The sequence below is a fragment of the Nocardia sp. NPDC050175 genome (assembly GCF_044459885.1).
In the GTDB taxonomy this organism is placed as follows: Bacteria; Actinomycetota; Actinomycetes; order Mycobacteriales; family Mycobacteriaceae; genus Nocardia.
In genome coordinates this window covers 762,648-993,333 of the sequence record NZ_JBITJI010000001.1, presented here as the reverse complement: position 1 = coordinate 993,333, position 230,686 = coordinate 762,648, and the positions used below count along the sequence as shown (strand labels likewise).

General features: G+C 65.8%; 208 protein-coding genes (2 of these 208 only partly in view). 118 read left to right on the top strand and 90 right to left on the bottom strand.

The features are described from left to right. The 4 genes from ACIBK2_RS04475 to ACIBK2_RS04460 form a co-directional block, all read left to right on the top strand. Window positions 1–909, top strand: the 3' portion of a protein-coding gene (locus ACIBK2_RS04475; RefSeq protein WP_396963564.1) for a M1 family metallopeptidase. The gene continues 648 nt to the left of window position 1, outside the view; 909 of the gene's 1,557 nt are visible here — the last part of the coding sequence; its start codon lies off the left edge, out of view; its stop codon occupies window positions 907–909. Between the two features lie 50 nt (window positions 910–959). Beyond that, window positions 960–1,172, top strand: coding sequence for a hypothetical protein (locus tag ACIBK2_RS04470; protein WP_396963561.1), 213 nt, complete (start codon window positions 960–962; stop codon window positions 1,170–1,172). A gap of 123 nt (window positions 1,173–1,295) precedes the next feature. Beyond that, window positions 1,296–2,111 carry a DUF1460 domain-containing protein gene (locus tag ACIBK2_RS04465; RefSeq protein ID WP_396963559.1) on the top strand — a complete coding sequence of 272 codons (816 nt, stop codon included), beginning with the start codon at window positions 1,296–1,298 and terminating at the stop codon, window positions 2,109–2,111. A gap of 66 nt (window positions 2,112–2,177) precedes the next feature. Continuing rightward, window positions 2,178–3,014, top strand: coding sequence for an SMP-30/gluconolactonase/LRE family protein (locus ACIBK2_RS04460; RefSeq protein WP_396963557.1), 837 nt, complete (start codon window positions 2,178–2,180; stop codon window positions 3,012–3,014). A 223-nt stretch (window positions 3,015–3,237) separates the two neighbouring features. On the opposite strand, the gene ACIBK2_RS04455 is transcribed toward ACIBK2_RS04460, so the two are convergent. Further along, window positions 3,238–3,471, bottom strand: coding sequence for a hypothetical protein (locus ACIBK2_RS04455; RefSeq protein WP_396963555.1), 234 nt, complete (start codon window positions 3,469–3,471; stop codon window positions 3,238–3,240). Window positions 3,472–3,631: 160 nt separating this feature from the next. Beyond that, entirely contained in the window at window positions 3,632–4,396 is a 765-nt protein-coding gene (locus tag ACIBK2_RS04450) for an alpha/beta fold hydrolase (RefSeq protein WP_396963553.1), read from the bottom strand. A gap of 87 nt (window positions 4,397–4,483) precedes the next feature. Between ACIBK2_RS04450 and ACIBK2_RS04445 the strand changes: the two genes are divergently transcribed. Further along, a complete protein-coding gene (locus ACIBK2_RS04445; protein WP_396963551.1) occupies window positions 4,484–5,134 on the top strand; it encodes a TMEM175 family protein in 651 nt (216 codons plus the stop codon). A 650-nt stretch (window positions 5,135–5,784) separates the two neighbouring features. Here ACIBK2_RS04445 and ACIBK2_RS04440 read toward each other — a convergent pair. Continuing rightward, window positions 5,785–7,722 carry a lytic murein transglycosylase gene (locus tag ACIBK2_RS04440; protein WP_396963549.1) on the bottom strand — a complete coding sequence of 646 codons (1,938 nt, stop codon included), beginning with the start codon at window positions 7,720–7,722 and terminating at the stop codon, window positions 5,785–5,787. 471 nt (window positions 7,723–8,193) lie between these two features. Here ACIBK2_RS04440 and ACIBK2_RS04435 point away from each other — a divergent pair, with 471 nt between their 5' ends. After that, the gene (locus ACIBK2_RS04435; protein ID WP_396963547.1) at window positions 8,194–9,717 is read left to right on the top strand and encodes a beta-N-acetylhexosaminidase; all 1,524 of its coding nucleotides are present in this window, start codon (window positions 8,194–8,196) and stop codon (window positions 9,715–9,717) included. A gap of 101 nt (window positions 9,718–9,818) precedes the next feature. After that, on the top strand, window positions 9,819–10,970 hold the full coding sequence (locus tag ACIBK2_RS04430) for a hypothetical protein (RefSeq protein ID WP_396963545.1): 1,152 nt from the start codon (window positions 9,819–9,821) through the stop codon (window positions 10,968–10,970). Between the two features lie 81 nt (window positions 10,971–11,051). Here ACIBK2_RS04430 and ACIBK2_RS04425 read toward each other — a convergent pair whose 3' ends face one another. The 3 genes from ACIBK2_RS04425 to ACIBK2_RS04415 form a co-directional block, all read right to left on the bottom strand. After that, window positions 11,052–11,333 (bottom strand): hypothetical protein, encoded by a 282-nt coding sequence (locus tag ACIBK2_RS04425; protein ID WP_396963543.1) that lies wholly within the window; start codon window positions 11,331–11,333, stop codon window positions 11,052–11,054. A gap of 32 nt (window positions 11,334–11,365) precedes the next feature. Further along, window positions 11,366–12,391: an LGFP repeat-containing protein gene (locus ACIBK2_RS04420; protein ID WP_396963541.1), complete on the bottom strand. Its 1,026-nt coding sequence runs from the start codon at window positions 12,389–12,391 to the stop codon at window positions 11,366–11,368. Window positions 12,392–12,737: 346 nt separating this feature from the next. Further along, the gene (locus ACIBK2_RS04415) at window positions 12,738–13,334 is read right to left on the bottom strand and encodes an RICIN domain-containing protein (RefSeq protein ID WP_396963540.1); all 597 of its coding nucleotides are present in this window, start codon (window positions 13,332–13,334) and stop codon (window positions 12,738–12,740) included. 224 nt (window positions 13,335–13,558) lie between these two features. Between ACIBK2_RS04415 and ACIBK2_RS04410 the strand changes: the two genes are divergently transcribed. From ACIBK2_RS04410 to ACIBK2_RS04400, 3 genes are all read left to right on the top strand, one after another. Next, entirely contained in the window at window positions 13,559–13,711 is a 153-nt protein-coding gene (locus ACIBK2_RS04410) for a hypothetical protein (protein WP_396963538.1), read from the top strand. 146 nt (window positions 13,712–13,857) lie between these two features. Then, window positions 13,858–15,066 carry a PucR family transcriptional regulator gene (locus tag ACIBK2_RS04405; protein WP_396963536.1) on the top strand — a complete coding sequence of 403 codons (1,209 nt, stop codon included), beginning with the start codon at window positions 13,858–13,860 and terminating at the stop codon, window positions 15,064–15,066. Between the two features lie 177 nt (window positions 15,067–15,243). Next, on the top strand, window positions 15,244–16,554 hold the full coding sequence (locus ACIBK2_RS04400; RefSeq protein WP_396963534.1) for a lipase family protein: 1,311 nt from the start codon (window positions 15,244–15,246) through the stop codon (window positions 16,552–16,554). A gap of 165 nt (window positions 16,555–16,719) precedes the next feature. On the opposite strand, the gene ACIBK2_RS04395 is transcribed toward ACIBK2_RS04400, so the two are convergent. After that, window positions 16,720–17,604, bottom strand: a complete 885-nt coding sequence (locus ACIBK2_RS04395; protein ID WP_396963532.1) for an esterase/lipase family protein — start codon at window positions 17,602–17,604, stop codon at window positions 16,720–16,722. 290 nt (window positions 17,605–17,894) lie between these two features. Here ACIBK2_RS04395 and ACIBK2_RS04390 point away from each other — a divergent pair, with 290 nt between their 5' ends. Next, entirely contained in the window at window positions 17,895–18,323 is a 429-nt protein-coding gene (locus ACIBK2_RS04390) for a pyridoxamine 5'-phosphate oxidase family protein (RefSeq protein ID WP_396963530.1), read from the top strand. A gap of 165 nt (window positions 18,324–18,488) precedes the next feature. Here the strand turns inward: ACIBK2_RS04390 and ACIBK2_RS04385 are convergent, their stop codons facing one another. Together ACIBK2_RS04385 and ACIBK2_RS04380 are read right to left on the bottom strand one after the other, a co-directional pair. After that, window positions 18,489–18,911, bottom strand: a complete 423-nt coding sequence (locus tag ACIBK2_RS04385; protein ID WP_396963528.1) for a hypothetical protein — start codon at window positions 18,909–18,911, stop codon at window positions 18,489–18,491. A gap of 130 nt (window positions 18,912–19,041) precedes the next feature. Further along, window positions 19,042–20,211 (bottom strand): hypothetical protein, encoded by a 1,170-nt coding sequence (locus tag ACIBK2_RS04380; RefSeq protein ID WP_396963526.1) that lies wholly within the window; start codon window positions 20,209–20,211, stop codon window positions 19,042–19,044. 260 nt (window positions 20,212–20,471) lie between these two features. On the opposite strand from ACIBK2_RS04380, the gene ACIBK2_RS04375 reads away from it, so the two are divergent. After that, a complete protein-coding gene (locus tag ACIBK2_RS04375) occupies window positions 20,472–21,665 on the top strand; it encodes an MFS transporter (RefSeq protein ID WP_396963523.1) in 1,194 nt (397 codons plus the stop codon). 41 nt (window positions 21,666–21,706) lie between these two features. Here the strand turns inward: ACIBK2_RS04375 and ACIBK2_RS04370 are convergent, their stop codons facing one another. Beyond that, window positions 21,707–24,850, bottom strand: coding sequence for an FAD-dependent oxidoreductase (locus ACIBK2_RS04370; protein ID WP_396963521.1), 3,144 nt, complete (start codon window positions 24,848–24,850; stop codon window positions 21,707–21,709). 809 nt (window positions 24,851–25,659) lie between these two features. Between ACIBK2_RS04370 and ACIBK2_RS04365 the strand changes: the two genes are divergently transcribed. Together ACIBK2_RS04365 and ACIBK2_RS04360 are read left to right on the top strand one after the other, a co-directional pair. Next, entirely contained in the window at window positions 25,660–27,600 is a 1,941-nt protein-coding gene (locus ACIBK2_RS04365; RefSeq protein WP_396963519.1) for a potassium transporter Kup, read from the top strand. A 152-nt stretch (window positions 27,601–27,752) separates the two neighbouring features. Then, window positions 27,753–29,609 (top strand): CHAT domain-containing protein, encoded by a 1,857-nt coding sequence (locus tag ACIBK2_RS04360; protein ID WP_396963517.1) that lies wholly within the window; start codon window positions 27,753–27,755, stop codon window positions 29,607–29,609. A gap of 57 nt (window positions 29,610–29,666) precedes the next feature. On the opposite strand, the gene katG is transcribed toward ACIBK2_RS04360, so the two are convergent. Further along, window positions 29,667–31,898, bottom strand: coding sequence for a catalase/peroxidase HPI (katG, locus tag ACIBK2_RS04355; RefSeq protein ID WP_396963515.1), 2,232 nt, complete (start codon window positions 31,896–31,898; stop codon window positions 29,667–29,669). Between the two features lie 37 nt (window positions 31,899–31,935). After that, window positions 31,936–32,379 (bottom strand): Fur family transcriptional regulator, encoded by a 444-nt coding sequence (locus ACIBK2_RS04350; protein WP_379288365.1) that lies wholly within the window; start codon window positions 32,377–32,379, stop codon window positions 31,936–31,938. Window positions 32,380–32,502: 123 nt separating this feature from the next. Between ACIBK2_RS04350 and ACIBK2_RS04345 the strand changes: the two genes are divergently transcribed. Beyond that, window positions 32,503–33,075 (top strand): TetR/AcrR family transcriptional regulator, encoded by a 573-nt coding sequence (locus ACIBK2_RS04345; protein WP_396963512.1) that lies wholly within the window; start codon window positions 32,503–32,505, stop codon window positions 33,073–33,075. Here the strand turns inward: ACIBK2_RS04345 and ACIBK2_RS04340 are convergent, their stop codons facing one another. Together ACIBK2_RS04340 and ACIBK2_RS04335 are read right to left on the bottom strand one after the other, a co-directional pair. Continuing rightward, complete coding sequence (locus tag ACIBK2_RS04340; protein WP_396963510.1) at window positions 33,076–33,822, bottom strand: thioesterase II family protein; 747 nt, start codon at window positions 33,820–33,822, stop codon at window positions 33,076–33,078. It lies immediately after the preceding gene. A 159-nt stretch (window positions 33,823–33,981) separates the two neighbouring features. Beyond that, complete coding sequence (locus tag ACIBK2_RS04335) at window positions 33,982–34,581, bottom strand: HD domain-containing protein (protein ID WP_396963508.1); 600 nt, start codon at window positions 34,579–34,581, stop codon at window positions 33,982–33,984. A 124-nt stretch (window positions 34,582–34,705) separates the two neighbouring features. On the opposite strand from ACIBK2_RS04335, the gene ACIBK2_RS04330 reads away from it, so the two are divergent. Further along, a complete protein-coding gene (locus tag ACIBK2_RS04330) occupies window positions 34,706–35,479 on the top strand; it encodes a ferritin-like domain-containing protein (RefSeq protein WP_396963506.1) in 774 nt (257 codons plus the stop codon). 108 nt (window positions 35,480–35,587) lie between these two features. Continuing rightward, the gene (locus ACIBK2_RS04325; RefSeq protein ID WP_357390298.1) at window positions 35,588–35,926 is read left to right on the top strand and encodes a hypothetical protein; all 339 of its coding nucleotides are present in this window, start codon (window positions 35,588–35,590) and stop codon (window positions 35,924–35,926) included. Between the two features lie 18 nt (window positions 35,927–35,944). Here the strand turns inward: ACIBK2_RS04325 and ACIBK2_RS04320 are convergent, their stop codons facing one another. After that, complete coding sequence (locus tag ACIBK2_RS04320; RefSeq protein ID WP_396963503.1) at window positions 35,945–37,288, bottom strand: family 1 glycosylhydrolase; 1,344 nt, start codon at window positions 37,286–37,288, stop codon at window positions 35,945–35,947. Between the two features lie 148 nt (window positions 37,289–37,436). On the opposite strand from ACIBK2_RS04320, the gene ACIBK2_RS04315 reads away from it, so the two are divergent. Genes ACIBK2_RS04315 through hrpB form a run of 4 tightly spaced genes read left to right on the top strand, consistent with a single transcriptional unit; the run spans window position 37,437 to window position 42,503 of the window. Next, the gene (locus ACIBK2_RS04315) at window positions 37,437–38,210 is read left to right on the top strand and encodes an AraC family transcriptional regulator (protein WP_396963501.1); all 774 of its coding nucleotides are present in this window, start codon (window positions 37,437–37,439) and stop codon (window positions 38,208–38,210) included. Window positions 38,211–38,266: 56 nt separating this feature from the next. Further along, window positions 38,267–39,517: a 4-hydroxybenzoate 3-monooxygenase gene (locus ACIBK2_RS04310; RefSeq protein ID WP_396963499.1), complete on the top strand. Its 1,251-nt coding sequence runs from the start codon at window positions 38,267–38,269 to the stop codon at window positions 39,515–39,517. A 59-nt stretch (window positions 39,518–39,576) separates the two neighbouring features. Continuing rightward, window positions 39,577–40,074: an SMI1/KNR4 family protein gene (locus tag ACIBK2_RS04305; RefSeq protein WP_396963497.1), complete on the top strand. Its 498-nt coding sequence runs from the start codon at window positions 39,577–39,579 to the stop codon at window positions 40,072–40,074. Next, the gene (hrpB, locus tag ACIBK2_RS04300; protein WP_396963495.1) at window positions 40,071–42,503 is read left to right on the top strand and encodes an ATP-dependent helicase HrpB; all 2,433 of its coding nucleotides are present in this window, start codon (window positions 40,071–40,073) and stop codon (window positions 42,501–42,503) included. The genes ACIBK2_RS04305 and hrpB overlap by 4 nt, the downstream gene beginning before the upstream one ends. A gap of 53 nt (window positions 42,504–42,556) precedes the next feature. Here hrpB and ACIBK2_RS04295 read toward each other — a convergent pair whose 3' ends face one another. The 3 genes from ACIBK2_RS04295 to ACIBK2_RS04285 all read right to left on the bottom strand — a co-directional run bounded on the left by ACIBK2_RS04295 (window position 42,557) and on the right by ACIBK2_RS04285 (window position 46,326). Then, window positions 42,557–43,537: a substrate-binding domain-containing protein gene (locus tag ACIBK2_RS04295; RefSeq protein ID WP_396963493.1), complete on the bottom strand. Its 981-nt coding sequence runs from the start codon at window positions 43,535–43,537 to the stop codon at window positions 42,557–42,559. A 78-nt stretch (window positions 43,538–43,615) separates the two neighbouring features. Next, window positions 43,616–44,746 (bottom strand): ABC transporter permease, encoded by a 1,131-nt coding sequence (locus ACIBK2_RS04290; protein ID WP_396963491.1) that lies wholly within the window; start codon window positions 44,744–44,746, stop codon window positions 43,616–43,618. After that, complete coding sequence (locus ACIBK2_RS04285; protein WP_396963489.1) at window positions 44,743–46,326, bottom strand: sugar ABC transporter ATP-binding protein; 1,584 nt, start codon at window positions 46,324–46,326, stop codon at window positions 44,743–44,745. Before ACIBK2_RS04285 ends, ACIBK2_RS04290 begins: the two co-directional genes overlap by 4 nt. 413 nt (window positions 46,327–46,739) lie before the next feature. On the opposite strand from ACIBK2_RS04285, the gene ACIBK2_RS04280 reads away from it, so the two are divergent. Next, window positions 46,740–47,408 (top strand): helix-turn-helix transcriptional regulator, encoded by a 669-nt coding sequence (locus ACIBK2_RS04280; protein ID WP_396964042.1) that lies wholly within the window; start codon window positions 46,740–46,742, stop codon window positions 47,406–47,408. Window positions 47,409–47,658: 250 nt separating this feature from the next. Continuing rightward, complete coding sequence (locus ACIBK2_RS04275; protein WP_396963487.1) at window positions 47,659–48,033, top strand: hypothetical protein; 375 nt, start codon at window positions 47,659–47,661, stop codon at window positions 48,031–48,033. Window positions 48,034–48,036: 3 nt separating this feature from the next. On the opposite strand, the gene ACIBK2_RS04270 is transcribed toward ACIBK2_RS04275, so the two are convergent. Continuing rightward, window positions 48,037–48,621: a TetR/AcrR family transcriptional regulator gene (locus tag ACIBK2_RS04270; protein ID WP_396963485.1), complete on the bottom strand. Its 585-nt coding sequence runs from the start codon at window positions 48,619–48,621 to the stop codon at window positions 48,037–48,039. Window positions 48,622–48,722: 101 nt separating this feature from the next. Here ACIBK2_RS04270 and ACIBK2_RS04265 point away from each other — a divergent pair, with 101 nt between their 5' ends. The 4 genes from ACIBK2_RS04265 to ACIBK2_RS04250 all read left to right on the top strand — a co-directional run bounded on the left by ACIBK2_RS04265 (window position 48,723) and on the right by ACIBK2_RS04250 (window position 51,682). Further along, a complete protein-coding gene (locus ACIBK2_RS04265; protein WP_396963483.1) occupies window positions 48,723–49,403 on the top strand; it encodes a nitroreductase in 681 nt (226 codons plus the stop codon). 181 nt (window positions 49,404–49,584) lie between these two features. After that, on the top strand, window positions 49,585–50,112 hold the full coding sequence (locus ACIBK2_RS04260) for a GtrA family protein (RefSeq protein WP_396963480.1): 528 nt from the start codon (window positions 49,585–49,587) through the stop codon (window positions 50,110–50,112). An 82-nt stretch (window positions 50,113–50,194) separates the two neighbouring features. Continuing rightward, entirely contained in the window at window positions 50,195–50,581 is a 387-nt protein-coding gene (locus ACIBK2_RS04255) for a VOC family protein (RefSeq protein ID WP_396963478.1), read from the top strand. 99 nt (window positions 50,582–50,680) lie between these two features. Next, window positions 50,681–51,682 carry a hypothetical protein gene (locus tag ACIBK2_RS04250; protein WP_396963476.1) on the top strand — a complete coding sequence of 334 codons (1,002 nt, stop codon included), beginning with the start codon at window positions 50,681–50,683 and terminating at the stop codon, window positions 51,680–51,682. Window positions 51,683–51,698: 16 nt separating this feature from the next. Here ACIBK2_RS04250 and ACIBK2_RS04245 read toward each other — a convergent pair whose 3' ends face one another. Beyond that, on the bottom strand, window positions 51,699–52,670 hold the full coding sequence (locus tag ACIBK2_RS04245) for a zinc-binding dehydrogenase (RefSeq protein WP_396963473.1): 972 nt from the start codon (window positions 52,668–52,670) through the stop codon (window positions 51,699–51,701). A gap of 81 nt (window positions 52,671–52,751) precedes the next feature. Between ACIBK2_RS04245 and ACIBK2_RS04240 the strand changes: the two genes are divergently transcribed. Further along, window positions 52,752–53,378: a TetR/AcrR family transcriptional regulator gene (locus ACIBK2_RS04240; RefSeq protein WP_396963471.1), complete on the top strand. Its 627-nt coding sequence runs from the start codon at window positions 52,752–52,754 to the stop codon at window positions 53,376–53,378. Here the strand turns inward: ACIBK2_RS04240 and ACIBK2_RS04235 are convergent. Further along, the gene (locus ACIBK2_RS04235; RefSeq protein WP_396963469.1) at window positions 53,364–54,632 is read right to left on the bottom strand and encodes an FAD-dependent oxidoreductase; all 1,269 of its coding nucleotides are present in this window, start codon (window positions 54,630–54,632) and stop codon (window positions 53,364–53,366) included. The two genes, ACIBK2_RS04240 and ACIBK2_RS04235, sit on opposite strands and share 15 nt — an antisense overlap. A 70-nt stretch (window positions 54,633–54,702) precedes the next feature. Here ACIBK2_RS04235 and ACIBK2_RS04230 point away from each other — a divergent pair, with 70 nt between their 5' ends. Then, window positions 54,703–55,278, top strand: coding sequence for a TetR/AcrR family transcriptional regulator C-terminal domain-containing protein (locus ACIBK2_RS04230; RefSeq protein ID WP_396963467.1), 576 nt, complete (start codon window positions 54,703–54,705; stop codon window positions 55,276–55,278). 67 nt (window positions 55,279–55,345) lie between these two features. Here the strand turns inward: ACIBK2_RS04230 and ACIBK2_RS04225 are convergent, their stop codons facing one another. Beyond that, entirely contained in the window at window positions 55,346–55,987 is a 642-nt protein-coding gene (locus ACIBK2_RS04225; RefSeq protein WP_396963465.1) for a TetR/AcrR family transcriptional regulator, read from the bottom strand. Between the two features lie 157 nt (window positions 55,988–56,144). Here ACIBK2_RS04225 and abc-f point away from each other — a divergent pair, with 157 nt between their 5' ends. Further along, entirely contained in the window at window positions 56,145–57,752 is a 1,608-nt protein-coding gene (abc-f, locus tag ACIBK2_RS04220) for a ribosomal protection-like ABC-F family protein (protein WP_396963463.1), read from the top strand. 73 nt (window positions 57,753–57,825) lie between these two features. Beyond that, window positions 57,826–58,434: a CatB-related O-acetyltransferase gene (locus ACIBK2_RS04215; RefSeq protein WP_396964040.1), complete on the top strand. Its 609-nt coding sequence runs from the start codon at window positions 57,826–57,828 to the stop codon at window positions 58,432–58,434. Window positions 58,435–58,510: 76 nt separating this feature from the next. Here the strand turns inward: ACIBK2_RS04215 and ACIBK2_RS04210 are convergent, their stop codons facing one another. Next, the gene (locus ACIBK2_RS04210) at window positions 58,511–58,765 is read right to left on the bottom strand and encodes a hypothetical protein (protein WP_396963461.1); all 255 of its coding nucleotides are present in this window, start codon (window positions 58,763–58,765) and stop codon (window positions 58,511–58,513) included. Window positions 58,766–58,907: 142 nt separating this feature from the next. Then, complete coding sequence (locus ACIBK2_RS04205) at window positions 58,908–59,372, bottom strand: MarR family winged helix-turn-helix transcriptional regulator (RefSeq protein WP_396963459.1); 465 nt, start codon at window positions 59,370–59,372, stop codon at window positions 58,908–58,910. Window positions 59,373–59,461: 89 nt separating this feature from the next. Between ACIBK2_RS04205 and ACIBK2_RS04200 the strand changes: the two genes are divergently transcribed. Both ACIBK2_RS04200 and ACIBK2_RS04195 read left to right on the top strand, forming a co-directional pair. Then, complete coding sequence (locus ACIBK2_RS04200; protein WP_396963457.1) at window positions 59,462–60,247, top strand: dienelactone hydrolase family protein; 786 nt, start codon at window positions 59,462–59,464, stop codon at window positions 60,245–60,247. Window positions 60,248–60,332: 85 nt separating this feature from the next. Beyond that, entirely contained in the window at window positions 60,333–61,100 is a 768-nt protein-coding gene (locus tag ACIBK2_RS04195; protein ID WP_396963455.1) for a hypothetical protein, read from the top strand. Between the two features lie 175 nt (window positions 61,101–61,275). On the opposite strand, the gene ACIBK2_RS04190 is transcribed toward ACIBK2_RS04195, so the two are convergent. Further along, window positions 61,276–62,709 carry an ATP-binding protein gene (locus ACIBK2_RS04190; protein ID WP_396963453.1) on the bottom strand — a complete coding sequence of 478 codons (1,434 nt, stop codon included), beginning with the start codon at window positions 62,707–62,709 and terminating at the stop codon, window positions 61,276–61,278. A gap of 11 nt (window positions 62,710–62,720) precedes the next feature. Beyond that, window positions 62,721–63,554, bottom strand: coding sequence for a phosphatase PAP2 family protein (locus ACIBK2_RS04185; RefSeq protein WP_396963451.1), 834 nt, complete (start codon window positions 63,552–63,554; stop codon window positions 62,721–62,723). A gap of 59 nt (window positions 63,555–63,613) precedes the next feature. Between ACIBK2_RS04185 and ACIBK2_RS04180 the strand changes: the two genes are divergently transcribed. Then, window positions 63,614–64,288, top strand: a complete 675-nt coding sequence (locus ACIBK2_RS04180) for a response regulator transcription factor (RefSeq protein ID WP_396963448.1) — start codon at window positions 63,614–63,616, stop codon at window positions 64,286–64,288. A gap of 43 nt (window positions 64,289–64,331) precedes the next feature. Here the strand turns inward: ACIBK2_RS04180 and ACIBK2_RS04175 are convergent, their stop codons facing one another. Continuing rightward, entirely contained in the window at window positions 64,332–64,739 is a 408-nt protein-coding gene (locus ACIBK2_RS04175; protein ID WP_396963446.1) for a hypothetical protein, read from the bottom strand. Between the two features lie 313 nt (window positions 64,740–65,052). Between ACIBK2_RS04175 and efeU the strand changes: the two genes are divergently transcribed. The 3 genes from efeU to efeB are packed head-to-tail and all read left to right on the top strand — an operon-like array spanning window position 65,053 to window position 68,370. Then, the gene (gene efeU, locus ACIBK2_RS04170) at window positions 65,053–65,955 is read left to right on the top strand and encodes an iron uptake transporter permease EfeU (protein WP_396963444.1); all 903 of its coding nucleotides are present in this window, start codon (window positions 65,053–65,055) and stop codon (window positions 65,953–65,955) included. Window positions 65,956–65,975: 20 nt separating this feature from the next. Continuing rightward, entirely contained in the window at window positions 65,976–67,109 is a 1,134-nt protein-coding gene (gene efeO / locus ACIBK2_RS04165; RefSeq protein ID WP_396963442.1) for an iron uptake system protein EfeO, read from the top strand. Then, window positions 67,093–68,370, top strand: a complete 1,278-nt coding sequence (gene efeB / locus ACIBK2_RS04160; protein ID WP_396963440.1) for an iron uptake transporter deferrochelatase/peroxidase subunit — start codon at window positions 67,093–67,095, stop codon at window positions 68,368–68,370. Before efeO ends, efeB begins: the two co-directional genes overlap by 17 nt. Before the next feature lie 6 nt (window positions 68,371–68,376). On the opposite strand, the gene ACIBK2_RS04155 is transcribed toward efeB, so the two are convergent. Both ACIBK2_RS04155 and ACIBK2_RS04150 read right to left on the bottom strand, forming a co-directional pair. Next, window positions 68,377–68,733 carry a hypothetical protein gene (locus ACIBK2_RS04155; RefSeq protein ID WP_396963438.1) on the bottom strand — a complete coding sequence of 119 codons (357 nt, stop codon included), beginning with the start codon at window positions 68,731–68,733 and terminating at the stop codon, window positions 68,377–68,379. Window positions 68,734–68,786: 53 nt separating this feature from the next. Continuing rightward, window positions 68,787–69,935 (bottom strand): serine hydrolase domain-containing protein, encoded by a 1,149-nt coding sequence (locus tag ACIBK2_RS04150; RefSeq protein ID WP_396964038.1) that lies wholly within the window; start codon window positions 69,933–69,935, stop codon window positions 68,787–68,789. A gap of 396 nt (window positions 69,936–70,331) precedes the next feature. Between ACIBK2_RS04150 and ACIBK2_RS04145 the strand changes: the two genes are divergently transcribed. Further along, on the top strand, window positions 70,332–70,841 hold the full coding sequence (locus tag ACIBK2_RS04145) for a hypothetical protein (protein ID WP_396963436.1): 510 nt from the start codon (window positions 70,332–70,334) through the stop codon (window positions 70,839–70,841). Between the two features lie 60 nt (window positions 70,842–70,901). Then, entirely contained in the window at window positions 70,902–71,177 is a 276-nt protein-coding gene (locus ACIBK2_RS04140) for a hypothetical protein (protein ID WP_396963434.1), read from the top strand. Here ACIBK2_RS04140 and ACIBK2_RS04135 read toward each other — a convergent pair. Further along, entirely contained in the window at window positions 71,156–72,022 is an 867-nt protein-coding gene (locus tag ACIBK2_RS04135; RefSeq protein ID WP_396963432.1) for an MBL fold metallo-hydrolase, read from the bottom strand. The genes ACIBK2_RS04140 and ACIBK2_RS04135 overlap by 22 nt on opposite strands. Window positions 72,023–72,222: 200 nt before the next feature. On the opposite strand from ACIBK2_RS04135, the gene ACIBK2_RS04130 reads away from it, so the two are divergent. Further along, complete coding sequence (locus ACIBK2_RS04130) at window positions 72,223–72,789, top strand: TetR/AcrR family transcriptional regulator (RefSeq protein ID WP_396963430.1); 567 nt, start codon at window positions 72,223–72,225, stop codon at window positions 72,787–72,789. 5 nt (window positions 72,790–72,794) lie between these two features. On the opposite strand, the gene ACIBK2_RS04125 is transcribed toward ACIBK2_RS04130, so the two are convergent. Beyond that, window positions 72,795–73,424 carry a TetR/AcrR family transcriptional regulator gene (locus ACIBK2_RS04125; protein ID WP_396963428.1) on the bottom strand — a complete coding sequence of 210 codons (630 nt, stop codon included), beginning with the start codon at window positions 73,422–73,424 and terminating at the stop codon, window positions 72,795–72,797. 103 nt (window positions 73,425–73,527) lie between these two features. On the opposite strand from ACIBK2_RS04125, the gene ACIBK2_RS04120 reads away from it, so the two are divergent. The 3 genes from ACIBK2_RS04120 (at window position 73,528) to ACIBK2_RS04110 (ending at window position 79,593) form a co-directional block, all read left to right on the top strand. Then, window positions 73,528–75,645: a HelD family protein gene (locus ACIBK2_RS04120; RefSeq protein WP_396964036.1), complete on the top strand. Its 2,118-nt coding sequence runs from the start codon at window positions 73,528–73,530 to the stop codon at window positions 75,643–75,645. Between the two features lie 168 nt (window positions 75,646–75,813). After that, a complete protein-coding gene (locus tag ACIBK2_RS04115) occupies window positions 75,814–77,850 on the top strand; it encodes a CocE/NonD family hydrolase (RefSeq protein ID WP_396963427.1) in 2,037 nt (678 codons plus the stop codon). A 72-nt stretch (window positions 77,851–77,922) separates the two neighbouring features. Next, on the top strand, window positions 77,923–79,593 hold the full coding sequence (locus tag ACIBK2_RS04110; protein ID WP_396963426.1) for a bifunctional 3'-5' exonuclease/DNA polymerase: 1,671 nt from the start codon (window positions 77,923–77,925) through the stop codon (window positions 79,591–79,593). A gap of 164 nt (window positions 79,594–79,757) precedes the next feature. Here ACIBK2_RS04110 and ACIBK2_RS04105 read toward each other — a convergent pair whose 3' ends face one another. Together ACIBK2_RS04105 and ACIBK2_RS04100 are read right to left on the bottom strand one after the other, a co-directional pair. After that, window positions 79,758–80,423, bottom strand: a complete 666-nt coding sequence (locus tag ACIBK2_RS04105; RefSeq protein ID WP_396963425.1) for a hypothetical protein — start codon at window positions 80,421–80,423, stop codon at window positions 79,758–79,760. A gap of 87 nt (window positions 80,424–80,510) precedes the next feature. Further along, window positions 80,511–81,470 (bottom strand): alpha/beta hydrolase family protein, encoded by a 960-nt coding sequence (locus ACIBK2_RS04100; RefSeq protein WP_396963423.1) that lies wholly within the window; start codon window positions 81,468–81,470, stop codon window positions 80,511–80,513. A gap of 204 nt (window positions 81,471–81,674) precedes the next feature. On the opposite strand from ACIBK2_RS04100, the gene ACIBK2_RS04095 reads away from it, so the two are divergent. Continuing rightward, window positions 81,675–82,166: a hypothetical protein gene (locus tag ACIBK2_RS04095; protein ID WP_396963421.1), complete on the top strand. Its 492-nt coding sequence runs from the start codon at window positions 81,675–81,677 to the stop codon at window positions 82,164–82,166. Here ACIBK2_RS04095 and ACIBK2_RS04090 read toward each other — a convergent pair whose 3' ends face one another. The 3 genes from ACIBK2_RS04090 to ACIBK2_RS04080 all read right to left on the bottom strand — a co-directional run bounded on the left by ACIBK2_RS04090 (window position 82,167) and on the right by ACIBK2_RS04080 (window position 89,620). After that, entirely contained in the window at window positions 82,167–82,949 is a 783-nt protein-coding gene (locus ACIBK2_RS04090; protein WP_396963419.1) for an SMP-30/gluconolactonase/LRE family protein, read from the bottom strand. A 312-nt stretch (window positions 82,950–83,261) separates the two neighbouring features. Beyond that, entirely contained in the window at window positions 83,262–83,993 is a 732-nt protein-coding gene (locus tag ACIBK2_RS04085) for a DUF2071 domain-containing protein (protein ID WP_396963417.1), read from the bottom strand. 176 nt (window positions 83,994–84,169) lie between these two features. Next, window positions 84,170–89,620 (bottom strand): carboxyl transferase domain-containing protein, encoded by a 5,451-nt coding sequence (locus ACIBK2_RS04080; RefSeq protein WP_396963415.1) that lies wholly within the window; start codon window positions 89,618–89,620, stop codon window positions 84,170–84,172. 395 nt (window positions 89,621–90,015) lie between these two features. Here ACIBK2_RS04080 and ACIBK2_RS04075 point away from each other — a divergent pair, with 395 nt between their 5' ends. Then, entirely contained in the window at window positions 90,016–92,742 is a 2,727-nt protein-coding gene (locus tag ACIBK2_RS04075) for a LuxR C-terminal-related transcriptional regulator (RefSeq protein WP_396963413.1), read from the top strand. A gap of 87 nt (window positions 92,743–92,829) precedes the next feature. Then, on the top strand, window positions 92,830–93,513 hold the full coding sequence (locus ACIBK2_RS04070; protein WP_379288274.1) for an alpha/beta fold hydrolase: 684 nt from the start codon (window positions 92,830–92,832) through the stop codon (window positions 93,511–93,513). A 19-nt stretch (window positions 93,514–93,532) separates the two neighbouring features. On the opposite strand, the gene ACIBK2_RS04065 is transcribed toward ACIBK2_RS04070, so the two are convergent. After that, the gene (locus ACIBK2_RS04065) at window positions 93,533–94,243 is read right to left on the bottom strand and encodes a hypothetical protein (protein ID WP_396964058.1); all 711 of its coding nucleotides are present in this window, start codon (window positions 94,241–94,243) and stop codon (window positions 93,533–93,535) included. On the opposite strand from ACIBK2_RS04065, the gene ACIBK2_RS04060 reads away from it, so the two are divergent. The 3 genes from ACIBK2_RS04060 to ACIBK2_RS04050 all read left to right on the top strand — a co-directional run bounded on the left by ACIBK2_RS04060 (window position 94,157) and on the right by ACIBK2_RS04050 (window position 95,659). Beyond that, complete coding sequence (locus tag ACIBK2_RS04060; RefSeq protein ID WP_396963410.1) at window positions 94,157–94,480, top strand: hypothetical protein; 324 nt, start codon at window positions 94,157–94,159, stop codon at window positions 94,478–94,480. The two genes, ACIBK2_RS04065 and ACIBK2_RS04060, sit on opposite strands and share 87 nt — an antisense overlap. Before the next feature lie 92 nt (window positions 94,481–94,572). Further along, a complete protein-coding gene (locus tag ACIBK2_RS04055; RefSeq protein WP_396963408.1) occupies window positions 94,573–95,016 on the top strand; it encodes a protealysin inhibitor emfourin in 444 nt (147 codons plus the stop codon). A gap of 148 nt (window positions 95,017–95,164) precedes the next feature. After that, entirely contained in the window at window positions 95,165–95,659 is a 495-nt protein-coding gene (locus ACIBK2_RS04050) for an SRPBCC domain-containing protein (RefSeq protein WP_396963406.1), read from the top strand. Here the strand turns inward: ACIBK2_RS04050 and ACIBK2_RS04045 are convergent. Beyond that, the gene (locus ACIBK2_RS04045) at window positions 95,646–96,227 is read right to left on the bottom strand and encodes a TetR/AcrR family transcriptional regulator (protein WP_396963404.1); all 582 of its coding nucleotides are present in this window, start codon (window positions 96,225–96,227) and stop codon (window positions 95,646–95,648) included. The two genes, ACIBK2_RS04050 and ACIBK2_RS04045, sit on opposite strands and share 14 nt — an antisense overlap. 58 nt (window positions 96,228–96,285) lie before the next feature. Here ACIBK2_RS04045 and ACIBK2_RS04040 point away from each other — a divergent pair, with 58 nt between their 5' ends. Next, entirely contained in the window at window positions 96,286–96,693 is a 408-nt protein-coding gene (locus ACIBK2_RS04040; RefSeq protein WP_396963402.1) for a nuclear transport factor 2 family protein, read from the top strand. A gap of 28 nt (window positions 96,694–96,721) precedes the next feature. On the opposite strand, the gene ACIBK2_RS04035 is transcribed toward ACIBK2_RS04040, so the two are convergent. After that, a complete protein-coding gene (locus ACIBK2_RS04035; protein ID WP_396963400.1) occupies window positions 96,722–97,534 on the bottom strand; it encodes an MBL fold metallo-hydrolase in 813 nt (270 codons plus the stop codon). Window positions 97,535–98,015: 481 nt separating this feature from the next. On the opposite strand from ACIBK2_RS04035, the gene ACIBK2_RS04030 reads away from it, so the two are divergent. From ACIBK2_RS04030 to ACIBK2_RS04010, 5 genes are all read left to right on the top strand, one after another. After that, the gene (locus ACIBK2_RS04030) at window positions 98,016–98,897 is read left to right on the top strand and encodes an SDR family NAD(P)-dependent oxidoreductase (protein ID WP_396963398.1); all 882 of its coding nucleotides are present in this window, start codon (window positions 98,016–98,018) and stop codon (window positions 98,895–98,897) included. 100 nt (window positions 98,898–98,997) lie between these two features. Further along, entirely contained in the window at window positions 98,998–99,651 is a 654-nt protein-coding gene (locus tag ACIBK2_RS04025) for a maleylpyruvate isomerase N-terminal domain-containing protein (protein WP_396963396.1), read from the top strand. A gap of 220 nt (window positions 99,652–99,871) precedes the next feature. After that, on the top strand, window positions 99,872–101,827 hold the full coding sequence (locus ACIBK2_RS04020) for a cutinase family protein (RefSeq protein ID WP_396963394.1): 1,956 nt from the start codon (window positions 99,872–99,874) through the stop codon (window positions 101,825–101,827). A 114-nt stretch (window positions 101,828–101,941) separates the two neighbouring features. After that, the gene (locus ACIBK2_RS04015) at window positions 101,942–102,529 is read left to right on the top strand and encodes a class I SAM-dependent methyltransferase (protein WP_396964034.1); all 588 of its coding nucleotides are present in this window, start codon (window positions 101,942–101,944) and stop codon (window positions 102,527–102,529) included. A gap of 100 nt (window positions 102,530–102,629) precedes the next feature. Further along, window positions 102,630–103,247, top strand: coding sequence for a DJ-1/PfpI family protein (locus ACIBK2_RS04010; protein ID WP_396963392.1), 618 nt, complete (start codon window positions 102,630–102,632; stop codon window positions 103,245–103,247). 15 nt (window positions 103,248–103,262) lie between these two features. Here the strand turns inward: ACIBK2_RS04010 and ACIBK2_RS04005 are convergent, their stop codons facing one another. Further along, the gene (locus tag ACIBK2_RS04005) at window positions 103,263–104,270 is read right to left on the bottom strand and encodes an alpha/beta hydrolase (protein ID WP_396963390.1); all 1,008 of its coding nucleotides are present in this window, start codon (window positions 104,268–104,270) and stop codon (window positions 103,263–103,265) included. A gap of 351 nt (window positions 104,271–104,621) precedes the next feature. Between ACIBK2_RS04005 and ACIBK2_RS04000 the strand changes: the two genes are divergently transcribed. Further along, entirely contained in the window at window positions 104,622–105,608 is a 987-nt protein-coding gene (locus tag ACIBK2_RS04000; RefSeq protein WP_396963388.1) for an ABC transporter ATP-binding protein, read from the top strand. 105 nt (window positions 105,609–105,713) lie between these two features. Then, window positions 105,714–107,309, top strand: coding sequence for a benzoylformate decarboxylase (mdlC, locus tag ACIBK2_RS03995; RefSeq protein ID WP_396963386.1), 1,596 nt, complete (start codon window positions 105,714–105,716; stop codon window positions 107,307–107,309). 106 nt (window positions 107,310–107,415) lie between these two features. Here mdlC and ACIBK2_RS03990 read toward each other — a convergent pair whose 3' ends face one another. Further along, window positions 107,416–107,874: a hypothetical protein gene (locus tag ACIBK2_RS03990; protein ID WP_396963384.1), complete on the bottom strand. Its 459-nt coding sequence runs from the start codon at window positions 107,872–107,874 to the stop codon at window positions 107,416–107,418. A gap of 590 nt (window positions 107,875–108,464) precedes the next feature. On the opposite strand from ACIBK2_RS03990, the gene ACIBK2_RS03985 reads away from it, so the two are divergent. The 3 genes from ACIBK2_RS03985 to ACIBK2_RS03975 all read left to right on the top strand — a co-directional run bounded on the left by ACIBK2_RS03985 (window position 108,465) and on the right by ACIBK2_RS03975 (window position 111,340). Further along, window positions 108,465–108,980: an RNA-guided endonuclease TnpB family protein gene (locus ACIBK2_RS03985; protein ID WP_396963382.1), complete on the top strand. Its 516-nt coding sequence runs from the start codon at window positions 108,465–108,467 to the stop codon at window positions 108,978–108,980. Window positions 108,981–108,992: 12 nt separating this feature from the next. Further along, window positions 108,993–109,445, top strand: a complete 453-nt coding sequence (locus ACIBK2_RS03980; RefSeq protein ID WP_396964032.1) for a MerR family transcriptional regulator — start codon at window positions 108,993–108,995, stop codon at window positions 109,443–109,445. 434 nt (window positions 109,446–109,879) lie between these two features. Beyond that, complete coding sequence (locus ACIBK2_RS03975) at window positions 109,880–111,340, top strand: alpha/beta fold hydrolase (RefSeq protein WP_396963380.1); 1,461 nt, start codon at window positions 109,880–109,882, stop codon at window positions 111,338–111,340. 326 nt (window positions 111,341–111,666) lie between these two features. Here the strand turns inward: ACIBK2_RS03975 and ACIBK2_RS03970 are convergent, their stop codons facing one another. The 3 genes from ACIBK2_RS03970 to ACIBK2_RS03960 form a co-directional block, all read right to left on the bottom strand. Then, window positions 111,667–111,975 carry an SDR family oxidoreductase gene (locus ACIBK2_RS03970; RefSeq protein ID WP_396963377.1) on the bottom strand — a complete coding sequence of 103 codons (309 nt, stop codon included), beginning with the start codon at window positions 111,973–111,975 and terminating at the stop codon, window positions 111,667–111,669. 54 nt (window positions 111,976–112,029) lie between these two features. After that, window positions 112,030–113,301 (bottom strand): cytochrome P450, encoded by a 1,272-nt coding sequence (locus ACIBK2_RS03965; protein ID WP_396963375.1) that lies wholly within the window; start codon window positions 113,299–113,301, stop codon window positions 112,030–112,032. Window positions 113,302–114,067: 766 nt separating this feature from the next. After that, complete coding sequence (locus tag ACIBK2_RS03960; protein WP_396963373.1) at window positions 114,068–114,439, bottom strand: MerR family transcriptional regulator; 372 nt, start codon at window positions 114,437–114,439, stop codon at window positions 114,068–114,070. Between the two features lie 108 nt (window positions 114,440–114,547). Here ACIBK2_RS03960 and ACIBK2_RS03955 point away from each other — a divergent pair, with 108 nt between their 5' ends. Both ACIBK2_RS03955 and ACIBK2_RS03950 read left to right on the top strand, forming a co-directional pair. Continuing rightward, window positions 114,548–115,618, top strand: a complete 1,071-nt coding sequence (locus ACIBK2_RS03955) for an alkene reductase (protein WP_396963371.1) — start codon at window positions 114,548–114,550, stop codon at window positions 115,616–115,618. Window positions 115,619–115,931: 313 nt separating this feature from the next. Then, the gene (locus ACIBK2_RS03950) at window positions 115,932–116,213 is read left to right on the top strand and encodes a hypothetical protein (protein ID WP_396963369.1); all 282 of its coding nucleotides are present in this window, start codon (window positions 115,932–115,934) and stop codon (window positions 116,211–116,213) included. A 22-nt stretch (window positions 116,214–116,235) separates the two neighbouring features. On the opposite strand, the gene ACIBK2_RS03945 is transcribed toward ACIBK2_RS03950, so the two are convergent. The 3 genes from ACIBK2_RS03945 to ACIBK2_RS03935 all read right to left on the bottom strand — a co-directional run bounded on the left by ACIBK2_RS03945 (window position 116,236) and on the right by ACIBK2_RS03935 (window position 118,474). Further along, a complete protein-coding gene (locus ACIBK2_RS03945) occupies window positions 116,236–116,547 on the bottom strand; it encodes a hypothetical protein (RefSeq protein WP_396963367.1) in 312 nt (103 codons plus the stop codon). Between the two features lie 144 nt (window positions 116,548–116,691). Beyond that, window positions 116,692–117,564 (bottom strand): LysR family transcriptional regulator, encoded by an 873-nt coding sequence (locus tag ACIBK2_RS03940; protein ID WP_396963365.1) that lies wholly within the window; start codon window positions 117,562–117,564, stop codon window positions 116,692–116,694. 52 nt (window positions 117,565–117,616) lie between these two features. Continuing rightward, window positions 117,617–118,474 carry an NAD-dependent epimerase/dehydratase family protein gene (locus ACIBK2_RS03935; protein ID WP_396963363.1) on the bottom strand — a complete coding sequence of 286 codons (858 nt, stop codon included), beginning with the start codon at window positions 118,472–118,474 and terminating at the stop codon, window positions 117,617–117,619. A gap of 191 nt (window positions 118,475–118,665) precedes the next feature. On the opposite strand from ACIBK2_RS03935, the gene ACIBK2_RS03930 reads away from it, so the two are divergent. After that, the gene (locus ACIBK2_RS03930; RefSeq protein ID WP_396963361.1) at window positions 118,666–119,580 is read left to right on the top strand and encodes an alpha/beta hydrolase; all 915 of its coding nucleotides are present in this window, start codon (window positions 118,666–118,668) and stop codon (window positions 119,578–119,580) included. A gap of 254 nt (window positions 119,581–119,834) precedes the next feature. Here the strand turns inward: ACIBK2_RS03930 and ACIBK2_RS03925 are convergent, their stop codons facing one another. The 10 genes from ACIBK2_RS03925 to ACIBK2_RS03880 form a co-directional block, all read right to left on the bottom strand. Further along, the gene (locus ACIBK2_RS03925; protein ID WP_396963359.1) at window positions 119,835–121,412 is read right to left on the bottom strand and encodes a carboxylesterase/lipase family protein; all 1,578 of its coding nucleotides are present in this window, start codon (window positions 121,410–121,412) and stop codon (window positions 119,835–119,837) included. A 4-nt stretch (window positions 121,413–121,416) separates the two neighbouring features. Next, on the bottom strand, window positions 121,417–121,839 hold the full coding sequence (locus ACIBK2_RS03920; protein WP_396963357.1) for a RidA family protein: 423 nt from the start codon (window positions 121,837–121,839) through the stop codon (window positions 121,417–121,419). After that, on the bottom strand, window positions 121,836–123,473 hold the full coding sequence (locus ACIBK2_RS03915; protein WP_396963355.1) for an AMP-binding protein: 1,638 nt from the start codon (window positions 123,471–123,473) through the stop codon (window positions 121,836–121,838). Before ACIBK2_RS03915 ends, ACIBK2_RS03920 begins: the two co-directional genes overlap by 4 nt. A gap of 32 nt (window positions 123,474–123,505) precedes the next feature. Then, window positions 123,506–124,669: an acyl-CoA dehydrogenase family protein gene (locus tag ACIBK2_RS03910; protein ID WP_396963353.1), complete on the bottom strand. Its 1,164-nt coding sequence runs from the start codon at window positions 124,667–124,669 to the stop codon at window positions 123,506–123,508. A gap of 2 nt (window positions 124,670–124,671) precedes the next feature. After that, window positions 124,672–125,523, bottom strand: coding sequence for an enoyl-CoA hydratase family protein (locus ACIBK2_RS03905; protein WP_396963350.1), 852 nt, complete (start codon window positions 125,521–125,523; stop codon window positions 124,672–124,674). After that, window positions 125,523–126,050 carry a MarR family winged helix-turn-helix transcriptional regulator gene (locus tag ACIBK2_RS03900; protein WP_396963348.1) on the bottom strand — a complete coding sequence of 176 codons (528 nt, stop codon included), beginning with the start codon at window positions 126,048–126,050 and terminating at the stop codon, window positions 125,523–125,525. The genes ACIBK2_RS03905 and ACIBK2_RS03900 overlap by 1 nt, the downstream gene beginning before the upstream one ends. A 1-nt stretch (window position 126,051) precedes the next feature. After that, a complete protein-coding gene (locus ACIBK2_RS03895) occupies window positions 126,052–126,840 on the bottom strand; it encodes an SDR family NAD(P)-dependent oxidoreductase (protein ID WP_396963346.1) in 789 nt (262 codons plus the stop codon). Window positions 126,841–126,842: 2 nt separating this feature from the next. Beyond that, window positions 126,843–129,182, bottom strand: a complete 2,340-nt coding sequence (locus ACIBK2_RS03890) for a bifunctional salicylyl-CoA 5-hydroxylase/oxidoreductase (RefSeq protein ID WP_396963344.1) — start codon at window positions 129,180–129,182, stop codon at window positions 126,843–126,845. 156 nt (window positions 129,183–129,338) lie between these two features. Continuing rightward, window positions 129,339–129,692 carry a DUF6221 family protein gene (locus tag ACIBK2_RS03885; RefSeq protein ID WP_396963342.1) on the bottom strand — a complete coding sequence of 118 codons (354 nt, stop codon included), beginning with the start codon at window positions 129,690–129,692 and terminating at the stop codon, window positions 129,339–129,341. Window positions 129,693–129,696: 4 nt separating this feature from the next. Beyond that, the gene (locus tag ACIBK2_RS03880) at window positions 129,697–129,900 is read right to left on the bottom strand and encodes a hypothetical protein (RefSeq protein WP_396963340.1); all 204 of its coding nucleotides are present in this window, start codon (window positions 129,898–129,900) and stop codon (window positions 129,697–129,699) included. 193 nt (window positions 129,901–130,093) lie between these two features. Between ACIBK2_RS03880 and ACIBK2_RS03875 the strand changes: the two genes are divergently transcribed. Further along, window positions 130,094–130,804: a DUF4360 domain-containing protein gene (locus ACIBK2_RS03875; protein ID WP_396963338.1), complete on the top strand. Its 711-nt coding sequence runs from the start codon at window positions 130,094–130,096 to the stop codon at window positions 130,802–130,804. Window positions 130,805–131,004: 200 nt separating this feature from the next. On the opposite strand, the gene ACIBK2_RS03870 is transcribed toward ACIBK2_RS03875, so the two are convergent. The 5 genes from ACIBK2_RS03870 to ACIBK2_RS03850 all read right to left on the bottom strand — a co-directional run bounded on the left by ACIBK2_RS03870 (window position 131,005) and on the right by ACIBK2_RS03850 (window position 134,640). After that, window positions 131,005–132,021, bottom strand: a complete 1,017-nt coding sequence (locus ACIBK2_RS03870) for an ABC transporter substrate-binding protein (protein ID WP_396963336.1) — start codon at window positions 132,019–132,021, stop codon at window positions 131,005–131,007. Between the two features lie 57 nt (window positions 132,022–132,078). Then, window positions 132,079–133,047 (bottom strand): pyridoxal-phosphate dependent enzyme, encoded by a 969-nt coding sequence (locus tag ACIBK2_RS03865; RefSeq protein WP_396963334.1) that lies wholly within the window; start codon window positions 133,045–133,047, stop codon window positions 132,079–132,081. A gap of 27 nt (window positions 133,048–133,074) precedes the next feature. Next, window positions 133,075–133,248 (bottom strand): hypothetical protein, encoded by a 174-nt coding sequence (locus ACIBK2_RS03860; protein WP_396963332.1) that lies wholly within the window; start codon window positions 133,246–133,248, stop codon window positions 133,075–133,077. Window positions 133,249–133,341: 93 nt separating this feature from the next. Further along, a complete protein-coding gene (locus tag ACIBK2_RS03855; protein ID WP_396963330.1) occupies window positions 133,342–133,989 on the bottom strand; it encodes a tetratricopeptide repeat protein in 648 nt (215 codons plus the stop codon). A gap of 165 nt (window positions 133,990–134,154) precedes the next feature. Then, complete coding sequence (locus tag ACIBK2_RS03850) at window positions 134,155–134,640, bottom strand: carboxymuconolactone decarboxylase family protein (protein ID WP_396963328.1); 486 nt, start codon at window positions 134,638–134,640, stop codon at window positions 134,155–134,157. A gap of 171 nt (window positions 134,641–134,811) precedes the next feature. Between ACIBK2_RS03850 and ACIBK2_RS03845 the strand changes: the two genes are divergently transcribed. The 5 genes from ACIBK2_RS03845 to ACIBK2_RS03825 all read left to right on the top strand — a co-directional run bounded on the left by ACIBK2_RS03845 (window position 134,812) and on the right by ACIBK2_RS03825 (window position 141,811). Beyond that, the gene (locus ACIBK2_RS03845) at window positions 134,812–135,726 is read left to right on the top strand and encodes an RNA polymerase sigma-70 factor (protein WP_396963326.1); all 915 of its coding nucleotides are present in this window, start codon (window positions 134,812–134,814) and stop codon (window positions 135,724–135,726) included. Between the two features lie 65 nt (window positions 135,727–135,791). Beyond that, window positions 135,792–136,589 carry a DUF6585 family protein gene (locus tag ACIBK2_RS03840; RefSeq protein ID WP_396963324.1) on the top strand — a complete coding sequence of 266 codons (798 nt, stop codon included), beginning with the start codon at window positions 135,792–135,794 and terminating at the stop codon, window positions 136,587–136,589. Between the two features lie 210 nt (window positions 136,590–136,799). Beyond that, window positions 136,800–137,096, top strand: a complete 297-nt coding sequence (locus tag ACIBK2_RS03835) for a WXG100 family type VII secretion target (RefSeq protein ID WP_396963322.1) — start codon at window positions 136,800–136,802, stop codon at window positions 137,094–137,096. A gap of 21 nt (window positions 137,097–137,117) precedes the next feature. Further along, the gene (locus ACIBK2_RS03830; RefSeq protein ID WP_396963320.1) at window positions 137,118–141,086 is read left to right on the top strand and encodes a hypothetical protein; all 3,969 of its coding nucleotides are present in this window, start codon (window positions 137,118–137,120) and stop codon (window positions 141,084–141,086) included. Between the two features lie 293 nt (window positions 141,087–141,379). Further along, complete coding sequence (locus tag ACIBK2_RS03825) at window positions 141,380–141,811, top strand: hypothetical protein (protein WP_396963318.1); 432 nt, start codon at window positions 141,380–141,382, stop codon at window positions 141,809–141,811. A gap of 45 nt (window positions 141,812–141,856) precedes the next feature. On the opposite strand, the gene ACIBK2_RS03820 is transcribed toward ACIBK2_RS03825, so the two are convergent. Continuing rightward, entirely contained in the window at window positions 141,857–142,840 is a 984-nt protein-coding gene (locus ACIBK2_RS03820; RefSeq protein ID WP_396963316.1) for a GlxA family transcriptional regulator, read from the bottom strand. Between the two features lie 110 nt (window positions 142,841–142,950). On the opposite strand from ACIBK2_RS03820, the gene ACIBK2_RS03815 reads away from it, so the two are divergent. Then, a complete protein-coding gene (locus tag ACIBK2_RS03815; RefSeq protein ID WP_396963314.1) occupies window positions 142,951–144,054 on the top strand; it encodes an esterase/lipase family protein in 1,104 nt (367 codons plus the stop codon). Between the two features lie 77 nt (window positions 144,055–144,131). Here the strand turns inward: ACIBK2_RS03815 and ACIBK2_RS03810 are convergent, their stop codons facing one another. Further along, window positions 144,132–144,557 (bottom strand): hypothetical protein, encoded by a 426-nt coding sequence (locus ACIBK2_RS03810; RefSeq protein ID WP_396964030.1) that lies wholly within the window; start codon window positions 144,555–144,557, stop codon window positions 144,132–144,134. 189 nt (window positions 144,558–144,746) lie between these two features. On the opposite strand from ACIBK2_RS03810, the gene ACIBK2_RS03805 reads away from it, so the two are divergent. The 6 genes from ACIBK2_RS03805 to ACIBK2_RS03780 all read left to right on the top strand — a co-directional run bounded on the left by ACIBK2_RS03805 (window position 144,747) and on the right by ACIBK2_RS03780 (window position 149,573). Beyond that, window positions 144,747–145,751: a serine/threonine protein phosphatase gene (locus ACIBK2_RS03805; protein WP_396963312.1), complete on the top strand. Its 1,005-nt coding sequence runs from the start codon at window positions 144,747–144,749 to the stop codon at window positions 145,749–145,751. Between the two features lie 155 nt (window positions 145,752–145,906). Further along, entirely contained in the window at window positions 145,907–146,314 is a 408-nt protein-coding gene (locus ACIBK2_RS03800) for a hypothetical protein (protein ID WP_396963310.1), read from the top strand. A gap of 209 nt (window positions 146,315–146,523) precedes the next feature. Then, the gene (locus ACIBK2_RS03795) at window positions 146,524–146,952 is read left to right on the top strand and encodes a hypothetical protein (RefSeq protein WP_396963308.1); all 429 of its coding nucleotides are present in this window, start codon (window positions 146,524–146,526) and stop codon (window positions 146,950–146,952) included. Continuing rightward, window positions 146,949–148,490 (top strand): hypothetical protein, encoded by a 1,542-nt coding sequence (locus ACIBK2_RS03790; protein ID WP_396963306.1) that lies wholly within the window; start codon window positions 146,949–146,951, stop codon window positions 148,488–148,490. The genes ACIBK2_RS03795 and ACIBK2_RS03790 overlap by 4 nt, the downstream gene beginning before the upstream one ends. Window positions 148,491–148,604: 114 nt before the next feature. Then, entirely contained in the window at window positions 148,605–149,006 is a 402-nt protein-coding gene (locus ACIBK2_RS03785; protein WP_396963304.1) for a VOC family protein, read from the top strand. Between the two features lie 222 nt (window positions 149,007–149,228). After that, on the top strand, window positions 149,229–149,573 hold the full coding sequence (locus tag ACIBK2_RS03780; RefSeq protein ID WP_396963302.1) for a hypothetical protein: 345 nt from the start codon (window positions 149,229–149,231) through the stop codon (window positions 149,571–149,573). Between the two features lie 15 nt (window positions 149,574–149,588). Here ACIBK2_RS03780 and ACIBK2_RS03775 read toward each other — a convergent pair whose 3' ends face one another. Next, window positions 149,589–150,440 carry a LysR family transcriptional regulator gene (locus tag ACIBK2_RS03775; protein WP_396963300.1) on the bottom strand — a complete coding sequence of 284 codons (852 nt, stop codon included), beginning with the start codon at window positions 150,438–150,440 and terminating at the stop codon, window positions 149,589–149,591. 149 nt (window positions 150,441–150,589) lie between these two features. Here ACIBK2_RS03775 and ACIBK2_RS03770 point away from each other — a divergent pair, with 149 nt between their 5' ends. The 3 genes from ACIBK2_RS03770 to ACIBK2_RS03760 all read left to right on the top strand — a co-directional run bounded on the left by ACIBK2_RS03770 (window position 150,590) and on the right by ACIBK2_RS03760 (window position 153,923). After that, complete coding sequence (locus ACIBK2_RS03770; protein WP_396963298.1) at window positions 150,590–151,402, top strand: EamA family transporter; 813 nt, start codon at window positions 150,590–150,592, stop codon at window positions 151,400–151,402. Window positions 151,403–151,475: 73 nt separating this feature from the next. Then, a complete protein-coding gene (locus tag ACIBK2_RS03765) occupies window positions 151,476–152,744 on the top strand; it encodes an alpha/beta fold hydrolase (RefSeq protein ID WP_396963296.1) in 1,269 nt (422 codons plus the stop codon). A gap of 489 nt (window positions 152,745–153,233) precedes the next feature. Further along, the gene (locus ACIBK2_RS03760) at window positions 153,234–153,923 is read left to right on the top strand and encodes a DUF6461 domain-containing protein (RefSeq protein WP_396963294.1); all 690 of its coding nucleotides are present in this window, start codon (window positions 153,234–153,236) and stop codon (window positions 153,921–153,923) included. A gap of 491 nt (window positions 153,924–154,414) precedes the next feature. On the opposite strand, the gene ACIBK2_RS03755 is transcribed toward ACIBK2_RS03760, so the two are convergent. Beyond that, window positions 154,415–154,657 (bottom strand): hypothetical protein, encoded by a 243-nt coding sequence (locus ACIBK2_RS03755; protein WP_396963292.1) that lies wholly within the window; start codon window positions 154,655–154,657, stop codon window positions 154,415–154,417. A gap of 174 nt (window positions 154,658–154,831) precedes the next feature. Here ACIBK2_RS03755 and ACIBK2_RS03750 point away from each other — a divergent pair, with 174 nt between their 5' ends. Both ACIBK2_RS03750 and ACIBK2_RS03745 read left to right on the top strand, forming a co-directional pair. Further along, window positions 154,832–155,035: a MerR family DNA-binding transcriptional regulator gene (locus ACIBK2_RS03750; protein WP_396963290.1), complete on the top strand. Its 204-nt coding sequence runs from the start codon at window positions 154,832–154,834 to the stop codon at window positions 155,033–155,035. A 14-nt stretch (window positions 155,036–155,049) separates the two neighbouring features. After that, complete coding sequence (locus tag ACIBK2_RS03745) at window positions 155,050–155,418, top strand: ketosteroid isomerase family protein (RefSeq protein WP_396963288.1); 369 nt, start codon at window positions 155,050–155,052, stop codon at window positions 155,416–155,418. Window positions 155,419–155,598: 180 nt separating this feature from the next. On the opposite strand, the gene ACIBK2_RS03740 is transcribed toward ACIBK2_RS03745, so the two are convergent. From ACIBK2_RS03740 to ACIBK2_RS03730, 3 genes are all read right to left on the bottom strand, one after another. Continuing rightward, complete coding sequence (locus ACIBK2_RS03740; protein ID WP_396963286.1) at window positions 155,599–156,042, bottom strand: DUF6294 family protein; 444 nt, start codon at window positions 156,040–156,042, stop codon at window positions 155,599–155,601. A gap of 175 nt (window positions 156,043–156,217) precedes the next feature. Beyond that, window positions 156,218–158,131 (bottom strand): M61 family metallopeptidase, encoded by a 1,914-nt coding sequence (locus ACIBK2_RS03735; protein WP_396964028.1) that lies wholly within the window; start codon window positions 158,129–158,131, stop codon window positions 156,218–156,220. A gap of 324 nt (window positions 158,132–158,455) precedes the next feature. Then, window positions 158,456–159,688 (bottom strand): ROK family protein, encoded by a 1,233-nt coding sequence (locus ACIBK2_RS03730; protein ID WP_396963284.1) that lies wholly within the window; start codon window positions 159,686–159,688, stop codon window positions 158,456–158,458. Window positions 159,689–159,830: 142 nt separating this feature from the next. On the opposite strand from ACIBK2_RS03730, the gene ACIBK2_RS03725 reads away from it, so the two are divergent. From ACIBK2_RS03725 to crcB (ACIBK2_RS03665), 13 genes are all read left to right on the top strand, one after another. Then, entirely contained in the window at window positions 159,831–160,880 is a 1,050-nt protein-coding gene (locus ACIBK2_RS03725; protein ID WP_396963282.1) for a substrate-binding domain-containing protein, read from the top strand. Then, window positions 160,871–162,394 (top strand): sugar ABC transporter ATP-binding protein, encoded by a 1,524-nt coding sequence (locus ACIBK2_RS03720; RefSeq protein WP_396963280.1) that lies wholly within the window; start codon window positions 160,871–160,873, stop codon window positions 162,392–162,394. The genes ACIBK2_RS03725 and ACIBK2_RS03720 overlap by 10 nt, the downstream gene beginning before the upstream one ends. Beyond that, window positions 162,391–163,449, top strand: coding sequence for an ABC transporter permease (locus tag ACIBK2_RS03715; protein ID WP_396963278.1), 1,059 nt, complete (start codon window positions 162,391–162,393; stop codon window positions 163,447–163,449). The genes ACIBK2_RS03720 and ACIBK2_RS03715 overlap by 4 nt, the downstream gene beginning before the upstream one ends. Window positions 163,450–163,503: 54 nt before the next feature. Continuing rightward, the gene (locus tag ACIBK2_RS03710) at window positions 163,504–164,409 is read left to right on the top strand and encodes an SMP-30/gluconolactonase/LRE family protein (protein WP_396963276.1); all 906 of its coding nucleotides are present in this window, start codon (window positions 163,504–163,506) and stop codon (window positions 164,407–164,409) included. Then, a complete protein-coding gene (locus ACIBK2_RS03705; RefSeq protein WP_396963274.1) occupies window positions 164,399–165,010 on the top strand; it encodes a bifunctional 4-hydroxy-2-oxoglutarate aldolase/2-dehydro-3-deoxy-phosphogluconate aldolase in 612 nt (203 codons plus the stop codon). The genes ACIBK2_RS03710 and ACIBK2_RS03705 overlap by 11 nt, the downstream gene beginning before the upstream one ends. Window positions 165,011–165,041: 31 nt before the next feature. Then, window positions 165,042–165,986 (top strand): sugar kinase, encoded by a 945-nt coding sequence (locus ACIBK2_RS03700; RefSeq protein ID WP_396963272.1) that lies wholly within the window; start codon window positions 165,042–165,044, stop codon window positions 165,984–165,986. Window positions 165,987–166,003: 17 nt separating this feature from the next. Continuing rightward, window positions 166,004–166,759, top strand: a complete 756-nt coding sequence (locus tag ACIBK2_RS03695) for an SDR family NAD(P)-dependent oxidoreductase (protein ID WP_396963270.1) — start codon at window positions 166,004–166,006, stop codon at window positions 166,757–166,759. Beyond that, on the top strand, window positions 166,756–167,901 hold the full coding sequence (gene dgoD / locus ACIBK2_RS03690) for a galactonate dehydratase (protein ID WP_396963268.1): 1,146 nt from the start codon (window positions 166,756–166,758) through the stop codon (window positions 167,899–167,901). The genes ACIBK2_RS03695 and dgoD overlap by 4 nt, the downstream gene beginning before the upstream one ends. A gap of 657 nt (window positions 167,902–168,558) precedes the next feature. Beyond that, a complete protein-coding gene (locus tag ACIBK2_RS03685; RefSeq protein WP_396963266.1) occupies window positions 168,559–170,022 on the top strand; it encodes an MDR family MFS transporter in 1,464 nt (487 codons plus the stop codon). 259 nt (window positions 170,023–170,281) lie between these two features. Continuing rightward, window positions 170,282–171,823 (top strand): M28 family metallopeptidase, encoded by a 1,542-nt coding sequence (locus tag ACIBK2_RS03680; RefSeq protein WP_396963264.1) that lies wholly within the window; start codon window positions 170,282–170,284, stop codon window positions 171,821–171,823. A gap of 333 nt (window positions 171,824–172,156) precedes the next feature. Beyond that, window positions 172,157–172,540, top strand: coding sequence for a hypothetical protein (locus ACIBK2_RS03675; RefSeq protein WP_396963262.1), 384 nt, complete (start codon window positions 172,157–172,159; stop codon window positions 172,538–172,540). A gap of 191 nt (window positions 172,541–172,731) precedes the next feature. Next, window positions 172,732–173,223 carry a fluoride efflux transporter CrcB gene (crcB, locus tag ACIBK2_RS03670; RefSeq protein WP_396963260.1) on the top strand — a complete coding sequence of 164 codons (492 nt, stop codon included), beginning with the start codon at window positions 172,732–172,734 and terminating at the stop codon, window positions 173,221–173,223. Continuing rightward, complete coding sequence (gene crcB, locus ACIBK2_RS03665; protein WP_396963258.1) at window positions 173,220–173,582, top strand: fluoride efflux transporter CrcB; 363 nt, start codon at window positions 173,220–173,222, stop codon at window positions 173,580–173,582. The genes crcB (ACIBK2_RS03670) and crcB (ACIBK2_RS03665) overlap by 4 nt, the downstream gene beginning before the upstream one ends. A 342-nt stretch (window positions 173,583–173,924) precedes the next feature. Here the strand turns inward: crcB (ACIBK2_RS03665) and ACIBK2_RS03660 are convergent, their stop codons facing one another. Further along, window positions 173,925–175,067, bottom strand: coding sequence for a Fic family protein (locus tag ACIBK2_RS03660; protein WP_396963256.1), 1,143 nt, complete (start codon window positions 175,065–175,067; stop codon window positions 173,925–173,927). 234 nt (window positions 175,068–175,301) lie between these two features. On the opposite strand from ACIBK2_RS03660, the gene ACIBK2_RS03655 reads away from it, so the two are divergent. Continuing rightward, a complete protein-coding gene (locus ACIBK2_RS03655) occupies window positions 175,302–177,464 on the top strand; it encodes an acyltransferase family protein (protein WP_396964026.1) in 2,163 nt (720 codons plus the stop codon). Window position 177,465: 1 nt separating this feature from the next. On the opposite strand, the gene ACIBK2_RS03650 is transcribed toward ACIBK2_RS03655, so the two are convergent. The 9 genes from ACIBK2_RS03650 to ACIBK2_RS03610 form a co-directional block, all read right to left on the bottom strand. Beyond that, window positions 177,466–179,757, bottom strand: a complete 2,292-nt coding sequence (locus tag ACIBK2_RS03650) for an ATP-binding cassette domain-containing protein (protein WP_396963254.1) — start codon at window positions 179,755–179,757, stop codon at window positions 177,466–177,468. Between the two features lie 44 nt (window positions 179,758–179,801). After that, entirely contained in the window at window positions 179,802–181,664 is a 1,863-nt protein-coding gene (asnB, locus tag ACIBK2_RS03645; RefSeq protein WP_396963252.1) for an asparagine synthase (glutamine-hydrolyzing), read from the bottom strand. A gap of 26 nt (window positions 181,665–181,690) precedes the next feature. Then, window positions 181,691–183,178 (bottom strand): aldehyde dehydrogenase family protein, encoded by a 1,488-nt coding sequence (locus ACIBK2_RS03640; protein ID WP_396963250.1) that lies wholly within the window; start codon window positions 183,176–183,178, stop codon window positions 181,691–181,693. Between the two features lie 18 nt (window positions 183,179–183,196). Then, a complete protein-coding gene (locus ACIBK2_RS03635; RefSeq protein ID WP_396963248.1) occupies window positions 183,197–184,252 on the bottom strand; it encodes a zinc-dependent alcohol dehydrogenase family protein in 1,056 nt (351 codons plus the stop codon). An 11-nt stretch (window positions 184,253–184,263) separates the two neighbouring features. Next, complete coding sequence (locus ACIBK2_RS03630) at window positions 184,264–185,454, bottom strand: cytochrome P450 (RefSeq protein ID WP_396963246.1); 1,191 nt, start codon at window positions 185,452–185,454, stop codon at window positions 184,264–184,266. Further along, window positions 185,451–186,518, bottom strand: coding sequence for a methyltransferase domain-containing protein (locus ACIBK2_RS03625; protein WP_396963244.1), 1,068 nt, complete (start codon window positions 186,516–186,518; stop codon window positions 185,451–185,453). Before ACIBK2_RS03625 ends, ACIBK2_RS03630 begins: the two co-directional genes overlap by 4 nt. Window positions 186,519–186,551: 33 nt before the next feature. Beyond that, complete coding sequence (locus ACIBK2_RS03620; RefSeq protein WP_396963242.1) at window positions 186,552–188,351, bottom strand: gamma-glutamyltransferase family protein; 1,800 nt, start codon at window positions 188,349–188,351, stop codon at window positions 186,552–186,554. Between the two features lie 13 nt (window positions 188,352–188,364). Next, on the bottom strand, window positions 188,365–189,828 hold the full coding sequence (locus ACIBK2_RS03615; RefSeq protein ID WP_396963240.1) for an FAD-binding protein: 1,464 nt from the start codon (window positions 189,826–189,828) through the stop codon (window positions 188,365–188,367). Between the two features lie 158 nt (window positions 189,829–189,986). Continuing rightward, the gene (locus ACIBK2_RS03610) at window positions 189,987–190,466 is read right to left on the bottom strand and encodes a MarR family winged helix-turn-helix transcriptional regulator (protein ID WP_396963237.1); all 480 of its coding nucleotides are present in this window, start codon (window positions 190,464–190,466) and stop codon (window positions 189,987–189,989) included. Window positions 190,467–190,649: 183 nt separating this feature from the next. Between ACIBK2_RS03610 and ACIBK2_RS03605 the strand changes: the two genes are divergently transcribed. The 13 genes from ACIBK2_RS03605 (at window position 190,650) to ACIBK2_RS03545 (ending at window position 207,674) form a co-directional block, all read left to right on the top strand. Continuing rightward, on the top strand, window positions 190,650–191,399 hold the full coding sequence (locus ACIBK2_RS03605; protein WP_396963235.1) for a VOC family protein: 750 nt from the start codon (window positions 190,650–190,652) through the stop codon (window positions 191,397–191,399). Window positions 191,400–191,407: 8 nt separating this feature from the next. Beyond that, window positions 191,408–192,610, top strand: coding sequence for an MFS transporter (locus tag ACIBK2_RS03600; protein ID WP_396963233.1), 1,203 nt, complete (start codon window positions 191,408–191,410; stop codon window positions 192,608–192,610). Between the two features lie 295 nt (window positions 192,611–192,905). Then, window positions 192,906–193,406, top strand: a complete 501-nt coding sequence (locus ACIBK2_RS03595; protein WP_396963231.1) for a VOC family protein — start codon at window positions 192,906–192,908, stop codon at window positions 193,404–193,406. After that, a complete protein-coding gene (locus tag ACIBK2_RS03590; protein WP_396963229.1) occupies window positions 193,403–194,302 on the top strand; it encodes an L-tyrosine 3-hydroxylase in 900 nt (299 codons plus the stop codon). Before ACIBK2_RS03595 ends, ACIBK2_RS03590 begins: the two co-directional genes overlap by 4 nt. Beyond that, a complete protein-coding gene (locus tag ACIBK2_RS03585; protein WP_396963227.1) occupies window positions 194,299–195,183 on the top strand; it encodes an LLM class flavin-dependent oxidoreductase in 885 nt (294 codons plus the stop codon). Before ACIBK2_RS03590 ends, ACIBK2_RS03585 begins: the two co-directional genes overlap by 4 nt. Beyond that, window positions 195,183–196,010: a phenazine biosynthesis protein PhzF gene (locus ACIBK2_RS03580; protein WP_396963225.1), complete on the top strand. Its 828-nt coding sequence runs from the start codon at window positions 195,183–195,185 to the stop codon at window positions 196,008–196,010. The genes ACIBK2_RS03585 and ACIBK2_RS03580 overlap by 1 nt, the downstream gene beginning before the upstream one ends. Before the next feature lie 3 nt (window positions 196,011–196,013). Beyond that, a complete protein-coding gene (locus tag ACIBK2_RS03575; RefSeq protein ID WP_396963223.1) occupies window positions 196,014–197,249 on the top strand; it encodes an aminotransferase class V-fold PLP-dependent enzyme in 1,236 nt (411 codons plus the stop codon). Continuing rightward, entirely contained in the window at window positions 197,249–198,049 is an 801-nt protein-coding gene (locus ACIBK2_RS03570; protein ID WP_396963221.1) for a tryptophan 2,3-dioxygenase, read from the top strand. The genes ACIBK2_RS03575 and ACIBK2_RS03570 overlap by 1 nt, the downstream gene beginning before the upstream one ends. Window positions 198,050–198,164: 115 nt before the next feature. Further along, window positions 198,165–199,229, top strand: a complete 1,065-nt coding sequence (locus ACIBK2_RS03565) for a methyltransferase (RefSeq protein ID WP_396963219.1) — start codon at window positions 198,165–198,167, stop codon at window positions 199,227–199,229. After that, window positions 199,222–200,106, top strand: coding sequence for an alpha/beta hydrolase (locus ACIBK2_RS03560; protein ID WP_396963217.1), 885 nt, complete (start codon window positions 199,222–199,224; stop codon window positions 200,104–200,106). The genes ACIBK2_RS03565 and ACIBK2_RS03560 overlap by 8 nt, the downstream gene beginning before the upstream one ends. Continuing rightward, on the top strand, window positions 200,103–201,935 hold the full coding sequence (locus ACIBK2_RS03555; protein WP_396963215.1) for a non-ribosomal peptide synthetase: 1,833 nt from the start codon (window positions 200,103–200,105) through the stop codon (window positions 201,933–201,935). Before ACIBK2_RS03560 ends, ACIBK2_RS03555 begins: the two co-directional genes overlap by 4 nt. Window positions 201,936–201,937: 2 nt before the next feature. Then, the gene (locus tag ACIBK2_RS03550; RefSeq protein WP_396963213.1) at window positions 201,938–206,278 is read left to right on the top strand and encodes an amino acid adenylation domain-containing protein; all 4,341 of its coding nucleotides are present in this window, start codon (window positions 201,938–201,940) and stop codon (window positions 206,276–206,278) included. Next, complete coding sequence (locus ACIBK2_RS03545) at window positions 206,271–207,674, top strand: FAD-dependent oxidoreductase (RefSeq protein WP_396963211.1); 1,404 nt, start codon at window positions 206,271–206,273, stop codon at window positions 207,672–207,674. Before ACIBK2_RS03550 ends, ACIBK2_RS03545 begins: the two co-directional genes overlap by 8 nt. Before the next feature lie 3 nt (window positions 207,675–207,677). Here the strand turns inward: ACIBK2_RS03545 and ACIBK2_RS03540 are convergent, their stop codons facing one another. The 8 genes from ACIBK2_RS03540 to prpB form a co-directional block, all read right to left on the bottom strand. After that, entirely contained in the window at window positions 207,678–208,409 is a 732-nt protein-coding gene (locus tag ACIBK2_RS03540; protein WP_396963209.1) for a response regulator transcription factor, read from the bottom strand. Between the two features lie 97 nt (window positions 208,410–208,506). Further along, on the bottom strand, window positions 208,507–209,943 hold the full coding sequence (locus ACIBK2_RS03535; protein WP_396963207.1) for a flavin monoamine oxidase family protein: 1,437 nt from the start codon (window positions 209,941–209,943) through the stop codon (window positions 208,507–208,509). Window positions 209,944–210,526: 583 nt separating this feature from the next. Beyond that, window positions 210,527–211,390, bottom strand: coding sequence for an ADP-ribosylglycohydrolase family protein (locus ACIBK2_RS03530; protein WP_396963205.1), 864 nt, complete (start codon window positions 211,388–211,390; stop codon window positions 210,527–210,529). A 97-nt stretch (window positions 211,391–211,487) separates the two neighbouring features. Then, a complete protein-coding gene (locus ACIBK2_RS03525; RefSeq protein ID WP_396963203.1) occupies window positions 211,488–211,970 on the bottom strand; it encodes a hypothetical protein in 483 nt (160 codons plus the stop codon). 122 nt (window positions 211,971–212,092) lie between these two features. Beyond that, window positions 212,093–212,338, bottom strand: coding sequence for a hypothetical protein (locus ACIBK2_RS03520; protein WP_396963201.1), 246 nt, complete (start codon window positions 212,336–212,338; stop codon window positions 212,093–212,095). A 42-nt stretch (window positions 212,339–212,380) separates the two neighbouring features. Then, complete coding sequence (locus ACIBK2_RS03515; RefSeq protein WP_396963199.1) at window positions 212,381–212,509, bottom strand: hypothetical protein; 129 nt, start codon at window positions 212,507–212,509, stop codon at window positions 212,381–212,383. A gap of 94 nt (window positions 212,510–212,603) precedes the next feature. Then, entirely contained in the window at window positions 212,604–213,755 is a 1,152-nt protein-coding gene (locus ACIBK2_RS03510; RefSeq protein WP_396964024.1) for a bifunctional 2-methylcitrate synthase/citrate synthase, read from the bottom strand. A 23-nt stretch (window positions 213,756–213,778) separates the two neighbouring features. Continuing rightward, window positions 213,779–214,693, bottom strand: coding sequence for a methylisocitrate lyase (gene prpB / locus ACIBK2_RS03505; protein WP_396963197.1), 915 nt, complete (start codon window positions 214,691–214,693; stop codon window positions 213,779–213,781). Window positions 214,694–214,785: 92 nt separating this feature from the next. Between prpB and ACIBK2_RS03500 the strand changes: the two genes are divergently transcribed. Beyond that, window positions 214,786–215,664 (top strand): RNA-guided endonuclease InsQ/TnpB family protein, encoded by an 879-nt coding sequence (locus ACIBK2_RS03500; RefSeq protein ID WP_396963195.1) that lies wholly within the window; start codon window positions 214,786–214,788, stop codon window positions 215,662–215,664. Window positions 215,665–215,699: 35 nt separating this feature from the next. Here ACIBK2_RS03500 and prpD read toward each other — a convergent pair whose 3' ends face one another. Further along, window positions 215,700–217,205, bottom strand: coding sequence for a 2-methylcitrate dehydratase PrpD (gene prpD / locus ACIBK2_RS03495; protein WP_396963193.1), 1,506 nt, complete (start codon window positions 217,203–217,205; stop codon window positions 215,700–215,702). Between the two features lie 119 nt (window positions 217,206–217,324). Here prpD and ACIBK2_RS03490 point away from each other — a divergent pair, with 119 nt between their 5' ends. Then, window positions 217,325–218,752: a short-chain fatty acyl-CoA regulator family protein gene (locus ACIBK2_RS03490; RefSeq protein WP_396963191.1), complete on the top strand. Its 1,428-nt coding sequence runs from the start codon at window positions 217,325–217,327 to the stop codon at window positions 218,750–218,752. Window positions 218,753–218,914: 162 nt separating this feature from the next. On the opposite strand, the gene ACIBK2_RS03485 is transcribed toward ACIBK2_RS03490, so the two are convergent. Continuing rightward, the gene (locus ACIBK2_RS03485) at window positions 218,915–219,880 is read right to left on the bottom strand and encodes a DUF1152 domain-containing protein (protein WP_396963189.1); all 966 of its coding nucleotides are present in this window, start codon (window positions 219,878–219,880) and stop codon (window positions 218,915–218,917) included. Between the two features lie 684 nt (window positions 219,881–220,564). On the opposite strand from ACIBK2_RS03485, the gene ACIBK2_RS03480 reads away from it, so the two are divergent. The 5 genes from ACIBK2_RS03480 to ACIBK2_RS03460 all read left to right on the top strand — a co-directional run bounded on the left by ACIBK2_RS03480 (window position 220,565) and on the right by ACIBK2_RS03460 (window position 227,001). Next, on the top strand, window positions 220,565–220,906 hold the full coding sequence (locus ACIBK2_RS03480; RefSeq protein ID WP_396963187.1) for a hypothetical protein: 342 nt from the start codon (window positions 220,565–220,567) through the stop codon (window positions 220,904–220,906). A 41-nt stretch (window positions 220,907–220,947) separates the two neighbouring features. After that, complete coding sequence (locus ACIBK2_RS03475) at window positions 220,948–221,652, top strand: response regulator transcription factor (protein ID WP_396964022.1); 705 nt, start codon at window positions 220,948–220,950, stop codon at window positions 221,650–221,652. Further along, on the top strand, window positions 221,630–223,159 hold the full coding sequence (locus ACIBK2_RS03470) for a sensor histidine kinase (protein ID WP_396963185.1): 1,530 nt from the start codon (window positions 221,630–221,632) through the stop codon (window positions 223,157–223,159). The genes ACIBK2_RS03475 and ACIBK2_RS03470 overlap by 23 nt, the downstream gene beginning before the upstream one ends. Before the next feature lie 299 nt (window positions 223,160–223,458). Continuing rightward, entirely contained in the window at window positions 223,459–225,552 is a 2,094-nt protein-coding gene (locus ACIBK2_RS03465; RefSeq protein ID WP_396963183.1) for an ArnT family glycosyltransferase, read from the top strand. Between the two features lie 120 nt (window positions 225,553–225,672). Next, window positions 225,673–227,001, top strand: coding sequence for a hypothetical protein (locus tag ACIBK2_RS03460; protein WP_396963181.1), 1,329 nt, complete (start codon window positions 225,673–225,675; stop codon window positions 226,999–227,001). Here the strand turns inward: ACIBK2_RS03460 and ACIBK2_RS03455 are convergent. Further along, window positions 226,973–228,553, bottom strand: a complete 1,581-nt coding sequence (locus ACIBK2_RS03455; RefSeq protein WP_396964020.1) for an adenylate/guanylate cyclase domain-containing protein — start codon at window positions 228,551–228,553, stop codon at window positions 226,973–226,975. The two genes, ACIBK2_RS03460 and ACIBK2_RS03455, sit on opposite strands and share 29 nt — an antisense overlap. 621 nt (window positions 228,554–229,174) lie before the next feature. On the opposite strand from ACIBK2_RS03455, the gene ACIBK2_RS03450 reads away from it, so the two are divergent. The 3 genes from ACIBK2_RS03450 to ACIBK2_RS03440 all read left to right on the top strand — a co-directional run. Next, on the top strand, window positions 229,175–229,639 hold the full coding sequence (locus ACIBK2_RS03450; protein WP_396963179.1) for a hypothetical protein: 465 nt from the start codon (window positions 229,175–229,177) through the stop codon (window positions 229,637–229,639). An 85-nt stretch (window positions 229,640–229,724) separates the two neighbouring features. Beyond that, complete coding sequence (locus ACIBK2_RS03445) at window positions 229,725–230,051, top strand: hypothetical protein (RefSeq protein WP_396963177.1); 327 nt, start codon at window positions 229,725–229,727, stop codon at window positions 230,049–230,051. Next, window positions 230,048–230,686: the beginning of a YfcC family protein gene (locus tag ACIBK2_RS03440; protein ID WP_396963175.1), read on the top strand. It continues 885 nt past the right edge of the window; only the first 639 of its 1,524 coding nucleotides appear in the window; it begins with the start codon at window positions 230,048–230,050; the stop codon falls past the right edge of the window. Before ACIBK2_RS03445 ends, ACIBK2_RS03440 begins: the two co-directional genes overlap by 4 nt.

The window sequence follows — 230,686 nt, the reverse complement described above, 5'->3', positions numbered from 1 at the left end:
TGGGATGTCGCCTCGAACGGAATCCGCACGTCGGACGTGGCCGCCGGGACGGGCAAGCACACCGTCACCTGGGAGGCCAAGGATCCGATCATCGGGTATCTGTCCACGATCGCGATCGACAAGTTCACCCGCTTGAATCAGAAGGTCGGCAATACGCCGCTGGAGAGCTTCTTCGCGCCGGGTGGGGCCCAGCAGAAGAAGGATCTGGAAAAGAAGCTGCCCAGCGTGCTCGCCTTCGAAGAGCAGCTGTACGGCCCGTATCCGCACGAGGCGGGCGGCGGCATCTATGTGGACACCGATCTGCAGTTCTCGCTGGAGACCCAGACCCGGCCGATCTACGCGCCGTGGACGGATCTGAATACGCTGATCCACGAGAACGCCCATCAGTGGTGGGGTGATTCGGTCTCGGTCAAGGATTGGCGCGATGTCTGCCTGAACGAATGCTTCGCCAGCTACACCGCCGACATCCTGTACCCGGAACGGGTCAATCACCAGAACGCCGATACGATCTATCGCCGGGCCCTCGCCAGTGCCGATCAGCAAAACGTCTGGGCGACACCGCTTTACAACCCCGGTAAGGGCAACGAATTCACCACCGTCTACACCCGCGGTCCGCTGTTCCTGCACGCACTGCGCCGCTACATCGGCGACGACGTATTCTTCACCGCCGTCAAGGATTTCGCGCAGGGCCACAAGCACGGCAACGCGTCGATTCCCGAGTTCCGGCAGTTCGTGCAGTCCCGCACCACCAAGAAGCTGGACGGCTTCTTCGACGCGTGGCTGAACGGCAAGAAGCGGCCCGCCAGCGAATACCTGTACCCGGGCAGCCTCAGCAACCAGGGCCTGCAGGAAGCTCCCGAGGCACCGAGCACCGACGCATGGCCGTTCGGGCGCGGGGATCGGAAATGACGTCCGTTTCTTCGCTACACACCTTGCCGCGGTCGATAAGGTCCTTCGTCATGGCGGCCACCATCGCACCGTTCATCGTGGCCGCGCTGCATGCGGCGCCGGACGAGCACATCTCGTCACCTGCTCAGTGTGCGCAGGGCGCGATATCGTGCGGCCCGGTCAAATATGAGCCGCAGAGCGGGCAAGGGGTGAGTGTCGGCACGGCAACGCCGGTCGCCGTCAGGGGTGTCTTCAAGAAGAAGCCGGTCTATGTAGCGGCTTGATCGCACACGGTGACCGCCGCGGGTTTCCGCGGCGGTCACCGTCGTGTGCGGGCTGACGGATTGACGGCCGGGCTACCGTGGGTGTTGTTCTTCGATGGATCATGCACTCGTTGTGGAGGCTTCTTGCGCACCCTGGCCCGGTTACTGCTGGTCCTGCTGGTTCTCGCCGCTGGTACGGCGTCGATGGTGCCTGCGGCCGTCGCTGAGCCCGTGCCGTCGGTGACCGTGGATGGTGTCACCCGGCAGAAGATCGATGCGTTGCTAGCGTTGCGGGCCGGTGCGCCTGCTGGGCAGAGCAAGGGTGAGTTGGTCGAGCTGTTGTCGCGGCAGTTTCTCGGTACGCCGTATGGGGCCGACATGCTGATCGGGTCCGCGACGCAGCCGGAGCAGCTTGTCATCGATTTTCGGCGGGTGGATTGCTTCACCTATCTCGACTATGTCGAGGCGCTCAGTAGATCGGCCGATCGTGGTCAGTTCGACCAGAACCTGGTCGATACGCGGTATACCGGTGGGCGCGTAGATTTCTTGCAGCGGAAGCATTTCTTCAGTGATTGGGTGAGTACTCCGCGAGTTGCGGCTACCGATGTCACCGGTGCGTTGACTACGGCCGCGGTCACGGTTGGCAAGCATCTCAATGCGAAGGCGGACGGCGGGACGTACCTTGCCGGGCTGCCGGTGGTGGATCGCGCTATCGCCTACATTCCCAGTGCCGCCGTTGACGACGGTGTCATCCGTGGACTCCGTACCGGCGATTACATCGGTGCCTACACCGATCAGGCGGGGTTGGATGTCACGCACGTCGGGATCTTCGTCATGACGCCGAGCGGTCCGGTTTTCCGGAACGCGTCCTCGCTGGCGGCGAACAGCAAGGTGGTCGATTCGCCGCTGGCCGAATACGTCCGGTCGGTGCCGGGCATTGTGGTGTACCGCGCGCAGTAGCCGGCCGATGAGTTTTCGAGGCCGACCACGTCAGATTCTGTACCGACTACAGAAGGACAACGCGACGTGACCAAGCCCGAAATTCTGCTGGAGGGAGTCGTGTTCGGCGAGTCCCCGCGCTGGCACGACGGACGACTCTGGTTCTCCGATTGGGGCGCGAATCAGGTGATCGCGCTGGGGGAGGACAACCGGCCCGAGGTGATCGTGCAGATCCCGTCGTTCCCGATGTGCATCGACTTTCTGCCGGACGGGCGACTGCTGGTCGTGGACTCGGCGCAGCGCAGGCTCGTGCGGCTCGAGACCGACGGGTCGCTCGTTACGCACGCCGATCTGTCCGTGGTGTCGGACAAGCCGTGGAATGACATCGTGGTCGACAATCGCGGCAACGCCTACGTCAACAGCATCGGTTTCGATTTTCCCGGTGGTGAATTCACGCCGGGTCCGATCGTGCTCGTCACGCCGGAGGGCAGCGTCCGGCAGGTCGCCGACGGTCTCGCTTTCCCGAACGGGATGGCGATCACGGCGGACGGCGCGACGCTGATCGTCGCTGAGTCCTATGCGAACCAGCTCACCGCTTATGACATCGAGCCCGACGGGAGCCTTGCCAACCGCCGCGTGTGGGCGGCGACGCCGGGCGATCATCCGGACGGGATCTGCGTCGACGCCGAGGGCGCGGTTTGGTACGCCGATGTGGGCAACCGGCATTGCGTTCGGGTTGCTGAAGGCGGGGAAGTGTTGGCCACGGTAGAACTAGATCGCGGCGCGTTCGCCTGTGTGCTCAGCCGTGGTGAAGATCCGAAACTATATGTAGTAGGCCAGAATTGGGGCGGACCCGAGTCGACGGAACCCACCGGACAGGTGGTCGCCTTTCCAGCTCCCGCGCCTGGTGCCGGGCGGCCGTGACCTGATTCGCGAAATATCCTGTGTGCCTGTCATTTTGGTCTGTTGATCAGTGATCGCCGATAAGCTGTTCGCAGCAGTGTCGTTCGTGGTCAACCGGCATATGGAGCGCAGACACATGACCATCGACACCATCGAAGCGACAACCTCCTACGGAATTGTCTCCGGACAGCTCGCGAATGGCGTGGCCCGGTTTCTCGGGATTCCTTATGCCCGAATGAGCGTCTTACGGGGCGGGGTCGTCCGGATTTTGCCGCTCCAGCTCGTTGCGTGCTCGGCGGGCGCCGTAGAACGCCCCGATCGCGGCGAGGCCCGCGAGCACAGCGCCGACGAACAGGTAGATCGTCACGCCCCCAGGGGTTTTGGTCGACAGGCGGGATAAGGTCAGGCCTACCGCGATCATGACCAGGACGGTGGTTTCGAGGATCAGAATGTATCGCGGCGTCGGAGGTCGGCGCATCCAGGTCCTCCTGGTGGTGTGGACGGTGAGGTCCTGGGTTGTGCGGACAGCCGCGTCGGTGTAGCTGATGAATAGCTGATGTTCGAAACATAGCAAGGAACGATCAATCTGACAAGGTGTCTTACCGAATTGGGTTATTGCACGATAACGCCTCGTCGACTCAGTTGGTCGGGATCGTCTTCCGCAGAAAGGTGATCAGTGCTGCGGTCGTCTCGGCGGGACGCTCCAGGTTGGGGAGATGGGCGGCGCCGGCGAGCTCCCGGTGGCGGGCGTCGGCGAGCTGGTGGGGGAGCCGGGCGGCGATCTGGCGGAAGTCCGGCAGATCGTGTTCGCCGGAGATGGCCAGTACTGGCGCGGTGATCGCGGACAGGTCGAATTCGGCCTTGCGCCGGCCGGGGGCGTCGGCGGCGGCCAGTTGGAGCTCGAAGGCGCGGCGCTGCATCTGGCGCACGGACTCCCGCGTTTGCGCGTCCGCGTCCGGTCCGAGCCAAGTGGCCACATTGAGTTCCACCGCGGCCGCGATGTCGCCGGCTTCGAGCAGAGCTTCCTCACGCGTATCGAATGCCTGCAAGGCCGGGCTTGGATTGTGTTCGGGCATGGCGGTGCACAGCAACGCCAGGATTGTCATGCGCTGCGGCCAGCGGGCGGCGATCTCCATGGCGACTTCCCCGCCGTACGAGGAGGCGATGAGCGCCGTGTGCTCGATGCCGAGCCGGTCCAGGAGGGCGAGGACGTCTTCGGCATCGTTGAACAGGTGCGGCGGCACAGGCGTTTGACCGAAACCCCGGAAATCGCAACGCATAACTCGATATCCGGCATTGATGAGCGCGGTCCACTGTGGATCCCACATTCGCCGGTCGCACACGCCCGCGTGCAGGAGTACCACCGGTGGGCCGCCGCCTGCGACATCGTGGGGGAGGAGCATCGCTCGGACGCTAGTCGGCAGGTGTTGGACACGCATCCGAATATCGTGGCGGTCCAGGAATCTCGTTGAACTCGGTAGTCTCTGCAGATGACCGACCGAGCAACAGGCAGTGTGAACAGCCCTATTCGGACGGAGCGGGGGCTGGAGCGATTGATCTTCTTCAGCGATGCGGTGGTGGCGATCGCTATCACGTTGATCGTGTTGCCGCTGGTCGACAATGCTCGGGATGTGGCCGATTCGTCCACGTCGAAGTTCTTGTCCGAGAACAGTTATGGGCTCATCGCGGCCGGAGTCAGCTTCGTCGTGATCAGTTCGTTCTGGCGGGAGCATCATCGGCTCTTCGAGCGGGCGACGGGGTATACGCCGCTGCTGGTGCGGATCAATATGTTGTGGCTACTCTGCATCGTCGCATTGCCGCTCGCGACCGTTCTCGACGTCTATTCGCACCGAGCTGATCGGCTCGCCATCGGCATCTACCTGGGGGTGATGATCGGCGCGATGACACTCAGCCGATTGGCGGAGTTGGTGCTGTATCGAGCGAACCTGCTGGCGGACGCCGAGCGAGTGACGGGTATCGACATTGCGGTTCGCTGGATTTCGGTGGCAGTGGTGTGCGTGGCACTGGTCATCGCACTGTTGGTGCCGCACGTCGGCCTGTGGTCATTACTGCTGTGGATAGCGGTTGGTCCCGTCGAGGGCGTCGTGAATCGGCGATGGAAAGCACACCAAATCAGCTGAACCGTCGGCGCTGGGCACAGTCCTTAGTTGTACTCGCCCGGTAGGTATACAGATCCAAGGGAATGGTCGAGTAGTGCTGGGCGCGTCAGGCGGGGGTTCCCGGCTTTAGTTAGCAGTTGGTCACGCGGTGTGGATGTTCCAGCGTGGTCATCTGGCTGTGGTGGCGTTTCGAGAGCCCTCTATCCAGCGAATGTCGCGTTCCAGCGGGGTGGGAGGGGGCCGCGCACCCACTGTTTAAGCCTCACACCGCGTGTAGTGGGTGTGAGGCTTAAGCAGTGGGTGCGCTGGTGGGTTCTGGGTGACGATCGGGCTGTGGCCTGCGTCCAAGAGCCCCGGTGTAGTGAAATCGGTTGGTGTGCAGCGGGATCACAGTGCTTGCCTACCTTTCACAGGGAGTTCACGTCCTGTGAAAGGTATGGGGGGTCTGTGGGTCTGGCCCGTACGGTCCGGTGGGCGGCGATCGGTGTTACCCATTGCGGGGGCGAAGGGCGGCGGCCCGTTGTTGGCGACTGCTGCACCCTTTCTCGGGAACTGCGCTGCTGGTGGGGCCGTGGTCGTTGCGGCTGTGGGTAGCCGTCGAGGGTGTCGTGAAGCGGTGGTGGGAAGCGCACCGAACCAGTTGGGCCGTAGGCGCCGGGCGACGGCATCGCTCAGGGTTGTGCGGCGGGGGGAATGGGGGGCCGGCTGGTTGGTGCTGGAGCGGGTTTCGGGGCTGGGGCGGGTGGCTTCTGGTTAGGAGCCGGGGCGGCGGGGGTGGCCGGTTGCTGCTTGGGGGCCGGAGCTGGGGCTTGTGTGGCGGGCTGTTGCTTCGGGGCCGGAGCAGGTGTCGGGGCTGGAGCGGCTGGTTGCTGTTTCGGCGCGGGGGTGGCCGGTGCGGTCGGTTGCTGCTTGGGAGCAGGGGCCGGTGCTGGAGCAGGGGCCGGAGCAGGAGCCGGAGCCGGAGCAGGAGCAGGAGCCGGAGCCGGAGCCGGAGCCGGAGCCGGAGCTGGAGCTGGTGCGATCGGCTGTTGTTTGGGCGTGGTGGTGGCTGGTGCTGGTGCGGTCGGTTGTTGTGCCGGTGCCGGTGCCGGAGCGGGAGCAGGCGCGGGTGCGGCTGGCGGTTGTTTGGGTGTGGAGGTAGCCGGGGCCGGTGCAACTGGCTGGGTGGTGGGTTGGACTGGTGGGGTCCGGTTCGGTGTGGGTTGCGGGGCCGGTGGCTTCGGCGTTGTTGTGGGGGTGGTGGTGGTCGGTGTCGCCGACTTGGGTGCTGGTGTTGCGGTGGGGGTTTGGAGTGGCTTCTGCTCGGTGGTTGCCGGGGCCGGTGCGACTGGTGGTTGGTTGCTGACCTGCGGCGGAGTGGTCATGGCGGGTGGTACCTGCGCAGGTGTCGGCGACGTTGACGTTGTCGGCGCGACGGAAGTGGTTGTCGGGATCGGTGTGGTCGACGGCGCGGGTACGGGCGGCGTGGTTGTGTCGGGTTGTGTTGTGGTGGTGGGAGTTTGGGTGGTCGGCGTTGGCAGCGGTGTGGTCGTCTGCGGGATGGTGGACGCGTCCGGCACGGGCGGCGGGCAGAAGACGCCGCACGGGATCGGGTCTCGGCCGGGGATGTTGATCATCACCTGGATTCTGATTTCCAGGGTGCCCGTGGGGTTTTGGGGATCGGACGGGAGTGGGTCCGTCGTGGGAGTCGGGTTCGGGTCGGTCGTCGCGTCCGGGGCGGGGGTGTCGGTGGGGGCCGCGGGATCGGCGATGGTGGCTGTTTCGCCTTGGCTCATGCTCGAGCCGGCACCGTCGGGCATGCCGCCGTCGGGGGTGGCGTCGGGGATGGGGGCGAGCTCGCCCTGGGGTGGGGCGCCGCCGGTCTTGTAGGCGTTGGACCAGCTGAGCACCTTTGACGCGTAGTCGAGGGAATTGTTGTAGCGCAGGACCGCTCGCGTCTCCTGCTTGGGATCGCGCATGTCCAGGTTGCCCGAGCACAGGTATTTGCCGGCGCCGAGTACGGCGTCGAAGATGTTGTTGGGGTCGGATTTCCGGTCACCGTTGCCGTCGGCGGCGTAGAGAGACCAAGTGCCGGGGAGGAATTGCATCGGGCCGACGGCGCGCACGTAGCCGCCCTCGGCGGCTTTGATGACCTCGTTGCCGGGCAGGGTGCCGTCGAGGGCCGGGCCGTAGATGATGCCGCGGGTGGTGCCGTCGGGTTCGGTGCGCCCGTTGCCCGCATGGTTGGACTCGATCTTGCCGATGCCGGCCAGCAGGTGCCACGGCATCCCGCAGTTGGGCGTCGAGGCCTGCAGTGACAATTCGGCATTGCGGTAGGCGGCGAGCGCGATCTCCGGAATGCCGCGGGTCGGCACGTTGGGCAGCGCCACATCGTGGAGCGGGACGGTGGCGTCCGGCCCCGGATCCTGCGGCGGATCTGCCTGCAGGTGCAGCGATTTGGGCGAGGTCGGGATAACGATGACCGATTGATCGGCCGCCGAATTCTCCTGACCGGTGGGTGTCATCGCGGAGGCCAGCACACCGTCGGGCACTTTACTTGCCACGGAACCGGAAATCAGCAGCCCGGCAAAAACGAGCGCGGATGCGGTAATCGGACCGGATATTCGCATCGGCTTACCAATCCTTCGTCGACGTCGACGGTTACCTTTGCGGTACCGCCGCCATTTTTCACCGCGACAGCTATTTCCCGTTGTTCGCTGCAGAACGACGCCGGACGACGCACCTCAGCGGACATGAGAGCTGTTGTACAAGTGGATATCTCATGAGAGCTGTTGTACAAGCGGATGTCTCAGTCAACGGGCAGCCCGCAGCCGCCGTGTCCCGAACAACCGGCGCAAGCATGACATGACCGAGCCGCCCGGAGATCCCCAGTAGAAGTGGGGAATTCGGAACGTTCTTGGTCCGGCGCGACCGGTGATCGCTAAATCGGCGCATATCCCCAGTTGAGAAGGTCCCCACTCATATCTCGCACGCTGCTCCATACTTCTCGATGCCCCCTAAAGTTGTACCGGAGGTACGCTATGCGAAAGTTTCTATACCCCTTTGCATTCGGCGCAGCCGTGGCTCTCACCACGCTTGTCATGCCCGGTTTAACCGGTAACGCAGCCGACAATCCACAAACAACCGAGCGCGCTGTCACCGATATCGTGCCCGTCCCCGTCGAGGCCAAGCCCGACGCAGGCGCGAACTTCAAGCTGACCTCCGCCAGCGTGATCCGCGCCGAACACCAGGCCAAGGACGTCGGAGAGTACCTGGGCGGGCTGCTCCGGCCCGCCACGGGTTTCCCGCTGCCGGTGGTGGAGCGCTATGACCTGGCCAAGCCGGGCATCACCCTCGAGCTCGGCGACGCGGGTAATCGCGTCGGCGACCAGGGCTACCAGCTCACCGTCGCCAAGTCCGGCATCACCCTGAAGGCGAACACCACGGACGGACTGTTCGGCGGCGTGCAGTCGCTGCGCCAGCTGTTCCCCGCGGCGATCAACAAAACGTCGGTGCAGCACCAGGATTGGACGGTGTCCGGCGGCAAGGTGGTCGACTATCCGCGCTTCCGTCAGCGCGGCGCGATGCTCGACGTGGCCCGCCATTTCTTCAAGCCCGACCAGGTCAAGCGCTACATCGACCAGATCGCCCAGTACAAGGTGAACACCCTGCACCTGCACCTGACCGACGATCAGGGCTGGCGCATCGAGATCAAGAGCTGGCCGAAGCTGGCCGAGATCGGCGGCCAGACCGCGGTGGGCGGTGACCCGGGAGGCTACTACACCCAGGCGCAGTACACCGACATCGTGAAATACGCTGCCTCCCGGCACATCACGGTGATTCCCGAGGTCGACATGCCCGGCCACACCAATGCCGCGCAGGCGTCGTACGGCGAATTGAACTGCGACGGTAAGCCGGTGCCACCGCGCACCGACATCGAGGTGGGCTACAGCTCGCTGTGCATCGCGAGCCCGACCACCTACAAGTTCGTCGAGGATGTCATCCGCGAGCTGTCGGCGATCACCCCCGGCAAATACATCGATATCGGTGGTGACGAGGCTCATTCCACCTCCGCGGCCGACTACAAGACCTTCTACGACAAGGTGACGCCGATGCTGGCCACCTACGACAAGAAGGCGACGGGCTGGCACAACATCGTGGTGACCAACCCGCCCACATCGGCGATCCCGCAGTACTGGGATACCGCCAACACCAATGCCGATGTCGCGGCGGCGGCCAAGCGCGGCAACAAGATCCTGATGTCGCCTGCCAACAAGGCGTACCTGGATATGCAGTACAACAAGGATTCACCACTCGGTCTGCACTGGGCGGGCTATGTCGAGGTGAAGGATTCCTACAACTGGGATCCGGCCACCTTCCTGCAGGGCGTTTCGGAGAATCAGCTCGCCGGGGTCGAGGCGCCGCTGTGGTCGGAGACCCTGCGGACCAGCGCCGACATCGAGTACATGGCCTTCCCGCGGCTCGCGGGGATCGCCGAGATCGGCTGGTCACCGTCCGTGACCCACAACTGGGACGCGTATCGGCTGCGGCTCGCCAAACAGGGCGCGATCTGGGCCGCGCAGGGCATCAATTTCTACCGTTCCCCGCAGGTGGACTGGAAATAGCCGACGCTGCGCAATAATCCGAAGGTCACTTCGGAATTTCCATCACAAGGTTCGTTCGAATTACAGGATCGTCCCCCGATACGATCCGGAAGGAGTCCGAGGTGTCGCCTTATCGAAAAACTCTTATCGCCAGCTTCGCGCTACTAACCGGGCTGGGGGCTTTCCTGACCCCGGTGACCGCAGTGGCTCAACCGCAGGCCGCCGCGGTCGACAGCGACGGTGACGGGTTGCCCGACGCATGGGAGATCAACGGTTACGACGCCAACGGCGACGGGAAGATCGACGTCGATCTGCCGAAGATGGGCGCGGATCCGAAGCACAAGGACCTGTTCGTCGAGATGGACTACATGAACGGGCGCCTGCCGACCGCCGCGGCACTCGATCGGGTCACCGGGGTGTTCGCCGCCGCCCCGGTGACCAACCCGGACGGCCGCAACGGGATCAATATCCATCTGGACGCGGGCAACGCCAGAGGCGCCAAATATGATCTCGGCGGCGGCAATCAGGTGCCCTACGACAGCAATCTGTCGCCGGTGGACGATCAGGTCGCGGCGATCAAGCGAACGAACTTCGCCTCCGCCCGTTCGCGTATTTTCCACTACATGATCTGGGCGGATTCCTACGACAACGGTTGCAGCAGCGGCATTTCGCTGGGCATACCGGCCGACACCTTCGTCGTCGCACTGGGCCCGCAGTGCAACTGGAATCCCGGTGACGACGGCAATGTCGGCACGTTCATCCACGAACTGGGGCATAACCTCGGCCTGAAGCACGGTGGCACCGACCACGTGAACTACAAGCCGAACTACCTGAGCGTGATGAACTACAGCTTCCAGTTCTCCGGTGTACCGAAGACGGACGGCACTGCCAACTTCGGTTACTCGAATGTGAATCCTCCTGCGCTGAACGAGAATTCGTTGCAGGAGCGGCAGGGCCTCGGTGCGGTGTCCGCGGGCTGGAAGACGGTCTACTTCTGCCCGGACAACACCCGCCGGAAGACCGCCGGATCGGCGGACCAGCCGATCGACTGGAACTGCAATGGATCCATCCAGACCGGCGCCGTGCAGACCAGCGTGAACAACGACCGCAACTACAACACCCTGCAAGCCCAGAACAATTGGGCCTCAGTGGTATTCGACGGCGGGAACGTCGGCCCGGTCGGCGTCGAGTCGCGGCAGCTGCCGGAGCGGTCGCCGGAGGAAATGACGAAGCAGGAGTTCGACCGGCTGCAGTCGAGCCTGCGCGAGAACTAGTCACCTGAAACGCTTCCCGGCGGTGCGGCCTCAAAGAGGACGCACCGCCGGGAGTGTTTGCGCTACACCGAGATCGGTGGTCTACCGGTGATCGGCCAGCTCGCGTCGATCCGCCGCCCCTCGGTTCTTCGTGAACATCGCGATCACCGCGGTCAGCACCGCGCCGACCACACCACCGCCCGCGACCTGACCGATGACCTGCCCGAGATCGAGGCCGGATCCGGTCGCCGCCTGGATGATCGCGCCGGTCACGCCGCCACCGATCGCGCCAGCAGCACTATTTCCGACCAGGCCGAAGCCCTTGCCCGCACCGGCCATGTTGCCGCCGACCAGCCCACCTAGTACGCCCAATAGCCATTCCATTGTCGTTCCTTTCCCGTGGTCGTTTGCTCTGGCTAGCCGCGAGTGCGCGGTGCGTCGCGGTGCATCTCATGTGCCCCAGCGACATTCGATGTGCCGCGCGGTGCGGCACCGGCTGCAGTAGCCGCGGCGGTGGCGTCAGTGCGCGGCGGCACGAACCCCTGCCGATCGCCCGTCGTGGTCGCCGCCGAGGTGCGTGCGGCCGGTCCGCGGGTCGTGCGCGTTGTCACGGGTGTCGGGTCCGCCCGTCGCCGACCGAGCATGCCGAGCAGCCCGCCGACGACGGCCGTGATGGCCAAACCGATGGGGATGCCCCACCACCTGTTGATGCCGGAGTTGCCGGAGTCATTGGTCACGGCCACATCGGGATTCGGCGCTGCGACGTCGGGCGAGCCCACCCGGAATCCCGGTAGCGTCGCGGCTAGCTCGGGCGGCAGTGTCGCTAGGCCTTCGCTGTCGGACCACTTGATCTCGGTGCCGCCGGGGCCCTCGAAATTCGCGGTCGCGACGCCGTTATCGACGGTCATATCCGAGCGCGGGTAGCCGAAAGGTCCTGTGATGCCGCCACTTTCACGCCAGGCGTCGAGCACCTTGCCCTTGATCGCCCAGGCGCCGGTTTCCGGCTTCCAATAGATCGCGGCCCCGCCGGGCTCGGCGAAATCATTGAAGCGTCCGACGGCATCGCCCGCGCCGGTCTCATCGTTGGTGGGGAAGCTCAGCGGACCACTCGGCCCACCGAGGGACTTGTATTTCACCAGGATCTCGCCATACACGGCTTTGGCGCCGGTATTCGGCGAGAAGTAGATGACGCCGCCCTGGTAGGCGCGCTCGGCACCACCGGCGACGTCGGTGGCCGGGCCGAGCGGCGCGCCGAGGAACGAACCCGCCCCGCCGAAATCGGCATAGTGCGCGTCGATCGCATTGGTCGCCTCCGCCGACGGATCAGCCACAGCGGACGGTGCGGTGGCGAGCAGCCCGGAGGCGAGCAGAGCCACGGCGCCGACCGTGAGCGACGTGCGACGCCGGGTCTTTCCCCGATGGGTATCCAACATTTCAGGCATGATCTCCTCGATTCGTCAGTGCGATGCGCGAGCCGACAAAGCTCGGCTCCCCGCCGCATACGGGCACGATCGATCAGCTACAGGCGGGCAATTCCCCGGTTGTCCGGCGACCAAACATGGATTCCACTGGAAATCAGTGTCGACGGCCGGACCTGCTGGATATCCGAGCTCGAATGCCGGTCGTCCAGCTACTACACGGCTGCGGCACCGCGGTCGCCTACGATGGATGATCGCGCTAGTGCTGGCGCACGGTCGGCGCATCCGCCAGCACTAGCGGTGGTTCAGCAGTTACGTGAACAGGCCGAACGATCCGATCCGACCCAGGCCACCTCGACCGGCCGATGACTCAGTCGGAGATGGTCCATTGCTGCTCTTTGCTTCCATCGCACTCGAACGAACCCACGCTGGCGTCTTCGCCGGTAAGACACCACCCGTCACCTTCGTTTTTGATGGACTTACCCGAGATGGTCCATTGTCGTGTTGCGTCGACGTCCTTGCACCCGTACGCGTACACGCCGCCAGATTTGGTTGCGAGACACCCTTTGTTACCAACGTTTCTGATGGACTTGTCCGAGTCCGAGATGGTCCATTGCTGCTGCTTGCTGCCATTGCATTTGAGTGAGAACACCTCGTTTCCGTTGCTGCGGGCGGCGAGACAGTTCCCTTCCGCGTTTTTGATGGTCTTACCGGCAGCAGCGTTGGCCGACTGCGGAAGAATGAAGCTCGAGGCTACGGCGACGGCCGCCAACAGGACGAGTTTCGTTCGGGTGCTGCCCATGATCGACTCCTCACGCAAGCGCTGACCGGGACGGTGATTCACCGCCCGATCAGCGCGCAGACAGTCCTCGGCGCGGGACCGGCCGGTCGGTTGACCGCACAACGCGTATTCGACGCTGCGGTGCGGATGGATGGGGTTCCTGATCGAACGTTCGAGTTCGAACACTCCTACTCGATCAGGCTCATCAGACGGATCGCGGCATCAGTGGGTTGCTGTCGGACGTTCAGGGGATACCCCGCGCGCGTTGTGGGGGTGAGCATGGCTACATGGTTAGACCGCGCAAGGATGCGAGCTCCTTCTTTCGTTTCGGGACACAACATTTCGCTGATCGGGTCGCTGCGGATCCGCCCGCGCCGATCTCGATTCCCGAACGGGGAGTGTGACTTCCGATGGATGTATTGGTCACGCTCGTCGCGCTGGCAATCGGTGCGATTGCCGTCTGGGGCACCATCAGTTTCTGGACCGAGGGCCCCTACGAGCAGAACCACCCGGACCCCACCCTGCGCGGATTCCGCACCGACGACGACCAGTGCGACCGATAGATTGTGCCCCTGGCCGCGCGATGGGTGGCCAGCGAATCCTGCTGACGGTGGCTGAGACGGTCTGCTAGATTCTCGTTACCGGCGGTACCGGGTTCATGGAATCCGGCAGCGGCGGGCGGTACCAAACATCGTCGTTGGGAGTTGCCGTGAGCACAGCGGGCACCGTTGCCGCGTTCGATCGTCCGACCCGTCGGGCCGGCGCGATCGAGCGATTGCTGTCGGATGCTATCGCGTTGGTCGGTGGCTTCTCGACACAATCGTCCGTATATGACGAGGTCCCCAGCTCGCTGGTCGACGCGGACTTCGTCCCGGCCGCCGAGCTGAATGTGCGGCTGTTCTTCCGGTTTTGGCTCGACGGTGCCAAACCAACCGAGGAAGATACCCGTCCGTTGGTCGAGCGGGCGGTGTCGCTGGTGCACGACGGGATGCCGTTGGACGACGTACTCGGCAACTATCGGGCGGGCGTCGATTTCCTCTGGTCTCAGCTGCCGAACACGGCCTCCGCGGCCGGGCGGGCGGCGCTGGCGGAGATCGGACGGCCGCTCTCTGAATATCTTTCACTGATGACGGCCCGCATCGCGGTGGCCTGCGTCGAGGATGCCCGGCGGCGGCCGTGGGACGAGCTGGAACGGCGGCGCGGGATCGTGGATGCGCTGCTGGCCGGGCGTGATCCGGTCGATTGGGTAGGCGATCCCGCGGTGCCGGTCGCGGAGGCGTTCGTGGTCGCGGTGATTCGCCCCGGCGACCCAGGGCCGGGCACGCTGACCGATCTGCGGCGTCGCATCCATGATCTTCCCGGTGCGTTCCTGCGCCGCGACATCACTGGCTGGACGGCCTTGATTCCGATCGATTCGGGCGACGACAGCGCGGCGGTCACCGAGAATCTGTCCACCCGATTGGCGCCTGGAATCGGCACGGGCGCATCGCCTTTGCTGTGGATCGGTGTCTCGCCCGCGATGACGCGCGCGGCCATCCCGGTCTCCTTCGCGGAGGCGCGGGTCGTCGCGGAACTCGGTCGCTGCCTTTCCCGCAGCGAGATGATCTGCCGTCGGCAGGACCTGCGTTTGGAATATGCGGTGGCGGTCGACGGGTCGGTGCGCAAAGAGCTGGCCTCGGTGCTGGAGCCGCTCGCCGATCAACCGGTGCTGGCGGAGACGCTCGGGGTGTTCTTCGCGAACGAGTGCAATCAGAATGCCGCCGCCAGACTGTTGTTCGTGCACCGCAACACCATCACCTATCGGCTGGCGCGGATCGCCGAACTCACCGGTTATGATCCGCAGCGGCCGACCGAGGCGATGACGTTGTCGGCGGCGCGGACCGCGCAGCTGTTGGAATCGAAGGCGTTCTCCGCTTGATTTCTTGCGGGATTCGGGTTCGCGGCGGCCGCGGCGGATCGAATTCTATGGATGTGCACAACTGCTCCGGACGCGAGTCTGTCGGTTTGTCGATAGCGGGACGTTCTTGCGCAGGGGTGTACTGACACCAGTTCGGTCTTCGCATGATGCCGATCACACGTGACGAGACGAGGGTGCATGTTCGGGGAGAGATTCACATGGGCGGCGGTGCCATTGACGGCGCTCTGCCTCGCGGTGTCCAGCGCCGGGATCGCGGCAGCCGATCCGTATCCGGCGTTCCCTCCTGATCAGAATCAATTGCCGCAGTTGCCCGCTGAGCCGCAGCTCTACGACATGTTGCCCATCCCGGTGCCCGCCGAGGACCCGTGGTACGCCGACCCGGAGGATTTGGCGTCGTACGCGCCGGGCCAGGTCATTCGATCGCGCACCGTGCAGACCCGGATACTCGGCATCCCGTTCCCCGTCGATACCAGGCAGTTGTTGTTCCGCAGCAACGACATTCGCGACAACCCGATCGCGACGGCGACCTCGGTGATCACGCCGGGGATTCCCTGGGCGGGCGGACCGCGGCCGGTGGTTTCCTTCCAGGAGGCGATCGACTCGACGAACTCGGCCTGCAACCCGTCCTACACGCTGCAGGTCGGCACCATGAAGGAAGCCACGCTGGTGGCGGGCTGGTTGGCGCAGGGTTTCGCGATCAACGTGCCCGATTTCGACGGCAAGTTCAATACCTTCAACACCTTCGATGAGGGCAAGATGGTGTTGGACAGCCTGCGGGCCATGAAAAATGAAGCGTCGCTGGGGCTTTCGGATTCCGGGATCGCCATGTACGGATACTCCGGTGGCGGTTCCGGGTCGATCCGGGCGGCCGAGATGCGCGAAAGTTACGCTCCCGACGTCCGATTGCTCGGCACGGCCCTCGGCGGCACGCCTGGTGACCTGCGGTTGCAGGCGGAGTACGCGACCCAGCAGCGGCCCGGTCTCACCGGAATCAGCAACTTCACCATGTGGCTCGGTTTCGCCGGGTTGACCCGTGAGTTTCCCGAGCAGTTCGATGCGGCGAAGCTGCTGACCAAGGAAGGTCAGGCGATTCTGCAGGACATGCAGAGTCGCTGTGTGTACACGGTGGCGCTGTCGGGGATGTATCGGCCGATCAGTGACTACTTCAACCCCGGCATGACGTTGCAAAACGCGCCGGGGGTGATGCAGGTGCTGCAGGAACAGAGCCTGGGCCAACACATTCCGGACAGCCCGATCTTCTGGGCGCACGGGATTTGGGACGAGCTGATTCCCGCGTCCGTGGTCTTGCCGGTGGTGAACGAGTATTGGAACCGCGGTGCGGACCTGCGGTTCTACACGATGCCGCTGCCCGAACACGTCGTCAACGCGGGCGCGGTGTGGCCACCCGCCGTGGCCTGGATCAGTGCGGTGCTGCGTGGTCTGCCGCCGGGCCCGCGCTTCAAGGCCGACTTCCAGATTCCCGGCTGACCGCTGACGAGCGATCGGCTATCGCAGGCGACCGCCGCGATAGCCGATCGCCGTGGTTAGCGGCCGAGCCGCTAGGCGGCGAGGGGTGCCGCCGCTCGAGACGTTAGCGGCGGTACCGACATAACGGACAGACCCGGGAAGATGCGCCACCGGAATTGGGGGCTGCTATTTCGTCTGTACCGATCCGGTGCCGGTACCGCAGGGAACCGGCGCCTTATGTTCCGGATCCAGTGCGTTGAGCACCAATTGGATGGTGACGGGGTCGGAGGTTATCGCCATGTGTTCGGAGAAGTCGCCCGGGCAGACGTCTTGCAGGGTGATGTTGTCGACGTCGGGGCCGTTGAGGAAACCGGTGGAGTACGGCGTCGCGAACTCGTCGTACTTGGATGCGATGACGGTGTAGCTGACGCCGGGTTGTGTTTCGCCACCGCTATTCAGTTGGGTGATGAATTCGGACGTCGGCAACTGTTCGGTGCACGACGGGCACACCAGGTTGGTCGCCGGTGGCACGAGGGTGATCGGCAGGCCGACCAAACCCCAAGTGGTGCCGTGATTATCGGGGGCGAGGCCGATAAGAGTGTGCACCTTCGCTGCGCCGCCAAGGTTTTTCAGGTAGTACCGCGGCAGCATGCCGCCCTGGGAATGGCCGACGATATCGACTTGCTGCGCACCGGTAGTCGTGAGTACGCGGTCGATGAAATCCGAGATCTCTTGCGCGGACTCGCGCATCGGCCCGAGGCCCGACACTGTGCCACCTAGGCCGAGGCCGAAGTCGGGCGCGTACACGCAGTAGCCCGCCGCCGCGAGTCTCGGCGACATCGCGAACCAGTTGTCCAGGCGGTTCTCGAAGGTGCCGTGCGCCAAGACAATTGGCCGCGGATGGGCGGCGCTCGGCCGGCAGGACCAGTCGTTCGCGCCCGGCGGCGGTGGTACGACGTCGACGTCCGACGATCCCTGGACCGGCGCGGGCGCATCGGCGAAGGCGGTGGCCGACAGGCAGGTGAGCGCGAGCACGCTCAGACCGGCCGCACATAATCTGAAACCACGCACAAAAGCTCCTCATATCCGTTCGACGAGATACAGCGGCCACGTTGTGAATATGACAGGCAACGTGGCATTTCGGCGTCAATATTCTGTTCGGAATAAGGCCTTGGGTAATTACGCGGGCCGAGCCTATCGCACCGCGCATTCACCGGCATCTGGTCCGCCGGGATCTGCTTCACATCCAACTTCAGATCGGATCGCCGCACAGTTTCTCGGCTGCGGGATTGGGCACTGTCACAGGGGGACGCCGCCGCGGGCGCGGGAATAACGTCGCCGATCGGAGTGTTCGACATCACATGCCGAGACCCTTCACTGAGTCCGAACGTCAGGAATTCCTCGCAGGCAAGCACATTGCCGTGTTGTCGGTCGCAGCCAACGACGGCCGCCCGCCCGCCAGCGTCCCCATCTGGTACGACTACACCCCCGACGGCAACATCAGAGTCAACACCGGCGCCGAGCGCCGCAAGGCCAGGCTCATCCGCGAGGCCGGCGTGGTCACCCTCACCGTCCAGCGCGAAGAACTGCCCTATCAGTACGTCATCGTCGAGGGCACCGTCATCGATGCCGCGACCCCCTCCCCGGAGGAAACACGAGTGGCAATAGCCACCCGCTACCTCGGCCCCGAAGAAGGCGCCGCCTTCGCCGCCCGCATGGACGGCGCGCAATCCGTCCTCTTCACCATCCGCCCCGACCGCTGGATCACCCAGGACTACTCGACCGACTGAAAGTCCCTGGGCCCCAACGGGAAACCTGCCGCAGGCCGAAACTGTTTCGAGAAGCGCCGCTGATCCCCGCCACCGGCGGCGCTTCTCAGCGGCAACCTTGACACCCCTAGCGGACAGAATCGTTCCGCTATCTCCGGCGGGTTCACATGCTGATTCGAGGGGAAATTACAGGTTCGACAGGGTGATCTCTCGTGCGATGTCGTTCCAGGGGATGTCGTACATCTGGGTGACGGCGTCGGGGTGGATCAGTCCTGCGGGGTGTGGTTGCTGGAACCAGGCCACCATCAGGTCGCTGTAGAGCCAGTCGTCCGCACTGGTGAGTGTGCTCGGGCCTCGGAAATAGCCGATGCATTGCACTGGGGGGAGCAGCTCTCGTCCGTTGTCCATCGTCCGGATCGGCGGGACGAGATACAAGTGCTCGCCCCAGTTCTTTTGTGACCGAGCCAGGTTCGCGACCAGGTAGTCGTTGACGCGTCGACCCGGTCCGCCTTCCAATGAGCCCTCATATGTCATGCTCAGCTCGAGTGATGTCAGCGCGAGCGTGCCGACCGCCACCTGTATCGAACAAAGCTCGAACGGAATCTTCACGTCTTCCCCCATCGAGTTACCGGCCAGGTGTGACCAACCGGCGAGTATGCCAAATGCACTGTACCGCTACCGGTTAGGAGGTCGGAGTGCCCAGGTCGGCGACTACTTTGCCAGGGCATGGGAAGCCGCCTCAGCCGCCGTGCAACCAACGCTCCTTCAACAGGAAATGGTTGTCCCACCATGCGCGGACGGCTGCGGGATCTGATCCGGCCGGGGGTGGCGGGGGCTCGCCGGGGAACAGCCAGTCGCTGTTCGGGGCGCCGACGGTGGTGGGAGCCGCAGCGGCACTAGGTTCGGGGGCATTCGAGGAACTCGGGGGCGGTGGCTCGACCGAGTCAGAAGTTGTGTGGGCTGGTCTCGGCGCCAGGGGAGCGGCAACCCTGGTGGGCGGCACCAATCGAGGTTCGCCGGGTTCACGGGCGATGGATGGTTGGATCGGCGGGAGCATGGCCGAGGTAGCTGGTTGCGGCGGGGCCGGCTCGGCCGAAGAACCGAGGACGTCGATGACCGGCGAGTGCTCGGCGTGCAACTGCGCGATGGTGAACGACGAGGCGCCGAGCAGGGTGGCGAGGGCAGCGGCGGAGAGTAATAGTCGAATGGGTGGCCTGCGGTCGCGCGGGATGGCGGCGGGCGGGTTCCGGATCTGTTCGGCGGCGACCAAAGCGGCGCCGCGAGCCGCGGCGTTGGCGAAGTCCGGTAGCCGGAGGACCGGTGCTGTCAGTGCGAGTTGCAGGACGGTGGCTATCTCGGGTTCGGCTGCCGCCGCTCCGCACAGCACTACTGCGTCGGGTCGGGCCGAGATCGCGTCCAGCATCGGCCACATTCGGCTGATCGCCTTGCTGGTCGAGTCGGCGTCGGAGAGACCGACCGGCCACGAGTCGGCGGCCATGATGCGCGCGCGATCGGGTCCGATGACTGCGCAGCAGGTGTGGTCGCTCAATGCCTCCACCACCAGCACGGTGCCGAACTCGTCGAGGCCCGGCATGTCCTGTATCACCGCGAGCAGCGCCGACCGGGCCGAAACAAGCGACGCCGAGCGCCATTTCAGTGACGAAAGGTGCGATACCAGAGCACGCCGCTCGGCCACTGTGCGATAGGTGACGGCCACATCGTCGACCTGCAGGTCGGACTCGGTAGTGAGGCGGTCGAGGACGGCAACGACGACGGCGGTCGCTGGATCCTCGTCGACCTGCTGGTGAACTTCGCGCACCACTCCCGGTCGCGTGCCCGGTTCGGGACCGTCGGTGAGCAGCACCCCCCGGACCACGGTTCGCTCAGTTGATATTCCGACTGTTGCCATCACCATCACACCTCGAACTCGACAATGCTCTCCTCGGAGGTTCGTCACGGGTACGCCGAGCGATTGGTTGGATCGGCGACCAATGTGGCGGTGGGTGTGGCCTGGCGAACGGGATCGGATTCGGCGCCGGTGCGCCAGACGAGGGCGCGGCGCAGCTGTAATTCCCACTGGGGGTGCCGATGTGGCGTTCCGTGCTGCTCGGAATAAACCTTAGCGCTGAGCTACTTGACGCTTATGTTCTTAGATGAGGAGTGATTGACATGGTGACTGTTGCCGACCCTGCGGCCGTTGATTCCGCAGCCGAAAAGGTGCCGCTCCGAAGATGGTTCGCGGTCGCCGCGGTGGCGCTCGGCACCTTCTCGGTGGTGACCTCCGAGCAACTGCCCGTTGGGCTGCTCACCTCGGTCAGCGGCGCGCTCGGCGTCTCGCCGGGGACGGCGGGCTTGATGGTGACGGTGCCCGGCCTGGTCGCCTCGGCGACGGCACCGATCTTGCCGGTGGCGATCGGGCGGTTGGATCGCCGCGTCGTGCTGCTCGGGTTGATCACGTTGATGGTGGCGGCGAATGTGCTTGCCGCTTTCGCACCGAACTTCGGTCTGCTGCTTGCCGCGCGTTTTCTGGTCGGTATCGCCATCGGCGGGTTCTGGGCGCTCGCCGCGGGGATCGCGGTGCGTATGGTGCCCGCGAAGTATGTTCCGCGGGCCACCGCGATTGCGTTCGGCGGCGCCACCGCGGCCAACGTGCTCGGCATCCCGGCCGGGACGCTGATCGGCGAGTTGACCGACTGGCGGATCGCCTTCGGGCTGCTCGGCGGGTTGGGCCTGCTGGTGGTCGTGGCACTGCTGTTGCTGCTGCCGCGGATGCCCGCGACCGAGCCGGTGCGACTACGCACCCTCGGCGAGCAGTTCCGCAACCCGGTGGTCCGGGCCGGAGTGCTGGTGACGTTCCTGATGGTGAGCGGCCACTTCGCCGCGTTCACCTTCGTCAGCCCGATCCTGCAGTCCGTCTCGGGTATCGACAAGGCGATGGTTGGCCCGGCATTGCTGGCCTTCGGCGTCGCGGGCATCGCGGGCAACTTCATCACCGGGGTGGCGGCGGGCCGCAACATCCGCACGACGCTGATCACCATCAGCACGGTGCTCGCCGCTGTGCTCGCGCTCGTCGCGCTCGTCGGCGGCACCCCGATCACCGGCCTGGCGTTGCTGATCGTCTGGGGTCTGGCCTTCGGCGGCATCCCGGTGGGCGTGCAGACCTGGATCCTGCAGGCCGCGCCGGGCTCCACCGAGGCGGCCACCGCGCTGAACACCGCGATGTTCAACCTGGCCATCGCGCTGGGTGCGCTGTTCGGCGGCATCATCGCCGACAACGTGGTGCTCTCGGTGGTGCTCTGGTTCGGTGCGGGACTCAGTGTCCTTGCGTCCCTGGTCGTCTCGACCACCTGGACCGCGCGCTGACGCAGGGTGCCCTGCCCGTTCGAGGGGTCGGGCAGGGCACCTCACGGCGTCCGAATCGGTTGCTCGGCAGTCTGTTCGGTGCGCGCCAGCACCGACCAATCCCCGGCGTACAGCGCGCCTCGCGCGGTGACCGGCACCGGCAGCCGACTACTCATCGCCTGCTGTGCCGCCGCCAGGTCGCCGGGATGGTGGCCGAGCACGGTGGCGCCGGCAACGCGCCCGTGCGACAGGATCAGCCGACGATAGGAGTCGGGGCGATCGATGACGATCACCTCGTCGCCCCACTCCGGCTCCACCTTTCCGGTCGAGAACAGCTCCAGTCCAACACCTTTCAGAATCATGCCGGGTACCGCACCGGCGAGCGGCCGGTCGCCGCCGAGTGCGTTCACCGCCGCGATCTGCGCCTGCTCGGCCGCGACCGGCCACAGCCCGAAGACCTGTCCGTCGAGTTCGGCGATGTCGCCGGCGGCGTAGACGTCGGGGACGCGCGTGCGCATCCGATCGTCCACCAGGACACCGCGTTCGACGGGCACACCCGCGCTACGGGCCAGATCGATATTCGGCCGGATGCCGGTGGCGGTCAGGAAGAGGTCGCAGTCGATCTCGCGGCCGTCCCGCAGCACCACCCGGCGCACCGCGGGATCGCCCAGGACGCTGACGGTTTCGGCATGCCGCAGCACCTGGATGCCGGTCCTGGTGAAATGGTCGAGCACCAATTGCGAGCAGCGAGCATCGATCTGCTTGGCCAGGAGCCGGTCGCCGCGATCGAGCACGGTGACCTGCAGGCCGAGCAGGTGCAGCGCGTGCGCGGCCTCCAGGCCGAGCAGCCCGCCACCGGCGACGACCGCGGTGGCACAGCGGAATTGCTGGGCGTAGGAGCGGATCCAGATCGCGTCACCGGCTTCGCGGAGTACGAAACAGCCTGGCCGCGAGAGTCCTTCGATGGGTGGCAGTGCGCTGCTAGCGCCCATGGCCAGGATCAAGCGGTCGTAGGGGAGCGCCTCGCCGGTGCCGAGGAAGACCCGGCGGCCCGCGAGATCGATACTGGTGGCAAGGGTGTTCAGCCAGGTGGTGATCTGATGATCGTCGTACCACTGCTCGGGTAGTAGGTGCAGGCCCTGCATCGCCGAGCGCCCGTACACCAGCCGTGAGATGCCCATCCGGTTGTACAGCGGGTGGGATTCCCGTCCGACGAGGTGGATTTCGCAGTCGGGGTGGTTGCGCCGCAGGAAGTCGGCGGCGGTCACGCCCGCGATGCCGTTGCCGATCACCGCGACGCTGACGATGGACCGATCGAAGCGCGTCGGTCGCAGTCTGTTCGTACTGCCGGGTTCCGGCGTCAACGACACCTCGACGTTGCCGGTGCTGATCCGGGCACAGCAGGCCATCCGGGTGTTATCGGCGAAGCCGAGGCGCCGCAAGGTGTTCCGCTCGTCCTGGCCCGGCGGTGACAGGCAGGACATGCCGTCGAGCACCGCGACCGGATCCGCGCCGCAGACACCCATCCGGCAGCCTGCTTCGATCGGCTGCTTGCCTCGTTCGGCGACGTCGAGCAGACTCATCCCGCTGTCGGCGTCCACCTGAACGCCATCGAAGGTGACCGAAGCCGCTGGCGCGCTGGATGTTTCCGCCGGGTCTCGCGGCCGCACCTTCGGCAGCGACAGCAAGACCGGTTCGGTGCGCGTGCCGGTGCTGACCGCGAATTGCAGTTCGACGACCCGGGTCCTGGCTATCCACACGATCGTGGCGAACAGAATCGCCAGGCTGATCGGCCAGTGCAACCACGGTGCGCTGATCCCGGTAACCGTCGCGAACGACCGGGCCAGCGTCACGCCGGAGAACCAGTAGAAGATGTTGAGCGCCAGCGCCGAATAACCGACGCTGATCGTCGCGACGCTGAGCGGGGTCATCGCCTCCAGGGCGAAGAACAGGCCGACCGCGACGATCATGAACAGCCCGAGCACCGAATATCGCTGCACCAGGCTGGTTTCGGTCTTCCCGGCCAGGGTGAAGAAGCCGAGGATGAAGCCGGGCAGCGCGGCCGCGAACAGCTTGCGCGGCGCGCTCCAGGCCAGCTCCGGATCGTTGAGATCCGACTGGTAGGCGGCCCGCGGTTTCAGGTCGAAGCAATTCTTGGCGCAGCCGACGCACGGCTCGCAATGACTGTTGGGCACCGTGACGAACGGTGTCTGCCCGTAGGCGCGTTGCAGCGGGAACAACGGGCAGATGCTGCTGCACCAGCCGCTCTTGCCTTTGAACAGCACGCCGCCGGTGAAAGCGGCGGCGGCGACCAGTAATAACACGACGCCGGCGGCCGCGCCGTTGCGATCCAATCCCGCCAGCCTGGCGCCCGCGATGCCGAAGAACAGCGTGGTTGCCCCGAGATAACCTCGGGCATATAGCCAATCGGGCGGATTCTTGCCGCGGGTAAAGCGCAGTACCCGGGGGATCTGGTTCGTCGCGGCCAGCGGGCAGCTGTTCCGCCACAGCCCTGGCGCGATCAGAAATAGTCCCGGTAATAGCGGAACCACCACACCGAAGAAGACGAACAACCCGCCCGCGGGCCGGACGAACATCGCGACGATCATTTCGAAGTAGACCGCCATGCTGGCGATTCGCACGAGGTGCCACATTTTCGGTGGCATCCGGGTGGGTAGTTCGGTGGAGGCGGGGAACAGATTTCGTTTCCCGGTCGGATCGATGCCCAGCATCCGATTGGCCAGGGTGAGTAACTGCGACGGTGGTGGATCGGCCGGAGGTGCGGGGGCGGGTGGCGCGGTCGGCACCTCTTCGTCGATCCGGGCGAGCGGTTCGGTGACCGGCTCGTACAGCACGATGATTTCGGTATCGCCGAGTTGCACCGTATCGCCGGTGGTCAGCGCGGCGCGCCCGGTGAGCGGGACCCCATTGACCGTGGTGCCGTTGCGGCTACCCAGGTCGACCACCGACAGCGCCGTCGGGCTCGGCACCAGCCGTAGGTGTCGCGGCGAAATGGTGGCGTCGCGCAGTTGCTCGTTGTCGCCGTTGCGGCCGAAGGTCACCGGGCCGCTCAGCATGAGCCGCCGGGCGGCCTGCCCCGGTTCCCTGATCTCGATCAGCGGCGGACCGCTCAGCATGCCGGTACGGCCGCCGAATCTTCGGAACCCATTGTGCCAGTTGGCCGTTCGATCGGGTGGTGCGCTCATGCGGCACCGCCACTCGGCAGCGCCCGGTATCCGCTGCCCTGATCCCCAACCAACCGGCACCACGCATCGGCGCGTGTTTGTACCTCTATGCACATCCGGTGTGACCTCGATCGTCAGGTAAGTCAGGCGTCAGCGCGTACGCATGCGAACAGCGCTCACTACCTGTTATCCAATGGTGATGAACTAGCGACCGATCCGCGATGGGACTTGTGTATAAGAGTACGTGAATTCATATGTCAATGCTGTGAATTCGCCGCCGGTTCAAGTGGCCGTGGCTTGCGCCTCGTGGCGAGCATTCCCAGGCCGTCCGGTTCGGTTTGCGCGGGTGACCCGTTCGCGCTTCTGATCATCGATGCAGCCGGCTACCTGGACCAGGGCCGATGCCCCGCTGGGTTCGGCTGCGCGCCAGTGCTTCTCGACCTCGATCAGCGTCTGGTCCGCGTCGTAAGTCTGTCAAGGGGGATCACCATTTGCCAGCGCGTTGTCATGGCGTGTCCGGTGGCGTGCGGGAGTCATGTCCGATTTCAGTTACCGCGCCTTCATCTCGTAAAGCAGAGAGCGCGATTACTAATCCATTGGCAACGTCGAAAGAAGTCCGGCGATGGTACTTCGACTTCATTCGTTGAAGTTCGCCGCAGGCGCTACCTGAAAACGACCTGCTGAGCGGCTATTCGAGAGATACGCCGCGTCGACCCGACGAAGTGCCGGTTCGGTGCGGGCGTACCGCTCTTTACCGGCGCGGCGTGGTTACAGTGACGTGGCGGCAAACCACGGCACGATGGGTGCGGGCCGCGCAGCGAGGAGGCGTCATGGACACAGGGGTCGACGTGACACCGGTGCATTCCGCAACGGGTGCGGATCGACCGGTGCGGACCGCCGTCGTGGTCGGGGCGCTCGGTGTGGTGTTCGGTGATATCGGCACCAGCCCGATCTACACGATCCAGACGGTGTTCAACCCCGGCGATCCGCATCCGGTGCCGATCGGCACGGACAACGTGTACGGCGTTGTGTCACTGATCTTCTGGTCGGTGATGATCATCGTCACCTTCACCTACATCTCGCTCGTGATGCGGGTGAACAACGACGGCGAGGGCGGCATCATGGCGCTCATCACGCTGCTGCGGCGGCTGGGTGGCGGGCGCGGTGGCCGGGCCGCCACCTTGTTGGCCGGGGTCGGGATCTTCGGTGCCGCCCTGTTTTTCGGCGACAGCATGATCACTCCGGCGATTTCGGTGTTGTCCGCGGTAGAGGGCCTGAAGATCGTTCAGCCGGGGTTGGCAGACCTGATCGTGCCGATCACGGCGGTGATCATCATCGTGCTGTTCATGGTGCAGCGGCGCGGCACGGCGGCGGTCGGCCGGCTGTTCGGGCCGGTGATGATCCTCTGGTTCGGGACGATCGGCGTGCTCGGTATTTCCGGCATCGCGCGGCATCCGGAAATTCTGAAGGCGCTGTCGCCGACCTATGCGGTGAGTTTCATGTTCGGGCACTTCAGTATTGCCTTCTTCGCGCTGGCCGCGATCGTGCTCGCCATCACCGGCGCGGAGGCGCTGTATGCCGACATGGGGCACTTCGGCAGGAAAGCCATTACCCGCGGCTGGCTCGGGCTGGTGTTGCCTGCGTGTGTGCTGAGCTATCTCGGACAGGGCGCGCTGATTCTGGGCGATGAAAGCAACGTCGGCAGTCCGTTCTTTCTGCTCGCGCCCGGCTGGGCGCGGTTGCCGCTGGTGTTGCTGGCGACCGCCGCCACGGTGATCGCCTCGCAGGCCGTGATCACCGGCGCTTACTCGGTGGCCTCGCAGGCCGCGCAGCTCGGATATCTGCCGCGACTGCGGATCGCGCACACCTCGGAATCGACCATCGGGCAGATCTACGTGCCGTGGATCAATTGGGTGCTGATGTTCTCGGTGCTGACGCTGGTGTTCTCCTTCCGCAGTTCCGCGGCGCTGGCCTACGCATTCGGTATGGCGGTGACCGCGACGATCTCCATCACGACGCTGGTGTTCTTCTATCTCGCCCGGATCAAGTGGAATACGCCGCTGTGGCTGGTGCTGCTCGGCGCGATCCCGTTGCTCGCGGTCGATGCGATGTTCCTGGCGGCGAACATGACCAAGCTCGTGCACGGCGCCTGGCTGCCGCTGCTGATCGGGCTCACGGCGTTCACGGTGATGAGCACCTGGGCCCGTGGTCGCGACGTCGTCACCCGCGCAAGGGAAGAGAAGGAGGGCCCGCTGCGCGAGTTCGTCGACGAATTGCAGGACCGCAAGCCGCCTTTGGTGCGGGTCCCTGGCACGGCAGTGTTCCTCAACCGCGGCAAAGCGACCGCGCCGCTGGCGATGCGGGCCAACGTCGAGCACAACCACGTGCTGCACGAGCACGTGGTGATCCTGGCGATCGACACGGTGCCGGTGCCGCGGGTACCCGACGGGGAGCGCACCGAGATCGACGCGCTCGGCTACCGCGATGACGGAATCATCCATGTGACAGCGCATTACGGCTACATGGAGACGCCGAACATCCCGGACATCCTGCGCCTGCTCGACCCGGCGCAGACCGAAGGGCGGATCTCGGTCGACGACGCGTCCTACTTCCTGTCGAAGATCGAGTTGAAGCGCGGACCCGAGCCGACGATGGCGGCGTGGCGCAAGCGGCTGTTCATCGCCACGTCCTACATCACCGCCGACGCCGCCGAGTACTTCGGGTTGCCGGGGGAGCGGACCGTGATCATGGGTGAGCGGGTCGAGGTGTAACACGCAAATCTGTTGTCGGTCAGCGTGATACCGAGTACGGACCGGTCGGGACTGGTCCGTACCTCGGCTGCCGCACCTTCGCTGTAGGTCGTTTGGCGGACACCGAGTTCCCGCGAGCATCAATAAGCTGTTGTCACGCAGAGGCTTTCGTGATGCGCGAGACTGGTGATTCGGAAATTGACGTGTTCGACGGACTGACGAATCGCCTTGACCCCACGCTGCTCGGTCGGGTCGAGTACCTGAAACAACGCGTTACCGACGCCGAGGAGTCGGGCTCGCCCGATGAGATGCGCGCGGCCCTGGCCGAATTGAACCTCTTCATCCTGGAATTCGTGCCGACGATGGGCACCGATCTCGAGAAGTCACTGATCGGCACCCAGGTGCTGCGCTGGGCGATCATCCTGGAATCGCAGCTGCCGGAGTGCAATTGGTTCCGGGTGGCGCTGACCGCGACGATGCACGCCGGCGCCTACGCGCACGCGGTGGCCCAGTTCTGGCAAAACGACGAAACCCAGATGCCGCTGCGCGCGGCCAATCAGCTCGCCTTCGAGCTCGGCGCCTACGCGAATCACCGCTGCTCGATGCCCGCGTTCGCGCCGATGCTGCTGGAGAACGTCTCGGGCAGCCTGTATCTGGCGACGCAGGCGATGACCGCCATTCGCGCGTTCGACCCCGACCCGCAGCAGCTGACCGAACTCTCGCAGGAGAACCAGCAATGGGGCACTCCCCTCCGGTCGGAGCAATTCTGGGATCACGGGGACAGCGACACCCGAATGATCAACCGGCAGTTGGAGGAGTTCCGGGCCCGCCAGGTGAAACAGGTGGACGCGGCACCTCTGCACCGCATCACGCTGGAAGCCGATGCCCGGCACTGTGTTACCGAGCTCGCGGCGATGCGCTCGGGTCGTGACATCGTCTATGTCGTCGCAACTCCGCTCGGCGGCGCGGCATTTCGCAGCTACGGTGACAGCGCGCGCGTCGGCCGAACGGTCAGCCTCGACCTTCCTCGCTTCACGAGCGAGCGGGTGCACGCGTGGCAGAGCCGCATCGGAGTCCTCTACCGGCGGCGGGAGATCGACGGCCCGGGTGCCGCGATACTGCACAACGAACTCACCGAAATCCTGACCGAACTCGGCGAGGCGAGCCTGGCGGTCATCCGAGCGCACTGGCCCGACCTGACAGCTTTCGCGCTCGCCCCGGTCGGCGCGGCGGCCACGCTGCCGCTCGGCGGCGCACTGGTGGACGAGCGGCCCGCCCAACTGCAGTTCGACATGACCGTCATACCCAACGCGAGCATCTTCCTTTCTGCCACTTTGCCTCCCAGGCCGACGTCCCACGCCGCAGTGGTCGCGGCAGACCCGTCGACCGGCGATGACTTCCTGCCCGGAGTCGGGCCGGAAGGTGACGCGGTAGCCGCGATACACGGGACACAAGCGGTGAACCCGCGGCCGCACCGCGCTATCCCGCACACGCACGACGCACCAGCTCGCATCCGGACGATGACACCGAGCAGACAACGCGAAATCGCCGACGCCCAAGCCCTTTACCCGGGCGCACCACACCCGGACGGCGGCATCCTCGACACCATCGAACAGGCCGCCGTCGTGCACTTCGCCTGCCATGGCGTGCTGGTGCAGGAGCCGGTGTTCAACTCGGTCCTGCTCCTCGGCGAGAACCCGATCTCGCTCAGTGAGTTTCTCGTCCGGCCGGTGGCACCGGGCGGGGTGATCGTCCTGTCCGCCTGCCACGTCGGGGGAGTGGTGACGAGCCTGCCGAACGAACTACTGGGCTTCCCGGCGGTGTTCCTGTCGGCCGGTGCGCGCACCGTAATCGCTTCCGCGCTACCGGTTATCGATTCCCGTGCGACGATCGCGCTCCTGGAAGATCTCCACCGCGCACTACAGGCGGGCGACGAAGGCCGCGTCGCACTCAGAGCGGCGATCGCGGCCTCGCATGAACGCGGCGATCGAAGCTTCACCTGGGCCGGATTCACCGCATACGGTGCGTGAACAGCACGGCACCCCGCGAACTGCATCAGTTCGCGGGGTGCCGCACGAGTTGACCGATCAGGCCAGGTCGAACCGATCGAGGTTCATCACCTTGTCCCACGCGGCGACGAAGTCCTGCACGAACTTCTCCTTCGCGTCATCGGTGGCATAGACCTCCGCGAGCGCGCGCAGCTGCGAGTTGGACCCGAAGACCAGGTCGACCCGGCTGCCGGTCCAGGTGGTCGCGCCGGTGCCGCGATCCTTGCCCTCGTAGGTGCCCTCGTCGGCCGAGGTCGGCTCCCACTTCGTGCCCATGTCGAGCAGGTTCACGAAGAAGTCGTTGGTCAACGACCCCGGGGTGGCGGTGAAGACGCCGAGCGACGACTCGTGGTAGTTCGCGCCGAGCACGCGCAGGCCGCCGACCAGGACGGTCAGCTCGGGCGCGCTGAGCGTGAGCAGGTTCGCCTTGTCGATCAGCAGGTACTCGGCAGGCAGCTGGTTGCCCTTGCCGAGGTAGTTGCGGAAGCCGTCGGCACTCGGCTCCATCGCGGCGAAGGACTCCACGTCGGTCTGTTCCTGCGTGGCATCGGTCCGCCCCGGGGCGAACGGCACCTCGATGTCGAAACCGGCGGCCTTGGCGGCCTGCTCGACCGCCGCGACGCCGCCGAGCACCACGAGATCGGCGAACGACACCCGCGTGTTCCCGGTCTGCGCCGAGTTGAACGCCTCCTGGATGCCCTCCAGTACGGGCACCACCAGCGTGAGCTGATCGGGCTCGTTGACGTCCCAGCCGCGCTGCGGCTGCAGCCGGAGGCGACCGCCGTTGGCGCCGCCGCGCTTGTCGCTGCCGCGGAACGAGGACGCAGCCGCCCACGCGGTCGAGACGAGTTGCGGCACAGTCAGACCCGACGCCAGGAGCCGGCTCTTGAGGGTGGCGATATCGGCCGCCCCGATCAGGTCGTGCGTCACCGCGGGGACCGGGTCCTGCCAGAGCAGCGTCTCCTGCGGGACCAGCGGGCCGAGGTAGCGGACGATCGGACCCATGTCGCGGTGGGTCAGCTTGTACCAGGCCTTGCTGAACTCTGCCGCGAGCTCTTCGGGGTGGTCGAGCCAGCGACGGGTGATCTGCTCGTAGATGGGATCCACGCGCAACGAGAGGTCGGTGGTCAGCATGACCGGGGTGTGCGACTTCGAGGAGTCGTGCGCGTCGGGCACGGTGCCCGCGCCGCCGCCGTCCTTCGGAATCCATTGCCACGTACCGGCGGGGCTCTTCGTCTTCTCCCACTCGTAGCCGTAGAGGGTCTCGACGAAGCTGTTGTCCCAGGTCCGCGGGGTCGGCGTCCAGGCGCCCTCCAGGCCGCTGGTGATCGCGTCCTTGCCGACGCCGGTGTTGAAGGTGCTGCGCCAGCCGAGGCCCTGCTCCTCCAGCGGGGCGGCCTCGGGCTCGGGGCCGACGTGATCGGCCGGGCCCGCGCCGTGCGTCTTGCCGAAGGTGTGGCCACCCGCGATCAGCGCGGCGGTCTCGATGTCGTTCATCGCCATCCGGCGGAACGTCTCGCGGATGTCGGTGGCCGCGAGCAGCGGATCCGGATTGCCGTTGGGCCCTTCCGGATTCACGTAGATCAGACCCATTTGCACTGCGGCGAGCGGGTTTTCGAGGTCGCGCTTGCCGGTGTAGCGCTCGTCGCCGCCGAGCCAGGTGTGCTCGGGACCCCAGTAGACGTCCTCTTCGGGCTCCCACTGGTCGACGCGGCCGCCGCCGAAACCGAAGGTCTCGAAGCCCATCGACTCGAGCGCGACGTTGCCCGTGTAGACGATCAGGTCGGCCCAGGACAGCTTCTTGCCGTACTTCTTCTTGACCGGCCAGAGCAGGCGGCGAGCCTTGTCCAGGCTCGCGTTGTCGGGCCAGCTGTTCAGCGGCGCGAAGCGCTGCATGCCCGCACCGGCTCCGCCGCGGCCGTCGTTGATCCGGTAGGTGCCTGCGGCGTGCCAGGCCATCCGGATGAAGAACGGACCGTAGTGGCCGTAATCGGCGGGCCACCAGTCCTGCGAGGTCGTCATCACGGCCTCGATGTCCTGCTTCACCGCGGCCAGATCGAGCGTCTTGAATTCCGCGGCGTAGTTGTAGTCCGCGTCCATCGGGTTGGCGACGGCCGGATTCTTCTGCAGGATCTTCAGATTGAGCTGGTTGGGCCACCAGTCACGGTTGCTGCCGCCCTCGGTCGGGTACTTGAGGCGAGCGGAAACGGGGCAACCGCTTTCCGCGGGCTCCGTGTTGGCCTCTCCGATGGGCGGGTGTTCCTCGGGCACGGCAATTCCTTTCGAGAGTGCGTGAATCGGGCTGTGATCACGGGTTGGGTAGCGACGCCGGTAGCGCCGCGCAGGCCGGGCATAGGCCCCAGTAGATGACCTCGGCCTCGTCGAGGACGAAACCGTTGTCGTCCGCCGCGGTCAGGCACGGGGCCTCGCCGACGGCGCACTCGACGTCGACGATGACGCCGCACGACCGGCAGACCAGGTGGTGGTGGTTGTCGCCGACGCGCGTTTCATAGCGCGCCACGGTGCCCATCGGCTGGATGCGTCGGAGCAGTTTCGCGGCGGTCAGTGCGCGCAGCACGTCGTATACCGCCTGATGCGAGACCGCGCCGAGGGTCTGGCGCACGTGGCCGAGGATGGTGTCCGTATCGGCGTGGGGGTGGGCGTGCACGGCGGTGAGCACCGCTAGTCGCGGTGCCGTCACCCGCAGAGCCGCGCCGCGCAGCATCCGCTCGAATTCGGCTGAGTTGGACACGTTCCGAAGTATTACTCATTCAAGTCTTGGCTGCGGCGGTTTCCGAAAATTCGTGCCCAGATGCGGGTTTGCCCCAGTGGACCTGCATGGGACAAATGTCTAAGACGCTGGTATTCTCACCTGATGGGAAATCGCGAAGACCTGTTGGCCGGGGCGCGCAAGGCCGTGCTCGAACGCGGCCTCGCCAAAACCACCGCGCGCGATATCGCGGGCGCCGCCGGGGTCAGCCTGGCCGCCATCGGCTACCACTTCGGGTCGAAGGATCGGCTGATCACCGAGGCGATCGCCGAGGGGCTCGGCGGCGAGGTCGGTGACGGTATGGAGGCGGCGATCCGGGAGGGGGGTGCGGGCAGAACCCTGCGGGAGTCGGTGGGGCCCACCTGGACCGGGCTGCTCGAGGTGATCCGCGCCAACCACGACGCGCTGCTGTTGAGCGTGGAGAACGGCCTGCTCATCGCCCGGTCGCCGGAGTCGCAGGAGTTCATGGCCCAGGCCACCGAGACCGCGTTGAGCGACCTCGCGGGCATCTTGCGCGAGACGCATCCCGAGATTTCGGCTGAGCAGGCGCGAGCCGTCATCACGCTGTACTTCAATCTTTTTCAAGGGCTCGCGATGACGCAATTGATCGCGCCTGCCGCCGCGACGGTGAACGGCGAGCAACTCGCGCTCGCGGTGGAAGCCTTGTGCGACATGTGATTACGCGGCCGCGACCTGTGCGCTGATCTGGGTCAGCACCGCATCGACATGATCGGTGAGGAAGAAGTGCCCGCCGTTGAACACCGTCATCTCGAACCGGCCGCTGGTGTGCGCGGCCCAGGCCTGTGCTTCGTCGAGGGTCACCTCGGGATCGTCGTCACCGGTCAGCACGGTGATCGGGCAGGTCAGTGGCGGTCCCGGTCGCATGCGGTAGGTCTCGACGGCCTTGTAGTCGCCTCGAATCGTCGGCAGGATCAGGCGCAGCATTTCCGCGTCGCCGAGCACCTTGGCGTCGGTTCCGCTCAATCGCCCGATCTGCTCGATGAGGGCAGGGTCGTCGAAGCGGTGGAACTGCGTGTCGCGATGCCGGGACGGTGCCATCCGGCCGGATGCGAACAGGGCAAGCGGATGCTCGCCGGTGGCCGATAGTCGTTGGGCCACTTCGAATCCCAGGGTGGCGCCCAGGCTGTGGCCGAACAGGGTGAACGGCCGGTCCAGCCACGGGGTGAGCTGCTCGACCACCAGGTCGGCCAGTTCGTGGATGTCCTCGACGCACGGCTCGTTGCGCCGATCCATCCGTCCCGGGTACTGGATCGCGAGTACGTCGATCTCCGGTGCCAGCGCGCGGGAGACCGGAAAGTAATAGGTGGCCGAGCCGCCGGCGTGCGGGAAACAGATCAGCCGGGTCGCGGCGTCGGGGGCCGGATGGAATCGTCGGACCCACGCACCTGTTGTTGCCGTGCTCATTCGTCCTCCCTCACTGCGTTTCCTCGATCCAAGCCAGTATTGCCGCGACTTCGCCAGTGCGCACAGTGTCGCGTGCCCTGATTACGGGCAAACCCCTACCGCACTGCGGCGTGTCGCAACGCGAATCGCCGTGGCGGAGTGGAGTTCCGGGCGGTACCCCTAAATGCGGTCGAGTGGGTTGGCCGCGACTCGGGCGGCCATTCCGCTGCGCAGGGCCGCCGCGGGTGAGCTGGTCGGCTTACGACCGGCTTGGGCCTGGAAGCAGCTGAGGAATTCTTCGGGAAGGCCGAGTCGGGGGTGGCGTTCGAGGACGCTGCTCCGGAATTCCGGCGGGAGCGCGTCGCACCCTCGGCCCGAGATGTCCACCGAGGTCCCGTGTTCCAGCAGATGGCCTTCGGGGTCGATCGCGACGTCGACGCTGTCCGCCATGTGCGCGACGATCACCTCGGAGACGCGCGCCCGCCGTTGCACCGGCCAACCGGCGGCGGCGCCGAAGACCCAGGCCAGGTGGCCGCCGGAGATCTCGAACGAGAGACTGGCGTTGTCGAACTCCTCGACCAGGCCGAGGTCGTGCAGCAGCGCCGCGACATAGAGCAGTTCGGCGTCGAAGTCGATGCCGTTCAGCTCCGCGTGACCCGCGGACCAGAGATACGAGCGGACCGAATGGTTGAACAGTGCGGGCGTCGAGTAGGCCGACGCAACGTCGGTAGCCGCGCGGCAGCTCGCGGAATCCGGAATGGTGATGTCTTCGAGCTTCACGGGCTTATTGTGCCAGGTGGTTCTGCACAGGATCTCCACGTTTGACGCCAGGGACCTGCACAAGCGTTGCCTAAGTTTGCGTCCAAGCTCGCCGCCGGGCGAGCCGACGAGCATGGAGGCCGGTATGCAGGGTGTGGACGAGTTTTCCCGATGGGCAACCGAATTCGAGGCGAAGCAGGTCGCGCGGGCGGCGGCGGGGGATCCGGATTGGGGGCGGGGTGCGCAGCTCGATCCGGCGGTGGCGCGGAGCGTGCAACGGTTCCAGGTCGGCGAGAGTGGGGATGGGGCGAATCTGATCGCGAAGGCCGAAGCCGCGGGCGATCCGGCGTACTCCGCCGCTGTGCGACTGTTCGTCGCCGAGGAGATCAATCACGCGCGGATGTTGGGGTTGCTGCTCGAGGCCGGCGGGTCTGCGACCATTCGCGCGCACTGGAGTGACACGGTATTTGTTCGGCTCCGGCGTGCGCTGGGGTTGCGGCTGGAATTGATGGTGCTGATGGTCGCCGAGGTGGTCGCGCTGCGGTATTACCGTGCGCTGCGCGACGGCACCGGCGATGCGTTGACCGCTCAGGTCGCCGGGCTGATCCTGAACGACGAATTGCGGCACGTGCCGTTCCACTGTCACCGGCTGCGGGTCGCGTTCGCGAACACCTCCGGCCTGGCCCGGCTGATTCCGGTCTTGCTGTGGTGGATCGTGCTGGTCGGCGCCACGATGGTGGTCGCAGCGGACCATGGGCCCGCGTTGCGGCGGCTGGGTGTCAGCCGAGCCGGGTTCGTCCTCGATGTGATCGCCTTGTTCAAAGGTATTGTGCCGACTGCTGTTTCGACGGAAACCGCGGTGATCCCGGACAGTGGGTCGGTGCCGTTGCGCGCGGCGCTCGGCTTCTCGAAGCACTGATATCGGATGAATCCGACACGCTGATCCGGCCACAATCCCTGAGCGAGATACGCCGCCGCGCACCGGTTTTGGTTTGCCGGACCCGCCTGTTCTGGCAGGGTGTCAGATGTGACCGAGTTCAGCGACAGGGGCAAGCTGATGTACCTGGTCGAAATCTCCGAAGACGACCGGGGCAGCCCGCTGTGGTGGCAGGTAACCAACACCGGCGGCGCCGCGCAGGTAGCGGCCGCATTGGTCGAGATGGCCGTCCGCCTGGAACTCGAGTTGCCCTACCACCCCAGCGAGGTCCGCTGCTGGTACCGCTACGAGGTGAGCTGGCCCGACGGTGCCATCCTGGAGGGCTTCGAGGGCGCGGTCGAACCCCTGCTCATCCCGGATGACCTCCGCGCGCTCGCCCGCTCGGTGATCTCGGTGACCGTCCGCGATCGGCGACGACGGACGGAGTAGGCGTTCGGGTCGCCTCGGCTACGGGACGCCGACCGGGGTCAGGCAGCTGGCCGGTGGGTCGATCTGGATGCAGAGGGCAGGGGCGCGGGTTGGGCGGTAGTCGGCGCCGACGCCGCCGTCGTTGATGAGCTGGGTGTAGGTGCCGACGGCGTCGGTGGGGCGGCGGCCGAGGCCGGAGTCGGTGCGTACGTCGACCGTGTAGAGGCCGAATCGTGGTGTGTAGCTGCCCCATTCGTAGTTGTCGGTGAGGCTCCAATAGTTGTAGCCGATGACGTTCATGCCGTCGGCCTTGGCGCGCTGGATCCAGTAGACGGTGTCGCGCAGGTGATCGCTGCGGGAGTAGCCGTCGGCACGCGGGCGGCCGTTGTCGGTGGGCATGCCGTTTTCGACTATGTAGAGCGGCTTTCCGGGGAAGCGGCGCGAATAGTGTTGCAGCGCATAGTAGATGCCCTCGGTGCGCAACGGCAGGTCCCAGATGTTCATGCCGGGCAGGGTGGGCGCGGCGGAGCCGAGGGCTCGGGTTATGGAGCTGAGCAGCGATTGCGCGGGGTCGAAGGCGAAGTAGTAGTCGATGCCGACGTAGTCGAGCCTGCCCCCGATGCGATCGAGATATGGCCCGTTGACCTGGTCTTCCGAGCCTGCGACATAACCGACGTTGCTGGTCACCTGTGCGCCGGGCTCGACCTGGTGGATGTAGTCGTAGATGGCGTTGTGCGACTGGGCGATCCGGTCCAGCATGTCACCGGGATTGGTGGCGTTCAGCCGGACTTCCTGCGAGATATAGGCGGCGGGCTCGTTCACCGTGACCCACAGCGAGTTACGGGAGGCGTAGCGATCGACCACCCTGCGCATGTTGTCCAGCCAGTCGCCGACCATGCCCGGATTGCGCCAGCCACCGCGGTCGGCTGCCCAGCCCGGGTACACCCAGTGGTCGAGGGTGATCATCGGCCGCATCCCGGCCTGTTCGATCTTCGCGATGACGGCATCGTAGAAACGGAATGCGTTCTCGTCCCAGACGCCGGGCGCGGGCTCGACTCGGGCCCATTCGATCCCGATCCGGAACACCCGCACACCGAGCCCGGCCGCGGCGTCGATATCCGAGGCGTAGCGGTCATAGAAATCGACCGAGTCCTGCACCGCGTCGTAGTCGGGGTGCGCGGGGATGTAGCGCGTCCAATTGCTGTCGGGCGCATGTCCTTCGGATTGGAATCCGGAGGACGCTACGCCCCAGAGAAAGCCGCCGTCCAGCGGCGCGGCGGCCGGCTGGATCGGCGGGGCCGCAGAAGCGTTCGTGCACAACATCATCGTCGACGCAGCGGCGGCGAGTACGGCCAAGGCATACCTACGGAACCGGAATCGCATCACCTCAGGGTAACTGGACGCGCGCCACGGACAGGTGGATCGCACCATAGTCGGTGTTCGTCTCCGCGAGTCGCCGTCCCGCGGCGCGCAAATGTGGCAGGGCCGCAGACGGTTTCGCGCGTCGGAGGTTCTGGTACTTTGGGTGGAGATGCCGGAAACCCGCCAGACCCCACCCGAGTTCGATTTCGATACGACCAAGCACGGCCGGATGGGCCACGGGACGCATATCGGCGTGCATCGACATCGGCACGGACAGTTCCTGTATCCGTCCACCGGCGTGCTGGCGACTACGACCGAACTCGGCACGTGGGTGGCGCCTGCGGATCGGCTCACCTGGACACCGCCCGGATTCGAGCACAGTCATCGCGCGTACGGGGAAACCGACGTGCACGTGCTCGAGGTGCCGCGTGAACTCTGCGGCGGACTGCCGAGCAGGCCGACCGTCTTCGTGGTGACGCCGCTGCTGCGGGAAGTACTGGTAGCGCTCACCACCGAGCGGCCATTCCAGCCCGGCGCCCGGGCGCGACTGTGCCAGGTGGTGCTCGACGAGTTGACCGATATCCCCGAGCAGTTCGTCTATCTGCCCGAGCCGCGCGATGATCGACTGCGGGCCGCCACGGCGCTGTTGCATGCCGATCCGGCGACGTCGGCGACGTTGGCCGAGTTGGGGCGTGCGGTCGGCGCGGGCGAGCGCACGCTCAGTCGGCTGTTCCAGGCCGAGCTCGGCATGAGCTTTCAACAGTGGCGGATGCTGCTGCGCGTGCAGCACGCGCTGGTGCATCTGCTCGACGGCCGCCCGGTGACCAGCACCGCGCTGGCGTGCGGCTGGTCGAATCCGACCAGCTTCATCGAGGCCTTCACCGCGATCGTCGGGCAGACTCCCGGCCGCTACCAGAACGACCTCCGGCGCGCGGCGCGCTAGTCGTGGCGGGTTTACGGTGCAAGGCGGCTGGATACCGGTGGTAAGCCTTTGCGGGCGTGCATACGGTTGTGGTATTCCCGATTTCCGGGAATTGCCACCATCTTTCAGGGAGTGTCCCGATAATGTCCGAAGCGGACGAGAACACCACCGTAGTAATCATCGGCGCGGGAGTTTCCGGCCTCACCCTCGGTAATTTTCTGCTGCGCAGTGGGATTGACTGCATTATTTTGGAAAGACGGGATCGCGAATATGTCGAGCAACGACAGCGCGCCGGGGTCGTCGACAGTCGAGCAGTGCGCATGTTCCGTGCATGGGGGATGGAAGAGCGGGTGATCGGCGGTGATCCGGTCGCGCCGGCGCTGAATTTCCGGATCGACGGCGAGACACGTCCGCTCGCATTCGTGTCCGCCGATCAAGCCGATGGGCGTTTCTGCCCGCAGCAGGTGCTCGTTCGGAACCTCATCGACGTATTCGTCAGCGACGGTGGAGATCTTCGTTTCGATGCCGAGGTTTCGTTGGAAAACATTGTCGGTGACGAACATCCGCTCGTGCGCTATCGCGGCGGCGACGGCTCGATAAGAGCGGTGAGCTGCGAGTTCATCGCTGGTTGTGACGGTGACCGTGGTGCGAGCAGGGCCGCCATCCCCAGCGAGTCGCTCACGCGGTACTCCCACGAATACGGGTACGCGTGGCTGACGATCCTGGCGGAGGTTCCCGCCGATCACCAGTCCATGATGGCGCTACATCCTCGCGGATTCGCAGGACAATTCGCGCGCGGTCCGCACGCGAGTCGATTCTATTTGCAGTGCCCACTCGACACCGCCATCTCGGAGTGGACAGACGAGCGCATCTGGGCCGAACTCGAGACCCGCTTCGGTGAACCCGTTAAGAATCGGGGCCGGATCGCCAATACCCAACTGGTGCCACTCCGGAGCGTGGTGTACAGCCCGATGAACTACGGCCGCCTATACCTACTCGGCGACGCGGCCCACATCGTTCCGCCGATGAGCGCGAAAGGAATGCATCTGGCCCTGCACGACGCCGAGGTCTTCGCGAGCGCCGTAATCCATTACCAGACCAACGATCACGATTCGTCCCTGCTCGACAGTTACTCGTCGACGTGTCTCCGTCACATATGGAACTACCAAGCCTTCGCAGCATGGTGGACCGAACTGGTGCACAACGCCGGCGACCCTTCATACCAAGGCGAATTCCGCCGCCAGACCGCGCGAGCCGACCTCGAGCGCCTGTTCGAGTCCGGCGCGGCAAACCGCCTGTTCAGCGAGTTCATCACTGGCCTGAACTAAGGCTCGATTCACGGAGTCGTCGTCGGGGCGCGGCTCGCGTTGTTCGTATGATTCGCGCTGTGGTGACATTCGATGAGGTGGTGGCGTCGTTCTGGGATGACTCCGGCTATGGAGTCCTCGGTTCGTTGACCGATGAGGCGATTCGGGCGGCTGAGGAGCAGTTGGGGGTTGCGTTGCCCGGGTCGTTGGTGCGGCTCTTGCGGGTGCAGAACGGTGGGGCCGTCGCGAAGCGGTGGAATGCGTTGCCGGTTTCGGCGCCGACGCTAGGGTTCGATCCGTACGTGCCGTTGGATGAGGTCATGGGGATCGGTCGGGCCGACGGCCGCACGACGGTGTTGGACACGCCGTATCTGGTGGAGGAATGGGGGCTGCCCGCGCCGATTGTGCTGCTGGATGGGGACGGGCACTACTGGGTCGGGCTGGACTATCGCGTTGGCGGGCCGCAGGGTGAGCCGTCCGTGGCGTTGTTCGATGCGGATCGGGAGACCTCGGTGGTCCTTGCGCCGGACTTCGAGACGTTCCTGCAGGGTCTGACCTCGGCCGAGGCGTTTGAATGAAACTGCCCGAGCTTCCTGATCTGCCGGTTCGCGGTGCGCTCGATCGTATTGTCGAAACGTTGGCGGAGCGCGAGACAGCGGTGCTGGTCGCGCCGCCGGGGACCGGGAAGACGACGTTGGTGCCGTTGGCGTTGGCGGCGGGGACTGCGGGGCGGGTGTTGGTGGCTGAGCCGCGCAGGTTGGCGGCTCGCGCGGCGGCGGGACGGATGGCCTCGCTGCTGGGAGAGTCGGTGGGGGAGACCGTCGGGTATTCGGTGCGTGGGGATCGGCGGGTAGGGAAGGGGACACGGATCGAGGTCGTCACGTCGGGCCTGCTGGTGCGACGGTTGCAGGGCGATCCCGAGTTGGCGGGAGTGGATGTGGTGGTGCTCGACGAGTGTCACGAGCGGCATCTCGACGCGGATCTGTTGCTGGCGCTGCTGCTCGATGCGCGGGCCGGGTTGCGGCCGGATCTTCGGGTGCTCGCTATGTCGGCGACTGTTGCGGCTGAGCGGCTTTCGGTGCTGTTGGGTGCGGCGCCGGTGCTGCAGGTCGAGGGGCGGACGTATCCGGTTGAGATGACGTATGTTCCGTCGTTGCCGCGGGAGCGGGTCGAGGCACAGGTGGCCCGCGCCACCAGGGCCGCGCTCGCCGGAACCGACGGTGACGTGCTGGTCTTCCTGCCCGGTGCGGCCGAAATTCGGCGGACGACAACACTTCTGGCCGACGTGGACGGCGTCGATGTGGTGCCGTTGCACGGCAGGCTTTCCGCCGCCGGGCAGGACACGGCGTTGCGGCCGGGTCCGCGGCGGCGAGTGGTGTTGTCCACGGCGGTCGCGGAATCCAGCTTGACGGTGCCCGGGGTGCGTGCGGTGGTGGATTCGGGACTGGCGCGAGTGCCGCGCATCGATCGCGGGCGCGGACTGTCCGGGCTTGCGACAGTTCGAGTTTCGGCGGCGGTGGCGGAGCAGCGGGCGGGGCGAGCCGGGCGTGAAGCACCGGGGCGGGTGTGGCGCTGCTGGCCGGAACATGAGAACGGCACGCTGCCCGCGTATCCGGAGCCGGAGATTCGGACGGCGGATCTGACGCGGCTTGCGCTGGAACTGGCGTGCTGGGGCACGGCCGACGGTCATGGTCTGGCCTGGTGGGACGCGCCGCCGCCCGGCGGGCTGGCGGCGGGTCGGGAGGTGTTGCGCGCGTTGGGCGCCGTCGACGAGGACGGCGCGGTGACCGATCGTGGGCGGCGCATCGCACGGATCGGCCTGCACCCCCGGTTGGCACGGGCATTGCTCGACGGGGCGGCCGTGGTCGGTGCGCAGGCGGCCGCGGAAGTGGTGACTGTCCTCGACGACGACACCCTTATCGCCGGAGTCGATCTCACGGCCGGTCTGCGGGCGCTGCGACGCGAGCGACCGGCACGCTGGCGGCGCGAGGTCGAGCGACTGGCCCGCTTGGTCGATGTGTCGGACGGCGTCGATGATCCGGCTTTCGTTGTCGCGCTTGCTCATCCGGAACGACTCGCGCGACGGCGTGGTCCAGGATCGTCGAGCTATCTCATGGTCGGCGGCACCGCGGTGACGCTGCCGCCAGGCTCCGGCATGGGCGATGCGGCGTGGCTGGCGGTCGGCGTGGCAACGCGCGATCCGGGTCGGTCCGACGGGTGGATACGGTTGGCCGCGGTCGCGGACGAACAGCTGGCCCGCCGAGCCGCGTCGAGCCTGCTGACGACCGTCGACGAGGTCGATTGGATCGACGGCGATGTGGTCGCCCGGCGAGTCGAACGACTGGGAGCGATCGTGTTGTCGGAGAAACGGATTCGCGACCCCGATCGCCAATTGCTCGCCGCCGCACTGCGTCGCGGACTGAGCGCGACCGGTCTCGGCGTGCTGCGCTGGGATGCCGACGCGATCACCTTCCGTCAGCGTCTCGAATTCCTGCACCGCACGCTCGGAACCCCTTGGCCCGCAGTCGATGACGAGTCACTGCTCGCCGCTGCCGACAGCTGGCTCGGCCCCGAACTGGCCACCGCCCGCAACCGCGCCAACCTCGAACGCATCGACGCAGGCCAGGCACTGCGCCGCCTACTGCCCTGGCCCGAGGCCGCCCGCCTGGACGAACTCGCCCCCGAACGCTTGCTGGTCCCTTCCGGCAGCCGCCCCCGCCTCGACTACTCGACCGACCCGCCGGTCCTCGCGGTCAAGGTGCAGGAAGTCTTCGGCTGGACCGACACCCCACGCCTGGCCGACGGCCGCGTCCCCATCCTGCTGCACCTACTCTCACCCGCCCAACGCCCGGTCGCCGTCACCGCCGACCTGACCTCCTTCTGGCGCACCGGCTGGCCCCAGGTCCGCGCCGACCTACGCGGCCGCTACCCCAAACACGCCTGGCCGGAAGACCCCACCACCGTCCCCGCCCACCGAGGCACCGCCCGCAACGCAGGCCGCGGTTAGTGGTACGCCACGAATGTTGCTCTAACGCAATGTATTCAGACCATATAGTGTGCTCAGCCCACCTTGCCGGACATGTCGTACTGCTGGTAGATCTGGGCGGCGTTCTCCGGAGTCACCCGTGTCGTCGACAGCACCTGCTTCTTCTCGACCGACTGGTTGTGCAGCAGCTTTACCAAGGTGTCGACCGCCTGTTCAGCACCGGTCGGATACACGAATGTGGTCAGCAGCTGGCCGTTTTGGACGGCGCGGATGCCGCCGGTGGGGATGGCGAGGCCGTCTACGCCGATGATCTGGATGGACCCGGCCTTGCCCGCGCCCTGGATGGCGAGTTGGGCGCCGAGTGCCATGTCGTCGTTGTGCGCGTAGACGAGGTCGATCTTGTCACCCTTGGACAGCCATTGCTGCATGACCGTGGTGGCGTTCGCCTTGAGCCATTTGGCTTCCTGCTCCTCGATGATGGTGAGGTTGTGGCCCGCGATGGCGTCGCGGAAACCCTTGTCGCGGTCGATCTGTGGTTGATCGGACAGGATGCCGCGGAGTTCGACGACGTTGCCGCCGTTGGGCAGCGCCTGCACGGCCGCCTCGCCGGCCAGCTTGCCGATGACGTAGTTGTCGCCGCCGATGAACGCGCTGTAGCAGTCGGTGCTGACGGTGCGGTCCAGGATGATCACCGGGATCTTCGCGTCGCAGGCTTGCTGCACGGCGGCGGTGAGCGGGGCGGGCTCGTTGGGCGAGACGATGAGCGCATTGACCTTCTGCTGGATGAAGGTCTGCACCTGACTCACCTGCGTCGCGCTGTCCTGGTGCGCATCGGTGATGGGGAGCAGTTTGAGGTCGGGGTGCTGCTTGGCGAAGTACTGCAGCTGGAGGTTGAGTTGCGCCCGGTAGGGCTCGGCGTTGTTCGACTGCGAGTAGCCGACGACGAACTGGCCGCCGTCGGAGGGGCTCGGTGGGCTGGACGCGCAGGCCGTGGCTGCGACGGCCGCCGTACACAGCGCGATCGCCATCAGAACCGAGCGATGAGTGGATGACATGTTTACTCCTGGAACAGATTTGGATGGGAGGACGCCGGCGCGCTGGCCTCGGTCGGAACGGCATCGGGTGCCGTTCGCTTACTCGCGGTTGACGGTCTCCGGTCGCCGGGGTAGCCACCGCGCGATCGGTCCGCTGAGACCGCGGAAGAAGCCGGGCCGCTGCAGCACCACGGCGACCACGACGATCAGGCCCTTGATGATCAGCTGCAGGTTGTCGCTGACCGCGTTCAGGCCGAGCACGTTGTCGAGCAGGGTGAGGATGAGCGCCCCGACGAAAGTGCCGGTGATGGTGCCCTTTCCGCCCGCCAGGCTGGCACCGCCGATGACCGCGGCGGCGATGGCGTCCAGCTCGTATCCGGCACCGGCCAGCGGATCGCCCGACGCGCGGTAGGCGGCGTCGATCGGCCCGGCGAATCCGGCGAGCAGGCCGGACAGGGTGAACACCGCGATCACGACCAGCGTCACATTGACCCCGGAAAGGCGTGCGGCAGTGGGGTTTCCGCCGACCGCGTAGATGTGACGGCCGAACGTGGTCTTGGACAGGACGAGCTGAGCGACGATGCAGACGCCGACCAATGCCAGCACCGGGTAAGGGATCCCGGACGTGCCGAACAGCGGCAGCCAGGTTCCTTTGAACAGCGTGTGACCGGGTGTACCGAGCAACGCGAACTCGGACGAGGTGGGAGTCAGGTGCCCGTTCTCGTCGTACACGGCGGTGCCGACCGCGACATTGCCGGAAATCTGCCGATCGATCCCGCGAACTATCGACAGCATCGCCAACGTCATGACAAAGGACTGGATCCGTAACACGGTGGTACCCAACCCATTACACAGCCCGAAGAACGCACCGACCGCCGCGCAGGCCGGAATGATCAACCACGGGTCGAGATTGTGGTCGACCAGCAGCATCGCCGCGGTCATCGAGCCGATGCCGAGGATCGATCCCACGGACAGATCGATGCCCGCCGTGATGATCACCAGGGTGACCCCGACCGCGAGAATGCCGCGCGAGGAGAACGCCGTGATGGCGTTGGTGATGTTGGTCTGGTTCCAGAAGTACTGCCCTTTGGTGCTGATCCCGATGACGATCACCAGCAGCAGGCCGATATATCCCTGGGCCGCACCGAGATACGGCGTCAGCCGAGTAAACCGTAACCACCCGCGCGTCGTGAGGGAACCTTGGTCATCGGTGGGCAGCGGGTCGGTCATCCCTGGTCCTCTCGCCGGGTGCGGATGGCGGGCGCCCTGGCCATCGCCGCCGCGAGAATCGCTTCCTGATCGAACGGCGCGCCACGAGCGGGATCCCGGTGGAACTCCCCGGTGAGGCGTCCTTCGCAGAGCACCAGGATGCGGTCGCACATGCCGATCAGTTCGAGCAGTTCGGAGGACACCGCGAGGATCGCCGTGCCCTGCCGCGCGAGCTGGTCCATCAGGGCGTGCACCTCGGCCTTCGCGCCGACATCGATGCCGCGGGTCGGCTCGTCCATGAGCAGCACCGACGGCTGGGTGAGCAGGCATTTGGCCAGCACGACCTTCTGCTGGTTGCCGCCGGACAGGGTGGCGACGGTAGTGGCGAGTGATGGCGTCTTCACCTTCAGCTCAGTCACTTTCGCCGCGACCGCGGCACGCTCCCGTTTGCCGTCGACCGTGCCCCACGGGCGCAGATAGCGGTTCAGCGCGGCCAGCGAGGCATTGAAGCGCACGCTGTTGGCGAGCATCAGGCTCTGTGCCTTGCGGTCCTCGGCGACGAGGGCGATGCCGTGCGCGATGGCGCGGCGCGGACTGCGCGGCCGATAGCGATGGCCCGCGAGGTCGATCGTCGCGCTGACGCCGGTGCCCGCGCCGTAGATGGCTTCGAGTACTTCGCTGCGGCCCGCCCCCATCAGGCCTGCCAGACCGACGATTTCGCCCTCGGCCACCTCGAACGACAAGTCGTGCAACGGCACTGCGTCGCTACCGGCGGTCGGCGTGGTCGTCAGATTTCGCACGGTCAGGCAGACCTGTCCGCCCTGGTGTTGTTCGGCGCGGCGCGGGAACAGCTCACCGAGCGGGCGGCCGACCATCAGCTGAATGAGTTCGGCGCGGTGCGTGTTCCGCATCGATCGCTGCCCGACATACGCGCCGTCGCGCAATACCGTGACCGTGTCGGCGATCTCCTCCAGCTCCTCGAGCCGGTGCGAGATGTAGACGACGCCGACGCCGTGTCCGGTCAGATTCCGGATGACGGTGAACAACCGCGCCACCTCCGACTCGGTGAGCGCGGACGTCGGCTCGTCCATCACCAGGACCTTCAGGTCGTGGTTGAGCGCCTTGGCGACCTCGATGAGTTGTTGTTCGGCGAGGCGGCATTGCCGAACCAGCCTGCGCGGCGTCAACTCCAGGCCGACCCTGGCCAGCAGGCGGCGGGTCTGCGCGTCCATTTTGGTGCGGTCCAAGGTGCCGCGGCGGGTGCGTCGTTCCTGGCCGAGGAAGATGTTGTCGGCGATCGACAGCTCCGGCACCAGGTTCAATTCCTGGTGGATCATCGCGATGCCGTGCCGGGTGGCGTCCTTGGGGGAGCGCAAATGCACCGGGGTGCCGTCGATTTCGATGCTGCCCGCGTCGGGGGCGAAGACGCCCGCGAGGACGTTCATCAAGGTCGATTTGCCCGCGCCGTTCTCGCCGAGCAGCGCGACCACTTCGCCACCGCGCAGCGTCAGTCGCACACCGCGCAGCGCCTTCACGCCGGGGAATTCCTTGACGATGCCGGTCATCGCGAGCAGCGGCGGGCGAGCGTCGGTGCTGGTCATGGGATTGCGTGTAGTCCGATGCGTGCCACCTGACCCCCTCCCCTTCGTCGACCGGTGGGTGCCGCCGCGAACGGTGACTGCTCCACTCAGTGTGACATCGGTCTCAGAAATCGAACTCTGCTACCGTAAATTTCGACTCGTCAGCCGTCAAGGTTATTGAGTGCCAGCAAAATCCGGGGGCGGGCGGGCGACGGTTACCTCCGGTCGGCTCGCCCGGGTCGACGGTAACCGGACTGTCATCGACGTGTCATGCCTCGGCGAGAGCACCACTGGGGGAGTGCTGAAAGAGGTATTCTGACAACGCTAACGTGATTGTGGCAGTGAGGAATTCATCGAAGGGGGATTGCGTCTTGTCTTGTTTTGGTGAGATGACTATCCGGCCGGGTGTGCTGTCCTATCGCGGCGGATTGTCGGTGGCGGCGATGCATGCCCATCATTCGGTTCAGGTGATGGTTGCCCGGCGCGGCGAGTTCGTCGTGTCGGATACCGAGGGAGCGGAGGTCGTGTGTCGAGCGATGGTGATTCCGCCGGATATCGGCCATGCGTTGCTGCAAGGCGTGGAAGAAGGTGAAATGGTCCATCTCGCCGCTGAATCCGAGGACGGCGTCGAGGTGAGCCGGACGGTGCTGCAGCCGAAATGCGCCGCGGCGTGGGTCGAGGCGGGCGACGCGCTGCTGGCCGGCCTCAGCGAAGGCGGGTGGTGGGCGGACGGATTGCCGTATGTACGCTCGACCGTCAAGCCGATGCGACATCCCGCGCTTTCCTCGGCCTTGTGCCTGTTACCGGAGCGCATCGCGGCCGGACCGGTTCGGTTGCGGGAGTTGGCCGATGCGGTCGGGCTGTCCGAGAGCAGGCTTTCTCATCTGTTCTCGGAGGAGATGGGGCTCGCGTTCCGGCCCTACGTGCGATGGCTGCGGATGACTCGGGCGATCGACGAAATCGCGCTCGGGCGCAACCTCACCGAGGCCGCGCATGCGGCGGGATTCTTCGACGGTGCGCACTTCACGCGCGTGTGCAACAAGACATTCGGCATGTCGCCGGCCGTGTTGACCAGCGAGATGGCGTTCAGCGTCGAGTCGTAGCAGGTTTGTCCAAGCCATCGCGACCACCCGCGCCGGATCATGGGTGTGCGGCGCGATTCGGTCGCAGGCGGCTCGGATGAGCGGAGGGGAGGACAGGAATGGGGGATTTCGGCTTCGACGTCAGATTGCTGTCCCAATGCCTGTCTTGTGGATTCCGATGACAAAGTCGCCGAATGTGTATGAGGTTGTCGAGGCGCGGTTCGGTGATCGGTGCTCGCGGGATGATCACCGGCCGCGCAGGGGAGGACAAATGACTGACGGATATACCGCTGAAGAACTGCGGGACCTACTAGAGGGTGGCGCTTTGGTATCCGGCTCGATCACCGATCGCGCGGCGATTCATGTGCTGCACAGTGTCGGCTTGATCGGACAGCGATTCCTCGACCGCTACATCAGCATCGAGTCCGTCGAGTTCGGCGGCGAGCGGATGAACGCGGCGTTCATTCGCGATTGGCCCGCGCTGGCGCACCCGGAGGACGATTTTCCGTTTCTCACCATCACCGAACAACGCGGTCTCGAGCTCGCCGCCTGTGTCGCGCTGAGTGCGATATGCCGATCCACCGCAGAGGACGTCGGCGTCGAGGCTCCGCTGTCGATCCACGTGTGTAATCAGTGGCTGGGATAACCCTCACGCGATGGCGGCGTCGAGCAATGCCGCCGCGGCGGCGCGTGCGTGCTTGCCGCACGCGGGGTCGTTGAACACCATCGAGCGGCTGGCGACTCCGTCGGCGAGAATCGCGAGTTGCTCACCGAGTGCGGCGGGGTGGGCCGCGCCGAGTTGCCGCACCTGGTCGATGACGCGTTCGGTGAAGCGCTGTTTCTGCTGCCGCGTATAGGCGTGCACCGCGCTGTCGGGATCGGGGAACTCGGCGGCGGCGTCGATGAACGGGCAGCCCCGGATGGGCCCAGCGCCGGGGTCCGGCACGGTGAACAACTCCAGCAGTCGCTGTCTGGGCGGTAGATCCTGCCGATCCAGCACGCTCTCCATCGTGTGCCCGGCCTCGACGAGGTGGCGCAGGTACGCGACCACCAGCTGATCCTTGGTCGGAAAGTGCAGGTAGAGCGTGCGTTTGGAGACCGGGGCCCGCGCGGCCACCTGCTCCATGCCGGTGGCGGTGATCCCCTGCGCCTCGAACAACGCGGTGGCGGCAGCCAGGATGCGCTCTCGTGCCCCGCGCCCGCGACGACGGGCAGTTTCTTGTTCCTCGACCACGTCTTAAGTATACGACACCGTTTACCTCAGCCTGTTTCTCGGCTATCGTCCATCGCTAGGTAAACAAGACCGTTTACTTAAGACTGCATGGACGTGAGGCGATGAACACCGACTACCAGCCCGAATACGCCGAACACCTGATCCGAGGACGACGTGCCACCCGTGCGTTTCGTTCCGACCCGGTGCCCGAGGACACGCTGCGAGCCGTCTTCTCCCTGGCCGGCGCGGCCCCTTCCAACTCCAACACCCAGCCGTGGCACGTCGAGGTGGTCAGCGGCGCGGCCCGCGACCGACTCGGCGCGGCGCTGGTGGCCGCGCACGCCCGCAACAACACCTCGCTCGACTTCCCCTACAGCGACGACCTCTACCGCGGCACCTACCAGCGGCGGCGCCAGTGCGCGGGCGAGCGGCTGTACTCGGCCGTCGGGATCGCGCGCGACGACCACGCCGCACGGGATGCCTACAACGCCAAGAGCTTGCGCTTCTACGGTGCGCCACACGTCGCGCTGCTGTTCACCGCGCCCAACGCGGAGGTGCGGATGGCCGCCGACGTGGGCATCTACGCGCAGACGCTCATGCTGGCCATGACCGCATACGGCATAGCGAGCTGCCCGCAAGGATTGCTGAGCTTCTACGCCGACACCATCCGCGCCGAACTGGGCATTCAGGACCGAAAGATCCTGCTGGGCATCTCTTTTGGCTACGCCGACCACTCGGCCGCCGCCAACGCCGTCACCGTGCCACGCGCCGAACTCGGCGAGACCACCCGATTCCACTCATGACCGGTTATCAACTCCGCGGTTAATGCGACGTTGCCCGATTCATCGTTGTTCGGTGCTACGCCGACTACGTGCTGGCCAGGCTGTTGATCGAAAAGGTCATCGGCCGACCGATTGCACGCCGTGTCAGGGCGTGTCAGTTCGGTGACAGCGCGGTGTAAGCCGGGATAGCGACAGTATTCACGTGAACAGCACAGCAATCGCCACCTCCGGAATGCGGAACGCTTACGAGGACACCTCGGTCCTCGACGGCATCGATCTCGGTGCGTACTCGGTGCTGCGCGCGGAATGGCTCGACCGGCTCGCTCGGGTAATGCGGTATCCGCGTGGTGATCACGCTGTCGCCCAGCTGATCCGCTTCGCGCTGGTCGGCGGTATCAGCAACATTTCCTACGTGCTGCTGTTCATGATGCTGAACGGGACCGGACCGCTGGTCGCCAATATCGCAGGCTCGATCGTCAGCACGGTGATCGCGAACGAACTGCACCGGCAGCTGACCTTTCGGGCGGCCGGACGGGTCGGCTGGTTCACCGCACAGTGGGAAGGTGGTGGGCTAGCGCTGATCGGTTTGCTGATCAGCACGGCGGCGTTGGCCGGGCTCGCGTTCTTGGCGCCCGGCCTCGGCGCGATCGCGCAGGCGGGTGCCGTGCTCGTCGTCATGGCGGCGGTCGGCGGTATGCGCTTCGTGGCGCTGCGGGGCTTCGTCTTCTGAAATAACCTGTCGCGCAACAGCATGGCTAAGCTGCCGGGTGGGCCGTTGAACGTGTCGACGGATCCGCTACCGGGAGGTCCTGATGACCAGCAAGTTCACCGAGCTTGCGATCGACTGCGCCGATCCCCTCGGCCTCGCCCAGTTCTGGTGCGCGGTCCTCGGTTACGAGGTGCAAGACGAAGAGGACGGACTCGTCACCATCGGCTCCCCGTTGGTGCCGGAAGGCAAGGACCGTCCCGGCCCGGTCCCGCCGACGCTGACCTTCGCGCGCGTGCCCGAGGGCAAGACCGTGAAGAACCGGCTGCACCTCGACGTCAACCCCACCGACCGAGAGCAGGACGAAGAGGTCCGCCGCCTGCTCGACCTGGGGGCTCGGCACGTGGACATCGGCCAGGGCGAGGTGAGCTGGGTCGTTCTGCTCGACCCGGAGGGGAACGAGTTCTGCGTCCTCGCGAGCCGCCGCCCCTGATCGCCTTGGCCGAAATCGGTTACCTGTGTTGCGTGTTCGACACTTGCCGACTTGTACCATCGTCGAGTTCGACTATCGCCGCGTCGCTTCCGAGGATGTATGACCAGCACTACACCGCCACGCCCGGTTGATCCGGTCGCCGTCTTTCCCGAACTGGCCCCCTTGGCCCGCACCGCGACTCGACTGCACCCGCGGCCGGGAACCCCGTCGCCGCACGATAGTTCGATCGGCGGGCCATTGTTGTGGCCGGCGAACGAGCCGTGGCCGCACTGTGACGGCGACGACCACGGCCCGTTGCTGTTCCCGGCAGTGTCGTTGGTGGATGCCCAGCTGCAGCGACGAATAGACGTGGCCAGCAAGGACAGGGCGTACACGACGGAGGAACGGGAGCTCCTCGCCGGGATCGAGGAACTCGACGAGCCCGAAGAGCCGATCGCGATGCTCCCGGTCGCCCAGCTATACGCCCGCGACGTACCCGGCCTGCCCGCACCCGAGGGTGCGGACCTGCTGCAAGTGCTGTGGTGCCCCTTCGAACACGACGACATAATGCCGAAAACCGCACTGTTCTGGCGCTCCGCCGCAGCCGTCACCGACCTCCTGCTCGACCCGCCGAAACCGGCGGCGGTCGCCAGCGTGAACTACGTCCCCGAACCGTGCGCGCTCGACCCGGAACAGATCATCGAATATCCGGAATTTCTGGAGCTCGAGGCAGAGCTGCGGCAACGACTGAACCAGTGGAACATGGCCCATTTCCCCGGCATCGAGGACCGCGGTCTCGCCTACCTCGACCAGCCCTACGACTCCTTGGCTATCGCGCCGGGCTGGAAGGTCGGCGGCTGGATCAACTGGGGCCTGAACGATCCTTTCCCGAACCCCTGCTCCACCTGTGGCACCCCCACCAAGCCGCTACTGACGATCGACAGCACCGAATGGCACCCTGACCACCCACACTGGATCCCCGCCGACAACCAGCCCAACATCTCAGATGCGCCGCACAACAACCGCACCCCAACCCAAATCCGCATCGCCGACAACAACTGCCAGATCATCCGAGTCTGCCCGACATCACCCGACCACCCCCACATCCAGATGATGCAATAGCCGAACTGCGTGTCGGCTAGCTCGGCGTTGGGGTGAGGGCGATTCTGCCGAAGACCTCGCCTGTTTCCATTCTTTGGTGGGCCAGTACGGCCTGGTCCAGGGAAAGTACCTCGTGGACAACTGCTTTCAGTTCGTTGCGGGTGGCGGCGGCGAACAGGTCGGCGGTTGCGGTGCGGCGGGCGGGTGGGGAGATGGTGTCGGCGCTGAAGGTGGCGAAGGACATTGATTTCTGGAAGCCCGTGATCATCGGTGTGCCGAAGTCTGTCGGTGGCATGCCTGCCATCGCGCCGACTGCCACTATGCGACCGTTCGGTGCGAGCTTGGTGAAGAACGACGGTAGGTCTGGGCCCGCGACAATATCGATGATGACGTCGTAGCTTGCGGGAGCGTCGGGTTCGCCCTGCCCGGCGCGGTCGAGCACGTGTGTTGCGCCGAGCTGGCGCAGGCGATCGCCGCGCTCGGTCGACGAGGTGGTTACCGCGACCGCGCGGGCGCCACCGCGGGCCGCGAGTTGGACTGCCATGACGCCGATGCCGCCGGCCGCGCCGCGCACCAGTACCGACTCGCCGCGAGCGAAATGGGCATGGCGCAAAGCGAAGTGGGCGACCATGGCGGAGCTGCCGAGTGTCACTGCAGCAACGGATGACAGGGGCGCCGGGATGGGGACGAGGGTCTCGGCCGCGGCGATGGCGTGTTCGGCGTAGCCGCCGTATATGCCGGTGAAACCCCAGACGCGCTGACCGATCCACGTCGGGTCGACACCGTCGCCTACTTCGGACACGGTGCCCGCGACCTCTTGGCCGGGGATGCGACCGGGCGCGGCGCCGTAGGCGGCCAGCGCGCCACTTCGGATCAGGGCGTCGAGGCCGCCGACGCCGATCGCCTCGGTCGTGATCAGCACCTCGCCGACGGCTGGTTTCGGGTCGGGGAGGTCGACGACCGTGAGGGTCTCCGGACCGCCGAATGCTTGGGCCATCACTGCTTTCACTGGTGTCTCCGTGTTCTTTCGAGCGAAGCTGACCAGCGGACCGTAACGGACACCCCCGTCCGTTTAGCTAAAGTGAGAGTGGTGACCACTCGTTTGCCTCACACCTTGCGTTCGGATGCTCGCGACAACCGCGAACGCATCCTCGAGGAGGCCCGCGCGGTGTTCGTCACCGACGGCCTCGACGTGCCGATCCGGGAGATCGCCCGCCGCGCCGGCGTCGGGCCTGCCACCCTCTACCGTCACTTCCCGACCAAGGAGCTGCTGGTCGCCGAGGCGTTCACCGACCAGATGCTCGCCTGCCGAACCATCGTCGATGATGGGCTCGCCGACCCGGATCCCTGGCACGGCTTCTGCCGCGCGCTCGAGAATCTCTGTGAGCTGCAGGCCCGCGATCACGGCTTCACCGCGGTCTTCATGTCCGCCTTCCCGCACGCGATGGACTTCGCCGCGATCCGCACGTCCTCGCTGACCGGCGCCGCCGAGCTGATCCGCCGAGCCAAGGACACCGGCCGCTTGCGCCCCGAGATCGTGCTGGATGACCTGATCCTGATGATCATGGCCAACAACGGCATTCAAGCGAGCACGCCGGCGGCACGAGTCGCCGCCTCCCGACGCTTCGTCGCTCTGCTGATCCAGGCCTTCGAAGTCTCGCCGGTGTCCACGCCGCTGCCGCCGGTGCCACGCTTGACGCCGTTATGGCCCAAGTGATCTCGTCGCTTCCGCGAGTTCCGGGTATTCGGGAAGTGGCCAGGCGCCACCTCGGTCCTCTTTCGCGAACCTCGCGACGAGCTCGGGGATGTGCAGCGAGCAGGCCACGGTCGTGAGGGCGTGGAAGGCGTCGATGCCGAGCTGATATGTCGGCATGCCGAGTCGCAGCAGGCCTGGTTTCACGGTGGCCTGGATCTCGTCGACGAACGGTCGCAGCACGGTGTCGTAGTTCGCCAAAGCGCCGGGCAGGTCATGCGGATGCCGGTTGATCTCGCCCGCCAGGACGTAGGCGCCGATCAGCGCGCCGGAGACGCCCATGCCGCTGTAGGGGGATGCGCAGTGCGCGGCATCGCCGACCAGGGCGACGCGACCCTTGGACCAGGTGTCCGTGCGCACCTGCAGAACCTCCTGGGAGTAGAAGCTCTCGGTCGTTTCCATGCCTTCGAGGAATCGCTCGGTCTGCCAGCCCGCGTCGCGGAACTTCTCGGTCCAGAACTGCTTCTGGCGTTCGACCGGCTCGCGGTGGATGGCCGAGGCTTCGGCGGAGGTTTCCCGTAGGACGAAATAGACCTGGGTCTCGGCCGGATTGTGGCTGCGGCGCATGATCATTCGGCCGCGTGGGGCATGGTAGGTGTCGCGGATATTGCCGTCCGAGGCGATGCGCGGGATGAACCAGTAGGCCATGTGGATGCCCACCGGCCAGTACGGATCGGCGGAACCGTACGGCAGGATGGCTCGACGGATGCGTGATCCTTGCCCGTCCGCCCCGACCAGCAGGTCGAATTCGCCGGACGTGCCGTCGGAGAAGTGGGCGACGACGCGATCGTCGTGCTGCTGGAAGCGGTCGACGCTCACGCCGAAGACATAGTTCACGTCGTCGCTCGTCGCGTCGTGCAGGACGCGCACCAGGTCGCCGCGCATGATCTCGTACTCCGACGTCAGCGTCTGTCGACCCTGGCCGGAGGTGTTGGCCATGATCGTTCCGCGTGCCTTGCCTCGCGCGTCCACGAACGAGACGCCCGCTTCGTCCACGCGCTTGCTGCGGACGACCTCGAGCAGGCCCATCCGCTCGATGGCGTCGATGCCCTGGCCGCGGAGGTCGACCTGCGCGCCGGTGGCGCGGAGTGCGGGGAAGCGTTCGACGACGGTGACCTGGTGACCGCCGCGGGCGAGCCAGAAGGCCAGTGCCTGCCCGGCGATCCCGCCGCCGCAGATGAGGACTTTCAGGGGCGGAGCTGTTGATTCGAGTGCCATGTCAGCCACCTTTTCTATCGGTGATAGGTTGACTTTTTACATGGTTGCCTATCGCTGATAGATTGTCAATGTGGCCAAGCTGAACCGGGAAAATGTCATCGCCGAGGCGCTCGATCTGCTGGACGAGGTCGGGCTGGACGCCGTCAGTACGCGGCAGCTGGCCAAGCGACTGAACGTCGAGCAGCCGTCGCTCTACTACCACTTCCGCAAGAAGGAGGACCTGCTCGGCGCGATGGCCGAGGCCGCGATGGCGCCCCACACGGCGGAGCCGCTGCCGACGTCCGCGGACGACTGGCGTGCGTGGTTCCTCGAGAACATGCGCAGCTTCCGGCGGACGCTACTGATGCGTCGTGACGGGGCTCGGCTGCATGCCGGAAGTCGGCCTGGGGCAACGGATCTCGATCGACTCGCGCAGAAGATGGCGTTTCTGATCGCGTCGGGTGTGCCGGAGCGGGATGCGCAGATGGCGATGTTGGCTGCGGGGCGCTACACGGTTGGTGCGGTGCTGGAGGAGCAGGCGGACGCCGAAATCGGTCGCAGCGCAGACGATCTGGCGGAGCTGCCGCAGATTGATCCCGAGGCGGCGTTCGAGGCGGGGCTGACGCTCATCGCGGACGGCTTGGCGCGGCAGGTCGAGCGGGCGTAGGTGGCGTGAGTTTCGGTGTGCCGCAGCCGAACTCGCGTGCCCGTCGACAACGGATGTTCGTGGGTTGTCAACTGAGGAGTCCGGGGGTGTCCATTGTGGGCGGGCTGGTGAACGCGCCGGACTGTGCGGCGAGCGCGGCACCGGCGGCCGCGTAGTCGGGGAGTTGCGGGTCAGGCGGGGTGCGCAGCAGCACCAGTTGGTGGTAGATCGGCGAGGTAGCGGCGATCAGTAGGGCGCGCGCGTCGACGGGAGGCGCGAGTTCGCCGCGCTCGATCGCTCGCTGAATGACGATCTCGCACTGCGTATATCGGCCCTCCCACAATCGCCGCAGTGCACCGGCGGCCGCTTCGGAGCGGAATGAGATCGCGATCAGTGCCGCCGCGAAGGACGGTTCCTCGAGCAGTGAATCCTGGATCTCCTGGTTGAGCGCCGCCAGGTCGTCGCGCAGCGAGCCGGTGTCGCGGGGATGCCATTCCATATCGCTCGCCGCGTCGAACACATCGGTGATCAGACCGCCGACATCGTGCCAGCGGCGATACACCGTGGTGCGGTGCACGCCCGCGCGGGCGGCGACGGTGTCCACCGTGAGCGCGTCGTAACCGTGCTCGGTCAGCTCGGCGCGGACCGCCTCGAGGACTTGGTCGCGGATACGGGCGGTTCGGCCACCCGGCCGAGGTCGGGGCGCTGGTGCAGCGGGTGTGGAACTCATTGTCGCCTGTCCGGTTGCTCGATGGGGGCGGGCTGTGGCACCATACTAATGCAACATCAGTCGCACTAGTGAGGTCAGCCGATGCTCATCCGAAGTGTTCACCCGGTCCTGCGGTTCCCCATGACCGTGTCTTCCTCGAATGCTTCGGAGTGTGCATATGCGAACCCAGATCACCGCGCTCGCGGTCAGCAAGTCCTATAACGGCAAGTGCGTTCTCGATGAGGTGACGTGTTCGCTGGCCGCCGGTGAGCGCACCGGCATCGTCGGCGAAAACGGATCCGGCAAGACCACCCTGCTGCGGCTGTTCGCCGGGCGGGAGCGGCCCGATCATGGCGAGATCGTCGTCCACGCCGACGGCGGTATCGGCTACCTCAGCCAGGACGAGCAGCTGCCGCCGCGGATGACCGTCCAGCAAGTCATCGACCGAGCGCTGAGCGAGCTACGCGCGATCGAGCAGCGGTTGCGCCGCCTCGGGGACGCGATGGCCGTGGGCGATGAGTCGCGGATAGCTGAATATGGCGAACTGACAACAGTTTTCGAGTTTCGCGGCGGCTACGACGCCGACGCTCGGGTGGAACGAGCGCTGCACGGACTCGGCTTGGACCTGGTGAACCGCGACCGCACGGTCGACGGGCTGTCCGGTGGCGAGCAGATCCGGCTGCGCCTGGCCGCGGTGCTGGCGGCAGGCACCGAGGTGCTGTTGCTGGACGAGCCGACCAACCACCTCGACGGCGACGCCCTGACCTGGCTGGAAGACCACCTGCGCGCCCGCCGCGGCACCACGGTGACGGTCTCGCACGACCGGGTCTTCCTCGAACGGGTCGCGACCAGCCTCCTGGAAGTCGACGCGGACCGGCAGCGAGTTATCCGCTACGGCAACGGTTATGCGGGATTTCTGACCGAGAAGGCGGCGGCGCGGCAGCGGTGGGTGCAGGCGCACGCGCAATGGCAGGCCGACGCCGATCGGCTGCGCGAGGTCGCCGCCACCACGGCGCGTGACGTCGCGCCGGGCCGGGCGATGAAGGACAACAACAAGATGGCCTACGACCGGGCCGGGGGACGGGTGCAGCAGTCGCTGGCCAGCCGGGTTCGCAATGCCGAGGAACGGCTGCGTCGCTTGCTCGCCGACCCGGTGCCTGCGCCGCCGGAACCGCTGCGTTTCGCTCCTGCTGTGCGGGCCGGAGGGGTGCAGGGCAGCGTGCTCGACGCCACCGACATCGCCGTCGCGGGCAGGCTCGATCGGACGAGTGTCACGCTCGATGCGGGTGACCGCTTGCTGATCACCGGTCCGAACGGTGCGGGCAAGTCCACGTTGCTGCGCGTGCTGGCAGGTGTGCTCGTCCCGGACGAAGGCACCGTAACCCGCAGCGGGACAGTCGGTTACCTCGCACAAGAGCCGCGTCCCGCCGAACCAGGGGACACGCTATTGGCAGCTTTCGCCCGCGGTCGCGCAGGACAAGCCGACGAGCATGCCGAACGATTGATGTCGCTGGGCCTGTTCGATCGCGCTCAGTTCTCGACGCGCGCCGAGAACCTGTCCACCGGGCAGCGGCAGCGACTTGCCTTGGCGCGGTTGGTAACTGAGCCCGTCGATGTGCTGCTGCTCGACGAGCCCACCAACCACTTGTCACCCGGTCTCGTCGAAGAGCTGGAAACAGCCCTGGCCGAATACCGGGGCGCCCTCGTCATCGTCAGCCATGATCGTCGGCTACGTACCCGCTGGCGAGGAGCCCGCCTCGACCTGCGCGCTTCGGCGTCCGTTTGACATCCGATCACCCACGCACCGAAGGAGTTTCGCTGTGCCCAACCTTCCCGCCGACCCGACCGTGCTCCACCCCATGCCCGGCCAGCCGCGAGTCGTGCAGTTGCGGCCGCTGGTCACCTCACCGCTGATCGAGGTGGGGGAGTACTCGTACTACGACGACCCGGACGATCCAACCGCGTTCGAAACCCGAAATGTGCTGTACCACTACGGACCGGACAAACTGATCATCGGAAAGTTCTGCGCGCTCGGCACCGGAACCCGCTTCATCATGAACGGCGCCAACCACCGCATGGACGGCCCGTCGACATTCCCGTTCCCCACCATGGGCGGCTCCTGGTCAGACCACTTCGACCTGCTCACCGGTCTGCCGAGCCGAGGCGACACCATCGTCGGCAACGACGTCTGGTTCGGCAACGGCGTAACGGTGATGCCCGGCGTCCAGATCGGCCACGGCGCGATCATCAGCACCGCCTCCGTCGTCGTCAGCGACGTACCCGACTACGCCATCGTCGGCGGCAACCCAGCCCGCCTCATCCGAACCCGCTACGAAGACAAGGACATCGCCCGCCTGCTGGCAGTGTCCTGGTGGGACTGGCCCGTCGACCACCTCACCGAACACATCCGAACAATCATGTCCGGCAACATCGCCGACCTCGAAGCCGCCGCCGCAAACCTGAAATGAGTGATACCGCAGTGCGTACCGACACGTGAGCCGAGGGCGGCACCATCCGAGCCGCCGACCGGAACATGCTCGCGATCTAAATCGAGATCTGGCGCTGAATGTCCTCGACTACACCCAACGTGACATCGGCGTCGTCGCCGGCGGCAATGATCTGCTGGTAGAACTCTCGTCCAGCGATGGGCAAGTACACGACCGAAAGGCGGATGGGCCCTCGATTCCCGGCCACCTCGCCGTCGGTGTTCACGACATGATCGAAGTGGCTTTGTACCAACACCGGCACAATGCTGGCCTTCAGGTCGTTGATATCTCGGAACGTGTTGGGCAGCACCATCCGGCGCGTGCGAATCCATAATGCGGCCACGAGGGGCACCTCCAGCTGAATCGGTATCGGGCAACTGCCAGCGTCCACCGATCATCGACCCGTCGCACGAGTACCGAATACCTGAAGTTTCGGAAACGGACTACCTGGTCGGCTACGCCGAACTCGGGTCGCGGTCGTGACGACCGTCGTGATGGTCGACGAGTTGGGTCAGTAGTGCGGCGAGTTGTTCGCGTTGTGTCGCGGTGAGCGGGGTGAGCAGTTCCTGTTGCAGGTCGGCTAATACGGCATCGAGTTCGTGGAGACGCTTGGTGCCCGCTTTGGTCAGTGTGATGACGTTGCGTCGCTGGTCGTCCGGGTCGGGGACTCGTTGGGCGTATCCGTCGCGCTCGAGTTCGTTGAGCACCGCGACCATGTCGCTGCGGTAGATGCCGGTGCGCCTGCTCATTTCGGCCTGGCTCGCCGGGCCCGTGTCGGCCAGCGTGGCCAGCACCGCGTAGTGCCACTTGCGTGCGCCGATCTGCGCGAGGCCGTCGGACACCAGTCGATCGCTATGGGTCGCGGCCTGACTCAACAGCCGGCTGGGCAGGGCGCGCAAACGCGGTGACGTCGTAGTCATGGATCCAGCATACCCACTTGCGTTAGTGCCACTAACGTTCTATGTTCGTTAGCGCCTAGAACGTTTATCTCACTAACGATGGAGCGGCTGTGCAGCAGCCCGAGAAAGGAAGATCCACTATTTCCACCGAGACCAAGACACTGCAGATTCCCACGCCAGACGGCCAGGCCGACGCGTTCGCTGCATTCCCCGACGACGGCGCGCGGCACCCGGCAGTGCTGCTGTACATGGATGTCTTCGGCATACGACCCGTGCTCGAACAGCGAGCCCGCGAACTGGCCGAGCACGGCTATTACGTGCTCATCCCTAATCTCTTGTACCGCAACGGCCCGACACCTCTGGTCGAACTTCCCGAGCACATCACCCACGAGATCCGACCCGCGATCGCCGCCCAGTTGATCCCTCTGGTCATGGCACACACCACCGAACGTGTTCTGCTCGACGCCGACGCCTACCTCGATTTCCTCGCCACCCAGCCGGAGGTCACCCCCGGCGCGGTCGCCGTGATCGGCTACTGCCTCGGCGCCGTCGTGGCGATGCGCACCGCAGCCGCTTTCCCTGACCGAGTAGCCGCCGTAGCCGGATTCCACCCAGGCGCTTTGGTCACCGACGCCCCCGACAGCCCCCACCTCCTCATCCCCGAACTCCCCACCCAACTCCACCTCGGCCTCGCCGAAAACGACATGCCACCCGAGTCTGTCGACCTACTCAACCAGGCCCTGGACGCCGTCGGCCTCGGCAGCACCGCCGAGCTCTACCCCAACACCGTCCACGGCTTCACCATGTCCGACACCGACGCCTTCAATCCCGCTGCCCTCCAACGTCACTGGGATCGCCTGCTTCCCCTCCTCGCGCGCGCCCTGGCCAACAGCTGAGCCTCGAAGCCCAATTGGCAGCAGTCTGTTCAGACACGCCACTGTTTGATCGCGGCGGGCTCAGTGCTGGGTACGCTTGCCCGCTGTGACCTGGAATGTTGCGGATCGGGAGCTGGTTTCGTGGCTCGGCACGCCGGAAACCGATCTCGGGTGGTGCGGGTACGAAATCGACTCGCGGCCCGACGCGGTGTGGCTGTTGCACGCGATGTACGAGCATGAGTTGGGCGCAACGGAACTCACATACGACGAGCAGCTACGGCAGCGACTGGCGGCCGGGCTCGTGCAGCCGACGATCATCGGCGGCGTCGACTTCGACGCCAGCACGTCCGTACCCGGCAACGATCTGGGCCGCTCCGAGCATCCCGGACCGGGCTGGCGGCGGTTGCGCTGGACCGAACTCGCGGCTCGGCTGGGCGAGGCGGCGGTCGTCGAGGGGCAGTACCCCAGTTTCCGCAGCCTGTCCGGCGCACGCCTGCGCGGGAGCTGGCCGGTAAGCATCAGCCCGCCCGCCGAGGGCTCACTCGACCGGGAGTCGTGGCAGGTGCTGATCGAGGTGCTGATCGCGTGGTCCCCGGGCGGTGCGGACACGCCGTGCGTTGCCTATTTCGCTCCGGCGGTCAGCGGGGAGTTCGACACCGGAGTCACTGTGTCGGGCCCCCTCGGCGACGCCGTGGACCTGTACGACCATCCGAATGGCTCCGGCTCACCCTCGAATGTCTGGGCCGCCGACCGATCTTGGATCACCTGGTCCGATTGGGATCTCTGCGGAACGAAGGTGGCAGGCCCGCCCGAGTTGATCGAGGCGCTGCAATCGGCACCGGACCTCGAAGCGGTGCGTCTGCCCTGGTGCTGACGAACTGCCGGGCGTGTCCCTGGTCGGGGCAGGGTGGGCGAATTGCGAGGAATGACGCGATGAGTACCACGTCGGTAGATTTTTGGTGAATTCCCCGCAGAGCAACCGATTCTCGGTGTACCTTTGCTGGTTGAGGCCCCCGAACCAGTTTGGTTCGGGGGCCATCGCCATTGGTTCACGAAGTGCTGGACCAGATGTGGGCGAGCGGCAGGTCGATGATGGCGATGGTGCCGGTGGGAATGTTGGCGTCGACGCGGACGGTGCCGTGGTGGGCGCCGATGATTTCGGCGACGATGGCGAGGCCGAGTCCGGTGCCGCCGGTGCCACGGCCACGGTCGTGGTCTGGTCGGTAGAAGCGGTCGAAAACGCGTTGGTGCTCGTTCGCGGCGATGCCCGGTCCGTCGTCGGCGATCTCGATATGCGCCGAGCCGCCGTCCTGCCGCAATCGGACCGAGATGGTGCTGGTGGCGTAGCGGGTGGCGTTGTCGAGCAGGTTGCGTACCGCCCGGGCGATCTGGGTGGGGTCGCCGGTCATGCGCGCAGGCTCGACGGTGACCTCGATGGTCAGCGCGGTGGTGGTGCGGGTGCGTGCGACCTCGGTGGTGAGGATGTCGTCGAGGTCGATGTCTGTGTGTCGGTGGGTGAGGGCGTTTTCGTCGGCGCGCGCTAGCAGCAGCAGGTCCTCGATGAGGTGGCGCATCCGCTCGGCCTCGGGGAGCAGGGTGTCGTCGAGCATGGCGGCGTCGAGCACGGTGGGTCGCGTGCGACCGAGTTCGAGGGCGGCGGTGATGGTGGTGAGGGGGCTGCGCAGTTCGTGGGAAGCGTCGCTGATGAAGCGGCGTTGCGCGCTGTGCCCGGCCTCGATCCGGGTCAGCATGTCGTTCATAGTGCGTGCGAGAGAAGCGATTTCGTCGCGTTGGGGTGGCACCGGGATGCGATCGGTGAGGTCGGCGCTGGTGATGGCGGCGACGCGGGTTCGGATGTCTTCGACCGAGCGCAGGGATCGTCCGACCAGCAGGTAGGTGGCCAGCGCGGCGAGCGCGACGATGAACGGGGTGGCGAGCGCGACCAGGACAGCGACCAGCTTGATGGTGCGCTCGACCTCTTCCTGATCGGTGGCGACGACGATGGTGTAGGCACCGACGGTCGCCGCGCTCACCCGTCCTTCCTCGGCCCCGGACGTCGCAGGCAGGTCGTGCGCGATGGCGTCCGGATGCGGTCGGCTGTCGGTGATCGGCGCGGTGGGGCTTCCGGCGGACCCTTGCACCACCTGTCCGTTCTGATCGATGATCTGCACGATCGAGACGCGGTTGTCGGTGGCCAGCGCACCGCGGTCCAGTTCGGCGGGGGAGGTGAGGGTGAGTTGTCCCTCGATCTGCCGGATCCGGTCGGCCGCGGCGTCGTCGGACGCGGTGATCAACGACCGATACAGCACATAGGTCAACGACAGCGCCGCGATGGCGAGTCCCGCGGTGATGACGACGGTGACGATGAGCGCCGAACGCACCCTCAGCCCCCATCTGGTCGGGTGAGTGATCGCGTCGAGCAATCGCGTTGCGGCATCGAGGAACCCGTGGCCGTGCCGTCGACGTGACGCGAGTGGCTTCATCGTGACCACCTTTACGTGCTGTGCCCCGCGAACGGCGCATCCGCCGCATCGGTGTGTCGCCGCAATCCCCACCGCAGGTAGGGCCGCACGGCCGCGCCGATCAACACCACAGAACACGCCAGCACCGCGCCACCGACGACGTCGGTGAGCCAATGGACACCCAGGTACAGGCGGGTCGCCGAAACTACGAGCGCCACAACAACAACCAATACCACCGCGACAACGCGCCGCACGGCCGACCGATGCGCGCTGAGATACACAAGCGCCACTGCTCCCGCGAGCGCCGTGGCACCCGTGACATGCCCGGAGGGAAACGCCATATCGGTCTCCGACATCAACTGCACGACGGCTGGTGGACGCGCCCGCCCGACCAGCCCCTTGGTGATCGTGCTCGCCGCCGAGGAAACCGCCACGATGCCGAGGACCAGCACCATCGGCACCGCGCTACGCGCCCGCCACGCGAGCATGGTCGCCACCACGATGCCGAGCACCGCGATGCCCATCGGATCGCCCACCGTGGTGATGGCGCGTGCGCCGGAGGTCCACCCTGGCGACCGATTTGCCGTAAACCAGTCGAGCACCGCGGCGTCGGCGCCGGTCAACCAGCCGGAACTCGAGGCGTGCACAGCCAATTCGATGAACATCGCGAGCACGGCCACCGCGCGCACGAGCCGCCGAACCGTGGTGTGCCCGAGGCTGTGCGCCGGTCGCCACCGATCGGCGAGCAGTGACGTCACGATCGCCGCGGCACCGGCCGCACCTATCGAAAGGGTGATTTCCGCGGTGGCCGCCTCGGTGGTGATCTCGCGTACCGTGCTGTCGACGAGGTCGAGAATGATGGACATGCTCGCAGTCTCGGCGCGAGCCGCTGTGGAAACACTGAGAGCACAGAGGGCGGTGGTGGGTGCGCGTACTGGTGATCGACGACGAGGTCCGCTTGGCCGAGACGCTGCGTCGCGGCTTGACGGCCGAGGGTTTCGTCGTGGAGGTCGCCCATGACGGATTCGACGGCCTGGAACTGGCCGCCTCCGGCGACTTCGACGTGCTGGTGCTCGACATCATGCTGCCCGGCAAACACGGATATCAGATCGTGCGCGAACTGCGCGCACGTCAGGTCTGGACGCCGGTCCTGATGCTCTCGGCCAAGGACGGCGAATACGACCAGGCCGACGCCTTCGATCTCGGCGCCGACGACTACCTCACCAAGCCCTTCTCGTTCGTCATCCTCATCGCCCGCCTGCGCGCCCTGGTCCGCCGCGGCGCACCGGAACGCCCCGCGATCCTCACCGCGGGCACTCTGTCGGTAGACCCGGCCAGCCGAATCGTGACCCGCACCGAACACGAAATCTCGCTGACCCCACGCGAATACGGCGTGCTCGAATACCTGATCCGGCACAAGGGCGACGTCGTCACCAAGAACGACATCCTGCGCGGCGTGTGGGACAGCAACTACGAAGGATCCGACAATGTCGTCGAGGTGTATGTCGGGTACCTACGTCGCAAGATCGACACCCCCTTCGGCCTGGCCACCATCGAAACCATCCGCGGCGTCGGCTACCGCCTCCTCGATATCGGCTGACCTGCCGATGCGCCTCGACCGCGCTGGCTGTGCTCGTCGGCGGCTAGTCCCAGGCGTAGAAGGTCATCCGCTTGCTATTGGTGCCGACCAGGGTGCCGGTGGGGTCGCGGAGTTCGGCGACGCCCGCGTTCTGCTCGTTGTGGCTGGCGAAGAACGGTGTCTTGTCGGGGCGGACGGTGACCGGGTGCTGGTGCCATTGGGTTTCGCCGTCGCAGGTTACTTTCGAGGTCAGCGAGCCGGTGGCGGTGGGCTGTCCGGGTTTGACGGCGGTGAGGTGGACGGTCAGGGTCCAGCCCTGTTGCCCCTTCGGGCACTGCACGTCGATATAGGCATTGGCCTTGCCTGCCGACACGTAGCTGTCGTCGTGCAGCCAGACCGCGCCGGTTTGCGCGGCGGGCAGCGGCATCGCCCCGAGGAAGCCGGCCATCAATAGCGCAGTCACGAAAGTCATCGAGCCCTCCAGGGGAGCGTCACCGGATGACGAGCGCATCGTCATGCCGTCGCTCAATTGTCAGGCAAGGCAACCAATTTCATAAGCACGCGCGTTCCCCAGTTCGCGCGGCCCGCGCGGATCGGCGCCGGTGTTTCCGCTGGATCGTGCACTGCGCAACCGGGAACTCGCGCGGATGGGTTGACGCCGGCCGGGAACGGTACGGCGCGCCGACCTTTCCGGACCGGGTTTCAAAAGTGCCGATCTGCGTGCAACACTAGGTTTGCCTTGCCGAACTGTGGTTAGGCTGGGTTTGGTTGGACTGGGAGTGGATGTGACAGAGCAGGCGTTTGCTTCCGGCGCACCTTCGGTCGCCGCTCAATTGTTCGGCAGCGGTTTGATCGGAGTGCGTGAGGGGCTCGAAACCGGAATCGTGGTCATGATTTTGGTGGCCTTTCTGGTGAAGTCGCAGCGCCGCGAGTCGTTGAAGTGGGTCGCGGCGGGGGTGGGCGCTGCCGTCGCGATGGTCGTCGCGATCTTCGTCGGCATCCGCTACGGCACCTCCACCGTCACCGGCATCGCCGCGGAGCTGATCGCCGGGCTCGCGTCGCTGGCCGCGGTCGTGATCGTGACCTGGATGGTCCTGTGGATGCGGACCGCGTCCCGGTCCATTTCGGGGGATTTGAAAGCGGGTCTGGCGCACGCGCTCGACGTCGGTCCGGTAGCGGTCGCCATGTTGGCGTTTCTCGCGGTCGGGCGCGAGGGTGTGGAGACCGCGCTGTTGATGGTCGGATACGCCGAGAACACCGCGGGCAGTCAATGGCCCTTGATCGGCCTGCTGCTGGGAATTGTCGTCGCGGCGGCGCTGACCGTGCTGATGTATCTGGGCGCCGTTCGGATCAATTTCGCCACCTTCTTCAAATACACCGGCGTGCTGTTGATCGTGGTCGCCGCGGGAATTCTCGCCTACGGCATTCGAGCGCTGCAGACCGCGGACTGGCTGCCGGGATTGGCGCACAACGCGTTCGACATTTCGTCGTGGTTCTCGATGTCGAGTTGGTACGGCACGGTCGCGCAGGGCATCTTCAACTTCCGCGCCGACCCGACGGTGCTGCAGGCGCTCGCCTGGCTGCTCTACGTGGTCGTGGTGCTGTTCCTGTTTCTGCGCCCGGTGCCGGCCACCGCGGGCGCGAACCACGTGACTCGCTCTTCGACAGATACCGCGGCCAAGCCGTGACAACGAAAGGTCCACTCTCCGTGCGTTTCTCCATTTTCCCGATAGCAGTCGCGGTGACAGTCCCTGCGTTGTTGGTGTCCTGCACCAGTAAGACGGACGCCGCGTCGGCGGGCGATATCGCGGTCACCGCCGACGACTCCACCTGCGCGGTGGCCAAGGATTCGGCCGAAACCGGCACGGTGACCTTCCGGATCGCCAACAACGGGACCAAGGTCACCGAGTTCTACGTGTACGGCACCGGCGAGCGCGTCATCGGTGAGGTCGAGAACATCGGCCCCGGGCTCACCCGCCAGTTGATCGTGTCGGTGCCCGATCCTGGCAAATACCAGACCGCGTGCAAGCCGGGCATGGTCGGCGACGGTATCCGGCACGATTTCACGGTGACCGGCGAGGCGCAAAAGCGTGACGAGACCGGCAAACTCGCCGAGGCGGCCGACGGCTACAAGCGGTATCTGGTGAGCCAGGTGACCGCGCTGCAGGAAACCACGAAATCGTTTGTCGCGGCGATCAAGTCCGGTGATATCGCGTCGGCCAAGAAGCAGTACCCGGTGGCCCGCACCTATTACGAACGCATCGAACCGGTCGCCGAGAGCTTCCCCGACAATCTGGATCCGCGCTTGGATCTCCGCGAAGCCGATGTCGTCCCCGGCGACAAGTGGACCGGATTCCACCGGCTGGAAAAGGATCTCTGGACACAGGGTCTGCAGCCCGACACCAATCAAATGGCAGACCAGCTCCTCACCGATATCGGGGAACTGGTGGCCGGCGTGAACGCGGCAGCCTACACCGTCGACCCGGTGCAGGTCGCCGGCGGTGCGCAGGGTCTGCTCGACGAGATCGCGCGCACCAAGATCACCGGTGAAGAGGACACGTTCTCGCACACCGACCTGTGGGACTTCCAGGCCAACGTCGACGGTTCCCAGGCGGCGATCGCCAGCCTGCGGCCGATCCTCGATGAGCGCAACGCCGATCTGGGCACGCAGATCGACCGGCGCTTCGCCGAGCTCGACAGCGAGCTGGCCAAGTACCGGCAGGGCGACGGTCATGTCAGTTACGAGACGGTCAACAACGATCAGCGCGCCGCGCTAGCGCGCCAGATCGATGCGTTGTCCGCGGTGGTGAGTCAGGTGCAGGGCGTTGTCGCGGGATCGTGAGACCGCAGGTCGCGGCGGCATCTCGCGCCGCGGCCTGATCGGGTCAGCAGGAATCGGTGTCGCGGCGGCCGGGGCCGGGGTGCTGGCCGGGCGCATGTCCAGCCCGGCCTCGGCGGCCGCCACCTCCGGGGTGGTGCCGTTCCGCGCCACCAACCAGGCGGGCATCGTTACGCCCGCGCAGGACCGGCTGCATTTCGCGGTGTTCGACGTGCACACTAAATCGCGCGCCGAGCTGGTCGATCTGCTCAAGACCTGGACGTTGATGGCGGAGCGGATGACCTCGGGTCGCGAGGCCGCGCCCGACGGTGCCATCGGTGCCGGGACGTACAAACCGCCGACCGATACCGGTGAGGCGCTGGATCTGTCGCCCTCGCGGCTCACGCTGACGATCGGGTTCGGTCCGTCGCTGTTCACCACCGCCGACGGCGTCGACCGGTTCGGGATCGCGTCGCGTAAACCGAAGGCGCTCACCGATTTACCGAAGTTCACCGGCGACGCGCTCGAACCGGCGCGCAGCGGTGGCGAAATCGCCATCCAGGCGTGTGCGGACGACCCGCAGGTCGCGGTGCACGCCATCCGCAACCTCGCGCGCGTCGGATTCGGTGCGGTGTCGGTGCGCTGGTCGCAGCTCGGGTTCGGTCGCACGTCCTCGACCTCGACCAGTCAGGTGACGGCGCGAAACCTGCTCGGGTTCAAGGACGGAACGCGAAACATCAAGGCCGAGGATCACGACACCGTCGACAAGTTCGTCTGGGTCGATCGCGGCGACGATCAGGCCTGGATGGCGGGCGGCTCGTATCTGGTGACCCGCCGGATCCGCATGCTGATCGAGCCGTGGGATCGCACCACGCTGCATGAGCAGGAGCGAGTCATCGGACGCACCAAGGGTACTGGCGCACCGATGGGCGGCAAGGACGAGTTCGACGAACTCGATCTGCAGTCGGCCGGACCATCCGGACCACTGGTCGACAAGGATGCCCACGTGCGCTTGGCCTCCGCCGAAGAACTCGGCGGCATCCAAATCCTGCGCCGCGGCTACAACTTCACCGACGGTTCCGACGGTTTCGGTCACCTCGACGCAGGCCTGTTCTTCATCGCCTACTGTCGCAACCCGCTCACCCAGTTCGTCCCGATGCAGCAGAACCTCGCCCGCAACGACGCGCTCAACGAATACATCAAACACGTTGGCTCAGCGGTCTTCGCGGTACCGCCGGGGCTCGGGGCAGACGACTACTGGGGATCGACTCTGTTCTCGAGTTGATCCCGGCTACGGACGTAAGCAGCCCTGCTGCTGGTCGTAGCAGACGAGGCCGTGCACCTTCGCCAATCCGGCCACGAAGGGCGCGACCTCGTCTTCCCTGCCCCAGCGGATATGGATATTCAGGGACGAGCCGTCCGCGTCTCCGGTCCCGCCGGAGGACCACGGACTACCCTCCTCGCGGCAGTCCGGCCAGCGCCGCAGCAGGGCCCGCACGAAGTCCGCGATCTTCGGGCTGGGCGGATCGGGCTTCTCGTCCCTGACAACTCGCCCTTCCCGATATCTGGACAAGCTGTCCAGCACGTTGTGCAGGTCAGCGTCGTTGTCCGGCTGTTCGCCTTCCCAGACCAGCATGTCGAAGCTCATAGGCCAGATCATGCCCTGCGGCACCGACAATCACGGCTGGCGAACGGTAGTTGTCAGGGCGTGGGGCAGAGGGCAGTGTCGACGAGTTCGTTGATGTGGTTGGTGGGCGCTGAAGTGGTGGGGACCTGGTTGGCGATTACGGTGACCGAGCGTCCGTCGGTGGTTATGCCGCCGCGGGTTTCGAAGCCGTCGATGTCGCCGCCGTGGCCCCAGCTGTCTTTACCGCAGGAGAGTTGTTGGTAGAGGAGGCCTAGGCCATAGCCGGTGGGTGGGCCCGGAATGCCGAGGGGGACAGTAGTTTTCATTTCGGCCAGTTGAGCTGGTGGCAGCAGGGTTCCGTCCAGGAGTGCGGTGAAGAAACGGTTGAGGTCTGCGCCGGTCGAGACCATTGCTCCCGCTGCGCCTGCCGAGGTGACGTTCTGGTTGGTGTAGTCGATCAGTTTGCCGTCGATTTCGGTGTAGCCCAGGGGATGTGGGCCGCGAATGTCGGTTTCATCAGGCTCGGGATAGTAGGTGTCGGGTAGGCCGAGAGGCTCGATGATGCGGTGGGTGATCTGCGCGCCGATCGTGCTCGAGGTGATCTTTTCGATCATCATGCCCGCGATGGCGTAGTTGGTGTTGGAATAGGCCCACTGTGCGCCGGGTTCGAAATCGGCGGGCGCGGTGAGGGCGTTGCGGACGACTTCGGCGATATCTGTTTTCCCCCAACGCACTTGCTCGTCGTGGGTCTCGATCTGCCCGGGCTTGGGCGTCGTTCCGAACTCCGCCGCATATTCGGGGATTCCGCTGGTGTGCTGCAACAGGTTTCGGATCGTGATCCGATTCCCGTCGATCCCCGGCCCGTGCACAACGCCCGGCAGATACCGTTCCACCGGCGCATCCAGCTCGACCTTGCCCTCGGCTACCAGTTGCAGCATCACCGTCGACACGAATGTCTTTGTGTTGCTGGCGATCCGGACTCGAGCGTTATCTGGGAATGGCGTGCCCTGCTCGACGTTGCCTGCTCCGGCGGTCGCGCTCCACACCTGACCGTGATCGGTGACCACGATTTGCGCGCCGGGCAGATGGTCTACTGAGATCAGATTGTTCAGGGCCTCAGTGATTTTCGCCCGTCCGGTATCGGCGGCGGGCCCGGCTGGTGCGGTTCCGGTGGAACTGCAAGACGTGACCATGAGGGCGACCAATGCTCCGGTCACCGCCACGGTGGCCAACGATCGATCACAAACCCTGATGCGCAAGGTGATTCCCTTCTGTTGTGGACTTGGTTCACGCTATGAGCAGCCGGGGTTCTCTCCTATCCAGCAGGCACCCTACTTTCCCTTCGTGCTGGCCCCACCAGCGTGTCGTTCCGGCAGCCCCACTGATCGGTTGGACCGGCCGATTCGCCTACCTTCGTCACTCAGCCGGAAACACGTCGAGCGGTCACCGTAAACAGACTCGGGTACTCCACCGATCGGGAGACACACCGCTACGGGCTGGCGGTTTGTCCTGGCGAGCACGCCCACCTGAAGACTTGTCTGCGCGATTGCATCCGCTGATCGCCCGGCGGCACCAATACCGGCAAGGGGTTCGTGGTTCTTTCGAGAGAGGCGGGAACGATGAAACGTGTACTGACAGTCCTGGTCGGGATGGTCGCCATCTGGGGTGCGGCAGCCTGTTCGGACAACTCGACACCGAGCACCACCACGCCGAAGGCGACAACCACTACCTCGGCGGCACCGACCACCACTATCCCCATCACCACGACGGTGGCACCACCGCTCACCAGCCCGCAGCAGCGCGGCGCCGACGGCTCCACCAACAACAACCTGAGCCCGGAATACTGCGCCAAGAACCAGGATCCGGGCTGCCCGCTGGGCAGTTACATCGGCCCCAACGCCATCCAGAACCCCAACGGTAACGGCACCTGGGTGCCGTGCGAAGGCACAATCTGCACCAACCCGAACTACGGGGCCGGCCCCGAAACCACTCCGCCGCCGGTCGAGCCCACCTCGAGTACTCCGCAGGACAGGGTCGAGGGCGCGCCCTGCGAGGGAGACGGCCGCTGGGTCCACCTCACCGGCGACAACGCCGCGCACTACGGGACCGAATGGCTCTGCCAGCACTGATCGTTCGTAGCGCGACCCCGAGCTGCCATGGTGGCGGACGCGATCCGCCACCATCCGCTCATGAAACCTGTTGATCAGCAGCGGGATTCGCTGCTCGCGACCGCCGAGCCGAATCCGCGTGTCGCCGCGTCGGTTTCGGAGACGAACGGGGTGCTCGAAGAGTTGGTGCGTGGGGCACAGCGCGAAGGTGGCATGGGGACGGATATCACGCCGCCCGAGGTGATTACGATCCTCAACCTCGCCGTTTGCCGACCGGCGGCTCGACGTGACGACCCGATCATCACCGTCGTGCTGGACGGACTGCGGTCGAGCGCTCAGGCCGGGACGAGTCGGTAGGCACCTGCATCACCGACGACGAAACCTGTGGTGGGTGGCGGGAAATGGGTGCCGAGCAGGAGAGTGCTTGTACCGGTGAGGGATTCGAGCAGGGCGCGGCGAGAGGTTTCGGCTTGGTGCGGGTCGATGTCGACGCAGCTGCCGATGGTGGGGTCGGCGAATTGGACGGGGTGGTGGATGCAGTCGCCGGTGATGAGTGCGGCGTCGCCGAGTTGGACGGTGAGGTGTCCGGGTGTGTGGCCCGGGGTGGGGAGTAGGCGCAGTCCGGAGGCTACCTCCAGGCCCGCATCGGGGACGTCCAGGATGTCGAGGAGTCCGGCGTCATTGATCGGGTGGATGGAATCGTCGAACATCTGCTGCCGGGGCTCGTCCATCTTGTAGTCGGCCCAGAATCGCCATTCGGTGCGCGAGGTGAGGTAGCGGGCGTTGGGGAAGGTCGGAATCCATTTGCCGTTGTGCCGCTGAGTGTTCCAGCCGACGTGGTCGGTGTGCAGATGCGTCAGCACGACGAGATCGATGGATTCTGGTGCGTATCCGGCCGCGTCGAGTCGCTGTAGGTAGTCGGTGTCGAGGTTGTCCCAGGCCGGGTTCGCGCGCGTTTTGCCGTTGCCGATGCCGGTGTCGACCAGCACACGCAACCCATCGATCGTCACGGCGAAGGTGTGACTGTTCAGATTCAGGATGCCGTCGTTGTCGGCGAAATCTGGTTGCAGCCAAGAGTTTTCGGCAACCATCTCGGGGGTGGCTGCGGGGAGCAACCAGGCGCCGGTAGGGCGTGGCAGCGCGATCTCGTCGATGCGATGGATGGTGAGGTCGCCGACAGTCCAGGAGGGGGATGTGGTCATGAGAGCTCCTTCGGCTGCGGGTAAACGCTATTGATTTGCGTTAAGCAACGGTAGCTCCTACTCTGACGTTAACGCAAACCGTTCGCGTTTAACGACCACGAGGGCCCATGTCCACTCGCCGCGCCCGAGGTGGCGCACGAAGAGGCAGAAGCCCATCTCCGCAGCTGTCTGACCTGCTCGACGCACTGTGAGGTGACAAGATGAGCCGCAAACCGATGGTCCGTCCTGGCGGGCGAAGCACCCGCGTCCAACAGACAGTCCACACGGCGACACACGAACTGATGGCCGAACTCGGCCGCGACGCGCTCACCGTCCCATTGATCGCCACCCGCGCCGGAGTCACCCCGTCGACGATCTACCGCCGATGGGGTGACCTGCGCGAACTACTCTCCGACGTCGCGGTCGAACACCTCCGCCCGGAAACCGAACCCGAAGACCACGGCACCCTCGCCGCCGACCTGACCGTCTGGGCCGAACAATTCCTGGAAGAAATGAACTCGCCCCCCGGCCGCGCCTACATCCGCGACGCTCTACTCGGCGACCCCGACGGCACCAACGCCGGCCGGTGCTCCGACTACGCCGCCGAACAAATCGACACCATCGTGGCCCGCGCCAACCTTCGCGGCGAATCCGCGCCCGACGTCGAATCGATCCTCGACCGCGTAGTCGCCCCACTGATGTACCGCATACTCTTTCGCCCCAGCGACCTGAGCGCCCACTACGCCCGTCGCCTCGTCGACGACCTGTTCGCCACGCACGCCGGTTAGCACGTTCAGGGGGTGAACGTCTGGCTCTCCAAAAGGCCGAAGGCGGTCTCGGCGCGGGTGACCGCCGCGGGATAGATGTCGTCCGCGCTGTGGCCGGAACGTATCGCCAAGGCGTTGTAGTGCGAGAGGATTCGCTGCGTGCTGAAGACCTGGCCCGCTACAAGGTGTGCGGTGAACTCGTCGCTCGGCTGGCCGGACGCGAGCAGTTCGTCGGCGAGGTCTTGTTCTTGGACGAGCATGAAGCCGGCCAGGTGGGCCATCAGGGCGGGCGTCGAATACAGCAGGTTGTGGAAGGTGATCGCCGCCGGGGTGTCGTTGAGTCCGGTGAGCGGATCGCGGTCGGCGAGGCGGTCGAGAAAGTACTGGCGCAGTGCGCTCAATGCCGATGTGCCGGAGGGGCGTTCGCGCACGACGAGCGCGGAACCTCTGCCTCCGTTGATGAATCGGCGCAGGACGAGATCTTCCTTGGTAGGGAAGTAGGCGAACAAGGTTGGCTTGGATACCTCGGCGGCGGCGGCGATGTCGGCGACCGAGACGCCATCGAACCCGGATTCTTGGAACAGGGCGAAGGCGGCCTCCGCAATCGCCTCACGAGTGCGGCGCTTCTTGCGCTCGCGCAGCCCGGGTTCTTCCATGGATCCAGGGTAGTCAAAATTAATTTGGTATACAAATTGCCTTGGTCATATACTTGACCGAGTTAAATTATTTGCGCTTCAAGGTGGGGGAGTTGCCGTGACCATGCACAATGCCGAGTACAACCAGGTCGAGCCCGAGATTCGCGTCGAACGCGACTATCTGAGTACTTGCCGCGCGGCGCTTGCCCGTATGCGCGAAGAGGCCGTCACCGCGCTCGCCACCGGTAGGGGTACGGGCGACGTCTTCGACAAGATGCAGAACTTCGCCGCGCGGCAGTTCCACAAGAAGCAGATCAAGGAGCTGTCCGATCTCGAGGATGTGCCGTTGTTCTTCGGACGTCTGGACTTCCCGCAAGGTGACGTCTACGACGAAATCCGAAGTGTCGGTTCACCTTCAGCGGCGTCGGACAGTGATCGAGTCTATATCGGCCGCCGCGGCGTGAGCGACGAGGCGGGCGAGCTCATGGTCATCGACTGGCGTGCCCCGCTCTCGCGCGCCTTCTACGAAGCCAGTCCGCGAGACTCGATGAAGGTTCGGGTGCGTCGCCGGTTCGGCTTCGACCACCATGGCGAATTGACCGCCTTCGAAGACGAATCGCTGGACCCGCGGTTCGCGCAGTCCGACGGAAGTGATCTGCTGGCCGCGGACATCGAACGGCCACGCAAGGGGCCGATGCGCGACATCGTGGCGACGATCCAACCCGAACAGATGAGTCTGGTGCGCTCTCCGCTGGAACGCACGCTGTGTATTCAGGGCGCGCCCGGCACCGGAAAAACCGCCGTCGGCCTGCACCGGCTGGCGTATCTGCTGTTCACCGAGCGGGAACGGTTGCAGCGGGAGGGTGGAGTCGCCGTCATCGGCCCCAACCAGGCTTTCCTCGCGTATGTCCGCAACGTCCTGCCCGCCCTCGGCGAAGTCGAGGTCTTACAAACCACCATCGAAGAGCTCACCAACTCGGGCCTCACCGTCACGCGAGACGACGATCCGCACACCGAGCGCATCAAAGGCGACGCCCGGATGGCCGAAGTCATTCGGCGCCACCTGTGGTCACGCATCCGGCCGCTCGACGAGTCAGTGCAGGTCAAGTACCTACAACGCACCTGGCACCTGTATTCCGATGAGATCGCCGAGGAACTCGACGAGGTCCGCAACCGCGGCACCGACTACAGCAGCGGCATCGCACTGCTCGCCCAGCGTCTGGCCCTGCTTGTCCTGCGTCAGATGGAACGGGCTGGGCATCCGAGCAGCACGAGCACACTTGCTCAGCTCTGTCGCAACAAGGCAATAGTCCGTGCCGTCCAGCAGATGTGGCCCGAAACCGATTCCACCCGAATGGTTTTCGAACTCCTCACCGACGCCGACCAACTCGCCGCCGCAGCCGGCGGCATCCTCGCCACCGACGAGCAGCACGCCATCCTGCGCACTCCGCGCCCACGCAGCCTGAAATCCATGACCTGGACCGGCCCCGACCTGGCACTGATCGACGAGGCCTCGGCCATGATCCAACGCCCTGCGAAACTCGGCCACATCGTCGTAGACGAAGCCCAAGACCTCAGCCCCATGCAAATCCGAGCAATCGGCCGCCGCGTCGCAGGCGCCTGCACTGTCCTCGGTGATCTGGCCCAAGCCACCAGCCCCTCGGCCGCCAAAGACTGGACCACCGTCCTCACCCACCTCGCGAAACCGGACGGTCACATCGAAGAGCTGACCCGCGGCTACCGAGTCCCCGCCCAGGTCATCGACTACGCCGCCCGCCTACTCCCACACATCGCGCCCGAACTACGCGGCCCAGCGTCATACCGCCAGTCCGCCGACGCCCTCCAAATCACCAGGGTCGCACCGCAAGACATGACCGACACAATCCTCGCAGCATGCGCCACCGCACTGATCAACGAAGGATCCGTTGGCCTCATCGCCGCCGACCTCGACATCCCAGAACTGCAGAAGGTCCTCTTCGCCAACGGATTACAGCACACCGTCCTCGGCACCAACGAACCGAACACCGACTCCGCCCGCCTGACCCTGATCCCAGTCACCCTCGCCAAAGGCTTAGAGTTCGACACGGTCCTGGTTGTCGAGCCCGCCCGCATCGCCGAGTCGGAAGAACGAGGCCTGCAACGGCTTTACGTCGCCCTCACCCGAGCGGTCAGCAACCTCCGCATCATCCACGCTGACGCCCTACCGGAACCCCTGGTCCAAGAACCCGCGATGAGCGTCTGAGATCCGCGGGCTGGCCCCACATCGTTCCGAGCCTGTTCGGTACGTCGGCCGATCCGAGCGATACTGCGCTGTTCGCGCCAAGGCAGTGACCGGAGCGCTCGATTCGGTGGCGGTCTGCGCCCGGCTCGGTCCTAGTCGGTAGTGACGTGGCACACATATGGTTTCGGAATGCGCGCTTCCTGTCTTTTCGCGCTTCGGATGCTGTTAGTGGTATCCGCGGCACTGCTCGTTGTCACTCCGTATTCTACTGCGGCACAGGCTGATCCGGATGCGGGGGCGGAGGGTGCGGCATGGGCGGCGGCCTACAATGAGCCGTCTCGGTATCCGAATGTGCATATCGACTGGGACGTGCCTGTCACGATGAGTGATGGGACGGTGTTGAAAGCCAACGTCTATCGGCCTGCTGATGCGTCGGGGGCGGCGGTGGCGGAGCCGACGCCGACCATTCTCAATCTCACGCCGTATACCAAACTGGTGTGGAATGTGCTGGATTCGGCGTTGGCGGTGCCGGTGCTCGGTGATGCCATCTTGCAGTTGTTTCGCGACTTCGATCTCACCGGAACGCCTTTCGACGGGATCACCGACATCACCAAGGCGTGGGGTACCGGGCTGCCACGTAACTTGACCGTTGATCGCAACTTGATCAAGTCCGGGTACACCCAGGTTGTCGTTGACGTGCGGGGGACTGGGTTTTCGCAGGGCGTGATGGAGTTCTTCGGCGCGCGCGAGCAGCAGGACTCCGTCGAGGTGATCGATTGGATCGCCAAGCAGCCCTGGTCTACTGGCGATATCGGGATGAGTGGGGTCTCCTATTCCGCGGTCAATCAGATCCAGGCCGCCGATAAGCAGCCGTCCGCGTTGAAAGCGATCTTTCCGGTGGTGCCGGGTAGCGATCTGCTGCGCGACATCCTCGCGCCAGGCGGCGCGCTGCAGATCGGTTTCGTGCCGGCGTGGCTGGTGGGTGTCAACGTCAGCAAGCTCCTACCGGACCTGCTGTCCGCCGTACAGGGGCGGTTCGACTGGAAGTGGTTGGCGGACCGCGTGTCCAGCCCAATGACCTTCTTCGACATGCTGTTCGGCGCATTGTCCGTGCCCGACGTCGGCCAACTGCCCGACAGCGTGCGCGCGTTGCTCAACGACCACAGTCCGCTGCGTGACGGCATGCTCTCGCACCCGGAACGGATCCATACGCCGACCTTCGTCGTCGGCGGGTGGCACGACGTGTTCACCAACACCGAACCCTTTATCTACCAACAGATTCAGCTGCCTCCAGGGCAGAAGCAGTTGCTGATGGACAACGCCTACCACATCAACGTCGGCGCGGATTTCGGCGAACCGGGCTTCCCGCCACGGCTGGATGTCTTGCAGCGGGCATGGTTCGACAAGTGGCTCAAAGGCATCGACAACGGTGTCGACGGCTACGGGCCGATCACCAGCAAGCAGATCGGCGGCGGCTGGACCAGCACCGACCAGTTCCCGCGCGCCGGTGTCGAATACCAGCGGATGTACCTCAACGCCGCACCGAGTGGCACCGCCGACACCAGCGTCCATGACGGAAGCCTCACCATCACAAACGATTCCACGCCAGGTCGGTTGACCGTCGCGCCGGGCATCACGAGTATCTGCTCCAACGACACCGCCGTCGTGACCGCCGGTGCGGCCTCGATCCTGTCCGGCTGCGCGAAAGACGCACGGCCCCAAGAACTCAACGGACTGACCTTCACCAGCGCACCCGTCAACGAGCCGACGCTGATCTCCGGTCCGGTCAACGTCCATCTCAACACCGTCCTCGACGCCGTCGACGGCTACTGGACCGCGACCATCAACGACGTCGCTCCCGACGGCCGCTCAACAGTGCTGGCCACCGGTCAGCTCACCGCCTCACTGCGCGCCATCGATCCCGAGCGAAGCGTGCGCTCCCTGAACGGCGACCTGACCACGCCCTATCTACAGCTGACCCTCGGCAGCCGCCAACCGATCCTCCCCGGCGTGCCCACGACCCTGGACATCGGCCTCACGCCGACCGATGCCGTGCTGCAGCCAGGCCACCGGCTACGGGTGGACGTCTTCGCGGGCAACCTCCCGAAGGGACTGCCATTGATGCCCATGCTGGTCGACAGCCAGCTGAAACCGCAGCACCTACAACTCGACCCGAGCGAACCGAGCTTCGCCAACGTGCCGGTCGGCGGCCGACCAGCCTGGTGATCCGCAGCGCGACTCTCGCGCAGTGGTCGGCCATCGGCGAGGATGTCGGTGCTCGGTGCAAGACTCCGGGGCATGAGATGGGCGGTGGCCGAGACGGACGGTGGGGGTGCTCGTTTGTGTCCGCTTGACCAGGACGGTCGACCGGCGGGTCCGGTGGTCCGCGAGTCCTCGCTCGCCGAGGCGGTGCGGTCGCGTCCGGAGGTCGAGCGGTGGGTGTGGCGATCCACGGCGGAGGTCTACCGCTCGCTGCTGGCGGCCGGGGTGCGGGTCGAGCGCTGCTATGACGTGCAGGCTGCGGAGGCACTGCTGATCGGGCACGAGGAGGGTCAGTCCGGACAGGCTCGTTCGCTGGCGGCGGCCTGGGCGCGACTGCACAACCTGCCTGTCCCGGCGGACGCGCCCGCGCGGGCCGCGGAGACTCAGCCGTCGCTGTTCGAGTCGGGCCCGGTGCCACTGCCACCCGGCACGGACGAATTCACCGCCCTGCTGGCGGTTTACGCGGGACAGATTGCCCGTACCGCGAAGGCTGAACATCCGGACCGAATGCGGCTGCTCGTCGCCGCCGAATCGGCGGGCATGCTGGTGGCCACGGAGATGTCCCGAGCCGGAATCCCTTGGCGCGCGGACGTGCACCGCGAGTTGCTGGACAAGCTGCTCGGCGAACGCTTCCCGAGCGGCTTGGAGCCGCGCAAGATGGCGGAATTGGCCGACCAGGTATCGCGTGCCTTCGGTGGCGTGCGCGTCCGACCGGACCTGCCCAACGACATCATCAAGGCGTTCGCCCGCGCCGGAATCTTGTTGTCCTCCACCAGGAAATGGGAACTCCAGCAGATCGATCACCCTGCGGTCGCGCCCCTGCTGGAATACAAATCGCTCTACCGCCTGCATACCGCCAACGGCTGGGCCTGGCTCGAACAATGGGTGCACGACGGCCGTTTCCGTCCCGAATACCTGCCCGGCGGAACAGTTTCCGGCCGCTGGACCACCAACGGCGGTGGCGCCCTGCAGATTCCGAAGGTGATCCGGCAAGCGATCCGCGCGGACCCTGGCTGGTCCCTGGTGGTCGCCGACGCCGCCCAGATGGAGCCGCGAATACTGGCCGCGATCTCCCGCGATCCAGGACTGATGGAGGTCGCCGGTCGCGGCGAAGACCTCTACGCGGATCTGGCCGCCCGTGCCTTCGGCGGCGACCGCGCCCAAGCCAAAATCGCACTGCTAGGCGCTATTTACGGCCAAACCTCCGGCGATGCCCTCACCCACATGGCCGAACTCCGCCGCCGCTATCCCATCGCGATGGCCTATGTCGACGAAGCGGCGCGCGCCGGCGAGCAAGGTCGCCTGGTGCGCACCTGGCTGGGCCGCACCTGCCCACCGGCCTCGGTCACCTCGCCCGAGCAGGCGGAGCTATCGCAGGAGCAGGTCAACGGCTACGGCAGCTCCGCCGCAGCCCGCGCCCGAGGCCGCTTCACCCGCAACTTCGTGGTCCAGGGCAGCGCCGCCGACTGGGCCCTACTGGTGCTGGCGGGCCTACGCCACGCGATGAGCCAAGCCGGCCTCCGCGCGGAACTGGTCTTCTTCCAACACGACGAGGTGATCGTGCACTGCCCCGCCGAGGAGGCCGCGACCGTCGCCGAAATGATCACCACCGCGGCAGACGCCGCGGGCCGCATCACCTTTGGTCCCATCCCGGTCCGGTTCCCGTTCACGACCGCCGTGGTGGAGTGCTACTTCGACGCCAAATAGAACTAGGCCTGGACGCCCATAGTGATCAACGCCGTGGCGGAGGTGATATAGGTATCGATCCCCTCCGCTTCGCGATTTCCGGTGGCGGCCTGGAGGATTCGCATGAAGATGATGCCGACCATCGCGCGTGCGGTGCTGTCGACGTGTAGTTCGGGTCGACTATCTCAGACCAGAGCTGCGCGGCCCTGTGCGTAGGCGACGAGGTGCTCCGCGTCGATCGGCGCGTCCTGATCCGGGAGACATGTAAGTAGCCGGCTGACCGCCTCGTCCAGTTCCGGTCCTGGTCCGCGGTCGGCGAGCAGGACGACGATCGCCTCCCAGGTTGCGTACTGCGGGTTCGGGTCGGTCAGTAGTTCGTCGAGGTATCGGTCGGGTTCCAGCAGTCGAAGCGCGCGGCGCGCGTAGGCGTGCACGCGTTTGGGTAGCTCGGCGCGGATGGTGTCGATATCGGCCTGTAGCGCGTGTCGTCCCGGTTGGGACGGATCGACTCCCAGCGACCACAATTCGGTCAGGTTCTCCGGCATGCCCTGATCGTTGATCAGGCCCGGTCCGCTCGCCTGCTCGATCGGCACAGGCGGGCGACCGAGCCGCGCATTGCGCCAGTTGTGGAACTCCCACCAGGCGGTCGGTGTCGCGCTCAGACACAGGCCGAATCTGAGCACCTGCTGCCCGTCGGTCCAGGTGCGCAGCGTCCGGGTGCGCCCGACGGACGCCACACCATCGGGCAGGACGCGCACCCAGGTGTCCTCCGAGCCGTCGAAGCCATACGGCTGCAGCAGCTTGCCGGTCTCGCGCATTAGTCGGCGCAGTGCCGAGTCTGTTCCGACCATGTCAGCAGGTTAGCGCCACCTACCGACATAATCGGATCAGCATGCATCGCACCGTGTTTCGCCCGATACGGAGGATGCTTGTTCGGCTTACTTCGATTCGACCCGGCCGAGCGGGTCCGGGCCGCCGGTCAGCGCGTCACACGCCGCCTGCCACGCGGTATCGCCCGGGTAGAACTCGGCGCGGAGGTAGGCCGAGGTGAGTCGTTGGACCGCAGCCACTCGCTCGGGATTCTCGTCGGTGGTCTCGGCGACGTCGTATCCCGAGATCCCGCCGAGCCCGTGCTCCGCGTCGAACAGAGTGAGTAGGGACTTGGGGCCGGGGGCGAGGAAGTACGGATCGGCGTGCCAGTCCGGGCCCGCAACGGTCAGGTGCGCCGAGGCGTCCTTCTCGCCGGCGACCACCAGAGTCGGCGTCGTCATCTCGGAGAAGTCGGTGGCCGCGAGGAAGGGGTAGTTCTTGGCCACGGCCTCGGTAACGGCATCGCCGCCTCGGCCGGGCGCGGCAAGCAGTACGCCCGCCGTGATCCGCGGCTCGGTCAGGTCAACTTCGGTTCCGTCCGCCGGATCGATGAGCCGCGCGCCGAGCAGCAGGCTCGCGGTGTGCCCGCCCATCGAGTGCCCGGCCACGGCCACCTTGGTGCGGTCCAGACGTCCGCGGAGTTCCGGAACGGCATCCTCGAGCGCATCGAGCTGATCGAGGATGTTGTGCATGTCCTCGGCGCGCGATCGCCAATACAGCGGCGCCCCAGGGGTATTGGGGTCCAGCTTCAGCGTCGTGGAGCTGAGATGGGTCGGCTGGATCACGACGAAACCGTGCGCCGCCCAGAAGTTGACGAGGGGCGCGTAGCCGTTAAGTGAGGACAGGTGGTTCGAGTGGCCCTGACCGTGCGAGAGCAGGATGATCGGCAAGTCGCTGCCGGTCACCGGCGCCGAGACGCGCATCTGCAGGTCAACGGCGCGACCGGGAGTCGGCAGCACGACCGGACTGACCGACAGAACCGGGGTGGCGGAGCCGAAAGTGTCGGCGGGGTAAGTGGATTCACTCATGATGCGGTTCCCTTCGAGGGCCTCGACCGAGGCATTCACAAGCGTCCGCTGTGGCTATAACGAAGCGGAGCGCTGTTCCAAATAATATACGGAGCAGTGTTCCGATTTGTCAACGCCGGTGCTGGCGGGCAGTAAGGCGTGACCAGGCGATGATTTCGGGACGTTCGCGACGTCCACATTGGTGAGGACTACCAGGAGGAATCGATGACCGACGCACACCCCTCGGACATCCCCGACGACCGGGATGCCGCGCTCGAACGCCTCGAACCGCTTGTGGGGCGATGGGAGGCGGAAGCTTTCTTCGAGGCGGGCTTCTTCGGGCCCGGGGCCCCGGCTCTCACCGATCGGAGCGGCAGGACGACCTTCGAATGGATGAAAACCAAACGGGTCCTTGTGGAGCGGTCGACCGTCGACAATCCCATGGCGCCGGATTCGATCGTCATCATCGAGCCCGGCCGGGACGGCGAATTCGTCCGGCACTACTACGATTCCCGTGGCGTGAGCCGCACCTACCAGATGAGCCTGGACCAGAGCACGTTACGCATGTGGCGCATGGAACCCGGCTTCTCCCAACGGTATTCCGGCACCTTCAGCGCCGACGGTAATCAGATCACCGGCGCGTGGGAGAAATCCGCCGACGGCACCGCGTGGGAACACGACTTCAACCTCTCCTACTTCCGTATCGCGCCTGAGTAGTCAGGGGAGCGGGATGAGGGTTGCGGGCATGGGGGTGCCGGTGATGCCGACCGGGTGGCTCAGCAAGCGGCCCGCGGTGGTGATCAGCAGGTTGCCTCCGTCGAACGCGGCTGAGGAGACGAACCCGTCGGGGAGGTCGATCTGCGTGTCGAGTCGCCCGTCCGGAGTGAATCTTGCTACGGCACTTCCGCTGCCGAGCGCGACCCAGACGCCTCCTTCGACATCGACGGCGAGGCCATCGCATTCGCCGACCGGTGCTGTCGCGAAGACGTGCGTTTCACCGTTGTCTATCAACAGGATTCGGCTCTCGGCATATTCGCAGACATAGAGGGCTTGCCCGTCCGGTGTGAAGCCGAGTCCGTTGGGCCAGCGGATGTTGTCGGCGGCGATCGAGACATCGCCCGTCGGACCGATCCTGACGACTTCGCTCGGCCCGGCGGGCTCGCCCCGCTGTGGCTGGTGCCGCAGAACTCCGACGTACAGTGCGCCGTCGGCCGCGACGGCCAGATCGTTGAAACCCGTTGCGCCATCCAAGGTAAGGATCTGCCGCGTCACCGAGTCGGTACCGAGGTAGCACACGTCGCGCCCGGTCATCACCACGCCGCCATCGGCATGCCACACCAGCCCACCGATTCCCCGCCGCGCCGCGAGCACGGTCTCCGTACCCTGTTCGCGATAGCGATAGACCCCGCCGCCGGTGACATCGACGAACAGGACGCTACCGTCGGCCCCTACCAGCGGCGCCTCGAGCAGCCCAGTCGTTGTATACAGCGATGTCGGCATATCGTCTCCGATCGGTCCACGTTGCCAAGGAAGACAAGCCCACGCCAACCCGAAGATGAGCCTGCTCCACCGGTAGCACACTCTCCCACGGCACACGCGTCGAAACCCCACACCCTCTGCATAAGCCGCACCCAGTACACAGGGTGTCCGGCCCACACAACCGGTGTCCGGCCCCCACTCGCCACGCTGACGGCAGAATCTGCACCCTCACTCGGGATCGGCACTCGAAATAGGGCCCTAAAGCCAGTGCGGGTCCCGAGTGAGGGTGCAGATTCTGTGGTGATATCGGTCTGGGAGCGCCTGGGCGGGAGGTCAGGCCATGGCAGGCATCGGCATCGGCGCGGTGACGCGCCAGGTGGCCGGGACGTCGCGCATGAGCAGCGTGCAGTCGAGAGTTGCGCTGCCGCTGGGGAATCGGGTCTGGTCCTCGAAGTAGGTGGACCGGACGGCGTGGGTATGGGCCGGGTGCACTTGCCATTTGGCTGTGTTCAGCTCGAGGCCGTCGAGGCGGTGGCCGTCGCGGCTGGCGGAGAAGCCAACGGAGCCCTGGCGGAAGAACTCTGAGGCCGTGGTCAGGTCGGGGAACAGTTCGCTGCCCTCGAATTCATCAACCGTGCGGACGTCCACACTGACCTGGGTTGTGTTGTCCTGGCTCGTGAATGCGACGTGCAGGTCGTGCTGACTCTCCTTGACGTCGAACCGGGCCAGGCTGTGCACACCGGGGAACAGACGCCCGCCGAGCAGCACATTCAGCGATGATCCGCTGTCTCGCTGCGGAATATAGACACCACTCTCGACCCCATCCGGACCGTCCCATTCGACGGCGATCCGATGCGCCGCGTTCTCGCTGCGCACGCCGATCGAGCCGGGCAGCCCGACCGGACGGACCTGACCGAGCCGAACCAGGCAGATCCCCGCAACCGCCCAGTCGCCGACCAACTGTGGTCGCAGCGGTGCAGGTAGCAGGCCTGCCGCAACCTCGGGTTCGACGCGGTAATTGACCAAGAGCCGTCTCTCGATAACGCTCGAAATTTGCGGCATCATGTCGCGAATCCTCCCTCGGGAGGCGGCTTCGCCACGGTCGCGGCGGATACCGACTCCCGCTCAATTCGACCGTAATCCGCATCGCCCTGCGACGCACCGAGAGCTTCGTCGCAGACGACAACGGCGGGCCCGGCCCGAAGGCCGAACCCGCCGTTGCCGACGAACTCAAACGATCATCAGGGCAGTCGCGACTCGATCGCCTCGATGATCCGCGGCCGGAGCTCGGCGGCGCTGATCACCGCGTCGACCGAACCGACCTCGACCGCACGGTGGATGTTGTGCACCTTGTCGAATTCCGCGGCGACCTCACTGAGCTTCTCCGTGCGCACCGACGACCGAGTCTCGTCGAGCTCGGCGGTCAGCGTCGCCCGGTCGGTGCCGGACGCGTTCGCGGCCCGCGCCGCCAGGTCCCGCACCCGCGCATCGGCCGCGGTACGCCGGTTGACGTCACCCGCGAACACCACCGCGGCGGCCGGCGCGCCACCGAGCACCGAGGCGAACGAACCCTCCAGTGCCAGCACGGTCATATTCGGGTTCAGCTGCTTCGAGAACACCACGAACGCGCCACCGTGGTACCGCGAGATCACGCAGAACACAATGGGCCCTTGGAAGTTCACGATCGCGCGGCCGATCTCGGCGCCGTACTCCAGCTGCAGCTTCTTCATCGATTCCGGCGAACCGTCGAAGCCGGACAGGTTGGCGAGCACGACCAGCGGACGATTGCCGCTGGCCCCGTTGATCGCTCGCGCGGCCTTCTTCGACGACTGCGGGAACAGCGTGCCCGCCGTGTAGGTGTCCGGCCCGTCGGTGGACGGGAACCCGCGCCGCGGCACGCCCCGCGACTCGATACCGAGCAGGCACACCGGGATACCGCCGAGGTGCGCGTCCTGCACCACGGCCGTCTCGGCGTCGGCCATGCCGGCCCAGCGCTCCAGCACCGGGTGGTCCTGGTCGGAGACGGCCCGCATGACGGACCGAATGTCGAAGGGCTTCTTGCGATCCGGGTTCGCGGCGGCCGAGAAGATCTCGCCGACGGTCCGGAAGTCGCTGTCCGCCAACGCATGCGGGAAGTCGGAGACGTCGCGATCGATGGGATCGCTCGACTGCGACCGGCGCGGCCCCTGCTCGCCGGGTGCGATGTAGGTGTGGTCGTAGTGCGACATCAGCACGTCGCGCGCCGCGGCCAGATCCGGCGCCCAGTACTGCGCCTGGCCGTTCGGACCCATCACCCGGTCGTAGCCGCCGATACCGAAGTTGTCCTCGGCCGAGACACCACCGGAGAAGTCGAGCGCCTGCTTGCCGGTGAGCACCATCGCGGAGTCCGGCGTCATCACCAGGATGCCCTTGGTGTGCATGAGCATCGTCGCTTCGGCGTTCCAGTACGGCTGCGCGCCGACGTTGATGCCCGCGACCACGATGTTGATTTCGCTGCCGTCCTGGGTGAATTCGACGATCCGCTTGAGCGCGGCCGCCACCCAGTCCATGTTCTCGGTGCCGGACTCCATGGAGATCCGAGCGCCGGAGGACAGCGCGTACCACTCCAGCGGTACCCGCATCTGTTCGGCGAGATCCAATGCCGCGATGATCCGGCGGCATTCCGGTTCCGACAGCGCGCCAAGCGATTTCGTCGGATCGCCGAGCAGGATCACCCGGGTGACACCCTCGGGATACTGTGCGGTCGGCGTGCTGACCACACCCGCCACGATCGCCGCGGTGTTGCGTCCCTTGGGCCGGTCGACCGGCACCAGCGCGTGGTTGGCGTCGAGGTCGTATTCGGCGAATTCGCCGAGCTGACCGGTCAACTCGTAGGGGTACACGGTGCCACGGCTGCTTGCGCGCAGCACCTTCTGCCGGTACTCGTCGAGCGGCTCGACCACCTCGTCGGAGCGCTCGCCGACGGTCACCTCGGTGGCGTCGAAGCCGATCCGCAGGGCGACCTTGGTCAGCTCGCCCGTCTTGGGATCGCGCTGGCGGGCGATGAGCAGGATCTCCTCCAGCCCGGCACCCGCTGTCGTCGGACGCACATGCCGGACAACGGTTTCCAGCTCGGCCGGGGTGACGTCGATCGGCGGCCAGATGTACATCACGATGCGGTTGGTGTTGAACCGATTCGCCGACGGCCGCAGCGACTGGGCCCGGCGGATCGAGTCGAGGCAGGTCGCGATGGCGATCTCGGCGGTCGGCAGCGCGAGCAGTCTGCCGTCCTGCTCACGCAGCGCGGCCAGGTCGCGTACCTGCGCGAACGCGATGAGCCGCTCGTCCGCCGGGTTCTCCTTGGCGACGCAGCGGAACAGGTACACCTCTTCGTCGTCGGAGGACGGCAGCCGGGTGAGGTCGAACTTGCGCAGCCGCTGCATCTGCATCCGCTGGGCGATGTACGGGTGCAGGCCGCGGATGAGTCGTTCCTCGGCCATGCCGGTGGCCGACGGACGGAAGGTGAAGTGGTGGTGCATCACCGCGCCGCCGCTACCGGCGACCGCGACGGTGATCCGGTGCACCTGGCTCGGCAACGTGTAGGCGCCGAGGACCTCGTGCAACTCCGCCGCCATCGCGTCGAAGTCCGCAGGCTGCTTCTCCCAGCTGAGGTAGATGTCGGCGTCGATGGACGCGGCACCGCTGGCGAGTTCCTTGAGCCCGCGCAACGCGGTGTCGAGCGCGTCGAAGCGCACCGCCGCGGACACCAGGCTCAGACCGCGTCGCTCGGCGATCACGAAGGTGCAGCCGCCGACCTCGTGGGTCCGCACACCGGCGAGACCCTTGTTGCCGTAGTACCGACGGGTCAGCACCTCCAGCATCACCGTGTTGTCCTGGTTGCCGCGCACCAGCCGCTGACCGAGCAGCCGCACCAGCGGCTCGGTGCTGCGCACCATGTCGGAAATGCGCTCGGCGCGATCGGCCGACTCCGGCTGAGCGTCCAAGTGGCGCAGGTGCTTACGGATGTTGGTGTACACCCTGGCGCGGTTGCGCCGCAGCAACGGCTGGCCATACCAGGCGTACACCAGGCCGCGCGCGAGGTCGGCGATCACGGGAACGCGAATCTGCGTCGCCGCCACCAGCCGCTCCAACGCCAGGCCGACCGGCTCGCGCAACGCACGATCCGGCATCGGCTCCTGCAGCCACTCACGCAGCAGCGTGGTGATCACGGTGACCGTGTCTGACGGACGCTGCTGCGCGAGGAAGATGCGGAACACCGCCGCTTCGAGCTCGGGCGAACGTTCCAGCTCGGTGACGCCGTAGTGCCCGAGCGCGTTGGCGAGCTTGGCCTGGAACGACTCCGGCAGCCCGGCCCGCTCGACGTCGAGGCTCTGCAGATAGGTGTGGAAGTACTCACGCGCGCTGTGCACGTGGCTCTGGCTGCCGTCCTCGTCCGACGAGCGGTTCTGGCTCAGCTCGGCGAGGTCGGCGAACACCTGCATGAGTTCGAGTTCCTCGGCGAGCGGCCTGCGACCGTCCGCGAGGGCGGCCCGGCGCGCGGTGAGGTAGTCGCTGAGCACGCGACTGTCGTCGTGCGGGTCGACGTCGTAACCGAGCAGCAGGCTGCGCAGGTCTTCCTGGCCGCGGGTGGTGCGTTCGTGCGGTTGCACCTGCGCGGGACCGACAGGCAGGTCCAGCTCAACGGTCCCAACGGCTTCGGCCTCGGCTTCGTCCGCATCGCCGAGCGGCTCGAGCCACAGCAGCGGTGCACCGGTCTCCACCTGGGTGCCGACGGATACGGCACATTCCTTGACCCGGGCCTTGAACGGCGCGCGCAGCACCGTTTCCATCTTCATGCTCTCCAGCACGAGTACCGGCGCGCCTGCCTCGACCTCGGCACCGACCTCGAGCGGCGTCGCGACAACCAGCGCGGGCGCGGGGGAGCGGACAACGCCACCCTCGTCGCGGCTGATCCGATGGGTCACGCCGTCGACGTCGACGAGGTGGACCGGTCCGTGGGTGCCGGTGGTCAGGCGGTAGCGGGTGCCGTTGACCAGGATCTGCCCGGTGTGCCGGTCGAAACGCTCCAGATCGACGTCGGCGGTGCGGATGTCGCCGCTCGCCTCGATGCCGATGCGGAACCGGTGCGCACCGATCCGCGCGACGCGCACGCGGTAGCTCGCGCCGCGCAGCTTGAGATCGAGCGGCCGACCGCTCTCGTGCTGCACCTGCGGTCGCCCGCCGGAAGCGGTGGACAGCAGCCGATGCTGTTCGGCCCGCTCGTCCTCTTCATAGGCGTCGATGGCGGCCGCGGCCAGCGCGATGGCGGAGTGCCGATGCGAGACGAGCCTGCCTTCGCCGCGAACGCGGTCGATCCAGCCGGTGTCGGCGCTGCCGTCGATCACCTCGGGCTGGTTGAGCAGGTCGAGCACGAAGCTCTTGTTGGTCGCGCCGCCCTCGATGATCACCCTGGTCTGCGCGACGGCCCGGCGCAGTCGGCCGAGCGCCTGCTCGCGGTCGCTGCCGTAGGCGATGATCTTGGCGATCATCGAGTCGAAGTCGGCGGGGATGGTGTCGCCCTCGCTGACACCGGTGTCGACCCGGATGCCAGGGCCCGCAGGCAGATTCAGCCGCGCGATGCGGCCGGGGGCGGGTGCGAAGTCGCGGTCCGGGTCTTCGGCGTTGAGGCGGGCCTCGATGGCATGTCCGCGCTCGACGGGCATATCGCCCTCGAGCCGGCCACCGGAAGCCACGTGCAGCTGCGCCCGGACGAGGTCGAAACCGGTGGTGTACTCGGTGATCGGGTGCTCGACCTGCAGGCGGGTGTTCACCTCGAGGAACGCGAACAGCTGGTCGCCGGGGTGGTAGAGGAACTCGACGGTCGCCGCGCCGCGGTAATCGACCGCGATGGCCAGCCGCTCGGCCGAGGCCTTGAGCTCGGCCGCCTGCTCGGCGCTCAGCACCGGTGACGCCGACTCCTCGATGACCTTCTGGTTGCGCCGCTGCACCGAGCAGTCGCGCACGCCGAGCGCCCATGCGGTGCCCTGGCCGTCCGCGATCACCTGGACCTCGACGTGCCGGGCGCCGGTGACCAGTCGTTCCAGGAACACCACGCCGCTGCCGAACGCGCGTGCGGCCTCTTGCCGGGTGCGCTCGTACGCGTCGACGAGGTCTTCGTCGTTGGTGACCACGCGGATACCGCGCCCGCCACCACCGGCGGTCGCCTTGAGCATCAGCGGGTAGCCGATCTCGGCCGCGGCGGTCATGGCGGCTTCCACGGTCTCCACCGCGCCGCGGCTCCACGGCGCGACCGGCACGCCGACTTCCTCGGCGATCAGCTTGGCGCCGATCTTGTCGCCGAGCTTGCGCATGGCATCCGGGCTCGGGCCGATGAAGGCGACGCCGATCTGTTCACACAGTTCCGCGAACGCCGGGTCTTCCGCGACGAAACCCCAGCCGACCCAGGCCGCGTCGGCGCCGGTCGCGACCAGCGCCTGCTCCAGCGCCTTCAGATCGAGGTACGGCCGCGCGGCGGCGGGCCCGAGGTCATAGGCGATATCGGCCTCGCGTACGAACGTCGCGTTCCGGTCGACGTCGGTGTACAGAGCGACGGTTTCGATCGGACGCGCGGTTGCCGCGGCCAAATCTCGGACGGCGTGGATGAGGCGCATTGCGGCCTCTCCCCGGTTCACGATGGCGATGCGGCTGAACACTCGCCGACTCCTTCCTCTCCAGAGCTGGCCCGAGCAACGGGCGAAGGTTACAACTCACGGTCCCGCGTAGTGTGCACCTCTAATCCAAATATGTGCACAGCGAACGGGTGTTACCGGCCCGTAGCGTGTGAGAAGCCGGGGTCGGCGGGTCCGGGATGTGGTTCGCCCGACGGGTCGGCGTCCGGAATCGGGCCGGTCGCGTCGATGAATCACATTGGGTACAAACAGTATCTGCCTTCGGTTGCGGATCCGCTTGCTCCGGCGGTGGAACCGGACATAGGTCCGGTGCGCGACGATCTCGCGGTCCGTCCGGCTGGCGAGCGAAGTGGTTGTATTTCGGTTCGCCGGTGGCGTTAACTCGATAATCAGTCTGTTGAGCGGGGGTGTGGATCGCCGTGTTGGTTGGTCGTGAGGTCGAGCGTGACCTGGTTGCGAAGTTCGTCCTCGGACAGGCCGGCGACCAGCCGGTATTGGTTCTCCGCGGTGAACCGGGCGTCGGGAAGACCGCCCTGCTGGAGATGGCCGCCGATATCGCCGCGGCCGAAGGTCTGCGGGTGTTGCGGGCGGCGGCGCTCGAGTATGAGGCCGAGTTGAAGTTCGGTGCGCTCAACCAGTTGCTGCATCCGCTGATGAGTGACATCGATGAACTCGGTGTCGCGCATCGAGACGCGTTGCGCGTGATCATGGGGCTGACATCGGGACCGATGCCGTCGCAGTTGATCGCGGGCGCGGCGACGCTGGCACTGCTGCAGGTGTCGGCGGAACAGGGCACCGCGCTGCTGCTGATCGTCGATGACGTGCAGTGGCTGGATTTGTCCAGCACGATGGCGCTGAGTTACGCGGCCCGGCGCTGGACCGGCAACATCCGGATGCTCGTCGCGGTGCGCGCGGAATCCGACGACGGCTTCACCCGCAGCGGTTTCCGGGTGCACGATTTGGCGCCGCTGGACGACAGCGACTCCGACGAACTGCTGCGCGCGGCGTATCCGGCGCTGACCGCGCGGGTGCGCCGACGCCTCCGCGCCGACGCGCACGGCAATCCGCTGGCGCTGCTCGAATTGCCCGCCGCCTTCGAGAACGGCACGTCCCCGGCGAATCTGCCTGCGGTCTTGCCGCTGACCGATCGGCTGCAGCGCATGTTCGCCGATCGGCTCGCGGGGTTGCCCGCGGGAACGCGGCGGATGCTGTTGTTCGTCATCCTCGCCGGTGCCGAGAACAGCCTGACCCTGGACGACTGCGCGCCGACACCGGCGGGGATCGCCGATCTCCCGGCGGCCGAGCGCGCGGGGATCGTCCGGGCGAACACGCGGACCGGCCGGGTCGAGTTCCGGCATCCGCTGATCCGCGCGGCGGTCATCGAGCAGTCGACGAGCGGGGATCGCCGCGAGGTCCATCGCATCCTCGCCGAGGCCTTCGCCGGGGACCCGCAGCGCCGGGCCTGGCATCTCGGGCAGGCCGCGGTCGGCCCGGACAGTGAGATCGCCGCCTCGCTGGAATCGTTGTCGCAGCAGATGATTCGGCACGGCGACAGCAGGCGAGCGACCGCCGCGATGCTGCGGGCCGCCGAGTTGAGCACCTCGGAGTCCGATCGGGCCCGGCGCACCGCCCGCGCGGCGTATCTCGGTGCGTCGATCACCGGCGACCTCGCCGACACCTCGCGGCTGCTGCTGGATGCGAACCGCACGGAGGTTCGCGAGACGCCGTCGCTGGAAGTGGCGGTCGCTGCGGCCGCCCAGCTGCTCAACGACGAGGGCGACGCCGACACCGCAGGCCGGTTGCTGCTCGCGACTATTCGGGTGCACAAGAGTGCTATCGATTCCGGCTCGGACACCATGGTCGAGGCACTGCACACGCTGCTGTATGTCGGCTTCTACAGCGGACGGCCGGAACTCTGGGACGACATCGGCGAGGTGCTGGAGCTCGCCGAGCCGAAGCCGACGGACACGCTGTCGTTGCTGCACCACGTCTTCGTCAATCCGGTGGAGGCGACACCGGCCGCGCTGCGGCAGCTCACCGACGCACTCGACGGACTGCGCTTCTCCGCCGATCCGTTGCGAATCGTCCGGGTCGCGACGGCCGCCGCCTATGTCGATCGCGTCGCCCTGGCCCGCGAATCCTTGTGGCGGGTGATCACCGACGGTCGTGGCGGCGGCGCGGTCGCCAAAGCCATCGAGGCATTGTTCCTGATCGCACAGGTCGATTTCTTCGAAGGCGACTGGGCCGAGCTGATCGACGTCACCGCCGAGGGACAGCAGCTGTGCGCCGAATTCGGCTACACACTGGTCGCCGGGCCGGGCAAATTCCTGCACGCACTCGTCGATGCGGCCCGCGGCCGAACCGACGCCGCCGACCTGGCGGCCGAGGAATTGCTGCTGTGGGCCGCACCGCGACACCTCGCCACCTATGCCGGGTACTCGTCCCACATCCGGTGCCTGTCCGCGCTCGGCCGGTCGAGCTTCGACGAGGCGTACCGGCACGCCGCGTCAGTCAGCCCGCCGGGGAGTTTTCCGCGCTACACACCGCACGCGCTCTGGCTGGTTCTCGATCTCACCGAGGCAGCGGCCCGCAGCGGCCGGATAGTCGAGGCGCGGGCCCATGTCGAAGCCGCCGTCGCGGCCGGTTTGCCAGAGCTTTCCAGCAGGCTCCGGATGCTGACCAAAGCCGCACTCGCCGTTACCGATCCACCCAACTGGCGCAGTGTGTTCGAGGAGGCGTTGGCCACCCCGGACCACGATCGATGGGTATTCGATTGTGCCCGAATAGAACTGCTGTATGGCGAACGCCTGCGCCGCGAGCGCGAACCAGCAGCCGCCCGAGCCCATTTGACCGCCGCGTCGCAAACCTTCGAACGGCTGCAAGCGATTCCGTGGCTGGAACGGACTCGAGCGGAACTGCGCGCGGCGGGCGACTCCGCGCCCGCCGACGTCCGCGGCTCGGCGTTGACACCGCAGGAACTGGCGGTCGCCGAACTGGCGGCTTCGGGGCTGACGAACAAGGAGATCGCCGAGCGCCTGTTCCTGTCGGCACGGACGGTGTCCACCCACCTGCATCGCGTCTTCCCGAAACTCGGCATCACCACTCGCAGTGCGCTGCGCGACGCGATGAGTCGGCAACCCGGCTGATATACGTCATTTGACGGATTCACCGCTCCGACCAGGGAACTAGATTCGGTTGTGCCGAACAGCAATTCACTGCAGAGGAGACTCGGTATGAGCGCGCAGAGCAAGACAGTTGTCCTGGTTCACGGAGGTTTCGTGGACGGGGCCGGATGGCGAGGGGTCTATGACAACCTCACCCAAGATGGATTCACCGTGCGCGTTGTGCAGAACCCGACCAAGTCACTGGCCGACGACGCCGCGACCACGCGGCAGATCCTCGACGAGATCGAGGGCGAGGTCGTTCTCGTCGGACACTCGTACGGTGGCGCGGTCATCACCGAGGCGGGCACCCACGACAAGGTCGCCGCGCTCGTCTACATCACCGCGTTCGCACCGGACAAGGGCGAGTCGGTGAACACCCTACTCGGCACCTTCCCGCAGGACGGCCCGCAGCCCCCGATCCTGCCGCCGCAGGACGGCTACCTCTTCCTGGACCGGGCGAAGTTCCACGAGTCGTTCGCCGGCGACCTGTCCGCACAGGACGCGGCGTTCCTGGCCGACTCCCAGGTGCCGTGGGGCCTCGAGGCGCTCGGCGGCCCGATCAGCGAGGCGGCCTGGCGGCTGAAGCCGAGCTGGTACCTGCACGTCACCGAGGACAAGATGATCCCGCCTGCCGCGCAGGCCTCGATGGCCGAACGGATCGGCGCGACCGTCGTCGAGACGCCCGGCAGCCACGCGGTTTACGTATCCCGCCCGGACGTGGTCGCGAACATCATCCGCAGCGCAGCGGCTTAACTGCGGAAGCCGCAGATCCTCAGCTGGCAGGCACTTGTTGCTGGAACCAGGTGAGGATCTGTGGCAGCGCGGTTTTCGCGGTGGCGGTGTGGTCGATATTGCCGAGGTCCTGCAGGGTGGCGTTGTCGCTGTGCAGGGCTTGCAGGCAATGTTCGGCGTTGGCGAAGGCCACGTTGTGGTCGCCGGTGGCGGCGTAGAGGTGGACCGGGACGCGCGGGGTCCAATCGCAGGTGCCGTCGCTGTCGGTCATTGCCTTCAGGGTGGCGCCGGTCGGGTTCTGCGCCAGCGCGATGAACTGTGGCGTCAGCAGTTGGTCCGGGGTGGCGGGCAGGGCGGTGCTGATCGCGGTTTCGTCGTGCTCGCCGTCGAAGAGCCCGTCGACCTTGTCGGCGTAGGGCTCCTGGAAGGCTTCGGTCGGGTTGTCGTAGAGGTGATAGATCCGGTTCATGCTGGTGACCCAGTATGCGAAGTAGAACACTGCCGACGCCGGTGCGACCCGGCCGTCGAGTCCGGCGGGCGTCTCGACGTGCTGCACGTCGTAGGGGCCGCTGATCGGTGCGAGTGCGGCGAGACCGAATCCGAACTCACCTACGGCCCAGGCGATCCCGTCTGCCGTGCGGACGACACCGCGCACGGCGTCTATGTGGTCGCCGAGGGCGATGTCGAGGTTGACTTCGGCGGCGTATACGAACGCGCCGCGCTGACCCGAGGCGCAGTCCTCGGCAGCCACGATCTGTTCTTCGATGCCAGAACCAGCACGGTCACCGCCATGACTCCGGTCCGCCTCTACTACCTCGATCACTACCGATACAAGACCTTCCTCTACGCCTTCCCCGACGTCATGATGATGATGCTCGCCGACTTCGTCAGTCGCTGGGAGCAATTGGAGGACGTCCTCGGCGCCGCCGCGCTGACCGGCGCGCAGCGGATTTTGCGGTCGCGCAGCAGCGGTGACGTCGCATCCTGACGCGCGGATCGGTCGACAGCAGCGACTTTCGCCGGATTCAACTGGGGAGCACCGGCATTGTCTCGACGTCCCGGCAGCGATACTGTGCGGCTATGAGCGAATCTCGGTTCCGCCGCGGTCTCGTGCAGCCGCTGTTGCTTTCCGCCGTGGTCGCGCTCCTTCTCGCGTCGGCCGCCTGTGGTGGCACCGGCGAAACCCAGGCCAAGCCAAGCGATCCGCAGGCAACGAGCGTCGAGGTGAACCAGACCGGCGGCTTCGCCGGTGTCGACCAGCTCTACACCGTCGACGACAAGGTCGATAACCAGCGCCGCGGCAGCCTGTTCGACATGGTCGGCAGCCCGGACTTCCAGACGCTGACCGACGCCTACACCGGCCCCAACGACTGCCGGGATTCGTATTTCTACACCGTGACCGTCACCTACCGCGACGGCACCAGCAAGCGCGTCACCACCGACGAATGCAACGAATCTCCTAAATTGCTGACCGACGTTATCGCCCTCACGAAAGAAATCGGGCAGCGTAAGGACGGGAAGTAGCCGCTCCGCGCTACACCGGAGCGAGTGTCCGGCGTCACCCTGCGCCGACGGTTATGCGTGGTTGAATAGCCGAACCGTATGCAGCGTGTCCTGACGGACCGCTGAGCGAGGCCGAGTTTTGGGCACTGCCCCGATTCAGGAGGTCGTCGTGGCTGAAAGGTTCGAGGTTCTCCTGCACGGCCCCATCGACGCTGTTTTCGACCTGATCACCCAGGCGAGATTCTGGCCGCAGTGGCACCCGTACACGCGTTCGGTCGGCGGTGTCACCGAACGCCCCTTCCGGTTGGGCGATGCCATATACGAGCACGGCGTGACCGACGGTATCGACTTTCACCTCTATTGGGAGGTGCGCGAGTACGAGCGCCCGTGGCGAGTGATGCTGTATGACCGCGGGCACGACGCCACCCTGCGATACACCTTCGAGGAACGTGGCACGGAGACGCTCTTCAGTCGCGAGCAGTGGATCAACCCTGATAGTGCGCACGGAGTTGCCAACACCCCGGTGTCGTTCACCGATCGCGTGGCAGAGGCGTCGGAAGCCGCGGTCATCTGGCTCGCAGATCACATCAATGGACTGCTGGAAGCCGAAAAGGTCAGCATCCCGCCGAGGGAAATCGCCGAGGGTGTCGTCACGGGGGAGTGACTATCGCACGGGCGGAGGTGGCGATGAGTTCTTCGATGTGGCACGGGATTTCGGTGTTCGTACCGAGGTAGCGCCGGACGATGGAGTAGGGGAGATCGATCACGGCGATGACCACCTTGTCGGTGGCGTGTTCGGCCGGTTCGAGTCGTCGAGCGACGGTGGTGATGGCGGCGCGGAACGCGGTGCCGAGTTCGGTGTTGCGGGTGGTTTGGTCGGGGGTCCAGCGGTCCGGTGCGTACCCGGCGGGGCCAGCGAGTAGGACGTGCGCCTCGTCGGGGTGGTCGCGTGACCAGGTGAGTACGTACCGGGCAGCATCGACGCAGGCCTCGATCGGATCGTCGGCCGCCAACAGCGGTAGCAAACCGGCGTGGAACCGTTCGAGGGTGCGTACCCAGAGCGCCCCGCTGAGTGCCGCGCCGGTGGGGAAGCGGTGATACACCGATCCGCTCGGTGCCCCCGAAGCACGGACAACCGCTTTGACCGACAAGCCGCTCACGCCCGCCGCCGCGACGATCCGAGCCGCGGTATCCAGCAGCAGATCGGTGTCGTATATCGCAGGCCGTGGCATATCAGCAATCCTACAGCTAGTATTAGAGATGACTCTCTAATACTAGCTGGGAGGAATCATGAACACAGCAACGGAAACCGCCGAACAGCTCTACACCGCACTGGCGAAGGTCGATATCGACGGACTCAAAGCCCTGCTGACCGACGACTTCGTCGGCGAGATCAGCGCGGGCATGCCGCACGGCGTCGCCGGACCGCACCACGGTCCGGAAGACATGGTTCATCGGATGTGGGGTGTGCTCGGCAAGGTCTACGACATCCACGTCGACCCCAGCGAATACCTCGCCGTCGGCCCCGATCGCGTCGTCGTACTCGGCCGCTACTGGGGTCCGGCGCGTAACGGCGACACCGAGGTCGACGCCGCCTTCGCGCACATCATCACCACTCGCGGCGAACAGATCTCGCACCTCGTGCAGATCACCGACACCGCACGCTGGGGCTTCACCCCCGGCTCCACCACCCGCTGACGCGAACACGGGTGGCGGAGTCCGGCTCTCAGGTCAGGTGGTCGAAATCGCCACGCACCCAACCGATGTGGCGGTCGGCCGAGCGGCGGATGGCGGCGCGCGCGTCACCGTCGATGATTTTGCCGAAATTGTCGTAGAGGCGGTCGAATTCGAACTCTTCGGCGGTCGTCGTCACGCGTTCCACGACGGCGGGTGACAGCGGGATCCGGTTGGGATAGCTACGCATGAACGCGACCGATTTGCGATCCGGGTTGGCGTGAATGGTGTCCGCACTGAACAGCACACCTCGGCCCTCGGCCCCGGCCGCCCAATGCAGTACTCCGCTGCCCTGGAAGTGCCCGCCCAACTGGCGCACGGTAATCCCCGGCAGCAGGTCGAGCCGCCCCGACCACGGCCGAATCACCGGATCCGGCCGGGCAATCCACTGCAAATCCGACTCGGCCACATACACCGGCACGCCACCCAGCGCCCGGCTCCACTCCACCTGCACGCCGTAATGGTGCGGATGACTCGGCACGATGGCGACGACCTCACCGAGCTCCAGCACCCGACGTGCCGCATCCTCGTCGACATAGCCGGTCACGTCCCAGAGCACGTTCCCTGCGGGTGTCCGCACCAAATGCGACTCCTGCCCGATCCCCACCTCCGGCTCCACCGTCACACCGAACATGTCCGGCTCCAACTCCCGCACCACCACCTTGTGCCCCGCCGCAACGAGCTTCTCGAGCGTCATCCACTGCTGCCCCGCAGCAGGCACCCACTGCCGCTCATCAGCGCAGATACGGCAAACCTCCGCCGCCGCCTCGTGCTCCACCGCGCACGTCTGACAGATCTTCCACATATCCACCTCATCCTGCCGAGTACACCCACCCCGTTTCTACACGCCCCCCAATCCCCACCGCAGTCGAACCGCCGGCCCCTACCCTCCGCGCGATCAGCAGAGTCCGACCTCGCGATTCGCAGCGGGCGAAATCCGTTGCGTCAGATGGCTTGGCTGCCCGATACCGGGGCGCCGCTGACGAAGCCATTTGTCAGCTGGTTGAGGAGGTTGAGCAGCAGGATGAATTGCAGAAATGGCGGCATACCGGTTCTCCCAATGGTTTTGGAGTGTTCCACGGGTGTGGTAGTCGATAGTGTTCGCGTGCGAGGTAAAAGCGGTGGTGGGGTTGTGGCAAAGGGACGTAAGAATCTGCGGTGAGTGCGCTTGTGCGGATTCTTACGCCGTTTTGCGGTCGGCTTGGCATTGCTCTGACGGGGACCGTCCAACCTAGTTGAGACGCCCGGTGGTTGCCGGGCGATCGTGACGGAAGGAAGTGCCCGCCATGTCTCAGAACCTCTACCTGACCGGCCCCGAGCGCGTTTCGGCTCCGGTCGCCCGGATCTCGCTGCCCGCCGACGTGGCGGGCTACTGGAGCGGTCGCCATGTCGTGATCACCGGCGGGAGCAGCGGTATCGGGCTCGCGGTGGTCGAGGCGGCGTTGTCGGTGGGTGCGCGGGTCAGTGTTCTCGCGCTCGAAGACACTGCACTGGAACGCCTTTCGGCCTTCGCGCAGTCCGTGTCGGGGCTGGCGGTGTTCGCCGTCGACGTGACGGACAAGGCGCAGGTCGACGCGGCCGTGGCGGAAGCCCGGGCCCGCCACGGCGCAATCGGCGCGGTGATCGCCTGTGCCGGGATAGCCAGGCCCGGCTACTTCGCGCAGCTGAACGACACCGACTTCGTCAGGCACATGTCGGTGAATTACTTTGGGGCGCTGCATGTTATCCAGTCGGCGGTGCGGGATCTGTGTGCCGGTGAGCGCGGTAGCGTCACGGTCATCTCGTCCCTGGCCGCGGTGCTGCCTTGCTTCGGCTACAGCGCGTACAGTCCCAGCAAGTCCGCCGTGCGGACGCTGTGCGAGGTGCTGCGCCAAGAGCTCAAGCCCCATGGCGTCACGGTCACCGTGGTCATGCCGCCCGATGTCGACACCCCGCAGCTGGCCGCCGAGTCCGCGACCAAACCGCCGGAGCTGCGGGCATTGAGCTCCTCGGCGCCGATCACCGCGGACGCCGTCGCGCACGCGCTGCTGGTCGGTGCGGCTCGCGGCCGCGCCTCGGTCGTCCCCACGCTGTCCGGTCGCCTGATGCAATGGCTCGCTGCCGTCGCACCCGGGGTGATGGCGTGGATCATGGACCGGACGATCGCCCGCGTGCAGTACTCTCGCTGAAGTGGTTGCGGCCGGTCGTGTTTCGGCCTGACGGCCGGCCGCGACCGCTGGGCCGGCGAATCCGGTCGCCTCACCGGCCGCTCGCTGCTAGCTTGCTGCCGTGGAACTCTTCTCACGCTCGTGGACAGCGTTGCGCGCGGCCGTCGACGAACTTCCGGACCGGGACTTCGCGCAGCCGTCCGGCTGCACCGGCTGGCTGGTCCGGGATCTGGTGTGTCACTTGATCATTGATGCCCAGGACGTCCTGATCACGCTGGTGACACCCACCGGCAAGGAACCGAACCGTGACGCGGTGACCTACTGGAAGATCGTCGAAACACCCACCGGCGACGACCCGCTCGACGCGCTCATCGTCCGGCTGGCCGCCGCCTACGAGCAGCCGGAGCTGCTGAAGTTTCACCTCGACGACGTCGGCTCCGCCGCAGGTCGCGCCGCTGAACTCGCGAACCCGGAACTCCGCGTCAGCACCCAGGACTATGTACTCACGGTGGCCGACTACCTCGGCGCATATGTCATGGAGTGGACCCTGCACCACCTCGACCTGATCGCCTACCTCCCCGACGCCCCCGAACCGCCCGCCGAATCCCTGTCTCGTGCCCGCGAGATGCTCGAGAAGATCGCCGGGTCCCCATTCCCGGCGTCGTGGTCCGATAAGGACGCGCTGCTGATCGGCACCGGACGCCGGATCCCGACAGCCGCGGAACAAGCCGAATTAGGCGAGCTGACAACGAAACTCCCTCTCGTCCTCGGATAATGTAAGTTCGCATGCATTCGATTTGAAAGTGCTTCTTAACGAATGTAAGTACGGCACTGCTGACAGTTCATGATTCGGGAAATTGATTTACCGTAGTCCCGGATCGACCAATCGAAGCGAGTGCAGTCCATCGCCTCGAGGCGGCGGACGGCTCGGTGATGCGCGAGTCCGCGCGGCGATCGGGCAACCGAGTTCGGCAGTGAGGGTGCAGGTGTCAGTCATGCGTTCGTCCAAGCGGTATGTAGTCGCCACACTGGTGACCGTCGCCGTCGGTTCGTCTGTTGTCACCGCGCCCGCCATCGCGCAGGCGGAGCCGAACGGTTGCGCGGGGACTTTCAATCTGTTCATTCCGGGCACCTGGGAGACGAACGAGGACGCCGACCCCGCACGACCCGTCGGCATGCTCGCGCCGATCGCGGACGCCATTGCCCGCCAGCAGGGTCCGCGCTCCGAAATCTATTTCACGCCCTATATGGCCCGCGCGTTCGACAACGGCTACACCTACGCCGACAGCAAGAACACCGCGCTGGCCAACGCGACCGCCGCGTTGCGAGATTACGGAACACGCTGCCCCACCGCCAGATTCACGATCAACGGCTACAGCCAGGGCGCCGACGCCGCGGGCGATCTCGCCGCCGACATCGGCAACGATCGCGGCCCCGTCCCCGCCGACCGGGTGCTGGCCGTCGGCCTGCTCTCCGATCCGGGCGCGGGCACCAAGGGTGAGGTCGTCGTCGGTCCCGGTACCAGGGGCACCGGGATCGCCGATCCGCGGCCGCAGGGCATGGGCAAACTCTCGGGCCGGGTCACCTCGATCTGCGACCCCAAGGACCTGTACTGCTCGATTCAGAAGGGCGTCAACCCTTTGCTCGGGGCGTTGGGTTCGATCCTGAGCAAAACGCTGAGTATCGGCGCACCACAGGCCGACCCAAACCTTCCGGTAGCCGCAGCCCTGACCTCGAATTTCTCGAAGACCGATCTCCCGGGTGTGGCCGCCGACGTCGCCGGACTGACCGCCGGGTTGGCGGCTCCCGCAGGCATCGACCTGGCACGGGTCCGCAACAGCGCGAACAAGCTGTTGGACACCTTCAACCCACTGGTCGATCTGGTCGACTCCGGTGCGGCCAACCCGGCCGCCACGGCCCGGCTGATCGCCGCCCCCGACGGCACGGCGGAGCACAACGCGGGTGAGGTCCTCACCGCGGCAGGGGACTCGGACCTCTCGGGTGCCGTATCGGCGGTGCGCACGATCGCCGACACCACCACCAAACTGCTGAACCGAGGCGTCGGCACACTGGCGGCGGGCTCGCCGAAAGCGCGGTCACTGCGCGCCGAAGCCCACGCAGTGCGCAACCGGGTCGCACCGCTGGCCGCCACCCCGGCCGAAACCCTTGGCTCGGCAACGCGAATCCTGTCGCTGCTCAAGCCGAGTGTGATGGTCGACCAGGCACTCGACGTCGCCGCCGACGTCACCTCGTTCGACTTCCAAGGCATCCTCGACAACCTCACGCTGCTGCCGCAGAAGGTCGGCGCGATGGACGCCGGGGGTGCCAATGAGATCGCCGGTGAATTGAACAACCAGCTGCAACCACTGGCCGACCTCAGTAGCAGCGTCGACCTGAAGTGGATCTCGCAGGTTCTGTCGATCATCCCGGACTCGCAGGGCTACACCGAGGTCGCGGCCAAGGTGACCTCGATCCTGTCCAACGTCGACATTCCCCGGCTGGTCAACATCGTCGCCCGGATCCAAGACGTCGCCTGGTCGGTGCTGCAGAAGGTGGTCCCGCCGGCCGGGCAGGCACCCGATCTGGTCGGCGCGGGCGTCGCGCTGTCCGGCCTGCTGCCGATCGGCGCCGACCTGGCCGCGGCGGCGGCCGACATGTTCGCGGGCAAGCCGCAACAGGCCGCGCCGCAGGTACTCGGCAAGCGGGCCCCGGCCCGCGCCATCGCCCAGCAGGACCTCGACCTCGGCGATCTGACCGCCCCGCTCGGCCGAATGGCACCTTTCCACGACGTCAACCTGGTCAACCTCGTGGTCGACGGCCTCAGCGCCGCAAACTTTGTCGCCTCCGGCGTGCACACGAACTATGGTGCGTTGATCGTCGACGGCTCCGGCCGCAACGCCGTCCAGTGGCTGGGCGACTGGATGAACCAGCGCATCGGATACGTCAAATAACCCGGTCGACAGTGCCATGATGAGGTCATCACGGAGGTCTGCTGGAGAGGTATGACGGTGTCGGAACGGTCGGACGATCCATTCGGTGGTCGGCAACCGACCAGTCATGAGCGGATGACGGGACAGCCCTGGGACGCGTCGTATCAAGACGGTCCCGCGCCGTGGGATGTCGATCGGCCGCAGCCGGCGATCGTGCGAGTGGCTTCCGGGTTCGCCGGAACAGTGCTCGATGTCGGTTGTGGGTCGGGGGAGAACGCGCTTTATGTTGCGTCGCTGGGGTTTTCGGTTGTCGGCATCGATGTGGCGGAGACGGCATTGGCGATCGCGCGGGCGAAGGCGGCCGAGCGCGGGATCGAGGTCGACTTCGTGGTGGCCGACGGATTTCAGCTGACACGGCTGGGGCGCAGGTTCGACACCGTGGTGGACTGCGGGATGTTCCACACCTGCGACGCGGACGAGCGACCGGAATATGTGGCGAGTCTCCGGTCGACGATCGCGCATGGCGGCACGCTGTATGTGTTGTGCTTCAGCGACATCGGCCCCGACGTCGGACCGCATCCCGTCAGCCGGGACGAGCTCAGCGCGGCGTTCGAGTCCGGCGATGATTGGAATGTCGTTGCCATCGAACAGGATCGGGTGCTGACGAGATATCACGGCGACGACGGCGCACCGGCCTGGTTCGCGACGATCAAACGGGTCTAGGGCGTCAGCGGTAGGTGCGCGTTCCGGGCGTGAAATTCTGTTGATCGTATTGGTCGGGGGTCAATACAGTGCCTGGCAGCAACCAGGAAAGGCAACCGCCATGCACATCGCCATCCTTACCTTCGAGGGCTACAACGAACTCGACTCCCTCATCGCCCTCGGCGTCCTCAACCGGATCAAGAAGCCGGATTGGCGGGTCTCGATCGCCAGCCCGACCCAGCGCGTCCGTTCGATGAACGGCGTCGTCATCGAGTCGATGGCGACCCTCGAGGAAGCCAGCGCCGCCGACGCGGTGCTCGTCGGCAGCGGCAGTCAGACCCGCGAAGTCGTCGCCGACCAAGCGCTCATGGCACAGCTGCAACTCGACCCGTCCCGCCAGCTGCTCGCCGGACAATGTTCCGGCACATTGGTTTTGGCCAAACTCGGACTGCTCGACGGTGTCCCCGCGTGCACCGATCTCACCACCAAGCCTTGGGTTCAAGCCGCAGGCGTCGACGTCCTCAACCAACCGCTCTTCGCCAAAGGCAACATCGCCACCGCAGGCGGCTGCCTCGCCTCTCCCTATCTCGCCGCTTGGATGATCGCGCGCTTGGAAAGCGTCGAAGCGGCCGAAGAAGCACTGTATTACGTTGCGCCGGTGGGGGAGAAGGAAGATTACGTGGCCCGCGCGATGGGAAACATCACGCCATACCTGCACGAGGCCACCGTTTCGGCCTGACGCGACCGCTAGCCGTTAAGCGGGGAGGTTGTCGGCGCGGACGTTGCGCAGCGCGTAGTCGACCGCGGGGTCGGTGCGGAGTTTCCAGTCGGGGCCGGTGAAGTAACTTGCGGCGGTTTTGTCGCCGTCGACGAGGTAGCGGAGCCAGGCGAGGGTGATGGTCGCCGTGGGGTTGTGGGTGGCGTCGTCGAACGGGGTCCAGTGGGTTACGCCCTTGAGGCACAACAGGATTGCGGGGGCGTTGAAGGCGAGTTCGTATTCGACGAGTCGCGGCAGGAAGTGCGGGACGATGAAATCGGCGGAGCCGGTGAGGTAGAGCGTGGGCACGTTGACCAGAAAGGCGGCGGCGACCGGTCCCGGTTGGGTGGGGACGGCGCCGATGATGCGGAATTCCGGATCGATCAGCTGGTAGATGTTCGGCGGGATGCCCGCGCCGTTGATGGCGGCGCCGCCACCGCCGGAGTGGCCGCCGATTACGGTGCGGCCGAGATCGAGCCTGCCGTGCAACACATTTCGCGGATCGCGGTTGGCCGCGGACAAGGCTGCCGCTGCGGCGAGGGGCAGTTCGTCCAGCGAGTTGATCAGGTCGTGCGGCATCGCGACGACGAAACCGTTGCTGGCCCACAGCCGGGCGCTGGCGTCGTAATTGCCTGGCTCGGAGCTGAATCCGGGAATCCAGATGACCGTCGGCACCCGGGTCATCGTGGCGATGTCCTTCGGGTAGTAGAAGTCGACGCCGACGGGCGAGTCCAGGCCGCCGGGGAATTCGCGCGTGCAGGTCATGGCCGAGTGGTTACCGAGTACGTGGCCGACGGCGTCGTACACGGCGTACAGCGCCTGGCACGGGTACACCGCCGCCGTGCTCACCGCCTCATGCTCACCCGGAGGCGCGTATCGGCTCAGCGGGACAGAGCCTGGATCATAGGAATCGGCCGAGGCGGGCGCGGCGAACGACATACCGGCGAGCAGCGATCCCGCGCCAAGCAGGGCCGCGACACCACGCCGAAATCCGAACCAGGACATACGCCCTCCTCCGTAACCCACGAGCCGCAGGCCGCTCCAATCTGCCGGCCCAGCTGTCGGTGATCGACGATCGATCAGCACGCAGTGAACGAAACTTGGTCGACCGTCCAGTTTCTATGATGCGTCGAGTCGGTAAATGCGATGAGAACTCGACCGCTATAGGTGACCAATCGGGCATCGCGACTGGTCGGACCTTCCGATTTGTGCGGGATGTCAACTTCGGCTCGGTCCACGGAATCGAGGCCCTCGCGGTACGTCGCGGTTTACAGTTGATCGACGGTCCAGCGCGAGATGTCGGAGGCGGTCAGGCCTCGTCGGTGGGTTCTCGTCGGGAATCTATGGAGGTCGATCATGGGCGTCGCGGTCAGGGCCGAAGGATGCACCAAATCATTTGGCTCGCAGCGGATTTGGCAAGATGTCTCGCTTTCGCTGCCGTACGGTGAGGTGAGCGCGCTGCTGGGCCCCTCGGGCACCGGTAAGTCCGTTTTCCTGAAGTCGCTGATCGGGCTGCTGCGGCCGGAGCGCGGCTCGATCTTTGTCGGCGACACCGATATCACCACCTGCTCCAACAAGCAGCTCTACGAGATCCGCAAGCTCTTCGGCGTGCTGTTCCAGGACGGCGCGCTGTTCGGTTCCATGACCCTGTACGACAACGTCGCCTTCCCGCTTCGTGAGCACACGAAGAAGTCGGAGTCGCAGATCAAGCAAATCGTCATGGAAAAGCTGGAGCTGACCGGTCTGCTCGGCGACGAGGGCAAGCTCCCCGGTGAGATCTCCGGCGGTATGCGCAAGCGAGCAGGTCTGGCGCGCGCACTGGTGCTCGACCCGCAGATCATCCTGGTCGACGAGCCGGACTCCGGCTTGGACCCGGTGCGTACTTCCTACCTGAGCCAACTGCTGATCGACATCAACGCACAGATCGACGCCACCATCCTGATCGTCACGCACAACATCAACCTCGCGCGCACCGTTCCGGACAATATCGGCATGCTGTTCCGCCGCCAGCTGGTGATGTTCGGCCCGCGCGAAGTGCTGCTCACCTCCGACGAGCCCGTGGTCAAACAATTCCTCAACGGCCGCATGCAGGGCCCGATCGGCATGTCCGAGGAAAAGGACGAGGCCCAAATGGCCCGCGAGCAAGCCATGTTCGACGCAGGCCACCACCATGGCGGTGCCGAAGAGGTCGAAGGCATCGCCCCGCAAATGCAGGCCACCCCCGGCATGCCGGTGCGCCAGGCCGTACTGCGTCGCAAGGAACGCGTCCGCGAGATCATGCACACCCTCCCGCATCCGGCCCAGGTGGCAATTCGCGAATCACTCGACCGGAAAGACGATTGACGATCGATCCTGTTTGCCAGACGGCGGCGATCGGCCGATCCTGAACAAGGGGAGATGCGGTACTGCCGCCGATTTCCGGCGGATCGTCCTAGCGGAGGAGTTGCCGTGGCGACAGTGCGAGAAGCGTCCTACGAGGTGTTACGTGCGCGGGGAATGACGACATTCTTCGGCAATCCGGGCTCCAACGAATTGCCCTTCCTGCAGGATTTCCCGGCGGACTTCCGCTACATCCTCGCGCTGCACGAGGGCGCCGGACTGGCCATGGCCGACGGATACGCACAGGCCACCGGCGGCCCGGTGCTGGTGAGTCTGCACTCGGCGGCCGGCGTCGGGCAGGCGATGGGCAACCTGGTCAACTCCTATATGGCGGGCACGCCCTTGGTCCTCATGAGCGGCCAGCAGTCGCGCGAGCTGCTCACCTCGCAAGGCATGCTGGCCAACCCGGATCCGACGACATTGCCTAAGCCACACGTCAAATGGAGTTTCGAAGCGCCGTCGCCCCAGTCGGTGCCCGCAGTGCTCGCCCGCGCCATCGCGTGCGCCACCACCGCGCCGACCGGACCGGTCTATGTGTCTGTGCCACTGTCGGATTGGAACGAAACAGCCGACTCCGACAACCAGCAGTATCTGGTCGCCCATACGGTCCAAGGGCGGCCGGTCGCCGCCGCTGCCGCGCTCGAACGGCTCGCTGAGCGGTTGAACGCCGCCCGAAATCCAGTACTGGTCCTCGGCCCCGATGTCGACGTGTACGGCGGGTGGGATGCCGGAGTCGCGCTGGCCGAACAGGCCGCGCTGCCGGTGCTGCTGGGCAGTTTCGAATACGCCCGGATCGGATTCCCTACCGATCATCGTTGCTACCAAGGCACTTTGGGTCTTTCCGTCGAACAGATCCGCGATCAACTCGCACCCTACGATTTCATCGCCTGGATCGGCGGAGCGGTGCTGCCGTATCACGCTTGGACGCCGGGGCCATATTTGCAGCCAGGCACCGAATTGGTATCCGTGACAGCCGATCCGGATCAAGCGGCACGTAGTCCGGTCGGCGATGCGATCGTCGGTGACCCCGCCGACGCGCTGGCTCGGTTGGCCACGCTCGTTGATTCCGGTAAACGCCCTATGCCTCAACCGCTTTCGCCGACTGTCGGGCAGCCCGGCAGTGCCCTCACCAACACCCGACTCAAGCAGGTCCTCGCCCAGCTACGACCCGACGACGCGGCCTGGATCTACGAGGCGCCATCTCTGGGCTGCTGGTGGGACATCGTGCCGATCAACCAGCCCAACAGCTACTTCTACGCCGCGGCAAGCGGATTGGGTTACGGACTACCCGCCGCGGTCGGCGTCGCACTCGCGCAGCCCGGCAGACGGGTGGTCGCGCTGATCGGTGACGGATCGGCAAACTACAGCATTACCGGCCTATGGTCGGCCGCACAACAGCACCTCGACGTCACCTATGTCATTGTCCGCAACGGCATTTACCAGGTCCTCGCCGATTTCGGCTCGTGGCTGCGTGCCCCAGAACTGCCCGGCCTGACGCTGCCCGGAATCGACTTCGTTTCGCTGGCACAGGGATACGGCGTCCCTGCGGTGGCAGTCGCGGACCCCGACGCGCTCATCACCGCACTGAAGAACTCGTTCACCGCTCAGGGACCGTCGTTGATTCAAGTCGACGTCGTGCCGGAAGCGAGTGACATCTTCGCCTGATCCGGCGACTGGTGGACGACAAGGCGCCCGCGAGCTCAGCGTGCTGTGTGGCGAGCGGGCGACACCGAGTTCATCAGCTCGCCAATAACCTTGCCGTCCAACGTAACTAGGCGGTCTTACTGAACTCTTCGATCAGTACGGGATACTGCTCGCCACCATGCCCGGCGGCGATCGAGCGGTCGGCCATCGCCTTGAACAGCCTCGGCAGTTCGGCGTTGACGCCCAGTCGCTCACTCTCCTCGATCAGGTGCACCATCGACATCGCGTGCGTTTCTAGGGCCGCCACCTCGGCAGGGAAGGAGCCGCTGTCGATCTGCTCGGCATGCCCGGGCAGCCATTCGGCCACCCCGGCCGCCATCTGCTTGGCGAACGGCGCGTACGTGGCGGTGTCGACACCGGCTGTCCTGAGCATGGCGGTGCCCTGGAACCACGCGTTAGCGCGACTACCCCGTCGTTCACGAAAGGGAGGAGGCGCTGTCCTCCGTTCGGTGTCGGTGGTGCCAGCTACGTTGTCGGGTATAGATGAGGTGGTGCGGTACAGCTTTCGTTTGCGGCCGGGCCGCACTGCGGAGTCGGCGCTACTGGCTGAGTGGAATCGATGCCGGTTTCTGTGGAATGAGGCTGTCCATCAGCAGAAGTCGGGCAACAAGCCGACTTTCGCCAGACTGGGCAAGCTGCTGACCGAGACACGCTGTCAGAACACGTGGTTGCGGGAGGGTTCGCGGGTCGCGCAGCAGCAGACGTTGCGGACATATGCGCAAGCGCTCGGTCAGTCGTTCACCATCCAGGGGCGAGGGTGGCCGGTGTTCAAGGCGCGCAAGAGGGCTCGGGTGTCGTTGGAGTACACGCGTAACGGATTCCGCATCAGTGATGGACGGCTGGTGTTGGCCAAGGGCATCAGTGTCCCGGTGGTGTGGTCGCGGGATTTGCCGTCTGAACCGACCAGTGTGCGGATCACCCAGGATTCGCTCGGACACTGGTACGCGGCGTTCGTCGTGCGCCGCACTGTCGAACCCGCTGCCATGGCTGCGGGTCGCATCGGCGTCGACTGGGCGTGCGTACCACTGCCACCACGACCGACCCTGCATTCGATCTTCCCTATAGTGGGTACCGGACGCGTTGTGCGGCGGAACTGGCTCGGGCGCAACGCACAAGATGGCCAGGCGCAGGGTCAAGCACGGCCAGCAGTCGCGCGGGTACCAGCAAGCGGCGCGCGTGGCGGCGAGACTGCACAAGAAAGCGGCTCGGCAAACCCAGCACGATTCGCGGGTGTGGGCGAAAAGAGTTGTCGAACGTCATGATGTGATCGCGGTGGAGGATTTCAAGCCAACGTTTCTGGCGAAGTCCACGATGGCGCGTAAAGCTGCCGATGCGGCGATCGGTGCGGCGAAGCGGGAGTTGATCGAGCGTGGTGTGCGGGCCGGCCGGAGGGTGGTGTTGGTGCGGCCCGCCTATACGAGCATGACGTGTTCGAGTTGTTTCGCGAGAGCCAAGCAGCGACTCGAACTCAGGGAACAGACCTTCCGGTGCCACAGTTGCGGGTTCACCGACTGTCGGGATCGGAACGCCGCCAGGGTGATTCTGGCTGTGGCAGAGCGCGGCCACACACGTGTTGAGGATGTCAGACAGTCGGATCACCTCTTGCGGGTGGTTGGTTCGGTTGCGGTCTGAGCGTGACATCTCCTGCCTCAGACAGGAGAAGCGTTAAACCGGTGTGAAGAGGTTTGCGATGTTGATCGGGGAACTGGGCAGGCGACGGGCGTCAACGCCTATCGGCTGCGCTACTACGAGGCTCAGGGGCTGCTGGTAGCGGACCGTGGCGCGAACGGTTATCGCGAGTACGACGAGACCGCCGTGCTGCGGGTGAAGCAGATCCGGCACCTGCTCGGTGCCGGTCTGTCCTCCGAGGACATCGCGTACCTGTTGCCGTGCGCTGTCGGCGAGGCGCCGGAGCTGCCGGGGTGCCCGGAGTTGCTGACCGCGATGCGGACCCGGCTGCGGCGACTGGACGACCAGCTGGACAAGCTCACGCAATCTCGCGACGTGCTCGCCGAGTACATCGATGCGGCCGAGCGAATGGGCGGCGAGAGCTATCCCCCGCTGCATGATGCTGACGTGTTGCCTGTCTCTGCCTGAGTAGCCGGCGTGCTCGGCTGACAGAGTGCACAAATGTCTGCGGCTCGTTTCTCGTGTTCGTCAATGGAAATGCGCCAATCCTGTGTAGTTTGCTAATTGATAGCTCGGGTGGCCTTAATTCATTGAGACCAGGAGAGTCGATCATGGCAATCAGGAACTTCGCTGCTATCACGCGACGTGCGATCGCACGCACCAAACCGGTTGTGCGACAACGGGCGGATTGTCCGCAGCCGGCTGATTCATGGCCATTGGCGGTATTGGTCGCGGCGCTCACCACCGTCGCGATCTTCGCTCCCGCCTGTAGCAAGTCGGAACCGCAAAGTCGGCCGGGTGACAGAGCGACCGTGCAAGAGCGTCCGGCTTCGAATGTGCAATGGGCGGCCTGTGCAGGTGATGAACTCGCGGGCCTGGAGTGCGCGACGGTGCAGGTGCCGATGGATTACCGAGATGCGAGTCTCGGACAGATCGATATCGCGATCAGCCGGGCCGCCGCCAAAGATCCGGAACGGCGTCTCGGGGTGCTGTTCACCAATCCCGGCGGCCCCGGTGGCGCGGGGTTGGCGATGCCGATCGGATACGCCGAACAGCCGATCGGGCAGGTCTACGACATCATCGGCATCGACGTGCGCGGCGTGGGGAAGTCGACGAACCTGGCGGCCTGCGCACCCATCGATGAAACTCGGTTTCCGATTTCTTCGCAGTCGCGCCCCACCGACAACGACCTAATCCAACTCGTCGAGCAGGCCAAAGCGAAAGAAGCGGCGTGCGCGCAAACCGGCGGTCAGTTCCGTCGTTACGTGACGACGATGAATACCGCCCGCGATATGGACAATATCCGCGGCCAACTCGGCGAATCCGTCATCAACTATCTCGGTGTTTCCTACGGCACCTGGCTCGGCGCGGTTTATGGGGAGATGTTTCCCGAGCAGCTGAACCGCAATGTGCTGGACTCGTCGCTGGATCCGAAGGTCAGCTGGCGCGACGGTGATGTGAACAACGTGGCGGCGACCAAGAAGAACTTCGAGGACTGGGCCGCCTGGACGGCCGAGCGTGACGCGATATTCCATCTCGGCGCGAAGCCGGAAGCCGTGCGTGCGTCCATCGATACCATTGCCGCGGCGATCATCGAGCGCCCAGTCGGCGGATTCGACAACCGAGACGACTTCGACGGAGCCGTCGGCGAATTCACCCGCTACCGCAAATCCTGGGCCTCCTTCGCCAAGAGCATGCACTACGTGCTCGACGAGATCCACGGCGCGCCACCACGACCCGAGGTGGACCGCAGCAACCAGCACGCGGCGCAAACCGCCGATGCCCTCGACGACGAGGCGGTCACCGAACGCGACGACGACAAGGACATGTCGGACGCGGTAAACGCTGCGGTGCTGTGTGATTGGGACTGGCCGACCGACATGGAGGTCTACTTCCGCGACATGCGCTCGGCCCGCGACACCTTCCCCTACGGCAACACCGTCGGCCAGCTCAGCCCGAACGCCTGCTCCTTCCACGCCGACAAAGCCGAACCGCTGGTCAAGGTCGGTACGCCGAAATACCCACGGGGACTGGTGGTTCAGTCCGACGGCGACACCCAGACCTCCCTCGTCGACGGCCAAGCCATGGCCAAGACCCTGGACAGCGTCCTGATCGTGGTCCACAACGAAGGCGCCCACGGCCTCTACGCCACCACCCCCGCGAACGCCTGCGTCAACGACGCCGTCAACGCCTACCTACTCGACGCGAAACTCCCTGCGGGCACGGTGGACTGCGCCACCGCCGACCCGCCGCTGCCGGTCCCGGCCCAACCCGACCCCCAGAACCCCGATCCCGAAGCGACCATCCCGCTGCTGGGCGAGGCGGCCGACCAGGTCAAGACGGAGGTCGAAGCCGGCCCCTGATCCTCGTCGTCGAAGGACACGGCTGGTCGTCGAGCGGGCAGGGGCTTCGCCGTGCTCGACGGAGATTGCGCGTTAACCGGTAGAGGGTCGGTATTCGATTCGTGCGCTATTCGTCAGACTGACGCCGGCCATCCGCTTCGAGCCGCCTCGACGGCGCCCGCCACGGCAGCTGGCGCCGTGAGGCGCAGCCAGCCAGCCGATTGAGCGGTTGGTGGCCGGCCTCGCGTGCTCGACACGATTTCTCGACACCGTGTGGCTTCGTTCGATATCCCGAGGGCAACCGGCTCGTCGGTCTGGTCGACCGGTTGGCAGCGGCCGACCAGCGGTCATCCGGCGGCGGTCCAGCCTCCGTCGACGGGGACGATCGCGCCGGTCATGTAGCTGGCGCGGTCACCGGCCAAGAAGGCGACCACTTCGGCGACCTCGATCGGGTCGGCCGTGCGGGCCATCGGCACCGCGTCACCCAGGGCGCGGATGGCGTCCGGGCTCACCATGGCGATCATCTTCGAGGAGCGCATCGGGCCGGGCGAAACGGCGTTGACGCGTACCTTCATGGGAGCGAATTCCGGGGCCCAGGCGCGAGTCAGGGATTCCAACGCCGCCTTGGTCGCGCCGTAGAGGGCCACGCCGGCCATACCGATCCCGGTGCTGGGGTTTGTGAGCCGGGTATTGCCCGGCGTGTCGGTGGGTCACCGGGAGGCGTCCGTGTCGGCTTCGGCTGTGATGGGCATCTGGACGATGCCGTTGATGTACATCGATCGCTGTCGTCGGGGTGCGCCTGTGCGGAAGTTCGGTGCCCTGCGCAGTAGTTCGGTGAATAGGGTGGAGATTTCGCGGCGGGCGAGATGAGCGCCGAGGCAGTAGTGCGGGCCGGGCCCGCCGAACCCGAGGTGTGGGTTGGGGGCGCGGCGGACGTCGAACTCCTCGGGTCGGTCGAAGTGGGCGGGGTCACGGTTGGCCGACCAGTAGAACATCGCGACCTTGGCACCTGCGGGCAGCTCGGTGCCGGCGAGCACGGTCGGGGCGGCCAGGGTGCGGCGCATGTAGATGATCGGGGACGACCAGCGGAGGATCTCTTCCACCGCGGTCGGGGTGATGGTGTCGAGGTCGGCCAGCCAGGCGGCGCGCTGGTCGGGATGCTCGGTGAGCAGGTGTAGTCCCCAGCTGATCGCGTTGCGGGTGGTCTCGATCCCCGCGGAGACGAGCAGGATGAAGAAGCTGGCCAACTCCTCGCTGGTGAGGCTCTCGCCGTCGATCTCGGCGTGGACCAGCGTGGAGGTGACGTCATCGGTCGGCTCCCGCCGGCGCTGCTCGCCGAGGTCGTGCATGAGCTCTGCCAGTTCACGGCCCGCGGCGAGCAGCGCGGGGAAGCTCCCGCCTCGGTCGGCCACGTAGCGGCGGTCACCTGCACCAGCGAGGACGTTGCTGCGGGTGTAGACGAAGTCGTGCTGGCCGTCGGGGATGCCCATCATGTGGCAGATGACGGTCAGCGGGAGCCGGGCGGCGAGGGTCTCGACGGCGTCGCACTGTCCGGCCGCCAGGAGGTCGTCCACCGCCGTCTTCGCGGAGTGCTCGATGATGGTCTGCAGGTCGGATAGACGCCGGGGGCTGAAGCCACGGGAGACCACCCGTCTGAGCCTGGCGTGCTGCGGGGGGTCGGTGTGGATCATCATTGACCCGAGGAGCTCGAGGAGCTCTGGTGAGAGGTCGGCCAGTGTGGTCGCGCCGAGCCCGGAGGTGAACACGCCGGGTGCGCGGCTGGCCGCGACGACGTCGTCGTAGCGGGTGAGGGCGTAGTAGCCGGCCCCGGGATCGGGGATCGGCACCGTCGGCGCCTCGAACCAGGGGAGATCGGGACGGTCGCGCAGCGCCGCGAACCCCGCCGCGCGCTCCGGTATCGGCGCGCGCCAGAACCCTTCGAGATCGGAAAGGTCGACGGTCGAGGGCTTGCTCGTAGACATGCGGGTTCCTTCCAGGCTCGCGGTTCTCGAAGACACGACGGGCCGCGTGGGCAGGCTGGTGGTCCGGATGGTTCGGCGCCGTGTTCAGGCCGCTAGGGCAGTACCGAACGCGAACCCGGAAACCCCAGGCAGATACCGAAACCGAACTCAGCAACCATGATCTCGTTCCTACCACCCGGGAGTAAGGCCGCTGTCAGCATGCGATCATGTTGTATCCGCTATGACTCTCGCGCCGCCAGGCGGGCCGACGCGGTCGTCGACGCCATCGCCGAGGCCGTACCACGGCCGGCCGATTCCCGCGGTGGCACACCGTATGCAGGCATCGCTTCCCCGAACCGTATGGCAGCGTAACGATCTCCTCGCCGCGGCGTCGGTGAATAGCCGACCACTCAACGTCCGAAAATCTATGCCGCTGGGCGCGCGTTCGATCAGGCAGGCGTTGACCCGGCAGTTGAGGTCTTGGAAACGCCCGCCTTCTGCCGCGACCCGTCATCGCTGTGCATCGATGCACCGTTGCACCCACCCAAAGTGGTGACAGAAACGGTGATCAGGTGACAGGTATGTTGATCAGCCACAATGATTGTGACGACAGGTCTTACCTGTCACAGGTTACGGCTGCCGACCACGGGATTGAGGCAGTGTTGCAGACGGCAGTTGCCACCGATTACAGATCGGTTCTGTCAGCGAGACCGGCCGCAGTGCGCCCGGTCCGCGATGGCCGGGTAGCAGATGGCCAGGGTGTCGAAATGTGTTGCGAAGAACCAAGTTACTGCGGCTGGCAGTGATTGCCGGTGACGATCATTTCGGTCGTGCAGGTGGTCATGGCGTCCAGTTCGTTGCGAGTGTGGATCAGGTCGCTGACCTGGCGATCGATTCGATCACGTTCGGCGGCAAACCTTTCCGCGAGCTCCGGTGTTGCCGCACCGGTAGCCATGCACGGCAGGATTTCGAGGATCGACTTGCTGGACAGGCCGGCCGAGTACATGCGCTGGATCATTTCGACGCGGACGATCGCATGGTCGGGATAGTGACGTTGACCGCTGGGGCTGCGGGTGGCGCGGAGTAGGTGGTGTTCCTCGTAGTAGCGCAGAGCGCGGACGCTGACTCCGGTCTTGGCGGCCAAATCGCCGATTCGCATGCTTGTCTCCTGGTGATCCGTCTCACTGCCGCTTGCCTCTGACGTCAGAGTCAGGTTTTAGCGTAGCGGTGTCCGACCCAAGCTTCCACCGACACCGAGGATATGACCGTGACCAGCTTGTTCGACAGCCACCGACTCGGCACCCTTCGACTGCCCAACCGGGTGGTGATGGCACCGATGTCACGTGTGCGGGCCACCGCGGACGGATTGCCGACCGCATCGATGGCGACCTATTACGCCCAGCGTGCCACCGCCGGACTGATCGTCAGCGAGGGGGTTTATCCGAACCCGCAGGGGCAATCGAACCCGGGCGGGCCCGGACTGCACACTGACGCCCAAGTGGTCGCGTGGCGGCCGGTGACCGACGCTGTGCATGCCAATGGTGGCCGTATCTTCGCCCAGCTCATGCACGCCGGGCGGGTCGGACACTCGGACGTCGCCGGTTACCAGCCGGTCGGCCCGTCCGCGATCGCGATGCGAGCCGAGGTGTTCACCGGCGCAGGCGGCCTGCAACCCGCGCCGGTCCCGCGGGCGCTCGAGTTGGCCGAAATTCCGGGCGAGGCAAAGGTTTACGCTGACGCCGCGCGCCGCGCGATCGATGCGGGATTCGATGGCGTCGAGTTGCACGGTGCCAACGGGTATTTGATCCAGCAGTTCCTGTCCTCCGGCGCGAATCAGCGGACCGACGCCTACGGTGGATCCATTACCGGCCGGATCCGTTTCGCCGTCGAGGCGGCCGAGGCCACCGCCGACGCGATCGGTGCCGACCGGGTCGGTATCCGGCTCTCGCCCGGTGGCACGGTATGGGACACCGTCGAAGAGGAGGTGCCGGAACTCTACGGTGCCCTGTTCGCCGAACTCGCCAGGCTCGACCTCGCCTATGTCCATGTGTTGGCCGGGGTCGCGGAGGACCTGCTCGTCGCCTTGCGCAAGACCTGGCCCAACACCTTCATCCTCAACCCCGGCGGACAGATCAGCCCTACCCCGACCGACCGAGCCGACGGCGAGCACTGGCTGGCCCAGGGCGCGGACCTGATCGGCTACGGCCGCGCCTATCTCGCCAATCCGGATCTGGTGGAACGACTTCGGACCGGTCTGCCGCTGCGCGAGAGCGATAAAAACACCTGGTACCAGGGTGGCGATACCGGCTACCTCGACTACTCGAGTCACCAATACTGAGACTTGGTCGAAAAGGGCCGCCTTTCAAGGAAACTCGCGAAGGGCGGCGCTGGACCTGCTGCAAGAGCCACCGCATGAGCGGGCGATCATCTGTAGCCGGCCAAGCGTGAGCTGGCTACGCATGCACTCAGAAACCCGAGCTCTTGGAGCGCAGAATCGGATGGGACAGAAAGTGACAGAAACGGTCTGAAAGTGACAGATATGAGCTGTCGTCACAATGATTGCAGCAGCGTTGCTACGCACAGCAGGTCAGCTAGTATTCGAAACTATATTCGATAGATGGCCTGAGGTGTTCGAGCCTTCGCTCCGGCGAGTGGTCGATCCGCCGGTCGCAGTTGTGGTCGACCTGGGGCAAGCGATCCCGACTCGATCCCTTCATTTCGGTGCCAACAAATTGCCGATGCGCGTCCGCGCCGGAGGTCTGGATCTGTCCGGCTCGGTGCCGGGACTTCTGCATGCGTGGGCACGCGCGACCGACGGCGGGTGGCTGGGATTGATCACCTTTACCGTCACTACCGGCAACCGGCACGGCAGTCTCGAAGTCCGGCAGTGGTGCGTTCAGCAGGCCATCACTCCCCGCGATCCGGGAAGCTGATCGCACATCCGCGGATCTGGAATTACGAGTGGTAGTCAGGGGCGGCGAGGTAGTCGATCCAACTGCTTTGCGCGTAGCGCGCCCACAACTGGGCGGTGTGGATATGGACGCCGAACAGGTCACAGACCACTGAGGGTGGTAGGTCGGTGACGATTGCCATCATCGCGGTGTTGCGGGCGTGGATCACCGGCAGGCCGTGCTTGGCGAGCTGATTGCGCAGTCCTGCGACATGGCGTGGTCGGGTGGGCGAACGGCCGGGCAGCAGATAGACCGGTTGCCCGGCAGGTGGGGTACGGACCATCGACGGTGGCGCTGGGAGAGCGATCAGCAACATCCACGACAACTACACCGACGACCACATACTCTGGATCTCACCAAAAGCTGCACAATGTTGCATCTGATGCAATTCCTCCCAGTTAATGGCATAGGTGGAGTTGCGCTCGAATAGCATTCTGACCCAACCCGTTTCGATGCCCGGTCAGTCGTATTCGGGCAGTAGCTCGGCGGCGGTCTCGGCGAATTCCTGCACCAGCGCGGTGCATCGTCCGCTCGACCACGCCAGGGCTACCTGGTTGGGGCCGATGTCCTCGATCGGGATCGCCGCTACTCCTGTTCTGGTGTAGAAGCGGGCGGTGGAGGCGGGGATCACCGCGATGCCCGCACCGCCGGCCACGAGTTCGAGCTTCTCCTCCACGCTGTGGATGGGGCGGACCGGCTGGTGGTCGCCGGATCGCAATTCTGTTGCGATGTCTCGCCATTCGGGCACGGCGTCCGGATCCTGCAGCAGGTGGTCGGCCGCCAGATCGGCGATCCGGACCGATTCCTTGCCTGCCAGCCGGTGGCCTGCGGGTACCACCGCGACGCGCGGCTCGGTGAAGAGTGCGCGGGTCTCCAGGCCCGCCGGATCGATCGGCAGTCGCACGATGCTCACGTCGGCGCGCCCGTCGTGCAGCACCTCGGTCTGGTCGTGCCAGCTGGTGCGCAGCAGCCGCACGTCCAGATCGGGATGGTTGCTGCGGAGTGACCGGACGGCCGAGGTGACGGTGATGCCGGGCATGAATCCGATTGCGAAACTGGCGGGCCCCTGCGCTGCGGCACGCACTCTTCGGGTCATTGCCTCGGCCGAGGTCAGCACCGGCCGGGCGTCGTCGAGCAGCTGCTGGCCTGCGGCGGTGAGTTCGGTGCCGCGCCGGTCACGACGGAACAGTTCGACACCCAGCTCGGCTTCCAGCGCGCGGATCTGCCGCGACAGCACAGGCTGAGCGATGTGCAGTCGCGTGGCGGCGCGTCCGAAGTGCATTTCCTCGGCCACCGCGACGAAATAGCGGAGTTTGCGCAGATCAACGTCCATGTTCTTCCCATCATCCCCCGGCTCGCCGGAACTCCTGCGCGAGGGAACGTGTTCAGTTGTGGGCGAATGTGTGCAGCGGGTCGGTGTGGACGGGCTGCCAGCCGAGTTCGCTGCGGGCTTTGGCCGGGGTGAATTGCTGGTCGAGGGCAAAGGCGTCGGCAACTGGGCCCATCTGTGCGCGGGCCTGCTCGAAGGTGATCGAGACGGTTTTGCCGTCGAGTCCGGCACTTTGCGCACAAGCCTGCGCGACCTCTTTCGCCGTGGGGCAGACGCCGCTGACGCCGAGATAGACCGAGCCAGGCTTTGCCGCCAATGCGGCGGCATAGAGCCGGGCCAGGTCGTCGACGTGGATCAAGGCCCAGTGGTTGGCACCGGCACCGATGTAGGCGATGGCACCGTTCTTCTTGCCCGGCTCGATGAAGAATTCCTCGATCAGCCGATTGTCGCCACCGTAGAGCAGTCCGGGCTGAACGATCACCGGCCGCCCGCCCCGCCCTCCCCGGGCAAGCACCGTGTCCTCGACCGGCTTGCGCCACGCCACCACACTCGGCGGATTCCACGGCGCGGTCTCGTCGACGATCCCGTAGGTATCGCCGTAGACCCAGCTGCCGCCGGTGTGCACATAGGTACCGTCGCCCACGCCATCCTGCATCGCCGTCGCGGCAGCCAGGTCCTGGTCGCCGGTCGTGGCCTGGGCCAGGTGCACGACTGCCTCGGCACGGGCGGCGGCCTGGTTGAGCACGTCCAGGTCGGTCAGGCTGCCGCGCACCGGCACCGCGCCCGCTTGGGTCACCGACTGTTCCGCGCTATCGCTGCGAGTGAGCGCTTCGACAGTGTGTCCCTGACGTACCAGCTCGGCGATCGTTGCCCGGCCGATGTAGCCGGATCCACCGGTCAGAAAGATTTTCATGACCCCACCATGCAGCGACTACACCCAGGCCGTCCAAGACCTATTTCACCTCCTGTGATACCTCGAGGGCATCAACCGTTTCCGATGTCGCACGGGGTATCACAGGCGACCGAGCAGGTCTTGGACGGTGCCGATGTCGCGCGGCCACGCTGAAGGTCATCAGCAACCGTCATCGGAAATGGGGAACGATCATGCGACACGATGTGGAGTTCGACGCCGAGGGCGTCACGCTGCGTGGCTGGTTCTACGAGGCCGAGGGCGCCGGCACGGGTGGCGCGCCGTGCGTGGTCATGGCGCACGGCTGGTCGGCGACGCGCCGCCTGTATCTCGACCGCTTCGCCGAGGTCTTCGCCGCCGCCGGGATGTGCGTACTGGTGTGGGACAACCGCGGTTTCGGTGACTCGGACGCCGCGCCGGGCAAGCCGCGTCTCGAGATCGATCCTTGGGAGCAGATCCGTGACTACCAGCACGGCATCTCCTACGCCCAGAACCGTCCCGAGGTCGACCCCGACCGAATCGCGGTGTGGGGCAGCAGTTTCTCGGGTGGACATGCGTTCGTGGTCGCGGCGATCGACCAGCGGGTGAAGGTGGTGTGCGGTCAAGCGCCGCTGATCAGCGGCCGCGCGACCTACGACAATGTCGCCCGGGAGAACAACCAGGTCATCGACCCGGGTCGGTTCGCCGCCGACCGATGCGCCCGAGCAGCGGGCGGTCTCCCAGCGATGATCCCCGTTATCGGCACCGACCCGGCGCGGGTCACCGGAGTCCCGACTCCCGATGCCTACCAGTGGTTCAGCCGGGCGCAGGAAACGATTGCGCCGGAATGGTGCAACGAGGTGACATTGCGGAGCCTGGAACTGTTGCGCGGCTACGAACCCGCCGCCTACCTACCCCTGATCACACCGACACCGCTGCTGATGATCGTCGGCAGCCACGACGGCCTCACCGGTGGCAACCTCGCCGCCTCAGCCTTCGAAACCGCCGCCGAACCGAAGAAGATCGTCTTCGTTCCCGGCGGGCATTTCGCCGCCTACACCGGGCCGGGATTCGCCACCGCCGCCACCGCCGCCCGCGACTGGTTCCTCCGGCACCTCACCGGCAACTGATGTCGTTTGGCCTGCCGCGCACGGGTTTGCCTGCTGCGTATGAATTAGTTGGCTATTCGGTGCGCGGCAGCACGAGAAGTGCGCGGCAGCACAGAACGCGCGCAGCACATTGCGCGACGTCTGATCGTTTGATTGGTCTGCCGTGCACGGGTTTGCCTGCTGCGCATGAATCCGTTGACGATTTCGTGCGCGGTGGCATGGAACGTGGGTGGCAGCGTGAGGCGTGCGCGACCAGCGGACTGACGTGACCGCGGTCAGCGGCCGGAGTTCTGCTGCCAGATCTGGCGGGAGGCGGCCAATGGGTTTGCGGCGACCGTGGGTTCGATGTTCCAGATTCGGGTGAGGGATTGGGCGGGGGTGAATTCGGGCCAGCCGGGGTCGCCGGTGGTGGCGAAGGAGATCCAGGAGGCGCGGAGTTGTTCGGAGAGTCGGAGCAGGCTGTCCGGGGGACGGGGGCCGCCGAGGACGAAGGAGGCCAGGGGGCTGTCGGTGTTGCCGAGGGTGGCCGGGATGTCGGCGACGTGGCAGGCGCCGAGGATGCCGCCGAGAGCTGGGCTGGCCCAGGTGAAGTCGTAGACGTGGCTGCGTCCGCCGGCGGCGGTGTGCGCCTCGGCGAGCCAGATGGCGGGCATGCGGAACATCGCGTCGGAATACATGACGGTGTAGAGCTGGGCGTCGGTGGACGTCGGGTAGGCCGCGCGGTATGCGGCGGGTGCCGAGGGTGGCAGGCCGAGATGGGCTGCGGTGCTGGCTAAATCGACCGTGCGCAGGCGACTCCGACGTGGCGTCGGCGGCAGGCCGTGGCGGCGTAGACCGCGGGCGGTCATGCGCGCGAAGGTCGGCAGTCCTTTGATCATCGCCGATGCGCTGGGTTGAATCAGGCCGCGGCTCAACGCGAACAGGGTGAACTCGTCATGGGTCGAGCCCGAGATCAGGTCGATGTCGCGGGCGACGCCCGAACCCAGTGCGAGCCAAGGTTTGTCGACGACGGTGACGCCGTCGATGACGGGGGTGAAGGCGGTGATCGCCTCGGGTGTCGTCCAGGCGCCGGGGTCGGCCTCCATCGCGGCGAGCGGTTCATCCTGCACGGACAGCAGCGCGAGGGGTGTTTGTGTCGCGAGCTCGCTGAGCTCGACACCTAGTGCGGCGGCGATGATTTCGGCGATCCGCTCGGACTCGGCCGCGGCCAGCAAGCGTGCGGCGGGGCTCTGCACGATGGCACGCCGGAACAATCCGCGGGCGCCGGGCGCGGTGAGCAGGGCGGCGATGGAGAGCCCGCCGCCGGATTCGCCGAAGAGGGTGACGTTGTCGGGATCGCCGCCGAACGCCGCGATATTGTCGTGCACCCAGCGCAGCGCCGCGGTCTGGTCGAGGAAGCCGCGGTTGGCGGGCGCGCCGGGGACAAAACCGAAGCCCTCGAAGCCGACTCGATAGTTGAACGTCACCAGGACGACCCCGCCACGGGCCAGGATCGCACCGTCGTGCGCCGGATCGCTGGACGAACCCGCCTTCCAGCCACCACCGTGGATCCACACCATCACGGGCAACCGGTCGCCGGTGCCGCCCGGTGTCCAGACGTTCACGCTCAGGCAGTCGAGGCCGTCGGCGGGCCGCCACAACGGCGGAGTTCCGGAGGTCAACGGCAATTGCGGTGGCGCGACACTGTATTCGAGGGCAGGTCGAATGCCGTCCCAACTGGCCACCGGGACAGGCGCTTGCATCCGGAGCGCTCCGGACGGTGCGGCGGCGTAGGGGATGCCCTTGAAGACGAAAAGGTCACCGTCCCTGCGACCTTCGACGGCACCCGCTGCGGTCGTGACTACAACTCCCATGAGTTCACTCCTGCTCTGCTGCCCCCGCCTGCGGTGGGTCGGGGATCACGGCGGTGACTTCGATCTCGACCTTGGCGCCCGGCTCGACCAGGCGGCTCACCTCGACGGCGGTCATCGCCGCGCGGAAGTCGCCGATGATCTCGCGGAAGACCACCCCGATCTCCCGATACGCGCGTACGTACGCGTCGACATCGGTGACGTACCAGGTCATTCGGACGATGTGGGTTGGCTCCGCGCCCGCCTCGGCGAGCACCGCCACGATGTTGCGCAACGTCTGGCGCACCTGATCGGCGATATCGGGCGAGCGGATCACGCCCTCGGTGTCCCAGCCGATCATGCCCGCCACGAACACCATTTCCCCGCGCGCGGCAATGCCGTTGGCGTATCCGCGCGGCCGTGGCCACCCCGGCGGCTGCAGCACCCTCATGCCGTCGCCGCCGAATCTCCGTGCACCGCACCGACGTCCCGCAACCGGAAGCGTTGCAGCTTGCCGGTCGGCGTGCGCGGTAGCGTGTCGACGAAGGTGATCGCCCTCGGGTACTTGTACGGTGCCACTGTCTGTTTCACGAAATCCTGCAATTCCTCGACCATCCCCTCGCGGGTCTCGATCTCCGCGCGCAGCACCACATACGCCTTGACGATCTGGCCGCGATCCTCGTCGGGCACGCCGACCACGGCGCAGTCGGCGACGGCGAAGTGCCCGGCCAGGGCGTCCTCGACCTCGGGTGCGGCGATGTTGTAGCCGGACGACACGATCATGTCGTCGGAGCGGGCCTGATAGTGGAAGTAGCCGTCGGCGTCGATCGAATAGGCGTCGCCGGTGTAGTTCCAGCCGTCGCGTACGTAGGCGGTCTGGCGGTCGTCGGCGAGGTAGCGACAGCCGGTCGGTCCGCGCACCGCGAGGAGCCCGATCTCGCCGGGGCCCAACGTGTTTCCGTCCGCGTCCACCACCCGCGCCTCATAGCCTGGTACCGCCAGGCCCGTCGCGCCTGGCCTGGCGTGTGCCTCGTCGGCGGAGATGAAGATGTGCAGCATCTCGGTGGCACCGATGCCGTCGATCAGCTCGATACCGGTCGCCTCGCGCCATCGGGCGCGGGTGCTCGGCGGTAACGATTCGCCCGCCGAGACGCATTTGCGCAGCGAGGTGCCGCTCAGGTCATGGCGGGCGAGAATGCGATACGAGGTGGGTGCGGTGAAAAGTACTGTCGCACTGAACTTCTCGATGGCGTCGAGCAGCTGCGGCGGGCCGGCCTGCTCGAGCAGCACGGTGGAGGCGCCGACCGTCATCGGAAAGAGCAGCAGCCCACCGAGACCGAACGTGAAGGCCAGCGGCGGGCTGCCGATGAACACGTCGTCGGGCTCCGGCCGCAGGATGTGCCGCGGGAAGCAGTGGCAGATCGCCATGACATCGCGGTGGAAGTGCACGGTCGCCTTGGGCACGCCGGTGGTGCCGGAGGTGAAGGCGATCAGGCAGACGTCGTCGGCGGCGGTGTCGACCGTGTCGAACCGGCCGTCGTGGCGCGCCATCAGCGCCTCGAGCCCGTCGTCGACGGAGCTGTGGAAGTAGCGCACCTGGTTCAGCGTGGGGCAGGCGGCCACCACCGCGTCTAGTCGAGCGGACAGCGCGGAGTCGCAGAGCGCGTGCGTGATTCGCGCTTTGTCGACGATCTGGGTGAGTTCCTTGACCCGCAGCAGCGGCATTGCCGTGACAGCGATGCCACCCGCCTTCATCACGGCGAACCAGCACGCCGCGAGCATGGGGTTGTTCGGGGCGTCCAGCAGTACTCGATTGCCCGGCACGAGCCCCATGTCGTGCACCAGCACGGCGGCAATGCGATTGGCCTGCTCGTGCAGATCGGCATAGGTCCAGCGCGTGCCGTCGGGTGCCTGCACGCACAGGCGGTCGCCGTTGCAGTCGGCCAGCTGCCGGTCGAGTAGTTCACCGGCGCAATTGAGTTGGGCCGGGAACTGCAGTTCGGGTTCGCCGAACACGAGGTCGGGCCATTGGTCGAGCGGGGGCAGGTTGTCGCGGGCGAAGGTGTCGAGGTGCGCGCTTGTCATTGTCGAACCTAGGGGGAGAAGGAAATCGTGACTCAGGAGGTGGCGCCACGGAGGACTTCACGGGCGATGATCAGTTGCTGCACCTCGGTGGCGCCCTCGTAGATGCGCAGGGCGCGGATGTCGCGGTAGAGCCGTTCGACCGGCTGGTCGCTGACCACACCGAGTGCGCCCCACATCTGCACTGCGGCGTCGATAACCTGTTGGGCCCCTTCGGTCGCGGCCATCTTGGCCATCGCGGCCTCGCGGGTGACGGAACGTCCTTGATCGCGCTGCCAGGCCGCGCGGTAGGTGAGCAGTGCGGTCGAGTCGATCGTGGTCGCCATCTGCGCGAGTTCGGCTCGGGTCAACTGGAAGTCGGCCAGCACGCCGCCGAACATGCGCCGCGAGGTCGCCCTGGTGAGCGCCTCGGCCATGGCGGAGCGGGCGAAGCCGAGGGCGGCGGCCGCCACCGAGGTCCGGAAGATGTCGAGAGTGCGCATGGCGATCGAGAAGCCCGCACCCGCTGCACCGATGCGTTGTGTCGCAGGCACTCGACAGCCGTCGAAGCGCAGCCGGGCGAGCGGGTGCGGGGCGATCAGGTCGATGCGTTCGGCAATGTGCAGGCCGGGGGTGTCCGCGTCGACGATGAAGGCCGAGATGCCCCGCGCGCCTTCGGCTTCCCCGGTGCGGGCGAAGACCACGTAGAAGTCCGCGATGCCGCCGTTGGAGATCCAGGTCTTCTCGCCGTCGATGATGTACCCGTCGCCGTCCGCGCGTGCGGCGCACGAGAGCGCGGCGGCGTCGGAGCCCGCCTCGGTTTCCGAGAGCGCGAACGCCGCGATGGCCGTACCGGCGGCCACTCGCGGCAGATAGCGTCGCTTCTGCTCGTCGGAGCCTGCCAGGCTGATCGCGCCGGAGCCGAGTCCTTGCATCGCGAAGGCGAAGTCGGCGAGTGCGTTGCGTTCGGCGAGAATTTCGCGGGCGAGACAGAGTGCGCGCGTATCGATCTGGTCGCGGTTACCGCCGAACTCGGTACCGGCGACGGTGTGTCGCAGCCAGCCCGCGTCGCCGAGCGCGCGGACCAGCCGACGACATCGAGCGTCGACGTCGGTGCTGGTGCCGTGGTTGAGATGATCGGCGGCCCAGTCGTGCAGCGCGGCAGCCAGCTTCCGATGCTCATCCTCGAAAAAGGGCCAGTCCCAGTGGTCTTCGGGCATGACTAGTTCCCTTCGAACTTCGGCCGCTGCTTGTCGCGGAACGCGTGATAGGCCCGCTTGAAGTCCTCGGTGAGCATGCACAGCGCCTGAGCCTGTGCCTCGGCTTCGATCGCCTGGTCCACCGTCATCGACCACTCCTGGTGCAGCATGGTTTTCGTGATGCCCTGCGCGAAGGTCGGTCCATCGGCCAGCCGGTGCGCGAGCTTCCCGGCGGCATCGAGCAGCTGCTCCGGTTCGGTCAGCTGGTTGAAGAAGCCCCACGCGTAAGCCTCGTCACCGGGCATCGCCCGTCCGGTGTAGAGCAATTCGGACGCACGACCCTGTCCGATGATGCGCGGCAGGATCGCGCAGGCCCCCATGTCGCACCCGGCCAGCCCGACCCTGGTGAACAGGAAAGCCGTTGCGCTGCGGGCGGTTCCGACCCGCAGGTCCGACGCCATCGCCAGAATCGCGCCAGCGCCCGCGCAGACCCCGTCGACGGCGGCCACGATCGGCTGCGGGCAGGCCCGCATCGCCTTCACCAGATCGCCGGTCATCCGCGTGAACATCAACAGCTCGGGTGCGGGCAGCGCGATCAACGGGCCGATGATGTCGTGCACATCGCCGCCGGAGCAGAAGTTCTCGCCCGCGCCATACAGGACGATCACCGCGACGTCCTCGGCATAGGCCAAGCGGCGGAACAGATCTCGCAACTCGGCATAGGAGTCGAAGGTCAAGGGGTTCTTGCGGTCGGGGCGATCGAGCATGATCGTGCCGACGCCCTCGTGGACGTCCCACTGGAAATGAATGCTCTGGTAGTCGGCGAGTGTGGTGCGGTTGGCCTCGCGCAACGCGGGATCGAGGTTCTGGGTCATCAGCGTTCCTGGTTCGATAAGGGGGCGTGGTCGGCCGTTCCGGCCAGGTGGACGCGGAGCCTGCCGAGCAGGTCGAACAGCGCCTGCTCGTCACCGCGGCCGAAGCCGGCGAACATCTCGGTCAGCCAGCGTTCGTGTTCGGCGGCCATCTCCTCGAAGCACTCACGCCCGAGCTCGGTCAGCCGCACCAGCGTCGCGCGCTTGTCGACCGGGTCCGGAATCCGATCGACCCAGCCCTCGGCCACCAGCTGATCGGTCAGGCCGGTGACGTTGCCGCCCGTCACCATCAGATAGCGGGACAGCGCGCTCATCCGGAGACCGTCGTGATGCCGGTCGAGCTGTGCCAGATAGTCGAATCGGGGGAGTGTCGTGGCGAACCGGACCCGCAGCCTGGTACGGATCTCCTGCTCGATCTCGTTGGTAGTGGCCAGCAATCGCAACCACAGCCGGACATCGAGGTGATCGCCGGAGACCGTGCGGGCCTCCATGCCGATGCGTTCGTCGCCGAGCTCGTGCCGGGTGGTCACCTCACATCACCTCCCCGCCGCTGACCGAAATCGACTGTCCGGTAAGCGAAGCCGCCGCGTCCGAGCAGAGCCAGGCCACCGTGGCGGCGACCTCGTCCGGCTCGATCAGCCGTCCCTGCGGGTTGTGCCGGGTGAAGGCCGCCCGTGCTTGGTCGGCGCTGCGGCCGGTCGTCTCGGTCACGTGGGTCACGCTCTCCTGCAACAGGTCGGTGTCGGTGAAGCCGGGGCAGATCGCGTTCACGGTGATGGCCGTGTTCGCGAGTTCCAGTGCCAGCGAACGGGTCAGGCCGATCACGCCGTGCTTGGCGGCGGCGTAGGCGGTGACGTAGGGATAGCCGCGCAGGCCCGCTGTGCTGGCGATGTTGATCACCCGGCCGCGCCCGGCGGCGAGCATGTCGGTGATGGCGCTGCGCGTACACAGGAACGTGCCGGTGAGGTTCACCGCGAGCATGCGCTGCCACAGCTCGTCGGTGGTGCGGCGCAGCGGTGCGCTCGCCGCCTGCCCGGCGTTGTTGACCAGGATGTCGATCGCGCCGTGCATCAGGCGGGCATCGGTGAACGCGGCGGCGATGGCCTCCGGGTCGGTGATGTCGCACGCGATGGCGTGCGCCTTGGCCGACTTCGGCAGCCGGGCAACGGTTTCGGTGGCCCGCGCGAAATCACGAGACAGCAGGGTGAGGCGGGCGCCGTCGTGCGCGAGCCTGCTCGCGATCGCCGCGCCGATGCCGCGCGAGCCGCCGGTGACGAGCGCGTGCCGGTCGGCGAGACCGCCGGTGTCGACCTCGGGCATGATCAGCCTTTCCCCGCCGCGGCGGCCTGCTGGCGCTGGATGTTCGCTTCGAATTGCCGCTTGGCGGCGCGATATTGCTTGGGCCAGCCGAGTTCGGTGTAGCCGATCTTGGCCGCCTCGGTGAGGGTCCAGGAGGGGTTCGCCAGGTGCGGGCGGGCGATGGCACACAGGTCGGCCCGTCCGGCGGCCACGATGCTGTTCACGTGGTCGGCCTCGGAGATCGCCCCGACGGCGATGGTGTCGATGCCCGCCTCCTGGCGCACCCGGTCGGCGAACGGGGTCTGCCACATGCGGCCGAAGGTCGGTTGCTCCAGCTTGGTCACCTGGCCTGAGGAGCAGTCGATCAGGTCGGCGCCCGCCTGCTTGAACCGCTTCGCGATCTCGACGGCGTCGGCCGGGGTGATGCCGCCCTCGGCCCAGTCGTGCGCCGAAATACGCACCGACATAGGGAGTTCGGCGGGCCATACTGCACGCACGGCGGCGAACACTTCCAGTGGATAGCGCAGTCGGTTCGACAACGATCCACCGTAGGCATCGGTGCGCTGATTGGTCAGCGGCGAGATGAAGCTCGAGAGCAAATAGCCATGCGCGCAATGCAATTCGAGCCAGTCGAAGCCTGCTTCGGCTGAGCGGCGGGCCGCGATGACGAACTGTTCGGTCACCTCGTCCATGTCGGCGCGGGTCATCGCCCGCGACCACTGGCTCACCCCATCGAGGTACTGCTGCGGCGACGCCGAGATCAACGGCCAGTTCGGTTCGTCGTCTTCAGGGGTGAGTGGTTGATCGGTGCCGTCCCACATGCGGCGAGTGGAACCTTTGGCTCCTGAATGTCCCAGCTGCATGCCGATTTTCGCGTCGGTGTTGTCGTGCACCCATTCGGCGATACGCTGCCACGCCTGCCGCTGCTCGTCGGTGTACAGGCCTGGGCAGCCGGGTGTGATCCGGCCTGTCGCACTGACACAGGTCATCTCGGCGAACACCAGTCCGGCACCGCCTTGCGCACGAGCGCCGAGGTGCACCAGGTGGAAGTCCCCAGGAACCCCGTCGACGGCCGAATACTGGGCCATCGGTGAGACGATCACCCGGTTCTTCAGCGTCACCGAACGGGCGGTGTACGGCGTGAACATCGGTGGGACGGAAGGTTCTTCGGCGGTCCGGGCGACTCCTGCTCGCGCGTCGAACCAGCGCTCGTAATCCTCCAGCCAGCCCTTGTCGCGCAGGCGCAGATTCTCGTGGCTGATGCGCTGGCTGCGGGTGAGCATCGAGTACATGAACTGCTCGGGTTCCAGTTGGTCGCAGTAACGTTCGCCGCAGACCTCGAACCACTCCATCGCGTTCCACGCCGCGTTCTGCAGTCGGAGCGCGTCGATCGAGCGGACCTCTTGGTAGTGCGTGAGCACGGCGGGCAGATCCGCCGGTGTGTCGCCGTGCTCGCCGAGTTGGCGGACCAGCTCGATGGCGTCCTCGAGTGCCAGCTTGGTGCCGGAACCGATGGCGAAGTGCGCGGTGTGCACGGCGTCGCCCATCAGTACGACGTGGCTGTTGCCGTTGTGCAGCCACCACCGCTCACATTTGACCCGCTGGAAGTTCTGCCAGCCCGACCCCGGCAGATGACGGGAGTTCGTCATCAGCTTCTCGCCCTGCAGGTTGTCGGCGAACACCCGCTCGCAGAACGCCACCGACTTGTCCGGTGTGGCCTGGTCGAGACCGTGGGCCCGCCAGACGTGTTCGGGTGCCTCGACGATGAAGGTGCTGGTGTTCTCGTCGAACTTGTAGATATGTGCCTGCAGCCAGCCGTGTTCGGTCTCGACGAAGTCGAAAGTGAAGGCGTCGTACAGCTTCTCGGTGCCGAGCCAGATGTAGCGGTTCGGGCGGGTCACGAGGTCGGGCAGGAAGACATCGTTGTGCTTGCCGCGGATCCTGGAGGAGATGCCGTCGGCGGCGACGATCAGGTCCGCGTCGGGGAATTCCGTGTCGGAGTTGACCTCTCGGTCGAACTCGAGCTTGACCCCGACCTCCTCACACCGCGCCTGCAGGATGTTCAGCAGCTTCTTGCGGCCGATGCCGACGAAACCATGTCCGCCGGAACGCAAGACGCGTCCCTTGAAGCGCAGCTCGATGTCGTCCCAGTGGTTGAACGCCGACTCGATCCGGTCCGAGGTGGTGCGATCCCACACCCGCATTGTCTCCATCGTGGCGTCGGAGAACACCACGCCCCATCCGAAAGTGTCGTAGGGACGGTTGCGTTCGACCACGGTGACTTCGTGATCGGCATTGAGCTGCTTCATCAGCAACCCGAAGTACAGTCCGGCGGGCCCGCCGCCGATGCACACGACCTTCATACGCTCTCCTCGAGTCGCGGTAGCAAGTACTTTACATCTAAAGCTTTAGATATAAAGGACTTTCACCGGATCGAGGTGCACATGGTGCTGACCTGCGGGAACTTCCTGGCGGGCAAGGTGATTGCGGCAAAGGGGCGAGCGATGCTAGGGCATGCGTCACCAGAACTTGCGGGTCCGCCTGGTTCCGGCGAACCAATCGCGGCGGTAGTCCGGGTGACCGGCGTAGGGCTGAGCTAACGCACGGAGGATTTCGCGGGCCAGCTTCTTGGACTGGTCCTCCTTTGATTCGCCGAGCAGCCAGTCGATCGCCGAGTCCTCGTCCAGCCACGCCCAAGCGTCTTCGTCGGCCTTCTTCTTGCGGTCGCGTTCCAGTGCGGTGAGTACCGCGCGTTTGGCGGCGCATTCGTCGAGGATGCGTTGGGTCGACCAGGCACCGTGGTGCTGACCGGCACGGGCGGCGGCTTCGTCGTCCAGGATGCGGGCCTGGATGAACTGCACTAGCGATTTCATGGATTCACGGTAGGAGCGGGTGCGGGCGGTAGTCGTCGGTCGAAGGGAGGACCGACAGTGTCGTCTCGTCGGCGGCGATGAGCACGCATCCGGCGTCGCCGGGTGGGCGGAACGCGAGGTTGCGATTGTCCGGGTCGGCCGGTCCGAGGATGGTGACCCGATCTCCCGGTCGCGCCTGCGCCGCATGATCCATCAGCTTGTCGAACAACGCAATCCGCCGTCTACGTCTATGCGGTGACCTGCGGCCACTGCCAATGCGGTGGTATCCACACAAATACGGCATGATCACGTGGTGGCCGCCCAAATTCCAACCCGCTGACCAGCACCATTGATCGCGAAGTCCGGCAGAAATATTAGCCGAGATGTTTCCGAATGTTCCCCACTTCTGCTGGGGAGTTCGGGTGGGCAGCACAGCTTACAGTGAGGCTAAACCCATGCTCTGCCATTGTGAGGAATTCATGTATAAGAGAATTGCCGTCCTCAGTGCTGCCATATTCGCATTCGCGACGCCGATATCGGGTTCACTGGCTTCTGGTGCGCCGACGCCGGATGGGGCCGTGCCGCCGGACAAGGTTGTCATCGACGTCGTGACGGTCAATGGATCCGGTTGTCCGCAGGGCACCGCGGCGGTCGAGGTCCTGCCCGACAACACGGCTTTCACGGTCACTACCAGGCGGTACACCGCACGCGTTGGTGTGGGCGCCAGGCCGCACGACTTCCGCAAGAACTGCCAGCTCAACCTGAAAGTTAATGTCCCGCAGGGGTTCACCTATGGGATTGCGCAGGCGGACTACCGTGGCTTCGCGCATCTGGAACAGGGCGCGACCGCGCTGGAAGCGGCAAGGTACTACTTCCAGGGCGACTCGTCGACCGACTTCGCCTACCACAATTTCAAGGGTCCGCTCAATGACGTTTGGCAGACGACGGACAAACCCGATATCGGGTCGATCGTTTACCTGCCCTGCGGAGAAGATCGAAATTTCAACATAAACACGGAGTTGCGAGTCTATGCGGGCACCTCGGATCCGGAAGAGACCTCCAGCTTCATCACGATGGATTCCCCGGACGGCAGCGTCAACACCACTTATCAATTTGCCTGGAAGAAGTGCTGAGTACGCACTCGTCGCTCGTCGATCATTTCGCTGATCACACACCTGGGCCTGGCTCGGATCGGATAATCCTGGGCCGGGCCGCAATTCGTGGTTCGATCAGCTCACCAGGCTGTCGAATATGCCGGGCTGAGCGGCTCGGTCCGCAGGACCGGCACGTTCTCGAAGAAGCGAAAAGTTCGGGCGCGCATGCTGATTCCTTGTCAGGTGACTTTGCCGGAGCGTCGGAGGGCGGCGGCCAGATCCTCGAGCAGCGGCGCGGTACCTGCGTGCGAGAACCGATAGATCGGCTGCCAACTGCCGATCTGGTTGGCGCGCACCGCGGGCAGGCCGCGCCAGACCGGGTTGGCGGCCAGCGCCTCCGGGGACAATCCGGTGGATCTGCCGTCGAGCAGGATCAGGTCGGCCGGGTACTTGTCGGTGTGCTCCCAGCTCAGTTCCTCGAAGAAGCCGTCGCCGGTGACGTGGTCCGGCCCGACCACGTTCACACCCAACTGTGCGAAATAGCTCAGATCGGCGGATGCTTTCGGATCGGACACATAGAAGATGCCGGGTGCCGCCGACGCGGCAAGCACGCGCAGTCCGGGCCGCTCCGCGACCGCGTCGCGAATCGATTGTGCTGCTGCGTCGAAGCGAGCCTTGGCCTGGGTTACCTTGGGCGCGTTCAGATCCGCGCTCAATGCGCGAGCGAGCTCGGTATAGCGTGCGATAGTGTCCGGCAGCGTCCGGTGCGCGACCTGCACCGCCGCCACATTCGGATTGATCGCCAGAATCTTCGCCTTGCTCTCGTCCGGGACATACCAAAGCCGATCTGGCACATACATATCGGTGACGAGCAGATCAGGTTCGAGCGCCGCGTACTTCTCGACATTGAACTCGCCCCAGTTGTTACCGAGCACGGTCACCTTGTCGACGTCGAGCTCACCCTTCAACGGTGCCAGTTCATGTGCCGCCGTGCGTGTTTCGCCGAACACCCCGACGATACGATCCTGCAGCCCGAAATCGGCCAACATCGCGGCGGCCCCGACGAAGGCAACGATCCGAGACGGCACCTCCTTGGTGTGCACGGTGCTGTTCCGGTCGTCGGTGAACGACCAGCCACCCGGCCCCGTGAACGTTCCGTCATCGGGAGACCGGGTGCACGCGGTAGCGACGGCCCCGAGCCCGACCGCAGCAGCGGCCGTGAACAGGCGACGGCGGGTGATATGGATTTTGTCCATGGCGGCCATTAGAACGAGTTGTCGCCAGTAAGGCAAGCCTCACCTACATGAGAATGGTCACCCGCATGGGCTTACCAGCTCAGCGAATCGTGTCGCGTTGATATTGCCACCGGAGATGACAATGCCGACGCGGGCACCAGGGAGCTGGACCCGGCCTGCCAGCATTGCGGCGACGCCGGCGACACCGGTCGGCTCGGCGACGATCTTCATCGTGTCGAACAGAAAGGACATGGCCGCGACCAGTTGGTCGTCGGTGACCACGGAAATCTCGTCCACCAGCCTGCGGTTGACGGCGAAAGTGAGTTCGCCGGGGATTTCGGCGGCCTGTGCGTCGGCGATGGTGTGCGGAACCGGGATCCGAATCCGGTGACCGGCTTCGAGTGAACGCTTGGTGTCGTCGCCGTCGACAGGTTCGACGCCGATGATGCGGATGCCAGGGGACAGCGCGGTCGCCGCGGTAGCGCAGCCGGCCATCAGCCCGCCACCGCCGATCGGGGCGAGGAAGGCGGTCAACGGTCCGGTCTCCTCGATGAGCTCGAGCGCTACGGTGCCCTGTCCGGCCATCACCCGAAGATCGTCGAATGGCGGAATGGCGCTCAGGCCGCGCTCCGTAGCCAGTGCCTCGCCGATCGCGGTTCGATCCTGTGTGTAGCGGTCGTAGGTGACGACCTCGGCCCCGTATCCCTTGGTGGCAGCCATCTTTGAAGCGGGGGCGTCCGCAGGCATCACGATAACTGCCGAGGTGCCCAGCAGCCGCGCGGACAGCGCAACTGCCTGGGCGTGATTGCCGGAGGACCAGGCCACCACCCCGCGCGCGAGCCGGTCGGCGGACAGTTGCGAGATCGCGTTGTAGGCACCACGAAACTTGAACGCGCCAACCCGCTGGAAATTCTCGCACTTGAGAAACACCTCGGCCTCGACCCGCTCGTTCAGCGCACGGGACGTGAGCACCGGTGTCCGGTGGGCGACACCAGCGAGCCGGTCCGCCGCCGCGCGCACGTCATCGATCGTGATCTGGCCTTTCACACTTGGAATTCTGCCCCGTATATCTGGCTACCCGCCATTGGTCGTCGACCAGAGCCGCTCGAACCGGGTGACCGCCGCGATCAGCGTCAGCGCGATCGTCACCCACCAGCCGCGTGCTGTGTCACCCAGACCGGGCTCCGGCCGCACCATCGACGGGTCGACGATCGGCCGAGCCCGCCGGTTCACCCCCACATCAACCACGATCCGACCGTACGGAGAGTCGGATCGAACAACCGAACCAGGTGTCAAAGCCCAAGCGTTGTAACGGTTTGCGACCTCGGTGACCGCACCGGATCAATAGTCCAGGTTCGCGCCGAAATCGGGAATCATCCCAACGTTGACCAGCTGGCTCCATTTATCCAATCGGCCACGGTGCATCTCCCAGAACCTGCGGCACAACTCGAAATACTCCAACACGACCTGGCGTTCGCCCTTCTCGAGCAGGTCTTTGGCCAAGCTCATGTTCGGGCCGAAGGTATCCAGCTGCGGGGAGCCGGGAGTCTGGCCTGCCGCAAGCAGGTAATTCTTGGCGTCGTTGATGTGCCCCTCACGCACAGCAATGCGTCCTAGAACCATATTTGCATCGTGGACAGCGTTGCCGTAGTTCCAGTTCCCTTGGTACTGCGGCGTCACAGCCATCAATTCCTGCGCGTAGGCACGAGCTTCCTCGATTCGCCCCGCATTGAAGCTATCTTTGGCCAGGTCGGGTAGATCATAGAACCTGTTGTCCGCCAACTCCTTTGGCGTCGCGGTCACCAGTGTTACTGCGGGCGAAGCCAGCTGCATGTCGGGCTGGGACAGCTGGGTCGCGGTCACTCCCACCGCAGTCCCCACGGCCAGTGCGGTTACCGCGATCACGGCAACTGTCCGTGGTCTCAGCGACCAGATGGAATTGCGCTTCGGTCCGTCGCTCGATGCGGAATGGGTGAACTGTTCTGTCATCAAGGCCTCATCGAACTTGGTGGTGGGTCCGCTTATTCGGACCTCTGTACTCACCTATAGCTTCGCGCAGCCCGATATACACACCCATCAGTTTTCGATCATTTGCTGTTCACCTGCGTGGGCCCGGCCCGGAATGTATCTGGGCCGGGCCATAATCCGCGTGGGTCAGTTCACCAAGCTGTCGAACATGCCGGGCTGGTAAGAACCTCCCTTCTGGTGCACGATCACGGCGAGCCGGTTGGCCGCGTTGATCATCGCGACCAAGGCGACCAGGGCTACGGTCTGGTCGTCGTCGTAGTACTTGCGGACCTGGGCCCAGGTCTCGTCGGAGACGCCCTGGTAGGCGTCGGCGAGGCGGGTGCCCTCCTCGGCCAGTGCCAGCGCGGCCTGCTCGGCCTCGGTGAACACGGTGGCCTCGCGCCAGGCGGCGACCAGGTTGAGCCGGACCGCGCTTTCGCCCGCGGCCGCGGCGTCCTTGGTGTGCAGGTCGATGCACCAGCCGCAGCCGTTGATCTGGCTGGCGCGCAATGAAACCAATTCCTGCGTGGCTTTCGGCAGTGACGACTGCACGATCGGCATGCTGGCGTTGGCGAACCGCTTGCCGAACTTGGCGCCGAGCTGGTTGGTGAACAGGTCGATACGAGGTTCCATGACTTCGTCCTCACTCGTTGGTGTTGCGGTGAACGAACATGAGATGCCGACGACTCGGCTCCTGTGACAGCCGTGGTTACGTGACGAGCGCCACAATCGGGCGGTGTCACAAAACCGCGCGGTGCGGCATCTGGTGGGGTGACACAGCAGAGAGCTAGACAGGAGCCACCCATGGCAGGTACGTCGAACACCGCGCCCGAAAGCCAGGCCGATCCCGCCACCGCGGCGTTCGTCGCGCACCGCAACCTGCTGTTCACGGTCGCCTACGAGATGCTCGGGTCGGCCGCCGACGCCGAAGACGTGCTGCAGGAGACCTGGTTGCGGTGGGCGGGTGTCGATCTCGACATGGTTCGGGATCAGCGGGCCTACCTGGTTCGTATCACCACTCGCCAGGCGCTCGGCCGGCTGCGCACGCTCGGCCGCCGCAAGGAGTCCTATGTCGGCTCGTGGCTGCCCGAGCCGCTGCTCACCGCGCCTGACGTGGCCGACGATGTCGAGTTGGCGGACAGTGTGTCGATGGCGATGCTGCTGGTGCTCGAGACGCTCGCGCCGACCGAAAGGGCGGTGTTCGTGCTGCGCGAGGTCTTCGATCTGTCCTATGACGAGATCGCCGAGGCCGTCGACAAGACTCCGGCTGCGGTCCGCCAGATCGTGCATCGGGCCCGGGCGCACGTCACGGCGCGCCGACCGCGCGGAGTCGTTTCCCCGTCGCAGACTCGAGACGCGCTCGCCGCCTTCCAGCGGGCGATCGAAACGGGCGAGATGCAGAACCTGCTCGACATCCTCGCGCCGGACGTGGTCTTCCTCGGCGACGGTGGCGGAATCAAGCAGGCTGTGCCGCGACCCGTCGTCGGCTCCGACATCGTGGCTCGCTTGCTGGCCGTCGGCTTCGACCGGATCCGCGCCACGATGTCGGTCGAGCCCGTGCAGGTCAATGGTGCTCCGGCGCTGTTGCTCCGACAGGACGGGGAGATCGACACGGTCATCGCGTTGCGCATCGACGACGGGCTCATCACCGGGCTCTACTCCGTGCGCAATCCAGAGAAGCTGTCGCACATGGGGCGCGAGACTGCGCTGCGCCGTTGAGTTCGTGTATGGGTTCCGTCAAGGCCGGTGGCCGGGGTTGACGGTTCGGGGCATAGTCAGCCGTCGTGACGGATCCTGTCGGTAATGTCGATCTTCGTGCTGATATCGGCCGGGTAGCGGCGCGGGAGGATCTGGGGTCGCACCGAAGAACTTACGCGGCAGCGCAACCCGATGTTCGGCGGTATGTCATCGAAGGGATTGCCACGCTCATCGCCGCTGTGGTGGCGGTGCTCGGTTTCGTGAGTGGTGTTGCGGTGGTGGCCATTGTCGGCGTGACAGGCCTGCTGATGGTCGGTGGTCGGCTGCTGTGGGATCTGTTGTGGCTGGCGTATGTACAAGGGCGGAACCGGCGTATTCGACTGGATCTGTACGAGCGCGGTCTCGTGGTGGTCGTCGGAGGTAAGCCCCGGTGCGTTCGCTACGACACCACTACGTTGCGGCGCAATATCGTCGAGCACGCCAATTCTCCTGCGCCGAACCAGGTCTCGTACGCCTACACCCTGATCGACACGCTCGGTGAGCCGATTGTGTTGCGGCACGGGATCGAACGTCCGGAGGAGTGGGGTTCGGCGATCGATCAGGCGATCACCGAGGCGCAATTGCCCACGGCCGTCGGCGTGCTGGAGTCGGGTGGGTGCCTGGACTTCGAGTACTTCTGGATGACCAGCGCCGAGATCGGCGCGGGGGACCGGTCGGAGCTGTGGTCGCGGGTGACCGATGTCGTGTTGAGCAAAGGGTGGGTCAGCGTCGATGTGGCGGGGGAGTCGACGCCACTGGAATCGCTTCCGGTGAGCTTGATTCCGAACTTCACGATCTTCCGCACGCTGGCGGCGCGACTGCGGGCCGAGCACGCGCGCTCGTAGGCCGTAAAAGACGCGTCAAAGCTTCGCGGATCGGCGGCCGGTCAATTGTGGTGCCGTCAGCGGCGTGTGTGCCGCCTGAGCTGGAATGTCGATGAGAAGCGTTGTACCGCAGCGCATGTCAGGGATTCGTCAATTCGGCGCCGCGGACCTTTCCGGCGCGGTCCGCCGCTGAGATCGTCGAAATTCGGATTGTTGGTGAAGGGAACAGGTGTGGCGTCGAAGGTTGGGGTGACCCCGGATGAATTACGTAGCGCGGCAGGGAAAATGGGCGCGCTGCGGGATCGGATGAACGACATCCTGAGCACCCTGGAGAGCTCACTGTCGACCAAGGGGCCGGCCTGGGGCGGCGACGGCTACGGCAGCACCTTCGCCGACGGCCCGCAGGGCTACGTGGCGGCGCACAAGAACCTCTCCAAAGGCATCGGCAATACCGCCAAGACCCTCGATTCTTATTCCGACGGGCAGTACAAAGCGGCGGAGCTGCTGGCTCGAATGGACCGGCGGTAGCTCGACTCCTGCTGATAACGCGTGTCTATCACCATGCCCAGCGAGCTGCAATGGCTCGGCTGGGTCGCCGGATCGGACTGGCCCGACGGCGACGAAGACAAGATGTGGGCCATCGCCGCCGACTGGCGCAAGGCCGCCGCCGATATTCGTGAGCTGCTACCAGATTTGGCTGCCGCCAAAAAAGCGGCCATCGAGGCGTATCCCTGGGGCGAGGGCATCGAGGCGATGACCGCCGCGCTGGACAAGCTGGACCGTGGCCCCGAGTCACTCGAGGAATTGGCCGACATCCTGGACTCGGTCGCGGAATCCGCGGACGCCCTGGCCACCGAGATCGAGTACACCAAGATCCTCGTCATCAGCTCGCTGGCCATGCTGGCCTTCGAAATCGCTGCGGCCTGGTTCTTTCCACCGACCGCGCCACTGGTCGAAGCGGCGGCCGTCGGCGCGACCAGGTTGGCGGTGCGGCTGCTCGGTCAGCGGGCGGTTACCGCCATCGCTCGATTCGCCGCGAAGACTGGTCTCGCCGCACTCGCCAAGTTCACGGCGAAGCACGTCGTCTTCAGCACCGTGCTCGGCGCGGGTCAAGACCTCGCGATCCAGGGATACCAGGTCGGGGCCGGGCATCGCGACAGCATCGACTGGAACCGCGTCGGCACGACCGCCTACACCGCCGCGGCGGCGGGTGCGATCGGCGGGCCGGCCGGGGGACTGCTCGGTAAGGGGGCAGCGAAAGTTCCTCTGCCAGGCGGGCGTTGGGGTGGTGCGCTCAAAGGTGCGGCCGTCGGCGCTGGCTCGGGCATGGTCGGCGCGGTCGGCGCGTGGGGTGTCGGCGGCATCGCCAATGGGTGGACCTGGGACCCGCGACTGCTGACCGGCGGTGCGTCATACGGGATATTGACGGGTGGCAGCAAGGGTTTTCGCCATTCCCCATCAGGGCATGGGCCTGGCGCAAGGGGATTCAACGCGCCGGATGCCGCACGTTTCGGCGGCGACGGCAGTTCGCCGCGGGTCCGACCGGCAAGCGGTGCCGAGGGCGGCCCGCGGAACAGCACCGACAGTGGTGCCACGTCCCACACTGCGGATCCGTCGAACAACGGGAATGAGACCAGCGGATCGACCACCACCGGCAATCATCCGGGGGAGTCGTCGAGCAACACTCGGAATCAGCCTGAATCCCAGTCCAATACGAATTCCGGAGCGCGCAACGGTGAAAGCCGTGCCGGTATACCCGAGACCAATCCAGGCAGAGGTACGCACGAGGCAACACCAGCGCAGACCGGAAACAATGAGTCCGGAATCATCGCCGGGCCCAAGGAATCTCACGTCACGCCCTCGAACGGGCACAGCAGTGAGGCCCCTCCGTCGCCCACCCACGCCGGGCAGGACAGCGGCACGCCGCCGGTTCCCCAGTCGCAACATGCGGCCGACCTGAACGGGCAACGCGGTGTTGACACCGCCTCGCCGACCCACGCCGGGCAGGATAGTGGCACGCCGCCGGTTGCCGAGTCGCAACATGCAGCCGACCCGGACGGGCAGGGCGGTGTTGACACTTCTTCACCGACCCACGCTGGTCAGGACAGCGGGACGCAGCCGGTCGCCGAGCCGCAACGTAACGTGGACCCGACCGGGCATACGGGCGAGGACACGAATTCCGTTACGGCGCAGGGAGATGGCGCGCGGTCGGAGCCGGTGCAGCAGCACCGGGAGGTGCCGTCCGGCGAGTCGCGCGAGTCTGCGTCTGGCGATATGAAAGCCACTCCGCTGGAACAAACCTCGCCTATCGGCGGCGAGAACAAGTCTCTCGGCTCCGAAGTCGGCGGCTCGACGAGTACCGGCGGCGAGCACCCTGTCGGTGCGGGCGGTCAGCGGGGTGTCGAGCATCCGATCGGCACGGTCCAGTCGCCGACTACATCGCATCCGCCCGGCCCGGCTCGATCATCGGAAGGCAGCCAATCACACTCTGCGGCAACGGCGTCCGCCGGCGGCGACGGAAGCCATCCGAAATCGACAGTCAGCACGGACGGCACCCAGTCGAAGCCGTCGGTGAAGGCGGCCGAACCGTTGACGCCACGAGCGGGCAGTGCTGAATCGCGTGCGGCCGGTTCCGAACCGCGTGCGGGTAGCCCCGAACGCGGCGCCTCGACCGGAGCCGAGGCGCCGATCGAGGCGAACTCCACCGGCGAGAAGGCGTCCGAAACCCACACTCCTGGAACGGAACAGTCGCGCCCCGAGTCTCGTGCGAATGGCGAGGAACAGCCGCAGAACGCGGCGGAGGCGAAACGACCCGCAGAGATGTCGGATTCGACTCGCGAGAAGTTGCGCGGACTAGGTGTCGATCCGGCGGCCATGACAGCCGAACAGGTACAGCGCGCCGGTATGGATGCTGTGATGCGTCGCCTGTCGGAGCTCACCGGTTCGATGGCCGACCTGGACACCGCCGGTTTGCCGCCGAACGAACACTTCGCCGAGCGCAAGGCCCTGCAACGGCAGATCGATGAGATCCTCGCCCTGCGAAAAGATCTCCGATCTGGATTCGGGCAACAGCACAACGCGGCTACCGGGAAACCGGTTGCCACCCATCAGCCGGAAACCCTATCGGGAGCCGAGAATACGTCGAAGCCAGCCGGAGAGCGCGCACCGGTGGAGGCCAAGCAGCCTGCCGAGGTTGTCGAATCGACCCGCGAGAAAGCGCGAGCGCTCGGCATCGATCCCGAAGGCATGACACCAGAGCAGCTGCGGCAGGCAGGCGAGGAGGCTTTCGCGCGCCGGGTCGCCGAGTTCGCGGACCGGACCGCCGCGCTCGAAGGGGCGGGGCTGCGACCGAACGAGCTACTCACACAACGGATGGAGATGCAACGGCAGATCGACGAGTTCCTCACGCAGCGCAGAGATTTCCGATCGGAATTCGAGCAGTATGGGAAACCCGCTGGGGCGGAAGGGAATCCCCCCGCTGAGCCGCCCACAACCCCGGAGCCGCAGCCGCGCGCTGAGCCCGAGCCGCCGCCGACTCCGGAACCGGCCGGTCGGCAATCGCCAGACGGTGAGCAGGCACCGACTGGCGACCAGACACCCGCCGCAGAACCCAGCCCGGAGCCCCACCCCACGCCTGAGGCCGAGCGGAAGCCCGACGAGTTCCCCGACACGACATCAAAGATCCCTTACACGCCAAGATACTTCGGCGTACCCCCGATCCCCGAATACGAGGCCCCAGTACCTCCAGACGACGCTGTGTGGGAACCCGAGCCCGAGCCGGAACCTGAGCCCGAGCCCGAGCCCGAGCCCGAGCCGGAACCCGAACCTGAGCCTGAGCCTGAGCCCGAGCCCGAGCCGGAACCCGAACCTGAGCCTGAGCCTGAGCCTGAGCCTGAGCCCGAGCCCGAGCCCGAGCCCGAGCCCGAACCGGAACCCGAGCCGGAACCCGAGCCCGAGCCCGAGCCGGAACCCGAACCTGAGCCTGAGCCTGAGCCGGAGCCAGGACCCGAGCCGGGGCCGGAACCTGAGCCGGAACCCGAGCCCGAGCCGGAACCCGAGCCTGAGCCTGAGCCTGGGCCTGAGCCTGAGCCTGAGCCGGAGCCAGGACCCGAGCCGGGGCCGGAACCTGAGCCGGAACCCGAGCCCGAGCCGGAACCCGAGCCCGAGCCGGACCCCGGGCCTGAGCCGGAGCCGGGACCCGAGCCCGAACCCGAGCCCTGGCCCGAACCCGAACCCGAACCCGAACCCGAACCCGAACCCGAACCCGAACCTGAGCCGGAGCCGGAGCCAGGACCTGAGCCGGACCCTGACCCCGAGCCCGAGCCCGAGCCCGAGCCCGAGCCCGAGCCCGAGCCCGAGCCGCAGCCGCAGCCGCAGCCGCAGCCGCAGCCGCAGCCGCAGCCGCAGCCGCAGCCGCAGCCGCAGCCGGAACCCGAACCCGAGCCGCAGCCCGAACCTGAGCCGGGACCTGGACCTGGACCTGGACCGGAGGCATGGCCGATGCCGATGCCGGACTGATGCCGGAGCCGGAGCTGAGGCCGAAACCTGAACCCAAGGCCGGACCAGAACCGGAATCGGGACGAGAGCCGGAACGTGCGTCTCGTCCCGGGCCTGCGCCTGGTGCGAAACCAGAAACTGTGCCGTCGGCGGAACCGAAGCCTGATCCGGAACCGTGTGACGAGACCGATGGGGCAACTCCGGCCGTTCCGCCCATCCCTTCGGGTGGCGGCGACAGCTGAGGAATACCGCCGGGGTGTTAAGGACCGTGGAATCCTGGTGTGTCGTGGCCTGTTTCGGTTTACGGTCGGTTGGTGGGCCTAGCGGTCGGGCTGGTCGGTATCACCCTGTTCCTCGTATCAGGGTTGGTCTGGACGGCCTATCTCGTCTGTGCGGGCAACCTGGATGCGCAGGCTTTGGCCGAGAAAATGGCTGTGCCGCAGCCGAGTTCGGCGCTGGACTGGCCGGAGCTGCACGTGCAGGCGGTGGTGGCGCAACCCGATCAGGAGTCGCTCGTGCTGTTGCACGTCGACTGGCCCGCGTTTCCGCAGCGGAATGCGACCCTGCTGGTGTCGCTGGACGAGGGTGATCCGCGATCGCTGCTGGTGCTCTCGCAGTGGTGCGCGTGCCAGGCATCGGTGTCGCCTGCGCGACCCTGCGGCGAGATGATGGAACTGCGCCGCCGTCAAAGTCTGCAACGAGTGTCGGGCGTGCTCCTCGCGGAAAGCCCCTGGCCGAATTGCTAACCGCTACTGCGAGGTTCGGCGTTCCCCGCGAATCCGCGCGCTCGACTAACTCGCCGCGAGGTTGCCGAATGCTCGCCGGTAATTGCGCGGCGGCGTGCCGATTTGGCGGATGAAGTGGTGGCGCAGGTTGACGACCGATCCGAAACCACTTTCCGCGGCAATACGGTCCACCGATAGATCTGTTGTCTCCAGCAGGTACTGGGCGCGATGAACCCGAGCCGCCAGCAGCCAGTTCAGCGTGGTTGTGCCGAGCTGGGTTCGGAACCGCCGCTGCAGGGTGCGGACGCTGAGTCCGGCGTGGTTCGCGATCTCGCTCAGCGTGAGCGGCCGGGCGAGGTTGTGCTCGATCCAGTCCAGTACGGGTTGCAGCGCGGTGGCGTTCTGTGGCGGCAGGTACTGGGGAATGAATTGCGCTTGGCCGCCGTCGCGTTGCAGCGGCATCACCAACAAGCGTGAAGTGTCGCTGGCAACGGCTGAACCGTAATCGCGTCGCACTAGATGCATGCACATATCGAGCCCAGCGGTCGCGCCTGCCGAGGTGACGACCGTGTCGTTGTCGACGAACAGCACGGTCGGATCCACCTCGACGAGTGGGTAGCGCCGGGCGAGTTCGTCGCAGAAGAGCCAGTGGGTAGTCGCCCGCATGCCATCCAGGAGTCCCATCGCACCGAGTGCGAACGCGCCGGTGCAGATCGACGCCACTCGCGCGCCACGGTCCGCGGCGCGTAGCACGGCAGTAACCAGCCGAGGATCGAGCGGCTCGATATGGTCCGGCGTCGTGGGCTGAAAGATGCTCGCCGCGGCCGGAATGATCACCGTGTCTGCTTGCTCGATTGTTGTCAACGGCCAGGTGGTCTGCAGCATCCCGGCCGGATGGCCCGAGGCCAGCGCGACGGTGGGTTCACCGCAAAATCGCACGTCGTAGCCGGGACTGCCATCTGGAAGCCGAACCGCAGCGAAAAGCTGCCCACCCATCGCCATATCAAAGGTGTTGACCCCGGCGGGAACGACGATCGCGACCATCCGCATGTCGTGATCCTACTGATAACCGACCAGATAGCTACTCGTTTGCTGTCTCGATCTGACGACATCATGGACAACCGACCAGTAAGGCCGGGTCAGGACGAAGGGAGCACGTGATGACCAGCACACCAACCGGCGATCACGCCGACACCGGCGCTCGCCAGAAACGCCGCCGCAGCGCCACGCTAAGCCTGAACCGCGTCCGGCCGCGCAATATCGCGGTGGTCATGGCGGCAACCCTCGTCGTGCTCGGGTTGAATACCGAAGTGGCCGTTGCGGATCCGGAGCCGACCTCGCGCGCCTCCGACACCATTGGATACGGTCCCGAACTGCGCGACGAAGCCGCGGCCTTCGCCTATGGCCTCGCCTTCCCGGATGCGGCACCCCAGGGCGCCAACGATTGGTCCTGCAAACCGGACGAGGCCCACCCGCGCCCGGTTGTCCTGGTGCACGGCACCTGGGCCAACGCCTACGGTGCCTACGCCTCGATGTCCCCGCAGCTCAAACAGGCCGGGTACTGCGTGTTCACGTTCAATTTCGGCCGTCCCGTCGTTCGAGGCCAAGGACTCGACGCCCTGCTGCCCGGCGCCACCGGCGACATCGAGGAGTCGACCAAACAGGTCGCGACCTTCGTCGACCGCGTCCTTGCCGCCACCGGTGCCGACCAGGTCGACATGATCGGGCACTCACAAGCCGCCCTGGAGACCCGCATGTACCTGAAGTATGAGGGCGGCGCGAATCCCGAAGATCCCGCACGGAACAAGGTGAAACACCTCATCACCTACGGCGGCACCAATCACGGCACCTCACTCGACAGTTTCGCCACGCTGATGTTGGCCGTCCAAGCGAAACTGCCGCCGGGCAGCATCGATCTGCACGAACCGTTCACCCAGGTACTCGGCGCGGGCGGAGTTCAGCAGGTGTACGACTCGAAGGTCGTCGCCAAGGTGAACGAGGGCGGCGACACGGTTCCCGGCGTGGACTACACCATCGTCGGCGGGATCTACGACGAGGTGTCCACCCCGTTCGACAAGACGTTCCTCACCGCCGGACCAGGAGCCACAGTCAACGACGTTGTCCTGCAGGACGGCTGCCCACAGGACATCTCCGACCACAACTCTATGCTCTACTCGCCACGGGCGATATCCATCGCGCTGCACGCACTCGATCCCGTTGCCCATCCCGACCTGGTCTGCAGCGTCAACCCCTGGCTGATCTGAATTCCCGTTGACCGGCAACGGTTTTCGTGACTGGCACGCCGCCGGATCGACCAACGATCCGGCGGCGCCCGGCCGGTTTACGGCACGGAGAGCGTCGCGAAACCGGGCGTGACCGTTCCGCCCTGCCGCGGACTGACCATGACGACGACCTGTCCGGCACCGGTGGCCATCGACACCTGGGCCGGAATCCCATTCAGACCGTCGGAAAGCTGTGCGGAGCCGGTCGCGCCGGTCGACAAGTTGACCCACTGCACGGGTGCCATGAGCAGACAGCCCCATCCGCCAGGCTTGCCACCGGTAATCACCACCACGCCGGATTGGTCACCGACCACCGCCGCACACTGAATCGCGGGTACATCGAAACTGCCGTTCGGATTTCCGAAGGGAGCCGGGTTGATCTGAAACGGAACGATCACCGGCGCCGCGGTAGCAACACCAGCGGTCGACAACCCGGACGCGACGACAAACACCGCGCCCAAACCAAGCTTGCGAGCGAAAGTCAGCACAGCGATCTCCTGGAACGTTGGCGGAACCCGACCCGAATGTCGCCGAGCATATCCGTCCTCGGCCGAGTTCATGCCCTGATTTCCGGGGCAGGAACCAGCTGATGCCGCGCCGTTGGCCGAAACCCCGCGCCGAGCGATCGAAGACATGATCGACGCGTAACTCGTTGCCGGTGGCAGAATCGTGCGGTGACAGCTGCCAGAACTGCCCGCCACCAACGGCTCTCGGCATTCCTGGTGTCCCGCAGCGATTTCGAGCTCGCTGCGCTGGTCGACGCCGGTCGCGTCGTAAGCGTGGGTGTGGGTGGTGGCTCGGCAGTCCTCGTCGTCGACGGCGTACCGGTGTTCACCAAGCGGATCCCATTGACCGATCGGGAGGTCGCCAACCAAGGCTCCACGGCGAACCTGTTCGACCTGCCGCTGTTCTGTCAGTACGGTATCGGCGGCCCAAGTTTCAACGCATGGCGCGAGCTGGCGGCGAACATCATCGTCACCGAAGCCGTGCTGGGCGGCGAGACGCAGTCGTTCCCGATGCTCTACCACTGGCGGGTACTACCTGGCCGGTCGCCGATCGCAGCCGAACACGCCGACATCGGCACCGTCGTCACCGCCCAGGGTGGCTGCCCGGCCGTGCGGACCCGTCTCGAAGCGCTAGCCGCCGCACCGTGCAGCCTCGTGCTGTTCTGCGAGTACATCCCGTACTCGATGTCGGACTTGCTGCGCGAGAACCCGGCCGGCAAGGCCTCCGCAGTCGAGCGTCAGTTTTCCGAGATCGTGACATTTCTGCGGGATCGGGAGTTGCTGCACATGGACGGGCACTTCGACAACATGCGCACCGACGGAACCAGGATCTATCTCAGCGACTTCGGACTGGCCACATCGCCGCAATTCGACCTGTCGTCCGCTGAGCGCGACTTCACCGAACAACACATCACTCATGACGCCGACTATGCCGCGATGCGACTGGTCAACTGGCTGGTAACCGATGTCTGCGGGGTACCGACACCGTCCAGCGGCGGCTCAGTCGCCCGCAACGACTACGTACTCCAGTGCGCCGCTGGCCGCATGCCGGATGACGTGCCACCGAAGGTCGCCGCGATCTTGACCCGCCATGCACCCGCCGCCGCGAAGATGAACGCCTTCTACTGGAAACTCTTCGCCGGCGACATCCACGCGGAGTACCCGGCTGGCTAACTGCGCACCAAACCCCTCGTACTCGTCGACGGAGTACTGCCATCCAGAAGGTGTGCGGCTACGAATGCTCATTCGACAACGATCATCCGGGCGGCCGAGCTACCTCACGTCTACCGGTAGGTGAGAGCCGCGTATGTGTTGAAAGGGAGCAGTTGATGAATCGAAGTGACCTGAGCAGGCGTATGGCTGCTCTGGCCGGGGTGGCCGCAGTCGTTTCCGGAGCTTCCGGGCTGGTTCCGGCGGTCGCGAACGCCGCCAAAGGGGAAGTCACGATAACTGGCAAAAGCTTCAACGGCTCAGAAACAGTGAAAAAAACCTACACTCCCGAAGCCGGTCCCAAATGCTACGAAATAGAGCAGAACGTCTATAAACGGCCGATCACCATCGTCAACGAAACCGACAAGCCAGTGGAATACGCACTGGGCGATGGCACTTGCGCGGGTGAAGAGGCTCTGAATTCAGAGTCCGAACCAGAGCAGCAGATGGGTACGCTCGCGCCGGGCGCTAAGACACAGATCAGTTGGGACTACGGTTTCGCGTTCGTTATTCCCGGGAATTCCTGAGTCTGATGGGGTTGGCAGCGTCTGGATCACCAGCTGCTCCCTCGGGGTTGATCGCACCGGCTGACCCGCTACCGGGTCGAGTGTCTCCGGCGTTGGCTGCTCCGTTGTGTCGGTTCCGTGACTTCTTGGGCGCCGCCACGGCCGATCGGCTACTCGAGCGACTCACTGTTGGTGAGGGCGAGGATCCAGCACCGGCCGATCTCGGGGTTTTGGCCCTCGCGATCGGCCGGGTTGCCGGCACAGTGTGCGATCTACTGGGTGTAGATCCTCCGTCGCAGTCCCCGCTCCGCTTCGCCGTGGTGACAGGTGATGATCAGGGACAGCCGGACGCCGCCATTTCATCCGGTGCGGGGCAAACTCTTCCGCAGGTGAGCTTCGTTTATTGGCTGCATATCAGGCCTCGCCGCTTCTGCGGTGGTCAGCTGCGCGTCTATGATGTCGGATTCCGCGATGGCCATCCCTCACTCGATGCCGAGTACCGCGATTGCCCGGTCGAGCACGACACCGTCGTGTTCTTCCCCGCTACCTTCTACTCCGAGCTGCGCCCGGCGACCCGGCCGCCTGAACTGCGACCGATGAACGCGCCGCTCGAGGATCTACCAGGGTCTCGATTCGCCGTACGCGGATCGATCGCGTGACCCGCCCGCAAAATACCGGCACCGCAGCGCAAGAGACGAAGGCGAACGGCTGTCCGGTATTGACGATCGGTATCGTCGCGCCCGACCATCAGATGCACGACATCGCGGTGACATTGGGGGCGCTGAACTACAGCGGCCGACTCGAGATCCTGATCGTCAATAGTGGGACCCCGGACCGATCTGAGTTCGATCTCGTGCGCGGGCAGATCAGTACTGCCACGAATGTGCGTTACGTGCTGTGGCAGCCGGGGACCGCGGCCGTAAACACCATCTTCACCGAGGCCGGCGCCGAGTGGGTGTTATTCCTCAGACCAGGGACACGGCTCCACCTCTCCGCACTGACCGGCCTGGTGGAATTCGCCACCACCCATCCTGAATACGCGGACCTGCTGCAAGGCCCGATGAGCACAGACCCGCAATCCCCCGACTACACCGAGTTGGCACCGGTATGGCATCACGGCCGATTCGGAGTCCCCGCTGAACCGCACTCACCGAATCCGACGGCACAAATAGTAGAGGTCGGAATGCAAGACCTCGGAGTTTTCGCCTGCCGCAAAGATTGCTGGCCTGGCATCGACCCTCGGCTGGGGATGAGCGAAGGCCCACCCGGTTACCTTCATAAAAAATTCCGCGCCCGCGGACACCGAACTCTGTGTCTGCCGTTCCTGCGATGGAACAACACCGCAACCCACATCGCACAGCACCCGACCCACGACGCAGAGCAGTTCTTCCGATATCTGTTGTGCTGGGAGGACACCGGCGAAGCCGTCGAACCGATCCTGGCGCACTTCACCGAACGTCGCGGAGAATTCTGGGTCGAACAGCATCTCGCCCATTGGCAAGCGGGCCGCGATGATCCCTTCGACGCCTTCGATGCCATGGTCTGCATCAACTCCGACCGCCAGCCGGAACGCTGGTCGCGGGTCACCGCACGCTTCGCCGCACTGGGCATCGCGGGCAAGGTGCAACGCCTGCCCGCGACCCTCACACCCCAGCGCTACCCCATCGGGTGCGCGCTGTCGCACCGCCGTGCCGTCGCCATGGCCCGGCAACAAGGGATGGACAACATCCTGGTTTTCGAAGACGACGCCGTATTCCTCCAAGGCACGACCTGGGTGTTGCGCCACAGCGTCCGCGAACTGATGGCCCTGCCGTGGAAATTGTTCTACCTCGGCGGTTTCTACTCCGACCAGAAGAATCCCCTCGGCACCGACGGTCCCGCACCAGCCGGAACATTCCTCCGTCACGCGCCCGGACTCGTCTGTCTACATGCCATCGCCTACCACCGACGGGTATTCGACCAGATCCTCGACGAACTACCCGCCGACCCCGACGCGATGGGCGATTTCCTCGACGGCTACGGCGGCCACATCGACGTCTACTATGCCGAAACCTTCAACGACGGCGTCTACCGCGCCTCCCCGACCATCGCCACCCAAGAAAGCTACATCCACCTCGAACACCCCTACCTCCGCGACCAATTCCTCGCCACCCCAACCCCCGAAACGAACACGCCACACAACATTCCGGCCTGGTAACCGAGGAGGCAAGCCTCCAGAGCTGATAGGACTTGCTGTCGGAGGGTGCCGATACATTGGCCGCAGAAGTTGATCATCACCATCGAGCCTGGCTCGGTATCAGAAGGAGTTCCCGTGAACGCCCCCACCGGCTTTGCCAACGTCGTCTACCCAGCTGCGGATCTGGATGCGAGCGTTGCGGCTTTCACAGGAATGCTCGGCGCCGCGCCCGTCTTCCGCACCGAGGACTATGCGATGTACGCAATCGGTGTCGCGCTGTCGTCCAAGCCGTGGGTGCACCAGCCGCTGCCGTTCTGGACAGTGGTCGACATCGTGGCGACTCATGCCGCGATGGTGGCTCTCGGCGCCACGGCGCTGGGCGAAATCGCCGACGGGTCGCTCGCCGAGATCGGTTCTGCGCCTGTCGTCAATGGCGATCCAGAGACCGGCATCGTCGATATGCCCGGAAACCGTCTGGCAGTGCTCAAAGCCATCGACGGGAACCTGATCGCCATCAATCAGCCGGTCGGCTGGTAACCGTTGTCCCGCTGCCGCTGAGATTCGCCGACAACAGTCGGGATACCCGGAAGCTTCCACTCACCGGCCTGTGCACACGTCGGGAAGTGTTGTCAGCCAACTAATTTAGACGGTCGACGCGCGCTCGGCGGCATTTCCGGATGTTCTGAGCCGCAGTGACTCTGGTACGTCTGCCACCGTGGAGGCTCGCATGATGACTACTGTTTTCGGTGTGAAGCTCGGTTGACGACACAGCAGCAGCGTGCTCAGGGGCGCGCTGAGTGGCAAGCACAGTTCGACACTGCACTAAAAATCGCCGAGTTCACTGATCTGGTGACCGAGAACGATGCCGTCCCCGGCCGCTACCGCGCCACCGTCTCGCTGCATCGTCCCAGTGGCAAGTGGCTGATCGATCTCTGGCCCGTACAGGGCTATCTGAATGCCGAGGAGCTTCGAGACTTCGCCGAAGCGGTGATCGCAGCGGTGAGATCAGGCCAAGACTTCACGACCGAATTCCAGAGCCGTTGTCGTCATCAAGACCCGTTTTTCGTGAGTATCGGTGCCGAGCGCGAGAACGAGGGCGGGTGACGCCGAACTCGTCGGTCATGTGCGGTAAAGCTCGGTAAGAAGCTCGAGCACGGTGCGGGTGGCCGGGTGGGGGTCGTCGCGCCACCAGACCAGTCGTACGGCGACCGGTTCGGCGTCGCGTACCGGCAGGTAGACGATGCCGGGCCGGGGATATTGGTCAACGACGGACTGCGCGGTAACCCCCACGCAGCGGCCGGTGGCGATGACCGTGAGCCAGTCGTCGATATCGCGGCTCTCCTGTTCCGCGGGGCGCGCGTTCGCTGGCCACAAATCCGCGGTGGTCGTTCCGGTGCGCCGGTCGACGAGCAGGACGCGGCTGCTGAGATCGGCCAGATGCACCGAGCGGCGCCGCGCCAGCGGGTCGGAGGCGGCCAGCGCGCACCAGCGCGCTTCCAGGCCCACGATGGCGCCCTCGAAGCGGCGGTCTTCCAGCGGCCTACGGATGACCGCAAGGTCCGCGGTGCCCTCGGCCAGGCCTGCGCTCGGAGAGTTGATGCGAAGCAGGTGCAGTTGCGTCTCCGGGTGAGATTCCCGCCACCGGTGTTGAAAGGCGAGTGTGAGTCGGCCGAGGGCCGACCAGGAGTGGCCGATCCGCAGTTCGATGTGACCCGATGTCGCGTCCTGTACCAGGTGGTCGACCTCGGTCAGCACGCGCCGGGCGTGCGCCACGACGCGTAGTCCGATCGCAGTCGGCGAGGTTTCGCGGGACGTACGTCGCAGCAGCCGTACACCGAGACGCTGCTCGAGCGCCGAAAGTGTGCGGGAGACCGCAGCCTGTGAGACACCAAGAGCGATCGCGGCGTCGGTGAACGTGCCCTCGTCCACAATCGCGACGAGGCAGCGCAACTGACGCAGCTCGACATCCATAACCAAATCGTATAGCCAGTACGGTCCATGCATTTTGCGCATGCCCCATCGCGGCACACGATCGATGCGTGCAAACAGGCCACACTCGCCCAGCAGACCGCGCGGTCCTGCCCACGAAGCGAGGCGCCGTGCCCATAGCCGGGGTTTGCATGATGCTCGCCAGCGGCCTTTCGACCCAGCTCGGCGCCGCGATCGGGTCGCTGGCCTTCCCGGTGCTCGGCCCGGTCGGCGTCGTCGCGGTCCGCCAGTGCGTCGCGGCGGCGGTGCTGCTCATCCTCGGCCGGCCCCGGCTTCGGTCCTTCACGCGGCGCCAGTGGGGGCCGGTGCTGCTGCTCGCGGCCGTCTTCGGTGTGGTGAACCTGTCGCTCTATACCGCGATCGACCGGATCGGTCTCGGCCTGGCGGTGACCCTGGAGTTCCTCGGTCCCCTCACGATCGCGCTGGCCGGCTCGCGCAGACGCGTGGACCTGTGCTGTGCCGTACTTGCCGTGGCGGGAGTCGTCGTACTGATGCGCCCGCGCCCTACCGCCGATTACCTCGGCATGGGGCTCGCTCTGCTCGCCGCTGCCTGCTGGGCCGCCTACATCCTGCTCAACCGTTCCATCGGGAAGCGCATCCCCGGGGCACAGGGCACGGCCGCCGCGGCGGGGCTGTCCGCCTTGGTTTATCTGCCCATCGGAGCCGGCGTCGTGGTGCACCACACGCCTTCGGCAGGGGCGATCGGTGCGGCTGTTGCGGCCGGAATCCTCTCCTCCGCATTGCCGTTCCTCGCGGACTTGTTCACGCTGCGTCGCGTTCCCGCTGAGGCGTTCGGATTGTTCATGAGCGTCAACCCGGTGTTTGCCGCAGCCGTCGGCGTACTCGTTCTAGGACAGCAGCTCGACGTGGCCGCTTGGTTGAGCATCGCGGCGATTATCGCGGCCAACGCCATCAGCATCCGCGCGAAGCCGAGGCACCCTTGACGCCACGACGGTGTTCGACGTGCGCCGAGCAGCGCCCGTATCAAGATCACTCCATTACCGCAAGGAGCCTTCCATGCCCGGTGTCACGCTGACCGATCATCTCTTCTCCGTCCCCCTCGACCATGATCGGCCGGAAGGCGAGCACATCGAGGTCTACGCCCGCGCGGTCGTGGCCACCGGACGCGAGCGCGAGCGGCTTCCCTGGCTGCTGTTTTTGCAAGGCGGCCCCGGCCTGCTGCCGCCGCGTCCGGTCGGCCGGGACTCCTGGCTGGACCGCGCACTCGACGACTACCGCGTCCTACTGCTCGACCAGCGCGGCACCGGCCGCTCCACTCCGATCACTCGTCAAACGCTCCCGGCCCGTGGCGAGCTCGCCGCGCAGGCCGACTACCTCACCCATTTCCGCGCCGACGCCATTGTCCGCGACGCCGAACTGATCAGGCGCGAACTGACCGACGAACCCTGGTCGGTGCTCGGCCAGAGCTTCGGCGGCATGTGCACCGTCACCTACCTCTCGTTCGCGCCTGAGGGCCTGCGCGAGGCAATCATCACCGGCGGTCTTCCCGGTTTGCGCGTCACCGCCGACGAGGTCTACCGCGCCACCTATCCGCGCGTGCACCGCAAGAACACCGCCTACTATCGCCGGTACCCGCAGGACGCCGCCTCGGTCCGCCGCATCGCCGCGCACCTGATCGAGCGTCCGGCACCCATGCCGGACGGATCCTTACTCACCGTCGAGGCCTTCCAGTCGCTCGGGCTGATGCTCGGCATGAGCGACGGCGCGGACGTGCTGCACTACCTTCTCGAAGACACCTGGGCCGGAGCGGAGCTGTCCGACAGCTTCCTGGCCCGCGCCGCGGCTTTCCTCAGCTACGCCCAACGGCCGCTGAACCCGCTCATGCATGAACTCACCTACGCTCAGCGCGGCGCCGGAGCGACGAACTGGGCGGCTGAGCGGGTGCGCGGCGAGTTTCTCCAGTTCGACGCGCGCATGGCGTTGGCCGGGGACGAGCCGGTGCTGTTCACCGGCGAGATGACCTACCGGTGCCACTTCGACCAACCCTGTCTCGCGCCCCTGCGCGAGCCCGCCGAGGTGTTGTTCGCCCGCGAGGACTGGCCCGACCTCTACGATCCTCAGCGCTTGGCCGCCAACGAGGTCCCCGTCGCAGCCGCCGTCTACCTCGACGACATGTACGTCGATGCCACTTACTCGCTGCAGACCGCTGAGACCATCAGGGGCCTACGGCTATGGGCGACCAATGAGCATGAGCACGACGGTCTTCGCGTCAGTAGCGGACGCGTCCTCGACCGCCTGCTGCGAATGCTGCACGGCCAAATCTGAAGCGCAGCGCCAACCGGCTGAGAACCGCCACGTATCGGCGCCCTGTCCGCGGCTGCGTCGCTCGCTGGAGCGGGATTGACGTGGCGAAACGCGCGAGGGTCAAGCTCCATGCAGGCTATGAACTGGCTCGTTCTCTGTACAGCCCGCTCGTGTCGACACAGATGTGCGAGGTGCACGCTGCCCTGGTGGCGTATCGCCGTGCGGCGCAGCGGAATCGGCGAGATACCAAGGACATACTGCCGACATACTTCGCGCCGCTGTGGTGCTTCGAAGGGTTCTGGTTGCTCGGTGCCGAGGGCCGCCTCGCCCGCGCGGCAAGGATGGTCGCCAGTGGTAGCAAGTCCGGTGATCTGCTGACCCTCGCGGATCGGCCCGGCGAGCCTGTCGGACGTCGACGGAGCCAAGGGAAGTCCGCGCTGAGGACAGTGGGTCGATCAGGCGTTCCAGACGATCGAATAGTTGTCGGTGGGGGCTGCCACCATGACTCATATGGCGACAACCGATCCCCTTGCCCCATTTCAGTGGCTCAACGCATCCGAGAGCCAAGCGGACCCGCTGGGCGTGATCTTCAGCGTCGGCTTCTTCCGAAACCTGGACCCGTCGGAGGTGGTGCGCCGCTTCAGCAACGGCGACGACTCCGGCCAGGAGTCGGACTTCGAAGAGCTCAACGACAGGATGGTCGAGTTCCTCGGCAAGACTGTCGGCGCGGACGGCGGCGGTCACGTGGGCGTGTTTCGGGCCGGTGCATGGAGCGTGGCCATCGAACCGGACGGGTGGTCGATGACTGACCACAAGACGCTGGGGGAACTATCGCGAGACTGTGAGGTCCTGGCGATCACCCACCACGAATACGCCGAGGACAGCCTCGCGTACGCGATCGACGGCACGATTGTCACGGGCTACAAACCCTTGGACTGCCCCCACCTTCGACACGGCTCCGAGCCCGACCGGCTCAACGGGTTCATGCGGGAACTCGGCATGCCGCTGGACATGCGGGACGACGAGCACGATTGCGACGACGAGTACGAGAGTGATTGGGAGGACGACACCGACTACCTCTCGGCCGTGCCGAGAGCTTTCGCCTTGGCCGCGAAGGTCACCGGAGTGTCGTTTACGGCAGACATGCTGGACCAGCCCCTGCTCATCGGACCTATCGCCTACCGATACACCACCGCTTGACCCGGTGGGCTTGCTGGTACGGCCGGTGAAGTCGTAGAACGCACCTCGGTCCGCTCTACATCCATCTGCCGGGCGACGTAGTCGACCGCGGCGTCGGAGATCTCGGCCCCGGCGCGCGGAAACCGGCCCCGCTTGGTATAGAACCGCAGCATCAGCCCGAACCCGAGTTTCGTCGCGCCCCGCTTGGTCCAGCTGACGATTGCCGGGCCAGGATGGGGTTGCCGAAAATGCGGCGGATATGACGTAAGGCGTTACGGCTGAGGTTTCGGCCCGGCCGGGACCGCCGTCCTCGACGCACCCTCGCCCCGCGCTGCCGACGAGAAAGGGGCACAACGGAGTCGTTGTTGGCTCGTGACACGAAGTGTTGGGTATTCGTGGCGTCGGAGGCGGGAGGTTGATCCAACTCGGGCTGGTGGTCGCTCTTGTCGGGGACCGGCCCGGTGCCGGGGGTCACCGGCAGGGGCGCACGGCGCCCTTCCTGAAGGAAATGTTCACGCGCCCACCGTATCTGCCCATTTGAACGCGCGCATTATTTTCTGGCGGACCAGCTCACGAAGACGCTTGTCCTCGTTCGGATCCATGCCCTCGGCGACGAAGACAGCATCGGTAAACGAGTCGACGTCCGTAGGCGGCGACGCGCACAATCTGCTCTTTTCATCCACTGGCAGACAGAAACCCAGTTCGACGCACAGGTTGTCGAGCACGAATGCTACGTCTACGTCATCAGCACTCATACGCGGAAGTCTGCCCGAGAACGTCTCTGCTGGCCGAACCCCAACAAACCCCGCGGTCGACTGCGACTCTGGCCCGCCGGCCATCGCCTCGCGACCGCTTCGGCGGGAAGTTTCGGCTTGCTCCTGACGTACCGTCAGGTCCTAGCGTCGGCGGTACCAGCGCGAGGTGCGTCGGTGGAAGTGAGATGGAAGCGGATGGACGAGAAGGGAATCGAGCAGGTGTGGAAGGTCGGTGAGCTCGCGATCGAGGCCGGATTGACGGTTCGGACGTTGCATCATTACGACCGGATCGGGTTGGTGCGCCCAGCCAGGCGCACCGATGCCGGTCACCGGCGGAGAACCGGCCCGATATCTCCGCGAATCACTTCCTCGGATTGATCAGGAGGACCGTCATGGTCGACAACACCGTCAAGAACTACTTCACCCAAGAGAACGCCAAGGCTTTCACCACCCTCTACTTCGCGCAGCTCACGGCCCAACAAAGCGCACTGGAGCTTTGGTATGCCGAGGATGCGCAACTCACAGTCGGGCCCACTCCGTTCGTGGGCACGACGGCGATCTTCGAGCAGCTCGTCCGACTCCCGCAGGCTGCGTACAACGTCAACGCGATTGATGTTCAGTCGGTCACCGATGCCGCTACGCTTTTTCGGGTGACCGGCAATCTCATGCTGGACGAAGCTTCAGATGCTCGTCGGTTCGAGGCATCGTTCATGCTGAACAGTTCCTCGATGATCGCCGACCAGACCTTCCACGGCATCTAGTTCGCGGTGGGACGATCCCGCCAGACCTTCGTGTTACGCGATGCCACGAATTGGCTTCCGTAGTGGCGTCGATCGATCAATGCCGGCGTTGCCGAGTTCGCCGATTTCGAAGTCCTGCAACGTGATTCGAGCCGCCGCCGGACTGACCGATGTGTCGTGCCGGACACCTCTGAGCATCACTTAGCAGGAGTTGCGCAGTTCGATGTGGGCGGCGGCGTTGAAGTCTTCCGGGGCGTAGGTGGCTCGGAAGGCCCAGGGGTACTGGTGTTCGCTGCTGGGCAGGTTGAGGACGAATTTGGTGATATCGCCCGGGATGGGGTTGGCGTTGTTGATGGTGCTCAGGTATCTGTTGTCGGCGCTGACCAGGCGGGCGTGCATGATCCAGGCGTCGTTGTCGTCGCTGCTGGTGACCTCGGCGTAGAAGTAGGCGTAGCCGTCGGCGACGAGGCTGAAGTTGGCGCCGTGGAACATTGTGCAGTCACCGGCGTGCAGGTCGTGGTCCCAGCGGAACGATTTGTGGGGCGTGTCGTCGGCTTGGGCGATGGGGGTCGGGCCGAGGGCGACGGCGGCCAAGAAGGCACAGGCGGCAAGTCTGCCGATGCTGCGGCGAACGGATACGGCCATGGCGGCCTCCTGAATTAGCTGCTACTGAGAGGCATCCAGTATTGGTCGCGATCGCGGCGCCCGCCTGCGTACTGGACTACCCGAATCGGTCGGCCCACCGCGTTGGCGGTGGGCCGACGATTACCCAGGGGAGCTGGACCGACTGCGCGTCCGCGACGTCCCGATCCGTGCGGCGTTAGTTCCGCGCGGCCAGGATCTGGGTGAGGTAGTCCGGGGTGCCGTCGATGCGTTGCAGATGCGGGTAACGGAGGCCGTCGTGATAGTTCACTTCAATGGTCCGCGTCTGATCGAAGTCTTTGACCTGCAAGCGGATCGGTGCGGGGTTTGCCTTGGCCGCCTCGATCGCGGCTTCCATCGTGGCTTGGGAATAGGGGGCGTCGTTGACCGAAACCACCGTCATCCCGGAGCCGACTTTTGCCTTGAATGCGGGTCCGTCCCATCGCACGTCGGTGACTTTGCCTGCACCGGAGACGTTGAGACCGATGGAGTAGGTGTAGTTGACGGCGCCCTCGGCCTCTTTCCGCTGAGCCGTGAGGAGGTCACCTGGGTTGTTGTCGTAGACCAACTTCCACCCCGTCTTCTCGACACTCGAGGCGAACGGTTCCTTTCCGTCGAGGCGATCGCGCAGGTACTTCGCCCAATCGTCGGCGACAACGCCATTCAGGGTCGAGACGATGTCGTCGAAGTCATAGGTGTTCTGTGACTCCCACTTGCTGTCGTCGACACCGAAGAACGCGCGAGCGAAATCATCGAGTGACTTTGTGTTCCCGGACAGTTCGCGGATACGTGCGTCCACCCCCAGCCACACCAGTTGCCCGCCCTGGTAGTAATCCTCGCTGAGCTGCCACGCCCGATACGGCTTCGTACGCCGCTGAGCGACGATGGGATCGTTGGTGGTGTCCTGCAGACTGCGCCAGGTGAGTCCGGGCCGGTTATCGGTGTATGTGGCGACTACCGCAGCCAACGCATCACGAGAGACTTCCGCGGGTCGCAAGCCGGACCGGTTGGTGAGTACGTTGCCCCAATACTGCGTCTGTCCCTCGTAGACCCACAACAAGCTGTCTTGCATCGGGACGTTGTAGTTGGGTGTCCACAGGTCTGCCGGGCGTCGAAACTTGCCGTTCCAGGAATGGGTGTACTCGTGTCCGAGCAGGTCGTCGCTGCCAAGCGTGGGGTTCCACCCGGTGAAATAGTCCGTGGATTCGCCGTTCTCGCTGGATCGTTGGTGTTCCAATCCGTTGGAGCTGAGCTGATCCGACAACGACAGCAGGAAGTCGTAGTGGTCATAGTGTTGTGCGCCGTACAGTCCCACAGCCTGTTTCACCAGAGCCTTGTGTAGCTCGATGTGCTCGGGCTTGGCTTCGAGCTGCTCCGGTGCGTCAGCGAATACCTGTAGCCGCACAGGGGTTTTCGCGCCGGGAGCCAGGTCGAACTCCTTGTGATAGCGCCCCGCATACACGGGCGAGTCGACGAGGATGTCCAACGGAACAGTCTTGTAATTCACGGTGTCGCCGTCCTTGCCAGCGACATCCAGCGCGGTTCCGGCCTCGAATCCCGGCGGGTAGGTAACGCTCGCGCTGAAGGGAATCTGACTGACGGGAGTACCGGCCGGATAGAGGACCACGGCATTCCACTGCACATTCAGCATATTCGGCGTCATCACCACGCGCCCCTGAGTGGAATCGGCGGGGGTGAGGTACTGGAAGCTCGCGTCGATCGATTCCACGCCGTCGGGCACGGTAACCTTGAACTCATACACGTTCAGCGGATCACGCTTCCACTCCAGCTTGTTCCCAGCGCCGGTGAAGGTGATGCCCGCGATCTTGTCGATCGGACCGGACGGCGAGTGGTTGCCGGGCAGCCACTGCGGAAAAAGTAAATCTACCTCGCCCGACCGAACGGGGATCGTCTGTTTCACCTGAATCACGCGTTGCGGCAGATTGGTCACGTCGACCGCCACCGAGATCGCTTTCTGATTCGCCGGAGCTTCATCAGACTTGTCGCGCAAGCCGAAGTAAAGCGAGCCTGCCAGAACAATGAGAACGACGACGCCAATGGCGCCGATAATACGAATCTTGGTCAACGACACTCCCCAAGTCACACAGACAATCTAGTCGACACTATGAAATAGACGCAATGCCCGCCCCCGGCGGCTGGTGCTCATCGGCCAAGGATGGGACCTACCGATCGCCGTTATAAACCATGCAGCTTACAGCGGTAACCAGTTCGCGTACGCTGCGGTCGCTGCGACCGCCTTTCCCATCCCTCCTTCGACGTAAACGCTTCAAATAGTTTGTTCGGGTCGGCGGGCGTCCCTTAGGTTGCTGAACTAATGGTCGATCCTACGAGGGTCGGTATCGCAGAGTGTGCGGAGCGAGTGTGGGCTGCGTCATACCTGCGCTGCGGTGACCGATCAGGGTGTGGACGTCCGCTGGGCGCGCCGGGCCGCGATCGAACCGAACGTTTCGCGGTCGGCGAGGAAACCTTCCAGCGCGAAGGTCGCCGCGCCGAGGCTGGCGGGGTTGTGTGGCAGCGTCGAAAGTTGCAGTGTCACAGCGTCGAACGGGTCGGTCATCGCGTGATGTGCGGCGACGCGGCGGGTCACGTCCAAGAGGGGCGCGCCGAGGTGGTCCGCGACGAGATCGCCGAAGACGATGGTCCGCGGATTGAACAGGTTCACCAGATTGGCCACCGCGACGCCGAGGTACTGGCCGGTCTTGTCGATGACGGCCAGTGCGACGGCGTCACCGTCCTGGGCGGCCGCGGCGATGGCGGCGATGGTGGCGGCATCGTCGGTGTCGATCAAGGTGCTCGACGGCGCGAGTTCGCGCAGGGTGCGCACGATGCCGGGCGCGCTGACGTACGACTCGACGCAACCCATTCGCCCGCAACGACATTCACGCCCGTCGAGCACCAGGTTGGTATGTCCCCATTCGCCCGCGCTGTTGGTGACGCCGCGATAGAGCGCGCCATCGACCACCACACCGATGCCGACCCCGGCGCGCAGCGTGACGACGATCAGATCGTCCACGTCCCGGCCCGCACCGAACCAAAGATGTGCTGCGGTACTGGCTTTCAGTGGATTGTCCAGATAGAGCGGGTGGGAGACATGCTGTTCGAGCAGTTGGGAGAGCGGCACGTCGTGCCAATGCCAGTACGGCGAGAACACCGAGGTACCACCGACCGGGTCGACGAGTCCCGGCACGCTCAGTCCGACGCCGAGCACCTTGTCGGCGTCCGCGGCGGTCAATTCGCCGATGCCGCGGGTGATCAGCGCGACGACATCGTCGGGTGTGGTGGCCGCCGGGTCGACCGGAATCTCGACCGAACGCAGCACCGTCATCGCCAGGTCGAAAAGGTCGAAGTGGATAGCGGTTTCGGCGATATCGACGCCGACCAGCATGCCGCGCTCGGGATTGATCGCGAGCTGGGCGCGTGGCCGGCCGATGCCGGGCGCGTCGTAGCCGAGCTCGGCGAGCACGCCCACGTCGAGCAGCTCGGAGATCATGTTGCCGACCGTGGCGAAGGACAGGCCGGTGACCCGGGCGATCTCTTGCCTGCTGATATGACCGACGGCGGCATACACCGCCTGTAGTACGCCGAACCTGTTGCGCCGTCGGATGTCGCGCGCGGTCAGCTGATACACGGGTCGGGCCTCCTCGTCCGCTGGTGGTCGCAAACATACCCAACGACTTCGACCAACAGTATTTACAACAGTTATCGGAAGTCTTACTGTAACCGGCATCACTACACGACGCGAGTGTGCGTCAGATCACCGAGGAGTGCCCATGTCCTGGACCCATCGACGACGCTGGACCAGTGCCGTGCTGTGCGGGGTGTCGCTGGCGCTGGCCGCGACCGCCTGCTCATCGGGCAAGGAGTCCGATTCGGCCGCCAATGGCCCACAGCACCAGACGGGCGCGGTCAGCCTGGTGTACGCCCAGAAACAGGGCGACCAGGAGTACTTCATCGGCGAGGCCGAGGGTGCCAAGGCGAAGGCCAAGGAACTAGGCATCGACCTGAAGGTCGTGAACCTGGGGAATGACGCGAACAAGGCGGTCACCGAGGTCAACAACGCGATCAACCAGAAGGCCAGCGGGGTGATCGTCGTGGTCCCCGATCCCTCGGTCGGCCCGCAGGTCGCGCAGCTCACCAAGACCGGTGGCGTCGCGCTGCTCACCTCCGACGACCAGGTCTGCACGAGCGGCCCGGATCCGTCGAAATGCGCCAAGGACCAACTGGTTCCGCGCGTCGGCTTCAGCGGCACGCAGATGGGCACCGAGGTCGGCCGCCGGGCCGGCGAGGACTTCAAGAAGGCGGGCTGGAAGCCGGAGGAGACCGCGATCGTCGACGCCTGGAAGCAGGACGTGACGGTCTGCACCGACCGCGTCGAGGCCAACAAGAAGGCCTTCCGCGAGGCCGCCGGAGTGGACGTCAAGGTGATCGATGTCGGCACCGACAACACCCCGTCCGACGCGCAGAACAAGATCTCCGCGACGGTCGCGGGCAACCGGTCGGTCAAGAACTGGATCGTCATGGGCTGCAACGACGAAAACGTCAGCGGCGGTGTCGCGGCCATCCAGAACTCCGGCTACGCCGCCGACAATGTGCTCGGCGTCGGCCTCGGCGCCTACCTGGCCTGCAAGGAGTGGCGCGGCGGCAAGCCGACCGGCTTCAAGGCCGCGCTGTTCATCAACGGCAAGGACGTCGGCGCGCTCGCGGTGCAGACGATCTACGACTACCTGAAGAACGGCAAGGCCATGCCCGCCGAGGCGTTCGCGCCGACCACGATGGTCGACTCCAGCAGCTGGCAGCAGGCGGGCGTCACATGCAGCTGACCGGTCTGCGCGCCACCGGCCTCAGCAAGAGTTTCGCCGGGGTGCCCGCCCTGCGCGATGTGAGCCTGGACTTCCCGGCCGGCGCGGTGACCGCGCTGATGGGGGAGAACGGTGCGGGCAAATCCACCCTGATCCGGATCATCGGCGGCGATCATCGCCCCGACAGCGGCCTGCTCGAGCTCGACGGGATCGTGCTCGAGCCGGCCACCCCGGCCGACGCGCGGGCGGCCGGGATCCGGGTGATCGGCCAGGAGCCGGAGATCGTGCCGCATGTCTCGGTCGCCGAGAACGTCTACCTCGGTGCCCTGCCGCGCCGGGCGGGCCGCCTGCTCGACCGGGCGGCCTTGCGCGAGCGGATGCGCACCGACCTGGCCCGGCTCGGCTTCGATCGCGACCTCGACCCGGACACCCTCGGGTCCAAACTGACTGCCGCGCAACGACAGTTGGTCGAGATCATGCGGGCGCTGACCATCGAGGCCAAGGTGATCGCCTTCGACGAGCCGACCTCCTCGCTGTCCGACCACGAGACCGAATCGCTGTTCGCACTGATCGGCCGGTTGCGCGAGCGCGGGTTGGCGGTGATCTACGTGTCGCACCGGATGCGGGAGATCTTCCAGCTCGCTGACCGGGTCGCGGTCTTGCGCGACGGTGCGCTGGTCGGCGTGCGGGCGACCGAGGAGACCGACGATCAGGAGATCGTCCGGATGATGGTCGGGCGCGACCTGTCCACGCTGTTCACCCGCGGGCCGAGCACACCGGGCCGGGTCGTCCTCGACGTCGACGCGGTCACCACCGACGACGTGCGAGACGTGAGTCTGCAGGTCCGCGCCGGTGAAGTGGTCGCGCTGGCCGGGCTGGTCGGTGCGGGCCGGTCCGAATTGGCGGGTGCGCTGGCCGGCGACCATCCGATCCGCTCCGGCACGGTGTCGGTGGACGGCAAGCAGCTGCGATTGCGGCAGCCGCGGGACGCGGTGCGGGCCGGCGTCGGCTACGCGCCCGAGGAGCGCAAAGCGCAAGCCCTGCTGCTGCATCGCGGTGTGCGCGACAACATTTCGCTCGCCATGCTCGACCAGCTGCGGCGGCTGCGCTTCGTCAAGGCGGGGGAGGAGCGTCGGCTCGCCCAGCGGTACGTCGATTCGCTGCGGGTGCGCACGCCCTCGATCGAGCAGGAGGTGCGCAAGCTCTCCGGCGGCAATCAGCAGAAGGTGGTGCTGGCCCGCTGGCTGGCCCGCAAACCCAAGGTGCTGATCCTGGACGAGCCGACCCGCGGTGTCGACGTCGGCGCGAAGGCCGAGATCTACCGAATCATCGAGGAATTGGCCGAAGCGGGGGTGGCCGTGCTGGTGATCTCCTCCGAACTACCCGAAGTACTCGGCCTGGCCGACCGGATCGTCGTCATGCAGCACGGGCGCGTCACCGGCGAGCTGGACCGCAGCGCGGCCAGCGAGGAGGCCATTCTCGCGCTGGCCATGGCCGATGACCTCACGTCGCTTACATCTCGAGGGAACCAATGATTGAGCAACAACTCGAATTGCCGCCGGTGGCGGCGACTTCCACCCCGGCCCCCGCACTCAACCGCTACACCGCCGCGCTCACCCCGCGACGGCTACTGCACGCGATCGGCCCCGGAAACCTCAGCCTGATCGGCGCGCTCGCGGTCATCGTCGCCATCTTCGGCTCGCTCAACGACGGCTATCTCGATCCGGCGAACCTGGCCGGAATCGGTGACGCGGTAACGGTATTCGGCCTGCTGGCCGTCGTGCAGACCGTGGTGATCATCTGCGGCGCGCTCGACATCTCGGTCGGCTCGCAGGCGGGCGTCGCGTCGGTGATCAGTGCGATGGCGTTCACCGCCACCTCCGGCAACGCGTTTCTCGGCATCCTGGCCGCGGTCGGTGTCGGCGTGGTTCTCGGCCTGGTGAACGGGCTGATCATCGTCTACGGGCGGGTGAATCCGGTGATCGCGACGCTGGCCACCTTGGCGGCGTACAAAGGCCTGGCCCAATTGATTTCGGGCGGTAAGGCACAGGGCTTCGTGCTCGACAACGACCTGTTCATCTTCCTGGCCCGAGGCAAGATCCTCGGGCTGCCGGTTCCGGTGATCATCCTCGCGATCGTCGCGCTGGCCGTGCATGTACTGCTGAAATACACCGATATCGGCCGCAACATCTACGCCATCGGCGGAAATGACACCGCCGCACGGCTTTCCGGCATCAACATCAACAAGTACCTGATCGCGGTGTTCGTGCTCGCCGGTGTGGTGGCCGCGCTCGCTGGCATCATCCTGACCGCGCGCACCGGGTCCGGGCAGCCGGTGTCGGGTAGCGAAGGTCTGGAGCTGAAGGCGATCACCGCGGCGGCGCTCGGCGGATGCGCGCTCAAGGGCGGTAAGGGGACGGTCGGCGGCACGCTGCTCGCGGTCGTGCTGCTCGGCGCGCTGGACAACGGGCTGAATGTTGTTGGTGTCAATACGTTTTGGCAGAACGTCGCGCAGGGGTCGCTGCTCGTGGCCGCGGTGGTGATTCAGCAGCGGCGCAGCGGTGAACGTGCGGTCGGGTTGCCGACATAAGCCATGGCCTGCAAGCAGACGGCCGCGGGCCGACCGAGACTTCAGGAGCGAACCATGATCACATTGCGCGCACATCCGTGCGCTCCGGCACCGGGACGACTGTGTGAAAGCCCGGTGTGGGACAACCGAACCGGCGAGCTGCTGTGGGTGGACATCCGCGGCGGACACATCCATCGAGCCGAACTCGACCGGGCGACACTCGATCTCACCCACCGATCCACAGTTAGCCTGACACCTCCGGTCAGCGCGGTGGTGCCCTGCGCATCCGGCAGCCTGCTCGCCACCGTGGGCGACACCTTCTATCTGATCGACGGGGACGGTACAGCCACCCCGATCGCCGCAATACCGTTTCCGGACGACGGGATTCGGCGCCGACTCAACGATGCGAAGGTCGACCCGCACGGACGGCTGCTCGCGGGCACCATGTCCGAAGACGGTGTCCAGGGCAGTGCCGCCCTCTACCGGCTCGACTCCGACGGTGCGCTGAGCATTCTGCGCGACGGGGTCACCATCTCCAACGGGCTCGACTGGAGCCCGGACGGCACTGTCCTCTACTACGTGGACAGTCCGACCAAGCGGGTCGATGCGTTCGAATACGACATCGCCACCGGCACTTTCGGCAACGGCAAGCCGTTCGCGCGATTCGAGAACGGCGAGCCCGACGGGCTGACCGTCGACGGTGAGGGCTGGGTGTGGGTGGCGGTCTGGGGCGTGGGGCAGGTACACGCCTTCGACCCCACCGGCCATCGGCGCGTGATCATCGAGGTCGGCCCCTCCCAGGTTTCCAGCTGTGTGTTCGCCGGGCCGGACTTGGACGTCTTGGTGATCACCACCGCAGCGGAAGGCAAGGCCGCCGGTGAGCCCGGTGCCGGACGCCTGTTCGCTTGCGTCCCAGGAGCCGTCGGGCTGCAGGCAACCCCGTACTCGGACACGAGATTGGTGCGCAGCGATGGCCGATGATCTCCTACAACTGGATACACCGGTGATCGCGATCCTGCGGGCGTCCACCGCCACCCGCTTCGCCGAAGTCACCGCCGTGCTGCACGAATCCGGCATCACCGCAGTGGAATTCACACTCACCACCGAAGGTGCCCTGGACGCCCTACGTGACTGCGCGGACTTCGCCCACCCGATCGGCGCCGGCACCGTCCGCACCGCTGAGGACGCCAGCCGCGCGGTCGACGCCGGTGCCGCCTACCTGATCACTCCGATCGTCAGCGACGAGGTCATCGAGGAGGGGAACCGACTGAGCGTCCCGGTGATCTCAGGTGCGTTCACCCCCACCGAGATTCACCACGCCTGGGCCGCGGGCAGCACTATGATCAAAGTCTTCCCGGCCTCGGTCGGCGGCCCCGATTACCTCCGAGCCATCCGCGCCCCTTTGCCCGAAATCCCCTTGGTGCCAACCGGTGGCGTGGCCCTCACCGACGCCAAGGCATACCTCGCCGCAGGCGCTACTGCCCTCGGAATAGGTTCCCCCCTCATCGGCGACGCCTGCACCGGCGGTGACCTCAATGCCCTGCGCGAACGCGTAGCTGTCCTCCGCGAGCAGTTGTCATGAGGGACTGGGCAGTCGGGCGGAGCGGATTGTTATGAGGAGCAAGCTGATAACGCTCGGTGAAGCGATCGGAGTGGTGGCGGCGACAGAGCCGGGGCCGTTGGCTCCGGGTGCGGCGATGCGGATGGATTTCGCGGGGGCCGAGGCGACCGTTGCCATCGGTGTCAGCCGGTTGGGGCACGACAGCGCGTGGGTGGGCAGTGTCGGTGCCGATGCGGTCGGCACGATGGTGCTGGATCGGTTGCGGGCTGAGCGCGTGGATGTTTCGCGGTGCCGGACCGATTCGGAGTTGCCGAGCGGTTTGATGCTGCGGGAACGGCGTACGGCGGATCGGATCCGGGTTACCTACTATCGGCGGGGACTTGCGGGTTCGCGGCTGTCGGTGGCCGAGGTGGACAAAGAACAGATTGCCGCGGCCGGTGTCCTGCACCTGACCGGCATCACTCCGGCGCTCAGTTCGACCGCCCGCGATGCGGTGCACGCCGCGCTCGACGCGGCAGTCGATGCAGGCGTGACGGTGTCGCTGGACATCAACTACCGCACCGCACTGTGGCCGCGATCCGAGGCCGCCGTGGAACTGGCGAAACTGGTGGCGCGAGCCGACATCGTCTTCGCCGGACCGGAGGAAGCGGCACTGCTGGTGCCCACCGCCAGCGCGGCGGCCATGGCCGAATCCCTTGCCGCGCTGGGCCCGTCGCAGGTCGTGCTGAAACTCGGCGCAGAGGGAGCGCTCGCACTGCACAACGGCAGAGTGCTGAGGCAACCGGCGGTCCCGGTCACCATGGTCGATCCGGTCGGCGCCGGTGATGCGTTCGTCGCCGGATACCTCGCGGGCGTCCTCGACGGCGGTTCGATCCGGAACCGCTTGCGGCTGGCCGCAACCTGCGGCGCGTTCGCGGTATCCGTCCCCGGCGACTGGGCCGGTCTGCCGTTCCGGCACGAACTCGACTTGCTCACCGGCACAGACATTCAAAGATGACCACGAAAGGAAACCCATTGAGTCGTCTGGCAGACCGAGTCGCGGTCGTCACCGGCGCGGCATCGGGTATCGGTGCCGCCACGGCGCAGCGCCTCGCCGCCGAGGGAGCCTCGGTTGTCATCGCGGATATCGCAGTGACTGGAGGAGAGGAAGTCGCCGCGAAGATTCGCGCAGCAGGCCATCGCGCCGAATTCGTCCGATGTGATGTCTCGCAAGAAGATTCGTGGGCCGAGTTGCGGGACCGGGTCAACGAGCTGTTCGGTCCGCTGGATGCGTTGTGCAGCAACGCATCCAAACAGGCCACCATCCCCGCGCACGAATTGACCCGATCGCAGTGGGACGAAGGGCTGGCGATCAACCTGACGCCGCTGTTCCTCGGTGTCCGCACCTTCATCGACGATCTGCGCGCTCGTGCCGGCAACGTGGTCGCCGTCTCCAGCGTGCATGCGCAGTTCGGTCTGCCTGGATATCCGGTCTATGCCGCCGCCAAAGGTGGGTTGACCGCGTTGGTTCGGCAGCTCGCCGTCGAATATGGCTCGGCCCGAGTGCGATTCAACGCCATCCTGCCCGGTCCCGTCCTCACCCCGGTCTGGGACGACGTCGACGAGGAAGGCAGACGACTGTCCGCGCGAGCCACCGCCCTGGACCGCTTGGGCGCGCCGGAGGAGGTCGCCGCCGCGGTCGCCTTCCTCGCCTCCGATGACGCCTCGTTCATCACCGGCGCCAACCTCGTCGTCGACGGTGGTTGGAGCGTACGAAAGGAATCACGGTGAAGATCACCGCACTGACCACCTACCTGGTCGCGCCCCGCTGGTGCTTCCTGCGCATAGACACCGACGAAGGCCTCACCGGCTGGGGCGAACCCGTGATCGAAGGCCGCGCGCACACCGTGGCCGCCGCCGTCGACGAACTGGCCGACTATCTCATCGGCAAGGATCCGATGAGCATCGAAGCGCACTGGCAGGTGCTCAGCAAGGGCGGCTTCTATCGGGGCGGCCCGATCCTGTCGAGCGCGGTCGCCGGTATCGATCAGGCCCTCTGGGATATCACCGGCAAGGCCCTCGGCGTTCCCGTCTGGCAGCTGCTCGGCGGCGCGGTCCGCGATCGGGTGCGGGTGTACAGCTGGATCGGCGGCGATCGCCCCGACGACGTCGCGCAGGCCGCGCTCGAGCGAAAGCAGCAGGGCTTCACCGCGATCAAGATGAACGGATCGGCCGAGCTCGAGGCGATCGATACGCCACGCGCGACCACCGGCATCGTCGAGCGCGTCGCCGCCGTGCGCGAGGCGACCGGCGACGACTTCGATATCGCCGTCGACTTCCACGGTCGGCTGTCCGTCGCGATGGCGCGCCGGGTGCTGCCGCTGCTCGAGCCGTACCTGCCGTTCTTCGTGGAAGAGCCGCTGGTGCCCGAGGTGAGCGACCGGATCGGCGAGATCACCAGTGCGACCAGCATTCCCATCGCGACCGGCGAACGGCTCTACTCCCGCTGGGACTTTCGTACCGTGCTCGACCAGGGCGTCGCCGTGGTCCAACCGGACCTCTCGCACGCGGGCGGCATCTCCGAGGTCCGCCGGATCGCCGCCCTCGCCGAGAGCCGCGACGTGGCCATCGCGCCACACTGCCCGCTCGGACCCATCGCACTGGCGGCCAGCCTGCAGGTCGGGTTCGCCACCCCCAACCTGCTCATCCAGGAACAAAGCCTCGGCATCCACTACAACACCGGATCCGACCTACTCGACTACCTCGTCGACCCCGCCGTCTTCGCTTACCGCGACGGCTACGTCGACCTCCCGCACGCGCCAGGACTCGGCATCGACATCGATGAGAAAGCGGTCGCCCGCGCCGCTGAGCTGGGACACCGTTGGCGTAACCCGGTCTGGCACCGCAAGGACGGTGCCTTCGCCGAATGGTGAATCGGTCAGGGGCTCGACCTTCCGTCGCCTTCGCCCGCCCTTTCCGAAAGCCCATCGGCCGCTGTTCCGGGTAGACAGTGTCCTGCCGCTGCCGAAAGTGCGGGCCGTCGGCGTAACGTTTGCTGTGCGCTCAGCGGACCGGCGGCAGGCACGTTTCGGGGTGGACGGAGGACACCATCGTGGTACTCGAGACTCGGGATATACCAACGCGATTGGGCACACTCCGGGTGCCCACCTCGTCGCGCTCGAAGTTCCGGATACCGTCAACGCGCTGATCGACGACTTTCTGACCAGGCACGCATCGATAACGTGAGCTCCCCGTTGCGATTCCGTCGTCGCCGAGCCTTTTCACACTGGTTTACTCGCGACTGATCCCGTGCAACACCGTCCCGGCACCCGTGGTTGTCACGTCACGATAAGTGATCAGGCTCACGATTTGATCTTGTAGCCAGTCGATAAAATGGTCCTGACCAGGTATTTCGGCGTAGATCGCAGCCGGATTAGCAGGAAAACCCCATGAACTTTGTCGGTACCGAACGGTTTACTGATGCGCGCCCGATGAGTTCGAGCACCCGAGTCCGTCTGATCCTTTGAGGCGCCGGGACCGCAACCCTGGACCGCCTACTTGCTCTCAACGTCTATGCCGGAGGTAACTCGATGTCCGCCCACATATCCGCTCCCACGACGGGAGGACGGACACCGCTGGTAATCCGGGTATTGGTACTCGCAACCTTCGTGGTGATCCTGAACGAAACCATCATGATCAACGCGATCCCGCGCCTGATGGTGGACCTGCACGTCACCGAGCGCGCGGCGCAGTGGGTCTCCACCGCGTTCATGCTCACGATGGCCGCCATCATTCCCACCACCGGCTGGTTCCTGCAACGGGTTACGACCAGAACGGCCTATGCCACGGCGATGAGCGTCTTCCTGGCCGGCACCGCGCTGTCGGCCGTCGCGCCGACGTTCGCGGTGCTGTTGCTGGGACGGGTTATTCAAGCCGGTGGCACCGCGGTGATGATGCCGCTGCTGATGACGACACTGATGACCGTCGTGCCCGAACGCGACCGCGGCCGGGTGATGGGCAATGTCACGCTTGCCATTTCGGTGGCGCCCGCGATGGGTCCGGTGATTTCCGGGCTGGTGCTCCAGGTCGGTTCGTGGCGTTGGCTTTTCGTGCTGGTGCTGCCGATCACCGCGGTGGTCGCCTGGCTCGGCCTGCGTCAGCTGGAGAACGTCGGTGAGCCGCAAACCGGTGCGATCGACTGGGCCAGCGTGGTGCTCGCCGCGCTCGGCTTCGGCGGATTGGTGTTCGGGCTCAGCCGATTCGAGGCCAGCAACCTGACCAGCCCGGCCCTGATCGTCGCCGCGGGTGTGGCCCTGATCGCCGGGTTCGTATTCCGTCAGCTGAGTCTGCAACGCTCCGGCACGCCGCTGCTGGATCTGCGGGTCCTGCTGGCAGCCACCTACGCCAAGGCGTTGGTGCTGATGTCGGTCGCGTTCATGGCGATGCTCGGGTCGATGATCCTGCTGCCGCTGTACCTGCAGAACCTGCGTGGTCTGAGCCCGCTGGAGACCGGCCTGCTGGTGATGCCGGGCGGGTTGGCGATGGGTCTGCTCGGACCGAGCATCGGGCGGCTGTTCGACCGGTTCGGCGGACGGTTGCTGGTGGTTCCCGGGTCGATCGGTATCGCCGCGTCGCTGTTCGGGTTCACCCAGATCTCGATGAACATGCCGTACTGGCAGCTGCTCGGCCTGCACATCTTGTTGATGGTCTCGCTGGCCCTGACCTTCACGCCGGTGTTCACGCTCGGGCTCGGCGCGCTCCCGCATCACCTGTACTCGCACGGCAGCTCGATGCTCGGCACCCTGCAGCAGGTGGCCGCGGCCTTCGGTACCGCACTGGTGGTGACCGTGATGTCGGCTCGCAGCACGTCGCTCGTCGAGAACGGCGTGGACGCGGTTACCGCCCACTTGGACGGCATGCGTCTGGCCTTCCTCGTGTCCGCCGTTCTGGCGCTGATCGTGATCGTCGCGGCAGTGCTGCTGCCGAACCGGGCGGCCGATCCGGAGGGGTCCGATGAATCCGAAACCGCGACACCCGAATTGATCAAGCACTGACCTCAATGCAGTAAAACGAAACCCCCGGTTGCGTAGGCAACCGGGGGTTTCTTCGTTCTCGACCGGCGCGAAACTCGTTGTCCAGAGCCGACAACGCACCCTATTTGCCGACGTCAGAGCGCTGCGTCCGCCCCACTCCGCACCACGGATGGCGCACCTGCGCAACCACTTTCCCCACTTCGACTGGGGTTTCACCAATGCGACAAACCGGCTTAACCTCCGACCATCGGGATTATTCCGTCCCTTTGGAGGAGCCCACATGCCCCACATCTTCCGCCGTGCCAGTGCCGGTCGCTTCATCGCCGCTGCCGCCGCTTTACCCCTCGTCTTTTCCCTCGCGTTGGTCGGGACCGCGCACGCGGACCCCGCGCCACCGGAGCGACAACTGGCCGACTCGGTCCAGGCGCCCAACATCAAACGGCACCTGCAGGAGTTGCAGAAAATCGCCGACGCCAACGGCGGCACCCGCGCCTCCGGGACGCCGGGCTTCGAGAAATCCAGCGACTATGTGGCAGGCAAGCTGCGCGGCGCGGGCTACCAGGTGACGGTGCAGAAGTTCGACTTCCCGTTCTTCCAGGAGAAGTCGACGGCGGCCATGGCGCAGGTCTCACCCGTCGCCAAGACCTACAAGCCGACCGCGCCGGGCAGCAGCGAGCTCGGCGACTTCGCCACCCTGACCTACTCGGGTTCGGGCAACGCGCAGGGGACCATTCAGGCCGTCGACCTGACCCTGCCGCCCACTCCGGAACCGAGCTCGACCTCCGGCTGTGAGGCAGAGGACTTCGCGGGCTTCACCGCGGGCAACATCGCCCTGGTCCAGCGTGGCACCTGTCCGTTCGCGGACAAGGCACGCAACGCCCAGACCGCAGGGGCGTCGGCCGTGATCATCTTCAACGAGGGGCAGCCGGGTCGCACCGACACCTTCACCGGAACCCTCGGCGGGCCGGGCTTCACCTTGCCGGTGGTCGGCACCAGCCTCGCCATCGGCCAGGAGCTCATCGCCAAGCCGAACACGGTCGTCCACCTCAAGACCGATACCGAGAGCACGACCCGCACCACCAACAACATCATCGCGGAGACCAAGCGCGGTAACGCGGACAAGGTCGTGATGGCGGGAGCGCACCTCGATTCCGTGCTGGCCGGGCCCGGCATCAACGACAACGGTTCCGGCACTGCGGGACTGCTCGAGGTCGCGTTGCAGGCGGCCAAGGTGCCGACCAAGAACAAGGTCCGCTTCGCCTGGTGGGGTGCCGAGGAACTCGGCCTGCTCGGCTCCGATCACTACGTGGCGAACCTGCCGGAGGCGGATCGCAGCAAGATCAGCCTCTATGCCAACTACGACATGATCGCGTCGCCGAACTACGCGTACATGATCTATGACGGCAGCGGGGGACCGGCCGGTTCCGCCGAGATCGAGAAGAACCTGGCCCGCTACTTCGACTTCCTCCGCCTGCCGCACGTGCCCACCGCGCTCGACGGACGTTCGGACTACGGCCCGTTCATGGCGATCGGCATCCCGGTCGGTGGCTTGTTCACCGGTGCCGAGGGCATCAAGACCGCCGAAGAACAGAAGATGTTCGGCGGCCAAGCAGGCAAGGCCTACGACGCCTGCTACCACTCGGCCTGCGACAAGACCAGCAACATCAACGACAAGGCGTTGGCCGTCAACACCGGCGCCATCGCCTACTCCGTCGCCACCTTCGCCTTCAGCGACAACCCGCCCACCCGCACCCCGGCTGCGAAGACCGCACCCGCCCAGCGCGGAAAGACCCAGACCCATCACGGTGGACTCGCCATGTAGGTCTGGAAGGAATTCCGGCAGAACGCAACCCGGCGGCTCCGCCCCGCCGGGTTGCGTTCTGTCCCCCTGCCCCCCGCCCAACCCTCCCCACAGAATCCGCACCTTAACTCGGGACCTGCACTGGCTCCAGGGCCCCATTCCGAGTGCCGATCCCGAGTGAGAGTGCAGATCTTCAGCCGCGGCTTGGTGACGGGAGGTGTGGGTGTGGGTGTGGGGTCGACGGCACGTGGTTGTGGCGAACTCGTGGTGGGGGAGCGGTGGCTGTTTTCCGTGATCATCTGTCCAGCTAGCCTCGAGCTCGGGTGTTTTCGACGGCGACGGAGGTTTACGACCATGCAGGCATCGCAGGATCCGGTTTCCCTGAACGCAGGGGGCGACACCGTGGGGGCGGTCGCGCTGACGCGGGAGCAGATGGTGGACTTGATCGGTGGGCAGGCCGGGGCGGCAATGGTTTTCGGTGCACCGGTCACGGCTGATGGCATCACTGTTGTGCCGGTGGCGCGGGCGGGCATCGGGTTCGCGGGTGCGGAGGGCGGGGTAGGCGGCGGGGTTGATGTGCGGCCGGTGGGTTTCATCGAGATCAGTCACGGTGTCGCGCGGTATCGGCCGATTCGGGATATCTGGGGTCGTGTTCTCGCGCCGCTGACCGCGTTGGCGGCGGGGTTTGCCGCATCGTGGGCGGCTCGCTCTGTGCTCGATCTTCGTCGTCGTCGTTGACACGCTGACGACCTCGGAATCCGCGGGCCACACCCCGCACGCACCGCAGTGTTGACACGGCATATAGTTGTTGCTGCGGCGGTGGGGCTCGCCGCTCCGGACATCGGATTCGGAACAACCGCGGGCATCGCCGGCCAACAGTCCCTACCCCATCACCCCGCCTTCGGGCGGCCTTGGAGTAGGAGACAGCCGTGCCCATCGACCCGCAAACATGCCTTTCCGTCGATCCCGACATCGATCTGCACAACCCTGACCAGCGGTGCGAGCTCACAGCCACGCACGGTGCGGTCTTGGCGGTCATCGCGGTCGGCGGCGCGCTCGGGGCATTGGCCCGCTACGGACTGACCCTCGCCTGGCCCGCTCCGGCGGGTGCGTTCCCGTGGGCGGTGTTCACGATCAACGTTGCGGGAAGTTTCCTGCTCGGTGTGCTGATGGTGGTGATCACCGAGATTCGCCCGGCACACCCGTTGGTTCGCCCGTTCCTTGGCGTCGGGGTGCTCGGCGGTTTCACCACCTTCTCCACCTACGCCGAAGACATTCGCGCCCTGCTCGACCCGGCCACGGTCATCGTCGCAGCCGTCTACCTGGTCGCCACCCTCGTCGTGGCACTGGTCGCCACCACCGCCGCCGTAATGCTCACCCGCGTTGCGGCTCGGTTCCTCCGGGTGGAGGTGGCCTCATGAACGCATTGCTGGTGATCGCGGGAGCGGCCCTCGGCGCACCCTCGCGCTACCTGCTCGATCGATCCGTCCAATTGCGCCACGACAGCCGTTTCCCTTGGGGCACATTGGTTGTCAACGCCTTCGGCTGCCTCGTACTGGGCGGACTGACCGGCGCGGGATTGTCGGCCCCCTGGATGTTGTTGGCAGGCACCGGTTTCTGCGGTGCCTTCACCACCTACAGCACCTTCAGCTACGAAACCTTCCGCCTAGCCGAGCAAGGCGCCTACCGACACGCGATCCTCAACGCCGTCGTCGGCGTCGCCACAGGCCTGGCGGCCGCGGTCCTCGGCTACTCCATCGCCCACGCCCTCCACGGATAACGCCGCAGCACCCACACGCGACGTTGATCAACGAGGCTGGGGACCGCGACGCGCACTACCGCGACCACACCGCTGTTCCTCGCCGCACTACTCACGCAGGAAACTCGGGATGTCCAAGTCCGAGTCCCCGCGACACGCCGTGCATTCCCACATCGGAGCGTTGGACCTCTTGACGCAGCCCCCCAAAACGATCTCCCCACGCTCGGCGCTCTCGAACGCGGCGTGCGAGGGAAGGCCGTACATGATCGGCGTCATCGCCCCGCCACACTCCGGGCACACCGCCCTCTGCTCCGTCATACCGCCACTCTGACAGCGGCCCCGCCCCTCCGGCACCGAAATTCGCTAGCCGGTGGCGGCGTAGGGATCTGTCAAGGTCGTTGGCGTGCGTGCGATCTCCAGTGCGGTCTCGGGGAACATCGAACCTGCGACGTAGAACCGTGCGCGGGTGCGGCCGACCGGTGCCAGTACTTGCCTGCGTACTAGTTCACGTAGATCACGTTGTGCCTGTTGCAGATTCAGGCCCTCGTTCTGCTCGTAGCGGGTGCGCCTTACGCGACCCGACATGGCGACATCATGCAACGCGGTGATGAGCCGCTCGTCCAAGCTTTCGGCGGTCGCGAAGTCGGCCAGTGCTTCCCACACCCGCCCGGACCGCACGAATCTCGCGTGGACGGTCTGCGCTTGCTGGTGATAGGCGATCAGATTGAACCGGATCCATTCCGAGACATCTTGATCCGGTCGATACTCGCTGCCGCGACGTCCCAATACCTGGTAGTACTCCCAGGTATTACCCGGACGTCCCAGCCATGCCTCGATCGAGGAGAACTCCGGAGCCAGCACACCTTCCCGCGCAATCATCAACGTTTGCAGCGAGCGTGACATCCGGCCGTTGCCGTCAGCCCATGGATGAATCGATACCAAATGCAAGTGCGCCATCGCGGCGCGAACCAATGGATGCGTTCCTTTCTCGACACCGAGCCAATCCACCAGCTCCTCCATCAACGCCGGCACTGCCGCTGCCTCCGGCGCGGTGTAAGCGGCAATACTCGGGTCGCGCACCTCGGTCACATATACCGGGCCACGCCGCCATTGCCCGGCGGGCCGACGGGGAGCATGCCGGTGTCCCTGCAACATCCAGTGCAATGCGTTGAGAAGTCCCTTGCTATAGGAGAAATCCTCGACATCGTGAAAGGTTTGGATGTACGTCATCATCTGCTCGTAGGCGAGCGTCTCGGCCCGGTTCTCGTCGGAGACGTCGACATCACGCTCTCCGGCCATCAGGTCCTCCACGTCGACAGTGGCAACCTTGAATCCTTCGATGGAGTTGGACGCTGCCACCGCGTCTGCGGTCAGGAACTTCCGGAGCCTGCCCGTCCACCCAGTCGGTGCGCTCTGTAGCTGGTGGCGCAGCGTATCGCGCATGCGATCCACTTCGGACAGCACACGTTCATCAGCGTTGCTCAGCGCGGGAGTTGGAAACAGCACATGTCAACGATATATTGACGTAATCATTGCGTCAAGCATCTGGCGCTGCCGGTCTGCGCGCCCTTCGATCTGGGTGGACGTCGGATCGGCTGACGCGAAAAAGATTCCGACGAGCTATGTAAGCGTGACTTACAGATTTATTCAGTACATCTTGATCGGCAAATGTTGTGGGGACATTTTTGGTGAGAGTTGGTAAGAATGCGTCCCATGATAGGGACTGCCTCCGGGGAATTGATGGTTCGGCGGGGGGAAGTGGGGGACCGGGTGGGTGGGGTGGAGCCTGCGCGGGCGAGGTTTCGGGGTGATGTCGAGGGGCTGCGGGCGGTTGCTGTGTTGGCGGTGGTGGCTTTTCATGCGGGGGTGTGGGGAGTTGGTGGGGGTTTTGTCGGGGTTGATGTTTTCTTTGTGATCTCGGGGTTTCTCATTACCGGGATGTTGTGGCGGGAGGTGGCGGGTAGCGGGACTGTCCGGCTTGCGCGGTTTTATGGTGCGCGGGCGCGGCGGTTGTTGCCTGCGGCGGGGATTGTGTTGGTTGCTACCGCGGTGGGGGCGGCGATGTTGTTGCCGCCGTTGCAGGCTCGGGCGGTGTTGGGGGATGGGATTGCTAGTGCTTTGTATGTGGGGAACTATCGGCTGGCGTTGACTGGGACGGATTATCTTGCGGCTGATGCGCCGCCTTCGCCGTTTCAGCATTACTGGTCGTTGGGGGTGGAGGAGCAGTTCTATCTGTTGTGGCCTGCGTTGATCATCGGGGTTGCCTGGTTTGTGCGGCGTCGGCGGCGGGAGGAGGGTGGTGCTTCGCCGGTTCCGTATCTGGTTGTGCTTGCGGTGGTTGCTGCGGGGTCGTTTGTGGTGTCGCTGAATTGGACTCGTACGTTGCCGCCGTGGGCGTTCTTCGCGTTGCCTGCGCGGGCGTGGGAGTTGGCGCTCGGGGGTGTTGTGGCGCTTTCGGTTCCGCTGTGGCGGCGGTTGCCGGAGTCGGTGGCGACTGTTGCGGGGTGGTTGGGGCTGGGGTTGATTGTGTTCGCCTGTACTCGATTGGACGGGCGGACACCGTATCCGGGAACGGCGGCGTTGCTGCCGGTTCTCGGTGCGGTGCTGGTTGTTGTCGCGGGCTGTGGGATGACTCGGTGGGGAGTCGGGCGGGCGCTGTCCGTGGATCCGCTGCGGTCGCTCGGTCGTCTTTCGTATTCCTGGTATCTCTGGCACTGGCCGGTGTTGTTGCTCGCGCCGCGCGTGCTCGGCCATGGCCTCGGCTCGGTCGGTGCGATTGGAGCGGTGGTCACTGCGGCTGGGCTCGCGATGCTCACATTGTGGTTTGTCGAGGATCCGGTGCGGTTTGCACGACCGTTACGGCGTTCGGCGGGGCTGAGTCTTGCCAGCGGCGGTGTCGTTACTGCGGTGGCGGTCGGTATCGCGGTGGCGTTGCTCGTGTTTGTGCCCGCCCCGGTCGGTCGTGGAGCGGCTGCTGAGGCGCTCACTGTGGTGGCGGCACCGGTGGCACCGTCCACGGAAACCGTCGATCCGCACGAAGCGGCGGTTCGACAGCTGACCGCGCAGGTGCAGGCGGCGGTGGCGGCGTCGGCCGACCAGCGTGCTGTTCCCTCGAATCTCTCCCCGGCACTTGCCGATGCACCGGGGGACAAGGCGACAGTGTTCGGAAACGGTTGCGTCCGTTCGTGGCTCGATGTCGGGCAACCAGAATGTGTTTCGGGTGATCCGGATTCGACCAGCAGGGTCGCGCTGGTCGGTGATTCACACGCCGCGATGTGGAGTCCCGCATTCGAACAGGTTGCTGAGCAACGGCATTGGCGACTGGAGACGATGAGCAAGGTCACCTGTCCGCTGATGGAGCTGCCTATCACCAGCCCCTACCTCGGTCGGGAGTACACCGAATGCGTGCAGTGGCGCCACCAGATCCTGACCCGCCTGCAAGCCGAGCATCCAAAGCTGATCGTGCTGAGCATGTCCCGCCGATACGGCGGCGACTTCGGTTTCACCACCTACGACCAGGCCTGGATCGACAGCCTGTCCCGCCTGACGACCCAACTACGCGCGACCGGCGCGAATGTCCTTGTCCTCGGCCCGATCCCGGATCCACACAGCACCGCACCGACCTGCCTGTCCGACCACCTCGATGACGCCCTGGCTTGCTCGCCGACACGTCAGATCGCCGTCAACGATGAAGGTATCGCCGCAGAACGAGCCGCGGCGACAGCGGGCGGCGCGCAGTACGTCGATCTCACCGAATTGTTCTGTACCACCGCCCGCTGCCCACTCATCGCCCGCAACAACCTCATCTACCGTGACGACAACCACCTGACCGTCACCTACGCGAAAACCCTCACCCCGATCGTCGCCGCACTGGCCGACCGCGCGCTCGACACGTCCAGATAGGTCAGCGATCCGCCCGCTCGAGGTCTGTGCGCAAATACTGGGCAGTGACCGACTTTTTGTCGGAGGTGAGTTGCTTGGGAGTGCCCTCGAAAAGCACTCGGCCACCGTGGCGGCCCGCGTCGGGCCCGAGATCGATAACCCAGTCAGCGTGTTTGACGACTTCCAGGTCGTGTTCGACCACGATGACGGTGTTCCCGTCATCGACCAGGCGATCGAACAACACGAGCAGGCGATCGACGTCGGCCATGTGTAGACCGGTGGTCGGCTCGTCGAAGACGAAAACAGTGCCCGTGTCCTGAAGCCGAAGCGCGAGCTTGAGCCGTTGACGCTCACCGCCGGACAGCGTGGAAAGTGGTTGGCCCAGCGTCAGATACGACAGACCGACCTCGCGGAGCAGTTCGAGCTTCCCGGTCACCTTCTCTTCGGTGAAGTAGGACAACCCTTCCTCGACGGTGAGCCCGAGCACCTCGGCAATATTCTTGCCGCGCAACGTCTTCTGCAGCGCTTCGTCGTTGTACCGACTACCTTCACACACCTCACAGGTCACCGTGACGGGGTCCATATAGGCGAGGTCTGTCTCGATCACGCCGCGCCCCTTGCAGGCTGGGCACGCCCCGGTGGAGTTGAAGCTGAACAAGCCGGGCTCGGCATCATTGGCCTTCGCGAACAAGCTACGAACGGTATCCATGATGTCGACATAGGTCGCGGGCGTCGATCGCGAGGAGATACCGATGCCCGACTGATCAACCATGACCGCATCCGGATGCTGGGCCGCGAAAGCCCCTGAGATGAGCGAACTTTTACCCGAGCCCGCCACGCCGGTCACCGTGGTGAGGATCCCGGTGGGAATGCTGACGGAGACGTCGTGCAGGTTGTTCAGCGTGGCCTTGGTGATATCCAGCGTGCCAGTCGATTTGCGCACCTGCTCCTTCAAACCGGCGTGCTCACGCAACCTTTGGCCGGTCAGCGTGTCGGCTTTCAGCAGCTTCTGATAGGTCCCTTCGAACACGATCTCGCCGCCGTGCGACCCAGCTCCGGGCCCCATGTCGACGATGCGATCGGCGACGGCCATCACGTCAGGGTTGTGCTCCACTACGAGCACCGTGTTGCCGTTGTCGCGCAGTTCGGCGAGAAGTTCGTTGAGCCGGTGCACATCTCGCGGATGCAGGCCGACGCTCGGCTCGTCGAAGATGAAGGTCAGATCGCTCAGGCTACTGCCGAGGTGCCGCACCGTCTTCAGCCGCTGACCTTCGCCACCGGACAGCGTGGACGTCTCGCGACCGAGACTGAGGTAGCCGAGCCCGATCGATTCCAGTCGGGTCAGCGCCGTGACGGCGGCTTCAACGACAGGCTTGGCGACCCGGTCATCGATGTGCCCCAACTCGACGATCAGTTCGCTGACCTCCAGGTCCGCGTAGTCGGCGATGTTCTTTCCGTTGATCTTCGACGCGAGCGCGGCCTTGTTGAGCCGCCCGCCGCCACACACTTCACAGGTGCCGGTCGTCACGACCTTCTCGACGTCCTTGCGCTCCTTCTCCTTCAGCGCATCGAGGCCGTTCTTGAGATAGCGCCGATTGAACCGGACGACAATCCCCTCGTATTCGTTGGAATGCGTCACGTCCTTGCCGGGGCGCCGGACCTTGAAACCCCCGCCGTAGAGCAGCTTTTCCCATTCTTCGGCGGTGAACTTCTGCAACGGCTTATCCGGATCGAACACCCCGGATTCCGCGTAGGTGATCCACGGATACCCACCGACGGCGAAAAGTGGTGAGGTAATGGCCCCTTCGTTGAGCGACTTCTTCCGGTCGAGCAATAGGTCCAGGTCCAGTCTGGCGGTGCGACCGAGCCCCTCGCACTCGGGGCACATGCCCTGCGGCACGTTGAACGAGTACATGGTCGACTCGCCCGCGCTGGGCTTACCATGGCGCGAAAACAGCACGCGCAGAATCGGATTGATCTCGGTCATGGTACCGACGGTCGACCGGGAACTGCCGCCGATCTGGCGCTGGTCGACCACGATCGCGGTGGACAGGTGCGACATGCCCTCGGCGTGCGGCCGCTCGTACTTCGGCAGCCGGTTACGGATGAACCAGGGAAACGTCTCGTTGAGTTGGCGCTGAGATTCGACCGCGATGGTGCCGAACACCAGCGACGATTTACCGGAACCCGACACGCCCGTGAAGACGGTCAGCCGCCCCTTCGGGATCTCCAGCGACACGTTCTTCAGGTTGTGCTCTCGGACGCCTTGCAGCGTAATACTGTCGTTCGCTTGCCGTCCGACTCGATCCGACATATCCACTCCCCTCAGCGTGACCAGAACTAGTTTCCAATTGGAAATTATATCATTACGCTCACGTCATAGGCGGCGAGCCATTCGGCGAGGCGAATCGGGGTCTCGTTGTATAGGCCCCTTTCCTGCATCGACGAGGCGCTGTCGACCGGTGCGTTGAGATGCTTGTCGATCGCGTCCAGGTCGAACAAAGGCAGAGCGGGCGAACTCGGTTCCGCGATGATCTTCCCCAGTATCTGCTTGATCGCCCGGTCGTACCCGGAATCCTGGGTGGACGGATATGGTGCTTTGCGGCGTTTCACAATGGAAGCCGGCAGCAGATCCGCCGACGCGGCGCGCAGCAGGCTCTTCTCCCGCCCGTCGAAGGTCTTGATCGACCACGGCACATTGAACACATACTCGACCAAACGATGATCGCAGAACGGGACTCGAACCTCGATCCCGCTGGCCATGCTCAACCGGTCCTTGCGATCCAGCATCACCGGCAGCCACCGGGTGAGATTCAGATAGCTCGCGATCCGCATCCGCCGATCGTGCCCGGTTTCGCCGCTGAGATGCGGAACCTCTTGCAGCGCAGTGTGGTACTGGTCGGCGATGTATTCCGGCAGATTCAGTTTCGCGGTCAGCTCGGGATCCAGGAAGGCCGTCGATTGCTCGGTGATCGAGCGTTCGCCGAGCGCATGCCACGGAAAAGTATTGGCCTGCACGGCTTTCTCGTCGTGGAACCACAGATACCCGCCGAACACCTCGTCCGCGGATTCACCGGAAAGCGCGACGGTGGACTGCTCCCGCACCGCTCGGAACAACAGATACAGCGACGGACCGAGATCGCCGTCACCGAAGGGCAGATCCCAGGCCCGCGACACCGCCGACCGGATGTTCGGGGCAACCAGATCCGCGTTGTTCAACAGGATGGTCTGATGGTCCGTGCCGACGTGCTGCACCAATTCCGCCGCGAACGGCTGGTCGGGGGCTTCCCGCAGCGGCTCCGGTGCGAAGTTCTCCACCTGCCCTTCGAAATCCACCGAGAAGCTCCGGATGCGACCGCCCGCATCGGCATCCAACTTTCGCTGCGCGAGCGCGGTCAACGCGCTGGAATCCAAACCACCGGACAGCAAGGTGCATAACGGAACATCGGCGACGAGTTGCCGAGCGACAATGTCTTCCAACAACTCTCGGACCTTGCCGACACTCGCGGGAATGTCGTCGGTGTGCGGCCAGGATTCCAGCTCCCAGTACTTCTCCTCGGACCGCCGGCCATCGCGAACCCGCACAACATGTCCGGGACGGACCTCGTACATGCCCTGCAGCGGTGTCTGCCCGGGCACACGAACAAACGAGAGCACGTCACGCAGTCCGTCGATGGTGAGCACCGCCCGGCTTTCCGGATGCGCGAGAATCGCTTTCGGCTCGGACCCGAAGAGAACCCCGTCCGGCGTCGGATAGTAGAACAGCGGCTTGACGCCCAACCGATCCCGATACAGCAGCAATTCCTCGACCCGGCTGTCCCAAATGGCAAAGGCGAACATGCCGTTCAGCCGCCGCACGAATTCCGTGCCCCACTCCAGGTACGCCCGTAGGACGACCTCGGTGTCGCTCTTGGTCGCGAAGCGGTGACCGTGCGCCTCGAGTTCGTCCCGCAGCTCGGTGAAGTTGTACACCTCGCCGCTGTAACTGATTGCGGCCAGCGGTGTTCCGTCGGGCAGCGTTTCCGGCGTGACCATCGGCTGCTTGCCGCCTTCGAGGTCGATCACCGAGAGCCGTCGGTGCCCCAAGGCGCAATGCGGATGCAACCACAGCCCTTCGGCATCCGGACCGCGTAAAGCCATGGTGTCCACCATCTGCTGGAGAACCCGGCGCTCGGCAGTGAGATCACGATCGAAATCTGTCCAACCGACGATTCCACACATCGTCTTATCCTTTCGCTATCGTCGTCTCACGCGAGGGTCGCCCACACGGTCTTCGGTTCGAGATACGCGTCGAGCCCGGCGCGCCCCATCTCCCGGCCGACGCCGGACGCCTTGACCCCGCCGAAGGGGGCGGCGGGATCGCCGGGCGCCCACGTGTTCAGATAGACCGAGCCCGCATGCAGGCGAGCGGCGAGAGTGTGTGCGTCGCTGAGGTTTTGAGTCCAGACACCGGCCGCGAGACCGTAGTCGGTGTCATTGGCCAGGCGCACGGCTTCATCGATGCTGTCGAACGGCGCGGCCACCAGAACCGGCCCGAAGATCTCCTCACGACTGATCCGCATGTCCGGCGTGATGTCCGTGAAAAGCGTTGGGCGAATGAAATATCCGCCGTGCGGTACAGGTTCGGGGATATCGCCCGAGGTCAATGTCGCACCGGCGGCAACCCCGTCGTGGATGTAACCACGCACCCGCCGGTACTGCTCGGCCGACACCACCGGCCCACACTCGGTGGTCGGATCGAGCGCCGGACCGACCTGCGCACTCTTGGCTCGCGCCGCGATTCCTTCGACAACCTCGTCGTACACACTCCGATGTACATACAGCCTGGATGCGGCATTGCACGCCTGGCCGGTATTGAAGTAGATCCCGTTGTAACTACCCGCGATCGCGGCCTCCAGGTCGGCGTCCGGGAGAATGATGTTCGGACTCTTCCCGCCGAGCTCCAGGGTTACCCGCTTGAGCTGTGCGCCCGCCTTCGCGCCGATTTCGCGTCCGACACTGGTAGATCCGGTGAATACGATCTTGTCGACGCCCGGATGATCGACCAGCGCCGCACCGGTCTCGCCATCACCGGTCAGCACGTTCACCGTGCCCGCCGGAAACCCGGCCTCGTCGATCAGTTCGGCGAGACGCAACGCGGTAAGCGGTGTCTGCTCCGCGGGTTTGAGCACCACGGTGCATCCCGCCGCCAACGCGGCCCCGACCTTCCACGCCGTCATCAACAGCGAGAAGTTCCACGGAATGATCTGGGCACAAACCCCGACCGGCTCTTTCCTGGTGTAGCACAACGTATTCGGCACCGCGACCGGGATGGTTTCGCCCTCGATCCGCGCGGGCCACCCGCTGAAGTACCGGAACTGGGCTGCCGCCGCAGGCACATCGAGCGCGCGGGTCATGGTGATCGGCTTACCCCCGTCGAGAGCTTCGAGCTCGGCGAGCTCGTCGCCGTTGCGCTCGATGAGGTCCGCGAGGCGGGCGATGAGCAGGCCACGATCGGCCGCGGACAGCCGACGCCACGGTCCATCGAGCGCGGCGCGGGCCGCCGCAACGGCTGCCGCGACGTCATCCCGGCCCGCGTAGGCGATCTCGGTGATGTACCCGCCGGTAGACGGATCGACGGTGGTGAAAGTCCGTCCGGTCGCCGAGGCAACGAACCTACCGTCGATGTACAGCAGGTGCTTGCGGGACAGGAAGTTTCGGGCCGCAGCGCCCACGGTGCTGCACAAGGTATTCACGAGTCCTCCCGGTCCGCGTCAGAAGCGGTCGATGACGGTGATGCCGTTGGTGGTGAAATCGCTCATCGCGGACAGGACTTCCCCGGCCCGATCCAGTGAAACGGTGCGCTGCACCAGAGTCTGCGGCGCGAGCCGACCGGACGAGACCAGCGAGAGTAACTGCGGGTAGCTGGAATGCGGATTACCGTGCGAGCCAACGATGGTCAGCTCACCGATGGTGATGATGTCCATCGGCAGCGCGATCTCGCCGGCGTCCGCCGCGCTGGTTAGCCCGACTTGGACGTGCCGACCGCGTTTACGCAGCGAGCGAACGGAATTCACCACCGTCGCCCGGATGCCGAGCGCATCGAGCGAAACGTGCGCACCGCCGCCGGTGGCCTCCTTGACCGCCGCGGGCACGTCCTGCTCGACACTCGCATCGATGGTGTGCGCCGCGCCCTGCTCTTCGGCAAGCGCGAGCTCGGCCGGATCGATATCCACCGCCACCACGGAAGCGCCTGCGGCACTGGCGATCTGAACAGCCGCCAACCCGACACCGCCGACACCGTGCACGGCAACCCATTCACCGGGCCGAACCTGCCCCTGCCCGGTGACCGCGTGAAAAGCAGTCATGAATCGACAACCGATGGCGCTGGCCGCGACCGGCGTGAGCTCGTCCGGCACCGGCACACAGTTGAAGTCGGCATTGCCGATGTGCACGTACTCGGCATAGCCACCGTCGCACCAGAACCCGAGCACCTGCATGTTGTCACACACATTGGCCCGCCCGGACCGGCAGTACGCGCACGTGCCGCAGGCCAGGTGGAACGGCGTGGTCACTCGGTCGCCGATCCGCACGCCGCGCACCTCGGCGCCGATAGCGGTTACGGTGCCGACGATCTCGTGCCCCAATGTGCGCGGCAACGCGACCTGCCCGCCCATCCAGCCCCAGTCACCCATCCACGCGTGCCAGTCGCTGCGGCAGATGCCGGTGGCGAGGACTTCGAGCACGACACCATCCGGTTCCGGTGTGGGATCGGGGATTTCGCGCAGCTCCAGAGGCGCGCCGTACTCGACAATCTGTGCCGCTCTCATCGTCGCCCCTTTCAGGAGATGCGGATGGGGAGCGTCTCCAGTCCCCGAGTGATGTTGTTCGGTTCCCGGATGGGGGCACCGGTGAGTTCGAGCGTGGTCGCACGTTTGGCGAGGGCGACGAACAGGGCGTTCGCCTCCATCGAGGCGAGAGTGCGGCCGGGGCAGTTGTGTACGCCGAAACCGAAACCGACAGTGTCCGTCGGGTTGCGGTCGGCCTGGAACCGGTCCGGATCGGGATAGTGGCGTTCGTCCCGATTCGCCGCGCCGTAGGAGACCAGAACCCGGGCACCTTCGGGAATCGTGACGCCTTCGACGTCCATGTCCGCGGTGGTGACTCGGGAAAAGTGCTGGATCGGCGTCTCCAGCCGGACGCCTTCCAGGAAAGCGCCGGGGACGAGGTCCGGGTCCTGCCGAACGGCCGCCCACTGGTCCGGGTTCTCGGCCAGCAACCACAGCGTGCTCGCCACCCCGGCGATAGTGGTGTCCAACCCGGCGCACGCGTAGGCGCTCATGGTCATCAGGGCTTCGTTCTCGGTGATCTCGCCGCGATCGGCTGCCTCCCAGACGATCTGGCCGAAGCTGTCGGGCAACAGTTTGTCCGGCGTCGCGTCGGTGACCAGATACTGCATGAGCGCTTCCACGTCGGGAAAGGTCGACAGCTGCCGATCACCGGGCGGCCCAAAGTAATTGAACGCGCCTAGGGCCCAGACCAGAATCTTGTCCCGCTGTTCGTCGCGCGGGAATCCGATGAGATCCATGACGATGTCCACCGGCAGCTTGGCCGCGAAATCGGTGACGCCATCGAACGTTTCGCGCTGCATCAGATCGTCGACGAGATCGTCCGCGAGCTGCTCGATATTGCCTGCGACCTGGCGCACGTATTTGGGACGCAGCGCCTCGTCCATCACCTTGCGCACCGCCCGGTGTCGCGGCGGGTCCATCGAGAGCAGCGACCCGTCCGCGAGCTCGTTGGCGGTGGGATTCATCGCGATGCCACGGGCGGAGCTGAACCCCTCCCAATCGGTGAGCGCGGCGCGCACCTGGTCGTACCGGAACAGGCCGTAGAGATCGTGCTCGGTCATCCGGACGACCGGGCCCAGGTCACGCAGGGTCTGGTAGCAGGGGACCGGATCGAGAAGTGCCGCGGTCGAGAACGGGTCCAGCTCGGTCTCGACCGCAGACGTCGTTGTCGAACTGGTCACGGCTGATCCCTTTTCTTTCCGGCCAGATCGTAGAAGCACAACCGGGGCCCGGCCTCCGGTCGCGTGTACATCCGGCGACAGGTCAGTTCGGACTTCTCGAACACGTCGAACCAGGCCGCACGGTCGCGGGGCAGCCCTTGTCCGGTCAGCACGTGGATCAGGAAGAAGTCGTCGTCGTTTTCCCTGCTGTCGTAACGGATTTCGGGCTCGCCGACCAGCAGGATCTTCAACTCGGGGAACGTCGCGGAGATCTCGTTCAACAGGTCGATCACGGCCTGCTCGCCGTGCCGGAAGTGCTCGTGCAACGCGCTCATCATGCAGAGCCCGTCGGCCTCGAAACATTCCTTCGGCCAGGTCTTCGGGGCGAACGCGTCACCGACGACGAACTTGACCCGATCCGCCACACCGGAGGTGCGGGCGTGCTCGTTGGCCACCGCGACGGCGTCGGCATCGATATCCAAGCCGATACCGGTCAGCGACGGATCACGCAGGCACGCGTCCACCACCAATTGACCACCACCACAACCGATGTCGAGGATGCGCTCGACCTTGCGACCACGCATGGCCGTCAGCAGGGTCGGCGTGTGGAAGGCGGAGAACAGGGTGTCACAGTGTGCGCCGAGCTTGCCGCCGTCGCGAATCACATCCTTGCCGTACACCGCCTTACCGGTGAGCAGATCGCCGGTCCGGCTGGTCACCATGCCGTACGCGTCGACGTAAACGCCGAGGCGAGCCAATGACACATCCGTGGTGAGGAACTCGCCGAGCCGGGTCAGGAAGAACTCTTCGCCCCGGGTCTCGAGGATGCCGCGATTGACCAGGTAACGCAGGAAACCGGGCCCCATATCGGGATCGATCCCGGCCAGCAGGCCGTCGGCGGGGTTGCGCGGGCCGTTCCGGAGTCGTTCCAGCAGTGGCGTATCGGCGATGGCCCGTACCGCGTGGCAGACGTGCATCGCGCTGATCATCTCGGGCAGGTCGGACAGCGTGAACGCCTGCCACTCCCTGCGTTGCTGCTCATCGGTGAGTTCGATGATCTCCGGTCGGTGTTCGGTGATCGTCATCGTTGTTCCTTTCGAAAATGTTGTCGCCCAGCGCTATTCGGCTACGGCGTAGGCGTGCCGTTTGCGTGGGCTCGCGGCCGCCCTGACGAACTCGTTGTCCTCGGTGAACCCGGCCGCGCAGACCCGGCCGAGCGAGTACGCGGGGACGAGTTCCACCTCGTGGCCACGCTGTTCCAACTGCTGGACGACCGCGGGATCGCAGGTCTCCTCGGCCACCAGCACGCCGGGTCGATGCGCGTGCGGGGTGAAGGACGCGGGGACCTGATCGGTATGGAAGGCCGTGGTTTCGGTCGCGGCCTGGAAGTCGAGCCCGAAATCGACCACGTTGAGAAAGAACTGCAACGTCCACTGGTCCTGCCGATCGCCACCCGGCGTGCCGAAGGCGACGTACGGGCGGCCGTCGCGCAGCACCACGGTCGGGCTGAGCGTGGTCCGCGGCCGCTTGCCCGCCGCCAGCGAATTCGGGTGGTCGGGAGTGAGATAGCCGCACTGCCCGCGGGTGCCGAGCGGAAAGCCCAAGCTCGCGATCGCCGGCGAACTCTTCAGCCAGCCACCGCTGGGGGTTGCGGCGACCATATTGCCGTGCTTGTCGACGGCGGTGACGGTGACGGTGTCGCCCTTCGTCGTGGTCTCCAGCAGGATCGTCGGCAATCCGTTGCGCAGCTGCGACATCCACTCCGTCTCGGCGGCCGGATAGTCCGGCACGGACCGTTCGGGAATGAACGAGGTACGCCCGCCGGGTGCACCTGGCCTCAGGTCCAGCGCGGCCCGCGGGCCGACCAGCTTGCGCCGCTCGCGGCTGTAGCCCTCGTCGAGCAGGGCGGCCAGCGGCACATCGCTGAAGGCGGGATCGCCGTACCAGGCCTCACGATCGGCCATCGCGAGCTTCGTGCACTCGGTCACGGTGTGCAGGTAGTCGGCGCTGCCCAGGCCCATCTTCGTCAGATCGAAGCCGTCGAGCAGCGCGATCTGCTGCAGGAACACCGGACCCTGCGACCACGGTCCCGGTTTGAACACCTGGTACGGACCGTAGTCGTAGCTCGGTGCGGTCTCCACGGTCGCCTGCCAGTCGGCGAGATCGTCCGCGGTGAGCAGCCCGCTGTGCCGCCGTCCGGTCGAGTCCAGCACCGGCCCGGACGCGAGGAACTCCGAGATCGCTTCCGCGACAAAGCCTTTGTAGTAGGCGTCGTGCGCGGCCTGGATCTGCGCCGCACGGTCGGTCGACGCGGACTCGGCCGCCTTGATCAACCGCTGATAGGTATTGGCGAGCGCCGGATTACGGAAGCGGCTACCCGCCGCCGGGGCCACACCACCCTTCAGATACGTCTGACCGGACCCGGTCCACTCGTCGCGGAACAGCGGCGCCAGCACCTCGATCGCCTGCGCGGTCTCGGGCAGCAACGGAAAACCGTTGTCCGCGTAGCCGATCGCGGGCTGCAGGACATCGGCCAGCCGCATGGTCCCGAACTCGGCGAGCATCCGCATCCAGCCGCCGAACGCGCCGGGCACACAGGCGGGCAGCAGACCAGAGCCGGGGATACCGCTCAATCCGAGATCGGCGAAGGTATCGATGCTGATCGCACTCGGCATCGGGCCCTGGCCGCAGATCTGCTGCACGTCACCGCTTTTCGCGGAATGCGCCACGACGGACAGGTCACCGCCGAGGCCGTTGAAATGTGGTTCCACGACCTGGAGCACGAATCCGGCGGCCACGGCGGCGTCGAATGCGTTGCCGCCGTTCGCCAGAATTCGCATGCCTGCCGCGGAGGCGAGCCAATGGGTGCTGGCAACGGCACCGGTGGTGCCGGTCAGCTCGGGCTTGGATGGAGGCATCGGGTTCTCCCGGTTACTTGTCCTGGAATATCTGCAGGCCGCGCGCGAGGATGGCGCTCGGGTCGTAGCGTGTTTTCGCGGCGCGGAAAGCCGTCCATTTGTCGCCGTAGTGAGCCCGCCAGTCCTGCGCGGTGAAGCGCAGCGAGCCGATCGGGTAGAGCACGGCGCCGTACTTTTCCCGCGCGTGGGCGAACATTCGATCGTTGCGATCGAGCATTTCCTCGATGAATTCCGCATCGACGCCGGGGGTTTCGGCCACGGTGTTGATGTCGAGAACGAAGACCCAATCGGAGCCGTTCGCCTCGGGCACCGGCGGAAACGGCCTGGTGATGTGCGAACGTCGCTGCGGGTAGATCAGGCTGATCCCGAAGGGGCCGATATCGCGCGCGGTGAGCTGCGACTGGACCTCGCCAACGTACTCCTCGACGATCGCGCCGGACAGCCACACGTCGTACCACGGCTTGACCAGCCGATCCCAGCCGACCTCGTCTCGCATGCCGTCGACCAGCGTGTCGATCTTGTACGCGTAGTCCAGGTACGGGGTGTCGTCGATGAGCGGCTCGGTGGTCAGCCCCTCGGCGGCGACCTGATCGTCCGGCGGCGTGGCCGGGTCGTAGAGGACCGTGGCGTACAGCCGGTGGGTCGGCGCGGACTCCGGCGAGTACATCTCGGCATAGACGTGATCGATGGTGGGGCGCTCGATGAGCGTGCGCATGTCCTGGAAGAACTTGCCGTTGTCGGAGTACTCCAGCACATAGGTGCGGGCGCGTTCGGTCGCGGGCACGAGGTCGAGCACGGCCTTGGTGATGACGCCGCACTGGCCGAGCCCGCCGAGCACCGCCTCGAACAGATCGGGCTTGTGCTCGGGAGAGCAGCGCTCGATATCGCCGGTCCCGGTGACGACCTCGAGCTCGCGCACGTGATCGACCTGCAGACCCGTGTTCAGCGCGCCGACGAGACCGCCGAGGCCACCCACCGAGAGCGTCCCGCCGACGGTCAGCGAGGTGTAGCCGGTGATGGCGGGCGGGGTCAGCCGCGGCGTCTGCTCGTAGGCGGCGTTGATCAGGTCCTTCCACAGGATTCCGGCGTCGACTTCGGCGACGTCCGCGCCGATGGAATGGATGCGGTTGAGGTACTTGTTCTCAATGACCAGGCCGTCGGTGAGGCCCTGGCCGAGGGTGGTGTGCGCCGCGCCCCGGACCGACACGCTGACGTCGTGCGCCCGGCAGAACCGGATCATCGCGGCGATGTCGTCCGCCGAGCGTGGCCGCAGTACCGCAGCCGGCTTGTGGTTGGTGATGTTGCCGAGATCGGTGGCGACCGCTTGGCGCGACTCCTCATCGACGAGCAGCTCACCCGCCAATTCTGGCGCGGTAGCGAACGACAGTCCCGCATTCTCGCCGGTGACCCAACTCCGCTCGAGCGGATCGAAACCCACGACGGCGGACTGCATAGTGCCGGCGCTGAATTCAGGCACGGCAAACTCCTTTCGACGCAATGGTATTGACCGATGGCAAGCACGATGGCTGCGGCCAATTTCCACTACATCGAACATATCCGTACTGCTATGCCCGGCACATCCAGAGAATCCTCAAGTTACTGTCAAAAGCTCTTGAAGCCGTAAATTGACGCAGGTTATGACGATATCGGCGCGGGTTGCGCGGCCGCGTTGATGGCCTCGGCTACCTTGCCGCACAGTTCGGCGAAGACGGTCTGCTCGGCCGGGGTGAGCACGGACTCGGCGATCTTGGCGTTGTCCCGCCTGCATTCCGCTGCGCGGTCCAGGAATTCGCGTCCGACCGGGGTGAGCGAGGTCGTCTGTTCGCGCCGATCGGTACCGAGCGAGGCCTGCTCGACCAGGTCCTGATCCTTCAGCACGCGAAGAGCTTTCGACACCGTCGGGCGGGATACGCTCAAGGCATCGCTCAGCAACGACGGCGTCATCGGGCCACGTAGACGCAACATTTCGAGCACGTCGTACTGCTGCCAGCTCACCCGTTCGGGTGTAGTCCGGGTACGTTGCGCCACCAGCACGCACGTCAGGTGGGCCAGCGCGTTCTCGATCCCGTCCTGCCAGTCGAGTACCTGGCTGTTTTCGTTTTCGTCAACAGGCACTGGCCTCTCCTCACCCGGTCGTGGACTTGATTTCCCGCTGGAAACTAGTTTACGGTAAAAATTGCGATACCAACTCGTACTCTGTCATACAGGAGGAGTGGTCATGAGGGAGCGTCAGCGAGCGAACCAAAAATACAGCGCCCCAGTGCGTACGACGGAACCGAGCGCCAGCGAGGTGGAGTCGTGAGCACCTCGGGCGCGAACCCGACAACGGTGGGGTGGTTCGAAATCGCCGCCACCGATCCGGAGCTCAATAAGCAGTTTTACCAGCGGATATTCGATTGGGAATTCACCTCGTTCGGCCCTGGTTACTACACGATCACCGCGCCGGGTGCGTCGGCCAGCATGGGCGCGCTACGTCGAGGCAGCAGTGACGCGCTATGGATCAGTGTCGTCTGCGACGATATCGAGGCGACAATTCCGAGACTGGAAACGTTGGGCGCCAGGGTTTTCGAGAGCTCCGCGCGTACCGCGGCGGGCGACCTGCACGCGGTGATCACCGACGTGCAGGGCAACAAACTAGGCCTGTTCGAACCCGCTGTGCACGAGCCTCGTTCGGCCCCGGTGCCGAACTCGACGGCCTGGTTCGAAATCGGCACAACGGATTTCGTGGCGACACAGAAGTTCTACGAACAAGCCTTCGGCTGGACGTATGAGCGCGACGAGGCCGCGCAAGGGGTGGTCTACTACAGCATTCACCCAGGCGGGGCCATGGAACCGATCGGCGGCACGATGGATGTGTCGACGCTGCCCAACCCGACCGATTACGCGATTCCGGGACTGCTCGTCACCGACGTCCCCGACCTGCTCGCGCGCTGCGAACAGGCCGGCGGGCAACGCCTGATGGATCCCTTCTCCGACGCGACCGGTCTGATCATCGGACAGTTCACCGACCCGTTCGGTAATCGGTGGACCGCGTTCGCCCAACCGTGAGGGGAACCGTGCCTTTCGCCGTATATGTGTTGGGCCTGGGCGTTTTCTGCCTCAACACCACCGAAATCATGGTCGCCGGGCTCATTCCCGGCATGTCGAGCGACCTCGGCGTCTCCATCGCCGCCATCGGTTACCTGGTCTCGATCTTCGCCTTCGGCATGGTCGTCGGCGGCCCGGTCTTGATCGTCGGCTTATCCAAAGTGCCGCAGAAGAAGTCGCTGATCTGGCTGCTCGTGGTGTTCGTGGTCGGGCAGACGATCGGCGCGCTGGCCCAGGACTACTGGGTGCTGGTGGTGGCGAGAGTGGTTACCGCGCTGGCGGCTTCGGCGTTCTTCGGCGTCGCTGCCGCGGTTTGCGTGCGACTCGTCGGCGCCGAGCGACGCGGGCGCGCGATGTCGGTGCTGTACGGCGGCATGATGGTCGCTCAGGTGGTCGGCCTGCCGGTGGCCACCTTCATCGAGCAGCACTTCGGCTGGCGGGCCAGCTTCTGGCTGGTCGACGCGCTGGCGGTGCTGTGTATCGCGGCGGTCGTGCTGCTGGTTCCGTCCGGCGGCAATACCCAGACCATGGACTTCCGGTCCGAGATCCAGGCGTTCCGTAACCTGCGACTGTGGGGCGCGTACGCGACCAATGCCCTCGTCATCGGCTCGGTCGTGGCCGGATTCACCTATCTCTCACCGATTTTCACCGACGCGACGCACTTCGCGCCCGCGACGGTGCCGCTGCTGTTCGTCGTGTACGGGATAGCGACGGTGGTGGGCAATGCCGTCGTCGGCCGGTTCGCGGACCGCTACACGCGGCCGATTCTGTTCGGCGGCCTGATCGCATTGATGCTGGTACTCACCGCTTTCGCGCTGTGTGTCGAGTACAAGGCGCCGACGATCGCCGCCACCGTCCTGCTCGGCCTGGTCGGCCTGCCGCTCAACCCGGCCATGGCGGCCAGGGTGATGTCGGTGTCGAACGAGGGCGCGCTGGTCAACACCGTCAACGGCTCCGCCATCAACATCGGTGTCGTCATCGGCCCGTGGCTCGGCGGCATCGGGATCAGTGCCGGACTCGGCCTCACGGCACCGCTGTGGATCGGTGTTGCCATGGCGCTGTGCGGGCTGCTCACGCTGATACCGGATCTCCTGCAACGCGCGCACCCGTCCACTCAGGACGACGGCGCGATGCAGCCGGTGCCTGCCGAGGAAGCCAGGGAGCATTTGTGAGGTTCGCCGATAATATTGTGGCGTAACGTATTAGTGGACGAAACCGTCCATTTCGAGCGTCCATCGGGGCTCCGGCTTCGGTGGACGCTCTTTTCAATCCCATTGTGCGCTGGAGTAACCCGTCCGGAGCAGACTAAACCCCCTGGCAGGCAAAGGTTTTAGACAACCATCGACAATTGTTGTCTGACACCGATTTAAGAGTTTCTTGAACCCCATTTGATTGCCCCGGACGTCGCTACCCGCCGAGTATGGAAGGTGCTGGGACAACCCCTCCCACTGCGGTGAGGGGCCCACCATGAGCACATTCGCGACGGAAAGGCATCCGATGCACGGGCTTGACATCGCGCCGAGATTTCACCACCTCGCCATTCAGACCGACGACGTGGACGCCACGATCCGGTGGTACCAGGAATTCCTCGGCGCCACGGTGGAATGGAAGCTCGACAGCTTCTCGCCACTCACTCTCGACCGACTGCCGGGAATCGAGAAGCTGGTCGAGCTGAAAACGGGGGACGTGCGATTCCACGTCTTCGACCGGGCCGAGCACACGCAAGACGGCCCGGACCCGCTCGGCTACCAATACCAACACCTCGGTCTCACCGTGAACCGACCGGAAGACCTTGTCACGCTTCGGGAGCAGTGGCTGAAGGCCCGCGAGTCGACCGACCTCACCTGGGCCAGCGACGAGGGGCCCTCCGACATCGTGACCGATGCGGACGGCATGCAGAGCCTGTATGTCGTCGACCCCAACGGTCTCGAGATGGAGTTCATCTACTTTCCTGGAGCAGGGTCGTGAGCAGCCGCAACGGACATGATTCGAAGAAGCGCCGTCCGCCCGCATTGCAGCCGCATGTGCTGTTCATGCCGCCGATCGGCGACGATTTCGACGGATCGGATGAGGACGCCGCCACCGTCGAACGAGAGACGCTGGAGTACAACGTCTTCGGCACCAAGCCGGTCGAGGAGGAGCGGCTGTTCTGGTACCGCTGGATCGCGGGTCACCAGATCTCGTTCCTGCTGTGGCGGGCCATGCACGACGTCGTCCGGCATCATGCCGACGAAGACGCCGACCGGCCCGGCGAGCGCGAGCTCGACCTGCTGTCCGCCTGCATCGACGGGTACAGCACGACGCTGCTCTACTCGTCCACCGTCCCGAGGGAGCTCTATCACGCCGACATCAGGGCGCGAATGGCGTTGCAGCACCCCGCGTTCAGCGGCACCTGGGCGCCGGACTACCGAGGGGTGCGCCGACTCTTCCGCAGCAATTTGCCCTGGCAGGAAGACGGCTCGTGCGCCGCGCTCGACGAAGCGGTCGCCCGTAACGAGGTGACGCACAGTCACATCGCCGATCATCTTGTGCCGGACGGTCATTCGCTGCTGCAGAAGTCGGTGGGCGCGCCGGGGGTGAGCATTTCCCGGGAGAAGGAAGACCTGTACGACAACTTCTTCCTGACCGTCCGGCGCCCCGTGAGCCACGCCGAATTCGTGGCACAGCTCGATGCCCGCATCGCTGACCTCGCCGCTGACCTGAAGCACAACGGGCTGTATCCCAACGTCGACGGCCAGCACTACCCGGTCGTCACCCAACAGTCCGACGAGGTGATGCGACCGCTGGTCAGCGACATCCTGCAGGTGCTCGACCGGGCGGCTCGGCTGGTATCGGACATGCGACTCGAGGAGGCGCGCCGATGAAACACGGCATAGTCCTGTTGCCCGAGCACGAGTGGAAGGTCGCCGCCGACCGGTGGCGGGCCGCCGAGCAGCTCGGCTACCAGCACGCCTGGACCTACGACCATCTGATGTGGCGCTGGCTCGCCGACCGCAACTGGTACGGCTCGATCCCGACCCTCACGGCCGCCGCCACCGTCACCAGCTCCATCGGCCTCGGCCTGCTCGTGGCCACCCCGAACTTCCGCCATCCGGTCGCGCTCGCCAAGGAACTCGTCACCGTCGACGACATCGCGAGCGGTCGGCTGATCTGCGGACTCGGCTCCGGCGCACCGGGATTCGACGCAAGCGTCCTCGGTGGACCGGACCTCGGCGCGCGCGAGCGGGCCGATCGATTCGAGGCGTTCGTCGAACTCCTCGATACCGTGCTCGTCCGCGGCTCCGTGACAAAGGTGTCACGCTGGTACACCGCGGCGGGCGTGGATTTCCACCCGCGCGCCGACGACGCGCCGCGCCTGCCCTTCGCCGTGGCCGCGACCGGCCGGCGCGGGATGGCACTGGCCGCCGGATACGCGCGGTACTGGGTTACCTCCGGCCCGCCCAACGACTTCCGCATGCGGCCGCTGCGTGAGGTCGTGCCCATGTTGCGGGACCAAGTGCGCGCCATCGACGCCGCGTGCGAGCGGGTGGGCCGGGACCCAGCCACCCTCGGCAAGCTGTTCGTCGGCGATGCGGCCGTCGGCGGGATCACCAGTTCGCTGGCCGCCTATGAGGACGCCGCCGGCGAGCTCGAGGAGATCGGTATCACCGACCTCGTCGTGCACTGGCCGCGCCTGGATCAGCCGTATCAGGGCGACGAACAGGTCGTTGTCGACTTCGCTGAGAAGCACCTCGGAGGCGAGTGATGCGAGTACTGCGAGTGGACATGTTCGGCGCGGCACCCGGCCGCGGCAGCACCCTGGACGTGCTGATCCCGGCGGGCCGGTGCGACGACGGCGTGGTGGCCGAAGCCACCGAGTATGCGCGCCACGGCAATTCGGACGAGACCGCTCTGGTCAGCGAATGCTCCAGAGCGCAGCGGACTTTCGCCTCGCGCATCTTCAGCACCGACGGCGAGACACCATTCGGCACGCATTCGCTGGCCGGCGTGGCCGCCTGCCTGGTCGGCACCGGTCAGCTCGACCCCGGTGACCTCGGCCGGACCGCCGAGGTCGGCTGCCAATGGCTGTGGACCGACGGCACCGAGGTGCGGGTGCCGTTCGACGGACCCGTTGTGCACGAACAGATTCCGCACGATCCCCGGTTGTTCGGCTGGAACATGGGTACTTCCCATGCAGGCGGCATAGGCCGCGCTTTCAACTTCGTGCGGGTCACCGAGGACCCGCGATCCCTGCCCATCCCGGATCTCGAGCGGATGCGGGAGGTAGGGCTCACGGATCTCACCGCTTATCGCTGGGACCCGGATCGACAGGAAGTGCTCGCCCGCGTTTTCGCGCCGGGATTCGGCATTCCAGAGGACGCCGGTTGCCTACCGGCGGCAGCCGCGCTCGGCCTCACCGGGCTCGGCTTGACCGCCGACGGCAAGACGCCGGTGACGGTTCGCCAGGTGACGGGAGACGGCAACGAATCCGTCTTCGGCTGTACCGGTTCCGTCCACGACGGCACCGCCAGCGTGCAGATCACCGGGCAGATATGGGTTCCCGCGATCGACGACGAGCAGAAAGGCGAGTGAGGGATGACAGTACGACCGGAATCCGGAGTAACCATGCCGAGCACAGGCATGCTCGATGAAGCGCGGCGTCGCGACGAGGTCGATCCGCTTGCCGAGTACGCGCGGGAGTTCGCCACCGACGGCGCCATCCATCTCAACGGCAATTCGCTCGGCCCGCCGCGGGGCAGCCTCGCGGCCGAACTCGATCGCGTGGTGACCGGCCAGTGGGCGCCTCGACAGGTGCAGGCATGGTTCCAGGACGGGTGGCTGGATCTGCCTCGCACGGTGGGCGACAAGCTGGGCTCATTGCTCGGTGCGGGGCCCGGACAGGTGTTGGTCGCCGGCGAGACGACGTCGACGACGCTGTTCAACGTGTTGACCGCCGCCTGCCGCCTACGCCCGGACCGCCCGGTGCTGCTGATCGAGGGCGAGTCGTTCCCGACCGACCTGTACATCGCGGACTCGGTGGCCAGGCTGCTGGACCGTGAGCTCGTCGTCGAGACGCGCACCGGCTTCGATGAATACCTGCGGGACAACGGCACTCAGGTGGCGGTTGCTCTCGCCGCGCCCGTGGATTTCCGCACGGGGGAGCGACGCGAGCTCCGGCCGATCACCGCGCTGTGTCATGCCGTAGGCGCCCTGTCGGTGTGGGATCTCAGCCACGCCACCGGGGTGCTTCCGGTCGACCTCGACGCCAATGCGGTCGATCTCGCCGTGGGCTGCGGCTACAAGTATCTCGGCGGCGGCCCTGGCGCACCGGCTTTCACCTACGTCCCCACCAGACTCCAGTCGACAGTGGACTTCCCGCTGTCAGGTTGGCACGGGCACGCCAAGCCCTTCGCGATGGCGCAGACGTTCATACCTGCCGACGACATCAATCAAGCCCGCACCGGCACACCGCCGCTGCTCAGCCTGGTCGGCCTGAATCACGCCCTCGCCCCGTTGATCGAGGTGGGCATCCACGAGTTGCACCGGCGCTCAAAGGATCTCAGCGGATTCTTCCTCGAGTGCCTCGCCGACCGCCGCCCGGAACTGCTGCACCAACTCGCGTCGCCCGAGGTCGCGGACCGTCGCGGCGGGCACCTCGCACTGCGAGTTCCCCAGGTGAACAAGGTCGAAAGCGCCCTCGCCGACAACGGCGTGCTCGTCGACGCCCGGCCGCCCGACCTGATCCGCTTCGCCTTCGCGCCGCTGTACGTGACGCACGAGCAGGTGGCGCAGGCAGTCGACGTGCTGTGCCGCGCCGTGGAAGGACTGTAATGACCACTGCCCCCGAGTATCTCGCACCCGAGTACGTCACCTACGCGCACATGGATGAACTGCACGAGCTGCAGGTCCCGCGTAGCGATGCCCGCGGCGAGATGAACTTCATCCTGATCAGTCATGTGAAGGAGTTGTTGTTCCGCGCGGTGATCGACGATCTCGACACCGCGCGGGCCGCGCTGGAACGTGACGATGTGGCCGACACCTGCCTGGCGCTGGCGCGGGCGACTCGCACCCAACGAGTACTCGTGGCCTGCTGGGAGTCGATGAACGGCATGTCGGTCGACGAGTTCATCGCGTTCCGGCATGTGCTTAACGATGCGTCCGGCACGCAGTCTTTCGCCTACCGCGCTTTGGAATTCGTGATGGGTAACCGGCCGGAGCGTCAGGTGGAGGCGGCAGTCCGCGACGGACACCCGTTGCTGCGGGTCGAACTGGAGAAGCCGTCAATATACGACGCCGTATTGCAACACCTTGCCCGGCAGGGCTTTTCGATCCCCGCCGAGTGCCTCGCGAAACCGCCTGCACAACAACATGAGTCGAACCCGCTGATCGAAGACGTCTGGCTGCAGATCTACCAGCACCCGGAGCGGCATCACAACGCGCACCGGCTGGCGGAGAGCCTCTTGGAGGTCGCCTATCAGTTCTCGCACTGGCGGGCCACCCACCTGCTGGTGGTCGAACGGATGCTCGGCGGCAAGAGCGGCACGGCGGGCACCGACGGAGCACCGTGGCTCCGTGCCATCAACGACCACCGCTTCTTCCCGGAACTGTGGACCTTCCGCACCCGGATGTAGACCACACCCGACAACCTAACCGCCACCACCGACACATCCGCACGACCAAACCACTGAAAAGGAGGATGGCGCTTCCTCTCCCCGCGAACGCGGGAGTATCCGCGCCAAACACCCGATGACGGAACTGAAGACCGAGCTGACGAAACCGGTCGACCTCACCTCGCTTGTCCCGGTGTTGTTCGGGTTTGCTGCCTTTCAGCAGCTGCGCGCGGCCTCGGAATTGCAACTGTTCGAATACCTCGACCTGAACGGCCCGTCCACCAGCGACCAGGCCGCCGCGGGGCTGGGGCTGCCCGGCAAATCCGCGCGCCAGCTGCTGCTCGGCACCACCTCGCTCGGCCTCACCGACCGCGAGGGTGAGCAGTACACGCTGAGCGCGATGCTGCACGACGCGATGGCCGACGGCACCTGGCCGCTCATCCGCAACATCATCGACTTCCAGCAGCGGCTGTCCTACCTGCCCGCGAAGGAGTACGCCGAGTCGCTGCGGACCGGGAAGAACCTCGGCCTGAAGCACCTGCCCGGCAAGGGAAACGACCTCTACACCCGGCTCGAGCAGACGCCGGAGCTGGAGGCGCTGTTCTTCCGCGGCATGCACTCCTGGTCGGAGCTGTCCAATCCGGTGCTGCTGCACCAGGTGGACTACAGCGGCGTGACCAAGCTCCTCGATGTCGGTGGCGGCGACGCGGTCAACGCGATCGCGCTCGCCCAGGCCCACCCGCACCTGAAGATCACCGTGTTCGATCTCGCGGGCGCCGTCGAGGTGGCCGGTGACAATATCGCGGCCGCCGGACTCGGCGATCGGATCGACGTCGTCGCCGGCGACATGTTCGGCGATCCGCTGCCCGGCGGATACGACATGGCGCTGTTCGCCCATCAGTTCGTGATCTGGTCGCCGGAGCAGAACCGGGCGCTGCTCGAGCGGGCGCACGCGGCGCTGCCGCCGGGCGGCCGGGTGATCGTGTTCAACGCGTTCGCCGACGACGACGGTCGCGGACCGCTCTATACCGCTCTGGACAATGTGTACTTCGCGACATTGCCTGCAGAGGAATCCACGATCTATCCGTGGCACGAGCACGAAGAATGGCTCGTCGCTTCCGGGTTCGTCGATATCAAGCAGATCCACAACGAAGGCTGGACGCCGCACGGCGTAATCGAAGGGCGTAAGGCCGATGAGTAAGCTACTCGACCGCGAGTACTCGCCGAGTTCGGTCGCGCGCGATACCGCCGGCTCGCTGCAGCGGTATCGGACCCGCAGCGACGCCGCCCGGTCCGGGCTCGACGTGCACATCGCGGTGCCGTACGGCGAGGGACACGGCGAACGGTGCCATGTGTTTCCCGCTGTGCCGCAAGGCACTCGGGGACCGGAGACACCCGCGCTGGTCTTCGTGCACGGCGGCCACTGGCAGGAGTCCGGCATCGACGACGCCTGCTTTGCCGCCGAGCACGCGGTAGCGCACGGATGTGCTTATGTCGCAGTGGGTTACGGGCTCGCCCCGGACCGCACCGTGCCCGGCATGATCGCCTCGGTGGCCAGGGCGCTCGAGTGGCTCGTCACCACCGGGCCGATGCTCGGCATCGACCCGGAGCAACTGCACGTGGCGGGCAGCAGCGCGGGCGCCCATCTGCTCGCCGCGGCGCTCACCGGGGACAGCGCGCCCCAGGTACGCAGCGCGTGCCTGCTGAGCGGGCTGTACGACCTCACCGAGATCCCGGAGACCTACGTCAACGAGGCCGTCCGGCTGACGCCCGAGCTCGCTGCCGCGTGCAGCCCGCTGCGGATGCCGCCGCCGCGGTGCGATTCGATCCTGCTCGCCGCCGGGCGCCATGAGACGCGAACGTATCTGCATCAGCACGAGATGTACGCGGAATATCTTGCCGCCCAGTCGGTCCCGGTGACGGCACAGATCGTGCCCGAGCGGGACCACTTCGACCTGCCGCTGGACCTGGCGGACCCGTCGACCCCGTTCGGCCGGACCAGCCTGCGGCACCTCGGCCTGGCGCCGCGCCACCCAGGCCCATCCACACCGGAAGGAACGGTGACATCAGCGCGATGAAACAGACACTGACCGCCCCTGTCGAGTCCGTCACAACGGGCCCGGCCGAGGGTGCGACCACCGAAACGATCGTCGACGCCTTCGTGCGGACGGCGCGCGAACATGCCGACCGCGAAGCGATTTCCGACGGCAGCAGCACGCTGACCTACGCGGAACTGGACAACCTCAGCAGCCAGATCGCGCGGGCGTTGCGCGAACGCGGGCTGACCACGGGCGCGCGGGTCGGGGTGCATCTCGAGCGCAGCCTCGCCACCTATCAGGTGTTCCTCGGCATTCTCAAGGCCGGTCTGGTGGTGGTTCCGTTCAATCCGGTCCACCCCGCGGAGCACAAGTCGCGGATGTTCCAGGTCGCCGAGCCTGACGTGACGGTGACGGATGCCGATGCGGTGGAAGGGATTCCAGCGGAGTCGTGCTTGCCGGTCAGTGAGCTGTTGTCGGCCGCGGCGTCGTTGTCCACGGAATCGGGGCCGTCGGCGGTCACCGCCGCTGCGCCGGCGTTCGTCCTGTTCACATCCGGCTCGACCGGTGTGCCCAAGGGCGTGGTGATCGCGCATCGCGGGATCTCCCGGGTTTCCCAGCATCTCACCGGGTTCACGCCCGGGCCGGACGACCGGTTCCTGCAGCTCGCGCAGCCCGCGTTCGCTGCGTCGACCACCGACATCTGGACCTGTCTGTTGCGTGGTGGCCGCCTCACGGTCGCGCCGCAGGAGATGCCGCCGCTCGGCGAGCTCGCGAGACTTATTGCCCGCGAGCGGATTACGGTGCTCAACCTGTCGGTCGGCCTGTTCAACCTGCTCGTCGAGCATCATTCGGAGAATCTCACGCACGTCCAGACGGTGATCGTCAGCGGCGACTTCCCGTCCGCATCGCACCTCGAGCGCGCGCTGGCGGTTATCGACGGCGACGTGTTCAACGCCTTCGGCTGCACCGAGAACTCCGCGTTGACCGCGGTGCACAAGATCACCTCGGCGGATCTGGCCAATGCTGAGATCCCGGTCGGCCGACCCATGCCGACCGTCGAAATGACCGTGCGTGACGAGGAATTGGTGGAATGCCCGCCGGACCGGATCGGCGAGTTGTGCATCGCGGGCGACGGCGTAGCCTCCGGGTATCTCGGTGACCCGGAACAGACCGAGCGGAAGTTCGTCCGGCACGACGGTCAGCGATTGCTGCGGACCGGCGATCTGGCCAAGCTGACCACCGACGGGGAGATCGTGCTCGCCGGCCGCACCGACCAGATGGTGAAGGTGCGTGGATTCCGCGTGGAGCCAAGGCATGTCGAGTTGACGGCCGAGGCGTTTCCCGGCGTCCAGCAGGCGGTCGCGCAGGCCGTCCCGAGCGATGGGGCCGCCGATCAGCTCGCGCTGTGGTGCGTGCCGAGCACGGGGCACGAGATCGCCGAGCCCGAACTGCTGGATCATCTGCGAAATCAGCTGCCTGACTACATGGTTCCGTCGACGGTACTGGTGGTCGACGCCTTCCCGCGCAACACCAACGGGAAAATCGATCGCAAGGAACTCGGCTCACGGCTCGCCGCGCACAGCGCCGAGGAGACGGAGGAGGCCGCAGGCGACGACGCCACCCCCAGCGCCACCCCGGACCGGCTCGCCGCGGTCGTGCGCTCGTCGCTGGCGGACATCACCAAGACCGAAGAACTCGACCTGGACGCCGGCCTCATCGAAAGCGGGGTCACCTCACTGCAATTGATCGACCTCGGCGCCCGGCTCGAGGACGTGTTGGGCGTCGCCCTGGCACCCGACGACATCGTCGGCGCAGGCACCGTACGTGGTGTCGCCGACCTGATCCGCACCAAGCGTGCGCGAGGCTGACCATGACAGCGACCGATCAACACACCGCGAATGGCGCGCAGCGTCTGCCCGCGTCGCCGGCTCAACCTGGACTGTGGTTCGACAGCATCTACGGGGCCGATCCCACGGCGTACAACCAGCCACTGGTGTTGCGCCTGGGCACTCGGCTCGACCACGACTGTCTCGTCGAGGCCTTGGCTGTCGTCCATCGCGATCACGCCGCGCTGCGAACCACATTCGAGATGGATGCCGACGGTGATCTGCAACAGGTGGTGCACCGCGAGCTGGCACCGGACGTCGATGTGCGTGACCGGCCCGACGGCGACACCGATGCGTGGGTGGCCGAGCAGGTGCACGAGATCGCCGGCGCCGCTTTCGATCTGCGTGCCGGTCCGCTCGCGCGGGTACGCCATCTCCGGTTCGGCGATGCGGGCAACAGCATGCTGGTGTTCAACATTCACCACACCGTCTTCGACGGCATGTCGTGGAAGCCGTACCTCAGTCAGGTGGAAGCGGCCTACACCGCGGTCATGCGCGGTGACGAGCCGCCGCAGGAAGATCGGCGTCAGGCCATCGAGGCCTACGAGCGCTGGACCGAGCTGTCCGCCGATGCCGAGACACTGCGGTACTGGCGGGACAAGCTGGCGGACGCACCGGCGGCGGCCCCGCTCGGGCTGCCCGCCGAGGGACCGGCGCGACACGTCACCCGGCAGGTGGTACTCGACGAGCGACTGTCGGCGCGGGTGCGCGAGTTCTGCGCCGCCGAAGGCGTCACCACCAGCATGTTCTTCGTCGCGCTCAGCTTCGTGCTGCTGCACCGGCAGACCGGTCAGGACGACGTGCTGCTCGGCATCCCGATCTCCGTGCGTGGTGCCGGCGACGCCGAGGTGCTCGCCCATCTCACCAATACCGTTGTGCTGCAGCACCGGTTCGACGGTGATTCGATCCGTGACGTGCTGAGTTCGGCGAAACACGAAGTGCTGGACGCCCTTCGGCATCGGCATGCGCCGCTGGAAGCCGTGCTCGGTGAGCTGCGCGCGGCCGGAGGCAGTCAGGACGGTGCCTTGTTCAACGCGATGGTCACCGTAATGCCCGCCGCCGCTCGACGTTTGGACCTGCCCGATTGGGGCGTCGAGACGTGGGAGCACGAGACCGGCGGCGCCAAGTATGACCTGGCGATCACGGTGGACGAGACCTCGGACCATTACACGTTGGTCGTCGAGCACGCGACAGCCGCGGCCGACGGCGAAAACTTCACGGAATACCTGGCACAGCGCCTGCAGATCCTGCTGGACAGCGTGCTCACCGACCCGGACGCGCAGGTCGACGACCTGGACTGGACGAGCGATGCGGAGCAGCGGGCGATTGCCGAGCTGTGCGCGCGCCGGACGGACGCACCGGAGCTCGGCACCGAGCTGACCGCCGACCTGTTCGCGGCTACCACTGCGACGGCAAGTGCGGATCCTGCGATTACGGTGGACGGCACGGCAACCACCTACGCCGAATTGGCAAGGCGCGCAGACGCGGTGGCCGCGATCCTGGTGGACCGAGGAGTCCGCGACGGGCAACCGGTCGCCGTGCTGATGCGGCCCGGGCTCGACCTGATCGCGACGGTCATCGGCATCCTGCGCGCGGGCGGCAGCTACGTCACCCTCGACGCCGATCAGCCGTGGGAGCGATTGAACTTCACCTTGAACGACTGTGGCGCAACGATTCTGGTGCGTGCGCCCGAGATCGACATTACCGAGGCCTCGTTGCCTTCGGGACTCGAGGTCATCGATGCGACCGAAATCGCCGGTACGGAAGCCACATTCGAGGAGCAGCGAAAGACGCCGGAGGACACGGCCTACATCGTCTACACCTCGGGTTCCACAGGCCGCCCCAAGGGTGTCCGGATGCCGGAGATCACCCTCGCCAACCTCGTGCACAACCAGGCCCTCTTAACCTCGGACCGCCGGATGCGCACGCTGCAGTACATGCCGCCCGCGTTCGACGTGTTCGCCATCGAGGTGTTCGGAACCCTTTGCAACGGCGGCACTTTGGTGATACCGCCCGCCCAGGCCCGTACCGATTTCGAGGCGTTGGCCGCGCTGCTCGCGGAAGAGCGGGTCGAGCGGGCCTACCTGCCGTACGTGACGCTCCGTGAGCTCGCCGCCGTGCTGCGGTCGTCCACGGTGGAACTGCCCGACCTGCGCGAGGTGTATGTCACCGGCGAGCGGCTGGTGATCACCGGCGACGTGCGGGCGATGTTCCGGCGGAATCCGGACGCTCGGCTGATCAACGCTTATGGGCCGTCCGAGGCCCATCTCTGCAGCTGGGACGAGCTGCCCGCCGATCCCGATACGTGGCCGACCATCCCATCGATCGGCCGAGTGGTCGCCGGCGTCGACGCGTATGTGCTCGATGCCGATTCGACCGGCGCGGCCCGGCTGGCGCCCTTCGGTGTCGAAGGGGAACTGTGTGTTGCGGGACCGGTCGTTTCGCCCGGATACATCGGGCTGCCGGACAAGACGCGTGAAGCCATGGTCCCCGATCCGTTCGTCGCCGGGCAGCTGATGTACCGCACCGGTGACGTGGTCGTGCTGGCACCGGACGGGCGGCTGCATTACCGCGGCCGCAAGGACGACCAGGTCAAGATCCGCGGTTACCGCGTCGAACCCGGCGAGGTCGAGGCCGCGCTGGAACGGGAATTCACCGTGGACGCGGCCGCGGTGATCGTGGTGTCCGACGGTGGTGACCGCGCGCTGCACGCCTTCGTGCAGAGCGACGCGGAGCCGCCGACGGATTGGCGCACCCGGCTCGCCGCCGTGCTGCCCGCCTACATGATCCCGCGGCAGGTCACCCGCATCGACACCATCCCGGTGACGCCGAACGGGAAGACCGACCGCCGTGCCTTGGCGGACTTGCCCATCGAGGCCACCACGCCGGACGCCGTCGCGAATTCCGATGTCGCATGGACGGATTCGGAGACAACGATGGCCGAGCTGTGGAACGAGGTGCTCGGCCGCCGCCCGGCAACGCCGGAGGACGACTTCTTCGTCCTCGGTGGCCACTCGCTGCTCGCCGCCCGCCTGCACCGGCTGGTCAAGCAGCGCTTCCACACCGACGTCGCGCTGTCGACGCTGCTGAGCACGCCGACGCCGCGTGGGATGACGAAGAGCCTCGCCGACCGCTTTGCCGCCGCGGCCCCGGACCTCAGCACGGACGCCCGCCTGCACGACCTGGTCGTGGGGGAGCGGCGGGAACCGGTCAACGGCACGGTATTCCTCACCGGCGCAACAGGATTCCTCGGCAGCCACCTGCTCGACGAACTGCTGCGCACCGGGCACCGGGTGCACTGCCTGGTCCGCGCCGACAGCCTCGCGGACGGGCGGGACCGCCTGCGCCGGACGTTCCGTAAGTTCGCGCTCGACCCCTCCGGGCTGGACGAGGTGGGCGTCTGCCTCGGCAATCTCGACCAACCTCGGTTCGGCCTCGGCACCGAGTACGACGCGTTGGCGCGCGAGGTGACCGACGTCTATCACGCGGCCGCGCATATCAACTTCGTCGTGCCGTATCACACGGTCAAGCGCACGAATGTCGACGGACTGCGAAACCTGTTGGACTTCTGCGGAATCAACCGCACGCCGTTGCGCCTGATCTCGACACTCGGCGTCTTCCCGCCGGACTCGACATCCGGTCAGGTCGGCGAGGACACCGTGCCGGGCGACCCCGCGTCGCTGGGGATCGGGTATTCGCAGAGCAAGTGGGTCGCCGAGCAACTCGCGTTCCGGGCGCGGGAGGCCGGTCTGCCGGTCACCGTGCACCGCGTCGGCCGCATCGCCGGTCACCGCCGCACCGGCGCCTGCAGGCACGACGACTTCTTCTGGTTGCAGATGAAGGGTTTCGCGCTGCTCGGCTGCTACCCGGACGACATCGTCGACACGCCGGCCATCGACCTGCTGCCGGTGGACTACGTGGCGCGCGCCATCATCCGGCTGTCGGAAGACAAGCGGGACAACGAGAATTGGCATCTGTACCACCCGGACGGGCTCGCCTGGCCGACCATCATCGAGGCCATTCGCGCGGAGGGCTACGCGACGGACTCGACCAGCGGATCCGAGTGGATGGCCGCGTTGGAACGCGAGACCGCCGAGAACGACGACGAACGGCGCGGACTCGGTCCGCTGGTGCCGCTCATGCGCGAGGGCGTGATGCGCCTCGGCGCGCATTCCTTCGACAACGAGAAATCCAGGCGCGCCCTCGCCGACGTCGGCTGCCCCTATCCGCAGGCGGATCCGGGATGGATCCACCGGATGTTCGAGTATTTCCGCGCCGTCGGCGCCATCGCGCAGCCTGCCCAAGGAGGAGAAGAGAATGTCTGAATTAGCGATGCGCTCGGTAGTGATCATCGGCGCCGGGCCGGTCGGCTGCGCCTTGGCCACGCTGTTGCGGCGGCAGGGCTTGGCGGTGGATCTCTTTGAGCGGCAAACGGAGTCGGCGGGAACCGGGTCGGGCCACTCGTTCAACCTGACGCTCACCTCGCGCGGGCTCGACTGCCTGCCGCTGTCGGTCCGGCGCCGCCTGTATCTGCAGGGCTCGGTGCTGGCCAAGCGGATCATCCACCATCGGGACGGCGCGATCTCCACGCAGGCGTACGGCACGCTGTACAACCATCACCTGCTGTCCATCCCGCGCGGCATCCTGCAGGACCTGCTGCGCGATCAAGCGCTGCGGGCGGGCGCGCGGATCCACTACGGGCAGGAGTGCATCGATGTGGATACCGCGCGCGCCTCGGCGCTGCTGCAAGACCGGGACGGTTCATCGACCTGGGTCAGCGGGGATCTGCTCGTCGGCTGCGATGGTGCCAACAGTGCGGTGCGCGACGCCATCGTCGCCGCGCATCCGGCGGACATGCGGATGACGCGCGACACCATCGCGCACGGCTACGCCGAGATCACCATGGACTACGGGGACGCCGACCCGACGGGGATGCACCTGTGGCCGCGCGGCGACCACTTCCTGCAGGCCCAGCCGAACCGGGATCAGACCTTCACCACCAGTCTGTTCAAGCCGACGGCCGGAGATGATGCGCAGCGGCACTTTTCGGGCCTGCCGTCGGCGTCGGCGATCAGCCGGTACTGCGCGACCGAGTTCCCTGATGTCTTCGGGCGGATGGCCGAGGTCGGCAACGAGCTGGCCAGTCGGAGTCCCGGTTACCTGCGGATCATCAATACCGCGCCGTATCACCATCGGCGTGCGGTGCTGGTCGGTGATGCCGCGCACGCGGTGGTCCCGTTCTACGGGCAGGGCATCAACTGCAGTTTCGAGGATGCCGCCACGCTGGCGAGTCTGCTGGAGAAGTTCCAGGCCGCGGTCCGGTCCGAGGGCGGAACCGTGAAGACCGTGGCGGAGGTCGTGGTCGACGAATACAGCGACGTGCGGGTGAAGGCGGGGCACGCGCTCGCGGAGTTGTCGATGCGGAATCTCGAGGAACTCTCCGATCACGTGAACAGTCCGCTGTTCCTGGAGCGCAAGGCGCTGGAACGTCGGCTGCACGAGCTGCGTCCCGACTTGTACACGCCGCTTTACCAATTGGTGGCATTCACCCACATGCCGTACGACGCGGTGCAGCGGGTGCAGCAGGAGTCGAGCGCGGTGCTGGACTCGCTGTGTGAGGGGCGTGACGTTCGAGCAGAGCAGGACGCCATCATCGGGGAGTTCGCCGAGTTGTACCGTGGCACAACGCAGCTCACCCCATCGAAGGTGCAGACGGGGTAGCGGCTAGCCCGCGGCCCCGCCGGCGCGGGCCGGTTCGACGGCCTGCGCCGACTTGCCGCGGGTGGCTTCGTCGTTGAAGCGGAACCCGACGCCGTGCACGGTGACGATCCAGTCCGGCGAACCGAGCTTCTTGCGGACGCTGCTGAGGTGGGTGTCGATGGTCCGGCTGGCCAGCGACGTCACCTCGGCGTCCACATCGTCATATCCCCACACCCGCTGCAGCAGCTCGGCCCGGCAGAAGACCTTCTGCGGTTCGGTGGCGAGCAGCCGCAGCAGTTCGAATTCCTTGCGGGTCAGTTCGACCAGCCGGTTGCCGACTCTGACCTCGCGTAGCGCCGAGTCGATCTCGAGTTGGCCGACGATGAGGGCCGGTTGGGACATCATGTGCACGCGGCGCAGCAGACCTCTGAGACGCGCCATGAGCTCACGGCTGTGATACGGCTTCACGACGCAGTCGTCGCAACCCGCCTCCAGCGCGAGGACCTGGTCTAGTTCGAACGAGGAGAAACCGATGATCGGAATGTCGCTGGCTCGGCGGATTTCCCGGCACAGGGTGAGTCCGTCGAAATCGGTGAAGTCGAGGTCGATGAGTATTACGTCGAAGTCGGGGTAGGACGCCAGGGTTTTGGCTCCCGTCGAGGACGGCTCGGGATCGAAACCGTGCCGTTTGAGGTCGTTGACCGTATCCTCGATCCCCTCGCAATCCGACACGATCAACAAGCGCGGATGAAGCAAAGCGCTCCTCCCTTCTGGTGTAGCGATTCAGTTTTACTTGCTCGCGAAATGGTGCCGACCGACCCTGCGGTGCGCATCGGGGCGGTCGGCGTGAAAGTCAGCTGGCTGATAGTTCGAGAAGAACTCGAATAGACGACTCCAGTGCGTAGTTCATCGAGCCGCCGTTCGGTTCGAACGCGGTGTGCTCACCTGCGAAATGTATTCGGCCTTCAGATGTTCGAGTGTGTTCCATGAGGTCGCTGTGGCCCACTTCCGGCAGGACGTAGGCGCCGCCCGCGAATGGTTCGTTGTCCCAGGCCACAGAGGCGCCCACCTCGAAGTTGGCGCGTGCGCCGGGGAGCATCGACTCCACTTCGTTCAGCGCGAAAGTCACCCGCTCGTCCTCGCTCATGCTCGCTGCCGCCTGAGCGGGCCAGCCGGTGAGCCAGCACTCGAGGATCTTGCGGGGGCCGGGTTGGCTCGGGGTGGCGTCGCGGACCGTGCAGATCGGGGTATCCGTGGACACCATCAGGCGGTCTTCCGGCCAGAACTTCTTGCGCATCTGCAGGTATATGCGCAGGACCGATACATACCTGAGTTTGCGGATAGCCGAGTGCTTTTCGGCCGACAGTCCGGCCATCGACAGGTTGAGCCTGCGCACGCTGCTGAAAGGTGCGGTGACAATGACTCGGTCCGCGCTCAACGTCTGCAGCCGGTCGCGGTCGAGGAAGGTGACCTGTGCTTCGTGGTCGGTTTGGGTGATGCGGACGACCGGTTTCCGGTAGAAGATGCGGTCTTTGACCTTGTCCGCCATGGCCTGGGCCAGTCGGTCGGTGCCGCCCTTGACCTTGTACCACTGCGCGTCCGCGGTGGAGAAGGAGCGTGGGCTCGACTCGTAGCGGGCCCAGGCCATCGCCGACGCGGATCCCAGTTCGCCGCCGCGCATTTCGAGGAACAGCGGCTCGATCAGGCTGATCGCGGCGGGGGAGGCGCCTTGGTCCTCGAGTACCCGGCGGACCGAGATCTGGTCGAGTTCCAGCAGATTCGGTGTCGGGGTCCAATCGAGTTCCGCGACCTCCGGGCCGATGTTCTCGTTGAACTTGGTGACGTATCTGGCGAAAAGGTCGGTGACGGTGAGGTTCCGCTCGTCCGGGTGTAGACCCAAGGTTTCGGCGTGGTCGGGGATCTGGTCCGGTCGGATTCGAATGCCGTTGCGGTAGTAGCTGAAGTCGGTGTCGACAAGATCGCTCGGTTCGGTCTCCAGGCCCATCTCGCCGAGATAGTGCATCGTGTAGTGGCAATGCTCGGTGACCGTCATCGCGCCGGCTTCCGCATGCAGGCCGTCGGCGAATGGGTCACGGTAGGTCCAGGTGCGTCCGCCCGGGCGGGCGTTCGCTTCGAGGACGGTGACCTTGGTTCCCTGTTTTGTTAATTCGTTTGCCGCGGCGAGTCCGGTGAGTCCGGCGCCGACAATGATTACCGAATCGATGTCATTGTGCGACGGGAGACCCCCGTCGAATGTATGTCGGACGTCCTCTTGCGTAAGCCCCTGCACTGCTTTCCCTCCGGTGAACTGCGCTTGATTTCCACCGGCTCAACCGTGTATTCTGAACCGAAATCATTGACAAATCATCACGCTGACGGAAATTCTGGTCATCATTGATCTTCAACCATTGGTTGAATGAAATTATCGTATCAAGATGTGTGAAGCGCAGCAAACAAGTTTCAGTAGCCAGAATTTAACTCGGCCGAGGTGGTTGACACCTCTCTGGTCTGATGGTGTTTGCCTGTGCCGGTGTGACCGTTATCACACTACGGCTTCTGTTTGACTCGTAACTAATCGCAGGCGACTACGGCCGGAGCGGTCTCTCCATCTGGGGATTTGCCTAGTCATGTGCGGTACTAGACGTGACATGTCGAAATCTTGAAAGCGTTTGCCTGAGCGCGTGGCTAACCTGCTGCAACTGTTATCGCATTATTATCCGACTGGACAGTCCGGCGTTCGTGGCAGCAGATGCCGAGCGGCTGCGCGGACGGGCTGTAGTGAGTACTGTCGCAGATCCCGACCAGTTGTCAAACAGTGTGGCTGTATTTCGAAATATAGTTTCGCGCGCAACTGGCACCGGATATGGTCCGCGTCAATCTGTCGCCCACGTCGGCAGCGGCTCGCGGGCGGCCAGCCATTGCTCCGGAATGCCGCGGATATCGCCTCGAGGTCCGATTCCCGTGTGCGCCGCCACGATGCCACCGACTATCGCGGCTGTAGTATCCGCGTCTCCGCCGGCCTCGACGCAGGCGGTGATGGCGGAGGGGTAGTCATCGAGGAAGGTTGCGGCTGCCCACAAGGTGAACGGAACTGTGTCCTGGGCGCTGACTTCTGCGCCGTTGCCGAGCTCGAATGCCGCCTCCGCCACCGGTCGACCGAGCAGCTTGCCGGCGCGACGGACGCCGTCGGCAGTTCGGCCGTCGATCAGATACGGTTCGACCGCCTGCAGTAATTCGCCTGGCGTGCAGCCTGTTTCGCGTGTCGCCGCGGCGTGGGCGGCCGCTACGCCGATCACCATGGCGCCGACGATCGCTTCCGGATGTCGGTGGGTGACCTCGGCGGACAGTGCGGCCTGTGCCGCCGCTCGATCCAGATCGCCGGCGAAGTAGGCGCCGAGCGGGGCGACTCGCATCGCGGCTCCATTTCCCCATGATCCGAGTCCGCCGAAGGCAGCGCCTGCGGCTTCGGCCCAGGGGCGGCCGTCGCGAATCTCGTGCAGCACAACGACTGTGCCGCCGCCATAGCCGCGATACGGTTCGCAGCGATCGGCGAACACGGCCGCGAGGGCGTCCTGGTCGATGTGGCCGCGGCCGCGGATTTCCGCGTAGACCGAGCAGGCCATCTCGGTGTCGTCGGTCCACGGCCATGGGGCGGCCGGCGGTCGCCCGGCCAGTAGATCAGGGACGGACCGGCCGGGCACGAAGAACTGTGCACCCAGCGCGTCACCAACGGACAAACCAGCGAGGCTGTCGGAAACGAAATCGGAAACCAGCGGCATAAGTGGGGCAATAGTGCCAAAACGCAACCACTTACCGCAACCCGCCGTCCGTTGATTACACGCTGCGCTGCTCCCCGTTGGGCATCATGTGCGAAACGATGCACTGCTCCAGATGAACGAGCCACTCGTAGCCCTGTGTGGTGCCCGAGATCCACGCTGCGGTCGCACCGCTGAGAACGTCGCGCGGGTGCGGGGTTTCGGGTTCGTCGACCGGCACCTCCGGCTCTTCGCGACGATGTCTGCCGCCGGGCTCGAGCTTGGGTGTGGGCTTTGGCTCAGGGGCGACAGTCTGTTCGGTATCCCCGAACGGCCGCTCGCCGCTCGTCGCGTCCGGCAGCGCTTCCGGCCCACTGACCGGTGGTGGTGCGGAGAACGGTCCACTCGGCTCGCCCACGGTGGTCAGGCCGCGGCTGGCGGTCGGCTCGCTGCTCTCCGAGTTCCGGTCGGCAGTGACCAGCGCGGTGAGCAGCGCGGCCGTCGACACCATGGCCAACCGCATCGGAACGTCGGGCTTTCGTGGAGCGCTGTGCTTACCCATCGGCTACTTTCCGTCGAATACCGTCGGGTCTGAGAGTTTAAGTCGCTCGTCCAATTCCGGCCACCAGGATTAGCGCACCTTCACAAACGTTAAGCCACACTCACACTTTGCACGCTGAAGGGTTACTTCGGTAACGCCGCAATGCCATTCACTAAAACATATCCGGTGTTCTCCATCGAAGGAATCATTTTCGCGATCTCGCGGACGATCACATCCGGCTCATCAAACAGGATCGAGGCCATGCAAGTGGCCGCGGAGTGCCCTGTCGGCAGGCCACCGACCGGGACCACTGCTTGCCACACAGCGGCAGATCCACCACGTTTCGCACGGCACATCAACCACCGAAGCAGCGGCAGATCAACCAGCACGACAGCGGCAGATCAACCAATCGCAGCACACTCGATGCCCTTTCAGCCCGGCCTGATCGATGCTCGAGCTTCGATCACTTTCCGCGAAGGCGCAACTTGCCCCCAATCAAAGGCCAACTCGCCCTTGGCATCGATGAATCCGGCGGCACCAGTGACGAGGTAGACGGCCATGGGAAGAGAGCCTAGCCAATCGCCGGGGCTCAGTTCGACGGACGCAGGCGCCTACCTGCCAACTGGATACGACGATCGTGAGGAGGAGTTCGGGTCAGGCGACGACCGAGCGTTGGGGGACGCCGACGTATTCGCTCAGGGGGCGGATGAGGGCGTTGGATTCGGATTGTTCGATTATGTGGGCGGCCCAGCCGGTGATTCGGCTCATGACGAAGATGGGGGTGAAGACTTCTATGTCGAAGCCGAGGAGGTAGTAGGCGGGGCCGGTGGGGAAGTCGAGGTTGGGTTTGATCGCGGTGGCGTCGTTCATGGTTCGTTCGAGGATTTCGTACATTCGGACCCACTTGTGGCCGCCGGTGGCGTCGGCGATATCGATGAAGGCGTTCTTCATCGTCGGCACCCGGGAGTCGCCGTTCTTGTAGACACGGTGGCCGAAGCCCATGACCTTTTCCTTCTTGGCGAGCTTGTTGCGCAGCCACTCCTCGGCCAAGGCGGGGTCGTCGATCTCGATCATGTCGTGCATGACCGCCTCGTTGGCGCCGCCGTGCAGCGGGCCCTTGAGGGCGCCGATGGCGGCGGTGACGGCGCTGTAGATGTCGGACATGGTCGAGGTGACGACGCGGGCGGCGAAGGTCGAGGCGTTGAAACTGTGCTCGGCGTAGAGGATCAGGGATACCTCGAACGCCTTCACCAGTTCGCGGGACGGGATCTTGCCGAAGCACATGTTCAGGAAGTTCTCGGCGAACCCGAGGTGCGAGTGCGGGGCGATCGGGTCCTGACCGTGGCGGCGGCGGTGGTCGGCCGCGACGATGGTCGGCAGTACCGCCATCATCCGTAACGCCTTGGCGCGATTGGCAGCTGGGCTGTTGTCTTCTTCGGCGGGATCCTCGGCGCCGAGGTAGCTGATCGCGGTGCGCACGACGTCCATCGGATGGCAGTTGTCGGGCATCTTCGTCACCAGCGACAGCAGCGACCGATCGGCGCGGCGGGCGGCTCGCTCCTGCTGGCAGAACCGTTCCAGCTGAGCGTCATTGGGCAATTCGCTGTGCCAGAGCAGGTAGGCGACCTGCTCGAAACTGCAGTGCTCGGCCAGATCCTGCACGGCATAGCCGCGGTAGGTCAGCGAGTTGGTTTCCGGCACGACCTTGGACACCGCAGTGGTGTCCACGACAACACCGGCGAGCCCTTTGTAGATAGTCGGAATGGCTGTCTCAGGCCCACCCGCCGCCCGGCCGCCACCCCCCATTGGATCGCGGAGCGATGCTGTATTCATTGGTCTCTTCCCAGGCTGAAATTGAAGACGTCGGAATCGAATTCGTTGTACCGCTCGTACTGAAGTAACTCGTACAGCCGGCTGCGCGGCTGCATCCGATCGATCAGACCGGCCTGGGTGCCCTCGGCGAAGATCTCGCGCAGACCGTTCTCAGCGGCCCACATCGCCAGGCGCAGCGTGGAAACCGGGTAGATGACCGCGTTGTACCCGACCGACTCCAACGTCTTGGCCGACAGCAACTCGGACTTGCCGAACTCGGTCATGTTCGCCAGCAACGGAATTGAGACGGCAGCGCGGAACTTCGCGAAATCCTTCTCGTCGACCAGCGCCTCGGTGAAGATCAGATCCGCTCCGGCATCGGCGTACGCTTTGGCGCGTTCGATGGCGGCGTCGATGCCCTCGATCCCGGCCGCGTCGGTACGCGCACAGATCACGAAATTCGGGTCCCGCCTTGCAGTTACGGCCGCCCGCAGCCTGCGCACCATCTCCGCGGTCGGCACCACAGCCTTGCCGTCCAGGTGGCCGCAGCGCTTCGGATTGACCTGGTCCTCGAAGTGGCAACCCGCGATCCCAGCGTCCTCGAGGACGGTCACGGTGCGCGCGGCGCTCATCGGCTCACCGAACCCGGTGTCGGCGTCGATGAGTGTCGGCAACTCGGTCACCCGCGCGATCTGCTGCCCACGCTCGGAAACCTCGGTGAGCGTGGTGAGCCCGATATCGGGCAGCGCGAGATCGGCCGAGACCACCGCGCCCGAGACATAAACGCCCTCGAACCCGATCTCCTGAATCAGCTTGGCCACCAACGGATTGAACGCGCCGGGGAACCGCTGAATCGAACCCGAAGCAAGACCAGCACGAAAGGCCGCGCGCTTGTCGGCGGCCGAGGTATCGGCGGCAATAAGGCCTGTCATCAGATGTTTAGCGCGGTTACCCCCTCGTTTATGAGGGGGAGGATGCGCTGTCCTCCGTTCGGTGTCGGTGGTGCGGGCTAGGTTGTGGGGGCATGGATGAGCTGGTGCGGTACAGCTTTCGTTTGCGGCCGGGCCGCACCGCGGAATCTGCTTTGCTGGCTGAGTGGAATCGTTGCCGGTTTCTGTGGAATGAGGCCGTCCACCAGCAGAAGTCGGGCCGCACACCGACTTTCCACAGACTGAGTAAGCTGCTGACCGAGGCCCGCTGCCAGAACATGTGGTTGCGGGAGGGATCGCAGATGGCTCAACAGCAGACCCTGCGGACCTACTCGCAGGCGCTGACTCAGTCGTTCACGGTCAAGGGTCGGGGGCGCCCGGTGTTCAAGGCGCGTAAGAGGGCTCGGGTGTCGCTGGAGTACACGCGCCGTGGATTCAGGATCTGTGGTGGGCGGCTGGTGCTGGCCAAAGGCATCAGTATCCCGGTGGTGTGGTCGCGGTATCAGCAGGCCGCACGGTTGGCGGCGAGACTGTACAAGAAACCGGCTCGGCAAACCCGCCACGATTCGCGGGTCTGGGCCAAAAGTGTTGTCTATCATCATGATGTGATCGCGGTGGAGGATTTCAAGCCGATATTCCTGGCGAAGTCCACGTTGGCGCGTAAGGCGGCGGATGCGGCGATTGGTGCGGCGAAGCGGGAGTTGATCGAGCGTGGTGTGCGGGCCGGTCGGAGGGTGGTGTTGGTGCGGCCCGCCTATACGAGCATGACGTGTTCGAGTTGTTTCGTGAGAGCCAAGCAGCGACTCGAGCTCGGGGAGCGAACCTTCCGGTGCCACAGTTGCGGGTTCACCGACTGTCGGGATCGGAACGCGGCCAGGGTGATTCTGGCTGTGGCAGAGCGCGGCCACACACGTGTTGAGGATGTCAGACAGTCGGATCACCTCTTGCGGGTGGCCGGTTCGGTTGCGGTCTGAGCGTGAAATCTTCCGCCTTCCAGGCAGGAGAAGCGTTAACAGAACAGTCCCTTTGGCAGCTGCGGTGCCCGCGCGAGGACCTCATCGGACACCGTGAACGAAAGCTGGGACAGCTCAGCGGCACTCAGCTCAGCGGTGCGCTGCGCGACATCGAGGAAGCGATCCTGCTCGGCCGGTGCGATAACGCCCTCGGCCAGCGTCCGGAACTTCGCGATGTACTGCTCACGAGCGAACGGGCGCGCGCCAAGCGGGTGCGCGTCGGCGATCGCGAGCTCGTCGACGATCACCTCACCGCTCTTCAGGGTGACCTCGGCCCGTGCACCGAACGCCTTCTCCGCGGGATCGGTGGAGTGATACCGCCGGGTCCACTCGGGATCCTCGGCGGTGGAGATCTTGCGCCACAGCTCGACGGTGTCGGGCCGCTGCGCGCGCTCGGGCGCGTAAGACCGTTCGTGGTGCCAGGTTCCGTCCTGCAACGCGACCGCGAAGATGTACATCACCGAGTGATCCAGGGTCTCGCGCGAGGCCGTCGGTTCGAACTTCTGTGGGTCGCCGGAGCCGGTGCCGATGACGACGTGGGTGTGATGGCTGGTGTACAGCACGATCGAGGCGATCTGGTCGAGATCGCCGATCTGGTCGCGCATCCGGCGGGCTAGGTCGATCGGCGCCTGGCTCTGATACTCCGCGGAATGTTCCTTGGTGTAGGAGTCCAGGATGGCTCGCTTGGGTTCGCCGGGGCCGGGCAGCGGGACCGAGTATTCCTTGTCCGGACCGCCGAGCAGCCAGGCGATCACCCCGTCCTCGCCCTCCCAGATCGGCGACGGCGCACCCTCGCCGCGCAGCGCCCGGTCGACCGCCTCGACGGCCATCTTGCCCGCGAACGCCGGCGCGTAGGCCTTCCAGCTGGAGATCTCGCCCTTGCGGGACTGCCTGGTCGCGGTCGTGGTGTGCAGCGCCTGGCCGACGGCCTGGTAGATGGTCTCGGCGTCGAGGCCGAGCAAGGTACCGATGCCCGCGGCGGCCGACGGGCCGAGGTGGGCGACGTGGTCGATCTTGTGCTCGTGCAGGCAGATCGCGCGCACCAGATCGATCTGGATCTCGTAGCCGGTGGCCAGGCCGCGGATCAGGTCCCGGCCGGTGCGCCCGGCGTGCTGGGCGACGGCCAGGATCGGCGGAATGTTGTCGCCGGGGTGGGAGTATTCGGCGGCCAGGAAGGTGTCGTGGAAATCGAGTTCACGCACCGCGACGCCGTTGGCCCAGGCGGCCCACTCGGGGGAGTAGCTGCCGCCGACACCGAACACGGCTGCGCCGGGCTGGTAGGGGTGCGCCTGCGCTTGGGCGCGGGCATTGGCGACCGGGCGGCGGGTGAGCGAGGCGGCCGCGACCGAGGCGTTGTCGATGATCCGGTTGATGATCATCTCCGCCGTTTCCGGCGCCACCTCGACCGAGTCGGTGGCGACCTCGGCGATGCGCCACGCGAGGTGTTCTTCGCGCGGGAACTGCTCGGCGGACCGGTGGGTGCGAACGAGATGATTCTTCATATTTCGCACGCTACACACCACGGTTCGCTGCGGAAACACCTCGCAAATGCCTATATTTGTGGAAGTCTGCCTGTGAATTTGTGGAAGTTGTGTAAGACGGCGGTGCTAGATTTCCAGTTATGCAGAAGATGTATGCGGGCGGTCGAATGCGCGCGCTGCGTGAGCAGCGGGGGCTGACCCAGACCGGGATGGCCAGCACGCTCGGGCTGTCGGTCAGTTACATCAATCAGCTGGAGAACGACCAGCGACCGTTGACCGTGCCGGTGCTGCTGCGACTCAACTCGACCTTCGATCTGGATATGCAGTTCTTCGCCGCCGACACCGACGCGCGGTTGCTCGCCGATCTGCAGGAGGTCTTCGCCGAGGATCCCGACGGAGTGACCATCACGACCACCGAGATCGATGAACTCGTCTCCCGCATCCCCGCCGCGGCGAGGGTGCTGGTCGGCATGCACCGTCGGTTGCGTGGGGCCACCGAACAGCTCGAACGTGTCTCCGCCGGTATCGACCCGCATTCACACGAAGCGGGCACCGGCATGCCGTACGAGGATGTCCGCGATTTCTTCTACGACCATCGCAACCACATCCCGGATCTGGACGCCGCCGCCGAGGAACTGTTCACCCGTCGCGGATTCACACTCGGTGGATTGGATCTGCAGCTGACCCGATTGCTGCGGGAGGAACATGACATCGCGGTCGTGATCCGCACCGATGATCCTGATCAGCCCGGCCCGAAGCGCACCTTCGACCCTGCCACCCGAATTCTCACCCTTGCTCGCCGGCTCTCGGCCGGGCAACGTGCGTTCCAGCTCGCGACCCAACTGGCGTTCCTCACCCAGGCCGACACCATCGACGCGATCATCGCGCGGGCCGATTCGCTGGCCGCACAGTCGCGCGGCCTGCTGCGCGTCGGGCTGGCCAACTACTTCGCCGGAGCATTGATCCTGCCCTACACCGCGTTTCACGATGCCGCCGAGGCGCTGCGCTACGACATCGATCTACTGTCGACGAAATTCGAGGTCGGTTTCGAAACCGTCAGCCACCGATTGTCCACCCTGCAACGGCGCGGCCGACGCGGTGTGCCGTTCTTGTTCGTCCGCACCGACCGGGCAGGCAATATCTCGAAACGCCAGTCCGCCACCGCCTTTCACTTCTCCCGGGTCGGCGGTAGCTGCCCACTGTGGGTGGTGCACGAGGCGTTCGCGACACCAGGCCGCATCCGAACCCAGATCGCCCAGATGCCCGACGGCCGCCGCTACCTGTGGCTGGCCCGCACCACCGACGAAAGCACCCCCGGCTACCTCTCACCCAAACGCGACTTCGCCATCGGCCTCGGCTGCGACCTCAGCTACGCGCACAAACTCGTGTACTCCCACGGCCTTCCGATCGATGACCCCAGCACCGCCATCCCGATCGGCCCCGGCTGCAAAGTCTGTGAACGCCCAGCCTGCGCCCAACGCGCCTTCCCCCAACTCGGCCGCCCCATCCGCGTCGACGAAAACAACGCCCTCAACATCCCGTACACCCCGAGCGATCAACGCAGCTGACCGCCCAGCCTGGTCCCGGTCGCGGAGCATGGCGCAGCTGCCGCGTGCGGATTAGTCTCACGCGCGCAAGATTGCTGACGATTTCGTGCGCGACCAGCGGCAACGTGCGCGGCAGGCGACCATCTGGCCGCGGGGTGGCGCCGCGCACAAGTTAGTACCGTGTCAGTGCGGAATGGGGCTGTGCGGGCGGGGTTTTGGGCGGGTTGTCAGGTGGGCTTCGATGATCTGGGCTACCTGGTCGGCGTCGTCGGTGGGCTCGAGCAGCGGTAGGTATTCGACACTGCGTGCGAGGGCGGGGAGGTCTACGGACAGGTACATCGCCATCAGCGGGTTCACGAACAGCTCTGTGCCGCAGGTGCGGTCGGTGGCATGGGTATCGCCGAACTTGCCGCGCAACGCATCCGCGATCTGGGAGTGAACGATGCTGGGGCGCAATGGAGTTTCGGTCAGGCAGTGGCTGACGGCGGCGAGGTAGGCTGCCGCTTCCGGGCTGTTCGGCGGTATGGAGAACGCGCCGAGGAATGCGTTCTTGCGTTGCAGCGCAGCGAGATTCTCCAAGACGTGGGCGTGGCAGACACCGTGATAGGCGTCGATGCCGAACCCGATCGACACCACGACGCGGGCGATGTCGTCCAGACCCGCCACGGCCGCGAGGCTGGTCATGTCCTCATGCGGCGTACCGAGCTCGGCCTCATCGCCGCGGAGCAGGATGTCGGTGCCACCGTCGATGAGCACCAACGCGTCCGCGTCGAGATGATCGATGAGCGCGCGATAGGCAGCACGCAAGGGGCGGACGCCGGACTTGGGGAAGGCGTACACGATTGGTTCGCGATCGGTACTCGCCAGCCAGCGGGCCAGGGTGCGTTCGGGGAAGTAGTCATCGTTGCCGTCGGTCTCAGGGTGAACAGCGGCGACACCCGGCGCAAGCCAGTCGTCGAGCGGGGTGCGGCGCAGGTCGCTGAACGACAAGTTCGCCAAGTGCACCTTCTTGCCGAGCCCTTCGAGCGCCACGGCGAGCGGCAGGCCACCGTACACATCGAATCCGCCTCCTGCCCCGGCTATCAGCACCCTGGAAGCGTCCCGCAGACGAGTGAACAGCGGCGGTTCGACCAAACGAAACGAAGACACCCAGCCATGATGGCCGCGGCGACAACATCGTGCCAGGAGCGCTGGCCTACCCTTCGGTCCGCACCAGGCGGTCGTCGAAGCGCGGCAGGGTCAGGGTGGGGCCGGGCAGGATCCCCCGCACCTGGGTCAATGATTACTTGTCGGGACAGAGGTCGCGCCGGTGCGCTTGGCGAAGGCTTGTAGACCAGGCATCGCCTGTGCGGCTGGATGGCGGAGCAGGCTGGTGGTGATCTGCTGTATCGGCTTGCGGTAGCGGACTTCGTCAGGTGCGGCGTGTTCGGCGGCCAGCAGCGCTCGGTAGCAGTCTTCGGGTTTGCCCCACTGATGGAGGCACCCAGCGCTTTTCGCGTTGCTGGCACAGTTTGTGTGCGGTTACCGAGATATCGATCTCCGCGACGCTACCGGTCTCGGGCACGGTGCCCTGATCGCACGCCACGGCAGTCCGGCAACGCGGCAACGATGGATACCCCGGCTGCGCACCGGCGAACTCGCCGGAATCGCCATGACCGAACCGCACGGCGGCTCCCGACCAGCAGCCGCACGAACGTGTGCCGTCACCACACCCGACGGCCCGGACTGCATCGTCAACCCATTCCGCCAACCGGTCTCGCTGGTTGGTCCTGGGGAATCCTCGACCTCGACTGCGTACCGGTTCGCTCCGACGATGTCCTACATGGAGACGCGATGGCATTGCTACGCAAGCATTTCGCGGGCTACCGGCCGCTGGCGGCGGCCACCGCCTTGGGGGGTGCGGCAGCGGTGTTCGACGAGGTAGTCACGAACTTAGCGAATCGCTACACCTCCGGGGAGGTGGCGAGGCTATGGGACTCGGCGTTGGTCACGGTCGGGCGTGCACACGCTCAGCTCGTCACCGCGCTCCTGGGCACCGTCATCGCCCACCACATGGCCGAGGTCGGACACGAGCACGCCGAGCGCTGGTGCGCGGTCCGTAGCAGCCCGGCGCTCACACGAACCACACAGCTGGGACACAGCGGGGGCGTAGCTGATCAGCCCACGATGGGATGATGCCGCCGACGACTGCTACCAGCCCGACCGAGCGAATCGCCATGCGCCGGGCGGACGGTAGTTCGGTTCAGGTGCTGGTGGTCGATGACGAGCCGATGTTGGCGGAGATGCTGTCGATGGCGCTGCGGTATGAGGGGTGGGAGGTCAGTTCGGCGAGTGACGGGCGCAGCGCGGTGACCATCGGGCGCGAGACTCGTCCGGACGTGGTGGTGCTGGATGTGATGCTGCCGGATATGACTGGGCTCGAGGTGCTCGCCAAGTTGCGCGAGCGGATGCCGCAACTGCCGGTGCTGTTGCTTACTGCGAAAGACGCTGTGGAGGACCGCATTGCCGGGTTGACCGCCGGTGGCGACGATTACGTCACCAAGCCGTTCAGCATCGAGGAGCTGATTCTGCGGTTGCGCGCGTTGCTGCGGCGCACCGGGGTGAGCGCGCCGGACAGCGGCGCTCGGATCGTGGTCGGCGATCTGGTGCTGGACGAGGACACCTATGAGGTGCTGCGGGGCGGCGAGCCGATCACGTTGACCTCCACCGAATTCGAGCTGCTGCGCCTGTTCGTGCACAACCCGAGGCGGGTGCTGAGCAAGTCGCTGATCCTGGATCGCGTGTGGAGCTACGACTTCGGCGGCCGATCCAACATCGTCGAGCTGTACGTGTCGTATCTGCGCAAGAAGATCGACAGTGGGCGGGCACCGATGATCCACACCCTGCGCGGTTCGGGATATGTCCTCAAGCCTGCGGACTGAGCCGCGGCGACGGTGGTCACCGCGCCGCTGGTCGCTGCGTGCGCGCCTGCTGGTCGGTCAGTTGCTGTTGCTCGCGACGGTGGTCGTCGGCATCGGTGCCGCGACAGTGTTTGCGCTGCAACAGTTTCTGGTACATCAGCTCGACACCGAGTTGGTCATCGCGCAGAATCACTCGGTCGGTGGCGCGGGCGGCGGGCCCAGTCTCGGCGTCCCATACGATGGTGTCCGGTTACCGCCACCTGATGCGCCACCGGGGCCGGGCCCCGATTTTCTGGATCGGCGCGGCATCCAGCCGGATGCGATCGGCGCGGCCGTCGACCACGGAACCGTCACCGCCGCAGGGAAAATCGGCTCGGACGGCACGGAGTCCGCGCTGTCGGATGCCGCACGCCGGCAGCTCGCCACGGTCGTCGCGGACGGCAAGCCGAGATCGCTGAGCATCGACGGACAGGGCCACTATCGCGTGATCGCGGATCCGACCTGGCGGGGCACGACCGTGGTCACCGCACTTCCGCTTGCCTCGGTCGACGCGACCCTGACGTGGGTGGTGGGCATTCTGCTGGCAGCTATCGCGACCGCTGTGCTGATCGCGATCACTGCGGGCATCTGGCTTATTCGCCGCGCACTCCTGCCGTTGGACCGCGTCGCGGCCACCGCGTCCCAGGTGGCCGATTTGCAGTTGGATCGCGGGGAAGTGACACTGCCCGTACGGGTTTCGATCGACGCCGATCCGCGGACCGAGGTCGGTCAGCTAGGTGCCGCGGTGAACCGGATGCTCGAGCACATCGCCGGGGCGCTGTCGGCGCGGCACGACAGCGAGACCCGCGTGCGCCAGTTCCTGGCCGACGCCAGTCACGAGCTGCGCACGCCGCTCGCCGCCATTCGCGGCTATACCGAACTGGCACAACGTGATCGGAGCGAACCGCCCGGCGAGATCGATGCGCTGAGCCGGGTCGACGCCGCGGCGCATCGGATGAGCGCACTGGTCGAGGACATGTTTCTGCTGGCACGGCTGGACTCCGGACGTCCGCTGGAACACGAGCCGGTCGACCTGTCCCGGCTCACCATCGACGCGGTGAGCGACGCGCACATCGCGGGCCCGGACCATCGCTGGGACCTCGACCTGCCCGATGAGCCGGTGCTGATCACCGGCGATGCGGTGCGGCTGCATCAAGTACTCGGCAATCTCCTCGCCAACGCGCGCACGCACACCGGCCCCGGCACCGTCGTCACCGTCTCGCTGGAACGCGACGGCTCCGGCGCACAGTGGCGGGTGCGCGACAACGGACCAGGGATCCCGGCGGCCCTGCAACCGGCGATCTTCGAGCGCTTCACCCGTGGCGATTCGTCCCGTTCGCGGCGGGCCGGGAGCACCGGACTCGGCCTGGCGATCGCCGACGCGGTGATCAAAGCCCACGGTGGCGAGCTCGCGGTGACGAGCGTCCCCGGCGACACCGTCTTCACCATCCGGCTACCCGGCGAAAGTCCCTACGTCCAAGGGGCATAGGGACTTTCGCCGGTTCGAGAATCAGGGCAGCGCGACCCACTGGCCGAAGGCCCAGAAGCCGTGACCGACGGGCTGTGGGCCCGGACCCGGCTGCGGCTGCGGTTCTGGCGGATCTCGGCTTCGAGACCGTCGACCTCTCGGGCCGACACAGCAATCGTTGGAGCCCGATGTTTGCCCGAGATGGGACGAAGCTATGCGTCAGCTATGAATTGCTGCGAGGTCTCGCGTCGGCTTCGGCGCACAGGGAACGCACAGCTCACGCAAAGATCCGACCCACACCGTTCATCAACGATCGTTAGATGACTACAGCTACCTCGAGACCTCGCACGGAGTTCGATGCTGCGTCCTCCGATATCGACGGCCCGGCCAACGATGAGTCGCGAGTGACCCGGCTGCTATACGGTTCGCCTGCTCAGCCGAGGTGGGCGCGGCCCGGGCTGTGGCTGTTGTTGGCTGCTACCGCGGTGCTCTATCTGTGGGGACTGAGCCGATCCGGTTGGGCCAACGACTTCTACGCGGCCGCGGTGCAGGCGGGCACGCAGAGCTGGAAGGCGTTGCTGTTCGGTTCGCTGGACGCGGGCAATGCCATCACGGTCGATAAGCCACCCGCATCGTTGTGGGTGATGGGCTTGTCCGGCAGGCTTTTTGGTTTCAGCTCGTTCTCGATGCTGCTGCCGCAAGCGTTGATGGGAGTGGCTTCGGTCGGGTTGCTGTACGGCGCCGTGCGGCGGTGGAACGGTCCGGCCGCCGGGCTGCTCGCCGGTGTGGTGCTGGCGCTGACTCCTGTTGCGGCGCTGATGTTTCGGTTCAACAACCCGGATGCACTGCTGGTGCTGCTGTTGGTTGCGGCGGCGTATTGCACGGTCCGCGCGACCGAGAACGGCAGCGGGCGTTGGCTTGCGCCGGCGGGCGTCGCGGTCGGGTTCGGCTTCCTGACCAAGATGTTGCAGGCGTTCCTGGTGCTGCCCGCGTTCGGGCTGGTTTTCCTGGTGGCGGCTCCGATCAGTCTGTGGCATCGGATCGGAAAGCTACTCGGATCCGTTGTCGCGCTGGTGGTTTCGGGTGGCTGGTTCGTCGTTCTGGTGAGTTTGTGGCCTAGTGATTCCCGCCCCTTTATCGGCGGATCGACCAACAACAGCCTGCTCGATCTCGCCCTCGGCTACAACGGGCTCGGCCGGGTGCTCGGTGGTTCGGGCAACGGTGGTGGTGGCGGAGGTGGTGGCACCGCATTCGGCGGCAGTACCGGAATCACCCGGTTGTTCGGTGCCTCGATGGGCACCGAGATCTCCTGGCTCCTGCCCGCAGCACTGATCGGTCTGGCGGCCGGACTGTGGTTCACCCGCCGCAGTCCCCGCGTCGGGCGCGGTCGTGCAGCTCTATTGCTTTGGGGCGGTTGGCTTTTCGTGACCGGCATCGTGTTCAGCTTCATGCAGGGCACAATTCATCCGTATTACACGGTCGCCCTCGCGCCTGCCATCGCCGCGCTGGTGGGGATCACGGTGGTCGAAATGTGGCGCGGCAAGCAGTCGATGCTCACCCGCCTCGTGCTCGGCGTTATGTCCGTGACAACTGGTGTCTGGAATTTCGTCCTGTTGGACCGCACCCCTGACTGGTATCCGGCGCTGCGCTGGATCGTGCTGATCGGCTCGATAGTGGTAGCCGCGATCGTCGTATTCGGCGCGCACCGACTCGGCAGGTTCACTGCCGTCGTCGCGATCGCTGGAATGTTGTTCGGGCTGGCGGGGCAGACCGCCTACGCGATCCAAACGGCGGCGACGCCACACACCGGCTCCATTCCGACTTCCGGCCCGGTCACCGACGGCGGATTCGGCGGCGGGCCAGGCGCAGGAGGAACCGGCGCAGGAAGCCCAGCCACAGGAGGAACCGGTGCAGCTGAGCCGGGTGCAGGTGGGCCGGGTGCAGGTGGACCCGGCGGGGGCGGGCCAGGCGCAGGAGGGTCCGGCGAAATGCCGGGGAAAACCTCCGACACCGAGACCACCGACCGGGCAGGCAATCACGACGACGGCGGACCGGGCAGCTCGGTGTCGAACAACAACACCGCGTTGCAGGAACTACTGAAGAACACCAACGGTCGCTGGGCCGCAGCAACTATCGGCGCACATACCGCAGGCAGCCTCGAACTCGCCACCGGCACATCGATCATGGCGATCGGCGGATTCACCGGCAGTGACAACTCGCCGACCCTGGCACAGTTCCAGCAGTACGTCGCGAACGGCGACATCAAGTACTTCATCGCCGACGACGCCCAGGGACACGGACCGGATCACGAGTCCGAGGGCAGTTCAAGCGAAATCACCGCCTGGGTGAAAGCTAATTTCACGGCGACAACAGTCGGCGGCAGCACGATCTACAACCTCAGTCAGTTGAGGTGATACAGAGCGGGCCGTCCTACCGATACAGGGTTGACCGCAGGGTTGCCAGGCCGGATGTGCTGTCCGGCCGGGCAGCCCAGCACCGCTGTAGCTGCTGCGGCAACTCGAGGGAGATTTACGATGGCGTACCGACTGGGCGACATAGATTGTGTCAGTGCGCGGGGGCATTCCGCGTTGGGTGGGACCTTGGCGATACAGGCGGTCTGGCGCTACGACCGTCCGGTGGATATGGCCGGACTTATGGATTTTCACGCCGCGTTGCAGGACGGCAGGTTGGGGCGGGTGGTCGCGGCCGCGACGATTCCGGCAGCGGGTGACCGGTGGAGTGCGCGGGCGGAATTCGGTCCGGTCGAGGTGACCGAGGCGCCTATTCCACATGGTGAGTTGGCGACGTGGATCGCCGAGCAGGGCCGCGCGGAATTGCAGACCTTCGGCGGTCCGGCGTGGCGGTTGGCGGTGACCGCGTGCGATAACGGCGAAAGCGCGGTATCGCTGCTGGCTTCGCACACTATCGCCGATGGTCGCGCATTCTGCGACGCGGTTGCGGAGGCGGTCGCGGGAAAGTCCTTCGACCTGGACTATAGGTCGGATGAATTCGGGCGAATGCGTTTGCTGTCCGGTGATTTTCGCGATGCCGCGCGCCGCGGCCGGGTGCTGGTGCAGGCCGTCGGCCTGGCGGTGCAGATGATGGTTGCCCAGCGTGGCGAAGCCAAAGGGTGCACCGAGGAAGACCCGAACTTCCACCTGCCGTCGGTCGACGCGACGGTTCCGGCGCCACTGTGGCATGCGGCCGCCCGAACCCGCGGCGGCTCGGCCACCACGTTGGCGGTCGCGGTGACCGCGGCCATCGCCACCGAGATCGGTCGCACCGACGACCAGGGCCGGGCGCGCATAATGATGCCGGTCAGTACCCGCACCGAGGCGGATCGTCGCGCGAATGCCTTGTCCTCCATTGATTTCGAGGTGGACCTCCGGGACGGCATGCTGACCGACTTGGCACCGTTGCGCGCGCTGATGAAGGAGAAGCTGGGCGCGGCGGTGGGACAGCCTGCGCCACCGTTGATTCCGCTCGCGATCGCGCTACCGCGCCGGTTGTTCGCGGTGCTGGTGCGCAAGGTCGCCGCCGACGCGACCGTCTCGGTGTGTTCCAATCTCGGCGAAATCGACCCCGCGATGCTCGGCATCGACGGCGGCCCGGCCTCGACGATCAGGCTCGGCCTGGTGAATCAGAGCCTCGACTCGCGCGCCGTCGTAACCGAGCGCGGCGGCAATCTTTACGTGTCGCTCTTCGAATCCGGCGGGGAAATGACGTTGCGCGTCAACGGTTTTCACGCGCCGAAGCTGGTCGACGCCGAGCAGCTCACCGAACTGGTCCAGCGGGTACTCGCCGAGTACGAGCTCTCGGCAACTCTCGAGCAGCTCAGGCCCGCGCCCCCGTCGGGTCGTTGACCGGGACCGGTGCGAAGGTCTTGGTCGGCGTGGAGCGGCCGCGCAGCATCAGCGTGTTGTGCGGCTGCCACCACCGGGCTTCGTCGGCCGCATCGGCGATCGTGTCGTAGGCGACCAGGATTCGCTCGGGCACCAGCTTGGCTTGTTCGGTGAGGCGGGCCGCGACATTGACCGGGTCGCCGATCACCGTGTACTCGTAGCGATGCTCGGCGCCGATATTGCCTGCCACGACAACACCGGTCGACACCCCGATCGCGGCGTCGAGTTCGGGATAATGCTCGGCGAGGGCGGCCAGCGCGGTCCGCAGCGATCGTGCGGCGCGCAGCACTGCGGCGGCGTGCCCGACGGTGTTGTCGGGTGGGCCGAATACGCACAGCGCGGCATCGCCCTCGAACTTGTTCACCCAACCGCCCTCGGCGCCGACGCAGCCCACAACTGCCGCGAACATGTCGTTGAGCATCGTCACCATGGCTTCCGGAGCCAGCCGCTGGGCCAGCGCGGTCGACCCGATCAAGTCGACGAACAGCACGCTGGCCGGGCGCCGCTCGCCGCCGACGCGCACGTCGCCGGTCAGCGCGAAGCGGGCGACCTCGGTGCCGACGTGGCGGCCGAACAGGTCATGCAGCCGTTCCCGTTCGCGCATTCCCTCGACCATGTGGTTGAACCCGGCCTGCAGCTGCCCGACCTCGCCGCCGTAGTCGACCGGGATCTGCGCGGTCAGGTCGCCCGCCTGCACCCGTCGTTGCGCCGCCTGCAGTCCGATTACCGGCTCGATCAGCGACCAGGCCATCGCGGCGGTGAAGGCGAGGCCCGCGATGACGCTCAGCGCCGCGAGCACGGCCAGTGACACCGGCAGCCAAGCCCGCTCTTCAGCGGTCAGACCGAGCGGCGCGGTTCCCAGTAGCACCACGGGGATGGCGCCACTGAGTAACCAAGCCAGCAGTAGTCGCCCGCGTAGTCCGAGCACGGCACCGGCGGGCGGCGCCTCGCCGCCGAGGACAACCCGCAGGGTCGGCCGGGCAACCCGTTCCAGCAGCAGGTACGACAGCGCACCGCTGGTGAGCCCACCGAGCATGACAATGAGCACGACGCGCACCGTGTACAGCACCGGGTACTGCAGGACCGCGTGCACGACGGCCGTCGTAATCGCCGCGATAAGCCAGCCACCGAACTCGTCGACCGCCTCGGACCAGGGAAAACTCAGCGTCAACGACCTTTCCTGCGCCGTTGGCACGCGCCGTTCACGCACCCAGCCGAACGCTCGATCGGCTCGACGTTCGCCGCGATAAACCCCGATTGTCACCGCGAGGCCGAAGAACACCACACCGACGGTGCTCACCACGACGGCGTCATGCTTGAAGTGCGAATGGCCGCCGGTCCACGGAATGCTGAGCACGACCAGCTGCACCGCGACCAGGACGAACCCGACACCGTTCGCGGCGATCGCCGCGCGCCGTCCGGTGTGCCGCGCGAACGTCGAGGCGACCGCGTCCCACAAACCGTCGTCGAACGGGTCTTGCCCGCGCGTGACGTCTGCTTGATCGTCGATCATCACCGAACCCTCTTTCTAGGCCGTTATGGGTAACGCCCAGCACCGAGGACACCGTGTGCTGACAAAACCGTACGACACTTATCGTTATCAGCGGTTGGTTAGGGTGCTCTTCAACAGCAGGCACGACTGCCTGGGCCGAGGGAGATTAGGGATATCTATTCGGGTGTTCACGCCGATCACGTGCGACTATGTCGTCACAGCCGCGAATCTTCGTCGACGGCTGCGTGATCGGTGTACCGTCTGGCCTCCAGCACGCGCAGAACCTACTGCCTTCGTGGCACTGGAGAGCCGCGTAGTCGCCATTCTCGTCGCACCGCGGGACGAGTCGTGTATGTCCTGTTGACTTTTGCTCTAATTCTCGGTCCCTTTCGCAGCCACTGGCAGCCTTAGAGTTGGGGGATCCGTACGCCACGGTTCCGGGGGTGAGCAGCATGGCTGCGGTTGCTCCGAGCACAGCGATCATGCGGCACGAACGCGATGTGAGCACCTAACCTCCTGAGTTGACGAGAAGTGTTCCGAACAACGCGAGATTTAGCCCGAACCGCCTCAGGGCGGGCTCGATGGAGGATTTGCGTTGTCCGATGCAGTCACGCACTTATTCGGAGCCGCAGTATTGCCCGGATGACTTCGAGCCCGGCACCAAATGGCAATAACCAGTTCCGCCTTGTCGGTGAGGGTGTAGTTTCCCTTGTCCTTACAGTCACTCGTACAGTACTGATCCGCTCAATGGTGATGGTCGACCTGGCCCCGCCGACCTGCGATCGCCCGGACATCACCCAGAATCCGGTCATTCGCCAGCGAGTGATTCGCGTCAACGCAACCCTCCTCCGCCACCGCCCGCACGTAATCCTCGACCGCGTCCGCGCCGCCCTCCACGCCCACGGCTGGACGAATGATCAGGGGGAATCTGCGCCAGACGAGCGCAAGCGAGCGAGCTTCTGGCCGAACAGATTCGGCGGGGGTGTGGAAGCCGAGGCCGAAAAGGCCTCGGTTGAAACCTTCGACTGCACCACCGAAACCGGGAAGAGCGTCGGCGCGGCTTCATTGCCGAAACAGGTTGTCGCCGACCGCTGCCGCACGATGTGACAAGACACCGCTGCTTCGGTCTCTGTTGGATAAACATCGCCGAGGCTTTGCTGCAGCGGTCGCGATGAGTGGTTCCATGTGCGGCATGAACCAGCGCGGTGACCTGCGTGTGATCGTCAGTGATCTGCTGCCGGAGCTCACGGATCTGCTCAAAGAGTTGATGTCGATCCCCTCTATCGCGTTCCCCGACTATCCCGTCGAGAACGTGCAGCGCGCGCACGATCGCGTTGCCGATGAGTTGCGAAAGTCCGGGGTCGATGACATTCGGGTGTTGAAGCTGCCCGATACCGCTCCGGTCGTCTACGGGCGTATCCCCGCACCGCCGGGTGCGCCGACTGTGCTGCTGTACGGGCATTACGATGTTCAGCCGCCAGAGTTCTTCACACTCTTCGCTGCCGGGGTTCGCCGATGAGCAACGTTGAAACAGTAACGGCTGCACCGGAATCCGAGCCGTCAGCGCACAAGAAGTGGTTCTTTCCCTCGACCTACACGATCCTCGCCGGTGTCGCGCTGCTGGTTTGGCTTGCGGCATTCATCATTCCGCCGGGCGCTTACAACACCGATGACAAGGGCCGCCCGATCGCCGGGACCTACCACCGCGTCGAGGACGCCAAGAATTTCGGCGCGCGGCTGCGCGACCTGTTCCTCTCGCCGATCAACGGGCTCTACGGAATTCAGGATGCCAAGACCGGGCAGGTGGGTCCCGACCTGTCCGGCAGTCTCTACGGCGCTGCGGCGGTATTCCTGTTCGTGCTGGCCGTCGGCGCGTTCATCACCGTCGCCTTCGCCACCGGCGCGCTCGACAGCGGAATCGGGCAGCTGGCCTATCGGCTGCGCAGCCGGTCCGCGCTGCTGATCGTCGGCGTCATGGTGGTGTTCGCGATAGCGGGCACAGTGGAAGGATTCGCGGAGGAAACCCTCGGCTTCTACGCGCTATTGGTGCCGTTGACCTTGGCGCTCGGCTACGACCGGATGACGGCGGTCGGCGCGATCATCTGCGGGGCAGGCATCGGCATGTTGTGCTCCACCGTCAACCCGTTCGCGACC

Bases quoted from the DNA above. Each gene is read 5' to 3' on its own strand.
- ACIBK2_RS04470 (WP_396963561.1), top strand. From the start codon at position 960: ATGGCGGCCACCATCGCACCGTTCATCGTGGCCGCGCTGCATGCGGCG.
- ACIBK2_RS04455 (WP_396963555.1), bottom strand. From the start codon at position 3,471: ATGCGCCGACCTCCGACGCCGCGATACATTCTGATCCTCGAAACCACC.
- ACIBK2_RS04450 (WP_396963553.1), bottom strand. From the start codon at position 4,396: ATGCTCCTCCCCCACGATGTCGCAGGCGGCGGCCCACCGGTGGTACTC.
- ACIBK2_RS04445 (WP_396963551.1), top strand. From the start codon at position 4,484: ATGACCGACCGAGCAACAGGCAGTGTGAACAGCCCTATTCGGACGGAG.
- ACIBK2_RS04440 (WP_396963549.1), bottom strand. From the start codon at position 7,722: ATGCGAATATCCGGTCCGATTACCGCATCCGCGCTCGTTTTTGCCGGG.
- ACIBK2_RS04435 (WP_396963547.1), top strand. From the start codon at position 8,194: ATGCCCGGTTTAACCGGTAACGCAGCCGACAATCCACAAACAACCGAG.
- ACIBK2_RS04425 (WP_396963543.1), bottom strand. From the start codon at position 11,333: ATGGAATGGCTATTGGGCGTACTAGGTGGGCTGGTCGGCGGCAACATG.
- ACIBK2_RS04420 (WP_396963541.1), bottom strand. From the start codon at position 12,391: ATGCCTGAAATGTTGGATACCCATCGGGGAAAGACCCGGCGTCGCACG.
- ACIBK2_RS04410 (WP_396963538.1), top strand. From the start codon at position 13,559: ATGGATGTATTGGTCACGCTCGTCGCGCTGGCAATCGGTGCGATTGCC.
- ACIBK2_RS04400 (WP_396963534.1), top strand. From the start codon at position 15,244: ATGTTCGGGGAGAGATTCACATGGGCGGCGGTGCCATTGACGGCGCTC.
- ACIBK2_RS04390 (WP_396963530.1), top strand. From the start codon at position 17,895: ATGCCGAGACCCTTCACTGAGTCCGAACGTCAGGAATTCCTCGCAGGC.
- ACIBK2_RS04380 (WP_396963526.1), bottom strand. From the start codon at position 20,211: ATGGCAACAGTCGGAATATCAACTGAGCGAACCGTGGTCCGGGGGGTG.
- ACIBK2_RS04375 (WP_396963523.1), top strand. From the start codon at position 20,472: ATGGTGACTGTTGCCGACCCTGCGGCCGTTGATTCCGCAGCCGAAAAG.
- ACIBK2_RS04370 (WP_396963521.1), bottom strand. From the start codon at position 24,850: ATGAGCGCACCACCCGATCGAACGGCCAACTGGCACAATGGGTTCCGA.
- ACIBK2_RS04365 (WP_396963519.1), top strand. From the start codon at position 25,660: ATGGACACAGGGGTCGACGTGACACCGGTGCATTCCGCAACGGGTGCG.
- ACIBK2_RS04360 (WP_396963517.1), top strand. From the start codon at position 27,753: ATGCGCGAGACTGGTGATTCGGAAATTGACGTGTTCGACGGACTGACG.
- ACIBK2_RS04345 (WP_396963512.1), top strand. From the start codon at position 32,503: ATGGGAAATCGCGAAGACCTGTTGGCCGGGGCGCGCAAGGCCGTGCTC.
- ACIBK2_RS04340 (WP_396963510.1), bottom strand. From the start codon at position 33,822: ATGAGCACGGCAACAACAGGTGCGTGGGTCCGACGATTCCATCCGGCC.
- ACIBK2_RS04330 (WP_396963506.1), top strand. From the start codon at position 34,706: ATGCAGGGTGTGGACGAGTTTTCCCGATGGGCAACCGAATTCGAGGCG.
- ACIBK2_RS04320 (WP_396963503.1), bottom strand. From the start codon at position 37,288: ATGCGATTCCGGTTCCGTAGGTATGCCTTGGCCGTACTCGCCGCCGCT.
- ACIBK2_RS04315 (WP_396963501.1), top strand. From the start codon at position 37,437: ATGCCGGAAACCCGCCAGACCCCACCCGAGTTCGATTTCGATACGACC.
- hrpB (WP_396963495.1), top strand. From the start codon at position 40,071: ATGAAACTGCCCGAGCTTCCTGATCTGCCGGTTCGCGGTGCGCTCGAT.
- ACIBK2_RS04295 (WP_396963493.1), bottom strand. From the start codon at position 43,537: ATGTCATCCACTCATCGCTCGGTTCTGATGGCGATCGCGCTGTGTACG.
- ACIBK2_RS04290 (WP_396963491.1), bottom strand. From the start codon at position 44,746: ATGACCGACCCGCTGCCCACCGATGACCAAGGTTCCCTCACGACGCGC.
- ACIBK2_RS04285 (WP_396963489.1), bottom strand. From the start codon at position 46,326: ATGACCAGCACCGACGCTCGCCCGCCGCTGCTCGCGATGACCGGCATC.
- ACIBK2_RS04275 (WP_396963487.1), top strand. From the start codon at position 47,659: ATGACTGACGGATATACCGCTGAAGAACTGCGGGACCTACTAGAGGGT.
- ACIBK2_RS04265 (WP_396963483.1), top strand. From the start codon at position 48,723: ATGAACACCGACTACCAGCCCGAATACGCCGAACACCTGATCCGAGGA.
- ACIBK2_RS04255 (WP_396963478.1), top strand. From the start codon at position 50,195: ATGACCAGCAAGTTCACCGAGCTTGCGATCGACTGCGCCGATCCCCTC.
- ACIBK2_RS04250 (WP_396963476.1), top strand. From the start codon at position 50,681: ATGACCAGCACTACACCGCCACGCCCGGTTGATCCGGTCGCCGTCTTT.
- ACIBK2_RS04235 (WP_396963469.1), bottom strand. From the start codon at position 54,632: ATGGCACTCGAATCAACAGCTCCGCCCCTGAAAGTCCTCATCTGCGGC.
- ACIBK2_RS04225 (WP_396963465.1), bottom strand. From the start codon at position 55,987: ATGAGTTCCACACCCGCTGCACCAGCGCCCCGACCTCGGCCGGGTGGC.
- abc-f (WP_396963463.1), top strand. From the start codon at position 56,145: ATGCGAACCCAGATCACCGCGCTCGCGGTCAGCAAGTCCTATAACGGC.
- ACIBK2_RS04215 (WP_396964040.1), top strand. From the start codon at position 57,826: ATGCCCGGCCAGCCGCGAGTCGTGCAGTTGCGGCCGCTGGTCACCTCA.
- ACIBK2_RS04210 (WP_396963461.1), bottom strand. From the start codon at position 58,765: ATGGTGCTGCCCAACACGTTCCGAGATATCAACGACCTGAAGGCCAGC.
- ACIBK2_RS04205 (WP_396963459.1), bottom strand. From the start codon at position 59,372: ATGACTACGACGTCACCGCGTTTGCGCGCCCTGCCCAGCCGGCTGTTG.
- ACIBK2_RS04190 (WP_396963453.1), bottom strand. From the start codon at position 62,709: ATGAAGCCACTCGCGTCACGTCGACGGCACGGCCACGGGTTCCTCGAT.
- ACIBK2_RS04185 (WP_396963451.1), bottom strand. From the start codon at position 63,554: ATGTCCATCATTCTCGACCTCGTCGACAGCACGGTACGCGAGATCACC.
- ACIBK2_RS04175 (WP_396963446.1), bottom strand. From the start codon at position 64,739: ATGACTTTCGTGACTGCGCTATTGATGGCCGGCTTCCTCGGGGCGATG.
- ACIBK2_RS04155 (WP_396963438.1), bottom strand. From the start codon at position 68,733: ATGAGCTTCGACATGCTGGTCTGGGAAGGCGAACAGCCGGACAACGAC.
- ACIBK2_RS04145 (WP_396963436.1), top strand. From the start codon at position 70,332: ATGAAACGTGTACTGACAGTCCTGGTCGGGATGGTCGCCATCTGGGGT.
- ACIBK2_RS04140 (WP_396963434.1), top strand. From the start codon at position 70,902: ATGAAACCTGTTGATCAGCAGCGGGATTCGCTGCTCGCGACCGCCGAG.
- ACIBK2_RS04135 (WP_396963432.1), bottom strand. From the start codon at position 72,022: ATGACCACATCCCCCTCCTGGACTGTCGGCGACCTCACCATCCATCGC.
- ACIBK2_RS04130 (WP_396963430.1), top strand. From the start codon at position 72,223: ATGAGCCGCAAACCGATGGTCCGTCCTGGCGGGCGAAGCACCCGCGTC.
- ACIBK2_RS04125 (WP_396963428.1), bottom strand. From the start codon at position 73,424: ATGGAAGAACCCGGGCTGCGCGAGCGCAAGAAGCGCCGCACTCGTGAG.
- ACIBK2_RS04120 (WP_396964036.1), top strand. From the start codon at position 73,528: ATGCACAATGCCGAGTACAACCAGGTCGAGCCCGAGATTCGCGTCGAA.
- ACIBK2_RS04115 (WP_396963427.1), top strand. From the start codon at position 75,814: ATGCGCGCTTCCTGTCTTTTCGCGCTTCGGATGCTGTTAGTGGTATCC.
- ACIBK2_RS04110 (WP_396963426.1), top strand. From the start codon at position 77,923: ATGAGATGGGCGGTGGCCGAGACGGACGGTGGGGGTGCTCGTTTGTGT.
- ACIBK2_RS04105 (WP_396963425.1), bottom strand. From the start codon at position 80,423: ATGGTCGGAACAGACTCGGCACTGCGCCGACTAATGCGCGAGACCGGC.
- ACIBK2_RS04100 (WP_396963423.1), bottom strand. From the start codon at position 81,470: ATGAGTGAATCCACTTACCCCGCCGACACTTTCGGCTCCGCCACCCCG.
- ACIBK2_RS04095 (WP_396963421.1), top strand. From the start codon at position 81,675: ATGACCGACGCACACCCCTCGGACATCCCCGACGACCGGGATGCCGCG.
- ACIBK2_RS04090 (WP_396963419.1), bottom strand. From the start codon at position 82,949: ATGCCGACATCGCTGTATACAACGACTGGGCTGCTCGAGGCGCCGCTG.
- ACIBK2_RS04085 (WP_396963417.1), bottom strand. From the start codon at position 83,993: ATGATGCCGCAAATTTCGAGCGTTATCGAGAGACGGCTCTTGGTCAAT.
- ACIBK2_RS04070 (WP_379288274.1), top strand. From the start codon at position 92,830: ATGAGCGCGCAGAGCAAGACAGTTGTCCTGGTTCACGGAGGTTTCGTG.
- ACIBK2_RS04055 (WP_396963408.1), top strand. From the start codon at position 94,573: ATGAGCGAATCTCGGTTCCGCCGCGGTCTCGTGCAGCCGCTGTTGCTT.
- ACIBK2_RS04045 (WP_396963404.1), bottom strand. From the start codon at position 96,227: ATGCCACGGCCTGCGATATACGACACCGATCTGCTGCTGGATACCGCG.
- ACIBK2_RS04040 (WP_396963402.1), top strand. From the start codon at position 96,286: ATGAACACAGCAACGGAAACCGCCGAACAGCTCTACACCGCACTGGCG.
- ACIBK2_RS04035 (WP_396963400.1), bottom strand. From the start codon at position 97,534: ATGTGGAAGATCTGTCAGACGTGCGCGGTGGAGCACGAGGCGGCGGCG.
- ACIBK2_RS04030 (WP_396963398.1), top strand. From the start codon at position 98,016: ATGTCTCAGAACCTCTACCTGACCGGCCCCGAGCGCGTTTCGGCTCCG.
- ACIBK2_RS04020 (WP_396963394.1), top strand. From the start codon at position 99,872: ATGCGTTCGTCCAAGCGGTATGTAGTCGCCACACTGGTGACCGTCGCC.
- ACIBK2_RS04015 (WP_396964034.1), top strand. From the start codon at position 101,942: ATGACGGGACAGCCCTGGGACGCGTCGTATCAAGACGGTCCCGCGCCG.
- ACIBK2_RS04010 (WP_396963392.1), top strand. From the start codon at position 102,630: ATGCACATCGCCATCCTTACCTTCGAGGGCTACAACGAACTCGACTCC.
- ACIBK2_RS04005 (WP_396963390.1), bottom strand. From the start codon at position 104,270: ATGTCCTGGTTCGGATTTCGGCGTGGTGTCGCGGCCCTGCTTGGCGCG.
- ACIBK2_RS04000 (WP_396963388.1), top strand. From the start codon at position 104,622: ATGGGCGTCGCGGTCAGGGCCGAAGGATGCACCAAATCATTTGGCTCG.
- ACIBK2_RS03985 (WP_396963382.1), top strand. From the start codon at position 108,465: ATGGCCAGGCGCAGGGTCAAGCACGGCCAGCAGTCGCGCGGGTACCAG.
- ACIBK2_RS03975 (WP_396963380.1), top strand. From the start codon at position 109,880: ATGGATTACCGAGATGCGAGTCTCGGACAGATCGATATCGCGATCAGC.
- ACIBK2_RS03970 (WP_396963377.1), bottom strand. From the start codon at position 111,975: ATGGCCGGCGTGGCCCTCTACGGCGCGACCAAGGCGGCGTTGGAATCC.
- ACIBK2_RS03965 (WP_396963375.1), bottom strand. From the start codon at position 113,301: ATGTCTACGAGCAAGCCCTCGACCGTCGACCTTTCCGATCTCGAAGGG.
- ACIBK2_RS03960 (WP_396963373.1), bottom strand. From the start codon at position 114,439: ATGCGAATCGGCGATTTGGCCGCCAAGACCGGAGTCAGCGTCCGCGCT.
- ACIBK2_RS03945 (WP_396963367.1), bottom strand. From the start codon at position 116,547: ATGTTGCTGATCGCTCTCCCAGCGCCACCGTCGATGGTCCGTACCCCA.
- ACIBK2_RS03940 (WP_396963365.1), bottom strand. From the start codon at position 117,564: ATGGACGTTGATCTGCGCAAACTCCGCTATTTCGTCGCGGTGGCCGAG.
- ACIBK2_RS03935 (WP_396963363.1), bottom strand. From the start codon at position 118,474: ATGAAAATCTTTCTGACCGGTGGATCCGGCTACATCGGCCGGGCAACG.
- ACIBK2_RS03930 (WP_396963361.1), top strand. From the start codon at position 118,666: ATGCGACACGATGTGGAGTTCGACGCCGAGGGCGTCACGCTGCGTGGC.
- ACIBK2_RS03925 (WP_396963359.1), bottom strand. From the start codon at position 121,412: ATGGGAGTTGTAGTCACGACCGCAGCGGGTGCCGTCGAAGGTCGCAGG.
- ACIBK2_RS03920 (WP_396963357.1), bottom strand. From the start codon at position 121,839: ATGAGGGTGCTGCAGCCGCCGGGGTGGCCACGGCCGCGCGGATACGCC.
- ACIBK2_RS03915 (WP_396963355.1), bottom strand. From the start codon at position 123,473: ATGACAAGCGCGCACCTCGACACCTTCGCCCGCGACAACCTGCCCCCG.
- ACIBK2_RS03910 (WP_396963353.1), bottom strand. From the start codon at position 124,669: ATGCCCGAAGACCACTGGGACTGGCCCTTTTTCGAGGATGAGCATCGG.
- ACIBK2_RS03905 (WP_396963350.1), bottom strand. From the start codon at position 125,523: ATGACCCAGAACCTCGATCCCGCGTTGCGCGAGGCCAACCGCACCACA.
- ACIBK2_RS03895 (WP_396963346.1), bottom strand. From the start codon at position 126,840: ATGCCCGAGGTCGACACCGGCGGTCTCGCCGACCGGCACGCGCTCGTC.
- ACIBK2_RS03890 (WP_396963344.1), bottom strand. From the start codon at position 129,182: ATGAAGGTCGTGTGCATCGGCGGCGGGCCCGCCGGACTGTACTTCGGG.
- ACIBK2_RS03885 (WP_396963342.1), bottom strand. From the start codon at position 129,692: ATGAAATCGCTAGTGCAGTTCATCCAGGCCCGCATCCTGGACGACGAA.
- ACIBK2_RS03870 (WP_396963336.1), bottom strand. From the start codon at position 132,021: ATGGACAAAATCCATATCACCCGCCGTCGCCTGTTCACGGCCGCTGCT.
- ACIBK2_RS03855 (WP_396963330.1), bottom strand. From the start codon at position 133,989: ATGACAGAACAGTTCACCCATTCCGCATCGAGCGACGGACCGAAGCGC.
- ACIBK2_RS03850 (WP_396963328.1), bottom strand. From the start codon at position 134,640: ATGGAACCTCGTATCGACCTGTTCACCAACCAGCTCGGCGCCAAGTTC.
- ACIBK2_RS03845 (WP_396963326.1), top strand. From the start codon at position 134,812: ATGGCAGGTACGTCGAACACCGCGCCCGAAAGCCAGGCCGATCCCGCC.
- ACIBK2_RS03820 (WP_396963316.1), bottom strand. From the start codon at position 142,840: ATGCGGATGGTCGCGATCGTCGTTCCCGCCGGGGTCAACACCTTTGAT.
- ACIBK2_RS03815 (WP_396963314.1), top strand. From the start codon at position 142,951: ATGACCAGCACACCAACCGGCGATCACGCCGACACCGGCGCTCGCCAG.
- ACIBK2_RS03800 (WP_396963310.1), top strand. From the start codon at position 145,907: ATGAATCGAAGTGACCTGAGCAGGCGTATGGCTGCTCTGGCCGGGGTG.
- ACIBK2_RS03775 (WP_396963300.1), bottom strand. From the start codon at position 150,440: ATGGATGTCGAGCTGCGTCAGTTGCGCTGCCTCGTCGCGATTGTGGAC.
- ACIBK2_RS03770 (WP_396963298.1), top strand. From the start codon at position 150,590: ATGATGCTCGCCAGCGGCCTTTCGACCCAGCTCGGCGCCGCGATCGGG.
- ACIBK2_RS03765 (WP_396963296.1), top strand. From the start codon at position 151,476: ATGCCCGGTGTCACGCTGACCGATCATCTCTTCTCCGTCCCCCTCGAC.
- ACIBK2_RS03760 (WP_396963294.1), top strand. From the start codon at position 153,234: ATGGCGACAACCGATCCCCTTGCCCCATTTCAGTGGCTCAACGCATCC.
- ACIBK2_RS03755 (WP_396963292.1), bottom strand. From the start codon at position 154,657: ATGAGTGCTGATGACGTAGACGTAGCATTCGTGCTCGACAACCTGTGC.
- ACIBK2_RS03745 (WP_396963288.1), top strand. From the start codon at position 155,050: ATGGTCGACAACACCGTCAAGAACTACTTCACCCAAGAGAACGCCAAG.
- ACIBK2_RS03740 (WP_396963286.1), bottom strand. From the start codon at position 156,042: ATGGCCGTATCCGTTCGCCGCAGCATCGGCAGACTTGCCGCCTGTGCC.
- ACIBK2_RS03725 (WP_396963282.1), top strand. From the start codon at position 159,831: ATGTCCTGGACCCATCGACGACGCTGGACCAGTGCCGTGCTGTGCGGG.
- ACIBK2_RS03720 (WP_396963280.1), top strand. From the start codon at position 160,871: ATGCAGCTGACCGGTCTGCGCGCCACCGGCCTCAGCAAGAGTTTCGCC.
- ACIBK2_RS03715 (WP_396963278.1), top strand. From the start codon at position 162,391: ATGATTGAGCAACAACTCGAATTGCCGCCGGTGGCGGCGACTTCCACC.
- ACIBK2_RS03710 (WP_396963276.1), top strand. From the start codon at position 163,504: ATGATCACATTGCGCGCACATCCGTGCGCTCCGGCACCGGGACGACTG.
- ACIBK2_RS03705 (WP_396963274.1), top strand. From the start codon at position 164,399: ATGGCCGATGATCTCCTACAACTGGATACACCGGTGATCGCGATCCTG.
- ACIBK2_RS03700 (WP_396963272.1), top strand. From the start codon at position 165,042: ATGAGGAGCAAGCTGATAACGCTCGGTGAAGCGATCGGAGTGGTGGCG.
- ACIBK2_RS03685 (WP_396963266.1), top strand. From the start codon at position 168,559: ATGTCCGCCCACATATCCGCTCCCACGACGGGAGGACGGACACCGCTG.
- ACIBK2_RS03680 (WP_396963264.1), top strand. From the start codon at position 170,282: ATGCCCCACATCTTCCGCCGTGCCAGTGCCGGTCGCTTCATCGCCGCT.
- ACIBK2_RS03675 (WP_396963262.1), top strand. From the start codon at position 172,157: ATGCAGGCATCGCAGGATCCGGTTTCCCTGAACGCAGGGGGCGACACC.
- crcB (WP_396963258.1), top strand. From the start codon at position 173,220: ATGAACGCATTGCTGGTGATCGCGGGAGCGGCCCTCGGCGCACCCTCG.
- ACIBK2_RS03655 (WP_396964026.1), top strand. From the start codon at position 175,302: ATGGTTCGGCGGGGGGAAGTGGGGGACCGGGTGGGTGGGGTGGAGCCT.
- ACIBK2_RS03650 (WP_396963254.1), bottom strand. From the start codon at position 179,757: ATGTCGGATCGAGTCGGACGGCAAGCGAACGACAGTATTACGCTGCAA.
- asnB (WP_396963252.1), bottom strand. From the start codon at position 181,664: ATGTGTGGAATCGTCGGTTGGACAGATTTCGATCGTGATCTCACTGCC.
- ACIBK2_RS03635 (WP_396963248.1), bottom strand. From the start codon at position 184,252: ATGAGAGCGGCACAGATTGTCGAGTACGGCGCGCCTCTGGAGCTGCGC.
- ACIBK2_RS03625 (WP_396963244.1), bottom strand. From the start codon at position 186,518: ATGACGATCACCGAACACCGACCGGAGATCATCGAACTCACCGATGAG.
- ACIBK2_RS03620 (WP_396963242.1), bottom strand. From the start codon at position 188,351: ATGCCTCCATCCAAGCCCGAGCTGACCGGCACCACCGGTGCCGTTGCC.
- ACIBK2_RS03595 (WP_396963231.1), top strand. From the start codon at position 192,906: ATGAGCACATTCGCGACGGAAAGGCATCCGATGCACGGGCTTGACATC.
- ACIBK2_RS03585 (WP_396963227.1), top strand. From the start codon at position 194,299: ATGAAACACGGCATAGTCCTGTTGCCCGAGCACGAGTGGAAGGTCGCC.
- ACIBK2_RS03580 (WP_396963225.1), top strand. From the start codon at position 195,183: ATGCGAGTACTGCGAGTGGACATGTTCGGCGCGGCACCCGGCCGCGGC.
- ACIBK2_RS03575 (WP_396963223.1), top strand. From the start codon at position 196,014: ATGACAGTACGACCGGAATCCGGAGTAACCATGCCGAGCACAGGCATG.
- ACIBK2_RS03570 (WP_396963221.1), top strand. From the start codon at position 197,249: ATGACCACTGCCCCCGAGTATCTCGCACCCGAGTACGTCACCTACGCG.
- ACIBK2_RS03565 (WP_396963219.1), top strand. From the start codon at position 198,165: ATGACGGAACTGAAGACCGAGCTGACGAAACCGGTCGACCTCACCTCG.
- ACIBK2_RS03560 (WP_396963217.1), top strand. From the start codon at position 199,222: ATGAGTAAGCTACTCGACCGCGAGTACTCGCCGAGTTCGGTCGCGCGC.
- ACIBK2_RS03555 (WP_396963215.1), top strand. From the start codon at position 200,103: ATGAAACAGACACTGACCGCCCCTGTCGAGTCCGTCACAACGGGCCCG.
- ACIBK2_RS03550 (WP_396963213.1), top strand. From the start codon at position 201,938: ATGACAGCGACCGATCAACACACCGCGAATGGCGCGCAGCGTCTGCCC.
- ACIBK2_RS03545 (WP_396963211.1), top strand. From the start codon at position 206,271: ATGTCTGAATTAGCGATGCGCTCGGTAGTGATCATCGGCGCCGGGCCG.
- ACIBK2_RS03525 (WP_396963203.1), bottom strand. From the start codon at position 211,970: ATGGGTAAGCACAGCGCTCCACGAAAGCCCGACGTTCCGATGCGGTTG.
- ACIBK2_RS03515 (WP_396963199.1), bottom strand. From the start codon at position 212,509: ATGGCCGTCTACCTCGTCACTGGTGCCGCCGGATTCATCGATGCCAAG.
- ACIBK2_RS03510 (WP_396964024.1), bottom strand. From the start codon at position 213,755: ATGGGGGGTGGCGGCCGGGCGGCGGGTGGGCCTGAGACAGCCATTCCG.
- prpB (WP_396963197.1), bottom strand. From the start codon at position 214,693: ATGACAGGCCTTATTGCCGCCGATACCTCGGCCGCCGACAAGCGCGCG.
- ACIBK2_RS03500 (WP_396963195.1), top strand. From the start codon at position 214,786: ATGGATGAGCTGGTGCGGTACAGCTTTCGTTTGCGGCCGGGCCGCACC.
- prpD (WP_396963193.1), bottom strand. From the start codon at position 217,205: ATGAAGAATCATCTCGTTCGCACCCACCGGTCCGCCGAGCAGTTCCCG.
- ACIBK2_RS03490 (WP_396963191.1), top strand. From the start codon at position 217,325: ATGCAGAAGATGTATGCGGGCGGTCGAATGCGCGCGCTGCGTGAGCAG.
- ACIBK2_RS03480 (WP_396963187.1), top strand. From the start codon at position 220,565: ATGGCATTGCTACGCAAGCATTTCGCGGGCTACCGGCCGCTGGCGGCG.
- ACIBK2_RS03475 (WP_396964022.1), top strand. From the start codon at position 220,948: ATGCGCCGGGCGGACGGTAGTTCGGTTCAGGTGCTGGTGGTCGATGAC.
- ACIBK2_RS03470 (WP_396963185.1), top strand. From the start codon at position 221,630: ATGTCCTCAAGCCTGCGGACTGAGCCGCGGCGACGGTGGTCACCGCGC.
- ACIBK2_RS03465 (WP_396963183.1), top strand. From the start codon at position 223,459: ATGACTACAGCTACCTCGAGACCTCGCACGGAGTTCGATGCTGCGTCC.
- ACIBK2_RS03460 (WP_396963181.1), top strand. From the start codon at position 225,673: ATGGCGTACCGACTGGGCGACATAGATTGTGTCAGTGCGCGGGGGCAT.
- ACIBK2_RS03455 (WP_396964020.1), bottom strand. From the start codon at position 228,553: ATGATCGACGATCAAGCAGACGTCACGCGCGGGCAAGACCCGTTCGAC.
- ACIBK2_RS03450 (WP_396963179.1), top strand. From the start codon at position 229,175: ATGACTTCGAGCCCGGCACCAAATGGCAATAACCAGTTCCGCCTTGTC.
- ACIBK2_RS03445 (WP_396963177.1), top strand. From the start codon at position 229,725: ATGAACCAGCGCGGTGACCTGCGTGTGATCGTCAGTGATCTGCTGCCG.